Origin of the sequence: Noviherbaspirillum sedimenti, from assembly GCF_003590835.1 — a bacterium.
Lineage (GTDB): Bacteria > Pseudomonadota > Gammaproteobacteria > Burkholderiales > Burkholderiaceae_D > Paucimonas > Paucimonas sedimenti.
On the sequence record NZ_QYUQ01000002.1, the window covers coordinates 3791963 to 4022648 of the forward strand.

At 58.2% G+C, this 230686-nt stretch carries 201 protein-coding genes and 8 pseudogenes (2 of these 209 cut by a window edge); 132 read left to right on the forward strand and 77 right to left on the reverse strand.

Annotation, left to right across the window (positions count from 1 at the left end; all coding sequences use genetic code 11):
- The 7 genes from D3878_RS17615 to D3878_RS23880 all read right to left on the reverse strand — a co-directional run.
- On the reverse strand, positions 1–226 hold the start of the coding sequence (locus tag D3878_RS17615) for a MarR family winged helix-turn-helix transcriptional regulator (protein WP_119786680.1). The gene continues 323 nt to the left of window position 1, outside the view; 226 of the gene's 549 nt are visible here — the first part of the coding sequence; the start codon lies at positions 224–226; the stop codon falls past the left edge of the window.
- A gap of 270 nt (positions 227–496) precedes the next feature.
- Positions 497–2401, reverse strand: a complete 1905-nt coding sequence (locus D3878_RS17620; protein ID WP_233556376.1) for a putative bifunctional diguanylate cyclase/phosphodiesterase — start codon at positions 2399–2401, stop codon at positions 497–499.
- A gap of 87 nt (positions 2402–2488) precedes the next feature.
- Positions 2489–5440, reverse strand: coding sequence for a PAS domain S-box protein (locus D3878_RS17625; protein WP_119786682.1), 2952 nt, complete (start codon positions 5438–5440; stop codon positions 2489–2491).
- Positions 5441–5715: 275 nt separating this feature from the next.
- Positions 5716–6507, reverse strand: coding sequence for an enoyl-CoA hydratase/isomerase family protein (locus tag D3878_RS17630; protein ID WP_119786683.1), 792 nt, complete (start codon positions 6505–6507; stop codon positions 5716–5718).
- 78 nt (positions 6508–6585) lie between these two features.
- Positions 6586–7383, reverse strand: coding sequence for an enoyl-CoA hydratase/isomerase family protein (locus D3878_RS17635; protein WP_119786684.1), 798 nt, complete (start codon positions 7381–7383; stop codon positions 6586–6588).
- Between the two features lie 54 nt (positions 7384–7437).
- Positions 7438–8295: a MaoC/PaaZ C-terminal domain-containing protein gene (locus D3878_RS17640; protein ID WP_119786685.1), complete on the reverse strand. Its 858-nt coding sequence runs from the start codon at positions 8293–8295 to the stop codon at positions 7438–7440.
- Between the two features lie 339 nt (positions 8296–8634).
- Positions 8635–8802 (reverse strand): hypothetical protein, encoded by a 168-nt coding sequence (locus D3878_RS23880; protein WP_158592306.1) that lies wholly within the window; start codon positions 8800–8802, stop codon positions 8635–8637.
- Positions 8803–9172: 370 nt separating this feature from the next.
- Here D3878_RS23880 and D3878_RS17645 point away from each other — a divergent pair, with 370 nt between their 5' ends.
- The 5 genes from D3878_RS17645 to D3878_RS17665 all read left to right on the forward strand — a co-directional run bounded on the left by D3878_RS17645 (position 9173) and on the right by D3878_RS17665 (position 13746).
- Positions 9173–9631 (forward strand): MaoC family dehydratase, encoded by a 459-nt coding sequence (locus D3878_RS17645; RefSeq protein ID WP_119786686.1) that lies wholly within the window; start codon positions 9173–9175, stop codon positions 9629–9631.
- A gap of 57 nt (positions 9632–9688) precedes the next feature.
- Positions 9689–10804, forward strand: coding sequence for an acyl-CoA dehydrogenase family protein (locus D3878_RS17650; protein ID WP_119786687.1), 1116 nt, complete (start codon positions 9689–9691; stop codon positions 10802–10804).
- 13 nt (positions 10805–10817) lie between these two features.
- The gene (locus D3878_RS17655; RefSeq protein WP_233556377.1) at positions 10818–12047 is read left to right on the forward strand and encodes an acyl-CoA dehydrogenase family protein; all 1230 of its coding nucleotides are present in this window, start codon (positions 10818–10820) and stop codon (positions 12045–12047) included.
- Positions 12048–12074: 27 nt separating this feature from the next.
- On the forward strand, positions 12075–13004 hold the full coding sequence (locus D3878_RS17660; protein WP_233556378.1) for an HpcH/HpaI aldolase/citrate lyase family protein: 930 nt from the start codon (positions 12075–12077) through the stop codon (positions 13002–13004).
- A gap of 202 nt (positions 13005–13206) precedes the next feature.
- Positions 13207–13746: a MarR family winged helix-turn-helix transcriptional regulator gene (locus tag D3878_RS17665; protein ID WP_119786688.1), complete on the forward strand. Its 540-nt coding sequence runs from the start codon at positions 13207–13209 to the stop codon at positions 13744–13746.
- A 51-nt stretch (positions 13747–13797) separates the two neighbouring features.
- On the opposite strand, the gene D3878_RS17670 is transcribed toward D3878_RS17665, so the two are convergent.
- Together D3878_RS17670 and D3878_RS17675 are read right to left on the reverse strand one after the other, a co-directional pair.
- Positions 13798–14910 (reverse strand): Gfo/Idh/MocA family protein, encoded by a 1113-nt coding sequence (locus D3878_RS17670; protein ID WP_119786689.1) that lies wholly within the window; start codon positions 14908–14910, stop codon positions 13798–13800.
- 72 nt (positions 14911–14982) lie between these two features.
- Positions 14983–15486, reverse strand: a complete 504-nt coding sequence (locus tag D3878_RS17675; RefSeq protein WP_119786690.1) for a VOC family protein — start codon at positions 15484–15486, stop codon at positions 14983–14985.
- Between the two features lie 152 nt (positions 15487–15638).
- On the opposite strand from D3878_RS17675, the gene D3878_RS17680 reads away from it, so the two are divergent.
- From D3878_RS17680 to D3878_RS17695, 4 genes are all read left to right on the forward strand, one after another.
- Positions 15639–17267 carry a GMC family oxidoreductase gene (locus tag D3878_RS17680; protein WP_119786691.1) on the forward strand — a complete coding sequence of 543 codons (1629 nt, stop codon included), beginning with the start codon at positions 15639–15641 and terminating at the stop codon, positions 17265–17267.
- A 38-nt stretch (positions 17268–17305) separates the two neighbouring features.
- The gene (locus D3878_RS17685) at positions 17306–18463 is read left to right on the forward strand and encodes a phosphotransferase family protein (RefSeq protein WP_119786692.1); all 1158 of its coding nucleotides are present in this window, start codon (positions 17306–17308) and stop codon (positions 18461–18463) included.
- Positions 18464–18534: 71 nt separating this feature from the next.
- On the forward strand, positions 18535–19254 hold the full coding sequence (locus D3878_RS17690; protein WP_119786693.1) for an SDR family oxidoreductase: 720 nt from the start codon (positions 18535–18537) through the stop codon (positions 19252–19254).
- A gap of 15 nt (positions 19255–19269) precedes the next feature.
- A complete protein-coding gene (locus D3878_RS17695) occupies positions 19270–20100 on the forward strand; it encodes an oxidoreductase (RefSeq protein ID WP_119786694.1) in 831 nt (276 codons plus the stop codon).
- Between the two features lie 145 nt (positions 20101–20245).
- Here D3878_RS17695 and D3878_RS17700 read toward each other — a convergent pair whose 3' ends face one another.
- The 7 genes from D3878_RS17700 to D3878_RS17730 all read right to left on the reverse strand — a co-directional run bounded on the left by D3878_RS17700 (position 20246) and on the right by D3878_RS17730 (position 28626).
- Positions 20246–21097 carry a TetR family transcriptional regulator gene (locus D3878_RS17700; protein WP_119786695.1) on the reverse strand — a complete coding sequence of 284 codons (852 nt, stop codon included), beginning with the start codon at positions 21095–21097 and terminating at the stop codon, positions 20246–20248.
- 277 nt (positions 21098–21374) lie between these two features.
- Positions 21375–21776, reverse strand: coding sequence for an antibiotic biosynthesis monooxygenase family protein (locus D3878_RS17705; protein ID WP_119786696.1), 402 nt, complete (start codon positions 21774–21776; stop codon positions 21375–21377).
- A 171-nt stretch (positions 21777–21947) separates the two neighbouring features.
- A complete protein-coding gene (locus D3878_RS17710) occupies positions 21948–23408 on the reverse strand; it encodes a DUF1329 domain-containing protein (RefSeq protein WP_199688198.1) in 1461 nt (486 codons plus the stop codon).
- A 150-nt stretch (positions 23409–23558) separates the two neighbouring features.
- Positions 23559–24926, reverse strand: a complete 1368-nt coding sequence (locus D3878_RS17715) for an aromatic ring-hydroxylating oxygenase subunit alpha (protein ID WP_119786698.1) — start codon at positions 24924–24926, stop codon at positions 23559–23561.
- A gap of 230 nt (positions 24927–25156) precedes the next feature.
- Positions 25157–25570: a nuclear transport factor 2 family protein gene (locus tag D3878_RS17720; protein ID WP_119786699.1), complete on the reverse strand. Its 414-nt coding sequence runs from the start codon at positions 25568–25570 to the stop codon at positions 25157–25159.
- 147 nt (positions 25571–25717) lie between these two features.
- Positions 25718–26230, reverse strand: a complete 513-nt coding sequence (locus tag D3878_RS17725) for a VOC family protein (protein WP_158592307.1) — start codon at positions 26228–26230, stop codon at positions 25718–25720.
- Positions 26231–26874: 644 nt separating this feature from the next.
- Positions 26875–28626, reverse strand: coding sequence for an FAD-dependent oxidoreductase (locus D3878_RS17730; protein ID WP_338016814.1), 1752 nt, complete (start codon positions 28624–28626; stop codon positions 26875–26877).
- A gap of 96 nt (positions 28627–28722) precedes the next feature.
- Here D3878_RS17730 and D3878_RS17735 point away from each other — a divergent pair, with 96 nt between their 5' ends.
- From D3878_RS17735 to D3878_RS17785, 11 genes are all read left to right on the forward strand, one after another.
- Positions 28723–29796, forward strand: a complete 1074-nt coding sequence (locus tag D3878_RS17735; protein ID WP_158592308.1) for an AraC family transcriptional regulator — start codon at positions 28723–28725, stop codon at positions 29794–29796.
- Between the two features lie 479 nt (positions 29797–30275).
- The gene (locus D3878_RS17740; protein ID WP_199688200.1) at positions 30276–31682 is read left to right on the forward strand and encodes a DUF1329 domain-containing protein; all 1407 of its coding nucleotides are present in this window, start codon (positions 30276–30278) and stop codon (positions 31680–31682) included.
- Positions 31683–31879: 197 nt separating this feature from the next.
- Positions 31880–32392 carry a nuclear transport factor 2 family protein gene (locus tag D3878_RS17745; RefSeq protein WP_119786704.1) on the forward strand — a complete coding sequence of 171 codons (513 nt, stop codon included), beginning with the start codon at positions 31880–31882 and terminating at the stop codon, positions 32390–32392.
- A 111-nt stretch (positions 32393–32503) separates the two neighbouring features.
- Complete coding sequence (locus D3878_RS17750; protein ID WP_119786705.1) at positions 32504–32851, forward strand: hypothetical protein; 348 nt, start codon at positions 32504–32506, stop codon at positions 32849–32851.
- A gap of 349 nt (positions 32852–33200) precedes the next feature.
- Positions 33201–34367 (forward strand): acyl-CoA dehydrogenase family protein, encoded by a 1167-nt coding sequence (locus tag D3878_RS17755; RefSeq protein ID WP_119786706.1) that lies wholly within the window; start codon positions 33201–33203, stop codon positions 34365–34367.
- A 58-nt stretch (positions 34368–34425) separates the two neighbouring features.
- The gene (gene kce / locus D3878_RS17760) at positions 34426–35358 is read left to right on the forward strand and encodes a 3,5-dioxohexanoate:acetyl-CoA acetone transferase (RefSeq protein ID WP_119786707.1); all 933 of its coding nucleotides are present in this window, start codon (positions 34426–34428) and stop codon (positions 35356–35358) included.
- A 60-nt stretch (positions 35359–35418) separates the two neighbouring features.
- Positions 35419–36570 (forward strand): acyl-CoA dehydrogenase family protein, encoded by a 1152-nt coding sequence (locus D3878_RS17765; RefSeq protein WP_119787975.1) that lies wholly within the window; start codon positions 35419–35421, stop codon positions 36568–36570.
- Positions 36571–36919: 349 nt separating this feature from the next.
- Entirely contained in the window at positions 36920–37801 is an 882-nt protein-coding gene (locus tag D3878_RS17770; protein WP_119786708.1) for an SDR family oxidoreductase, read from the forward strand.
- Positions 37802–37848: 47 nt separating this feature from the next.
- Positions 37849–38427 (forward strand): VOC family protein, encoded by a 579-nt coding sequence (locus tag D3878_RS17775; protein WP_119786709.1) that lies wholly within the window; start codon positions 37849–37851, stop codon positions 38425–38427.
- The gene (locus tag D3878_RS17780; protein ID WP_119786710.1) at positions 38421–38954 is read left to right on the forward strand and encodes a VOC family protein; all 534 of its coding nucleotides are present in this window, start codon (positions 38421–38423) and stop codon (positions 38952–38954) included. Before D3878_RS17775 ends, D3878_RS17780 begins: the two co-directional genes overlap by 7 nt.
- A gap of 52 nt (positions 38955–39006) precedes the next feature.
- Positions 39007–39420 carry a nuclear transport factor 2 family protein gene (locus D3878_RS17785; RefSeq protein ID WP_119786711.1) on the forward strand — a complete coding sequence of 138 codons (414 nt, stop codon included), beginning with the start codon at positions 39007–39009 and terminating at the stop codon, positions 39418–39420.
- A gap of 113 nt (positions 39421–39533) precedes the next feature.
- Here the strand turns inward: D3878_RS17785 and D3878_RS17790 are convergent.
- A protein-coding gene (locus tag D3878_RS17790; protein ID WP_233556491.1) for an IS5 family transposase occupies positions 39534–40338 on the reverse strand; the annotation gives its coding sequence in 2 pieces (ribosomal slippage) (positions 39534–40073 and positions 40075–40338; 804 coding nt in all).
- Positions 40339–40591: 253 nt separating this feature from the next.
- On the reverse strand, positions 40592–40801 hold the full coding sequence (locus tag D3878_RS24830; protein WP_119786713.1) for a nuclear transport factor 2 family protein: 210 nt from the start codon (positions 40799–40801) through the stop codon (positions 40592–40594).
- 57 nt (positions 40802–40858) lie between these two features.
- Here D3878_RS24830 and D3878_RS24410 point away from each other — a divergent pair, with 57 nt between their 5' ends.
- On the forward strand, positions 40859–41791 hold the full coding sequence (locus tag D3878_RS24410; RefSeq protein WP_233556379.1) for a transposase: 933 nt from the start codon (positions 40859–40861) through the stop codon (positions 41789–41791).
- 42 nt (positions 41792–41833) lie between these two features.
- The gene (locus tag D3878_RS17805; RefSeq protein WP_119786714.1) at positions 41834–42529 is read left to right on the forward strand and encodes an NAD(P)-dependent alcohol dehydrogenase; all 696 of its coding nucleotides are present in this window, start codon (positions 41834–41836) and stop codon (positions 42527–42529) included.
- Between the two features lie 368 nt (positions 42530–42897).
- On the opposite strand, the gene D3878_RS17810 is transcribed toward D3878_RS17805, so the two are convergent.
- The 3 genes from D3878_RS17810 to D3878_RS24125 all read right to left on the reverse strand — a co-directional run bounded on the left by D3878_RS17810 (position 42898) and on the right by D3878_RS24125 (position 45310).
- A complete protein-coding gene (locus D3878_RS17810) occupies positions 42898–43905 on the reverse strand; it encodes an AraC family transcriptional regulator (protein ID WP_119786715.1) in 1008 nt (335 codons plus the stop codon).
- Between the two features lie 357 nt (positions 43906–44262).
- Positions 44263–45027 carry an SDR family oxidoreductase gene (locus D3878_RS17815; protein ID WP_119786716.1) on the reverse strand — a complete coding sequence of 255 codons (765 nt, stop codon included), beginning with the start codon at positions 45025–45027 and terminating at the stop codon, positions 44263–44265.
- Between the two features lie 67 nt (positions 45028–45094).
- Complete coding sequence (locus D3878_RS24125) at positions 45095–45310, reverse strand: hypothetical protein (RefSeq protein ID WP_199688313.1); 216 nt, start codon at positions 45308–45310, stop codon at positions 45095–45097.
- A gap of 793 nt (positions 45311–46103) precedes the next feature.
- Here D3878_RS24125 and D3878_RS17825 point away from each other — a divergent pair.
- From D3878_RS17825 to D3878_RS17835, 3 genes are all read left to right on the forward strand, one after another.
- Entirely contained in the window at positions 46104–47474 is a 1371-nt protein-coding gene (locus D3878_RS17825; protein ID WP_119786717.1) for a DUF1329 domain-containing protein, read from the forward strand.
- A gap of 209 nt (positions 47475–47683) precedes the next feature.
- Positions 47684–48196: a nuclear transport factor 2 family protein gene (locus D3878_RS17830; protein ID WP_119786704.1), complete on the forward strand. Its 513-nt coding sequence runs from the start codon at positions 47684–47686 to the stop codon at positions 48194–48196.
- 263 nt (positions 48197–48459) lie between these two features.
- Positions 48460–50385, forward strand: coding sequence for an outer membrane protein assembly factor BamB family protein (locus tag D3878_RS17835; RefSeq protein WP_199688201.1), 1926 nt, complete (start codon positions 48460–48462; stop codon positions 50383–50385).
- A gap of 238 nt (positions 50386–50623) precedes the next feature.
- Here the strand turns inward: D3878_RS17835 and pqqE are convergent, their stop codons facing one another.
- The 14 genes from pqqE to D3878_RS17905 form a co-directional block, all read right to left on the reverse strand.
- Complete coding sequence (gene pqqE, locus D3878_RS17840) at positions 50624–51793, reverse strand: pyrroloquinoline quinone biosynthesis protein PqqE (protein WP_119786719.1); 1170 nt, start codon at positions 51791–51793, stop codon at positions 50624–50626.
- A gap of 2 nt (positions 51794–51795) precedes the next feature.
- A complete protein-coding gene (gene pqqD, locus D3878_RS17845) occupies positions 51796–52059 on the reverse strand; it encodes a pyrroloquinoline quinone biosynthesis peptide chaperone PqqD (protein ID WP_119786720.1) in 264 nt (87 codons plus the stop codon).
- Positions 52056–52772 carry a pyrroloquinoline-quinone synthase PqqC gene (gene pqqC, locus D3878_RS17850; RefSeq protein WP_119786721.1) on the reverse strand — a complete coding sequence of 239 codons (717 nt, stop codon included), beginning with the start codon at positions 52770–52772 and terminating at the stop codon, positions 52056–52058. The genes pqqD and pqqC overlap by 4 nt, the downstream gene beginning before the upstream one ends.
- Entirely contained in the window at positions 52769–53683 is a 915-nt protein-coding gene (gene pqqB, locus D3878_RS17855) for a pyrroloquinoline quinone biosynthesis protein PqqB (RefSeq protein ID WP_119786722.1), read from the reverse strand. The genes pqqC and pqqB overlap by 4 nt, the downstream gene beginning before the upstream one ends.
- Positions 53684–53735: 52 nt before the next feature.
- On the reverse strand, positions 53736–53810 hold the full coding sequence (gene pqqA / locus D3878_RS24835) for a pyrroloquinoline quinone precursor peptide PqqA (protein ID WP_119787977.1): 75 nt from the start codon (positions 53808–53810) through the stop codon (positions 53736–53738).
- Between the two features lie 138 nt (positions 53811–53948).
- Entirely contained in the window at positions 53949–54878 is a 930-nt protein-coding gene (gene pip, locus D3878_RS17865; protein WP_119786723.1) for a prolyl aminopeptidase, read from the reverse strand.
- Positions 54879–54885: 7 nt separating this feature from the next.
- Positions 54886–55305 carry a hypothetical protein gene (locus D3878_RS17870; RefSeq protein ID WP_147384024.1) on the reverse strand — a complete coding sequence of 140 codons (420 nt, stop codon included), beginning with the start codon at positions 55303–55305 and terminating at the stop codon, positions 54886–54888.
- Between the two features lie 395 nt (positions 55306–55700).
- Entirely contained in the window at positions 55701–56123 is a 423-nt protein-coding gene (locus tag D3878_RS17875; RefSeq protein WP_119786725.1) for a nuclear transport factor 2 family protein, read from the reverse strand.
- Positions 56124–56151: 28 nt separating this feature from the next.
- On the reverse strand, positions 56152–57747 hold the full coding sequence (locus D3878_RS17880) for a GMC family oxidoreductase (RefSeq protein ID WP_119786726.1): 1596 nt from the start codon (positions 57745–57747) through the stop codon (positions 56152–56154).
- A 13-nt stretch (positions 57748–57760) separates the two neighbouring features.
- Positions 57761–59731, reverse strand: a complete 1971-nt coding sequence (locus tag D3878_RS17885; RefSeq protein ID WP_119786727.1) for an oxidoreductase — start codon at positions 59729–59731, stop codon at positions 57761–57763.
- A 387-nt stretch (positions 59732–60118) separates the two neighbouring features.
- Positions 60119–61018, reverse strand: a complete 900-nt coding sequence (locus tag D3878_RS17890) for an SDR family NAD(P)-dependent oxidoreductase (RefSeq protein WP_119786728.1) — start codon at positions 61016–61018, stop codon at positions 60119–60121.
- Between the two features lie 42 nt (positions 61019–61060).
- Entirely contained in the window at positions 61061–62083 is a 1023-nt protein-coding gene (locus tag D3878_RS17895; protein ID WP_119786729.1) for an NADP-dependent oxidoreductase, read from the reverse strand.
- Positions 62084–62085: 2 nt separating this feature from the next.
- Entirely contained in the window at positions 62086–63288 is a 1203-nt protein-coding gene (locus tag D3878_RS17900; RefSeq protein ID WP_119786730.1) for an acetyl-CoA acetyltransferase, read from the reverse strand.
- Positions 63289–63301: 13 nt separating this feature from the next.
- Positions 63302–64759, reverse strand: a complete 1458-nt coding sequence (locus D3878_RS17905) for a hydroxymethylglutaryl-CoA synthase family protein (RefSeq protein WP_233556380.1) — start codon at positions 64757–64759, stop codon at positions 63302–63304.
- 245 nt (positions 64760–65004) lie between these two features.
- Between D3878_RS17905 and D3878_RS23550 the strand changes: the two genes are divergently transcribed.
- Positions 65005–65235, forward strand: coding sequence for a hypothetical protein (locus tag D3878_RS23550; protein WP_147384026.1), 231 nt, complete (start codon positions 65005–65007; stop codon positions 65233–65235).
- Here D3878_RS23550 and D3878_RS17910 read toward each other — a convergent pair.
- Positions 65232–66833 (reverse strand): long-chain-fatty-acid--CoA ligase, encoded by a 1602-nt coding sequence (locus tag D3878_RS17910; protein ID WP_119786731.1) that lies wholly within the window; start codon positions 66831–66833, stop codon positions 65232–65234. The genes D3878_RS23550 and D3878_RS17910 overlap by 4 nt on opposite strands.
- A 295-nt stretch (positions 66834–67128) precedes the next feature.
- Between D3878_RS17910 and D3878_RS17915 the strand changes: the two genes are divergently transcribed.
- The 14 genes from D3878_RS17915 (at position 67129) to D3878_RS17975 (ending at position 82781) form a co-directional block, all read left to right on the forward strand.
- Entirely contained in the window at positions 67129–67878 is a 750-nt protein-coding gene (locus tag D3878_RS17915; RefSeq protein WP_119786732.1) for an electron transfer flavoprotein subunit beta/FixA family protein, read from the forward strand.
- 30 nt (positions 67879–67908) lie between these two features.
- Positions 67909–68070, forward strand: a complete 162-nt coding sequence (locus tag D3878_RS24130) for a hypothetical protein (RefSeq protein WP_199688202.1) — start codon at positions 67909–67911, stop codon at positions 68068–68070.
- Between the two features lie 47 nt (positions 68071–68117).
- Complete coding sequence (locus D3878_RS17920; RefSeq protein ID WP_119786733.1) at positions 68118–69047, forward strand: electron transfer flavoprotein subunit alpha/FixB family protein; 930 nt, start codon at positions 68118–68120, stop codon at positions 69045–69047.
- A gap of 97 nt (positions 69048–69144) precedes the next feature.
- Complete coding sequence (lipA, locus tag D3878_RS17925; protein WP_119786734.1) at positions 69145–70119, forward strand: lipoyl synthase; 975 nt, start codon at positions 69145–69147, stop codon at positions 70117–70119.
- Between the two features lie 57 nt (positions 70120–70176).
- Entirely contained in the window at positions 70177–71295 is a 1119-nt protein-coding gene (locus tag D3878_RS17930; RefSeq protein WP_119786735.1) for an NAD(P) transhydrogenase subunit alpha, read from the forward strand.
- 14 nt (positions 71296–71309) lie between these two features.
- A complete protein-coding gene (locus D3878_RS17935; protein ID WP_119786736.1) occupies positions 71310–71675 on the forward strand; it encodes an NAD(P) transhydrogenase subunit alpha part 2 in 366 nt (121 codons plus the stop codon).
- 2 nt (positions 71676–71677) lie between these two features.
- On the forward strand, positions 71678–73135 hold the full coding sequence (locus tag D3878_RS17940) for an NAD(P)(+) transhydrogenase (Re/Si-specific) subunit beta (RefSeq protein WP_119787979.1): 1458 nt from the start codon (positions 71678–71680) through the stop codon (positions 73133–73135).
- A 250-nt stretch (positions 73136–73385) separates the two neighbouring features.
- The gene (locus D3878_RS17945) at positions 73386–75014 is read left to right on the forward strand and encodes an electron transfer flavoprotein-ubiquinone oxidoreductase (protein WP_119787980.1); all 1629 of its coding nucleotides are present in this window, start codon (positions 73386–73388) and stop codon (positions 75012–75014) included.
- 84 nt (positions 75015–75098) lie between these two features.
- Complete coding sequence (locus tag D3878_RS17950) at positions 75099–76010, forward strand: acyl-CoA thioesterase (protein ID WP_119786737.1); 912 nt, start codon at positions 75099–75101, stop codon at positions 76008–76010.
- A 289-nt stretch (positions 76011–76299) separates the two neighbouring features.
- Positions 76300–79578 (forward strand): fused isobutyryl-CoA mutase/GTPase IcmF, encoded by a 3279-nt coding sequence (gene icmF, locus D3878_RS17955; RefSeq protein WP_119786738.1) that lies wholly within the window; start codon positions 76300–76302, stop codon positions 79576–79578.
- A 21-nt stretch (positions 79579–79599) separates the two neighbouring features.
- Positions 79600–81387 carry an acyl-CoA dehydrogenase gene (locus D3878_RS17960; RefSeq protein WP_119786739.1) on the forward strand — a complete coding sequence of 596 codons (1788 nt, stop codon included), beginning with the start codon at positions 79600–79602 and terminating at the stop codon, positions 81385–81387.
- A 9-nt stretch (positions 81388–81396) separates the two neighbouring features.
- Positions 81397–81657 carry a hypothetical protein gene (locus D3878_RS17965; RefSeq protein WP_119786740.1) on the forward strand — a complete coding sequence of 87 codons (261 nt, stop codon included), beginning with the start codon at positions 81397–81399 and terminating at the stop codon, positions 81655–81657.
- A gap of 136 nt (positions 81658–81793) precedes the next feature.
- Positions 81794–82366 carry a cob(I)yrinic acid a,c-diamide adenosyltransferase gene (locus D3878_RS17970; RefSeq protein ID WP_119786741.1) on the forward strand — a complete coding sequence of 191 codons (573 nt, stop codon included), beginning with the start codon at positions 81794–81796 and terminating at the stop codon, positions 82364–82366.
- A 46-nt stretch (positions 82367–82412) separates the two neighbouring features.
- Positions 82413–82781 carry a hypothetical protein gene (locus tag D3878_RS17975; protein WP_420799546.1) on the forward strand — a complete coding sequence of 123 codons (369 nt, stop codon included), beginning with the start codon at positions 82413–82415 and terminating at the stop codon, positions 82779–82781.
- Between the two features lie 50 nt (positions 82782–82831).
- Here D3878_RS17975 and D3878_RS17980 read toward each other — a convergent pair whose 3' ends face one another.
- Positions 82832–84421, reverse strand: a complete 1590-nt coding sequence (locus D3878_RS17980) for an MFS transporter (RefSeq protein WP_119787981.1) — start codon at positions 84419–84421, stop codon at positions 82832–82834.
- Between the two features lie 272 nt (positions 84422–84693).
- Here D3878_RS17980 and D3878_RS17985 point away from each other — a divergent pair, with 272 nt between their 5' ends.
- From D3878_RS17985 to D3878_RS18040, 13 genes and pseudogenes are all read left to right on the forward strand, one after another.
- On the forward strand, positions 84694–85179 hold the full coding sequence (locus D3878_RS17985; RefSeq protein WP_119786743.1) for a tripartite tricarboxylate transporter TctB family protein: 486 nt from the start codon (positions 84694–84696) through the stop codon (positions 85177–85179).
- 16 nt (positions 85180–85195) lie between these two features.
- Complete coding sequence (locus D3878_RS17990) at positions 85196–86707, forward strand: tripartite tricarboxylate transporter permease (protein WP_119787982.1); 1512 nt, start codon at positions 85196–85198, stop codon at positions 86705–86707.
- Between the two features lie 134 nt (positions 86708–86841).
- Positions 86842–87591 carry an electron transfer flavoprotein subunit beta/FixA family protein gene (locus tag D3878_RS17995; protein ID WP_119786744.1) on the forward strand — a complete coding sequence of 250 codons (750 nt, stop codon included), beginning with the start codon at positions 86842–86844 and terminating at the stop codon, positions 87589–87591.
- Between the two features lie 30 nt (positions 87592–87621).
- Complete coding sequence (locus D3878_RS24135) at positions 87622–87783, forward strand: hypothetical protein (RefSeq protein WP_199688203.1); 162 nt, start codon at positions 87622–87624, stop codon at positions 87781–87783.
- A 46-nt stretch (positions 87784–87829) separates the two neighbouring features.
- Positions 87830–88759 carry an electron transfer flavoprotein subunit alpha/FixB family protein gene (locus D3878_RS18000; protein WP_119786745.1) on the forward strand — a complete coding sequence of 310 codons (930 nt, stop codon included), beginning with the start codon at positions 87830–87832 and terminating at the stop codon, positions 88757–88759.
- 60 nt (positions 88760–88819) lie between these two features.
- Positions 88820–89071 carry a Clp protease/crotonase-like domain-containing protein gene (locus D3878_RS18005; RefSeq protein WP_119786746.1) on the forward strand — a complete coding sequence of 84 codons (252 nt, stop codon included), beginning with the start codon at positions 88820–88822 and terminating at the stop codon, positions 89069–89071.
- Positions 89072–89158: 87 nt separating this feature from the next.
- Positions 89159–89329 (forward strand): annotated as a pseudogene (locus tag D3878_RS18010) (4Fe-4S dicluster domain-containing protein); the annotation flags it as partial.
- 276 nt (positions 89330–89605) lie between these two features.
- Positions 89606–91042: an aldehyde dehydrogenase family protein gene (locus D3878_RS18015; protein ID WP_119787983.1), complete on the forward strand. Its 1437-nt coding sequence runs from the start codon at positions 89606–89608 to the stop codon at positions 91040–91042.
- 74 nt (positions 91043–91116) lie between these two features.
- Positions 91117–92241: a zinc-binding dehydrogenase gene (locus D3878_RS18020; RefSeq protein ID WP_233556381.1), complete on the forward strand. Its 1125-nt coding sequence runs from the start codon at positions 91117–91119 to the stop codon at positions 92239–92241.
- Positions 92242–92323: 82 nt separating this feature from the next.
- A complete protein-coding gene (locus D3878_RS18025; protein ID WP_119786748.1) occupies positions 92324–93139 on the forward strand; it encodes an SDR family NAD(P)-dependent oxidoreductase in 816 nt (271 codons plus the stop codon).
- A gap of 402 nt (positions 93140–93541) precedes the next feature.
- Positions 93542–94795 carry a site-specific integrase gene (locus D3878_RS18030; protein WP_119784976.1) on the forward strand — a complete coding sequence of 418 codons (1254 nt, stop codon included), beginning with the start codon at positions 93542–93544 and terminating at the stop codon, positions 94793–94795.
- On the forward strand, positions 94792–95769 hold the full coding sequence (locus D3878_RS18035; protein WP_119784975.1) for a tyrosine-type recombinase/integrase: 978 nt from the start codon (positions 94792–94794) through the stop codon (positions 95767–95769). Before D3878_RS18030 ends, D3878_RS18035 begins: the two co-directional genes overlap by 4 nt.
- Positions 95762–96790, forward strand: coding sequence for a tyrosine-type recombinase/integrase (locus D3878_RS18040; RefSeq protein ID WP_119784974.1), 1029 nt, complete (start codon positions 95762–95764; stop codon positions 96788–96790). The genes D3878_RS18035 and D3878_RS18040 overlap by 8 nt, the downstream gene beginning before the upstream one ends.
- A 648-nt stretch (positions 96791–97438) precedes the next feature.
- Here the strand turns inward: D3878_RS18040 and D3878_RS18045 are convergent.
- A complete protein-coding gene (locus D3878_RS18045; protein WP_119786749.1) occupies positions 97439–98542 on the reverse strand; it encodes a porin in 1104 nt (367 codons plus the stop codon).
- A 776-nt stretch (positions 98543–99318) separates the two neighbouring features.
- Here D3878_RS18045 and D3878_RS18050 point away from each other — a divergent pair.
- Both D3878_RS18050 and D3878_RS18055 read left to right on the forward strand, forming a co-directional pair.
- Complete coding sequence (locus D3878_RS18050) at positions 99319–100284, forward strand: Bug family tripartite tricarboxylate transporter substrate binding protein (RefSeq protein ID WP_158592310.1); 966 nt, start codon at positions 99319–99321, stop codon at positions 100282–100284.
- A 27-nt stretch (positions 100285–100311) separates the two neighbouring features.
- The gene (locus D3878_RS18055; RefSeq protein WP_119786751.1) at positions 100312–101367 is read left to right on the forward strand and encodes an amidohydrolase family protein; all 1056 of its coding nucleotides are present in this window, start codon (positions 100312–100314) and stop codon (positions 101365–101367) included.
- Positions 101368–101476: 109 nt separating this feature from the next.
- On the opposite strand, the gene D3878_RS18060 is transcribed toward D3878_RS18055, so the two are convergent.
- The 5 genes from D3878_RS18060 to D3878_RS18080 form a co-directional block, all read right to left on the reverse strand.
- A complete protein-coding gene (locus tag D3878_RS18060) occupies positions 101477–102940 on the reverse strand; it encodes an MmgE/PrpD family protein (protein ID WP_119786752.1) in 1464 nt (487 codons plus the stop codon).
- Between the two features lie 115 nt (positions 102941–103055).
- Positions 103056–104087 (reverse strand): tripartite tricarboxylate transporter substrate binding protein, encoded by a 1032-nt coding sequence (locus D3878_RS18065; protein ID WP_119786753.1) that lies wholly within the window; start codon positions 104085–104087, stop codon positions 103056–103058.
- 27 nt (positions 104088–104114) lie between these two features.
- Complete coding sequence (gene gpmA / locus D3878_RS18070; protein ID WP_119786754.1) at positions 104115–104825, reverse strand: 2,3-diphosphoglycerate-dependent phosphoglycerate mutase; 711 nt, start codon at positions 104823–104825, stop codon at positions 104115–104117.
- Between the two features lie 243 nt (positions 104826–105068).
- The gene (locus D3878_RS18075) at positions 105069–106046 is read right to left on the reverse strand and encodes an NAD(P)-dependent oxidoreductase (protein WP_338016815.1); all 978 of its coding nucleotides are present in this window, start codon (positions 106044–106046) and stop codon (positions 105069–105071) included.
- 100 nt (positions 106047–106146) lie between these two features.
- Entirely contained in the window at positions 106147–106524 is a 378-nt protein-coding gene (locus tag D3878_RS18080; protein ID WP_119786755.1) for a carboxymuconolactone decarboxylase family protein, read from the reverse strand.
- 470 nt (positions 106525–106994) lie between these two features.
- Between D3878_RS18080 and D3878_RS18085 the strand changes: the two genes are divergently transcribed.
- Positions 106995–107993, forward strand: coding sequence for a Bug family tripartite tricarboxylate transporter substrate binding protein (locus D3878_RS18085; RefSeq protein WP_158592311.1), 999 nt, complete (start codon positions 106995–106997; stop codon positions 107991–107993).
- 192 nt (positions 107994–108185) lie between these two features.
- Complete coding sequence (locus tag D3878_RS18090) at positions 108186–109058, forward strand: aldo/keto reductase (RefSeq protein ID WP_119786757.1); 873 nt, start codon at positions 108186–108188, stop codon at positions 109056–109058.
- A 264-nt stretch (positions 109059–109322) separates the two neighbouring features.
- On the opposite strand, the gene D3878_RS18095 is transcribed toward D3878_RS18090, so the two are convergent.
- The gene (locus tag D3878_RS18095) at positions 109323–110420 is read right to left on the reverse strand and encodes a Bug family tripartite tricarboxylate transporter substrate binding protein (RefSeq protein WP_233556382.1); all 1098 of its coding nucleotides are present in this window, start codon (positions 110418–110420) and stop codon (positions 109323–109325) included.
- Between the two features lie 115 nt (positions 110421–110535).
- Here D3878_RS18095 and D3878_RS24140 point away from each other — a divergent pair, with 115 nt between their 5' ends.
- The 8 genes and pseudogenes from D3878_RS24140 to D3878_RS18140 all read left to right on the forward strand — a co-directional run bounded on the left by D3878_RS24140 (position 110536) and on the right by D3878_RS18140 (position 117661).
- Positions 110536–110751, forward strand: coding sequence for a hypothetical protein (locus D3878_RS24140; RefSeq protein ID WP_199688204.1), 216 nt, complete (start codon positions 110536–110538; stop codon positions 110749–110751).
- Between the two features lie 419 nt (positions 110752–111170).
- Positions 111171–111308 (forward strand): annotated as a pseudogene (locus D3878_RS24840) (IS701 family transposase); the annotation flags it as partial.
- A 171-nt stretch (positions 111309–111479) separates the two neighbouring features.
- Positions 111480–112472 (forward strand): amidohydrolase family protein, encoded by a 993-nt coding sequence (locus tag D3878_RS18115; protein ID WP_119786760.1) that lies wholly within the window; start codon positions 111480–111482, stop codon positions 112470–112472.
- Between the two features lie 292 nt (positions 112473–112764).
- Entirely contained in the window at positions 112765–113271 is a 507-nt protein-coding gene (locus D3878_RS18120; RefSeq protein ID WP_119786761.1) for a MaoC family dehydratase, read from the forward strand.
- 154 nt (positions 113272–113425) lie between these two features.
- Positions 113426–114352 carry a 3,5-dioxohexanoate:acetyl-CoA acetone transferase gene (kce, locus tag D3878_RS18125; protein WP_119786762.1) on the forward strand — a complete coding sequence of 309 codons (927 nt, stop codon included), beginning with the start codon at positions 113426–113428 and terminating at the stop codon, positions 114350–114352.
- A 158-nt stretch (positions 114353–114510) separates the two neighbouring features.
- A pseudogene (locus D3878_RS18130) lies at positions 114511–115676 on the forward strand (acetyl-CoA acetyltransferase).
- An 8-nt stretch (positions 115677–115684) separates the two neighbouring features.
- On the forward strand, positions 115685–116827 hold the full coding sequence (locus tag D3878_RS18135; protein WP_119786763.1) for a Gfo/Idh/MocA family protein: 1143 nt from the start codon (positions 115685–115687) through the stop codon (positions 116825–116827).
- A gap of 93 nt (positions 116828–116920) precedes the next feature.
- Positions 116921–117661, forward strand: coding sequence for an SDR family NAD(P)-dependent oxidoreductase (locus D3878_RS18140; protein WP_119786764.1), 741 nt, complete (start codon positions 116921–116923; stop codon positions 117659–117661).
- Between the two features lie 243 nt (positions 117662–117904).
- Here D3878_RS18140 and D3878_RS24415 read toward each other — a convergent pair.
- The 3 genes and pseudogenes from D3878_RS24415 to dctP all read right to left on the reverse strand — a co-directional run.
- A pseudogene (locus D3878_RS24415) lies at positions 117905–118207 on the reverse strand (transposase); the annotation flags it as partial.
- Positions 118208–118212: 5 nt separating this feature from the next.
- On the reverse strand, positions 118213–119265 hold the full coding sequence (locus D3878_RS18150; protein WP_119786766.1) for an amidohydrolase family protein: 1053 nt from the start codon (positions 119263–119265) through the stop codon (positions 118213–118215).
- Between the two features lie 376 nt (positions 119266–119641).
- Entirely contained in the window at positions 119642–120508 is an 867-nt protein-coding gene (dctP, locus tag D3878_RS18155; protein ID WP_119786767.1) for a TRAP transporter substrate-binding protein DctP, read from the reverse strand.
- 563 nt (positions 120509–121071) lie between these two features.
- Between dctP and D3878_RS18160 the strand changes: the two genes are divergently transcribed.
- The 8 genes from D3878_RS18160 to D3878_RS18195 all read left to right on the forward strand — a co-directional run bounded on the left by D3878_RS18160 (position 121072) and on the right by D3878_RS18195 (position 129127).
- Entirely contained in the window at positions 121072–121398 is a 327-nt protein-coding gene (locus tag D3878_RS18160) for an NIPSNAP family protein (RefSeq protein ID WP_119786768.1), read from the forward strand.
- A gap of 114 nt (positions 121399–121512) precedes the next feature.
- Entirely contained in the window at positions 121513–122520 is a 1008-nt protein-coding gene (locus D3878_RS18165; RefSeq protein ID WP_233556383.1) for an aldo/keto reductase, read from the forward strand.
- Positions 122521–122737: 217 nt separating this feature from the next.
- Positions 122738–123934: a CaiB/BaiF CoA transferase family protein gene (locus D3878_RS18170; protein WP_119786769.1), complete on the forward strand. Its 1197-nt coding sequence runs from the start codon at positions 122738–122740 to the stop codon at positions 123932–123934.
- 85 nt (positions 123935–124019) lie between these two features.
- On the forward strand, positions 124020–125213 hold the full coding sequence (locus D3878_RS18175; RefSeq protein WP_119786770.1) for a serine hydrolase domain-containing protein: 1194 nt from the start codon (positions 124020–124022) through the stop codon (positions 125211–125213).
- A gap of 105 nt (positions 125214–125318) precedes the next feature.
- A complete protein-coding gene (locus D3878_RS18180; protein WP_119786771.1) occupies positions 125319–125780 on the forward strand; it encodes a MaoC family dehydratase N-terminal domain-containing protein in 462 nt (153 codons plus the stop codon).
- Complete coding sequence (locus tag D3878_RS18185; protein ID WP_119786772.1) at positions 125777–126217, forward strand: MaoC/PaaZ C-terminal domain-containing protein; 441 nt, start codon at positions 125777–125779, stop codon at positions 126215–126217. Before D3878_RS18180 ends, D3878_RS18185 begins: the two co-directional genes overlap by 4 nt.
- Before the next feature lie 51 nt (positions 126218–126268).
- Positions 126269–127401 (forward strand): IS3 family transposase gene (locus D3878_RS18190; RefSeq protein WP_119786773.1). Its coding sequence is split into 2 segments (ribosomal slippage): positions 126269–126536 and positions 126536–127401, totalling 1134 coding nucleotides; the frame shifts between segments, so codons are not numbered across the junction.
- A 49-nt stretch (positions 127402–127450) separates the two neighbouring features.
- A complete protein-coding gene (locus D3878_RS18195) occupies positions 127451–129127 on the forward strand; it encodes an electron transfer flavoprotein-ubiquinone oxidoreductase (protein WP_119786774.1) in 1677 nt (558 codons plus the stop codon).
- Between the two features lie 343 nt (positions 129128–129470).
- Here D3878_RS18195 and D3878_RS18200 read toward each other — a convergent pair whose 3' ends face one another.
- The 3 genes from D3878_RS18200 to D3878_RS23885 all read right to left on the reverse strand — a co-directional run bounded on the left by D3878_RS18200 (position 129471) and on the right by D3878_RS23885 (position 131583).
- A complete protein-coding gene (locus tag D3878_RS18200) occupies positions 129471–129941 on the reverse strand; it encodes an acyl-CoA thioesterase (RefSeq protein ID WP_119786775.1) in 471 nt (156 codons plus the stop codon).
- A 168-nt stretch (positions 129942–130109) separates the two neighbouring features.
- The gene (locus tag D3878_RS18205; protein ID WP_119786776.1) at positions 130110–131444 is read right to left on the reverse strand and encodes an MmgE/PrpD family protein; all 1335 of its coding nucleotides are present in this window, start codon (positions 131442–131444) and stop codon (positions 130110–130112) included.
- Between the two features lies 1 nt (position 131445).
- On the reverse strand, positions 131446–131583 hold the full coding sequence (locus D3878_RS23885; RefSeq protein WP_158592313.1) for a hypothetical protein: 138 nt from the start codon (positions 131581–131583) through the stop codon (positions 131446–131448).
- Positions 131584–132488: 905 nt separating this feature from the next.
- Between D3878_RS23885 and D3878_RS18210 the strand changes: the two genes are divergently transcribed.
- Positions 132489–133451 carry a Bug family tripartite tricarboxylate transporter substrate binding protein gene (locus D3878_RS18210; protein ID WP_119786777.1) on the forward strand — a complete coding sequence of 321 codons (963 nt, stop codon included), beginning with the start codon at positions 132489–132491 and terminating at the stop codon, positions 133449–133451.
- Positions 133452–133670: 219 nt separating this feature from the next.
- On the opposite strand, the pseudogene D3878_RS18215 reads toward D3878_RS18210, so the two are convergent.
- The 4 genes and pseudogenes from D3878_RS18215 to D3878_RS18230 form a co-directional block, all read right to left on the reverse strand.
- A pseudogene (locus D3878_RS18215) lies at positions 133671–135072 on the reverse strand (IS1380 family transposase).
- Positions 135073–135341: 269 nt separating this feature from the next.
- Positions 135342–135668: an NIPSNAP family protein gene (locus D3878_RS18220; protein ID WP_119786778.1), complete on the reverse strand. Its 327-nt coding sequence runs from the start codon at positions 135666–135668 to the stop codon at positions 135342–135344.
- Positions 135669–135697: 29 nt separating this feature from the next.
- Positions 135698–136438 carry an SDR family NAD(P)-dependent oxidoreductase gene (locus D3878_RS18225; RefSeq protein WP_158592314.1) on the reverse strand — a complete coding sequence of 247 codons (741 nt, stop codon included), beginning with the start codon at positions 136436–136438 and terminating at the stop codon, positions 135698–135700.
- A gap of 86 nt (positions 136439–136524) precedes the next feature.
- Positions 136525–137421 (reverse strand): HpcH/HpaI aldolase/citrate lyase family protein, encoded by an 897-nt coding sequence (locus D3878_RS18230; RefSeq protein ID WP_119786780.1) that lies wholly within the window; start codon positions 137419–137421, stop codon positions 136525–136527.
- An 811-nt stretch (positions 137422–138232) separates the two neighbouring features.
- Between D3878_RS18230 and D3878_RS18235 the strand changes: the two genes are divergently transcribed.
- The 3 genes and pseudogenes from D3878_RS18235 to D3878_RS24425 all read left to right on the forward strand — a co-directional run.
- Positions 138233–139384, forward strand: coding sequence for an ABC transporter substrate-binding protein (locus D3878_RS18235; protein WP_119786781.1), 1152 nt, complete (start codon positions 138233–138235; stop codon positions 139382–139384).
- A 67-nt stretch (positions 139385–139451) separates the two neighbouring features.
- The gene (locus tag D3878_RS24420; RefSeq protein ID WP_119786782.1) at positions 139452–140078 is read left to right on the forward strand and encodes a branched-chain amino acid ABC transporter permease; all 627 of its coding nucleotides are present in this window, start codon (positions 139452–139454) and stop codon (positions 140076–140078) included.
- Positions 140079–140096: 18 nt separating this feature from the next.
- A pseudogene (locus tag D3878_RS24425) lies at positions 140097–140198 on the forward strand (ABC transporter ATP-binding protein); the annotation flags it as partial.
- Between the two features lie 49 nt (positions 140199–140247).
- Here D3878_RS24425 and D3878_RS24430 read toward each other — a convergent pair.
- Positions 140248–141138 (reverse strand): annotated as a pseudogene (locus tag D3878_RS24430) (IS630 family transposase); the annotation flags it as partial.
- 316 nt (positions 141139–141454) lie between these two features.
- Here D3878_RS24430 and D3878_RS18250 point away from each other — a divergent pair.
- The 4 genes from D3878_RS18250 to D3878_RS18265 all read left to right on the forward strand — a co-directional run bounded on the left by D3878_RS18250 (position 141455) and on the right by D3878_RS18265 (position 146312).
- On the forward strand, positions 141455–142693 hold the full coding sequence (locus tag D3878_RS18250) for a CaiB/BaiF CoA transferase family protein (RefSeq protein ID WP_233556384.1): 1239 nt from the start codon (positions 141455–141457) through the stop codon (positions 142691–142693).
- Positions 142694–142770: 77 nt separating this feature from the next.
- A complete protein-coding gene (locus tag D3878_RS18255; protein ID WP_119786784.1) occupies positions 142771–143937 on the forward strand; it encodes an acyl-CoA dehydrogenase family protein in 1167 nt (388 codons plus the stop codon).
- A 23-nt stretch (positions 143938–143960) separates the two neighbouring features.
- Complete coding sequence (locus D3878_RS18260) at positions 143961–145265, forward strand: acetyl-CoA hydrolase/transferase family protein (RefSeq protein WP_119786785.1); 1305 nt, start codon at positions 143961–143963, stop codon at positions 145263–145265.
- A gap of 171 nt (positions 145266–145436) precedes the next feature.
- Positions 145437–146312, forward strand: coding sequence for an amidohydrolase family protein (locus D3878_RS18265; RefSeq protein WP_119786786.1), 876 nt, complete (start codon positions 145437–145439; stop codon positions 146310–146312).
- A 78-nt stretch (positions 146313–146390) separates the two neighbouring features.
- Here the strand turns inward: D3878_RS18265 and D3878_RS24670 are convergent.
- Positions 146391–146531 (reverse strand): annotated as a pseudogene (locus D3878_RS24670) (electron transfer flavoprotein subunit beta/FixA family protein); the annotation flags it as partial.
- 312 nt (positions 146532–146843) lie between these two features.
- Between D3878_RS24670 and D3878_RS18270 the strand changes: the two are divergent.
- On the forward strand, positions 146844–147578 hold the full coding sequence (locus D3878_RS18270; RefSeq protein WP_158592316.1) for a FadR/GntR family transcriptional regulator: 735 nt from the start codon (positions 146844–146846) through the stop codon (positions 147576–147578).
- Positions 147579–147644: 66 nt separating this feature from the next.
- Here D3878_RS18270 and D3878_RS18275 read toward each other — a convergent pair whose 3' ends face one another.
- The 5 genes from D3878_RS18275 to D3878_RS18295 form a co-directional block, all read right to left on the reverse strand.
- Positions 147645–148463: an alpha/beta fold hydrolase gene (locus tag D3878_RS18275; protein ID WP_158592317.1), complete on the reverse strand. Its 819-nt coding sequence runs from the start codon at positions 148461–148463 to the stop codon at positions 147645–147647.
- Between the two features lie 20 nt (positions 148464–148483).
- Positions 148484–149239, reverse strand: coding sequence for an SDR family NAD(P)-dependent oxidoreductase (locus D3878_RS18280; protein WP_119786789.1), 756 nt, complete (start codon positions 149237–149239; stop codon positions 148484–148486).
- 430 nt (positions 149240–149669) lie between these two features.
- On the reverse strand, positions 149670–149996 hold the full coding sequence (locus D3878_RS18285; protein WP_119786790.1) for an NIPSNAP family protein: 327 nt from the start codon (positions 149994–149996) through the stop codon (positions 149670–149672).
- A gap of 578 nt (positions 149997–150574) precedes the next feature.
- Positions 150575–151384 (reverse strand): transposase, encoded by an 810-nt coding sequence (locus tag D3878_RS18290; RefSeq protein ID WP_199688205.1) that lies wholly within the window; start codon positions 151382–151384, stop codon positions 150575–150577.
- On the reverse strand, positions 151356–151919 hold the full coding sequence (locus tag D3878_RS18295; protein ID WP_119786791.1) for a helix-turn-helix domain-containing protein: 564 nt from the start codon (positions 151917–151919) through the stop codon (positions 151356–151358). The genes D3878_RS18290 and D3878_RS18295 overlap by 29 nt, the downstream gene beginning before the upstream one ends.
- A 91-nt stretch (positions 151920–152010) precedes the next feature.
- On the opposite strand from D3878_RS18295, the gene D3878_RS23565 reads away from it, so the two are divergent.
- The 19 genes from D3878_RS23565 to D3878_RS18385 all read left to right on the forward strand — a co-directional run bounded on the left by D3878_RS23565 (position 152011) and on the right by D3878_RS18385 (position 171641).
- Positions 152011–152271: a hypothetical protein gene (locus D3878_RS23565; protein WP_147384034.1), complete on the forward strand. Its 261-nt coding sequence runs from the start codon at positions 152011–152013 to the stop codon at positions 152269–152271.
- Positions 152272–152553: 282 nt separating this feature from the next.
- The gene (locus D3878_RS18300; RefSeq protein WP_119786792.1) at positions 152554–153567 is read left to right on the forward strand and encodes a TRAP transporter substrate-binding protein; all 1014 of its coding nucleotides are present in this window, start codon (positions 152554–152556) and stop codon (positions 153565–153567) included.
- 3 nt (positions 153568–153570) lie between these two features.
- Positions 153571–154152, forward strand: a complete 582-nt coding sequence (locus tag D3878_RS18305) for a TRAP transporter small permease (protein ID WP_119786793.1) — start codon at positions 153571–153573, stop codon at positions 154150–154152.
- The gene (locus D3878_RS18310) at positions 154149–155423 is read left to right on the forward strand and encodes a TRAP transporter large permease (protein ID WP_119787988.1); all 1275 of its coding nucleotides are present in this window, start codon (positions 154149–154151) and stop codon (positions 155421–155423) included. Before D3878_RS18305 ends, D3878_RS18310 begins: the two co-directional genes overlap by 4 nt.
- Positions 155424–156451: 1028 nt before the next feature.
- The gene (locus D3878_RS18320; protein ID WP_119786794.1) at positions 156452–157612 is read left to right on the forward strand and encodes an ABC transporter substrate-binding protein; all 1161 of its coding nucleotides are present in this window, start codon (positions 156452–156454) and stop codon (positions 157610–157612) included.
- Between the two features lie 38 nt (positions 157613–157650).
- Positions 157651–158190 (forward strand): NAD(P)-dependent oxidoreductase, encoded by a 540-nt coding sequence (locus D3878_RS18325; protein WP_119786795.1) that lies wholly within the window; start codon positions 157651–157653, stop codon positions 158188–158190.
- Positions 158191–158340: 150 nt separating this feature from the next.
- Positions 158341–159501, forward strand: a complete 1161-nt coding sequence (locus tag D3878_RS18330) for an ABC transporter substrate-binding protein (protein WP_119786796.1) — start codon at positions 158341–158343, stop codon at positions 159499–159501.
- A 74-nt stretch (positions 159502–159575) separates the two neighbouring features.
- Positions 159576–160430, forward strand: coding sequence for a branched-chain amino acid ABC transporter permease (locus D3878_RS18335; protein WP_119786797.1), 855 nt, complete (start codon positions 159576–159578; stop codon positions 160428–160430).
- Positions 160427–161347, forward strand: coding sequence for a branched-chain amino acid ABC transporter permease (locus D3878_RS18340; protein ID WP_119786798.1), 921 nt, complete (start codon positions 160427–160429; stop codon positions 161345–161347). The genes D3878_RS18335 and D3878_RS18340 overlap by 4 nt, the downstream gene beginning before the upstream one ends.
- Positions 161347–162111: an ABC transporter ATP-binding protein gene (locus tag D3878_RS18345; protein ID WP_119786799.1), complete on the forward strand. Its 765-nt coding sequence runs from the start codon at positions 161347–161349 to the stop codon at positions 162109–162111. The genes D3878_RS18340 and D3878_RS18345 overlap by 1 nt, the downstream gene beginning before the upstream one ends.
- Entirely contained in the window at positions 162098–162883 is a 786-nt protein-coding gene (locus D3878_RS18350) for an ABC transporter ATP-binding protein (protein ID WP_119786800.1), read from the forward strand. The genes D3878_RS18345 and D3878_RS18350 overlap by 14 nt, the downstream gene beginning before the upstream one ends.
- Positions 162876–163745 carry an N-acyl homoserine lactonase family protein gene (locus D3878_RS18355; RefSeq protein ID WP_233556386.1) on the forward strand — a complete coding sequence of 290 codons (870 nt, stop codon included), beginning with the start codon at positions 162876–162878 and terminating at the stop codon, positions 163743–163745. Before D3878_RS18350 ends, D3878_RS18355 begins: the two co-directional genes overlap by 8 nt.
- A gap of 115 nt (positions 163746–163860) precedes the next feature.
- Entirely contained in the window at positions 163861–165021 is a 1161-nt protein-coding gene (locus D3878_RS18360; protein ID WP_158592318.1) for an ABC transporter substrate-binding protein, read from the forward strand.
- A gap of 103 nt (positions 165022–165124) precedes the next feature.
- A complete protein-coding gene (locus D3878_RS23890; RefSeq protein WP_158592319.1) occupies positions 165125–165268 on the forward strand; it encodes a hypothetical protein in 144 nt (47 codons plus the stop codon).
- Between the two features lie 106 nt (positions 165269–165374).
- Positions 165375–166454 (forward strand): alcohol dehydrogenase, encoded by a 1080-nt coding sequence (locus tag D3878_RS18365; RefSeq protein ID WP_119786803.1) that lies wholly within the window; start codon positions 165375–165377, stop codon positions 166452–166454.
- Positions 166455–166962: 508 nt separating this feature from the next.
- A complete protein-coding gene (locus D3878_RS18370; RefSeq protein ID WP_119786804.1) occupies positions 166963–167931 on the forward strand; it encodes a Bug family tripartite tricarboxylate transporter substrate binding protein in 969 nt (322 codons plus the stop codon).
- Positions 167932–167995: 64 nt separating this feature from the next.
- Positions 167996–168964, forward strand: a complete 969-nt coding sequence (locus D3878_RS18375) for a Bug family tripartite tricarboxylate transporter substrate binding protein (RefSeq protein WP_119786805.1) — start codon at positions 167996–167998, stop codon at positions 168962–168964.
- A 59-nt stretch (positions 168965–169023) separates the two neighbouring features.
- Complete coding sequence (locus D3878_RS18380) at positions 169024–170484, forward strand: aldehyde dehydrogenase family protein (protein ID WP_158592320.1); 1461 nt, start codon at positions 169024–169026, stop codon at positions 170482–170484.
- Between the two features lie 23 nt (positions 170485–170507).
- A complete protein-coding gene (locus D3878_RS18385; protein WP_119786807.1) occupies positions 170508–171641 on the forward strand; it encodes an alcohol dehydrogenase catalytic domain-containing protein in 1134 nt (377 codons plus the stop codon).
- 55 nt (positions 171642–171696) lie between these two features.
- On the opposite strand, the gene D3878_RS18390 is transcribed toward D3878_RS18385, so the two are convergent.
- Positions 171697–172548, reverse strand: a complete 852-nt coding sequence (locus D3878_RS18390; RefSeq protein ID WP_119786808.1) for an SDR family NAD(P)-dependent oxidoreductase — start codon at positions 172546–172548, stop codon at positions 171697–171699.
- Positions 172549–172611: 63 nt separating this feature from the next.
- A complete protein-coding gene (locus D3878_RS18395) occupies positions 172612–173586 on the reverse strand; it encodes an SMP-30/gluconolactonase/LRE family protein (protein WP_119786809.1) in 975 nt (324 codons plus the stop codon).
- Positions 173587–174105: 519 nt separating this feature from the next.
- Here D3878_RS18395 and D3878_RS18400 point away from each other — a divergent pair.
- Together D3878_RS18400 and D3878_RS18405 are read left to right on the forward strand one after the other, a co-directional pair.
- A complete protein-coding gene (locus tag D3878_RS18400) occupies positions 174106–175074 on the forward strand; it encodes a Bug family tripartite tricarboxylate transporter substrate binding protein (RefSeq protein ID WP_119786810.1) in 969 nt (322 codons plus the stop codon).
- A gap of 79 nt (positions 175075–175153) precedes the next feature.
- Entirely contained in the window at positions 175154–175954 is an 801-nt protein-coding gene (locus D3878_RS18405) for an enoyl-CoA hydratase/isomerase family protein (protein WP_119786811.1), read from the forward strand.
- A 294-nt stretch (positions 175955–176248) separates the two neighbouring features.
- Here D3878_RS18405 and D3878_RS18410 read toward each other — a convergent pair whose 3' ends face one another.
- The 8 genes from D3878_RS18410 to D3878_RS18445 form a co-directional block, all read right to left on the reverse strand.
- The gene (locus D3878_RS18410) at positions 176249–177232 is read right to left on the reverse strand and encodes a tripartite tricarboxylate transporter substrate binding protein (RefSeq protein ID WP_119786812.1); all 984 of its coding nucleotides are present in this window, start codon (positions 177230–177232) and stop codon (positions 176249–176251) included.
- 117 nt (positions 177233–177349) lie between these two features.
- Positions 177350–178765 (reverse strand): MmgE/PrpD family protein, encoded by a 1416-nt coding sequence (locus tag D3878_RS18415; protein ID WP_147384036.1) that lies wholly within the window; start codon positions 178763–178765, stop codon positions 177350–177352.
- A gap of 124 nt (positions 178766–178889) precedes the next feature.
- The gene (locus tag D3878_RS18420) at positions 178890–179447 is read right to left on the reverse strand and encodes a DUF2889 domain-containing protein (protein ID WP_119786814.1); all 558 of its coding nucleotides are present in this window, start codon (positions 179445–179447) and stop codon (positions 178890–178892) included.
- A gap of 14 nt (positions 179448–179461) precedes the next feature.
- Positions 179462–180670 (reverse strand): CaiB/BaiF CoA transferase family protein, encoded by a 1209-nt coding sequence (locus D3878_RS18425; protein ID WP_119787989.1) that lies wholly within the window; start codon positions 180668–180670, stop codon positions 179462–179464.
- A gap of 14 nt (positions 180671–180684) precedes the next feature.
- Positions 180685–181560, reverse strand: a complete 876-nt coding sequence (locus D3878_RS18430; RefSeq protein WP_119786815.1) for an HpcH/HpaI aldolase/citrate lyase family protein — start codon at positions 181558–181560, stop codon at positions 180685–180687.
- A 1-nt stretch (position 181561) separates the two neighbouring features.
- Positions 181562–182740, reverse strand: coding sequence for an acyl-CoA dehydrogenase family protein (locus D3878_RS18435; protein ID WP_119786816.1), 1179 nt, complete (start codon positions 182738–182740; stop codon positions 181562–181564).
- A gap of 116 nt (positions 182741–182856) precedes the next feature.
- On the reverse strand, positions 182857–183648 hold the full coding sequence (locus tag D3878_RS18440) for an enoyl-CoA hydratase/isomerase family protein (RefSeq protein WP_119786817.1): 792 nt from the start codon (positions 183646–183648) through the stop codon (positions 182857–182859).
- 22 nt (positions 183649–183670) lie between these two features.
- A complete protein-coding gene (locus D3878_RS18445; RefSeq protein WP_119786818.1) occupies positions 183671–184939 on the reverse strand; it encodes an acetyl-CoA hydrolase/transferase family protein in 1269 nt (422 codons plus the stop codon).
- Positions 184940–185386: 447 nt separating this feature from the next.
- On the opposite strand from D3878_RS18445, the gene D3878_RS18450 reads away from it, so the two are divergent.
- The 6 genes from D3878_RS18450 (at position 185387) to D3878_RS18475 (ending at position 194871) form a co-directional block, all read left to right on the forward strand.
- A complete protein-coding gene (locus tag D3878_RS18450; protein ID WP_119786819.1) occupies positions 185387–186304 on the forward strand; it encodes a LysR family transcriptional regulator in 918 nt (305 codons plus the stop codon).
- Between the two features lie 362 nt (positions 186305–186666).
- Entirely contained in the window at positions 186667–188640 is a 1974-nt protein-coding gene (locus D3878_RS18455; protein ID WP_119786820.1) for an acetoacetate--CoA ligase, read from the forward strand.
- A gap of 32 nt (positions 188641–188672) precedes the next feature.
- Positions 188673–189419, forward strand: coding sequence for a TerC family protein (locus D3878_RS18460; protein WP_119786821.1), 747 nt, complete (start codon positions 188673–188675; stop codon positions 189417–189419).
- 169 nt (positions 189420–189588) lie between these two features.
- On the forward strand, positions 189589–189927 hold the full coding sequence (locus D3878_RS18465) for a CzcE family metal-binding protein (protein ID WP_119786822.1): 339 nt from the start codon (positions 189589–189591) through the stop codon (positions 189925–189927).
- Positions 189928–190275: 348 nt separating this feature from the next.
- Complete coding sequence (locus D3878_RS18470; RefSeq protein ID WP_119786823.1) at positions 190276–192864, forward strand: PAS domain S-box protein; 2589 nt, start codon at positions 190276–190278, stop codon at positions 192862–192864.
- Positions 192865–192951: 87 nt separating this feature from the next.
- Entirely contained in the window at positions 192952–194871 is a 1920-nt protein-coding gene (locus D3878_RS18475) for a putative bifunctional diguanylate cyclase/phosphodiesterase (RefSeq protein ID WP_119786824.1), read from the forward strand.
- A gap of 6 nt (positions 194872–194877) precedes the next feature.
- Here D3878_RS18475 and D3878_RS24440 read toward each other — a convergent pair whose 3' ends face one another.
- Positions 194878–195012 (reverse strand): helix-turn-helix domain-containing protein, encoded by a 135-nt coding sequence (locus D3878_RS24440; RefSeq protein WP_233556388.1) that lies wholly within the window; start codon positions 195010–195012, stop codon positions 194878–194880.
- Between D3878_RS24440 and D3878_RS18485 the strand changes: the two genes are divergently transcribed.
- Positions 195002–195586 carry a cob(I)yrinic acid a,c-diamide adenosyltransferase gene (locus D3878_RS18485; RefSeq protein WP_199688315.1) on the forward strand — a complete coding sequence of 195 codons (585 nt, stop codon included), beginning with the start codon at positions 195002–195004 and terminating at the stop codon, positions 195584–195586. The two genes, D3878_RS24440 and D3878_RS18485, sit on opposite strands and share 11 nt — an antisense overlap.
- 143 nt (positions 195587–195729) lie before the next feature.
- Here D3878_RS18485 and D3878_RS18490 read toward each other — a convergent pair whose 3' ends face one another.
- Positions 195730–196914 carry an acetyl-CoA C-acyltransferase family protein gene (locus D3878_RS18490; protein ID WP_119786826.1) on the reverse strand — a complete coding sequence of 395 codons (1185 nt, stop codon included), beginning with the start codon at positions 196912–196914 and terminating at the stop codon, positions 195730–195732.
- A gap of 366 nt (positions 196915–197280) precedes the next feature.
- Here D3878_RS18490 and D3878_RS18500 point away from each other — a divergent pair, with 366 nt between their 5' ends.
- From D3878_RS18500 to D3878_RS18510, 3 genes are all read left to right on the forward strand, one after another.
- Positions 197281–197607: an SDR family oxidoreductase gene (locus D3878_RS18500; RefSeq protein WP_119786828.1), complete on the forward strand. Its 327-nt coding sequence runs from the start codon at positions 197281–197283 to the stop codon at positions 197605–197607.
- Positions 197608–197670: 63 nt separating this feature from the next.
- Positions 197671–198477, forward strand: a complete 807-nt coding sequence (locus tag D3878_RS18505) for a sugar phosphate isomerase/epimerase family protein (protein ID WP_158592321.1) — start codon at positions 197671–197673, stop codon at positions 198475–198477.
- 95 nt (positions 198478–198572) lie between these two features.
- The gene (locus D3878_RS18510; protein ID WP_119787991.1) at positions 198573–199001 is read left to right on the forward strand and encodes a universal stress protein; all 429 of its coding nucleotides are present in this window, start codon (positions 198573–198575) and stop codon (positions 198999–199001) included.
- A 15-nt stretch (positions 199002–199016) separates the two neighbouring features.
- Here D3878_RS18510 and D3878_RS18515 read toward each other — a convergent pair whose 3' ends face one another.
- From D3878_RS18515 to D3878_RS18530, 4 genes are read right to left on the reverse strand one after another with little or no spacing between them, the layout of a single operon-like run.
- Complete coding sequence (locus tag D3878_RS18515) at positions 199017–199979, reverse strand: aldo/keto reductase (RefSeq protein ID WP_119786830.1); 963 nt, start codon at positions 199977–199979, stop codon at positions 199017–199019.
- A gap of 19 nt (positions 199980–199998) precedes the next feature.
- The gene (locus D3878_RS18520; RefSeq protein ID WP_119786831.1) at positions 199999–201612 is read right to left on the reverse strand and encodes a GMC family oxidoreductase; all 1614 of its coding nucleotides are present in this window, start codon (positions 201610–201612) and stop codon (positions 199999–200001) included.
- Positions 201605–203356 (reverse strand): FAD-dependent oxidoreductase, encoded by a 1752-nt coding sequence (locus D3878_RS18525; RefSeq protein ID WP_119786832.1) that lies wholly within the window; start codon positions 203354–203356, stop codon positions 201605–201607. Before D3878_RS18525 ends, D3878_RS18520 begins: the two co-directional genes overlap by 8 nt.
- Positions 203357–203393: 37 nt before the next feature.
- Positions 203394–204761, reverse strand: a complete 1368-nt coding sequence (locus D3878_RS18530) for an MFS transporter (protein ID WP_119786833.1) — start codon at positions 204759–204761, stop codon at positions 203394–203396.
- Between the two features lie 680 nt (positions 204762–205441).
- Between D3878_RS18530 and D3878_RS18535 the strand changes: the two genes are divergently transcribed.
- From D3878_RS18535 to D3878_RS18625, 19 genes are all read left to right on the forward strand, one after another.
- Positions 205442–206821, forward strand: coding sequence for an aromatic ring-hydroxylating oxygenase subunit alpha (locus D3878_RS18535; RefSeq protein ID WP_119786834.1), 1380 nt, complete (start codon positions 205442–205444; stop codon positions 206819–206821).
- 20 nt (positions 206822–206841) lie between these two features.
- Positions 206842–207852, forward strand: coding sequence for an NAD(P)H-quinone oxidoreductase (locus D3878_RS18540; RefSeq protein WP_119786835.1), 1011 nt, complete (start codon positions 206842–206844; stop codon positions 207850–207852).
- 177 nt (positions 207853–208029) lie between these two features.
- Complete coding sequence (locus tag D3878_RS18545; protein WP_158592322.1) at positions 208030–209577, forward strand: DUF1302 domain-containing protein; 1548 nt, start codon at positions 208030–208032, stop codon at positions 209575–209577.
- A gap of 37 nt (positions 209578–209614) precedes the next feature.
- Complete coding sequence (locus tag D3878_RS18550; protein WP_119786837.1) at positions 209615–210982, forward strand: DUF1329 domain-containing protein; 1368 nt, start codon at positions 209615–209617, stop codon at positions 210980–210982.
- Between the two features lie 97 nt (positions 210983–211079).
- On the forward strand, positions 211080–212162 hold the full coding sequence (locus D3878_RS18555; protein WP_119786838.1) for a YCF48-related protein: 1083 nt from the start codon (positions 211080–211082) through the stop codon (positions 212160–212162).
- Position 212163: 1 nt separating this feature from the next.
- The gene (locus D3878_RS18560) at positions 212164–214668 is read left to right on the forward strand and encodes an efflux RND transporter permease subunit (protein ID WP_119786839.1); all 2505 of its coding nucleotides are present in this window, start codon (positions 212164–212166) and stop codon (positions 214666–214668) included.
- A gap of 316 nt (positions 214669–214984) precedes the next feature.
- Positions 214985–215323 (forward strand): hypothetical protein, encoded by a 339-nt coding sequence (locus D3878_RS18565; RefSeq protein ID WP_119786840.1) that lies wholly within the window; start codon positions 214985–214987, stop codon positions 215321–215323.
- 55 nt (positions 215324–215378) lie between these two features.
- Entirely contained in the window at positions 215379–217343 is a 1965-nt protein-coding gene (locus tag D3878_RS18570) for an oxidoreductase (RefSeq protein WP_119786841.1), read from the forward strand.
- A 97-nt stretch (positions 217344–217440) separates the two neighbouring features.
- Positions 217441–218019, forward strand: a complete 579-nt coding sequence (locus D3878_RS18575; protein ID WP_233556389.1) for a VOC family protein — start codon at positions 217441–217443, stop codon at positions 218017–218019.
- On the forward strand, positions 218019–218828 hold the full coding sequence (locus D3878_RS18580; protein WP_119786842.1) for a sugar phosphate isomerase/epimerase family protein: 810 nt from the start codon (positions 218019–218021) through the stop codon (positions 218826–218828). Before D3878_RS18575 ends, D3878_RS18580 begins: the two co-directional genes overlap by 1 nt.
- 36 nt (positions 218829–218864) lie before the next feature.
- Positions 218865–220838, forward strand: coding sequence for an oxidoreductase (locus D3878_RS18585; RefSeq protein ID WP_199688206.1), 1974 nt, complete (start codon positions 218865–218867; stop codon positions 220836–220838).
- Positions 220839–221066: 228 nt separating this feature from the next.
- Complete coding sequence (locus D3878_RS18590) at positions 221067–221846, forward strand: TetR/AcrR family transcriptional regulator (protein ID WP_119786844.1); 780 nt, start codon at positions 221067–221069, stop codon at positions 221844–221846.
- Positions 221847–222109: 263 nt separating this feature from the next.
- Positions 222110–224200: an acetate--CoA ligase family protein gene (locus D3878_RS18595; RefSeq protein WP_119786845.1), complete on the forward strand. Its 2091-nt coding sequence runs from the start codon at positions 222110–222112 to the stop codon at positions 224198–224200.
- Between the two features lie 48 nt (positions 224201–224248).
- A complete protein-coding gene (locus D3878_RS18600; RefSeq protein WP_119786846.1) occupies positions 224249–225430 on the forward strand; it encodes an acyl-CoA dehydrogenase family protein in 1182 nt (393 codons plus the stop codon).
- Positions 225420–226598 (forward strand): acyl-CoA dehydrogenase family protein, encoded by a 1179-nt coding sequence (locus D3878_RS18605; RefSeq protein ID WP_119786847.1) that lies wholly within the window; start codon positions 225420–225422, stop codon positions 226596–226598. Before D3878_RS18600 ends, D3878_RS18605 begins: the two co-directional genes overlap by 11 nt.
- Before the next feature lie 29 nt (positions 226599–226627).
- Positions 226628–227440, forward strand: a complete 813-nt coding sequence (locus D3878_RS18610; RefSeq protein ID WP_119786848.1) for an SDR family oxidoreductase — start codon at positions 226628–226630, stop codon at positions 227438–227440.
- 137 nt (positions 227441–227577) lie between these two features.
- Positions 227578–229323 (forward strand): FAD-dependent oxidoreductase, encoded by a 1746-nt coding sequence (locus D3878_RS18615; protein ID WP_119786849.1) that lies wholly within the window; start codon positions 227578–227580, stop codon positions 229321–229323.
- Between the two features lie 5 nt (positions 229324–229328).
- Positions 229329–229736 carry a c-type cytochrome gene (locus D3878_RS18620; RefSeq protein ID WP_147384037.1) on the forward strand — a complete coding sequence of 136 codons (408 nt, stop codon included), beginning with the start codon at positions 229329–229331 and terminating at the stop codon, positions 229734–229736.
- Between the two features lie 22 nt (positions 229737–229758).
- Positions 229759–230686, forward strand: the 5' portion of a protein-coding gene (locus D3878_RS18625; RefSeq protein ID WP_119786851.1) for a spinster family MFS transporter. 410 nt of this gene lie beyond the right edge of the window; only the first 928 of its 1338 coding nucleotides appear in the window; its start codon is at positions 229759–229761; its stop codon lies beyond the right edge, outside the window.

A 230686-nucleotide genomic window follows, 5' to 3' on the forward strand; every position in this document is an offset into this window, starting at 1 on the left:
GCCGTGACAGGTAAGCCAATACCCACCATTGGGAACGTGTGACACCCAAAGGCTTCATGAATTCATCAAAGACGGTGCGCCTGAGCCGTGATACGTCATGCATCAGAAACCCGAGCCGCACATCCTTGATCACCGCATCCAGCAGATTTTCCGTTGCTTCTTTTTTTCGGGACTCTGGTTTCGAATTGGCCAGGCTGTCCGTTTTTTTCCCTGACAATTTCTTCATGGTTTCTCGGTTTCTTTCTATCAACTCCGCGCTCAACATCGACCATGACGCGTAAATATATGTTAGTCAACCATTATTATTACATACAACCAATCGACGACGCGCTTATTGATCCGGCCATAGTTCATTGAACGCATGTTGCATAAAAACACGTGCCGATGCACGCAAACTTCCAGTAACAGAATGGATTGATCGAGCGCCACTTACGGCCGCATTACGCTGTGCGACCTGGACGCCCTGAAGCGCCTGTCGATGCCTGGCTAGAGCCAGTCAGGCCCAGCTGGTTTCCCAATTCCTGAATTGCTCTGCCGGCATCGGCTTGCTGATGTGATAGCCTTGCGCCACATCGCATCCGAGCGACGCCAAACTATCCCAGTGCGCCTGGCTCTCCACCCCTTCCGCCACGATTTTCATATCAAGATTGTGGCCCAGTTCGATGGTAGAGCGCACGATCACTGCCGAATCGTCGGATACCGTCATCGGCATGACGAATGCTTGGTCAATCTTGATGTAATCCACCGGCAGCTTCTGCAAATAGCTCAGGCTGGAGTAGCCCGTGCCAAAGTCGTCGATGTACAGCTGGGTGCCCAGCTGTTTTAAGTCGGTGAGCGTCTCCAGGGCGCTGGCCGGATCCTCCATTAATGCACTTTCGGTCAGTTCGAACTGCATCAGTTCCGGTCCGATGCCCCAGGTCGAGAATAAGCCCCGGATCCGCTCGACCAGATCGGGATCGCGCAGGTCATGCGCGGAAAAGTTAACCGCCAACGGCCGGTCCAGCCCGGCCTCATGCCAGGCGTAGCATTGGCTGAATGCGGATTCCAGCATCCAATCGGTGAGCGGCGTGATCAATCCCGCTTGCTCCGCGAGCGGGATGAATTCACTGGGCAAAATCATGCCGTGCACCGGGTGTTCCCAGCGCACCAATGCTTCTGCGCCGCATACGCGCCGCGAAGCGATGTCCACCTTGGGCTGGCAATACAGCAGCAATTGGTTGTGCTCGATGGCATGCCGCAAGTCCCCCATGAGCGCAAGCCGCCTGGTATGTTGTTCTTCCTGGCCGCCGGTGTACATGGCATAGCCGCCGCGCGCCGGCCTGGCTTCGTGCATCGCGGCATTCGCCCTGCGCAATAAAGCTTCCGGAGTGGTGGCGTGGCCAGGAAAGAGCGCGATACCGATGTTCACGCTGGCATCGACCATGAGGCCGGACACTTCCACCGGGTCATGCAGAATGCTGGCAAGCCGTTGCGCCATCTGGATCGCATGCTCGGCACTCGTCGCAGGCAACAGCAAGGCGAACTCCGCTTCCCCCACGTGCGCCAGCGTTTCATTTTCCTTGACAGCTAGCTCAAGGCGCCGGCCGAGTTCCTGCAGTAATTGATCCCCCGAACGGTAACCCAGGACTTTATTGATTTCGTGAAAGCGCCCAACGTTCAAGTGCAGCAATGCCAGCGCGCGGTGATGCTGTTTCGCCTCTTGCATTGATTCTTCCAGACGCTCCAGCAAGAACGTGCGATTAGGCAACCCGGTCAGCCCATCATAGTAAGCAAGGCGCGCGATGGTCGCTTCGGCCTCGCGATGTTTTTCGCGGATCCGCAGATTGGCAATGCCGTAGGCCAGATCATCGGCCAATTCACTGAGCAGATTGACTTCTTCTTCATCGAAGGCATCAGGCTCAGCCGCAGCCATGGCCAGGGCACCGAGCACTTCTCCTTCGACCCGCAGGGGGAACGCGGCGGCGGAAGAGCAACCCAGCTTGATTGAATCCTCGCGCCAAAAGGCATAGGCCGGATCGGTAAGAAGATTATCCCCCACGACGGGCTTACCGGTGCGGATCGCGGTGCCGGCCGCGGTACGGCCTGCTCCCTCATCCGCCCAGCTGAAATGATGCGCGTCGAGCAATTCCTTCTCAAAACCGACACTCTCCATCCAGCGGACAGTGTGGTTTTCATCGTGTTCCGCATATCCAATGCAAGCCATCCGGTAGCCGCCAGTTTCCACAATGACCCGGCACATATCCCGCAATAGTTGCTGTTCGTCCGACGCATGCAATAAAGTATGATTGCCGGCACTCAAGGTTCTGAGAGCACGATGAACGCGTGCCAGTTTCTGTGCCTGATCATCCACTGACGCAGGGCCGGCTTGGTCACCCATTGGCTCATCGGCAAGGTGTTTCATGGATCCCGCTCCAGCACACATAACGATTCATTATAGGCCGGCATGCGGGTTCATTCAGCGCGAAGCGCACCGCTCGTCACGATGCCATCAGCACGGCGCTTTGATCGGCACCGGGATCGGAATGGAAAAGCGCAGCGTCGTGCCTTTGCCGGGAGCGCTATCCATGGTGAACTTGCCGCCGAGTGCGTTGATCCGCTCCTTGATGCCCGCCAGACCGAATGCGCTTTTCTTGTTCAGGTGATCGGGGGCGATGCCGATGCCATTGTCAGCGATGGTCATGTCAAGCTGGTTGTGTTCCGTTCGGATTACAATTCTTGCTTGCCTTGCCTTGGCGTGCCGGGTGATATTGGTGAGGGATTCCTGCAGGACGCGGAACAATGCGGTGGAACTGCGTGCATCGAGGTGGCGCGAGAAATCCTCGCCGTCCACTTCCAGGTCGCATGCAATGCCGCTCCTGCTCTCGAATTCATGAATTTGCCACTCCACCGCCGCGACCAGCCCCAGATCAAGAACAAACGGCCGCAGGTCGTTGATGATCGCTTTCACGCTTGCCATCGCCGTATCGATGTGATCGAGCATGAGAAGTGCTGAACCATGCAAATCCGCATGCGTGGCGGCAGTTTTTTCGGTCAACGTGACGGCATCAAGCCGGATGGCCAGCATCGTCTGGCCTAGCTCGTCATGGATGTCGCGGGCAATCCGCTTGCGTTCTTGTTCCTTGATTTCTTCCTGATGGGCAGCAAGTTCGCGGATGCGCGCTTGCGACTGACGCAAGGCCGCTTCGGCCAGCTTGCGCTCGGTGATGTCTTTGCCCGTGCCGCGGTAGCCTTTGTAAGTGCCGTCTTCATCAAACATTGGTTCACCACTGATGCTGTACCATATGACGCTACCGTCCGGTTCAGTCCTTGCGTATTCAAAGTCCTTAAATGCGCAGCGGGCTTCCACCTTGGCGAGTTGTGCCTGCCGGGATGGATCATCACTCCCGGGCCTGCGTTCCCAGGCAATTTTCCCAACCTGGTATTTTTGGTCAGCACTGCTTTTTTTGCTCTTCCAACCTGCAATAGTGGTCATCACGCAGTTCTCGTCGTGCTCCCAGTACCATTCCGACGAGAGCGCGACCAGGCGACGGAAGCGTTCCTCGCTTTCCCGCAGCGCCTTTTCGGCCAGCTTGCGCTCGGTGATGTCTTTGCCCGTGCCGCGGTAGCCTTTGTATTCGCCATTTTCATCATGCACCGGCTCGCCGCTGACGTGGTGCCACGCGATGCTGCCGTCTGACAGTTGCCTCGTGTACTCAAAATCCGTAAATGGGAGGCGGGCTTCCACGCTGGTGCGATGCTTCTTCCAGGATGGTTCGTCACTCCCGAGCCCCAGTTCCCAGGAAGTTTTCCCGATGCTGTGCTCCGGGATTCTGCCGTTTTTGATTGCCTTCCAGCCTGCAACGGTGGTCACCACGAAGTTCTCGTCGTGCTCCCAGTACCATTCCGACGAGAGCGCGACCAGACGGCGAAAGCGCTCCTCGCTTTCCCGCAGCGCTTTTTCAGCATGTATGCGCTGGGTAATGTCCCGGGCAAAAACGAGTGCGGCAGGCTCATTCTCGTAGTGAAACGGAATGGCGGAAATCCGTGCATACACCACCGAGCCATCCATTCTCTGCAACTTCACTTCCATTAGCGCAACGGATTCCTTGGCCTCGATGACCGACTGGAGGCTGGTTTCGACAACCCCATGCAAATCAGGATGGACCCGGTCCAGGATGGGGTGGCCCAGCAACTGGTCCTGCGAATGGGCGCCAAACAGGTCCAGCGTGGCTGCGTTCGCATAGGCAAAGCAACCACGGTTGCACACGTAGATCGCATCCGGTGCCCTCTCGAAAAGCGTCCGGAAGCGCTGCTCGCTAGCGGCGAGCGCTGCCGCACTACGATGGTGATCCTCAACCAGGACATTGAAATGATTGATAATCCCCCCGACCTCGCCCTTGCCTTTCAGGGGCAATGGAGCAAACGGAACAGCGTCTTGTGTCATCCGCTGTATCGCTTGCCCGGCCTCGTCCAGCGGAATCAGCATGCGGCGCGTGATCCAGTGGGTGAGGAAAACCGCCAGCAGCGTCATGATGACGGCCATGGCAATCAGATAATTGCGCATGGCGGTCACCGGTTGGAACGCTACCTCGGCCGGGTAGGTGGCCGTCACGAGCCAGTTCGCCATGGGGATGGAACTGGCGGAAAAGAGCGTCGCTATGCCCTCGGTATTGCGCGCACTGGTGGAGCCCTCAAAGCCTGCTACGAAGCGGTCGTAGACTGCGTGTTGGCCTGGTGCTGGTGCCGCGGTCAGGACGCGAGCAGGATCGGTCGACGCGAGAACGAGATGGTTATGCGGCGAAGTGATATAAAACTGGCCCTTGCCTGCCATTTTGCGCTCGAAAACGCGGCTGAAAAAATTGGGCGCACTCAAGTCTGTCGCGCCGGCCAGGATCGCCCGCACCTTGCCGGCGTGGTCTCGCACCGGCACGGTGATCACCAGGGTCGGACGCTGCGACGATCTTGCCGTGACGAGCGTGGCGATGGCGGGCTTGCCGGTCTTCACGACGTTTTGGAAATAGTCGCGTTCGCCGACGTCCATGCCGCGGCGCCCCGGCATGGACGGGTAATCGGCCATCACCCTGCCATCCAGCCCGATGACAATGATGCCGCTGGTAAAGGCCTGGTGTAAGGTGACCAGTTGCGACAGATGGTCATCGAGGACGCGCGGCGAGAGCTTGTCGGGAATGCGTGCGGCAGAAACGGTGAGTATGCCGACGCGTCCCTGCAGTTCGCCAGCAATGTCGGCGGCAAGATGACGTACCGATGTGAACTGCTGGTCAAACAGCACTTCACTGAATTTCTGCTGCTGAAAGGAGGTCGAGAGAAATACCAGCGCCCACATCAGGGTCAGGGACAAGCCGAGCGATAAAGCGATGAGACGACCTTTGAGCGAATCCAGGTAGTACCACTTCAGTCGCGCAAGAAAGCTTGGAAGATGGTTTGGGGAGTTGCTAAGCATAGTTTGTTCGCTGCAACGCTCTGCGGCGGCACAGTGTTGGATGGGGCTGGAAATTAATTTGATATATTTTAGTATCCTGGGATACTAAAATAATTTCTGATTTCTATTTGATCGCGACGTTCAGTTGCATTGATTGATGCAATGCAATGTTCGGTAACATGCAAATCCAAATTATATAAGAATCTGCCGGCAGTCAAGTCTGCGGACTGCATCTTGACCAAAGAGGGGGGGCGGGCGGATACCTATTTGGCAAGCCGCCCTATCGAAATAGCTTGTTAGTCGAACTGCGCTGGCTTTTTCGCCATGGCAGCCGTAATGCCTTTACGGAAGTCATCCTGCGCAGTTGCGCGGGCGACCATTGTCGCCTCTTTTGCAATCAGTTCGACAAATGTCGGATAGGCCGCATCGTTCAGTAAAGATTTTGTTCCCGCAAGCGCAGTGGATGGACCATTGGCAAGCCGGCGACACAGCGTGGTGGCAGTCAGCGTTACTTCATGGTCAGGCACGATTCTGGTGACGATGCCGAGTTCCAGTGCTTCCTTTGCCTGGATGGATTCGCCGAGAAAAGCGAGCCGCTTGGCCGCCTTGATTCCCATCGCGCCGACCAGCAGACTGCTCAGGCCGCAATCGAGGGAAATCCCGATCAGGATGTGCGCTGCCAGAAAATAACTGCTTTGACCGCAGATGACAAAGTCGGCCGCAAGGCAAATGCCCATGCCCGCCCCCGCTACAGCGCCCTTCGCAGAAACGACGACCGGTTTTGAAGCTTCAAGAATAGCCTTCGGCAAGCGATTCCCAATCAAAAGCTTGCGTTCAAAAGTGTCAAATCGCTCATCGGCCGGCATGGCAAGGAATTCGCTGAACCCTTTGACGTCGCCTCCGGCGCAAAAGTGTTCACCTTCACCGTCAAGCAAGATGCATTTCACAGCAGGATCGGCATCGGCCTGGCGCACGAGCCGGACTATTTCCGCGATCATTTCAGGCGTGATCGCATTGCGCGCTTCCGGCCGATTGATCGCGATGGTGGCAATACGGTCTTCTACGGAATACTTCAGGTTTTCAGACATGATTTGGCTCCACAATACGGCAATTAACGATCACACAAGGCATTTCCGGCTTCCCGCAGCATTGCATGCGGGGCACGCTCAACCGCGCTTAAAGACCGGCGGCCGCTTTTCACGGAAGGCGACCAGTGCCTCACTGAGATCGGTATTTTGCAGAATGGTCAAACCCTCGTAAGCAAGGGAATTTTCCAGGACACTGCTGACCATCTGGCGCAACGGGACATTCACGGACATTTTTGTGTATTGGATTGCCGTAGGCGACGCTGAAATCAGCTTGCTGACCATCTGTTGCACAGTGGCATCCAATTCATCCGCGTTGACCGCGTAATTGATAAGTCCGATGCGTGCTGCTTCGGCTGCCTTGATACGGCTGCCGGTGAGAAGATATTCTTTCGCCTTGGCGTAGCCGACCAATTGCGGCCAAATCAACGCGCCGCCATCGCCGGCAACCAGACCGATCCGCACATGCGGGTCGGCAATGCTGGCTGTGTCAACTGCAATGGTGATATCGCAGAGCAGGGCAATGGTTGCGCCCAGACCAATGGCATCGCCATTGATTCGGCAAACGATTGGTTTCGGGCAATCAAGAATGCCCATGACAATCTTTCGGCCGACAATGATATTTTCAAGATAGGGACGCGGCGACGTTAACAGTTCCTGTACCCAGTCAAGATCGCCGCCAGCGCAGAATGCCCGTCCTTCGCCTGTCAGAACGATGACCGAAACCGCAGGATCTTCGGCGAGTGCGAAAAAAATGGTCGATAGTTCATGATGCAGCTGAGCATTAACCGCATTCAAGACCTCCGGTCTATTGAGCGACACAGTCGCAACATAATTGTCGATCCTTACTGCGAGGTGGGTGTAATGCTCGTAAGACATGCAATTTCTCCAGGACAGGCGATCAGCGAATAAATTAAAATTTTCTTTGTGGCGTCATGCCTGGCCAACGATGGCATGGCCATGGTTGAGCACGACGACATTGCGTTCTACTACGCGCGAGCGGAAGCTGACAATGTCTTTGTCTCGCCATACTTCGGTTGCAATGGTTTCGCCCGGGTAGACAGGGGCCGAATAGCGGACCTTCAATGAGCGCAGCAATTCCGGACGGCTATCGCAACAGGTATCGAGTACTGCGCGGGTTGCAACACCCAGCGTGCACAAGCCGTGCAAGATAGGCCGCTCGAATCCCGCTTTGCGTGCCAATTCCGGATCGGCATGGATCGGATTGTAGTCGCCGGACAGGCGATAAATCAGTGCGGCTTGCGGCAGCGTCGACAATACGCATTCGGTATCGGGGGCACGTTCAGGAATCGGGTGGGGCACTGGCGCCGTTGTCGTGGTGCCGCCGGAGCCGCCGTCGCCGCGCAATACATAGGTTGAGGTGACCGTAGAAACCAGTTCATTGGACTCCTTGTCGCGCAGCTGCTTCTCCATAAACAGCATGGCGCCTTTCCCCACCCCTTTATCGATCACATCGATGATGCGGAAAGTGCCGACGTAAGTCTTGTTGACCTGGAGCGGCGCATGAATCTCAAAGGACTGTTCGCCATGCAGGAGCTTGATCCAGTCGATTTCAACTGCGGGATCTTGTACCCAGCCGCCTGGATGGGAAATGACATTTGCCTGCGATGGAAAGACCTTCAAGCCGGATTCGTATGTGAACTGCAGTTGCTTCGGATCGCAGGGCGCATCGCCAATACCAATGCCCAACGCATAAAGCATGCTGTCACGCGGCGTAATATGGTGCTCGAGCGGTGGAAAATTTTTCTCAAGTAATTTTTTCAGGTTCATGATTTGGGCGGATCGCTATAAGAATCAATTAATCGAAGTATAGGCAAGCTTCACTCGACGCCCGAAAAGTGAGCGAGGATCATGACGCTGCAGTCAGCTATTCTGACGAATATTCAATATCGTAGCATATCATATGCTATGAATTATTGAATTTGGAGAATTATTGCTGGGGGAATTGATAAGACGCAAGGCGTTCCAGCGCCGAAAACGCTGATTGTCAAGCTCGTTGCGCCGCTGTCACCTGTCGACGATGTTATCCACTGGCGAGGAACCAGGAAGACGCCCGGTGTGGGCTATGCGCCAGAATGGTGCCCAATGCACCTGGCACCGCCATACTGATCAGCGCTGTGCAATTTGGGACATGGATTCCCAGCCCCCCCGGCCGCAAGCGCCAACCTGTACGCAGCTGATCCGCTGCACTTCGGCCGCGACCTGGTCGGGCGCCTCCATGCCAAAGAAACGCCAGGCCAAAAGTAATCCGACTGCAGCAAGCAAAGCAATTTTCATGATTGTCTCCGTCCATTTTTCAAGGGCGCAATCTTGGTGCGCCCCTTTTCCGCACTAGCTGCTCTTGGGTGGCAGTAATCAGTCCGTTTTTTTATTATAGACATAAATTATCTTTGCATACTTAAAATTTCGTACTTTCTTTGACATGAAATATAGTGCTGTGCAGCATTCGACGTTCCACGTTTTCATAGTGCAACGTATTGATTGAGCGCGAAATCCACGTAATAAATATTGCGCAGTGGTAGATCTAGATATATTATGGATGCATACTATTGCATCCATCGTTGTCGGGTGGATATTTCGTGCAGTCCTTGCTGATGGCGCGGCAGGGACGGTTGCTAATCGATGTAAAAAAACTGAGAGGTTTCGAATGGCAGGTTTGTACTTTGAACAATTTGAAGTTGGTCAGCTTTTTAAGCATGACACTCGGCGTACTGTGACGGAAACAGACAATGTGCTGTTTAGTGCGATGACGCACAATCCGGCTGCGATTCATCTTGACGTTGAGTATGCGAAAACCACGGAATTCAAGAAGCCGCTCATGAATAGCGCATTTACGCTCGGCTTAATGGTTGGCATATCTGTTGGTGATACAACCCTTGGCACCACGGTCGGCAATCTTGGCTGGGATGAGGTGCGGTTTCCCAAGCCCACTTTTGCAGGCGACACGATTCGTGTTGAATCGACCGTGCTTGAAAAACGCGAAAGCAAGTCGCGTCCGGATAATGGCATCGTCGTATTCAACCATACGGCCTATAACCAGCGCGAAGAAGTGGTTGCGACGTGCAAGCGCATAGCGCTGATGCAGCGTCGTCCGGCCGTCAAGTAGTCCTGACGATTTTTCGAGCAAGAGTACGTTGCCTGTAATTGATAAGGCTGGAGAGCCATGACCTACACACCGCTGGATTCCGAATCGAAAAGTATCATTGAATCCACTCTGCGCAGATTTGTCGCAGAATCCTATGATCTGGGATTGCGCCGCGCCCGGCTTTCACAAAGCCCGATCGACTATCTTTCATGCTGGCCGGTCCTGGCGGAGCTGGGAATTCTGGCGGCGCCTTTTCCGGAAGAATTGGGCGGGCTCGGCGGCTGCGGATCCGATGTTGCCGATATTGTGCAAACCCTCGCAAAAGGGATGCTGCTTGAGCCATTCATCGAGAGTGCCGTGATTGCCGGGAGCATTCTCGCCGACGGCACGAACGCGGTGATACGGCAGGAACTGATTGAAGAACTCATTGGGGGAAGCTGCATCAGCATCCTGCTGGGTGCTCGTGGGGGCTTGCCTGATGCTTTGCGTTGCGAGAGAACAGCTGCCGGATATGCGGTGTACGGGCGGCTTGCCGTAGTGCCTTTCGCCGCGCAGGCAGATGTCTGGCTCATCGCAGCAGTCGATGCGGAAAGCGGCAATCCGCTTATCCTGCGTGTGCCTCGCAAGCATGCCACGGCGGCGTGTCAACATTTTCAGCTGATAGATGGTCTTCCTGCTGGCGACATGCTGTTTGATGGTCAGGTAATGCCGGAATCCGCTGTCTGGCTGGAAGGGGATTCTGCGAAACGTGCGCTCGACATGGCGCGCACGCGCGCTGTCAGCGCCTATTGCAGCGATGCTGTCGGGGTGATGGCGAGCCTGGTCGAAATGACGGGAGAATACTTGCGTGCACGCGTTCAATTCGGCGTGAATATCGGGAGCTTCCAGGCGCTGCAGCATCGTTTCGCTGACATGCATATCGCGTATGTAGAAGCACGGGCGATTGCGCGCGCACTTGCGCGGAGCATTGATGACGGCACGGCAGGGGATCAAGCCTGGTTACGGTTCGCGGCAACCTCAGTCATTGAACGGGCGGCGGAAAAAATTGGACACGAGGCCATTCAAATGCACGGCGGGATGGGGCTGACGGAAGAATTCGGCGTTAGTCACTATAACGCCAGGCTGGTGGCGGTGACCAGAATGCTGCGCACCTGGGTGGGGCCTGAAATGGCGCCGCTTGACCGGGATCAGTGAGCGAATGGCGTAGTTGCAACAGATTGAAAATCAGGAGAGCGAATTGGTACCTCAATCACATAACGAATTTGATGAAATCGACTTTCGCAAAGAGGTCCGGCAATTCGTACGCGACAATCTTGCAAGTGAAACCAGGCACAAAGTAGAAAACGGCTTGTACCTGTCAAAGTCGGACTATGTCGCATGGCAGCAGGCCTTGCATCGGAAGGGATGGTTTGCAGGCGCCTGGCCGCAAGAATTCGGTGGTTCAGACTGGTCGGTTCGCCAGGAACATGCGTTTTTGCAGGAATGTGCCTTAAACGCGGCGCCCATTATTATTCCTTACGGCGTCAACATGGTGGGGCCCGTGCTGTATACGTTTGGTACCGAAGAGCAAAAGCGGGAATATCTGCCAGGTATTATTAGCAGCGACACATGGTGGTGCCAGGGATACTCTGAGCCGAACGCGGGTTCCGACCTCGCCGCATTGACGACTACTGCCGTGCGCGACGGCGACTTTTTCGTCGTGAATGGTACCAAGATGTGGACGACGGAAGCCCATTGGGCCGACATGATGCATTGTCTCGTGCGCACGGAAAAAACCGCGCGCAAGCAACAAGGCATCACCTTCCTGCTGATTGACATGAAGACGCCGGGCATCACGGTCGAGCCGATCGTTACCCTGGATGGCGTCCATCATACCAATCAAGTCTTTTTCGATAATGTGCGAGTGCCGGCAAAGAACGTTGTCGGCGCGGAAGGCGATGGCTGGAAGCTGGCGAAGTTTCTCTTGGCGCGCGAGCGTAGCTTTATCGCGGATACCGGCAGCAAGATGCGCATGATGCAGCAGATCAAGGTGACGCTGCGCCAGTATGCGCAAGCCTTGTCTCCCTATCAGCGAGCGCTGAAGGAAGCAGCTCTCGCCGAACTGGATGCATCGCTTACGGCGCTTGTTGCGCTCGAACGCGAGTATGTTGACGAGTGGATGGCGGGTCGGGACGATGGTATTGGCGCTTCTGTGTTGAAGGTTCGCGGCAGCGAGCTATTGCAACGCATGACAATTTTCTGGCGTGATGCGCTGGGGCCGCATGGGGCAGCATACCGCGCCGAGGATCGCGTCGGCGGCGAGGGTCTCAACGCCAAAGAGCCGTGGATACAGGCGGCTGCCGTCAATTATGGGTACCTCTATGCGCGCTGCTGGTCAGTGTTTGGAGGCTCAAACGAAATTCAGCGCAACATTATTTCGGCCACGCTGTTGCGCTGAAGTGGACAAAATTAAAAAGGAGGCAAGATGCCTGCATTAACAGCTGTGACAAACAACGATAGCGGTATCCATGGCGCGCCCTTGCGCTCGATGTTGTTCGTGCCAGGAGACAGCGAGCGAAAACTGGAAAAGGGGATTTCCACGCAAGCCGATGCGCTCATCCTCGATCTGGAAGACGCCGTTGCGCCTTCTCGTACGCATATCGCCCGGGAAATGGTGCTTGAGTACCTGCGCTCGCGGACCGACCGTAGTCGCCAGCAATTATGGGTGCGCATCAATCCGCTCAGTACGCCAGCGGCATTGCTGGATCTTGCCGTCGTGGCCGGAGCGCCAGACGGTATCATCCTGCCCAAAGTCGATTCCGCGCAAGAGATTGTTCAACTGTCTCACTATCTCGATGCGCTGGAAGTGCGGGAGGGCGTGCCGCAAGGATCAATTCGAATCATCCCCGTTGCGACGGAGACTCCAAAGTCCCTGTTTGCACTCGACAGTTACGTCGATTGCAGCGCGCGTTTGGCAGGCCTGACCTGGGGGGCGGAAGACATTGCCGCAGCGCTGGGCGCCAGTACCAACCGCCGTCTGGACGGCGAGTACGATACCGTTTATAAGTTGGCGCGTGCCCTTTGCCTGTCGGGGGCTGTCGCAGCCGGGGTGCAACCCATCGATACTATTTTTGGGAACTTCTCAGATCCTGCCGGACTCGATGCGGACGCGAAATCGGCGCGCCGCGCCGGCTTTACCGGAAAAATTGCGATCCACCCGAATCAGGTTGACATCATCAATCGGGCGTTTTCACCCAGCCAGGAAGAGATGGCCTGGTCCAGGCGCATTGTCGAGGCGTTTGACAGCAATCCAGGCTTGGGCACGATCGGCATCGAGGGAAAAATGATTGACATGCCGCATCTGAAACAGGCGCAGCGTGTGCTGCAGCTGGGAATGCGATTCGGCATTGCATAATTTCAATATTATATTGATAATATATTGGAATGTGTTTATTCGCTGCCTTATCGTATGATAGAATATGGTAGGAATATACGTATGCTGAAGCATCAAACCAATGAGATAGGATATACATTGCAAATGCATATCATGTTCATCGTCGGGTAGCCTCTTGGCATTAATGAATTATGTTTTAAATATTAAAGACTACTGGAAAGATATGGACTATATCGAAACCGACAAATCGTCAAGCCGGTCGGTAAAGCCGTCGGCTGGCACCCCAAAGCCGAAAACCAAGCGGGCACCGGATGAAATAAACTGGGATACGCGTCTTGGTTTTCTGATGCACGACGTCTCCAGGCTGCGGCGTACCGTTTTCGATGAATTCATGAAGCCTTTGGGCGTCACGCGATCCCAATGGTGGGTGCTTGCCTATCTTTCACGTCATGACGGCATGATCCAGAGCGATTTGGCTGACACGCTGGAGTTGGGCAAGGCGGCCCTCGGCGGATTGATCGATCGCCTCGAGATGTCGGACTTCCTTCAGCGCAAGGCTGATGCAACCGACAGGCGCGTTAAACGCATTTATCTGACGGAAAAAGGCGTTAAGATCATCAAGGAAATGCGCAATTCCAATCATGAAATGAGTGAGCGCATTCTGAATGGCCTGAGTCATCCGGAGCGGCAAAAGTTGTCTGAGATGCTGGCACTCATCAAGGTCAATCTGATTTCCATTAAAGACGAGCGGGGGATCGAGTAAAGGCGTAACGCCTTTTGCCGTTCCCCCTGTGCTATGGCGTTCGGCGCGATGCTATAGTTTTACCCGGTTGCCAAGATCGGCTGATCGTTCGATGGCTTCCAGTATGCGGTGACCCTGGACAGCGGAGTCGAAATCCGGGGTGAGATGTGTCCCATCACGCAAATCCGCAGCAAAGCGCGCATACAGTTGGCCCACATTGATGGCCGGTCCCTGCAGGTTGTCCGGCGCCCAGCGATGCTTGGGCGGGACCGTCAAGGGCTGCAGCGAAGTGTCGTCGCCACGGCCGCCATGCAGCGCCAGCGCACACATCTGAAGATGACCAAAGTCGCCGGTCAGGCGCAAATCCCCCTCCGTGCCGACGATCTCCAGCATCATGTTGGTGCCGCGTGACATGCCGCCACGATAGAGTATTTGAGTCGCAGCACCGTTTTGATGGAGCGCGTTGACCAGAATCTGATCTGCTGCCGTGAGGGGATGGACAATCTTGTCCGGCAGTGAAAGTATGCTGTTGCGGCGGTGCGCGAGGGTTGCGGATATTTCGCTGAAATCCCCCAGAATGTGGCGCAGCGCATCCAGTGCATGACCCAACGGAATACTCAGCAAGGTGGCGCCATTTTTCTGGTCAGCGGTGTAGGCATTGGCAGGGTCGGTGAAGGCGCCCCACTGGACCCCCGAACCAATCAGTGTGCTTGACAGCACCTCGCCGACATAACCATCGCGGATCAGTTCGGCGACGTAATCAACCGCAGGGGAAAATCGCGCCTGCGTGCCACAAATGGTTCGCACACCAAGGCGTCGCGCATGCTCGGCCATGGCAATCGCTTCTTGCAAACCATTTCCCAAAGGCCATTCGCAATACACCATCTTGCCTGCGTCGAGTGCTGCGCTTACCAGTTCCAGGTGATGCGGCACCTTGACGGTAACCACGACCAGGTCAACCTCCGGATTGGCAATCAGCGCGGCATGATGGCCATAAGCCTGCGGCACGCCCAGTGCCTTGGCGGCTGCTTGCGCAGTTTCGAGCCTGGTGGTGCTGAGCGCCACCAGCTTGTAATCGGAAAGGGACTGGAGTGCGGGGATGTGGGCAATGGCACTCCAGCTGCGGCCAGGAGCCGCGCCGATGATGCCAACGCCGATTGGGGAACCTGCTTGAAAATTTTTCATGGGCTTAGGTATTTTCTCTTATCAAAGTATTTCGACATTCATTATCAAGAAACAGCCGTGTGGAAACCTTGATCATGCCTGCTTTGGGCACACACCAGGCACTGGGCTGTCGGAATAGAGTTCCTGCAGTTCGATCACATTCCCGAATGGATCGCGCCCGTAGGTCGAGGACATGCCAGGCCCCTTTTGCGGTCCGGCATGAAAGCGCATTCCAGCTGCCAGCAATCGTTGATAGACGCTTTCGATGTCCGTTACATCGAGAGCCAGATGGGTATAGCCATAGGTGTTCACCGGCTTGTCAGGGGGTTGAGGCGTCTGCAAAGGGTAGGCGAACTCAAAGAATTCCAGGCATAAATTGCCTGCGCGCAACATAAGCTGTTTGGCGGAACTGCTCTTAATCCCCAGGATGTTATCGATAGCGCTAGCGGGTCCATCCTTGCCTACCGACATGCTCTGGTCCCAGCTCATCTCTCCCACTACCTCGAACCCAAGCAGATCAACGTAAAAATTGCGTGCCACGGCAAGGTCGGGCACCGACAGTGCAATGTGATGAATGCCATTCACTCCGGTCAGCATAGTTATTTCCCTTTAATGATGTGATTAATTGGACAGGACCTATGGAAGTTGGGCGACGTCATGGTGGCATCACCTTTTTCCTGGGGTTCATGATATTGTTATGCATAGGTATATTACACTAGCAAACAAAAAAATAATGGAGACGTGAAAGCATGGATGCAAAGTATGACTACATCATCATCGGCGCAGGCTCAGCCGGCTGCGTCCTGGCAAATCGGCTCTCGGTCGATCCAAAATGCCAAGTCCTGCTATTGGAAGCCGGCGGGGAAAATGACAATTTCATGGTCCAGATGCCGAAGGGGATCGGCAAGCTGGTAAGCGATCCCAGGCATAGCTGGCAGTATTCGGTGCAGCAAGAGCGCGAAAAAGGCGTCAACGTCAACGAGAAATGGGTACGGGGCCGCGGGCTGGGTGGGTCATCTGCCGTCAACGGCATGATTTATGTACGGGGCCAGCCGCAGGATTACGACATCTGGGAGCGGGAAGCCGGTTCGGAATGGGGCTGGCAGGCAATGAAGCAGGCATTCCGGGCGATCGAGGATCATGAACTGGGGGATGACGGACTGCGGGGCGCAGGCGGCGCGGTGCATATCAGCACCGGCAAGTTCCGCTACCCGCTGGCCGAAAAGATGATTGCAGCCGGCCAGCAAATGGGACTTGAGCGCAGGGAAGACCTCAATCGCGAGCAGCAGGAAGGCGTCGGTTACTACTGCCACAATATCAAGAATGGCAAGCGCCAGAGCGCGTCAGTCGCCTTTTTGCAGCCGGTGCGCAGCCGATCCAATCTGAAAATTCAGACCAACGTCCATGTGGATCGCATCGTGTTTGATGGCCGACGCGCAAGCGGCGTCGAGTGCCATCTCCATGGTCAGCGCATTACCTATGAAAGCGCCGGTGAAATCATCGTATCGGCCGGCGCAGTGAACTCTCCAAAGCTTTTACAGCTTTCGGGTATCGGGCCCGGACCGCTGCTGCAATCACTCGGCATCAAGGTGGTGCAGGATAGCCCCGACGTCGGTTCGCGCTTGCTGGAACATCTCGGCGTCTCACTGACTTATCGATTGAAGGGCGATCGTGGAATCAACCATCGTTTCTATGGGCTGGGGCTGGCTCGCAGCGCGATGGAATATCTGGTTCGCAAGACTGGCCCGCTCGCAACCGGTCCACTCGAGGTCGGCGCATTCTTGAAGACCAATCCGGCGGAGCCGCGGCCTAATGCGCAACTGTACATCGGCGGCATGACACTGGATGTTCCCAAAGACAGCAATAACCCGGCACCGATGCAATCGGTTGAGCATCTGGCAGGCATGACCTTATATGGGCAACTGATTCAACTCAGAAGCGAAGGCAAGGTGATGATCACGTCATCCCGGACAGAGGCGCCACTCGCCATCGCGCCGAATTGGCTTTCGGATGAAAAAGACCAGCGCTCTGCGGTAGAACTGGTGCGTTATATGCGGCGTTACACGGCACAGCCCGCACTGGCGCCATTTCTCGCAGAGGAAATGCAGCCTGGCTCCGACTATCAGACCGATGAGGAAATCCTGCAGGCAGTGCGTCGATTGGCAATGTGCGGCACGCATGCTGTGCGGAGTTGCCGGATGGGCCGGGACGAAAGTTCTGTTGTGGATGAACGGTTACGCGTTCGTGGTGTAGATGGATTGCGGGTGGTCGATTGCTCCATCATGCCGGGTCTAATCTCAGGAAATACCAACGGCCCAGCCATGGCAACTGGCTGGCGTGCGGCAGACTTGATCATCGCGGATGCGCGGTTGCGGTAGATAGAAAAAATTTAGTGAAATCATGGAAGGAACAGGCAATGGAAACGAATATGTCGGATCGCATCAAGGCGGCCTATGAAAAAGACATGCAGTCCGGTGACGTCGCGGTCCTGGAGTCGGATCTGCCTTTGTCGTATGAATCAATTACCGACGAATGGCTCACGAATGTATTGTGCAAGGCGCAGCCAGGCGCACGGGTTGTGGCCCATCGTTTGAGCCCGGTTGATAATGGATCGTCGAATCGCAGAAAGATCTATCTTGAGTACAACGCAGAAGGCAAGGCGGCGGGGCTGCCCGCCGCGGTGTTTTGCAAGGCGACACACGATCTGGCAAACCGGACCATGCTTGGCATGGGCGGGAGTATCCGCTGCGAGGTGCTGTTCTATCGCAACATCCGTCCGCACCTGAACATCGAAGCGCCACGCAGCTACTACGCCAACATGAATCATGAGTCATTCAACTCCATGATCATGCTGAACGATCTGACCGACGAAGTCACCGAGTTCTGTACCGACAAGACGCCCATGTCCAGAGCGCGTGCCGAAAGCCAGATGCGCCTGCTGGCCGAATATCATGGACGCGGTTACGCATCGCCTCAGTTGCAGGAATTGCTGCAGCAATATCTGAACTGGTCGGATTATTTCAAGAACACCCAAAGTTTTGGCATGAAAGAAGGCTCGAACGCGGGGTTTCTGGCGGCGGAATCGGTCATTCCATCACGGCTTTATCGGCGCTTTGATGAAATCTGGCCTGCAACGCTGGCATCCTTGGTCATACATGAACAGGGGCCGCACACGCTGGCGCATGGCGACGTTCACCTGAAGAACTGGTACGTCGCCGGCAACGGCGAAATGGGCCTGAGCGACTGGCAATGCTGTGGCCGAGGGCATTGGGGGCGCGACCTGGCCTATACCATTTCCACCGCACTGACGACGGAAGACCGGCGTGCCTGGGAGCGTGAACTGGTGCAGCTGTACCTGACGCAGTTGCACGCCGCGGGCGGGCCCGAAGTCGGCTTTGACGAGGGTTGGACGATCTACCGGCAACAGCTGATGACCGCGTTGACCTGGTGGACGGTCACGTTGACCCCGCCGCCGGGACTGCCGGACATGCAGCCGCGCGACACGACACTTGAGTTCATTCGCCGGATTGCCACGGCGATCGACGATCTCGAATCCCTGGATGCCTTCAAATGATGAATCATATGGCACCTGACAACAGCAGGAAGATGGCGCCAATAACCCAATAACCAGCAGAGGGAAATAAAATGAAACGAGTCGAGGGAAAGGTAGCCCTGATTACCGGCGCTGCGTCGGGCCTGGGCAAGGCGGAAGCCATTCTGCTTGCGCGCGAAGGGGCGAAAGTGATCGTTACCGACGTCAACGACGAAGCGGGGCGAAAGCTTGCGCAAGAAATTGATGGCGCATTCATCCATCATGACGTCCGCAGCGAGGACGACTGGCGCCGGGCGATTGCCTTCGCCGTCGAACGCTACGGCAAGCTCGATGTGCTGGTCAATAATGCGGGCATTGTTGTGATCGCGGATATTGAAACGACATCGCTTGAACAGTACCGTCTGATCCATGCCATTCACTCGGAAGGCACGTTCCTGGGATGCAAGCACGGCATTGAGGCGATGAAGAAGCAGGGCGGTTCCATCATCAATACCGCGTCTCTATCGGCTTTGCGCGCTTACCCGCCGGTCGTCGCCTATGCTTCGGCCAAGGGCGCGATCCGGTCGCTGAGCATGACCGTCGCTGCGCATTGTCAGGACAAGGGTTATCCGATTCGCAGCAATGTAATCTTTCCCGGCAATATAGACACACCGCTGCTGGAGGGGGCGATGGGGATGAAGCCGCCTCCTGGCACGGGCCAACCTGAAGATGTCGCCAATGCCGTTCTCTACCTGGCTTCGGATGAATCTCGATTTATTACTGGTGCGGAATTCGTCATTGATAACGGCGTCTCGATCAGGCCTGGCGCTTAACACGAGGAAAATAAAATGAGTAAAGTATGGCTGATTACCGGCGCATCGCGTGGCATCGGTGCCGAAATCGCCCGTGCGGCCCTGGCAGCCGGCGACAGGGTGGTGGCCACCGGCCGTAATCCCCAGAGCGTGGAAGAAGCGCTCGGTGCATCTGATCGATTGTTGGCTATCGGGCTCGACGTCACCATCGTCAGGCAAGCCGATGAAGCGGTCAAGGCAGCGATCGACAAGTTCGGCCGCATCGACGTGCTGGTGAATAATGCCGGCTACGCATTGCTTGGGGCGCTGGAGGAGTGCAGCGCGGAAGAAGTCGAGGCACAGTTCCGCACCAACGTGTTCGGGCTGCTGCATGTAACCCGCGCTGTATTGCCGATCCTGCGCGCGCAACGCAGCGGCCACATCTTCAATATCTCTTCCCTCGCGGGCTTTTACGGCGATCCCGGCGCATCGAGTTATTGCGGCACCAAGTTTGCCGTTGAGGGCTTGTCGGAGTCCCTGTCAAGGGAAGTCGCGCCGCTGGGCATTCACGTCACCATTGTCGAGCCTGGGTACTTTCGCACGGATTTCCTTTCCGGCGCGTCGGTCAATCACGCTGCCCGGGTGATCAGCGACTATGACGAGACCGCAGGAAAAGCCCGCCGCGCAACGGCTGAAGTCGATGGCAAGCAAGCGAACGACCCGAAGAAACTGGCGCAAGCCTTCGTGACACTCACCAATGCTGAAAAGCCGCCATTACGGTTTACTGCCGGTGCGGATGCCGTTGAACTGCTGGAGAAAAGTTTGAGCAGAAAAAAACTCCAGCTTGACCAGTGGCGTGAGTTGTCGATTTCATTTGCTCACGATTGAGAGCAACAGTCCGACGGATTGGTTTTGAGTGATCAAGTGCGAAGTCGGGCTGGTTCAGTATGCCGTATGTAATGTGCGGCTGTCATAGTGCCACTGTCACGGTGGTCAACGTGCACGACAGTTTGTTTAAAGCAGACTTCATGCATTATTTTTTATCAGCAAGTCTTGACAGCGCCTCCAACTGTTCTGCCGTGACTTTTAATAATTGGAGGTCAGAGCTGGTTGTCAATTGGGATACTGCAGTAGCAATGCGTGCGTTCAAATCCCCAATTTCTTTCGGGTCATTCAAATTCTGAAAACGTTTGTTGACCCCCGCCATGAAATCAAGTGCAACGTTTTTAGTCAGCTCGGCATACTCCTTCGTTATGATGCCGTGGCGTTGCATGCTGGTGGAAAAAAGCGCTTCCTGTAGAAGAACAAGAATACAAAATGGATCGTCTTCAGAGAGAGGCTGGATAGGCCAGTCGGCCAACCCGAAAGAGCGATACATCAGCGCCGAAACTTTATCGTAATCCTTGACTGCTTTCCGTGCATCAAACGGGACATGAGCAGCCAAATCCAATGGTTCACCGGAATGCGATTGGTTGAAGAATTCACATACCCCATCAATCGTAATGGTCAGTAGCTCAGAAAGCGTTCTGGGATTTCGATCACGTACATATTTCTCGAGAAAGAGGCCTGTTTTCTCCACAAAACGAATGGATATCTGCTCAAAAATTTCGGACATATTCTTGAAATGAGCATAAACCGATGTTCGTGTCATTCCAGCTCGGGCTGCAATCATAGCAATGCTGATGTCGTCCGGGTTTCGCTCGCCCATCAATTCGATCGTTGTCCCGATAATTTTTTCAACACGTGTCCGCCCAGGAGCCCGGGGTGGCATTTTTGCCTGGTCTGACAGCATTGCCGATTGTTTCGACTTGAAGGAGATTGCGTCCGACAGGGCAGGAGTTTGCTTGCGACTAACCGCTAAATCCTGATTATTCTCGTGTTTCATGCATTGGTTTTGCAAAAATTGAGGGAAAAAGTGCTCTGCTGAGTCTTAATGGAATTGTGCCTGATGTTAAACTATTTAATATCCCATTTATGGTGATAGGGTGTTTTGGGGTAATCGTTCACCCCGCAGAGAGGGCTGTTAAGCAATGTGGAAGACGGTGGCAGGCATATGTTCGGCATGTTAGGCGCCCGATATTAATATCGGGCGCCGACCGCATCAGCTATCGCGGCGTGATGCCCCTCGATTACTCATTAGTACCCGCATCGCAATCCCTGCCTTACGAAAAAACAGCGCCGAGTCCATTTTTGCCAATAGGGTGAACCTCGGAAGGGCCTCGCTTGTAAAAATCAAAACAACTACGGTCACTGTCCATTCCGCGTGCAAGCTCCATTTCCATTGGGGCATTACAGCAATCCATCAGCTGGGATACCTGAGTCTGAAAAACGCCCGACTTCCGGAGTTCCTTAAGCAGCTCTTCATCCTTATATGATTCGATCGCATAAAAAATATGCTCATCACGATCCCAGCCATAAAAAACGAAATTGCACTGTTCATTCATAAAATCCAGGTGGGGTTTCCATAGAGAGTCAAAGATTCTTACGAATTCATCCTTCCGCTTTGGATCCACGTGAAAGCGACTGATGAAGGCGCTACTTTTGGTTGTTACTACATTAGACATAAATAACTCCTTGGTTCGTTAGCGTGTGACTGTAATGGTAATCGTTCACCCCGAAGAGATGGCTGTTAAGCAATGTAGAAGACGGTGGCAGGGTGAACGAATTGCCGGTTTATAAAGAGCACTCTCGGCATTCCTCTAGCGCGAAATATCCGGGCGTCATGCCCGGACCGATCAGCGGACCCCGTCTCCCACCAATGCCTCAGGCGCCCAGGCGCGATCATCTTGTGGTGCAATGGGGAACAATCCGGCGCCGGGGTAAACACTGGAAACGACATAAACACCACTGTTCAAATTGTAGGCGCCATAGCCTTCACTGGATTGCGCAGGAACTTCATACATCGGCGTATGGATCGCCCACAATACCCGCTGCAGTTTGCCGCTTGCATCATAGTTATCCCCCAGGCCGGGACCGTAGGTATCTTCATCGAAATAGAACATGCGGCGAGGTGAGGTATGACGAATACCCGGCTTGACCGTTCCCTCCACCACCCAGACACGATGCAGCTCAAAGCGCAGGCAGTCCGGATTGTAGTGATCCTTCAGCAAGGCTTTTTCCGGCGAGCAGTTCTTCTCGTCCACCATAATCTTCGTATTGTTGTACGGGATATACATTTCCTTTTTCCCGATCAATTTGAAGTCGAAGCGATCCTGCGCGCCGAGGAAAATCGACCCATCGTCCATCGTTGCGGCGCCGCCTTGACCGGGCGTCGGCGTGTCATAGGCCAGGTTCGGGGAAAGCTTGACCCGGCGTTGACCTGGCAGGTATTGGTACGCCTTGCGCTTATTCGCAATCGGATCGATCGGGTCGACCAGCATCAATGCCTCGCCAGACATGCGCGCGGGCGCCATGGTCTTGTGCTTGTATCGCCAGTAGAAGTCGCCCTCAAGTTCGGTCCTCTTTGGATCATAGTAAAGATACTCATTCACGACTTTGTTTTCCGATGCGAGCGCGACCGAACCGTTTGAGTCCACCAGCCGGCTGGTTTGATGGACGGCGAAGCTGTGGCCGATGAACCGGAGAAGATGGTTCCACAAGACTTCGTTGCCGGTCTTCGGAATCGGGAATGGATAGCCGCCGTAGCAGGCGCGGTTGATCGACACGCCACCATTTTCCGTACTGCACCGGGTCGCATTCTTCGCCGTATTGTCCATCACATACTGCGGCCAGGCTGCGGTGCGATGCGACGGATAGACATCGATGCGAAACGTCGGATATTTCTGCATCAGCGCCTTCAAGCCGTCCGACAGCTTGTCGGCATGCTGGCTCATGTTCTTCGCATCGACGGAAAAGAGCGGCTTTTCATGTGCGAACGGATCGGGCCGAAGATGGGGTTTTTGGGGATCAAAGCCCGGTGGCAAAGTCTTCATACCGCCGGTCCAGGCTGGAATCGTGCCGTCCTTGTTGCCGGCCATTTCCGCCCCCATGGGCGTCAGGTTCTTGCCCAGTTGCCTGGTTTCTTCCGCAGTCACCGCGGCCTGCACCGACGCAACGGAACATGCTGTCAGACCTGCCGCAAGAATAATAGAACGACGAATCATGATGTCTTCTCCAGTTTTTTGAAATGGTGTATTGAAGGCCAACGATAGCGCGCCACATTCCTGGTATGACGCGCCACCACTGGCGATGCTCACTGCAATTTTTTTGTTGCGGAATGGAGGGCATTCACGCTCACTCCTTCCACATTTCTTAGAATGCTGTCTTGTACGTCTACGAAACCCAACCGAGATCCTTGTATAGCCAGCTTGCAGGCTGCAAGGGCGCAATTTCCTCGATTGTTTGACTCAGGCCTGCTCCAGATACGCGCGCAGCGTGTTATGAAAATGCCGGATACGGATTTCCTGATACTGCGACAGCGTGACCGGCGTATTGCCCGCCTTCAGGCCCTCTTGCAACAACTTGAGGTTTGCCACGTCCTGGTCATAAACGTCGCCGAGCCAGTCGCTCAACTCAGGAATATCGACATAGCGCATGTCCCCCATCTCCACCGGTTCGGCCGGTAACGGCCGCGGCGCGCCGGCCGGCACCGGCTTGAGAATGAACATATCGAAGATGCTGGTGTCCGGATCATGCTTGTTGGGGCGGAAGCGATAGACCACCGGGAAGCCGACACTGCGGAACAACACCATATTGGGAAACAAAGAGTACTGCATCGCATCGACCAGTTCCGCGTCCGACATGCCTGACACATCACGACCAGCCTCAGTGAGCTGCGTGCGCGTCGTATCGGCCATGAACTGGCGGGCCGTCATCCCGTCAGGCAACGGGGGGGCTTCCGTCTTTTCGCGCATGATCTCTGCGAACATGCTGTTGACGATCTGCTGCTCGCTCTGCGGATCTCCAAAACTGGCGCTGGCGACACCGAGCGCTTGTAGAAAACGGCTGGTGTGACGCCCCAATAGATCGTATTGCGTGTGCTGTTCGTCAGAAAAACTGGTTGTTTGCGGGTGTGTCTCGGCAGTGTGATAGGACTCAATAAATGCCTCGATCGAACCTTTCCAGTTTGACGGCAGGATCTTGCGATAGTACCCGGCGATATAGAGGTCCTTGAAATTGACAACGCCGAGTTGGCTTGGCAGGTTTTCCAGATACTCTTCCAGTGGCGGCGCCTTGGGATCGAGATTGATGAAAACAAATCCGCCCCAGGTGCCGACACGCACTTCCTGCAGGCTGTGGGTTTCTTCGCTGACATGCGGGAAATCCCAGCTGGAAGGAACCTTGTTGATACTGCCATTCAGATTCCAGGTAAATCCATGGTATGGGCAGCGGATTTTCTGCAGGTGCGTGTTGCTGGAGCAGAGCTTCGTGCCACGATGCGTACATGAATTGTAGTACGCCTTGATGCTGTTATCCTCGGCTCGCACGATCATAAACGACCAGTCGCCCAACTCGTAGACGGCGACGTCGCCCGGCGATTCGATTTCTTCCTCACGGCAGGCGAATTGCCAGACGCGCGACCATAGACGATCCAGTTCCAACTTGTGGAATGCCGGGCTGGTATACATTTCACGGCTGGAGTTCGACAATCCAAGATCGTCCGTGCCAGCCTCAAGAAGATCCGGCGGCGTCGGATGCCGGTCTCGGGCAATGATGTCTTGATAGACAGCCCAAGGCTCCGGCCTGACGTTTTTTTTGTTTAACGGCTTGTTCATGATTGCATGTCTCCTTTCAGTATGGCCCTGCACAGGCCACTTACATAAGCCCTGGCGCCAGCAAGGATCTCTTGTCCTTGCTGAAGCGCTGTCTACGGGCCTATGTCCATTTGAATTGCTAGTTCGACAGATGCGCGGTCACCTCGGCGAATGCTGCACCGAAATCGGCAAGCCTAGGATTGCCTGGTGTTCCACCTTGGCGAAACAGGTCGTTCAAGCATGTGCGAAAACTATGCGGCTAGCGATCCGAACGTCCTTTCCACCAGCAGGGAATCCATGTATTCCTTCATACCCACAATTTTTTTATCCTTGATAATAAACAGGAATAAATATTGGTTGTTATAGGACCGTCCATCGACGAAGGTAGATTTTCCCTCCGCCTCACAAGCCACGCGGTCCGCTTCGGCGGTGGTGCTGATGATGCGGAAATCCAGGCCGTTTTTCGTAGCATTGGCCAGCATCTTGACGGCATCGCAGACGGCCGCGTAATTCCGGCTGCCGGCCAGCACGCTAGTCCCGGTGCAAATGGCGTCAATGTCGTCGGCAATCACCTCCTGTACTCCGGCGACATCGCCGCGGCCAAACGCGGCAAGGAACTTCCTCGCCAGGGAGATGTTGACTTCCAATTCGGTTGCTTGTGTCATGTTTGCTCCATTTTGCAAGTTGATTAAAAATTCAAAACCTGTCCTGGCATACCTCAACCGGAGGCTTGCCAGTTCGTGTACATAAGCAGCTTATCCATCCGTCGCCCTGCCGGACTAGCAGGGCGCTCCGGTTAGGCTGATGGATATTTAGCCGATCAGGCGAATTGGGGCGGTTTTTCGATCCCACCGGTCATGCTCCGCTTTCCATGCCGCGAACAGTTCACGAATGATCGGGTTGTCCTCGTAGATTTCAATGAATCCGCCGACCTTGTCCCGCGCATCGACATAGGCGATCCGCCCCGAGCCATGTTTGCCTTCCTCGAAGATTTCCTCGACCACAGGGCAACCGTTTTTCACCATGCGGCTGCGGTCAAATTCAAACTCGTCCGTAAAGAACATCATGTGGTGAAAGCCCTGACCGCCATCGGGGTACACGTCCCGGTACATCGATGGGGCATCATTGTGCTGCTGGATGAGCTGGATGTTGATGTTTCCGCAGAAACCGAGCGCATGGCTGGAGTCTTCCCGCGAAGGCTCGCCGCGATAGAGCTGTTTCGCCACCTTCAGATGCGGCGCAAGGAAAAACGGCCCCGCTCCAAAGACGTTGATCCAGTGGTGACAGGCTTCTTCGATATCCCTGACGACATAGGCAACCTGCATGATCGGCTTATTAATTAACATAACTAAGATGTCCTCCCAATGTGTAAACCAGCGCTTTACGAGATAGGCAAGGCCGGTTGCTAGATTAAAAATAGGTGTTCATTTGCTTCGGCTACTACTTCGGCTACTTTAAACGACAAATGTCATTTAGTGAAGTTAATAATTTATTTTATATGACAAATGTCATATTTGGTCGAGTGCCGAATCAGGCTCCCCCTTGCCCCCTGATCATCCTATTGAGCGCCGAGGCCAGGCTTTGATATCGGCTGGCTAATAGGGCCCAATGGAAGCCATAGAAGCACGAATCATCAGATATTGAGCGAATTAACAATCGTCATTTATAAATATAAAAACGTGCAATTTAACTACTATTGTCATTTATTGTTGAGTGGGTTGCACCCTAATGGCCGGACGGCGCTCCGGGGATGCGGTAAGTCTCCTGGGGGGCGCTTCAACTAGAACGGTTTGGTGGCGTTGGCGCCGCATGGCCGTGGCGGGACGGTGATGACCATCGACCCCGAGGCCGAAGCGAAAAAATCTGATTGAGCGTGCCTATCGGCTGACTCGGGCGCTTGCACGCGTGTGCCGGCGCGGCATCGCCAATCCGCACTGCAAAAATCCCTATCCAGTTGCCAAGTGAGCCGCTAGTCTCGATACCCGGTAATATGCTTTGCAGCCTGATAGGCAAATACCATGGCAGGCCCCAAAGTAGCGCCTGGTCCAGGGTAGGTCGGCAAAATCGCCGACGTGCAGTTGCCGGAAGCATAGAGGCCTTCCAGCGGCTCGCCGTTTTCCCGCAGCACCTGGCCATGCATATTCGTCACGAGCCCGCCCATCGTGCCAATGTCACCCGGTTCAAGCCGGAAGGCATAAAAAGGCGCCTGAATGATCGGCGCAAGATTGGGATTGGGCTTGATTTCCGGGTCGCCATAGTGACGGTCGTAGCTGCTGTCGCCACGTCCGAAGTCAAGGCCTTTGCCGGTAACGGCATAGCGGTTGATCTGGGCGACAGTCTCTTCAAGATGATGCGGGTTGATTCCCGTTTTTTTCGCCAATTCGACAAGTGAATCGGCTTTGGTGATCATGCCCTCGCTGAACCAGCGCTTTGGCAGCATCCAGTCAGGACGGGTGCGTGCCGTGAGAAGCGGGCCGATAATATACTTGCGCCTGACCCGGGCATCAAAAATCAGGTACGCGGGTGCACATGGCGTCTCGTTGGTATGGGCCGCATACAGCTTGTCCTGCATGGTCACGTAATTCTCCGACTCATTCAGGAAGCGCTTGCCATTGCGGTTGACCAGGCAGGTCCCTGGGACTGATTTTTCCATAATCATCAGCCTTGGCATTGCTTCGCCCGGCACACTGCAGGTCATGCACCACCAGCCCTTTTGCATTTGTTCTGTTGCTGCCCCCAGCCTGGCGCCGGCAGTGATGGCATCGCCCGTGTTGGTTTTGACGCCTGCACTCCAACGCGCATTCGTAGGATGCGGCAAATATTGCTCGCGCATGGATTGATTGTGTTCAAATCCCCCCGCAGTGAGAATCACGCCCCGCCTTGCCTTGACCCTGCAGGCTTTGCCGTCGCGCTGAATGACGGCGCCGATGACGCGACCATTTTCTTCAATGAGTTCCTGCAAAGGCGCGCTGCGCCACATCGAGATGCCGCGCTCCTTGAGCGACAAATAAAGCCGCGCCACGTGCGATCCGCCAATTTTTCTTTTGCGGTCATATCTGGAGCGCAGACGCCAGGGCAGATCGAAAGCGTATTTGGCCAGTAATTTGGTCAACAGCAGCTTCCAGCCCTTCAGTTTTACCGAGATCGTATTGGCCTCGGTAAGCGTCAGGGGAATGATGCCGAAAAGGTACCAGATCGGATGGCTATGGCTGACAATATCATTGTCGGCGCCGAGCAGGGAAGAGTCGAACGGTTCGGATTCCAGCGCCCTGTTGCCTTCTTTGGAGCCTGCAATATGGGTGTGATAATCCGGATACATGGATAAGGACGTGTAACGGGCGTGAGACTTCTCGTAAAGAAAATCAATCATCTTGGGGCCGTGAGCAAGATACGTGCCCAGCATGTCATCACGACGAATCGCATCAGGAATCGTGTTGCGCAAGTAAGTGTGTGCTTCCTCCAGGGAGTCTTGTTGCCCCGCTTCACGTGCAAGCTTGTTGCATGGAATCCAGATGACCCCGCCTGACAGCGCGCTGGTGCCACCGAACTTGCCCGCCTTTTCGACAAGCAAGACATCCTTGCAACCCATCTCGTAGGCTGACAGCGCAGCAGTCATGCCTCCCAAGCCGCTTCCCACGACTAAAACATCGACACTGTGGTCCCACGCTGGACTTGGCATACATGCTCTCCTTTGTAGATGCATTATTGATTTATTTTGCATACAGCCCGAGGAATAAAGGTATCATTGCATATGATATCTAGCAATGCATATAAGGCAGGCATAGGTAGATACATAACAAATTGCAAGGAGACGCACATGCTGATAAGTGCAATCGCGATACGTGACTACGTTAATGTAATGGTGAAGAGAGGGTTCATGCAGGACGTTGTCCTCGCAGATTCCGATATTGATTTTTCCAAACTTGACGACCCGTATTACCTTGTCAATTCGTCTCAATATAGAACTGTCGCAACCAATATTATCAAGTTGACTGGCGATGGCGGTATCGGCTTTGATATGGCAAAACTCCATGATCTGCATGCATTTGGCGCTTTCGGTCATGCGGCTAGTACCAGCAAAACAGTACGTGATGTGCATAACCTATGGGTTCGCTATGGCGCGACACTTGTCGGCACGATGGGTAGACTGGAAGTGCGTAGCGAAAATTCGCATTACGTACTGCTCGCCATTGTCAGCCCAGACCCTCTGGATCCTCTTTTTCAATTTTGCAGTGAAGAGATTCTCGGCTTGGTATATCAATGGGGCGATCCTCTTGTGGGGGAGTCTGCGCCCGTATTGGAAATAACTTTATCGTATTCAGCTCCGGAGCATAAGCAACGGTATAGCGAAATGTTTAGTTGTCCTATCCGATTCGCTGCCGAGCAAACTACAGTCAAGGTTGCACGTGACTGGTTTGACAGCCGGGTGCCAACCCGCGATGTTGAGTTCAATGCTATCTGCTTGCAGTATTGTGAAAATATTCAAAATCGTATTGTGAATACAAAGCCGATAATATTCGAATTGCGAAGTATTTTTTCTCAGTACGACAAATATCCACTGCCTACTTTTGAGGAGGTGGCTCGCTTGCTCAATCTCACGCCAAGAACGCTGCGCCGTCGTTTGCATGATGAGCACACCAGCTACCGAGCCCAAGTTGACGAATATCGAGCAGAGCAGGCGAAAAAATACCTTTCTTACGGTTCGATTACGCCAAAGGAAATCGCGTTCTTGCTCGGGTTCAATGATCAAAGCGCTTTTCGTAACGCTTTCAAGGCATGGACTGGGCTGACTGTCCGAGAATTTTGTACAAAAAAGACATGTGAGCCCAGCCCTTGGCGGCCAACATTTGAAAAAATGGCTATGGCACCTGCAATGCTTGAATCGAACTAATTAGAACGCATTTAAATCGCGCGCTTGTTCTATGATTTTGCGCGGAAAAATTTATGAAGCCAGATCCAGCAATTCTCAATCGCCGCATGCACTAAAGACATACTCCTGCCGCACTGCCACCAGCTCTTGACGGAGCGAATCACTCAGAATAATTGCTGGAAACAGTAATTTTCTTCGTCCGATCGCGGCCGCCGCCCCTCTTCCTGTCGGACATAATTTTCTTTTCAGTGCTTGTTACTGGCCGTTGGCCGGTAAGCGCACATTTATGTCCGCATATTGGCTTATATTTTTTCGCCAGAAAAATATAATTATCGAACGATTACAAGATCAATGTCCGACGACATTTTAAGAAATGCGGAGGCTGAACACGTTTTTACACGCAGGGCTGACATGACTGCCAACTCGCATTTCGCAACAACGGCAGTGCAGTGAACATGGACAGCGGTGGGGCGCCATACCAGCACTGAAGCGCCCTATCGTTGGCCTTTATTACACCATTCAAAAAACTGGAGAAGACAATGATGTTTAGATGTTCTATGACGCTTGCGGCAGGTCTGGCCGTATGTTCCATCGCTTCGGTGCAGGCCGCGGTGACTGCGGAAGAAGCCAGGCAACTGGGCAAGAACCTGACGCCCATGGGAGCGGAAATGGCCGGCAACAAGGACGGCAAGATTCCGGCCTGGACTGGCGGGATGAAGACCCTGCCGCCGGGCTTCGATCCCAAAAAACCCCATCTTCGGCCCGATCCGTTCGCACATGAAAAGCCGCTCTTTTCCATTGATGCGAAGAACATGAGTCAGCATGCCGACAAGCTGTCGGATGGCATGAAGGCCATGATGCAGAAGTACCCGACGTTTCGCATCGACGTCTATCCCACGCACCGCACGGCAGCCTGGCCGCAATACGTGATGGACAATACACTCAAGAACGCCACCCGATGCAGCACGGAAAAGGACGGTGTGGCGATCAGTCGGGCATGCTATGGCGGCTACCCGTTTCCGATTCCGAAGACGGGAAACGAAGTCATGTGGAACAAGATACTGAGGTTCGCTGGCCACGTTTTTGAAAATACGTTCACCCATTGGGTGGTGGATGCAAGCGGGACGCCTGCGCTTTCGTCGACCAGTTTCACACAGCAAGAGTATGTCTATTACGATCCGAGCAAGACCGAACTCGATGGTGATTATTTCTGGAAGTACCGGCATAAGACGACCGCGCCGGCACGCATGTCCGGCGAAGCCCTGTTGATGAACGATCCAATCGATCCGACTGCCCTGAAGCGCAAGGCCTACCAGTATTTGCCTGGGCAGCGCCGGGTCAAGCTTTCGCCGAACCTGGCCTATGACACGCCGACACCGTCACAGGCTGGCGCCGCGACGATGGATGATGCGCAGCTTTTTCTGGGCGCGCAGGATCGCTTCGACTTCAAGCTGATCGGCAAAAAGGAGATGTATATTCCTTACAATAATACCCGGGTCATGGTAAATGAACAGAACTGTTCCCCGGAGAAGGCTCTGCTCAAGCATCATTACAATCCGGACTGCCTGCGCTTCGAGCTGCATCGTGTCTGGGTCGTTGAGGGGACAGTGAAACCTGGCGTGCGGCATACTTCACCGCGAAAGATGTTCTACTTTGATGAAGATACTTATGTAGGCCTCAGTGACGGTTACGACGCAGCAGGCAAGCTGCAACGGGTGCTTTGGCAAACCCATACGCCGATGTATGAAATTCCGAGTCAACATAGCGACGGTGCCGGATCATATAACCTGACCAGTGGTGTATATGTCGTGTCCGGACCCTATCCTGGAGGAGCAGCGTACCCTATCAAGCCGCTTGATGCACGCGCATGGGCGCCTGAAGCGCTCGTTGGCGACGGCGTGCGTTAAGCCGGTACCGGGCGTGCGGGGGGCAGCCTGAGATTCGAAAATCGCAACGGTACAAAAACGAGCCTGTGGGTTCCGCAACCGGGACAATTTCAAGATCGCCGTCTACTTCCATTGCGGCGGCCTTGATTTGTATCCGGCTTCAGTCACCCACAGGAAAGTCTGATGAATCATATTAATCATATTTAAAGGAAGCGACGATGACAACGAAACAGGATGAATTGAGCGTTTTGCAGTTATTGAACCGCTACGGTGTTGCAGTCGACAGCAAGCGGTGGGATGTCTTCGACCAAGTGTTTACGGAAGACGTGATTGCCGACTATGGCGCCCCGGTCGTGTTCGAGGGGCTCGCCGCCTTCAAGCGTGGGGCGGAAGCGGCATGGGGCCCGTTCGATGCATCACAGCATTCGATGTCGAATACAGTGTGGGAGCGTCGAGGAGATACTGGGCGATCACTTACTTACGGGAATTGGTTCATTATCCGAAGGGGCGTCGAAGGCGGCGATCTCTGGGAGGGCCGGGGCTGGTACTACGACGAATGGGTTCTGCGCGACGCTGGATGGCGGATCAAACGTCGGTGTTGCAGAACGATGTCGTGGTCAGGCAATCTGCTTGTGGTCGATCCAACGGCCAAAGCTGGGACAGCCTGCAGCAAGACCTATTCACTTGCGGACGCAGCGCGTGAGGGCTTGTTCAGCTTCTTCGATATCTAGCCAGGACACCGGGCGCGATCGTAGCCGTCTGTTCGGTCATCAAAAGTGGCCAGCTTAGCTTTAGCTGCGTATCTGTGTTCGGACATTGAAGCCTGGGTATTCCGGTCTATCGTGACCGATTTCCAGCCATTCCCGGAATGGGCGGTCACGATACCGATCGGAGTTGGCGGCAAGCCACGTTTTGTCCTCAATCACGTCACCCGCGCCGGCCAAAATGCGGCACCGGAGTGGCCCAACATCGGCACCGACGGCGGCTATCGTGTCGAAATCGATGCTTTTCCGCCTTTCTGTGGTGATTTCCCTATGGGAATTCCTGGCGGCACGGGTTCTAGCTTTCAGGATGCAATGGCCATGACCGCAGCACGTTGCGTGAACTCCATCAAGGCTGTGGTGACCGCCCCCGAGGGTTATCAGACCTTTCTGTCCTTGCCGCCATTGGGGGGTAAATTGGCGCAATAGCCCCATTTCGGGGCAACGAATCAAAATAATCATTCACGGGAGTGCTGCAATGACGGCATTGACAAAGTGTCAAAATATTGGGGCATTCGCGAAAATATTTTTCACACTGCAAGAACCACAATCGCCCATCAATGCATTTGTAATATCTCTTCTCTGAAAGCGGGATGCAGCCTGGCACCAGAAATTTGCAATTTTCAATAGATCCAATATAGTCTGCATGAATACAATATGCTATATTATTGAAACAGGCGAATCAAACATCGGGAACGATGCCCTTGGCTGGTTAACTCAATACCGTGCGGCCCCATACATGCCTGTGGCGTGCCGCCTTTCCTTTTAGGGAGAAGATATGAATTTTGCATTGACTGAAGAGCAGGTTGCCATTCGAGCCGCAGTGGAGGAAATCTGCGCAGGATTTGGCGATGACTACTGGTTGAAAAAGGACAAGGAAGGCGGTTTCCCGGAAGATTTTTACGCCGCGATGGCAAAGGCTGGCTGGCTGGGCATCGCCATGCCAACGGAGTACGGCGGCGCGGGTCTGGGAATCAGCGAGGCGGCGCTCATGATGGAGACCGTCTCGGGCTCGGGCGCCGGGCTGGCCGGCGCGTCCGCCATTCACATGAATGTATTTGGCTTGCATCCAGTCGTGGTGTACGGGACGCATGAGCAAAAGGCACGCTGGCTACCGCCTGTCATCAATGGTGAGACCAAGGCTTGTTTCGGCGTGACTGAACCAAATACCGGCTTGAATACGCTCAAGCTGAAGACGATGGCAGTCCGCAAGGGCGATCGCTACATTGTCAATGGACAAAAGATCTGGATTTCGACCGCCCAGGTGGCGCACAAGATCATGCTGCTTGCGCGTACCACACCGATTGACCAGGTGAAGTCGCCGACGCATGGCCTTAGCCTGTTTTACACGGACCTGGATCGCACGAAGATCGAAGTGCGTGAAATCGAAAAGCTCGGCCGCAAGGCAGTCGATTCCAACCAGCTGTTTATCGATGGGCTGGAAATTCCGGTTGAGGACATGATCGGTGAAGAAGGCCGCGGGTTTGAATACATCCTGCATGGCTTGAATCCGGAGCGCATATTGGTGGCGGCAGAGGCGGTAGGTTTGGGGCGCGTAGCCTTGCGCCGCGCCGCTCGATACGCCGGTGAACGCATTGTATTTGACCGCCCCATCGGAAAAAACCAGGGCATTCAACACCCGCTAGCAGAACGCTGGGTGGAGCTGGAGGCATCGACGCTGCTTTATCAGAAAGCGGCCTGGCTGTACGACCAGGGCAAGCCGTGCGGAGCAGAAGCCAATGCCGCTAAATTTTTCTGCGCAGAATCCGGTTTTCGCGCTTGCGAGACGGCGGTTCTGACCCACGGCGGAATGGGTTACGCAAAAGAGTATCACGTCGAACGCCATTTCCGAGAATCCATGTTGCCGCGGATTACGCCGATTACGCCGCAACTGATTCTCTCGTTTATTGCCGAGAAAGTGCTCGGGCTGCCGAAGTCGTATTAATCATATCGGATTGAAATAAAGCCTTCATTCATTACCTGTTTATGGAGCCAATAGACAAATGAGCAAATCACGTAAAGTCATTATCAGCTGTGCGGTTACCGGCTCGATTCATACCCCATCGATGTCGTCCTTCCTGCCGATTACCGGTAAGGAGGTCGAGGAAGCAGCGGTCGGCGCGATTGAAGCTGGCGCCGCGATCGTGCATTTGCATGCGCGCGACCCCTTGACCGGCCGGCCGACACAAAACCCGGACGCATTCAGGGAATTCGTCGGCAATATCAAGCAGCGTACGAATGGGGTGATCAACCTGACGACCGGTGGTTCTCCCATCATGTCTGTGGAAGAAAGAATGCAACCGGCATTGCAGCTCAAGCCGGAAGTGGCATCGCTGAACATGGGATCGATGAATTTCGGCCTGTTTCCCATGCTCGGCCGCTACAAGGAATTCAAGCATGACTGGGAAGCCCCTTATCTGGAAGGCACCCGCGACCTGGTATTCAAAAATACCTTCAAGGATATCGAGTACATCATCAAGTCCTGCGCCGATAACGGCACGCGCTTCGAGTTCGAGTGTTATGACACGGCGCACCTTTACAACCTTGCCCATTTCCTTGACCGGGGACTGGTGAAGGGGCCGTTATTCATCCAGACGGTTTTCGGCATTCTGGGCGGAATCGGCAGTCATGCCGATGATGTCGCCCACATGAAGCGCACTGCCGACCGCCTGTTTGGCAGCGAATACGTGTGGTCGATACTGGGCGCGGGACGTTCGCAAATGCCGTTGGCGGCAATGGCGGCGGCGCAAGGCGGCAATGTGCGCGTCGGCCTGGAAGACAATCTGTGGGACGGCCCAGGCCAGCTTTCATCGAGCAATGCGCAGCAGGTTACGCGCGTACGCCGTATCCTGGAAGGCATGTCGCTTTCGATTGCCACCCCGGATGAGGCGCGTGAAATGCTGGCTTTGAAAGGCGCTAACAACGTCGGCTTCTGATGATCCGATGCCCAATGGTCTGTGCCGTCGGATTTTTACAAGTCACTAACAGGACAAATGATGATACCAAGAACGATCTTTTCTTCTGACCATGAAATGTTCAGGGATTCAGTGCGGCGCTTTGTCGATACCGAACTGAAGCCATACCATGCCGACTGGGAAGAGCAGGGCATTGTCCCGCGCGAGATATGGAAAAAGGCTGGCGACGCCGGCATCTTGTGCTGCAATGTCCCGGAAGAATATGGCGGCGCCGGTTCGGATTTTTTGTTTAATGTGATTGTCATTGAAGAATTGGCCCGTGGCGGCATTACCGGGCCTGGTTTCAACGTCCATTCGGATATGGTGGCCACCTATATCGAACGATTCGGCTCCGAAGACCAGAAACAGCGCTTTCTGCCAAAGATGGTATCCGGTGAGCTCATCGGTGCGCTTGGCATCACCGAGCCGGGTGCAGGCAGCGATGTGCGCGGCATCCGGACCTCGATTCGTCGTGACGGTGACGAATATGTCATCAACGGACAGAAGACCTATATCTCCAACGGACAGCTGTGCGACTTCGTCATCGTCGTCTGTAAAAGCGATCCTGAAAAGCCGCGCGATGCCATCAGCCTGGCGATTGTCGAGACGAATCGTCCCGGATTTGTGCGCGGCCGCAACTTGAAGAAGCTCGGCATGCATGCGCAAGATACATCAGAGCTGTTTTTCGATGATGTGCGTGTGCCGCTATCCAACCTGATCGGTATCGAGCATGAAGGTTTCAAGTACCTGACACATAACTTGGCGCATGAACGTCTGGTGCAGGCGGTCCGCAGTGCGGTTGTGGCAGAAGTGACGATCGAGCAGACCGTCGACTACACCAAACAGCGTAAGGCGTTTGGAAAATCGATCGCCGATTTTCAAAATACCCAGTTCAAGCTGGCCGAGTTGAAGGCGGCGGTAATCGGCGCGAGGGTTTTCGTTGACCGCTGCATCGAGTTGCAGTGCACGCGCGAGCTGGATGCGGTGTCGGCCGCAGCAGCCAAACTGATGTTGTCCGACCTGCATTGCCGTGTCGTCGATGAATGTCTGCAATTGCATGGCGGCTGGGGCTACATGTGGGAATTCCCTGTTTGCCGCGCTTACGCCGATGCACGGGTCGTCAAGATCGCCGGCGGTGCAATGGAAATCATGAAACAGATCATCGCCCGCGATCTGTTTTCAGAAAAGCGTTAACAGTCGTTCTTGCCCGCGACGGCGTTCCAGGCGACTACCGCCGAAGAATGCCGTTGCTCTGGACCGCCATGTGAAAATCCTCCGGCGTCCATACCAACTCCCCCCAAAAATTGCCTCAATTGTGTATCACGACTGGCATGATCAAAGTCCTGTCTAAGTTGTGTTGACAGATACGGTATGCGTGTATACGATAAGTCTTCAATAAAAAAATGATAAGTGCTCCGCGGCCATGGCTTGCCAGCCAAGGCGAACGCGGGCAAAGAAGTTTTGAGGCAAAAGATCTTGGTAGCAGAATATGCGCGCCATGATGCGAACGCCAAAATGCAGATGAATCTATGGAGGAGATGCGATGAAAATTCTAGTGACGGCGGCGCATGGTAATCAGGGCCGTATGCTTTTACCTAAACTCCGTGCCGCTGGTTTTGATATCCGGGCAATACGGGCAACGCCAGGCAAGGATGAAGAACTGAAGTCGCTTGGCGCAAGCGAAGTCATGGTCGGCAATGCGGCCGACCGGGGGTTCCTTGCTGAAGCGGTGGCTGGGGTCGATACGATTTATCATGTCGGGCCAACAGCGCATCCGCTTGAACGTGACATGGGCTTTGCCATGGTCGATGCGGCAAGAAAAGCCGGCACCGGACATTTTATCTATAGCTCCGCGATGCATGCGATCGCCAGCAAGATGATTCAGCACAAGCTCAAGCGCGATGTGGAAGAGCATCTGCTGGAAGCCAATATTAATTTCACGGTGTTGCAACCGGCGGATTACATGTTTCCTCCCTTGGTCCAGTTGGCCTTCCAGTCGGGCAGATGGGAACAACTCTACGATCTCAATCGCGGGCAGGCGATGGTGGACATCGGTGACATCACTGATGTGGCCGTGAAGGTTGCATCCGAGCGCGAGGCGCATTTCGGCGCGACCTATCAGCTTTGTGCTCCAGGAAACCATTCTGGCCATGATATTGCAGGGGCAATCCAGCGTGTCACCGGCAAGGAACTGGAAGCGGTATGGATATCGCCGGATGACTATTTCGAGCGATTTTACGGCAAGGGGCAGGGAGAAGGTTTTCGCTACGAACTTGCACTCATCCGCGCTGTGGGGCTCTGGTATACGCAATATGTGTTTGCCGGTAATCCCAACGTGCTGACCTGGCTGCTGGGACGTTCACCTGTGACGCTGGATGAGTTCATCGCGCGTGAATGGAAAAAATTTCAGCGCGCACAGGCCTGACGGTTATGGTGGCATCGATATGCCTCATCTATTGAAATGGAGAAGTTATGAGCAGAATTTTTGGTGATGCTTTGCACGCTGCTTTCGTCGTTCCTGACATCGATCGGGAAATAGCGCGCGTGCTTGCACTGGGGATGGGGCCGGTTTTCGTGATGCGCAGGATCAGGGTTGCCGCACGCTATCGCGGCGAACGCCATGACCCGCTGATCACTGCGGCATTTGTCTATTCCGGGACAATGCAGCTTGAGTTCCTGCAGCAGCATGATGATACGCCATCGGCTTCGATCGAGTTTCTGGCGCGCAAGCCTGAAGGCGGTTTGCAACATTTCGCCTATTTCAGCGATGATTTCGATGCAAGCTTGCAGGCAGCATCCGCCAAGGGGCAAGATTTCGATGTAGTGCAAGAATATATTCATGAGGACGGCACGCCATATGAGATCTATATCGAGCCATCCAACGCGCCGGGATCATTGTTGATTCAGCTCGTCCAACATGGTCCGCTGGAAGCCATGTATAACCGGATGCAAGAGATTTGCGCGACCTGGGATGGCACCGATCCGGTCCGTAATGCAATCGACTTGTTGCCGAAGGATATGCAGCCCGCCTCGGAGGCTCTCTCATGCTAATCAATAAGCCGGTCAGGCAGTTCGCCTATGTCGTCAGGGATATTGAGGAAGCCTGTCACCACTGGATCAACGTCTTTGGAGCGGGGCCATTTTTCCATGTGCCGCATCTGAAGGTGGCGAAACAGCTCTATCGCGGCGAGCCTTCGCGGGAAGATTCCAGCCATGCGCTCGGTTTCTGCGGAAACATCAACATCCAGCTCATCCAGCAACACAATGATGCCCCGTCGATGTACCGGGACATGTACCCCGATGGCGGTCAGGGCTTTCACCACATGATGTTCTTTACGGACGAGTTTGAATTTGACCGCAGCCGCATGGTGGAAAACGGCTGTCCTGTGGTCGAGGAAATCTTTGAGCAAGGTAAACATGGCGGGGGACGGATCGCCTATGTCGATGCGCGGGACAAGGTTGGCGGATTCATTGAAATCTACGAGGACAACCCAGTCATTCGTGAACTGTTCGCGGCATGGAAAGCGGAGCATGACCGGTGGGATCGAAAAACCGACCCAATCCGCCTGATCGGCTAAGAATTCCAGGACAGGTTTTAAATTTTTAATCAACTTGCAAGATGGAGCAAACATGACGCAAGCAACCGAATTGGAAGCCAACAAATCCCTGGCGCAGAAATTTCTTGCCGCGTTAGGCCGCGGCGATGTCGCCGGCGTACAGGAAGTGATTGCCGAGGATATCGACGCCATTTGCACCGGGACTGGCGTGATGGCAGGCAGCCGGAATTACGCGGCCGTCTGCGATGCCGTCAAGATGCTGGCCAAGACTACGAAAAACGGCCTGGATTTCCGCATCATCAGTATCATCGCCGAAGCGGACCGCGTGGCTTGTGAAGTTGAGGGAAAGTCTACCCTCGTCGATGGACGGTCCTACAATAACCAATACTTCTTCCTGTTTACGATCAGAGATGAAAAAATCGTGGGTATGAAGGAGTATATGGATTCCCTGCTGGTGGAAAGGGCATTCGGATCGCTCGCCGCATAGTTTTCACATCTGCATGAACTGCCTGTTTCGCTAAGGTGTAGTAGTCGCGATCTGATCTGACAGTTTCCCGTTTTGACGGACGAGATTGTCAGAAGCTATTCAAAATCTTTTTATCAAGTTTCGGGATTTGTTCTCTTCATAAGCAAAACGAGGAAAGCCAAATTCACGAACTGGAGGCTGGTATTGAGCTGACGCTCGCAGTTTTTCCAAAGCCGTCGACATTTTTCAAGCCAGGCAAAAGAGCGTTCCACCGCCCACCGTTTGGGCATCACGGCAAAGGTGTGGAGCGCACTCCGCTTGGCTATTTCCACCGATGCGCCCACCGTGTCGCGCACGCCATCTGCAAATGGTTGTCCCGTGTAACCGCCATCGACCAAGACGTTGACGACGCGTGACAGCGACTTTCGATGCGAGCTGAACGCTTGCAAAGCCCCTTTTCTGTCCGTGACATCGGCCGTTGTCACGGCTATCGCATGAGGAAAACCTTGCGTATCGACGGCAATATGCCGCTTGATGCCTGATACTTTCTTGCCCGCATCATCGCCTTTATGCTTCGCCGTATCCGCGTTCTTGACGCTCTGCGCATCAACGATCACGAAAGTCATGTTCGCGCTCCGTTCACTGTTGACGCGGGCCCCGCCAACCGCATTTTTTTAAAGCCTGCTCCAGCAGGCTTAATTCATCTTCGCCCGGTTTGTCTTTCCAGAGCTGGAAATAGTAGTACACCGTGCTTTTCTTCGGAAAATCACTCGGCAGCATGTCCCACTGGCAGCTGCTTTTGAGCAGATACAGAATCGCACAAAATACCTCGTACAAATCCACTCGCCGTGGCTTCGTGGTCTTGCGCGCACTCATCAGTATCGGCTCTAGCTTCTCAAACGCCTCTCGGCTTATATCGCTTGCGTATCTTTTTCGTATCCCCGAAATTCATACAAATCTCAGGGAATTATCAAAAAGATTTTAAACGCGTTCTCAGGTCAATTTCAGTTGTTCAATGTGGTGATTTTATCGTGCCACGTCTTCTTCCCGTCAATCAAGGTTTGGTTTGGCCATGGCTAGGTCCCGCTGTGACTGCCGGGCTTCCCTGGCGGCGCCGCTAGTTGGCCGCAGATTTTTTTGATCGACTTGGCGTAATTGACGTAACAGCGGACGTCATGCGAAAGAGAGCCGATCAGCCGGCGTCGACGGTTTTCATAGTCTTCGGGACCAACAGATGTTTCTTGATCTTCCATTCCCCACCGACGCGAACGAAGTCGGTCTCATAGGTTGCCCATAACGTCAACGTACGGCCTTCCGGTTCCTTGAAACATTGCGTGGCTTGCACCTCGGTTTGAGCATGGGCAGTGTCGCCGTCGATGGCGATCCGGGACGATTCGATCAGGTGTTGCTAACTACTGGTTGCGGGTTTTCCCAAAGTCCTGAATTCGGCTGAAAGTGTTTGCCTGCCTACGTTTTCCGCCATTGGCGTGAAACACGCTACAATCCGGTCGCTTTGGCGGTCGAAATGGCGGAAAGCCAGCAGTGGCAACGGATTCCAACCCAATTGAGTATCGCGCAGTTCGAGCAATTTGTCTTGCCTCACCTGATCGTGGGGAGCCGGGGTCCGGCGCCGAAATTGGGCCTGCATGCGATCTTTAACTACATTTTGCGATTGCTGTATATGGGATGCCAGTGGAAAGAATTGCCGATTGAAAAAGGGCAAGACGGTCGTCCCGAAATTCACTACTCGCGCATTTACAGGATGTTTCGGTTCTGGCAAGCAGGTGGTTGTTTTGACGCTATCTTCACCGGTTCGGTGTCGGCGCTTCACGCAGCGAATCTGCTCGACACCGGCGTCATCCACGGCGATGGCACGACCACTGCGGCGAAGAAAGGCGGAGACAACCTCGGTTTCAGCGGACACAAAAAGGTGAAAGGCGACAAGGTCGTCGCCTTCTGCGAACGGCGCTGCAATGTGATCGCGCCATTCGTCACGGCCCCGGGCAATCAGAATGAATCGCCGCTTTTGCGGGAAGCCTTGCCACAGGTGATGCGTATCGCCCGTGAGGTCGGTTTCTCTTTACGCGGCGCCATCGTCAGTCTGGATGGCGCCTATGATTGCCGCCTCAACCGCAAAGCGATTTTCAATCGCGGCATGACCCCCAACATCAACGCCAACCCGCGCGGCCGAAAAAAATCAAAGCGCGGGCGCAAGCCGTTCTTTGATCCCGCCATTTTTGAAGAACGGTTCAACACCATCGAACGCGTGTTCGCCTGGGAAGATAAGTTTCGGCGCTTGCTGCATCGCTTCGAGCGCGTCAGTCAATTGCACTACGCCTTTAAAACCTTGGCCTATACGCTGATCAACTTGCGGCACTTCTGCAAGAATTAGTCAATCGTTGCCGCCTTTTCATGATCGGCACATCGCGCCGGGATGTCGCTCGTCCGCTCCACCGCAAAACCGACCGCATATCGCGACAACGTCATCGTATCAACGGTCGAAACGTCCCGCTCTCCCGCTTTCGCGTTCTCGCCCAACTCGTTCACGCCGCTTGAACTAAAAACTCGCAACCAGAAATCACCGCTGAAGCGCTGGAAGATCGGCAAGGGCAGCAAGGTTGGGGTAATCTGGCTAGGCGGCCTCGGCCACATGGCGGTTAAAATCGCGGCTGCGATGGGGGCGGAGGTCACCGTGCTGAGTACTTCGGACAACAAGAAGGCCGACGCTATCCGGCTCGGCGCCAAGGATTTCGCCGTCACCAAAAACGAAGAGACCTTCACCCGTCTGGCCGGTCACTTCGATCTCATCCTTAACACCGTTTCGGCCCGCGTCAATTACGACGCCTACGTCAGCCTGCTCAAACGCGACGGCACGTTGGTGTTGCTCGGCATCCCCGACGGACCGGTATCGGTGAATGCTTTCAGCCTTCTCATGAAGCGTAGAAGCGTCGCCGCTTCGCCGATCGGCGGCATCCGAGAAACCCAGGAGATGCTCGATTTCTGTGCCGAACACGGCATTGAATCGGATATCGAGACTATCCCGATCGACAAGGTGAACGTGGCCTACGAACGCATCCTCAAGAGCGATGTGCGCTATCGCTTCGTGATCGACATGGCATCACTGAAGTAAGCGGTCAAATACTTGGCATATGCAGAAAGCTCGAGCGGCGAAAATGATATGAAGAAGTTTTGCGAACTGATTCGCTCAGGAAAGTTGCCGCGCAATGCATAACGGCCGGCTTGACGACAAATTGATGGCCTCGACGATTGACTCATCATGACGTTGACGCTGAGTGAATATCTGTTCGGAAATAATTATCACTGACACTGAATATCACCCAAGGAAAATCACAGTGAATACAAAACCCAGAATCGTTATCTACGGAGTTGGTCAGTATGGCGGCCACGTGTCCGTGTGGTAGGCTGCGTTCGATGGTGAGCACCTCGTCGCCGGAAGAAATCGCTGCACCGCCGCGCAACAACATTTCTTTGTTCCTCCTACAACACTTGAGCACGATACTCACCGATCGTCTGCCCTGTCCTCATCTTGAATGCATGACGAAAAGAAGTCGGCTCCTTGAACCCAAGCCGAAACGCGACCTCTTTGGTAGAAAGATCGGAGCGTCTCAAATATTCTCTGGCCAGGTTCATGCGAAAAGTGTCAACTTGAATCGTATAGGTCGTTCCTTCGTCAAGCAAACGGCGCCGCAACGTGCGGGAACTCATATTGAGTTCTCTCGCCGCATCATCGAGTTTGGATATCGATCCATTTGATTTGAGGAAGATGCCGCGAAGACTGGAAACAATCGAGCGGCTGCTTTCAATCTGGTGTAAAAGCTCGTCACAATGATGCCGGCAAACCTTGTTGAGTTCTTCGTCATGGGATTGCCCGGGATTATCAAACCAGCTTCTGTCAAGTGTGATGCGTGTTTGTGATGCGCCAAAGCGAACGGGACAATTGAATAGCTGGTGATAACGCTCTTCGTGCGCTGGCGCGCGATAGGATAATTCGGCCTCCGTGAAGGGCGGTGGCTTGCCCACAAACTGATGACTGAACATCGGATAAAAGGCGAGAATCTCTTCAATGTAGAAATTGTAAAGCGGATCAAGCCGGTCAAGGCCATTGTCCTCAAAGGTGAACGTCATGCTGTCATCAGTTTCCTCACTGATATGAAACGAGCCCGTGATGCCAACCAAGGCGCTCCCGAATCGTCTCCATACCGGGTACGAATCGCGCAGCGACCTGGATGTCAGGGTGGTGTACCCGACAATGCCAAGTTCCGAAGGCAAGGTATTGAGCCAGACGTCTAACCCAGCGCCCTTGTCGCCGCTAAGTTGGAGCAAGTTATTGACCACGATGCGGGATTGCGCTTGCTCAACCAAGAACCCCGGCTTGCCAAGTTCCGCGCCATCAATACCCGAATCGGCAAGCAAGCGTTTCGCCGATATCCCATGCTTCTGTTGCATTAAGGCAATATAACGTTGTATCGCTACTGGACGTGCCATCGCAATGTTCTCCCCACGCTCTGTTCCAGTCGTCCTGATTTGCGACTGGTAAATAGAATACTATGCCACCAATTTATCGGTTCGGCCAAGACGATTTGTTACGACCGTCACTATTTTAGGAGTAAGAGGGGTGCTTTTTCCTCGATTTTCGAGCGATTTGAAATGGCGCTGTCGAATGGATGCCGCTCTTAACGACCGCATTCCATCCAAACGTAATTTCAAGTGGTGCATTGCGGTCCGGCATGTAGCATACTGTTGAGCACGGCAACGCCGAGGACCGTCTCCGTGCGTTGGTCAAACAGGCTGCGCGTGCAAACCCGGACCGATGATTGCCTTGTATCTGCCCATGTTGGCGGGTCAGTCGATCGGCGTCATCGTGGCCCCGTTGTCGATGACGAGTTCGGAGCCGGTCATGAAACGTGAAGCGGGCGAAGCGAGATATAGCACGAGGTGGGCCACGTCCTTGGGGGCGCCATATGCCCCCGCAGGAAGCGCATCCCAACTCTGTTCGCGTTGCGCCACCTGTTCGGGGCTCACATTTTCCTGGATCAGCCCAGTATTGATCTTGCCTGGATGAATTGAATTGCAGCGGATGCCATAGCCCTTCTGCTGGCAGTAAATCGCAATAGACTTGGTCATCGAACGTATCGCCCCCTTGGCAGCAGAATACGCGGTTATCGTGGGAAAGCCTTGATGCGAACCCATCGAGGATATGTTGATGATCGAACCACCGCCACTTTTTGCCATCAGCGGAATTGCATGTTTGCAACCTAAAAACACACCTTCTACCATCACCCGCTGTTGCAGTTGAAAATCCTGTAACGAGCAGTCTTCGACCGACCCGTAGCGGACCAGGCCGGCATTGTTAACCAAAACGTCCAGACGCCCAAACCGCTTTTCGATCTCGCCGATGATCCGCATCCACCCGGCTTCTTCGCCGACATCCTGGTGGAACGGGACGGCGCCGCGGCCAATCTGTTGTGCCGCTGCGCGTACGCGCTGTTCGTTAATGTCGGTCAGCACCACAGTGGCGCCTTCGTCTGCCAGCAGCATGGCGTCGGCCAATCCAAGCCCCGATGCCGCTCCTGTAATCAATACCACCTTCCCAGCTACACTGTTCATTGTTTATATCCCTATCATGAAAAGAAAAACCGTATGCAGCGATTGCAACAGCTGCGTCCACACCATCTCACCAGGGATCGAAGAAATTGAATAATCCTTCGGCTACGGCATCGTTAGATGGATAAAGAAGCGTACCAGTTGAAAATAGACCTAGGGAAAAAACAGAGAAATGAATCCGGCCAACAATGTGTTTCAGGAGGCCAAGGCTTCGCGCGGATTGTTGCTTTACGGCGCCAATCCTGTCGATCAGCAGCCTGTCTCTATCGCCAGATCCGAATGCCATGGTTGCTCGCCCGGAGTGAATCGGGGCGTCACCCGTAACGTCAGGCTACCTCGCCTTCGGAGTCCATCGTTATACGCGGCCCAGTTCGTCACCTTGGCCTGCCACAACACATAGTTGGCCGGATTCATTCCTTGTTCTCCTCTCGGTCTACTTTCAAAATGGTAGGCTCCTTTACCCAGCGTGAGCATCCGGCCCCGTCAATAAACTTGGTGGGGCGTTGTTGTTAGTGGTGCTGGCACGAGTAAAGCTGACATAAACCTAAACAACATTGGAAGACGGTGATGAAACCATATCTAGCTTTCCTCTTATGAACTTTGAACGGCAGTCCAAAAGTGCATAAATCTGGCGGAAAAAGGCACAAAAGGGAAGGGCGTGGCCATGCTTAATATGGTTTTTTGAGAGTAACAACAAGGAGGAGACGCATGAGCAACACGAAACGGCAACGTAAGAGGAGGGCTGCATCAAGACCGCATTAACGGTTTTAGTGGTTTCGGCTGCGGCTGCGGCATTGCTGCTGCCCGGCGCGGCGAGCGCATTCCAGATCTAGTGTCCTGAGTTGTTAATTCGTTGAGAAAATAAATATGTCGAAATCGCGCCGAGACAAGGAACAAAGCACAGCAAGGCTGGAGCCTTGCGCGCATTTGTGACGCCGTATCGGGGGTGATTCTCGGCATATTTATTCAACGAATTAGTAATTCAGGACACTAGATCAAGACTACCTTTTAAGTACGACATCGAAGGCGTATGACGATCCGTTACGTTTTTTATAAATATATTATCTTGGAGAAGCATCATGGTTAGCCGTATCAATATTATTGCAATAGGGGCCGCGCTTGCTTGTGGCATGGCAGGCTCGGCATATGCCGCGGTGACTGCGGAAGAAGCCAGGCAACTCGGCAAGACGCTTACACCGATGGGCGGGGAGATGGCCGGCAACAAGGACGGCAAGATTCCGGCCTGGACCGGCGGCATGAAGACCCTGCCGCCGGGCTTCGATCCCAAAAAACCCCATCTGCGGCCCGATCCGTTCGCAAGTGAAAAGCCGCTCTTTTCCATTGATGCGAAGAACATGAGCCAGCATGCCGACAAGCTGTCGGATGGCATGAAGGCCATGATGCAGAAGTACCCGACGTTTCGCATCGACGTCTATCCCACGCACCGCACGGCAGCCTGGCCGCAATACGTGATGGACAATACACTCAAAAACGCCACCCGATGCAGCACGGAAAAGGACGGTGTGGCGATCAGTCGGGCATGCTATGGCGGATATCCGTTTCCGATTCCGAAGACCGGCAACGAAGTCATGTGGAACAAGATACTGAGGTTCGCTGGCCACGTTTTTGAAAATACGTTCACCCATTGGGTGGTGGATGCAAGCGGGACGGCTGCGCTTTCGTCGAGCAGTTTCGCACGGCAAGAGTATGTCTATTACGATCCGAGCAAGACCGAACTCGATGGTGATTATTTCTGGAAGTACCGGGATAAGACGACCGCGCCGGCACGCATGTCTGGCGAGGCATTGATGCTGGTCGACCCGATCGATCCGATTGCGAATAAGCGCAAGGCCTACCAATACCTGCCAGGTCAACGCCGGGTCAAGCTTTCTCCGAACCTGAGCTATGACACGCCGACACCCGGTCAAGGCGGAGCCGCGACGATGGACGATGCGCAGCTTTTTCTGGGTGCGCAGGACCGCTTCGACTTCAAGCTGATCGGCAAAAAGGAAATGTATATTCCTTACAATAATACCCGGGTCATGGTAGATGAACAGAACTGTTCCCCGGAGAAGGCTCTGCTCAAGCATCATTACAATCCGGACTGCCTGCGTTTTGAATTGCACCGTGTCTGGGTGGTGGAGGCGACGGTCAAGCCAGGAGTGCGTCACACGTCGCCAAAGCGCGTGTTCTACTTTGATGAAGATACTTATGTAGGCCTCAGTGACGGTTACGATGCAGTAGGCAAGCTGCAAAAGGTGCTTTGGCAAACCCATACGCCGATGTATGAAATTCCGAGTCAACATAGCGACGCTTTCGGATCATATAACCTGACCAGTGGTGCATATGTCGTGTCCGGCCCCTATCCTGGAGGAGCAGCGTACCCTGTCAAGCCGCTTGATGCACGCGCATGGGCGCCTGAAGCGCTCGTTGGCGACGGCGTGCGTTAAGCCGGTACCGGGCGTGCGAGGGGGGCAGCCTGAGTCAGGAACTGCGTGGTCTTGGGCCGGATTGTTTTTACAGTCCAGCACCGCGGGCAACCGGGACAATTTCAAGATCGCCGTCTACTTCCATTGCGGCGGCCTTGATTTGTATCCGGCTTCAGTCACCCACAGGAAAGTCTGATGAATCATATTAATCATATTTAAAGGAAGCGACGATGACAACGAAACAGGATGAATTGAGCGTTTTGCAGTTATTGAACCGCTACGGTGTTGCAGTCGACAGCAAGCGGTGGGATGTCTTCGACCAAGTGTTTACGGAAGACGTGATTGCCGACTATGGCGCCCCGGTCGTGTTCGAGGGGCTCGCCGCCTTCAAGCGTGGGGCGGAAGCGGCATGGGGCCCGTTCGATGCATCACAGCATTCGATGTCGAATACAGTGTGGGAGCGTCGAGGAGATACTGGGCGATCACTTACTTACGGGAATTGGTTCATTATCCGAAGGGGCGTCGAAGGCGGCGATCTCTGGGAGGGCCGGGGCTGGTACTACGACGAATGGGTTCTGCGCGACGCTGGATGGCGGATCAAACGTCGGTGTTGCAGAACGATGTCGTGGTCAGGCAATCTGCTTGTGGTCGATCCAACGGCCAAAGCTGGGACAGCCTGCAGCAAGACCTATTCACTTGCGGACGCAGCGCGTGAGGGCTTGTTCAGCTTCTTCGATATCTAGCCAGGACACCGGGCGCGATCGTAGCCGTCTGTTCGGTCATCAAAAGTGGCCAGCTTAGCTTTAGCTGCGTATCTGTGTTCGGACATTGACGCCTGGGTATTCAGGCAGAAATGATGTTACGCATAGTGCAACCTAACGGGTACGCTTCCAGCTTTTTGTCTGGAGACAGCGTGCCCGTACCAAGGATCCCTATGCGTAAGGTGCCTACACCCCTGATGATCTGCACCCTAACGATTAAGATTCAAGAGAGGAGATTAAAGAAGATGAGCAGAAATTCATTACCGGCGTCGAAGACCGGGGCGTTCAGGCGCCTGGCGGCTCGGATGCTGTTGGCGCTGTTGGCGCCGTTGGCTGGCGTCGCGCTGGCAGCGCCCGAGGGTGCCACAAAACCCGCTGCCGCGCTGGACCCGGCGGTTCACAAGGGCAGCACCCTGTTTGCGCAAAACTGCGCGATCTGCCACCTCGGCGGGGTGCCGAAAGCTCCGCATCCCGACTTCTTCCGCATGTCGTCGCCCAAGTCCATCATCGAGGCCATGAACAACGGCGTCATGAAGGCGCAGGCAAGCCACCTGTCGGCCGATGAAAGGCGCCAGATCGCGGAATACCTCACCAACACTTCGCTGTCGGACTACAAGGAGCCGCCCGCTCCCATAATGTGCGAGGGGCGCGCCAGGGAATTTGACCTGCGCAAGCCGCCGCAGGCGGTGGGCTGGGGCTACGACACGCGCCGCTTCGTGCCTGCGCGTCTGGCCGGCCTGAAAACGGACCAGGTCAGGGACCTCAAGCTCAAGTGGTCGTTCGCCTTCCCGGAAGCCATCCGTGCGCGCTCGCAGCCGGTGGTGGCGATGGGCGCGGTTTTCGTCGGCAGCCAGGATGGCACCATCTACGCCTTCGACCTTGAAACCGGCTGTGCCCGCTGGACCAGCCGGGTCGCCAGCGAAGTGCGTACGGCCATCGTGGTGGAGCCCTGGAAAGCCGGCGCCAGGCCCGCGCGCAACCCCCGTCTCTACTTCGGCGACCTGATGGGGCGCGTCTATGCCATGGATGCACTGACCGGCAAGGTCCTGTGGCGCGAGCGCCCGGACGACCATCCGAATGCCACCATCACCGGCACGCCCGCGCTGCATGGCGATACCCTCTATGTGCCGGTGTCTTCGCTCGAGATGAGCGTGTCGCTCAATCAGGATTATCCCTGCTGCACATTCCGCGGCTCGCTGGTCGCACTCGACACCAGGACCGGCGCCCTGCGCTGGAAGCACTACACTATCCCGACCGCAGCGACCGAGCAAGGCAAGACCGGCGCCGGCACGCCGATCTTCGCGCCCTCCGGCGCGCCGGTCTGGGGCAGCCCGGCGGTAGATGTCAAACGCGGCCTGATCTACCACGGCAGCGGCGAAAACTATCAGTCGCCGGCCGACGGCAACAGCGATGCGCTGTTCGCGGTCGACATGAAAACCGGCAAGCGCCGCTGGCACTACCAGCTAACCGCCAGGGATGCCTGGAACACCGCCTGCATGAAACCCGGCCACCCCAGCTGTCCGGCTGAAAAGGGCCCCGACACCGACCTGTCCGCCTCGCCGCTCCTGATCGACATCGGCGGCGGCAAGCAGGTACTGGTGGTGGCGTCCAAATCCGGCACAGCCTGGGGCTTCGACCCCGACGCCCCAGGCAAGCCGCTGTGGCGTACGGAAGTGGGACGCGGCAGCCTGCAGGGCGGCGTGCACTTCGGCATGGCGGTCGAGGGCACACGGGTATTCGTGCCCATCTATGACTCCAAGGAGACCGCGCACGGCGGCACCTACAGCGATGCCGGATTCCCCGGCGTACACGCCCTGGATGCGCGCACCGGCAAGATCGTCTGGCGCGGCCCGGTCGACAACCGCTGCAACGGCCGCAAGGATTGCGAGCCGGGCGTATCGGCCGCAGCCACGGCCATGCCCGGCGTCATCTTCGCCGGCCACCTCGACGGCTGGCTGCGCGCCTACGACAGCGCAAGCGGCCAAGTAATCTGGCAGACCGACACGGCGCAAGCCTTCACGACCGCCAATGGCGCGGTGGCCACTGGCGGCTCGATGAGCGGCCCCGGCCCGGCAATCAGCGACGGCCACCTGATCGTGAACTCGGGCTACGGCTTCGCCTTCAAGATGCCAGGCAACGCCCTGCTCGTCTACAGCGTCGACGGCAGGTAAGGCCCGCCACCATCCCGTTCGCCGCAACGGCCAGCTCCGGGCAGCGGAGCTGGCCTGCTTCGGCAGCACATACACCTGTTCCTGCAACAGCCGCGCCGTTCGCCAGCCGGATGCCCTCGCAAATCCTGCCGGCGTGTCAGTCCGCGGCGTGTACCGATGTTGTATCGGAAAGAAGTGAAGTGCGAAAGGCGATCTTATTGCACCTGAAAATGCCGCGTGACGCCGGTCGGCGACACCGTCAGACTTCGCTCAGCTTGCGCGAATTGGCATCGGTGCGGAAGACGATAGGCCTTTCCTCCACTGCGGACTGTGCTGTGCCTGCCCGTTTGGCGGCATGCAAAATAATTTCATCGATCTTATGCCGCATTGGCGATTTGGAGCAGACCGGATCGGCCGCCGCCGGGTCGCCAGCCAACATGAAAGCTTGGCAGCGACATCCGCCGAAGTCATTGCTTTTTTCAGGGCAGCTGCGACAGGGTTCATTCATCCAGGCGTCGCCGCGGAACGCATTGAAGGCGCTGCTGCCGTACCAGATTTCCTTCAGGGACATGCCGCGCACATTGGGCAATATCAGGCCGGGCAGGTCGCGCGCGTTGTGGCAGGGCAGCGCCAAACCATCCGGCGCCACACCCAAGAAAACCGAGCCCCACCCATTCATGCAGGCCTTGGGACGGTCTTCATAGTAATCGGGCACCACAAACAGCAGCTTGCAGCGCTTGCCTATCTTGGCGCGATATTCTCCGACTACCCGCTCGGCTTCCAGCAATTGCTCATGGGTCGGCATCAGCTGGGCCTGATTCTTCATGGCCCAGCCGTAGTACTGTGTATTGGCCAGCTCCAGGTATTCGGCATCGAGCTCGAGTGCCATCTCGATGATCTTGTCCACATGCGGCAGGTTGTGCCGGTGCAGGACGCAGTTAATGACCATCGGATATTCATACTTCTTGATCAGCGCGGCCACCTTCCTTTTCAGGTCGAAAGTTCTTGTGCTGGACAGGAAATCGTTGAGTTCCCGGCTCGAGTCCTGGAAAGACAGCTGAATATGATCCAGTCCGGCTTGTTTCAGCGCCGCGATGCGGGTCTCGTTGATACCAATGCCGGACGTAATCAGGTTGGTATAGAAGCCGAGACGGTGGGCTTCCGCCACCAGCTCCTCGAGATCGTTGCGCGACAGCGGCTCGCCGCCGGAAAAACCGAGCTGCACCGCGCCCAGCGCACGGGCTTGGCGCATCACATCGATCCACTCGCCGGTGCTGAGCTCGTTCTTAACCGAGTCGTAATTGACCGGATTGTAGCAAAAGGCGCAATGTAGTGGACAGCGGTAAGTCAGTTCGGCCAGGAGCCAATGCGGCGGCGTCACTGGGGGAGCGACGGGCATGGCCGCAGATGTGGGGATGTGTGCGTCCATGGTCAGGCGATCCAGTTTTCCCGATGCGCGTGGTTCAGCATGGCTTCGATGTCCTCACGCAGGTCTGTGGTGTTGAACTTCGCCTCCAGCGTGCCGACGATGTCGTCAACGCTGGTTTTGCCATCGCAGCACTTCAATATTTCGGCGGCGCTGGTATTAAGCCTGATCATGCCTTCCGGGTACAGCAGAACATGGCATTTCTGCACTTCTTCCCATTGCATGCGGAAGCTCCGGTTCAGGACGGGTTTTTTTGGCAAGCTGTTCATTCAGGATAGGCCTTTTCAATCGCATCCAGCATGGTCCATAGGATGTCGAGCTTGAACTGCAGTATGTCGAGCGCACGGGCCTGCTGTTCGGAGGTCGTGAAATAGTCGAGCGTGACGTCCAGCCCGTGGTCGACGTCACGCTGCGCCAGCGGAATTCGACTGCGGAAATAATTCAGGCCTGCGGGCGCGATCCAGTTGTAATACTTGGGCCAAGTGGCCAGGCGGTCCTTATGAATTTGCGGCGCAAACATTTCGGTCAGCGAAGAACAGACTGCTTCCTGCCACGGTCTTCGGCGCGCGAAATCGACATAGGCATCGCAGGCGAAGCGTACGCCAGGCACCACATGGCTCATCGACAACAGCTCCTCGCGCGGAATGCCGACCGCTTCGCCCAGCTGGGTCCAAGCTTCCATGCCGCCGGCATGGTGACCTTGGTAATCATCATAGCCGTCATGGTCGAGGATGCGGGCGATCCACTTGCGGCGAGTCTCGCGATCATCGCAATTGGACAGGATCGCGGCATCCTTTTTCGGGATGATGGACTGGTAGTAGCAACGGTTGGCGACCCAGCCGCGAATCTGCGCTGGCGAGCACTGGCCGCTGTTCATGCGCAAATTGAAAGGATGGTGGATATGATAATTCTTGCCCTTGGCACGCAACTGTTCTTCGAACTCGGCGCGGGACCAGGGCGCCTGTGCATCCTTGCTGCTCATAGCTCTATTTCCATTCCGTCGGCCGCAACCTCGATGCCATGCTCGCGCAGGATGGCCCGCTCTCGCGAATCCTCGCGCAATATTGGGTTGCTATTGTTAATATGGATGAGAATCTTGCGCTGCGCCTGCATGCGGTCCAGCACTTCGATCATACCGCCGGGACCGGACTGCGACAGATGGCCCATGGCGGAGGCCGGTTTCTTCGACAAGCCTAATGCAATCATTTCTTCTTCGGTCCAGAAGGTGCCGTCGACCATCAGGATGTCCGCGTTCTGCATCGCCGCTTCCACCACCTCCGTCAGGTTGCCGAGGCCGGGCGCATAGAACAAGGTCCGGCCGCTTTTCTTGCTGGTGACCTGCAAGCCGATGTTGTCGCCGGGATGCGGATCATTGCGATGCGGTGAGTAGGGCGGTGCCTTGCTCGATAAAGTGATCGCGCTAAAGACGGTGCGCTCGAGCGGCGCGATGAAGAACGGCTTGCCGTCCGGTGTGATCGGGTTGGCACTGATACCGCAGTAATGCGACAGCACCCTGGTAATCGGCAAGCCCGTCGACAGGTCAGCTAACACTTGCTCAGTGGCGTATAGAGGCAAGGGCATCGAACGTTCGCGCAGCATTAGCAGGCCCGTCACATGGTCGATCTGGGCATCCATCAGCAGCACTGCCGCGATGCCGCTGTCGCGCACCGCGCGCGCCGGCTGCAGTGCAGGCGCGTCATTGATCTGCTTCAGTATGTCCGGCGAAGCGTTAATCAATACCCAGTCTTGACCGTTTTCGCTGAGTGCGATCGAGGATTGCGTGCGGGCTTGGGCACGGATGCTGCCGTCTCTCAATCCCTTGCAGTTGCCGCAGTTGCAGTTCCATTGCGGGAAACCGCCGCCGGCAGCCGAGCCTAGTATATGTATTTTCAAGCATGACTCCCGAGAGCGAGGCCCGCCGGCACCTCGCTCTCGCAAATGTATATCAGCGATTAGCGATATACATCGTGATTTCAAAACCAAAGCGGAAGTTAATGGCTTGCGGTTTTTCCCATGTCATGATGGTCTCCTATGCAATCTTGTTGATGAATGGTTGAGTTTTTATCCGGCCAAAAATTTCAACCGGATGAAGTTCATTGTTGCAGAAGTGTCTTTCCTTTGGCAAGCGAATACACCCATCGGCCAAATGATTTTCACATCACCGCAGATCCGCAATCGCCCGGCGCAATGCAGCGGCGATCAGTGGATCGCTGGCCGCATGCGTACCGCCCTCGACCCAACGTACATCAGCTCTCGGCAAAAACCGGGCAAGCCGTGTGACGTTCATAGGGGGGCAAATCCAATCGTGCGTCCCGTGCACAATGATGGTGGGTACGTCCTTCGCCCGCCGCGCTTGTCGAAACAGATAGCGCTCAGTGACAAAACAATTGTTTGACAAGTAATGCGCTTGCAGTCGGTATTTTTGTAGCCAACGTTCCGGCGCCGATCCCATTGGTGGCAACGGCCTTCCAGCCATCGCATGCATGATGGATTCCTCGTAATGTCCCCATCGCTTTGCCGCATCCCAGCAGTCTTTCAATGTTCGGCTTCGAAACATCGCTGTTAAGGTATGGAATACATCGCTGCGTTGTGATGCCGTCCAACCAAATGTCAATTGGTCCCAAGCTTGCGGCGCAAGCGCCTGCAACGTCTGGAAAAACCATTCGATCTCGCGTTCACTAGCAAGGAATACGCCGCGCAGGACTGCGCCGCTTACTACTTTCGGATGAGTACCCAGGTAGCAAAGCGCCAGCGTTGCTCCCCATGATCCACCAACCAGTCGCCACCGCGCAATCCCAAGATGTTGACGCAAGCGCTCGACGTCGCCAACGAGATCCGAAGTGCGATTGTTGCCCAGCTCTCCAAGAGGGGTGCTGTTCCCGGCCCCGCGCTGGTCAAACAGAATGACACGGTCGTATGCCAAGTCGAACCATGTGAGCATTGTCGGAGAGCAGCCGCTACCAGGACCACCGTGGAGGACGACTACGGGATTGCCTCGTGGCTGACCATATTCCGCATAGTAGACAGCATGGCCGTCGACGACGGGCAAGAAATTTTCATGAAAAGGTTTTGGGTGTTGAATAGGCATAACAGCGCTAGGGCGACGCAGGGATGGTCACGGCAGACTTCCAGCCTTCCGCTGTACGCACAACGCCGTCATAGTAGAGAGCGATAATCCTGAACTTCGATCCAAACACATGCAATGTGTGCCGAGCGCGAGCACGAACGCCGGTAATCCGATCGACGATGATGTTGTGCGCCATTTGATGTACAAACCCGCCCTGGTAAGCCCCCTTGATGGAGGATTGAACACAGACAAGGCTCTTGTAAGCAGCCCCATGATGCAACGCGATCTTCCCGGCTTCTTGGCCAGTCATATGGCACATTGCGCATTTTGCCTTCAGGACCGGAACGATCTTCTCCCGAAAACTCACGTCCCCTGAGGATGAAGCCGCATAAGCATGAGAAGAAAGCAATAAAGTTCCAATCATTAGCCATTGCGAGTTGGCAGTCATGTCAGCCCTCCGTGTAAAAACGTGTTCAGCCTCCGCATTTCTTAAAATATCGTCGGACATTGATCTTGTAATCGTTCGATAATTATATTTTTCTGGCGAAAAAATATAAGCCAATATGCGGCCATAAATATGCGCTTACTGGCCAACGGCCAGTAAAAAACACTGAAAAGAAAATTATGTCCGGCAAGAAGAGGGGGGCGATCGCGATCGGACGAAGAGAATTACTGTTTCCAGCAATTACTCTGAATGATTCGCTCCATATCGTTGGGCGCTTGCGCGACTCCTCGTCCGTCAGATTGATCTGGTCGTTGGCCCTCGACCCGGGCAAGAGGGCGCTATGGCGAGAGGCGTTGATCACGTCGCCATTATTCTCTCAGCATCGCGCCCCAGACCGATCAGCCGGCGTCGACGGTTTTCATGGTTTTCGGAATCAGCAGATGTTTCTTGATCTTCCATTCCCCGGCGACGCGAACGAAGTCGGTTTTATATGTTGCCCATAACGTCAACGTACGGCCTTCCGGTTCCTTGAAACATTGCGTGGCTTGCACCTCGGTGCGCGCATGGGCAGCATCGCCGTCGATGGCGATCAGGGACGGTCCGATCAGGTGCTGCGAAGCGCCAAATGGCGCCATGGCGGGTTTGACGAAGTCGATTACGGCAGCGGTGCCGCGGAGTACATCCGGCGTGAAGCCAATGATTTCGACGTCGCTGGTGAAGCAGCTCCGGTAACGATCGAAATCGCGGTCATCGATCGCCGATACGTATTTCAGCATCACGTCCTGGATTGCCGCACGGTCGGCCAAATTTTGCAGTGTCATATTTTCCTTTTTTAAAAAAGATTGAAGCTTAAATCTTGCCGGCTGCGTCGCGCAAAATCAGATCCGACGCTTTTTCACCGATCATAATTGCAGGCATGTTGGTATTGCCGCCGATGAGTGTGGGCATGATCGCGGCATCGGCGACCCGCAGCCCGGCGATGCCATGCACACGCAGCTGGTCGTCGACCACGGCCATGCCGTCTGTCCCCATCTTGCAGGTGCCGGCGGTGTGGTAGTCGGGATTGGCGGAAGCCCGGATGAAAGCCGCGATTTCCTCATCCTTCTGCACATCCTGGCCGGGGCGATATTCCTCGCCGCGGTAGGGGGTGAAGGCCGGCTGGCCGAACACCTGGCGGGAGATGCGAACGGCTTTGATCATGGTCGCCAGATCGTTGGCCGAATCAAGGTAATTCTGATCGACGATGGGCGGCGCAGCGGGATCCGCCGAGGCCAGCCGGATTTCGCCGCGGCTTTCGGGACGCAGGACACAGACATGCGCCGAAAAGCCGTGCTCCGGCATCAGCCCGGTGTGATCGTCCTTCATCAACGCGAGAATCATCGACAATTTGACATCGGGTTCCGGCAATTCAGCCTGGGAGCGGACATAGCCGATTGCCTCGATTCCCGTCGATGTCAATGGGCCGGTGCGCGACAGCAGGTAGCGGGCGACGGCGATGCTTGCCCGCACTGGATGGACGTGGGCGTACAGTGATACCGGCTGGATCGCACGGTATTTCATATAAAGCGAAAGATGGTCCTGCAGGTTGCGGCCGACGCCGGGCAGATGGGCGTTCACGAGAATGCCGAGATCCTGGAGCCGGTCCGCATCGCCAATGCCGGAGAGCATGAGGAGCTGGGGCGAGGCCACCGCGCCGGCAGCCAGGATGACTTCGCGTCGCGCCGTCGCAGTCTGCTTGCCGTTGCGTGCAAAAGCGACGCCGGCGGCGCGTTTCCCTTCGAAGACGATACGCGTTGCATGCGCATTTGTCAGCACCGTTAGATTGGGGCGCGAGCGGATCGGCCGCAGGTAGGCGGTCGCGCTGCTGGAGCGACGTCCGCGCCAGGACGTCATATCGATTGGACCGAAACCTTCGCGCAAGGCGCCGTTGGTGTCGTCATTGTAGGGATAGCCGGCTTGCTGGCCGGCTTTGACGAACGCCTTGGCGAGTGGATTGCAAACGCCCGGCCGGCCGACCTGGACCGGTCCGTCGCCGCCGTGCCATTCATTGGCGCCGTGCTTGAAGCTCTCCGCCCGTTTGAAGTAGGGCAGCACGTCGGCATAAGACCAGCCGCGATTGCCCATGTTCGCCCAGCCATCGTAATCGCTCGGCGCGCCGCGATCGTACATCATGCCGTTGATCGAACTGCCGCCACCCAGAACCTTGCCGCGCGGAAGAATCATCGAACGGCCATTCAACTTCGCCTGCGGCGCGCTGACATAGTTCCAGCTGTGCTTACCCGAAAGAAGCAGTGGCAACAGACCGCCCGGCACATGGATCATGGGGTCGCGGTCGGACCCGCCGGCTTCCAGCAGCAGCACGTGATTACGCGGGTCTGCCGAAAGGCGATTGGCCAGCACGCAACCCGCCGAGCCGGCGCCGACGATGATGTAATCGAATTCCATGCGCGGCTTTTTCTTAAGCGATCGAGCGGGCGGCAAGGTGGCCTTCGCGTATCGCCGTCTGGAGATAGCGTGGGCTGCGCACGTCGCCGACAGGGATGACCTGTCCGGAGAAGCCTTCGAGTTCGTCGAGGAGCTCACGGTTGGGCCGGTTATGCGACACGAACACGACCATGTCGGCGTCGACGTCGAAAGCCTTGCCCCCATGACGATGCGACAATTGCACTTTGCCCTTGTCGACAGCCTCCAGCTTTGTGGATGTCAACAGCCGGAAATCGCCTTTGGCGAGCCGCTCGAGCGCGGGGGCGGCAGTGTGATTCAATTCCATCCGCGGGGAAAAACTCGGATGGCCGGTCACGAAGGTAACGGCGACGCCGCTTTCAATCAGGAACTCCGCCGCGGCGATGCCCTCGTAGTGACCAGGATCGTCGAAAACGACGGCGTGGCGCCCCAGGTTGCGATGCCGGTCACCCAGCAGCAGATCATGGCTGGACAGGACCTTGGGACTTTCGATGCCGGCAACGACATGGCCGGGGGAAAACATTTGACGGCCGTCGTCCATCCGCGGGAGCGAGCCGGTCGCGACGATCACCACATCGGGCGCAATTGCCGCGACGTCCGCAGCCTGCACGTAGGTGCCCAGGCGTACATCCACTCCGAGCCGATAGACTTCACGCTCCAGCCAGTCCGTGATGTCGCCGATGCCAATTCTGCGCGGTGCGCGTTTGGCGATATTGATGCACCCACCCAAGGCATCCGAAGCTTCCGCCAGAATCACGGTATGCCCTTTCAATGCCGCTATGCGGGCAGCTTCGAGTCCGGCCGGGCCGCCGCCGATGATGAGGACCTTGCGAGGCTGCTCAACCGGCTTGATCAGATCTTCCGCCAGCGCGGACTCCGCACCAACGGCGACATTCACAGCGCAACCGAGCCTGCCCATGGTGACGACGCCGCCGATGCAGCCATGGTTGCAAGCGATACAAGGACGCACTTCATCCACGCGTCCGTCGATTGTTTTGCGGACGATATCCGGATCGGCGATATGGGCGCGTGTGAGGGCGACCAGGTCGGCATCGCCCTGGCGGATCACCTGATCCGCCTCTTCCAGCGTGCGGAAGCGTCCCGTCACCAGGACGGGGACCGTGATGCCTTGACGGATCGGCCTGTCATGGGGCAGCTCATAGCCTACCGGCTCATGCATTGGCGCGACAATCTTGTTCGGCGTGTAGTTATCGCCCATCGTCAGATTCAGAAAGTCGATCAGCTTCCTGTCCTCGAACAGTTGAGCAGCGTTGCGCACGTCTTCGCCGGTCAAGCCGCCCGGCATAAGGTCGGCGCTGAGCCGTACCCCAAGAACCATCGTGGCAGGCAGCACCTTTTTTACCGCGACGAGCAACTCCAGCGGCAGGCGCATCCGGTTTTCAAAGCTGCCGCCATACTCGTCCGTGCGCTGGTTATAGAGCGGCGACATGAACTGCTGGATCAGATAGCCGTGCGCCATGTGCACCTCAACGCCATCGAGACCACCCTTCACGCAGTCCTCTGCCGCGGCAACATAGGCGGCAATCAAACCCGCAATCTGCTGCCGGGACATCGGCTCGGCAGGAATCCCGATGGCGCCGATCGAGTCGGAGGCGGAGAGCGGGGGGGAGCCATCGGCCTGTGGAATCTCGTTGCCGAGATGACCGATCTGCTGGAATATCTTCATGCCATAAGGTGCGACTTCGGCCATCAGCGCTTGATAGCCTTCGACCATGCCGGGCGCGCCTGCCACGAGAAAAGGATAGGCAGATTGGTAGATGCCGAGCGCCTCCAGTATGGTGAGCCCGACCCCGCCTTTTGCACGGGCCACGTGATAGTCAATCAGGCTCCGGCTCATGGTGCCGCCGCCGAGACCGGTGGCGTGGCCGGTCCGGGTAACCCGATTTTTGACCGTTACCGGGCCGATCTCGAGCGGACTCAATACGTGCTTCAATGACATATTCATGGTGTCTCCTCCTAGTAAGTATCGCTGGCACTCGCGTCCAGTTTCGTCCGAGTCAGCCGCGGAGAAATTGTCGTTGTGTTTTATTCTATCTTGATGGTATACATACGTACTTTATATGTCAATACAAGTACCGGAGTGCTGCCGGCGTGTCAACAGCGATTTGAAAGTGCAGGTTTCAGCTGTGAAGCGACATCAGCGGAGGGAGGGTGGCCATCGATGCAGCCGTGCAGGGAAGCTTTGTAAAGCGGGGATGCAAAGAGCGCCTGATTGCAATCCGTTTGTGGGCGGCGACATTGCGCCAACGTTTCGCAAATGCAATCAGGGCTTTGCTTTCCAGTCCTTTCCATTAATTAAGCAATAACGAATGGACTGGAAAGCGGGGGCAACTTAAGGCTCGAGCCAGGTGTCGCGGTCAATCCCGGCATTCTTTCTCGAGAACTTGATGATATTGGCGATTTCCTTGTCCAGGGTCGACGGGTCCTTGGTCGCAGGAGTAATCGGCCCATGCTGCCAGCTTTCTGCGACGGAGTAGCCATAGCCCCATGCCTCGAACACGCGACCGCTGATGCCGCGCGATGCCGGGCTGGCCAACCAGGTTACAAATGCGGCGATCCACTCGGGGTCGCGCCGTTCCAGCTGCTCCGGCGTCCACTCTTTCAGGCCCTGCGTCATGCGGGTTTCAGCGCGCGGCGCAATCGCATTGACAGTGACGCCATAACGGCCCAGCTCGCGGGCGGCAACGATCGACAGGGTGGCAACGCCGGCCTTGGCGGCTGCATAGTTGGTCTGTCCGATATTGGCATACAGTGCCGAATGCGAAGTGGTATTAATCACGCGCGCATCGACCGGCTTGCCTGCCTTCGATTGCTCGCGCCAATAGTTTGCTGCATGGTGGATAGGGGCGAATGTGCCTTTCAGGTTCACGCGGACAACGGCGTCCCAGTCCTGTTCTGTCGTATTGATCAGCATGCCGTCACGCAGGATGCCGGCGTTGTTGATCAGAATATCCAGCTTGCCGAAAGTATCCACGGCATTCTTGATCAAGTTTTTGGCGCCATTCCAATCCGCGACGTCCGAATTGTCCACGATGGCTTCACCGCCCATTTCACGGATCAGGGCAACGACTTCTTGCGCGGGAGTCTGGTCAACACCCTCACCGCTTGCCGAGGTGCCGATATCGTTGACAACGACTTTTGCGCCATGGCGCGCGAGCATCAGCGCGTGCGCCCGACCCAAGCCGCGACCGGCGCCAGTAATAATTGCTACACGACCTTCACAGATTTTCATTTTGTGCTCTCCAAGTATTAATTAACTACGATAAATACTGACTTAACCATGCTGCAGACGGATCAGTCGTTTGCCGTTGTTTTCCCCTCGATAGAGGCCGGCGATAGCGTCCGGGGCCTGTTCAATGCCATTCAAAACATCCTCGCGATAGCGCAGTTGTCCGGTGCGGACCCAGGCTGCCAGGCGGGCCACAGCTTCCTCATAGCGATGCTCATAATCCCACACCAGAAAACCCTGCATGCGTGCAGCTTTATTGAGAAGATGGCGTTCCACGCGCGGTCCGAGGGGCCACGGCTCCCAGTTCGCTACGGACGCCGTGCCGCAAACGACAATGCGCGCCCCTTTATTGATCTGGCTTACTACGACATCTGAAATTCTTCCTGACGTATTGTCATGGTAGACATCCACGCCCTTCGGACAGGCCGCAATCAGATCTTTTTCAAAGTTTTCCGACTTGTAATCGACGGCGGCATCGAAGCCGAATTCGTCGATGCAAGCCCGGACTTTTTCCGGACCGCCAGTGATGCCCACCGTGCGGCAGCCGGCAATTCTGGCAATCTGACCGACGGCTGAACCGACGGCGCCAGCAGCCGTCGAGACGACGACGGTATCGCCGGGGCGTGGCTGCGCCGCCTCTGTCAACGCAAAGTAGGCGGTGATGCCATTGATTCCCAAGATCCCCAGCGACAAGGAAATCGGCAAGTCCGATTCCTTTATCTTGCGTCGTATGGTGCGGCCGTCGGTTACGGCGTATTCCTGCCAGCCAAGCATGCCCATCACCTGGTCGCCTTCAGCGAAGCCGGGGTGCCGGGATGCGATGACTTCGCCGGCGCTAAAAGACCGCATGACGTCACCGATTGCCACCGGATCGGAATAATTGGCTGCAGCGTTGACCCAGCCCCGCATGGCAGGCTCGACAGAAAGAAACGCATTGCGCACCAAAAATTCTCCCTGTCGAAGATCAGGAAGGGCGGTGCTGACAAGCTCAAAATGTTCTGCCTGCGGGATTCCTACGGGACGCGATTTGAGTACAACCTGTCGATTATTTGTAGGTAACATAGTCATATCTAGCTATGCAGCCCCAGGATCGAGATTGCAGCAATGCCCAGATAGGGGACGCCACCCAGGTTATGCGTCAGGCCCAGGCTTGGATCTTTCAATTGGCGCTCACCGGCGCGTCCCAGCAATTGATTGTAGACTTCATACGCCATGCGCAACCCGGTTGCGCCAATCGGATGGCCGAAACACTTGAGGCCGCCATCGACCTGGCATGGAACGCCACCACCGGTGCGATCGTAGAATCCATCCAGCACGTCATGAGTGGCACGACCTTCTTTCGAAACAAACAGGTCTTCCATCGTGACCAGTTCGGTAATGGAAAAACAGTCGTGCACTTCCATCAGGCTGAGCTGCTTGCGCGGATCGGTGATACCGGCTTCCTCGTAAGCCTTCTTCGCAGCATTGCGCGTCGTGCGCACGTGGCTGCCATCCCACTGGTTGGTGGACGACTCAACGCCAGAACCGATCGATAACTGGATCGCCTTGATGGTGACCATATCCTTGCGGCCAAGCGCGCGGGCGATTTCCGGTGTGGTGACGATCGCGGCAGCTGCGCCATCGCTCACGCCGCAGCAATCGAACAGGCCGAGCGGTTCGGCAATCATCGGCGCGTTCAAAATCTGCTCCATCGAGACTTTTTTCCGGAGGTGCGCCTTCGGGCTCAGCACGCCGTTCTCGTGGCTTTTCCATGAAACGTGTGCGATCGCGCGTTTCAAATCTTCTTTCGACACGCCATGCTTGGCGCGGTATCCGGCGGCCAGTTGGGCAAATCCTGCTGGCGCCGAACCGAGCGGCATCCACAGGTCATTGAATGTGCCCTTGAAGCCTGGTGGCAAACCGCCATAGCCGGTATCCTTCAGCTTTTCAGCGCCTACAGCCAGGGCGATATCGACTGCCCCGGAAGCGACAGCGTAGACTGCGCCGCGCAAGGCTTCCGTGCCTGTTGCACACATGTTCTCGACGCGGCTGAACGGAATGCTGTCGAGACGCAAAGCCACGGATGCCGGAATGGCGGAGTTCCCGACGTTGACTGCATCCATGCAGGAGCCATACCACGCCGCCTCGATTTCCTTGCGTTCAATTCCCGCATCCTTCAGCGCTTCATCGAAAGCCTCTGCCAGCAGTTCCGATGTGCCTTTATCCCAGCGCTCGCCGAACTGGGAGCAGCCCATGCCAAGAATCGCGACTTTGTCTTTAATGCCTTTTGCCATGAAAATCCCCTTGTTATGCTTCGATCGGCGTTGTTTTCCAGAAATATCGCGGATAGCCGCGCGTCGTGTCGATGTCCTTGATGCGAAAAACAACTTTCAGCGGTGTGCCGACGTCCAGACCTGCCGCACCCACCTCAACGGTTTCCATCAGCAGCCGGGCGCCATTTTCAAATTGGACAAATCCAACATACAAAGGCGGCGCAGGATGATAGGAAAGCCAGTCCGCCGTATAGGTCAGCACACTGTTCGGTACATCGACCAGCGATACCTGGTCAAAATTCTCGCTCGATGCGTTGCACTCCGGATTGACGCAATACGGCATCTGCGGGAACTGGAGCGTTTGGCAGCAGCGGCACTTGCCTGCCATGAAGCTTGCCAGTTGATTGCTCGAACGGTACTGCTCGGTAAGGGCCGTCTTGACAGTCTTTTCTGCCCGCATTCCCCACTCCAGATCAATGTTGCCTTCATATGAGAGCATGCGCAGGTAGGCATCGTGTACCTGTGCATCAGCAAGCGCACCGCTTACGCCGCGGCGTGGTTTGAATTTGCTGATGGCTTCTGTGACCTGGAATACCAATGCATCACATCCCTGGCCGAATCCCACCACGAGAATGATTTGCCCGGGGGTGGCTTGTTCAAGCACCTTGGCCAGCATCAGCAGGCCATGGGCACTGCCGGTATTGCCGCAGTTTTCTTCCAGATTGTCGGATACCGACTCGGCGGCCACGCCCAGTTTCTTGGCAACTGCATCGGCCAGGCCCTTCATCGGCGACGGCATGATGAAATGGCTGATGTCGGCCGCACTGACTTTTGCATCTTTCAAAGCAGCCTTGACTGCGTCCGGCACCAGCTTCATGTAGCCTTCATCGCGGATCCATCGCTCTTCCCAGACATAGTTGTAGTCTGAATCGCTGGCGCGGAAGTGATCCACAAAGAACGAGGTCCGGCTGGCGGCGCCCAGCAAGGAGGCGATGACGTTCTGGCTTCCCAATGTGAAGGCGGCGGCGCCTGCGCCATAACCGATCTCCTGAATGCTGCCCGGCTTGCCTTTCGGCTGCTCACTTGCGATGAGCAGGGCATCGCTACCGCCATTCTGGAGCGCTGCCATCAGTGCCGAGGTGCCGGCGCGCTGCGTCGAACCCAGGTCAAGCGTCTGGCAGGCGGAAGACAGGTTTAATGCACCGGCCACAATGGCACTATGTTGCAGGTCGGCGAAGGGCATCGTCGTGGATGACAGGTATAGCTTGCCGATGCCCGCTCGGTCACGATTGTCGAGCGCATCGCGCGACGCTTCGACTGCCATGGTGACGCTGTCTTCGTCCCAGCTGCAGAACGCCCTGTGCCCTTTGGCGAGGGATTTGAGAGAGGGGGCCATCCACTTGTGCGCAGCTGCAATCGCTGCTCTTTGCATGCGCAGACGTGGAATATAGCCGCCGTATCCGGTAATACCGTACACCGATGTGTTCGCCACTTTAGTGCCTTTCAAGTTGAATGATTAGTTCGTATGCATGGATACAATACACTAACATTAATGCGCGGGTCAACATCAAAAATGCGGATTTCTGATCAGTCCCGGAAATGCGCTGAAAACAAGGGCTCCGGGCGCAGCTGCGCTGGCCGGGATGGGGCTGGGATAGGTGAATTTCGCCAAAGGACTGATGGCGATGTGGTTCGTGATTTAATGCGCTGAGGAGATTTTTGAGGCAGGCAGCCCGCATGAAAATGCGACTCTGCAGGGTGTCCAATTCGAATGCAATTCGGCAATTCAGCCTGAGACAGCCTAAAAATCGGGCCCGAGAAAGTGCAGGAAAACGGCAGGAAAGCGGCAGGAAAAACCATGGGTTTTCCGACGCTGCCATGGCCAAATTCAGGGTCATGGCAGCGATCAGTCACGACAAGGTCGCTGACAATTTGCGGTATCGGAAAAGCGTGATCATCGCCTATTAAGTGGGCGTCCCTGCCAGCGGAATATCGCCACTTTTTATGCGGCGACGCACCTCGGCGCGCTGAAGCTTTCCGGTCGCGGTGCGAGGCAGGGCAGTCACGGCTTGCAATAATTTAGGCAACTTATACCCAGCAATATGCTTTCTGGCAAAAGTCCTCAATTCCTCGACCGTCGCTGCACATCCTTCGTTCCACTCGATAATGGCTGCAACAGATTCACCCCAAGGTTTGTCTGGAATGCCGACGATCACGAGGTCCCTGATTGCGGGGTGAAGCCGCAATACCTGTTCGACTTCAGCGGGGTAAATGTTTTCTCCGCCCGACACGATCATATCCTTGATTCTATCTGTCAAATACAAGTATCCTTCCGCATCCAGATAACCGCCATCGCCGGTCTTGTACCATCCGTCAACCAGGACTTCGGCGGTTGCTTCTGCGTGTTTCCAGTAGCCGATCATGATGCATGGCGACTTGACCCAGATTTCGCCGGGAGTATTCGCGGGCAACGGTACGCAATTGTCGTCGCGAATCTCGATGCTCATGCCAGGCAATGCCTTGCCGACAGAACGCAGCAATTCGGGACGGGCAATGTCATGCGACACGGGCGGCAGGAAAGTGACCGAACCACAGTTCTCGGTCATCCCGAAGTATTGGCCAAATCCGCATCCGAAGGTTTCAATGCATTCCTTCAGTAAGTGAACGTCCATGGTGGACGCGCCATAAAAAATGCTTTTCAGCTGGGGAGCGGGCAGGTGGCTCTTCTTGATCAAGTCCAGAAGCGAACTAATTGCCGTTGGAACCATGAAGGTGCGGGTGACATGCTGCTGCTGGCTGAGTCTTAAAAGGTTTGCCGGGCTTGGGTCGGCGGTCAGGATGCATGTCAGCGAGCGCAGCAGTCCGATCAGCATCCACGTGAGTCCGCCAACATGAAAATTCGGCATCGCTGACAAGATGATGTCGTCAGACGTCCAGTCGTCCCAGGCGGGGGTGTCGAGTTCAATATGGCGTGCAATCGACAGTGCCCGCTGCGACAGCATCACGCCTTTGGGTTGGCCGGTGGTGCCGCTCGTGTACATTTGCAAGGCACATTCGTCCAAATATAATTCATTGGATTTCCGGGCCGGGATGGACGCGTCGTTGAGAATGCGGTCTAGTGTCCGAGCAGCGTCACCGGATGTTGGCAGCGTTGCGATGCTTGTCCCGGCTTTTTCCGTGGCTTCCCTGGTGGCCTCCGAAAATTCCTGATCATGAATCAGCAGCGCGCTAGTGGAGTTCTGCAGAATGTAGCCGATTTCCGTGCCGGTGCAGCGCCAGTTGATTGGCACCAGGACCACGCCGCTGCGAAGGCAGCCGAATAAAACCGGGAAGAAGAGATGACTGTTTTTTCCGAGATAAGCAATTCTGGTTCCCGGGGTGAATCCCTGTTGCTTCAAGAAAGCGGCAAAGCGGTCGCACGCTTCATCAAGTTCCCGGTATGTGTACGATCCATTGTCAGAAATGATCGCTGCCTTGTCTGAAAAACGCTGCGCTCCGATAGCGGGATAATCCGCAAGCCAGGACATTTGTTCGATATTGTGAATCTGTTTTTCGCTGCTGCTCATATCGTTCGTCTCCGAATAAAATTTTCACGCATGTTCAAAGCTGGGCGCAATGTTGTTTCCATGCGTACAAGCGTACCAAAAAATATCATATCCATGCATCTTAATTTTCCACAAAATTGCATTGGCGCAAAGAAATTTTCGCTGGCCGTTCGCTCAGTATAGCCAGATAAATACAATGCAATTCCCAAAAATATTTGTTCAGAAAAATAAATAAAACATGCATAGAGTATGTTAGCATACTATCTCATGGCGCTGCCTCATGGTGGTCCAACTTAATTTTTTGATGGAGTGATTGATGAAAATTCTGGTGCCAGTCAAGCGCGTGGTCGACTACAACGTCAAGGTGCGCGTCAAGTCCGATGGTTCGGGCGTCGAGCTCGCCAACGTCAAGATGAGCATGAATCCCTTCGATGAAATCGCCGTCGAGGAAGCCATGCGCCTGAAAGAAGCCGGCAAGGCTACCGAAGTCGTCGCCGTGTCCTGCGGCGTGACGCAATGCCAGGAAACATTGAGAACCGCCATGGCCATCGGCGCCGACCGCGCGCTCCTGGTGGAAACCGATGCCGAACTGCAGCCGCTGGCGGTGGCCAAGCTCTTGAAAGCGCTGGCCGACCGCGAGCAGCCGCAACTGATCATCCTCGGCAAGCAAGCCATCGATGACGACAATAACCAGACTGGCCAGATGCTGGCCGCCCTGCTGGGCTGGGGGCAGGCCACCTTCGCTTCGAAGGTCGTCATCGAAGGCGACCGCGCCGTGGTGACCCGTGAAGTCGATGGCGGCCTGGAAACCGTCTCGCTGGCGCTGCCGGCCATCGTCACCACCGACCTGCGCCTGAACGAGCCGCGCTACGTGACCCTGCCCAACATCATGAAAGCCAAGAAAAAGCCGCTGGAGGTGGTCAAGCCGGCCGATCTCAACGTCGATGTGGCGCCAAGGTTGAAGACCCTGAAAGTGGTCGAGCCAGCCAAGCGTAGCGCCGGCATCATCGTGCCGGACGTGGCAACGCTCGTGGCCAAGCTGAAGAACGAAGCCAAGGTCATTTAGCCCTCTCCGAACCGCACAGGAACCATTGTCATGGAAAACATTCACCAGCCCACCAAAGAGCAAATCAGGGAATGGCTTGCCAACCGGCGGAAAAGCCCGGCCCCGCTGCCCGATGCCAAGCAGATCCGACGCCAGCTGGACTGGAAACAGGTCGACCATGCCGGTGACTACCCCATTCAACAAGCAGCCTGAGCGATCACGCCATCTCCGTTCAAGTTAATCATTTTGTCAGGAAAATCATGACTGCACTCGTCATTGCCGAACACGACAACGCTACCCTCAAGGGCAGCACCGCCCATACCGTCACCGCTGCCGCCGCCTGTGGCGGCGACGTCCACGTCCTCATCGTCGGCCACCACTGCGGCGCTGCCGCCGAAGCCGCAGCCCAACTGGCTGGCGTGGCCAAGGTAATGGTCGCCGATGCCGCGCATTTTGCCGATGGCCTGGCCGAGAATATCGCGGCCCAGGTGCTGGCGCTGGCCAAAGACTATTCGCACATCCTCGCCCCGGCCACCGCCTATGGCAAGAACATCGCCCCGCGCGTGGCGGCCAAACTGGATGTGGGCCAGATATCCGAAATCACCAGGGTCGATGCCCCCGACACCTTCGAGCGGCCGATCTATGCCGGCAATGCGATTGCCACCGTGCAGTCGATCGATCCGATCAAGGTGATCACCGTGCGCACCACCGGCTTTGACTCCGCAGCCAGCGGCGGCAATGCCGCCGTCGAGACCATTCCTGCCGTGGCCGATTTCGGCAAGTCGGCGTTCGTCTCGCGCGAAGTGGCCAAGTCCGACCGGCCTGAACTGACCGCCGCCAAGGTGATCGTCTCGGGTGGGCGTGGCATGGGCTCGGGCGAGAGCTTCAAGATTCTCGAACCCCTGGCCGACAAGCTCAATGCGGCCATGGGCGCTTCGCGCGCCGCGGTGGATGCGGGTTACGTGCCGAATGACTGGCAAGTGGGTCAGACTGGCAAGATCGTCGCGCCGCAGCTGTACATTGCGGTGGGCATTTCCGGCGCGATCCAGCACCTGGCCGGCATGAAGGATTCGAAGACGATTGTTGCTATCAACAAGGATGCCGAAGCGCCGATCTTCAGTGTGGCCGATTACGGCATCGTCGGCGACCTGTTCGAGATCGTGCCGCAGCTGGTCAAGGAACTCGGCTAAATCTCAAGCGCTCGGCATGGTGAATGACATATTTCATCGTGCGCCAGGCCGAGCTTTCGCATGAGTCGTGTTGATCCACTATTGATGGAGGTGCGAGATGGCCCTGGAGAAAAGCGCGTCCCTGCCGAGCGGATATAACCCGAACGACAAGCAAAAAGGCGCCGGCAAGACTTCGCGTATTCCGATCAAGATCGTGCCGGCAGAACGCCTGCCCAAGCCGGACTGGATCCGGGTCAAGGGCGGCTCGCCCACCACCCGTTTCTATGAAATCAAGGATATCCTGCGCGCCAACAAGCTGGTGACCGTGTGCGAGGAAGCTTCCTGCCCGAACATCGGCGAATGCTTCGGCAAGGGCACCGCTACCTTCATGATCATGGGCGACAAGTGCACCCGCCGTTGCCCGTTCTGCGACGTCGGCCACGGCCGCCCGGATCCGCTCGACGTCAACGAACCGGAAAACCTCGCCAAGACCATCGCCGCCCTCAAACTCAACTACGTGGTGATCACCTCGGTGGATCGCGACGACCTGCGCGATGGTGGCGCCGGTCACTTCGCCGACTGCATCCGCCGGGTGCGCGAACTGTCGCCGAACACCCGCATCGAAATCCTCACGCCGGATTTCCGCGGCCGCATGGACCGCGCCCTGGAAATCCTCAAGGCGGCGCCGCCGGATGTCATGAACCACAACCTGGAAACCGTGCCGCGCCTGTACAAGGAAGCGCGCCCAGGCTCGGATTACGAATACTCGCTGAACCTCTTGAAACGCTTCAAGGCACTGCATCCGGAAACGCCGACCAAGTCCGGCATCATGGTGGGCCTGGGCGAGACCGACGAGGAAATCCTGCAGGTCATGCGCGACCTGCGCGCGCACGATGTGGACATGCTGACCATTGGCCAGTACCTGATGCCTTCGGGCGATCACTTGCCGGTGCGCCGCTACGTGCACCCGGATACCTTCAAGATGTTCGAGGAAGAAGCCTACAAGATGGGCTTCGTGCATGCGGCCGTGGGGGCGATGGTGCGCAGTTCATACCATGCCGACCAGCAGGCGCATGGCGCAGGAGTCGTTTGATCTGCATTTTTCGCCAGCTAAATTTCAAAAAGCGAATTTTTTGATAAAGGAAGACATATGAACATTGGCATACCCGCCGAGACGCGGCCGGGGGAAACCCGGGTTGCGGCGACGCCCGAGACCGTCAAGAAGCTGGCGGCCAAACACCAGGTCATCGTGCAGGCCGGCGCAGGTCTCGCGGCCAGCATCCCCGATGACGCCTATGTGGCTGCAGGCGCCATTATTGGCACGGCAGCCGATGCCTTTGGCGCCGCCATGGTGCTCAAGGTGCGCGCCCCTTCGGCCGATGAGCGCGCGCAGATCCGGCCCGGCACGGTCGTCATCGGCATGCTCAACCCCTTCGACGCCGACAACACCGCCGCCATGGCCGCGGCTGGCCTGACCGCCTTCGCCCTGGAAGCCGCGCCCCGCATCACCCGCGCCCAGTCGCTCGATGTGCTGTCTTCCCAGGCCAATATCGCCGGCTACAAGGCCGTCATGCTGGCTGCCAACACCTACCAGCGCTTCATGCCGATGCTGATGACCGCCGCCGGCACCGTCAAGGCGGCGCGCGTGCTGATCATGGGCGTGGGCGTGGCCGGCCTGCAAGCGATTGCCACCGCCAAGCGCCTGGGGGCGGTGATCGAAGCTTCCGACGTGCGCCCGCCCGTCAAGGAACAGGTCGAGTCGCTCGGCGCCAGGTTCATCGATGTGCCTTACCTCACCGAGGAAGAGCGCGAAATCGCCAAGGGCGTGGGCGGCTATGCCCGGCCCATGCCCCCCGCCTGGCTGGCGCGCCAGGCCGAGCTGGTGCATGCGCGCGCAGCCCAGGCCGACATCATCATCACCACGGCGCTCATTCCCGGCCGCCGCGCACCCATCCTGATCAGCGAAGACACGGTGAAAGCCATGAAGCCGGGGTCGGTCATCGTCGACATGGCCGTCGAGCAGGGCGGCAATTGCCCGCTGTCCGAACTGGGCAAGACGGTGACCAGGCATGGCGTGCACATCATTGGCGAGCCCAACCTGGCTTGCCTGGTGGCGGCCGATGCCTCGGCGCTGTATGCCCGCAATGTGCTGGATTTCCTGAAACTGATCATCGACCCGGAAGGGCTGCTGGCCATTCCCCAGGACGATGAAATCATTGCCGCTACGCTCCTGTGCAGCGGCGGTCAATCCTTACGCAAGGCAGCCTGAACGGAGAGTCCATCATGGAAGTCAGTCACACCCTCATCAACCTCATCATCTTCGTGCTGGCCATCTACGTCGGCTACCACGTGGTCTGGACCGTCACGCCGGCGCTGCATACGCCGCTCATGGCCGTCACCAATGCCATTTCCGCCATCATCATCGTCGGCGCCATGCTGGCGGCGGGTCTGACCGAAGGCCTGGTCGGCCAGGCCATGGGGACGGTGGCCGTGGCCCTGGCGGCCGTCAATGTCTTCGGCGGTTTCCTGGTGACCCAGCGCATGCTGGAAATGTTCCGCAAGAAAGAACCCAGGGCGGCCGCCAAAGCGGCTGGTGCGGCGGACCCGGCCGGCGCCCCTGCGCTGGCCAAGGAAGGGAGCCCAGCATGAACATGGCCTTTGTCAGCATGAACCTGGTGACGCTGTTCTATCTCGTCGCGTCGGTGTGTTTCATCCAGGCCTTGAAAGGCTTGTCGCATCCCGCTTCGGCGCGGCGCGGCAATGCCTTCGGCATGAGCGGCATGGCGATCGCCACCCTGACCACGCTGGCCCTGATCGTCAAGCTGCAGGGCGAAGCCAGCAACGGCAGCCTGGGCTTCGGCCTGGTGCTGGCCGGTGTGATCGTCGGCGGCGGCATTGGCGCGACCCTGGCCAAACGGGTCGAGATGACCAAGATGCCGGAACTCGTCGCCGCCATGCATTCGCTCATTGGTCTTGCCGCAGTGTGCATTGCTGTTGCCGTGGTGGCCGAGCCGTGGGTATTCAACATCACCACGCGCGATGCGCCCATTCCCTTCGGTAACCGCCTGGAACTGTTCATCGGCACCTTCGTCGGCGCGGTGACTTTCTCGGGGTCGGTGATTGCCTTCGGCAAGCTGTCGGGGAAATACAAGTTCCGCCTGTTCCAGGGCGCGCCGGTCAGCTTCAAGGGCCAGCACATCCTCAACCTGGTGCTGGCGCTGGCGATGGTGATCCTGGGCCTGGCGTTCTGCTTCGCCCCGGGCCTGGAGCCGGCCTGGACGCCGTTCCTGATCATGGCGGCGATTGCCTTCGTGCTGGGCGTCTTGATCATCATCCCCATCGGCGGCGCCGACATGCCGGTGGTGGTGTCGATGTTGAACAGCTATTCGGGCTGGGCGGCGGCGGGCATCGGCTTTTCGCTCAACAACGCCATGCTGATCATTGCCGGCTCGCTGGTGGGGTCGAGCGGTGCGATCCTGTCGTACATCATGTGCAAGGCGATGAACCGCTCGTTCTTCAATGTGATCCTGGGCGGCTTTGGCGGCGATGCGGCGGCCGCCAGCACGGGTGGCGCGCAGCAGCAGCGCCCGGTCAAATCCGGCTCGGCCGACGATGCGGCTTTCCTGATGGGCAATGCGGAAACCGTCATCATCGTTCCCGGCTACGGCCTGGCGGTGGCGCGGGCCCAGCATGCCCTGAAGGAATTGACCGAGAAGTTGAGCCACAAGGGCGTGACCGTCAAGTATGCGATCCACCCGGTGGCCGGGCGCATGCCGGGGCACATGAATGTGCTGCTGGCCGAAGCCGAAGTGCCGTACGACCAGGTCTTCGAGATGGAAGACATCAACAGCGAATTCAGCCAGGCCGACGTGGTGCTGGTGCTGGGCGCCAACGACGTGGTCAACCCGGCGGCGAAAGACCCGAAGTCGCCGATTGCCGGCATGCCGATCCTGGAAGCGTTCAAGGCCAAGACGGTGATTGTCAACAAGCGCTCGATGGCGGCGGGCTATGCCGGTCTGGACAATGAACTGTTTTACATGGACAAGACCATGATGGTGTTTGGCGATGCCAAGAAAGTCATCGAAGACATGGTCAAGGCCGTCGAGTAGTCCGGAACCAATGGTGAGGTAGGAAACAGATGTCTCTCATCCCTTCTCCTCGGGATGCTTTGCGGACCACCACAAAGTGGTCCGCCTTTTTATTCGCAGTCTTCTCAGGCGTGAGGCATTTTGCTGGCGACAAGATGTCGATGAACGCTTGAGATGCATGTACTTGCATTGAGCAGGACGCTCGGAAAACATGACCTGATAAGAATTGATCGCTATGAATCTTACAAAGCAATACGGCCCGCGCGAAGCAATGGAATACGACGTGGTCATCGTCGGCGGGGGACCTGCCGGCCTGTCTGCGGCCATCAAACTCAAACAGCTGGCGGCAGAAAAGGGCAATGACATCGCCGTCTGCGTCCTCGAAAAAGGCGGCGAGCTGGGCGCCCACATCCTGTCGGGGGCGATCATGGATCCGCGCGCGCTCACCGAGTTGCTGCCGGACTGGAAAGCGCTGGGCGCGCCGCTGCATACCGAAGTCACGGAAGACCGCATCCTCTTCCTGACCGAGACCAAGGCTTACCGGACGCCCGGCTTCATGGTGCCGGCCTGCTTTGAAAACCACGGCAACTATGTCGTTTCGCTGGGCAACGTCGTGCGCTGGCTGGGCCAGCAGGCAGAAAGCCTGGGCGTGGAAATCTTCCCTGGCTTTCCTGCCGCCGAGCTCCTCTACAACGATGATGGTTCCGTCAAGGGTGTGGCGACAGGCAACATGGGCGTGGACCGCGAAGGCAATCCCACCGAGGCCTTCCAGCTGGGCATGGAATTGCATGCCAAGTACACGCTGTTTGCCGAAGGCGCGCGCGGGCATCTGGGCAAGCAGCTCATGTCGCGCTATGACCTGAACCAGGGCAAGGATCCGCAGTCCTACAGCATCGGCATCAAGGAACTGTGGGAAATCGACCCGGCCAAGCACAAGCCGGGGCTGGTGATCCACAGCACCGGCTGGCCGCTCAAGAACGATACCTATGGCGGGTCGTTTCTGTACCATCTGGAAAACAACCAGGTCGTGGTCGGCTACGTCATTGGCCTGTCGTACGCGAACCCCTACCTGTCGCCGTACGAGGAATTCCAGCGCTACAAGACCCACCCGGCAATCCGCACCTTCTTCGAAGGCGGCAAGCGCCTGTCCTACGGCGCCCGGGCGATTACTGCAGGCGGCCTGCAGTCGCTGCCGAAACTCGTCTTCCCGGGCGGCGCCCTGATCGGCTGCGACGCCGGCTTCCTCAACATGAGCCGCATCAAGGGCAGCCACGCCGCCATCAAGACCGGCATGCTGGCCGCCGAAGCCGCCTTTGCCGCGCTGGGCGAGCAGCGCCAGCATGACGAACTAAGCGCCTACCCGGTGGCGTTCGAGCGTTCGTGGCTGCATGAAGAATTGCATGTGGCGCGCAACGTCAAGCCCTGGCTGTCCAAGGGCCTGGTCCTGGGTTCCATCATGACCGGCATCGACCAGATGGTTTTCCGCGGCAAGGCGCCGTGGACCCTGCGCCGCGACTACGCCGACCACGAATGCCTGAAACCCGCAGCCGCTTGCCAGCCGATCGCCTATCCCAGGCCGGACGGCAAGCTGACCTTCGACCGCCTGTCGTCGGTGTTCATTTCCAACACCAACCATGCGGAAGAGCAGCCGGTCCACCTGACGCTCAGGAACGATGCGGTGCCGGTCGGCGTGAATCTGTCCACCTATGCGGGGCCGGAGCAGCGCTACTGCCCCGCCGGGGTGTATGAATTCGTCAAGACCGATGCCGGCGAAGACCGCTTGCAGATCAATGCGCAGAACTGCGTGCACTGCAAGACCTGCGATATCAAGGACCCGACCCAGAATATCGTCTGGGTCACGCCCGAAGGCGGCGGCGGGCCGAATTATCCCAACATGTAGAGCACGGATTCCTTCCTGTTTTTGGTTCTTGTAGTTAGTCCAGTATGGGAATTCGTCAAATCGATGCATTAAAAGAGGGATGTCATGCAATTGAACGAAGCTGGCCAGGAAATACTGCAATGGGACGGGATCAATGTCACCGCCTTGCTTGCTATCGAGCGCGACCCGCAGGCGGACGGACAGGTGTTGTTCCGCAGTCACTGCAATGAGGGTAACCGTAACGGCCGCGTTTTCGGCGGCCAGTTGCTGGGCCAGGCTCTGCGGGCCGCACAGGCTACTGTAGCAGCGGACCGGTCGCCAACGCTCCTGCAGGTGCTGTTCGCGCAAGGAGCGCTGGCAGATGCGCCGATCGAGTACCAAGTGAGGACACTACAGGAGGGCAAGCGCTTTTCCAGTCGACAGGTTGAGGCGCGCCAGGGCGAGCGCATGCTGATCAGTGCACACGTGACGTTCCAGTTGCCAGTGGACGGTCCGGAACACTCGCTTGCGTCGCACCGGCCAGTGCCGCCGCCGGAGCAATTAAAACCCATGTCTGCATTGACTGGCATGCCGGATCTGGCCGGCGGGGACTGGGGGTGGCTCCAGAAACCTTGTCTGGAAATACGGCTGGTCGATCCCGAGCGTCATCTGGCAGTGTGCAACACAACGCCTCATGCATCCTACTGGGTGAAGCTGCGCGAGCCGCTCGGTGATGATCCTGCCGTACATGCAGCTGCACTGGCCTATCTGAGCGATTACTGGACCAATACCGCGGCGATGACGCATCATGTTCCTTTAAAGGATGTCATTGAAACGATGTATGTGGCCAGCCTGAATCATTCTCTGTGGCTGCATCGCGCCTGCCGCGTCGACGACTGGCTGCTGTTTTCCACCGAAAGTTCCAGCGCGCAGAACGAACGCGCACTGACCAATGCGCGCATCTATGACCGCAAAGGTGTGCTGGTCGCATCGACCTCGCAGGAGTGCCTGTTTGCGGCGCGTTCCCCGAAAGCTTGAGGTCACGCGACAACTACGTTGACAAACACCGAGCGATGACTCAGCGATGACGGCGTCCTGCGCGGGAGAAATCATGTCGTTTGTATAACAAAAACTCTGCCAATATTCCTGCATTTCCCGGCGTCAAGCCCTATGACAAATCCTTGCAGCAAATTTGACGCTTTTGAGCATGGATTGCAGATAGCCGGGTTTCTATACTCTGTACATAACTATGTCTGTAAACAGCGAGCGTCGTTTAAATGGCGATAACGATGATCTCTGATTTTGAATTTTCACGAAGGAATATTCCATGACCGACCTTTCCGTAGCCAAGAAGCTCAACGAATACAAGCCCGCCAACAAGGTGCGTTTCGTTACCGCGGCTTCACTGTTTGACGGACACGACGCGTCGATCAACATCATGCGCCGCATCCTGATGGCCAATGGCGTGGAAGTAATCCATCTCGCCCACAACCGTTCGGTCGACGAGATCGTCAACACTGCCTTGCAGGAAGATGTCCAGGGGATTGCGATTTCCAGCTACCAGGGCGGCCATGTCGAGTACTTCAAATACATGATCGACTTGCTCAAGGAGCGGGGCGGCGCTCATATCAAGGTGTTCGGCGGTGGTGGTGGCGTGATCGTGCCGGAAGAAATCGCCGACCTGCATGCCTACGGCGTGGCGCGCATTTTCAGTCCGGAAGATGGTCAGCGCATGGGCTTGGTCGGCATGATCCTGGCGATGATCCAGGCTTGCGACGTCGACCTGTCGCCGTTTGCGCCAACCACGCTCGAAGCTTTGACGGGGGGCGAGATCGCGTCCCGGCATCGCCCGCTGGCACAACTGATCACCGCCCTGGAAAACGACCGGGTTTCCGCCGGACTCAGAACCAGCGTGCATCAAGCCGCCGAGTCGCTGCATATCCCTGTGCTGGGCATCACCGGCACCGGCGGCGCCGGCAAATCGTCGCTGACCGATGAATTGATCCGCCGCATCCGCCTCGATCAGGGCGACGCGCTCAATATCGCAATCATTTCCATTGATCCCTCGCGTCGCAAATCCGGTGGCGCCTTGCTGGGCGACCGTATCCGCATGAATGCGATCGATCCGTGGCGCAACGGCGTCAAGGTCTTCATGCGTTCGCTGGCCACGCGTGAGGCCGGCTCCGAAATTTCCCAGGCACTGCCGGATGTCATTGCCGCCTGCAAGGTGGCGGGTTTTGACCTGGTGATCGTCGAAACCTCCGGCATCGGCCAGGGTGACGCGGCGATCGTGCAGCACGTCGACGCCAGCATGTATGTGATGACGCCGGAATTCGGCGCCGCTTCGCAGCTGGAAAAGATCGACATGCTCGACTTTGCCGATTTCATTGCCATCAACAAGTTCGACCGCAAGGGTTCGCAAGATGCCCTGCGCGACGTCGCCAAGCAATATCAGCGCAATCGCGAATTGTGGAGCAAGTCGCCGGAAGAAATGCCCGTATACGGCACCCAGGCATCGCGGTTCAATGACGATGGCGTGACCTCGCTGTACCAGGGTTTGCTGCCGAAACTGGCCGAACTGGGCTTGAAAGTGCAAGCTGGAAAACTGGCGCCAGCCGGCGTGCGTTTTTCGTCTGGCAAGAATGCCATCGTGCCGCCGGCGCGCAGCCGCTACCTGGCGGAAATCGCGGATACCGTGCGCGGCTATCACAAGTTCACCGCCAAGAATGTGAAGCTGGCACGGGAACGGCAGCAGTTGCAGGAATCGAAAAGAATGCTGGCCGCTGCCGGCAAGATCGTCGATATCGACGATCTGATCACCGAGCGCGATCACAAGCTCGATGCCGGCGCCAAAAATTTGCTCGCCAGCTGGCCCGAGCTGCAGGCCGCTTATGCAGGCGACGAATTCGTGGTCAAGATCCGCGACAAGGAAATCCGCTCGCAGCTGACCATCAGCAGCCTGTCCGGCACCAAGATCCGCAAGGTGGCGCTGCCACGCTATGAAGACCATGGCGAAATCCTGCGCTGGTTGATGCTGGACAATGTCCCGGGCTCCTTTCCTTATACGGCCGGCGTATTCCCGTTCAAGCGCGAAGGCGAAGACCCGACCCGCATGTTCGCCGGCGAGGGCGATGCATTCCGTACCAATCGCCGCTTCAAGCTGGTGTCCGAGGGCATGGATGCCAAGCGTCTGTCGACCGCATTCGACTCCGTCACGCTGTACGGCGCCGATCCGGCGCTGCGTCCGGACATCTATGGCAAGATCGGCAATTCCGGCGTGTCGATCGCCACGCTCGACGACATGAAGGTGCTGTACGACGGCTTCGACCTGTGCCAGCCGACCACCTCGGTGTCGATGACGATCAACGGCCCGGCGCCGACCATCCTGGCGATGTTCATGAACACCGCCATCGACCAGCAAATCGACAAGTTCCGCAGCGATAACAAGCGTGAACCGAACGCCGAGGAAGTCGCCAAGATCCGTGCATGGGTATTGCAGAACGTGCGCGGCACCGTGCAAGCCGACATCCTGAAGGAAGACCAGGGGCAGAATACCTGCATCTTCTCGACCGAATTCTCGCTGAAGGTGATGGGCGATATCCAGGAATTTTTCGTGCAAAACCAGGTGCGCAATTTTTACTCGGTATCCATCTCCGGCTATCACATCGCCGAAGCCGGCGCCAACCCGATTTCGCAGCTGGCCTTCACGTTGTCGAACGGCTTTACGTTTGTTGAAGCCTATCTGGCGCGCGGCATGCACATCGACGATTTTGCACCGAATCTGTCGTTCTTCTTCTCCAATGGCATGGACCCGGAATACACGGTCATGGGCCGGGTCGCACGCCGGATCTGGGCTGTGGCGATGCGCGAAAAATACGGCGCCAACGAGCGCGCGCAGAAACTGAAATATCACATCCAGACCTCCGGCCGCTCGCTGCATGCGCAGGAAATCGACTTCAACGATATCCGCACCACGCTGCAAGCCCTGATCGCGATTTACGATAACTGCAATTCGCTGCATACCAATGCCTACGACGAGGCGATTACCACCCCGACCGATGAATCGGTGCGTCGCGCGCTGGCGATCCAGTTGATCATCAATCGCGAATGGGGCCTGGCAAAGAATGAAAATCCGAACCAGGGCAGCTTCATCATCGAGGAACTGACCGATCTGGTGGAAGAAGCGGTCTTGCAGGAATTCGAGCGCATCGCCGAGCGTGGCGGTGTATTGGGTGCGATGGAAACCGGTTATCAGCGCGGCCGGATCCAGGAAGAGTCCATGCTGTACGAGCACAAGAAGCATGATGGCACCCTGCCGATCATCGGGGTGAATACTTTCCGCAATCCGAAGGGGCAGGAAGCGCAGCAAACGCTGGAGCTGGCCCGTTCCACTGACGAAGAGAAGCAATCGCAACTGACTCGCCTGGCAGATTTCCATACTCGTAACGCGGCACAGGCGCAGGCCATGCTTGCGGATCTGCAGCAGGCTGTGATCAACGATGAAAACGTCTTCGCAAAATTGATGGATGCGGTGCGCGTCTGTTCGCTGGGACAGATTACCGATGCACTGTTTGCGGTGGGTGGCCAGTACCGCCGCAGCATGTAATTTTCTTGATACGGAATCAATATGAGTCAATACCAAGCACCCTTGAAGGATATCAGTTTCCTGTTGAAGCACGTTTTCAACTTCGAGCAGCATGCACAGCGTTGCGGGCTCGAGCTGGATGGCGACACTGCGCTTGCCATCGCCGCAGAGGCTGGAAAGTTTGCCAAGGAAAAAATCGACCCGATCAACCGCAAGGGCGATACCCAGGGCGCCCGCTGGAATGACAGCAAGGTGGTGACTGCCGACGGCTTCAAGGATGTCTATCAAGCATTTTGCGACGGCGGCTGGAGCGCCTTGCGCTTTCCCGAGCAATACGACGGCCAGGGATTGTGCTCGGTGGTATCCACAGTCGTCGATGAAATGTGGCATGCGGCCAGCTTTAGCTTCGCCCTGTGCCCGATGCTCACCAACGGCGCCGTCGAAGCCTTGCTGACGGCCGGCAGCGATGCGCTGAAACAGACCTATCTGAAAAAAATGGTCAGCGGCGAATGGACTGGCACCATGAACCTGACCGAGCCCGGCGCAGGGTCGGACCTGGCGGCGGTGCAGACCAAGGCGGTGCCGCATGCCGACGGCAGCTATCGCATCAGCGGCCAGAAGATTTTCATCACCTACGGCGAACACGATTTCACCGACAACATCATCCATCTGGTGCTGGCGCGTACGCCGGATGCGCCGAAGGGCGTCAAGGGGATTTCGCTGTTCGTGGTGCCGAAATTCCTCGTCAATGCCGACGGCACCCCTGGCGCGCGCAATGATGTGCGTTGCGCATCGATCGAACACAAGCTGGGCATTCACGGCAGCCCGACTGCGGTCATGCTGTTCGGCGAGCAGGATGGCGCCATCGGTTACCTGGTCGGCGAAGAAAACCGCGGTCTGGAATATATGTTCATCATGATGAACGAGGCCCGCTTCGCCGTCGGCCTGCAGGGCCTGTCGATCTCGGACCGCGCCTATCAGCATGCGCTCGCGTTTGCGCAGGAACGGGTGCAGGGCAGGGCGGTCGGCGAAGACGGCAGCCAGGGCAAGACCATCATCCGTCATCCCGATGTGCGCCGCATGCTGTTGTCGATGAAATCCCGGATCGATGCCATGCGCGCGCTGGCGATCTATGTATCCACCCAAAAGGATCTGGCGCATAGTTCTTCTGTTCCGGAGCTTGCAAAAAACGCTGCCCAGGCGCGCGTCGAATTGCTGATCCCGGTGATCAAGGGCTGGTTCACCGAAACAGCGCAACGCATCACCTACGATGCGGTGCAAGTGTTTGGCGGCATGGGCTTTGTCGAAGAAACCGGTGCAGCCCAGTACTATCGCGACGCCCGCATCATTACCATTTATGAGGGTACGACAGCCATCCAGGCCAACGATATCGTTGGCCGCAAGACCCTGCGCGATGAAGGCACTGCCGCACTGTCGCTGATCGATGAGATCGCCCTGACTGTCGCCAGTCTGAAGAAGTCGGGAAATACGGCCGATGACGTTGTTGCCAACCGCCTGGAGCAAGCCTGTGCTGCGTTGCGCGAATCGATTTCATGGATTCTGGCGAATGGCAAGGCGAATCCGCGCTCGGTGTATGCGGGCTCGGTACTGTATCTGGAGCTGTGGGGCGTGGTCTGCGGTGGCTGGATGCATGCGCTGCGGCTGCTCGCTGCGCATGAAGCCGGCGTGGCGCCGGACGATCTGGCGGAAAAGCGCGCATCGGCGCAATTTTATGCAGAGCATGTACTTACCGGCGCTGGGGTGCTCGCTTCCACCATTTTGCATGGCGGCGACAGCGCACTCAATTTCCCGGATACGCACTGGTTGTAAGGGCGAGCGATGGCACGTCTGCACATACGCCAGTTAAAGCGCGAAGCGTATTCGCGCAATGATTCCGATGCCATGCTGGCGCTGTTGAACCGCTCGGTTCGCTTCGGTCACAAGCGTCTTGCGCTCATGCGTTGCATTCAGGCAGAACAGATGGGCCTGGCCGTGTTGCCCGATATTCTGTCTTATTGCCGCGAAATTGCCGACCAGATGCCGGGCGAGGTCCTCGCGAAGCTGATTCATCAGGCTGGCACGCAGCGCGCGCAAAAATAGCGCACGCTGAACTGTTTCTCCGCCACTCGTTGCGCGGGACGCCATGTCCCTTCAAAGCAGCAGAGCGGCTTTCTCCTGGATGGAATCAATTGTTTCCATCCAGGTTTTTTTTTGAAAAATCTGACCAGGAAAAATCATGGGAAATCGACTGACTAAAATCTATACAAAAACCGGCGATGACGGCACCACCGGACTGGGCGACGGTTCGCGTACCGAGAAGGATAGCCTGCGCGTCGCCGCCATGGGCGAGGTCGATCATTTGAATGCATTCGTCGGATCGATCCTTTGCCAGCCGGATGTGCCGGATCATATCCGCACACACCTGGCAGACGTTCAGCATGAGCTGTTCGATCTTGGCGCGGAACTGTGCATTCCCGGCAGCACGCGCATTTCGGAGGAGCATGTCGTGCGCCTGGAGAACCAGCTGGATGCCATCAACGAACATCTCGGCCGCCTCCAGGACTTTATCCTGCCCGGCGGGACTGTCGCAGCAGCGCAGGCGCACCTCGCGCGTACTGCCTGCCGCAACGCCGAGCGCGCCGTGCTTGCACTTTCCCGGCAGGATGCGTCCATCAATGCGCCGCTGCGTCGTTACCTGAACCGGCTCTCCGACTTTCTGTTCGTCGTTGCGCGCGAACTCAATCGCAGCGCCGGCACCTCCGACGTGCTCTGGATTCAGCGGAAAGCGCAAACGTCCGCCAAAGCCTAGGAAAGAAAAAATCCTGGATCCGCCGCGGAGGCCGATCCAGGATCCGGTGAATCAAGGCGTGGCGCCATTCGAGTTGACCGATGAGTTGTACCTGTTTGAAGTATTTGAAGAGTCGGTCATTCCCTTATTCCGGAGCGACTTCACCTTCACTGCAGAACATTTCTTTTCTGCCAAGCAGGCCTTGGCGGGAAATCTGAATGCCAATGCAGGCTGGCAGCATGCGCCAGGAAGCAATCTGGTCGGCTGGGTAAAACGTTACCGCAACAGTCCGATCGTGTATCTGCAATTCGGCGATGGCCCGGTTACTTACCGCAATCCCTCGTTTCGTAAAATTCTGCAGAATGCAATTTGCTGGGCATGCTCGCCCGAAGTGCTGCGCTGGGCGCGTGAATCGGGCGAGACGGGTAAAGCCTAAGCCTGTCATGAGCCTGCTGTGATTTCCCTAACGCCCGATTGCAAATGGCATCAGCGTCGCGGTGCAGCGCCAAATCCACGGATTGTTTCACCGATATACCGCCTCGTCCGCGGCGGTTCCTCGCCAATATGGAAGGCCAGGCGGCGATTGCGCAGTTCAAGATCGGCGGCGGTGAAGTGTTCCAGGCGGCGCTGGTGCTCGATCCAGTTTTCGTCAAGGAAGTATTCAATATAGCGTCCCGCCTGAGAAATATCGCGGAACAGTCCCCACGACAGGGCACCCTGGCGCAGCCGTGCAAGGCGGGTCTCATGCATCACGGCGTTGAAGGTTCGGGCATTCTCGGGGGCGATCAGGTATTCGATGGCGACCATCACGGGGCCCTCGTTGGGCTCGATATCGATCACCGGGGGCGGGGCGGCGCCGGTCGGTGCGGCCGGGGTGAGATCTTCGTCGACAATCCCCCCCGCACCCTGGCGTTTCGTGAGCAGCAGCATCATTGGGCCCAGCACCGCTGCGGCGATGATGCTCGTCGGTACCGAACTCAGGTGCGCGACGTAGCCCCACAGGGCTGCCCCGGCGGCGCCGCCACCCATCAGGGCCATCTGGTAGATCGACATGCCGCGTGCGCGCACCCAATCCGGTAGCGCCAACTGGGCAGACACGGTCATGGAGTTTGCCGTGCCGATCCACGCCATGCCGGCCACCGCCATCGCCGGCACCGCAAACCATAGATTCGGTGACAGCACCGTCGCGACGGCGGCTACCGCGTGCACGCAGGTGCCCCAGTACACCATGGTGTCGCGCTCGATGTGGCGTCGCAGGCGGGTAAGATTGAGTGCCATGATTAACGCGCCGGTGCCCATCGCCGCGAGCAGTAGCGTGAAGGCGCCTGGACCGCCGTCTTCCATCCGGCGCGCAATCAGCGGCAGGAGCGCCGTCAGTGAAGTTGCCTGTAAAAAGAACAGGAAAGTCCGTACCAGTACGGTGCGCATGCGCGGCGACTGTTTGACGTGCTGAAGCCCTACGCGCATCGCGGCGAAGAAGCGTTCGCCGGGCAGTGCACTGATCTTCGGCTCCGAGCGCCAGCGCAGGATCAGCACGAAGGCAATCACCGACAGCGCGGCGTTGAGCAGGAAGACATAGGCGCTGCCGGCACCGGCGAGCAGGGCGCCGGCGATGACCGGTCCGATGACGCGGGACATGTTCGCCGCAATGCCATTGAGCGCCAGTGCCGCGGGCAGGTCGTGGCGAGGCACCAGTTCGGGGACAATTGCGGCGAACACCGGCCAGCGCATCGCCATGGTGATGCCGTTGGCAAAGGTGAGCACGAGCAGCAGCGGCGCCGTCAGCGCGTCGGCGAAGGCAAGCGCGGCAAGCAGGATGGCGACGAGACCGGCCCACACCTGCGTCAGCGCGAAATAGCGGCGCCGGTCGACGATGTCCGCCAGCGCACCGCTCGGCAGGCCCAGCAGGAAGACCGGAAGGGTCGAGGCTGCTTGCACCATGGCAACCATGAAAGCATTTTCGGTAAGCGAGGTCATCAGCCACGCAGAGGCGACCTCGTTCATCCACATCGTCATGTTGGCGGCGAGCCATGCCAGCCACAGCATGCGGAAGACAGGCTGGCGCAGCGGGGCCATGGCTGACAGGGCTGCACTCGAATCGTTCGGCAAGCGGATATTCTCCTTCGGCGGGATCGGTTCAGTTCGCAGTGTCAAAAATGTTTACAAGCACAACTTGACGCTCACACCTGCGGCATTGTTATGGGTCAAGTATAACGGCAACTCCGCCGGTAGATGAGGCTTGACACTCTTTTGTTTTGCGAAATACCGGCTTGGTAAAATAAAGAACATCGTTTGCTGCCGAGGTATTACGATCCGTTCAGAGCTTAAATATAAACTGAGGAGACAAAGTGTTAATCAGTAATCAAAAAGACTTTTTCGCCGGACTGATGTTCACCGTGGTCGGCGGCGCGTTCGCGCTGGGTGCGCGAGAATACTCAATAGGCACTTCCGCAAGCATGGGCCCTGGCTACTTCCCGCTGATGCTGGGCATCCTGCTGGCGGCTCTGGGCATAGCGTTGGCGCTGCAGTCGTTCGGCGAGCCGGACGAGGATGAAAAGGTTGGCGCCATCGCCTGGCAGCCTCTGTTCTTCATCACCATTGCCAATCTTGCATTCGGCATCCTGCTCGGCGGCCTGCCCTTGATCGGGCTGCCGTCCATGGGCCTGGTATTGGCCATCATCGCGCTGGTGCTGCTCGCTTCGCTCGCGGGCGAGGAGTTCAAGCTGCGCGAGGCACTCGTACTCGCAGGCGTGCTGGCATTGGGCAGCTGGCTGGTGTTTATCAAATTAATCAATCTGCCGATCCAGCTGTGGCCGGCCTTCTTCACCGCTTGAAAGGACGCGCACCATGATGGATCTGATCAACAATCTCGCGCTGGGCCTGGGCGTCGCCTTCACTGCCCAGAACCTGCTGTATGCTTTCGTCGGCTGCCTGCTTGGCACCGTTATCGGCGTGCTGCCGGGCCTGGGTCCGCTGGCCACCATCGCCATGCTGCTGCCGGTGACCTACTCGCTGCCACCGCTGGCTGCGCTCATCATGTTGGCGGGCATCTATTACGGTGCGCAGTACGGCGGTTCGACCACTGCCATCCTGGTCAACCTTCCTGGCGAGTCTTCCTCGGTGGTGACGGCGCTTGACGGCTATCAGATGGCGCGCAAGGGGCGAGCGGGTCCGGCACTGGCGGCCGCCGGCATCGGCAGCTTCATTGCCGGCACTGTCGGTACACTGGTGTTGGCAGCTTTTGCCGTGCCGCTGACTGCAGTTGCCTTCAAGTTCGGACCTGCCGAGTACTTCTCGCTCATGGTGCTGGGCTTGATCGGTGCGGTGGTGCTGTCTTCGGGATCGCTGCTCAAGGCAATTGCCATGATCGTCCTCGGCCTGCTCATCGGCACTATCGGCACCGATGTCAACTCGGGCATGGAGCGCTACAGCTTTGGCCTTCCCGATCTCTCGGACGGCATAGGCTTCCTGGTTATCGCGATGGGCATCTTCGGCTTCGGCGACATTATCAAGAATCTGTCGGACAAGGGGACAAAGCGCGAGCTCTTCACCAAGAAGGTCGAAAACCTGATGCCTACACGCAAAGACTTCAAGCTCATGCTGCCTGCGGTGCTGCGGGGCACGACGCTGGGATCGATGCTGGGCATTCTACCCGGAGGGGGCGCGCTGCTGTCGGCATTTGCCGCCTACTCGGTCGAGAAGAAGATCCGCCTGCAGCCTGGCGAGGTGCCCCTGGGTCAAGGGAATATCCGCGGGGTGGCAGGTCCCGAGTCGGCCAACAATGCCGGCGCGCAGACTTCCTTCATCCCGATGCTGACGCTTGGTATTCCGGCCAACGCAGTGATGGCGCTGATGGTGGGCGCGATGACCATTCACAATATTCAGCCTGGACCCCAGGTCATGACGAGCAATCCGGAGCTGTTCTGGGGCCTGATTGCTTCCATGTGGATTGGCAACTTGATGCTGGTGGTCTTGAACCTGCCGCTCGTCGGCATCTGGATCAAGCTGCTGACGGTGCCGTACCGCTGGCTGTTCCCGGCAATCGTGATGTTCTGCGCGATCGGCGTCTACTCGACCAACAACAACACCTTCGACATTTGGATGCTGGGCTTATTCGGGATCATCGGCTACGGCTTCGTCAAGCTCGGCTGCGAACCGGCGCCGCTGCTGCTCGGCCTGATTCTGGGACCGATGATGGAAGAGAACCTGCGCCGCGCTTTGCTGCTGTCGCGTGGCGAATGGAGCGTGATCATCACGCGGCCGTTGTCGGCGGTTCTGCTGGCTGCTGCACTTGTCATGCTGGTAGTGGTGCTTTTGCCTTCGGTTAAGAGGAAGCGTGAAGAAGCGTTCGTGGAAGATTGAATTGAAAAGTGCATGGCCAAGGCCATGGAGTAGTGCTGAATATGTAGTTTGAACCGGGTCTCACATCCCTTCTCCTTTGGGGTGCTTTAGCGGGCCGCCTCGGTGGTCCGCCTTTTTATTCGCAGGAGTGTCACATGAAAATTCTGGTACCAGTCAAGCGCGTGGTGGATTACAACGTCAAGGTGCGCGTCAAGTCCGATGGTTCGGGCGTCGAACTCGCCAACGTCAAGATGTCGATGAACCCTTTCGATGAAATCGCCGTCGAGGAAGCCATGCGCCTGAAAGAAGCCGGCAAGGCGACCGAAGTCATCGCCGTGTCCTGTGGCGTGACGCAGTGTCAGGAAACCTTGCGCACCGCCATGGCCATCGGCGCCGACCGCGCCATTCTGGTGGAAACCGATGCCGAATTGCAGCCGCTGGCGGTGGCGAAACTCCTGAAAGCCCTGGCCGACAAGGAACAGCCGCAACTGATCATCCTCGGCAAGCAAGCCATCGATGACGACAATAACCAGACTGGCCAGATGCTGGCAGCCCTGCTGGGCTGGGGGCAAGCCACCTTTGCTTCCAAGGTCGTGATCGAAGGCGACAAGGCACTGGTGACCCGCGAAGTCGATGGCGGCCTGGAAACCGTCTCCCTGGCGCTGCCGGCCATCGTCACCACCGACCTGCGCCTGAACGAGCCGCGCTACGTGACCCTGCCCAACATCATGAAGGCCAAGAAAAAGCCGCTCGATATCGTCAAGCCGGCCGATCTCAACGTCGATGTGGCGCCGCGCTTGAAGACCCTGAAAGTGGTCGAGCCGGCCAAGCGCTCGGCCGGCATCCTCGTGCCGGATGTGGCGACCCTCGTGGCCAAGCTGAAGAACGAAGCCAAAGTCATTTAGCCCTCTCCGAACTGCACAGGAACCATTGTCATGGAAAACATTCACCAGCCCACCAAAGAGCAAATCAGGGAGTGGCTTGCCAACCGGAGGAAAAGCCCGGCCCCGCTTCCCGATGCCAAACAGATTCGGCGCCAGCTGGGCTGGGAACAAAATGACCATGCATGCCAGCAACCCATTCAACAAGCAGCCTGAGCCGCCGCACCATCGCTGCCCAGACCGATCACTTCATCAGGAAATCATGACTGCACTCGTCATTGCCGAACACGACAACGCTACCCTCAAGGGCAGCACTGCCCATACCGTCACCGCTGCCGCCGCCTGCGGCGGTGACGTCCATGTCCTCATTGCCGGCCACAACTGCGGCGCGGCTGCCGCCGCTGCCGCCCAGCTGGCGGGTGTCGGTAAAGTTCTGGTGGCCGATGCCGCGCATTTTGCCGATGGCCTCGCCGAGAATGTCGCGGCCCAGGCGTTGGCGCTGGCCAAGGACTACTCGCACATCCTCGCCCCGGCCACCGCCTATGGCAAGAACATCGCCCCGCGCGTGGCCGCCAGACTGGATGTGGGCCAGATCTCCGAAATCACCAGGGTCGATGCGCCCGATACCTTCGAGCGCCCGATCTACGCCGGCAATGCGATTGCCACCGTGCAATCCATTGATCCGATCAAGGTGATCACCGTGCGCACCACCGGCTTCGATGCCGCTGGCGCCGGCGGTAGTGCCGCCGTTGAAGCCCTGCCTGTCGTTGCGGACTCCGGCAAATCGGCGTTCGTGTCGCGTGAAGTGGCAAAATCGGACCGCCCCGAACTGACTGCCGCCAAGGTGATCGTCTCGGGCGGCCGTGGCATGGGTTCGGGCGAGAATTTCAAGATCCTCGAACCCCTGGCCGACAAGCTCAATGCGGCCATGGGGGCCTCGCGCGCGGCGGTGGATGCGGGTTACGTGCCGAATGACTGGCAAGTGGGCCAGACCGGCAAGATCGTCGCGCCCCAGTTGTACATCGCGGTGGGTATTTCCGGCGCCATCCAGCATCTGGCCGGCATGAAGGATTCGAAGGTGATCGTGGCGATCAACAAGGATGCGGAAGCGCCGATCTTTGCGGTGGCCGATTACGGCATCGTTGGCGACCTGTTCGAAATCGTGCCTGAACTGGCTTCTCAGTTGAGCTGAGAAGTTAAACAAGAGGATTCTCGTGCTTTTATATATTGGTGGACATGCAAGGTTGGATCGATGAAAACCCAGGTCAGCATTGGCAAGAATGGACTTGTTGCACTGATTCAGATAAGTAATCTACCGGTTAACACTTCGGTTTCGGTAGTCAAGAAATGGATAGTTAGCCAAGCACAGGGGGTCAGTCTTGACCCTAACATCCAGATCGTTGTTATAGCTTATGCCGGCCGTACATTCATGACCGGAGGAGCAATCAAAGAATCCGATCTTGATAATTTGTTCGAGGCTATGCCGGAACTCTCCAGCAATTGAAGATCCGATTTGCACCGGGCATTTTTTAAAGAGCATGTGATGCAACGTGAAACCATGGAATTCGACATCGTCGTGGTCGGCGGCGGTCCGGCGGGCGTGTACGAGGTTGTCCGCGACGAATCAGGGCAAGCCCCGCGCCTGCAGATCAACGCGTAGAACTGCATTCACTGCAAGACCTGCGACATCAAGGATCCGCCGCAGAACATCGACTGGGTTGTGCCGCAGGGCTGCGAAGGGCCGATCTACCAGGGAATGTGAGCATGGCCAAGCTGCGGCGCCTGCCAGGCTCCACGCCAGGCAGGCGTCCGGTTGCGTGCGCACGCCCATCCGTTTCCACGGCATGGCTTCCTGGTCATGTCTGAAAAGCATCTTCGGAAAACAAGGACGCCGGCTCCTGAAAACAGGCATGGACGTTCTGCGAAGATACTTCATACACTGAATAAAAATTCAACTTACGGGCCTCAGGCCCGTTCCCATTCTGGAGGCGACATCATGAAGACGAGCAGTTTGAAAAGCGCAGTGACGGCCGTGCCCATGGCTCAGAAGGCTACTACCCAGGCGGAATCGATTCGCATGCAGATCGGCGGCAGCTGGCGCGACGGCGAGAGTCTGCAGGAAGTCCGCGACCCTTATCGTGGTAACGTTGTCGCCTATGCGCCGGTGTCGAGCAGCCAGGACTGCAACGACGCGCTGGACGCCGCGCAGAAAGCCAAGAAGGTCATGGCAGCCATGCCGGGTTACGAACGGGCTGCACTCCTGAATCGTGCGGCCGATGGCGTGAGCGCGCGTGCTGAGGAGATTGCCCGCGCCATGACACTGGAAACCGGCAAGGCGCTGCGTGACTCGCTGGCCGAAGCCCAGCGTTCGGCCGAAACGCTGCGCCTCTACGCCCAGGAAGCCGTTCGCATTCAGGGCGAGCATGTCCCGATGGATGCGAGCGCCATCAGCGCCGGCAAGATCGGGATGGTCATGCGCTTTCCGGTCGGCGTCGTCGCCGGCATCACCCCGTTCAATGGCCCGGTCAATCTGGCAGTCCACAAGCTGGGTCCGGCGATTGCCGCCGGCAACAGCGTCATCCTGAAGCCTTCACCCAAGGCCCCGCTTGCCTTCCACAAGTTCATCGAAGCGGTGATGGAAGCCGGCGTCCCCCCCGGCGCGGTCAACACGCTCTACGGCGAGGCGGTCGCACCGCAGCTTGTCAGCGATGCGCGCGTCGACTTCGTCAGCTTTACCGGCTCGGTTCCTGTGGGTAAGATCATTCGCAACTCGGTTGGCATGAAGCGCGTCGCTCTTGAGTTGGGTGGAGTGGGGCCGACGTTCGTTCATCATGATGCCGATTTTGCCACCGCCGCCAAGGCATGCGCGCGCAATGCCGTGGCGCTCGCCGGCCAGAGCTGCGTTTCCGTCCAAAATGTCTACGTGCACAAGCAGGTGTTCGACACCTTTGTCGATGCGGTTTGCCGCGAGATGGATCTGATCCGCTTCGGCGACCCCATGGATATGGCAACCGATGTTGGCACGCTGATCGATGAGCAGGCCGCGATACGTGTTGAGGGCATGATCAAGCGGGCTGTCGATGCGGGTGCGAAGGTGCTTCGTGGCGGCAAGCGCAACGGCGCTCATCTCGATGCGACGATCCTCACCAACGTCAAGGCTGACATGGAGGTGGTATGCAACGAGATCTTCGGTCCCGTCATGACGATTCAGCCCTACGAGGAGATCGAGCCGATCTTCCATGCGATCAGCGAAAGCCCCTATGGCCTGCAGTGCGGCATCTTCACCAATTCGCTCGATCTGGCACTGCATGCGATCAAAAACATACGCACCGGCGGCGTGATCGTCAACGGCACGTCGCGCTGGCGTTCCGATCAGATGCCGTATGGCGGGGTCAAGGACAGCGGCATGGGCCGTGAAGGTGCGAAATATTCAACCCTCGACATGACCGAGGAACGCTTCTTCGTCCTGAATTGAATCTCTGGCGCCAAGAGATGGCCCAAGATCAGCTTTGATATTAATGAATTTTTAAGAGGAAATATACAATGCGAATGACCGCAGCCGTCATGTATGAGCAGGGCCTGCCGGCGCCCTATGTCGAAAGTCAGCCTTTCAGGATCGAAGAAGTAGAACTCGACGGGCCGGGGGAGGGCGAAGTTCTGGTGGAAGTGCGTGCGGCCGGGCTGTGCCATTCGGATCTGTCGCAAGTGGCGGGGCAGAGAAAGCGCAAGCTTCCGGTGGTCGGGGGGCACGAGGGCGCCGGGATCGTGCGCGAGGTCGGTCGCGGTGTAACGCGGCTGAAGCCGGGCGACCACGTGGTGATGACGGCGGTTTCAGGCTGCGGTCATTGCCATCCCTGCGTCGAAAGCAGGCCGGTGCTTTGTGACACCTTCACTGCGGCGCGCTCGCAAGGACTGCTGTCCAACGGGCTGCGCAAGCTGAGCCGCAAAGGCAATCCGATCCATCACTACAGCGGCATCTCGTCCTTTGCCCAGTATGCGGTGACGGTTCCCGGCACACTGATCAAGATGGATCCTTCGATTCCCCTGGACGTTGCCGCGATGTTTGGCTGCGCGGTGGTGACGGGGGCAGGCAGCGTGTTCAATGCCGCAAAGGTTCGCCCCGGGCAGAATGTTGCCGTGTTCGGGCTGGGAGGCGTCGGACTCAATTCGGTGATGGCGGCGCGGATCTCGGGCGCCGCGGAAATCATCGGTATCGACATCAACGAAAGCAAGTTTGAGCTGGCGAGGGAGCTGGGTTGCACGCGTACGATTTCGGCGCTTGATCCGAACCTGGTGGAAATCGTCAAGGATCTGACAAAAGGCGGGGTTGACTTTTCCTTTGAAATTTCCGGCAGCAAGGCTGCCATGACGTCTGCGAACGCGATTACCCGCAAGGGCGGAGAAGTTGTTTGCGTTGGCCTCGGCGCGACTGGCGACCTTTATCAATATGCTCATGCGGCCCTTGTTGCAGAGGAGAAGGTGTTCCGTGGCACCTTCATGGGCAGCTGCGTGCCAGAACGTGACTTGCCCCGTTACCTGAAATATTTCCAGGAAGGGAAGATGCCGGTGGATCGTCTCAAGAGCGGCACCATGGGCTTTGATCAGTTGAATCACAACCTCGATCAGCTCGATCGTGGCGAAGTGGTGCGTCAGATTCTGCTGCCGCACGGTTGAGTACGGCGTTTTATCCGGCATTCAAGGCCGACATGGGTCGGCCTGACCAATCTAGAAAAAACGGAAACAAGGAGAAGCAATAATGCGTGATGATTCCAATTTGGCGGGGCGCGTGGCGGTCGTTACCGGCGGCGGCAGCGGCATTGGGCGCGCCATAGCCTTCGCTTTCGCCGAGGCTGGCAGTCGTGTCGTTGTTATTGATCGCAACGCCGAAGGCTGTGAAGCGACAGTTGCAGAAGTCCAGCGGCGTGGCGCCCAGGCTCTGGCAGTCACCTGTGACATATCCGACCCCGATAGCGTGCAAAAGGCAGCCCAGGCCAGCGAGGCGAACTTCGGCCCCTGCGATATCCTCGTTAACAATGCCGGGATTGTCGTTCCGGCTACCCTTGCAAACATTACGCTGGACGAATGGAACCGCGCTTTTTCGGTGAATCTCACCGGCGCACTATTGTGTTCCCAGGCCTTCGGTGCGCAAATGCGCAAGCGTCAACGCGGGGCAATAGTGCACATCTCGTCAATCACTGCAGATCATCCCATGCCATGGGGAGGTTGCTACAGCATAACCAAGGCTGGTGTTTGCATGTTGTCACGCCTGCTGGCCGTCGAATGGGCGCCCGATGGAATCCGGAGTAATGTTGTGAAGCCCGGAACGATCCGCACCGAATTGACCGAATCTTTTTACCAGGAACCTGGTCTTGAGAAGCGGCGCAGCGAGCTCATTCCGGCCGGTCGTATTGGCCGGCCGGAAGACATCGCGCAGGCCGCGCTGTTCCTGGCGAGCGACCGCGCGTCCTACATCACCGGTCAGGAGATTATGGTGGACGGCGGCTTCGAGCGCATGCTCATGAGCCTGGTGCCGCGCGGGGAGTTCAAGACCCAGCCTGGGACAGGTTCGTAAGAAAACGCTTCCCTCCGGCGCATTTTGGCATTCAACTTACTGAATGCCAAAATGCGCCGGAGGGAAGCTGGTTTGCTCAATTACCTCACCATATGTCCAGTCAACCCATCTCCACGACAGCAACAGTCGCAGTTTTTGGTTTTCTCAGGTTTCCTCCGGAACGACTGGCAGAAATCCTTCCGCATCTGCGTACCCTGGTCGAGACTACAAACCGAACTGACGGTTGCATTGCCTATGAGGCGGCTGTCGACCCCTATGCGCAGATCGCAACTATGCGCAGGTCGTCCTGGTAGAACTTTGCCGATTCAATCGTGGCGTGGCATTTGGCGAGGTCGATCAGCGTAGATCTGGACATAGTTTCCGGATCAGAGTGCAGTGGTGGCTCCACTTCAGGAGACCACCATGGGAAACACCCGATCATCTCGATTCACCCGTACCGACTGGCTCGCGACGGGACCTCTCGCGCCTCACGTTGACGCGTTTAAGCAGTACCTGACTGACTGCGGCTACGCTGCGACCACGTTTGCCAACTGCGTGCGCAGCGTTGCCCACTTTGCTCAATGGGTTCACGGTCGCCGTCTGCGCGTCCAACGCATCGACGAGACAGTCGTCGCCGAGTTTCTTGACGATCATCTTCCGCGATGCCACTGTACCGGCCCAGTTCACTGCGACCGACGCAATCTGAGCGCCGCGCTGGGCCATCTTCTGGTTGTTTTGCGCGCTCAGGGTGTGGTTGCTCCGCCAATGATGAGGACGACACCGGTGGATGAGGAACTGCTCTGCTACGAGGAGTACATGGACCATGTGCGCGGCCTGGCGCCCAAGACCCGCGACATCGCCTTGCGTATCGTGGGGCGGCTGCTGGCCTCTCGCTTTGGCGACGGCGCCATCGACATTGCAGCGATCAAGCCCGACCATGTTCGCCGCTTCTTCGCGCAACAAGCCAAGCTCTACCGCAAGCCGGCAAACGCCGGCACGGTGATCTCGGCACTGCGCGGGTACTTCCGCTATCGCGCATCGCTTGGCGACGCGGTGCACGGGTTGATCGGCGCGGTGTCCTACCCTGCCAACTGGCAGTTGGCATCGCTTCCCAAGACCCTCACTGCCGAGGAAGTCGAGCAGTTGGTCGGCTCGCTTGGCAGACCGGGCCGCTCCATGAGGCGCGCCGACGCCATCGTGCGCTGCGCCATGGATCTCGGGCTTCGAAGTGGTGAGATCGCCCGTATCAGCCTCGATGACATCGACTGGCGCGCCGGCACGATCACACTACGTCACACCAAGGGTCGTCGCGAAGATGTGCTGCCACTGCCGGCGACCACCGGCGAGGCGATCGCGGCTTACCTGAAACACGAACGCCCCAAGACGCGCAATCGTGCCGTCTTCGTGCGCCATGTGGCACCGCGCGATCAGCCCATCGGCCCCGACCTCGTGCGCAAGACGATCCGCCAGGCCTTCGCGCGCACCGGGCTGCCCTACACGCGCTCGCATTTGCTGCGCCACACGATGGCCAACCGGCTGCTGGCAGGCGGCTCTTCCCTCAAAGAGGTGGCCGACGTATTGCGCCACCGATCGCTGAACACCACGCTAATCTACGCCAAGCTCGATAGCCGCAAGCTTGTCGATGTGGCGCTGCCGTGGCCGGGGAGCGCAGCATGAGCGCGACCACATCCCTGCAAGCGCGCGTCGAGCGCTATCTGGCCGAGCGTCGCCGCTTGGGCTTCTCCGTGCGCACCCCGGGCTATGCCTTGCGCAGCTTCGCGCGCCATATCCAGGACGCCGGTCACTGCGGGCCACTGACCGTGGAAGTCATGGCCGACTGGGCGCGGTGCGACAGCCACGGCAGCAGTGACCCGCGCACCTGGGCGCGCCGGCTGAAGAACCTACGTTCGTTCACGCGCTGGCTGCAGCAGTTCGAGCCGCGAACCGAGGTCCCAGACGACGCGATCTTCGGCCGCCTGCCCGAGCGGCAGGCACCGCACATCTATAACGAGCATGAGATCATCGATCTGCTGGCCGCCGCGCGACGGCTCGGGCCGACGCCAGGGCTGCGCGGTGTCATCTTTGAAACGCTGTTCGGTCTGATCGCCTGCACTGGGCTGCGGATCTCCGAGGCGCTGTCGCTGCACAACGAAGACGTCGATCTCCAGCGCGAGATGCTCTCCATTCATCAGACCAAGTTCGGCAAGTCGCGCCAGGTGCCCATGCACCCAAGCACCGTGGAAGCGCTGCGGCGCTATCGCTGCATGCGCGACCTGGCCGGTGAGTCCGCGCAGGGCGATGCACCATTCTTCATAGGCACGCGAGGTCGGAGGCGGGGACTGCCACTGGGCGACCGCCAGGTGCATCGCGTATTCGCCGAACTTCGCCAGCAGTTGGGCTGGCGCAACCGTGGGACTCACCACGCCCCGCGCATCCACGATCTGCGGCACACATTCGTAGTGCGCCGCATTGTGCTGTGGCAGGCGCAGGGGGTAGACATCGATCAGGCGATGTTGTCGCTATCGACTTACGTCGGACATGCGATGGTGACCAATACCTATTGGTACCTCTCAGCGGTGCCGGAGTTAATGGCATTGGCTGCCGGACGCTTTGAGTCATTCATGCCTCGGTCGGAGGTTTCAGATGCGTAAATCCACCGCATTCAAGGCCATTGCACCGAAGCCGCCGTCGTTCCCCTCCCTGGTCCAGCAGTTCTTCACCGAGTATCTGGTCGCGCAGCGCGCGGTCAGTCCGCGCACGGTAGCCTGCTACCGAGATGCATTGATGCTGTTCCTGGACTTCGCCAGTCACAAGCTGGGCAAGGCGCCGACGGCCATGAAATTGGACGACATTCAACCCGATCTGATCATGGCGTTCTTGGACCATTTGGAGCACGAGCGACACAACGCGATTCGCAGTCGCAATCTGAGGCTCACCGCATTACGCGCGTTCCTGAAGTTCGCCGGCCGGCGCGACGTGGACTCACTACACGTTGTCGAGCGAACACTGGCCGTCCCGATGAAGCGCTTCGAGCGGCCAATGCTGGGCTTTCTCACGCGTGAGGAAATGATTGCGGTGCTAGGGCAACCCGGGTCGAGTTGGTCTTCGCAGCGTGACCATCTGCTGTTGGCCATGCTCTACAACACCGGCGCGCGGGTTTCGGAGATCATCGGCGTGCGTGTCATCGACGTTGTGCTTGAAGGCGCCGCCTGCGTCCATCTACAGGGCAAAGGGCGCAAGCAGCGATCAGTGCCCCTGTGGAAGACTACACTCCTTGAGATCCGGGCTTGGCTACGTCTTAATCCGACGTTGCGTGGCGAGGCAGCATTGCTGCCCAACCGAGACGGGCGTGCGATGTCAAGATCCAACGTCGCGCAGCGTCTGGACCTTGCCGTCGCCCGCGCGTCAACTCAAGAGCCCAGCATCCTCAAGAAGCGGGTCTCGCCGCACACGCTGCGACACACCACGGCGATGCATCTGCTGCAGTCCGGCGTGCCGTTCAATGTGATCGCACTGTGGCTCGGGCACGAGAGTGCAACTACGACCCACCGCTACGTCGAGGCCGATCTCTCCATGAAGGAAAAAGCGCTCGCCCGGCTGGCGCCGCCCGATACCAGCATGCGTCGGTTCCGGGCGCCGGACTCGCTCATGCGATTCTTGCAGACGCTGTAACTATGCGTAGAAAGCTCCGGACCCCAACGCCCACCGCAACAGGGGCCGGCGCCATCATTCGCATGTCACCTGCGCATAGTTGCGATCTGCGCATAGGGGTCGCTATGTAAACCTCTACATAGCGACCCGTTTGATCCAGGCGTTATCCGCTTCTCGGAGTTATGGCCCGATCAGGGAACATTCTCTCAACATATGCTTGCGCCACATGTTGCGCCTTGGCGCGCTGCGGTACAACGCTGTGGCGTCCTTGAGCGAAAATTTGATGTCTTTGACGTCACGCACTGCCGGGTGGCTTGATCCTTGCCATTCGGTTTGATCCTGATTGTTGTATCGGTCCGCTCCAGCGGATGCCAGGCCGGATGGGGTAAAACCGACTGAGCCGACAGGCGCTGGCCAGGTTGATTTGTGCGAACGGCAATGGCGTCAGTTGATGCCACTCGTGCCAATCAATCATGCGTATGCGGAGTACAGGCGTGCTTGCTTTGAAAACAGCGGCGCGAACACTACGCTTCAGGTTGCGAGCCTGGAGGCATGGCCGGCATGATGAGCCTCTCGTGGAAGAGTGCTCATCAAATGAGCTCACCTTTAGGGATCGCATTCCTGCCGCGTAGCGTTCTTCATGGTAAACGGATTTGGATAAAGTCGAATTTAGAAAAAGAGGTTAACGCCGAATTGGATTAGCCTTTTTTCCCGGATATATTCCTTCAGATCGCCAGTCGCGACAGAAATGCTTGAATAAAAACTCAAGTCCTTATCCACATCATAATTGGCACTCAACGCCACTTTACCCAAAGTCAGTTTATTGCCCGCATTGGCATATTTTGTATGAACGTAGTTGACAGCGGTAGTCAGCGCGCCCCCCATGGGTACAGCGACACCGGCTGTATAAGCATCAATTTTATTCACTACAAACGTGGTCGGACCGGCAACCCGAAGATTCGAGAATGCACCTACATTACCCGGGCTCGTAGTCAAGTCCCTTGCCCGTTGCAGACCGCCGGTGATCTTGAAATCTGAAAAATTATAGGCTGCTGCCAGAGAGGTGACCTTGTTCGTGGCATCGCGGGTCACGCGATCCTTGTTCCATTCGTGGGCAATGGATGCTCTCAGGGGGCCCTCGACATAATTGAGACGAACGCCCTGGTACTGGTCATTGACACGTTCTCCGGGCGCTCCAAGGAGGACAAAATTGAATCCGCCAAACTTTGGCGAAAGGTACTGCACGAGGTTGTCCAAACGACCCGGGTTGACCCATTGCGGCAAGGTGCCGGCTGCAGTAGTGACCGAAGAACCCGGATCGCCCGCCATGCCGGGGAGGGGCTGTGCAAGGCTTTTCAACTCATTGGATGGATTGTATTGACGGCCTGCCCGGATCTCGCCAAATTGCGCCGATGCCAGCGACAGATAGACCTGCCGGCCAAAAAGCCTGCCGCCTTGCAAAGAGCTGCCTGTATCTACGGCGTAGCCGGCTTCCATAAGGCCTGTTGCCTTCAGGCCCCCACGAAGTTCCTTGGTTAACTTGAAGCCGAGCCGCGATCCATAGTTGCCGTTGACAGTGCCATCAGTGAGACTCCAGGATGAACCGCCTCCGATAACGTCGCCGGGCTTGTAATTGCTCATATTGAGGTTGAGTGCGCCGTATATTTGCAAGTTGGCACCTGCAGGCATTTGCACATTGGTTTGCGCATGTGCGGAGCCGGCCAGAGTAAAGCCCAGGCAAGCAATGGCGGCACATTTTTCTTTGTAATTCATACTATATCTCCTCCGTTAAAGTGAAACAAAAAATGAAAAGGCAGATGCCGATTCGGAACTAATGTTTGGCATTTCTTATTCTTCAACTCTTAACTGCCCCTGTTTTGCACAGCACGCCAATCTGGTTTTTCGGAACTTTGCATACATCGCTTTTCCGGTCATGAGTGGCTTGCCGTGACGTTGTTCACCTTGCATTGGCGCTGCTGCGTCTGGCGTGCAGCGTCTTTTATCTTTGCTTTTTTTGATTTGCAACTTTCATCTAGCCCATGTGATATGTCTATTTGCTTTTTCAGGAGTCGGCGTCTTTGTTTTCGGAACGCGGCTTGTTGACAAGGGTTTTGGCGCTGGTGGAGTTGTTCGATCAGACGTAGCCATGATGTGGACATCCCCTCAATGTCGATCATGGAGGTACAGATAGCCGCGGCAGCAGCCACGTCGTGGAACCGTCTGCGGAAAACAAGAATGCGACCTGTCGAAAATAGGCATGGACGTCTTGCAGATGTGCTTTCTACACTTAATAAAAAATTAATTCACGGGCATCAGGCCCAGACACAAGCAGGAGACAGCGTGAACACGAGGAAAGCAGCGGCATGGACCGCGAAGGTGTGAAATATTCAACTCTCGGCAGGACCGAGGAACGAATCTTTGTCCTGAGCTGAATGGGCAAGTCAAACACAACACAATAACGAGTATTTATCACTGGGAGACAATGAATGGCCATTTTGAACATACTCCGCCGCAGGTTCACTAAAGTCGCACCTAAGGCATCCGCTTGCTTGACCCTGATCGCCGCCGCAGCCACATTGGGCTCGGCATGCATAAGCACCAGCGCAAACGCGCAGGAGGCCTGGCCTGCCCGGCCGATCCGCCTGATCGCACCGTTTGCCGCTGGTGCAGACGATGCCAAGGCGCGTGCGCTGGCCGCCAAACTCAGCGCGCGGCTCGGCCAACCCGTGATCGTCGAGAACAAGGGCGGTGCTGGCGGGGCTATCGCCACCGATGCTGTAGCCAAGGCTTCGCCGGATGGGTATACGCTCCTGTTTGCAGGCACGGGTTACACGACTAACCCAGCCTCTGGCGTCAAGCTGCCGTACGATCCGCTAAAGGATCTGCAGCCAATAGGACAGATCGGTGCTGCGCCCCTGATTTACGTCGGGCCGAGCGACTCGAAAATCAAGACAATACGCGACCTGATCGATCTGGCGCGCGCCGAGCCCGGCAAGGTCAATTTCGGCTCGAGCGGCGTGGGCAGCATGAGCCACCTGGGCATCGAGTTACTGGCTGCCAAGGCGAACGTAAAGCTCCAGCACATTCCTTACAAGGGCGTGACCCCGGCGCTGGTCGACATGGCTGGTGGCGGCTCCCTGCAACTGGTGCTGACCACAGTGGCTTCTTCCATGCCGCTCATTAAGGCTGGCAAGCTGCGCCCCCTTGCTGTGACTGGCCCGGAGCGATCAGCGCTTCTCGACGGCGTGCCTGCTGCCGCAGAGGCTGGCCTGCCGGGGTTCCAGATCGACTATTGGTGGGGGCTGATGGGGCCGGCGGGAATGCCCCCGGCTGTGGTCAAGCGACTGAATGAAGAACTGAACTGGGCCCTTGCGCAGCCCGACATCCGCGAGTTGCTGGCCCGTGAAGCCGGCGTGCCAAAGCCCGGTACTCCGGAAAGCCTGGGGAAGCTGATCTCGCTCGACCTCGAGCGCTGGACGCGGTTGATCAAGGATGCGAACATCAAGGTGCAGTAAATTGCAGGCGATATGGAGAGAAAAATCATGAGTAAGGTACCCCCCTACGGCAAGGTCAAGGAAGGTCGAGAAGAAGAAATTCTGGATCCTGAAATCGCCATCCTGGACTCGCATCATCACTTGTTCGATCGCCCGCATCTCCGCTACATGCAGGAAGATTACCAGGACGACGTGAATGCCGGACATAAGATCATTGGTACCGTGTACATCGAAACGCAGGCCTTTGCGCGGGTTGATGGTCCCGAGGAGCTGCGTCCGGTTGGTGAAGTGGAATTTGCCAACGGTCTGGCAAACAAGATGACGAGTGGTGTTTATGGTCCTTGCCGGGTGGCTGCCGCCATCGTCGGGTATGCTGACATGACCACCGGTGACCGGGTCGCGGCAACGCTTGATGCATCCATCGCTGCCGCTCCGCAGCGCTTCCGCGGCATTCGGCAGATCGCAATTGCCCATCCCGACGAAAATGCGCTGCGTTTTCTTACGCATCGTCCACCGCCGGATTTGCTCAAGAGTCCTGCCTTTCGTGCGGCCTATCGGCATCTCGCACCGCGCGGCCTCTCGTTCGATGCCACAGTGCTGCACCACCAATTGCCGGAACTGGCGCAACTTGCGGACGATTTCCCGGACACGCTTATCGTGCTGAACCATGCCGGCCTGGCGATGGCGATGGATAGCGGCCCTCAGGCTCGGGAGGAGGGCTTCCAGTTATGGCGCAGGAACATGAAAGAGCTTGCCCGCCGTCCGAACGTGGTGTGCAAGGTTGGCGGATTCGGTACGAGCTATTGGGGATTCGGATTCAATGAGCGGACCGATCCCATCGGTTTCCGTGAGCTTTCCGCAGCTTGGAGGCCCTACGTCGAGACGGCGATCGAGGCGTTCGGCGCCAACCGCTGCATGATGGAGAGTAACTATCCCAACGATGGACGCTCATGCGGCTTCGTTCCGCTTTGGAACGCCATGAAATACATCGTCCAGAGCTACTCCGCGGAAGAAAAAACTGCTCTATTCCGTGGCACGGCAGAAAAGTTCTACCGGGTCGATTTAAGTCTTGCTGAAACAGTCCACGAGAAGACGCGAGCGTAGAGCCCGTTCGCACGGATTTCGGGAAGAGTCCGTCATTCAGCAGGAGAATGACGGACATGAAGGCTATTGCCCCTCTCTATGGCCCGGATCGATTCTTGATCAACGTATTTCAATTCACGGGTACTTGTACGGTCGAGTCCCGGGTAATAGCAGCGGTAGTGCCGACCATTCTCATCATCGTACCCACATTGGCGATGCTCTCAAGATTCATCACAGAGTGGATTATTCCCTCAATGTTTTCAGGTGAAATCACACCATTGGCATTGGATCGAAACTTTTGGATGATTTCGTCGGTGGTCATCATACTGCCCGGTTCCGGCGACGGACTTCCCTTCGGATAGCGGCTCTCGGCCACGAAGGTCTTGCCACGCGCCCGCAATTCGATCCTGCCGGGGCGACTGGCTCCGTTGTTGGTAAGTAACTGGACGTAATCAGGGTGGACCTCCGTGGTTATTTTGGCCATCAGATCTCTCACCGTACGACTAAACACGAGTTCGGGATCCTGCCAGGCCTTTCCTGGTGGAATTCGGTGCGCAGCAACTGCGAGTCCATGTGACATACTGAACTGTGCATCGATTACATGTTCTATTTCGCGAAGCAGCCAAGCGGGTTCTTCGGCGATACCTTCCACCCAAGCCTTGATGCTGTCGATTTCGTTCGGCTGAATGTCATTGTCTTCCACGATTTGTATCAGGCAATCAAACAGAGCGTGCATCAGACGGCAATGCGGGTACGGCTTGTAGCTCTGTTCTGCAGGGAATAGCCATTCATTGCCGAGTCCCTTGGTAATGCGTTCTGGTTCCCAGCGGTTCGTCCCTATAAAACGGGGAAAGCCGAACTCTCGGTCGTCTAGAATTTGGACATCGCCACGGTGACCGAGCTCGGCCATATATGCTGCGGTAAGTGCTGATTGGGCAAGTGCGCCAGCCAAAAGGTACTTGATCGTGGTGCTCGGCGCGTGTCGACCCCACGCACGGTGCGAGTTAACCGGGGCAATACTGCCTGCGATACCAAGCGCATGACCACGTACTTCAATCGGCAAATCCTTAAGCATCACGATTGCCGCGGTCGCCCCAAAAATGGTGCTGCTATAGCCGAATACTTTCGGCGTCGCTGTTTTTCCGTCTTTCACATCGCGTACATAGTCCATAGCTTTACCGAAACGAAAGGACATTTCGTGGGATACAGCAATCGCAGATATCAGTTCTCTGCCCGAAGCACCTACGGCTTCCGCCACTGCGAGTGCACCCGGCAGTACGTAGGGAGTTACATGCCCTGGCGGGAGGATCGCGTCCATGTCGAGAGAGTTGATGAGCTCGCCGTTCGCGAATGCGGCACCAAGCACTGAAACACGGTCGCCAGTGCCGATAATAGTCGCCATGCAGTTGGCAGATCCCGAGATCCGTCCGTACTCGATACCAGCGCGACCCTTGGGCGTGTCGAGCGCTGCGAGCGCGCAGCCGATGGAATCCAACAAGATACGCTTACATTCGTTCACCACAGATTTGGGTAACCGGTCGTATGTAGATTGGGTGGTGAAGTCGGCCAAATGCTTAACAATAGTAGACGGCATGGATAACACTCCTTTTTGGTTTGCGCTCAAGTTGGCATGGAAGTGAAAGCGGTTGCCGCCACCTCTTGCCGATACAACGCCTATGCAACAGGGAAGTCTGACGACTCTGACCTACTTATTCGGACGCGATATTCGCTTGTTTGATCAACTGCTGCCAAGCCCCAACCTCAGAATTGATCAAATTACCGAAGTCTTCTGGTGAGCTCGTTCGAGGGGCCGTGCCGTCACGCGCAAGCAACTCGATAGCATCGGCGGACCCAAGCACAGTGTTTAGCTCCGTATTGAGCCGCTTCAGCACCTGTGCTGGCAATCCAGCCGGGCCAGTCAATCCGTACCATGCATAAAACTGAAACCCCGGAACTCCAGCCTCCGACACCGTTGGCACTTGCGGTGCAAGCGGCGACCGTTGCGCACTTGTAATGGCTAGCGCCCGAATACGTCCTGAACGTAAATGTGGCAGAGCAGTTGGAAGGGAGACCAATGACATCTGTAAATTTCCGCCTAGCAGATCGGCAAATGCAGGTGCGATGCCTGAATACGGAACGTGCGTAAGTTTGATCTTGGTTGCCGACGCGATTAGTTCAACTCCGAGATGGTTCAGAGAACCAATGCCGCCTGAGCCATAGTTGATGCTTTGCGGCTTTGCCTGAGCAAGATCGATCAATTCACGCAGGTTGGCAGCCTTAAGCTCATTCGAAATGACAACCATGAACGGCGCCCCCCCTATTTGCCCGATAGGCTGTAGATCCTTTACTGGATCGTATGGAGGCTTCTTATTGCTAAAGCTGATTAAAGGGGCGGTGACCAAGGTGGTACCCGCCAATAACAAGGTATAGCCATCAGGGCGCTGGCGGGCTACGTACGATGTAGCAAGGATTCCGTTCGCACCAGGTTTATTTTCGACAATAACCGGTTGGCCAAGCCTTTCGGTAAGCTTGTTTGCGACGAATCGCGCTATGACATCGGTACTGCCACCGGCAGCGTATGGAACAACAATTTTGATGGGCCTGTCAGGCCACGTAACCTGGGCGCGCAAAGGCCCTGGCAATAGGGCCGCCGCTGCAATAACTATGCTACTAGCGAGCACTTCTCTTCGAGTTAATAGATTTTGGAACGGCATCTTGTCTCCTTTATCGTGAAATTTCATTGAGTTCTTTACCGCTCACTTTGTCGGTTATGTTTCTTGCTCTGTGGCGAAATCCAGCACGTAACGGCGCAGAACGCGCAATTCTTCATCCAGCTCATGCACGATCGGAATGCCGTTGGGAATATCGAGGCCCGCTATTGATTGGTCCGATATGTCGCCAAGACACTTAATCAATGCGCGGATGCTGTTTCCATGCGCATTGATTATCACGCGCTTACCGGAGCGGATTGCGGGTGCGATCGATTCGTGCCATAACGGCAAAACCCGATTAACCGTATCTTTCAAGCACTCGGTTAAAGGAATCTGAGACTGGTCGAGGGCCGCATAGCGCGGGTCATCATAGAAAGTGCGGGCATCTGCCCGATCTAAAGGCGGTGGCGGAATATCAAACGAGCGATGCCATACCCGCGCCTGTTCGGCACCATAGCGCTCCGCAGTGTCCGCTTTATTCAAACTGGTCAGTGCACCGTAATGCCGCTCGTTCAACCGCCAGTGCGGAGCGATTGGCACCCACATCAAATCCATCGCTTCGAAGATCAACCACTGGGACCGGATCGCCCGTTTCAATACTGAGGTAAAGGCGAGATCGAAGTCGAAGCCGGCCTTTTTCAATGCTTCTCCCGCGACACGAGCCTGCGCCATACCCTTTTTCGTGAGATCGATATCGACCCATCCGGTAAAGCGATTTTCCTGATTCCATGTCGATTCGCCGTGGCGGATCAATACCAGCGTATGCATTTTTTCTCCAGAGAAGATCCAAGCAGCGATGAGTAAAGATTACGGCGCAATAACGCCTCGCGCACAGAAGGGTAATCACTTGTTCAAAATGTCGCCTCTTGAACAGCACATTAAGCATTTGGCAATGGCGGTCAAATCGTCAGATTCTGACTGAAGGCATTATTTGCACCAATGCCCACGTTACTACGTTGTCTTATTGCCCGTCATTCAACTGGAGAATGACGGACATGAAGGCCAGCAGCTTCAGGCACGCGCCAGCGTCTTCTTTACGTCTTCTGCCGAACACTGGATCGTCACCCCGGCGCGCTCGTTCTGCAGCTGCATCGGCGAGCGTGAATCGCGGCTGCCCCAGTCGCGCGCGAGTGCTTCAGTAAAGTCTTCGTTGGTAACTTGCGCATACTTCATTGGCACGCCGAGCTCCTTTCCCAGATCCAGGCTGAGCATGAGATCCTTGTGCGCCAGGCGCAGGGCAAAATTGGGCGGATCGTATTTGTTCTGAAGGTACTGGTCGCCGATGCGATCGAAGGTGCGTGCGCGGCCGATTGCGCCCTGGCGGACCGCATGCCAGAGCTCGAGCGGTTCGACGCCGGCCTTGACGCCCAGGCTGATGACCTCAGCGATTACCATGCGAATGGTGAGGCTGGCGCAGTTATGCACGATCTTCGCAACGCCGCCGGCGCCAACCGGCCCCACGTAAATCACCTGGTCCCCGATGGCGTCGAGGAGCTTCTTCTGCGCATCGAATGTGTTGCGGTCACCGCCGACGTAAATCGCCAGCTTGCCCGAGTTTGCGCCGGCCGGGCCGCCGCTGACGGGGGCGTCGAGCAGCGCAATGCCTTTTTCCGCGCATTGCTCATGAACGCTGCGCACGACGGTAGGGGAATTGGTCGTCAGGTCGAACCACACGCTGCCCGGTTTCATCGATTCCAGCAGTCCGCCTTTGCCCAAGCCCACCTCTTGCATTTCCTTCGGGCCGGGAACCGATGTAAAGACCACGTCGGCCACGCTTCCGAGCTCGCCAATAGAGGCCGCCCATGTCGCGCCGGCCGCGAGCAGTGGCTGCGCGCTCTCCTTGCGGACGTCATAAACGACGAGATCGTAACCCGCCTTGCGCAGGTTGAGGGCCATTCCCAAACCCATGGTGCCAAGACCAATGAAGCCTACTTTCATGCCTGTCTCCTTCTGTTGATAATTAACGTTCATGATGCTTTCATTTCCCATTCATTTGCACGGCATGGCAGCACTGAGCTGTGCAAAATGCAGGGAATGCTGTTGCGTTGAAGATGTCGGGGCGAGCCTGCAAAGGCATCGCCCCGGCAGTTCAGTCGATGAGCTTGCGTCCTTGCAGCACTTCCTCGGCAACCCGAAATGCATCAGTTGCCGCCGGCAGGCCGCAATACACGGCTGTATGCAAGAGAATTTCGCGTAGTTCTTCGACCGTGCAGCCGTTATTGAGCGCGCCCTCCAGGTGGTTGCGCATTTGGTTGGGGCGGTTGAGCGCCGTCAGCATGACGATGTTGAGGATGCTGCGCAGCTTGCGATCGATGCCCTTGCGTGCCCACACTTTTCCGAAGCACACCTCTTCGGAATACTCGTGAATCACCGAGTTGAAAGAATTGCGCTTCTTTTCCTTACTCTGCACGTAATCGGCACCCATAAGCTCGCTCATGATTTGCCGCCCGATCTCTTTGGTACTCATTGCTGTCTCCTTTTTAAGATTCGTAAAGTTCAACTAGGGTTTGCTGCTGGTATTCGTTGATTAACCACTAAGGTATGGGCAGCCCAGTCGAGATGTCCATGTCGTTTTTCAGGAGCTCGTTTCTTCATTTCCGGAACCCGAATTATCGCGCCGCCACGTGAAGATCTGTATTTGAAAAACACGTACGCGGACTCTTGAAAAACGACATGGACATTTGGTGCAGGTGCTTTCTACACTTAACAAAAAATTAATTCTTGGGCCTCAGGTCCGGACACAAGCAGGAGACAGCGTGAACACGAATAATCTGGATTGCACAGTGGCGGCCCTGCCTGTTGCTCCGAAGGCCAATCTGCAAGCGGCATCGATATGCATGCGAAGTTGCGGAATCTGGCGACAAGGAGAAGCTGTTCGCATCCAGAGCGAGCCTGCATCCGATGGATTCAACAAACGTTCAACCAAGGAGACAACGCATGACCACCTTTAATATCACCCGCCGCATGCTCATGGGCGCAAATGCCTTGCTTGTCGCCGCCGCGGCAGCCTTGCTTCCTGCTGGCGCGAGCGCTCAGGCGACCTGGCCTGGCCGTCCCATCAAGCTGATCGACGCCTTCCCGCCGGGAGGCAGCAGCGACGTGATCGCGCGTGCGATCAGCAACAAGCTGTCCGCCCGGCTTGGCCAGCCGGTCGTTGTCGAAAACAAGAGTGGCGCGGGCGGGGCGCTGGGCACCGATGCGGTCGCCAAGGCAACCCCCGATGGCTACACCCTGCTTGTGGTGACGACGGCGATGGCAACCAACGCATCGACCGGCAAGAAGCTTCCATTCAATTTTGCAAAGGACCTGGTGCCGATCGGCCAGATTGCGACTTCGCCCCTGGTGATCGTGGTGCCTGCGCAATCCCAGGCAAAGACGCTGCGAGAACTGGTTGATCTGGCGCGCGCCAAGCCCAATGGCATCAGCTACGGCTCCAGCGGCGTGGGCTCCATGAGCCACATCGGCATGGAGATGCTGGCTATGGAAACGAAGGCGCAACTTCTGCATGTGCCCTATAAGGGTATTCCCCTGGCGTACCCTGACCTCGTGTCCGGACGACTGCAGGCGATGCTGGGCTCTGTCGTCACGCTATCGCCACTGCTGGAGAGTGGCAAGCTACGCCTCCTGGCAGTCGCCGGTCCGCAGCGGATGACGTCCGCGCCGAACCTTCCCACCACAGCCGAAGCCGGCTTCCCCGGGTTCCAGATCGAATTCTGGTGGGGCCTGATGGGTCCGGCAGGCATGCCGCCCGAGGTGGTCAGGCGGATTAACGAAGAGCTCAACACGATCCTTGCTGAACCTGACATGCGCGAGATGCTGACGCGTCTGGCCGCGATTCCAAAATCCGGCACGCCCGATGACTTCGGTCGGCTGATTTCGTTAGAGCTGTCACGCTGGAGCAAGCTGATCAAGGAGGCCAACATCAAAGTCGAGTGAGTTGCACTTCATTGCGCTGTAATCGCTCATTGCATGGTGAGGGCCATTACGCCGGAGGAACGATTCGCATGCAGATTGGCGGCTACTGGCGCGACGCAGTGGCTCGCCAGGAGTCAGTGCATATCGAAGGATCCCTGTGCCAAAAGGGTGTTGTTATCAAGGAGGATTGACTAACTATGGAGAATACGAATCATGCAAAAACGAAAACTCGGACGAACTGGCCTTGAAGTCTCGCCAATCGCGATTGGCGGCGCTGCATTTGCCTATGTGCACCGCACGCAGGGCTGGGATCCGATGACGGATGACGGCCGAAAAGTGGTCCATGCAACGCTCAATGCCGCCCTGGACCGTGGCATCAACTACATCGATACCTCACCGGTTTATGGCAACGGCTACAGCGAGACGCTTATCGGCGAGGTGATGAAAACGCGCCGCAAGGATTGTGTGCTGGCCAGCAAGGTCTGGTACGAACTGGACCATAAGGGCGTCATCGACAGCGTCCACGAAAGTCTGAAGCGGTTTCAGACCGATCACATCGATATCATGCAGATACATGGCCGGATGTACACGGCAGCGGAGGTGGAGCACATCCTCAAGGGTGGTCCGCTCGATGCCCTGCTCGAACTGCGTGAGGCGGGCAAGATCGGCCACATCGGCATCACGGCCGAAGAGCCCTGGACGGTGATCCCGTTCCTGGCCCACGAGGCCATCGAGGTTTACCAGGTGGCCTACAACTTCATCTACCAGGGGGCGGCCCGGCATTTCCTGATCGAAGCGGCCAAGGTGAATGCAGGTGTGGTGTCGATGCGCACGATGACCTCTGGCATTCTCCAGCGAGAGGCGAGCCACCTTGCGCCGGAATGGCAGGCCGCGCGCGACCTGTATGAAGTCTCCCTGAAGTTTGTCCATGCGGATTCCCGCGTGCACTCCGGCATCGTCGGCATGCGCTGGCCTGAAGAGGTGGAGCAGAACGTGCGGTTGTTGGAGGGATGGCAGCCGCCGGTCGACTTCGCCACGATGCCACGATTGACTATCGAAGTCTACAAGACGGACGACGCAATGTAGCGAGAGCACAGACGCTCCCACCCGAGCGTGGAGTGGGGGCGATACTGGCGACGCAAGACAATTCGCGAGAGTACAACGCCACGCCTTCCTCCTGATTTGAATATTTTGACCGCAGAAGTGCGCGGTCTAACCAGGCCAGCCCTGCCTTTCGAAACGGCACGGCGCTTCGACCATGCCGTCAGTGGCCACGGTGGCCTTCCTGAGAGCCAGCGGGTCAAGGACGGACGGGCCGCGCCTGCCGCGCGGCGCGTCCGCAAGCCCAGTTCACTCCATTTTAATGTTGCGTTCCTTCGCGATGCGGCCCCAGCGCGCGCTGTCGTTGGCCACCATCGCAGCGAAATCAGCCGGTGAGCCGCGCCCCGCCTCGATCCCCATGGCCTGGAAGCGAACGACCATGTTCGGCGATTGCAGCATCTTGTTAACTTTTTCGTTGATGCGCTGGGTGAGCTCGGGGGGCATCCCGCGCGGCCCGTACAGGCCGAACCAGGACTGCACCGAGAACCCCGGCACGCCCGATTCGGCGATCGTCGGGATGTCCGGGGCGATCGCCGATCGGTGCGCTCCGCTGACCGCCAGCGCGCCCGCCATACCTGACTTCACTTTCGGCAGGGCTGACGGGATGGCCTCCAACGCCATGTGCACGGCACCGCTCATGAGATCTTGGAGCGCTGCTCCCGTTCCCTTGTAGGGAACGTGGGTGAAGGATACGCCGGTCTGGGCCGCTAAGAGTTCGAAGCTCAAGTGGCCAAACGAGCCGACGCCGCTGCTGACGTAATTGAGATACCCAGGCTTCTCGCGCGCCAGCGCGAGCAGTTCCTTTACATTCTTGACGGGAAGCGTCGGCGACACGACCAGCAAATTATTGGCCTCCGTCAAGAATGCGATTGGTGTGAAGTCCTTGACAGCGTTGTACGGAAGCTTGGTCGACACGTGCGGTGCGATCGCGTGCGTGCTGGTAGTGGCGATGAGAAGTGTGTAGCCGTCCGCCGGGGCACGGGCGACCTCGTTCGAGCCTATCGCGCCGACTGCGCCCGACTTGTTATCGATTACGAACGGCTGGCCCGTCGTCTCCGACAAGGCCTGCCCGACCATCCGCGCAAGGAGGTCGGTCGCACTGCCGGCGGCGATGGGCACAACGATGCGCACGGGTTTGCTCGGCCAGTCCTGGGCTTGCGCAAGTCCGGACGCGGTCAAGGCGAGCACGGGCAGCCATCGGATGGCTACGGGCACGCGTTGACCGAAAAGTCGCTTATCGCGTGGCGCCGCGTACCGCTTTTCACGAGACAGCGACCGGTGCTGCAGCTGAGGCCGCATGGCAAGCGCTTCGCCCATTTTGCAAAGAACGAGAGATACGACATTCATGGTTGATCCACGAGGCGTTGTTTTTAAGAAGTTCACATTGTCTCCTGACGAAAAAGATATTTGAATTATTAGAGGAATATGTTGCGCTTGACAGAGTCGAGGCTGCGTCATCGATATGATACTGGTCGCCCATGCGATCGAAGGTGCGTGCGCGGCCGATTGCGCCCTGCCGGACCGCATGCCAAAGCTCAAGCGGTTCGACACCCGCCTTGACGCCCAGGCTGAAGACCTCAGCGATCACCATGATGATGCTTTCATTTCCCATTTCACCGAGTTGAAAGAATTCACCGAGTTGAAAGAATTGCGCTTCTTTTCCTTACTCTGCACGTAATCGGCGCCCATTAGCTCGCTCATGATTTGCCGCCCGATCTCTTTAGTACTCATCTCTGTCTCCTTTTTAAGATTCGTAAAGTTCAACTAGGGTTTGCTGCTGGTATGCGTTAATTAACCAAACTAATAGATATCAAGCTCTTAGCCACCATGGGGCAATGGAACCCGTTGTTCAGGGGCAGTTCACGTTTTGGCATACCGATGACGTAGAGCTCGGATTCAAGCAGCTTCAGCGGTGCCGAGGACTTAATCATCTATCATGTTGCTTGCCTTATTGATAAGGTATAGGCAGCCCAGTCGAAATGTCCATGTCGTTTTACGGGAGCCCGTGTCTTCATTTCCGGAACCAGACTTATCGCTGGTTTGTTGAATCCGGCGGCATCAGAGATGTATGCGGAGGGCGGCAAGAGGAATGCCGCTATGACTGCCCGTCGTCCTTGCCCGCCGGCATTGGGGCCGCTCGAAGACTACGCCGCGCACGTCGATGCCATGTTTCACTCGCTGGCCCAGCGCTCTGCTCTTCGCACCTACCTGGCCGATTTTCCGGCGCTGCGCGAATGCGCCAATGTCATAAATTGCGAGATCGTGTTGTCCGCATCTGTTGATCGTGCTTCCGTCCGGACGCAATTACGATATATAATTTAAAAATGGACGGACCATATATCGGAGGGGCAGCGTCCGACAACGCTGTCGCGCGGTCCGCATCGTCAGGAAAAGGAGGAGAAATTGATGTCTAAAAGTACTGCCGCGCCCATGCGCGAAAACATCGTCATGCCGGATCTGCCAATCGTGGATGCGCATATTCACCTGTGGGACAGGATCGGATTCGACTACTTCGCCCCGGAATTCCTGGTCGATGTTGCGGACGGCCATAATGTCACGGCCAGCATCTACGTCGAATGCAACATGCGTTATTCCGACGACCCGCGGCCCGACTTTCAGCCGATCGGTGAGACGGAGTTTGTGCTGGAGCAGGCAAAGCTGGCCGAAGGCTCAGGTCACGACCTCGCCTGTGGCATTTTAGGGGCCGTGAACCTGCCGCTTGGCGCGGATGTGGAGCCGATCATTGATGCCCAGATCGCGGCCGGCCAAGGACGGTTCCGCGGTGTGCGCTTTCGTGTGGCCTTCGATACCGACCCGGTGGCGGGCTACAACGAAATTGGCTATCCGTCCGGAAGTGTTCTCGACAATCCCGCATTTCTTGATGCGGCACGATGTCTGGCTCGCAAGGGGCTCGTACTTGACCTATGGGCGTTCCATACGCAGCTGGACGACGTGCTGCGGTTCGCTGAAAAGGTTCCCGAGCTGACGATCGTACTCGATCACGTCGGTGGCCCCCTGGGCGTCGGACGTTATGCGTCGATGCGCAAGGAAGTTTTCGGGCACTGGTCTCGAGGAATCGGGTCCTTGGCTACAGCGCCGAACGTGAATGTGAAGCTCAGCGGGCTCGGGATTTCCAGGTTGGGGTTCAATTTCGCAGGGGGCGGTCAAGCGCAATCGTCCGACGAGCTCGTCGCTGCGTGGAAGCCGTATGTACGCACCTGCGTCGAGGCATTTGGGCCCGAGCGTAGCATCTTCGGAAGCAACTTCCCGGTGGACCGTGCGGCGGCGTCGTATCGGACATTGCTCAACGGCTTCAAGAAGATGCTGGCCGATATCGGTGACGTGGAATTGCGGGCAGTATTTGCCGAAAACGCACGGCGGGTCTACCGTCTCCCTTAACTCGGAGCAGGCTCAGCTTGGAGAAGTGACGAAAGCATCGGGCTGCCCAGTCAGGTCGTCTTTGCCGGAGATCGCCGACACGTTGGGTAATCGCCGGCGATTCTGCGCTCGCATACGCAATGCACGCTGCTCCGATGATACGCATATTCATCGTGCCAGCAGAGTCAAAACTAAGACACTATTTTTGGTCGGACCTTTATTGCGCCCCCGGACTTTTTTGTGTAATATCTGCTCACGGGAGAAGAATACAGTGCGTTCACAACGGTACCCGATTCATATTAAGGAGTGATACATGGCTGGGCTTTACTACGACGAGTTTAAGTTTGGGCAGATTTTTCAGCACAGTGTGCGCCGCACCATCACTGAAGCGGATAACGTCTGGTTCTCGACGACTACCTGCAATCCGGCGGCGATTCACATTGACGAAGATTACTGTCGCAACCATACCGAATTCGGCCAGCGAATCGTCAACAGTGCCTTTACGCTCGGACTGATGGTGGGGCTGAGCGTGGGTGATACCACTTTGGGAACGACTGTCGGCAATCTCGGCTTTGAAGAGTGTCGTTTCCCCCGGCCCGTCTTCCATGGTGACACGATTCGGTCCGAGACCGAGGTGATTGATAAGCGGGAAAGCAAGTCTCGGCCGAACCAGGGTATTGTGACCTTCATGCATCGCGCGTTCAATCAAAAAGGCGAACTGGTCGCCCAGTGCAAGCGTCCGGCTCTGATGATGCGAAAGCCTGAGGCGAGTGGCTCAGGCGGCCCCGGCAGCGTTTTGTCGGCTTGCCTACCGATCTGATCGGTAGGCACAGCGGGTGGCGACACTGTTCGCCTCATTAAATGGTCGGACCATATAATTGGCGAATTGAGGCTGCGCGTAATGACAGCTTCAGCTCACCGGCGGTTGCGGCTTCAGATGGTCAATGATCTACCAAGCACGAAGGAGATGTTCCATGGCTCGAAAAGTTATTATCACATGCGCCGTTACCGGTGCAATCCATACACCGACGATGTCGCCGCACCTGCCGATCACGCCGGAGGAGATCGCAGATGCTGCGGTCGGCGCGGCGGAAGCCGGAGCGGCTATCGTTCACCTGCATGCCCGTAACCCGTTAACCGGCCAGCCGGACCAGACACCCGAAGCTTTTGAGGGCTTCCTTCCTCTCATCAAGCAGCGTAGTAACGTGGTCATCAACCTGACCAGCGGTGGTTCGCCTTGGCTGCCGGTTGAAGACCGTGTTCGCCCCGCGGCGAAGTTCAAGCCAGAGGTCGCGTCGATGAACCTCGGCACGATGAACCTCGGCCTCTATCCGATGCTCGACCGCTACAAGAAATGGAAGTTCGACTGGGAGCCGGAGGCGCTCGAAAACTCACGCAAGCTGTTCTTTAAGAACACCTTTGCTGATATTGAGTATGCACTGACCACGCTGGGTGAATGCGGCACACGCTTCGAGTTCGAGTGCTACGATACCGCGCATTTGTACACGCTGAGGCATTTCCTCGACCGCAGTTTGGTCAAGCCACCACTGTTCATTCAGACCGTATTCGGTTTGCTGGGCGGCATCGGGGCCCATCCCGACGACGTTTATCATATGAAGCGCACGGCCGATCGTTTGTTCGGGTCGGACTATACATGGTCGGTTCTAGGCGCCGGGAAAAACCAGATGACTGTGGCAGCGATCGCTGCGGCGATGGGTGGCAATGTGCGTGTCGGTCTTGAGGACTCGCTGTGGGCGGGGCCGGGCAAACTCGCCGCGACGAACGCCGAACAAGTCCGCATCGTGCGCAAGATCATCGAGGGGCTGGGGCTTGAAGTCGCGACCCCGGACGAAGCGCGCGAGATTCTGGCGCTCAAGGGCGGGGACAAGGTCGACTTTTGATGCCCTCCGCCGGCAGCGGCTGAGTGGTAGCGGGAATTACCTTGACGTGTTCCCGCTCCTGCGCCGGCGGCTGCCGCAACATCTCCGGCGGACAACCGGATTTGAAAGGATAGAACGATGAGCGTCAGCATTACAACCGAACTTGAAAGGATAAAACGATGAGCGTCAGCATTGTCGGATGGGCACACACGCCGTTCGGGAAGCATGATACCGAAACTGTCGAGAGCCTGATCGTGCGTGTCGTACGCGAAGCACTTGAACACGCGGGCCTCTCCGCGAAAGAGGTGGACGAGGTGTATCTGGGTCATTTCAACGCGGGCTTTTCGCGGCAGAACTTTACCGCGTCGCTGGTCTTCCAAGCCGATGATGGTTTCCGCTTCAAGCCGGCGACACGGGTCGAGAACGCTTGTGCGACGGGCTCGGCCGCTGTCCACCAAGGCATCAAGTCGATCGAGTCGGGGCGCGCCCGTACAGTGCTCGTGGTTGGCGTGGAGCAGATGAGCACGACGCCCGCCGAAGAGATCGGCCTGAACCTGTTGAAGGCCTCGTATCTCCCCGAGGACGGTGATACACCAATGGGTTTTGCCGGCGTATTCGGAAAGATCGCGGATCGCTATTTTCAGCGGCACGGCGATCAGTCCGATGCGCTCGCCATGATCGCCGCAAAGAACCATCGCAACGGCGTCGGCAATCCCTATGCGCAAATGCGCAAGGATCTCGGCTACGAGTTCTGCCGTACTGAAAGCCCGAAAAATCCGTTAGTTGCGGGGCCGTTGAAACGGACCGACTGCTCTCTGGTATCCGACGGCGCAGCGGCGATCATTCTGATGGAATCCGACGCCGCGAAAGACATGCCACGCGCCGTCGCGTTTCGCGCAGCTGCGCACGTGCAGGATTTTCTGCCAATGTCGAAGCGCGATATCGTCCGCTTCGACGGTTGTTCGGAGGCTTGGCGACAGGCTCTCTCCACTGCAGGTTTGCAGCTCGACGATCTTTCTTTCGTTGAGACCCACGATTGCTTCACGGTCGCCGAACTGATCGAATATGAGGCCATGGGGCTGACACCCGCTGGAAAAGGGGCAATCGCGATCAAGGAAGGCTGGACGCAGCCGGATGGCCGCCTTCCTGTTAACCCCTCGGGGGGCTGAAGGCCAAAGGTCATCCGATCGGAGCGACCGGCGTCTCGATGCATGTGTTGACCGCCATGCAGCTTTGTGGCGAGGCCGGGCAGATCCAGGTGAGGGACGCGGTCCTTGGCGGCATTTTCAACATGGGCGGCGCCGCGGTCGCAAATTACGTCAGTATTCTCGAACGACATAAGTAGGAATCCACATGACAAAGAAAATCCGCATTGGCATTGTCGGGCTTCAGCCCGAACTTAGTTGGGCCGCACGCGCGCATTTACCGGCGCTGCAGTCACTGTCGGATATTTACGAAATCGTCGGTGTTGCGAATACGAGCCAAGCGAGCGCTAATGCCGCCGCGCGGGCCTGCGGCATTCCGATTGCATTCGAAAATATCGCGGCGATGGCCGCGTCCCCCGATATTGATGTGATAGCGGTTACGGTCCGAGTGCCATTCCATCTGGAACTGGTGCGCGCCGCCGTCACCGGGGGCAAACATATCTATTGCGAATGGCCAATCGGAAACGGCCTCACGGAAGCCGTGGAAATGGCGGACATGGTCCGCAAGGCCGGAGTGCTGGGTGTTTCCGGAACACAGGCCCGCGTAGCGTCTGAAGTTCTCTATCTGCGCCAACTCATTGCCGATGGCTATGTCGGCAAGGTGCTTTCCTCGACGATCACTGCGTGGGGCCGAAGCTGGGGCGCCGAGCATGATGATGTGCAGAGCCGTGGTTATCTGCTCGAACGCAAGAATGGCGCGAACATGCTGACTATTCCGATGGGGCACACGCTGGCAGCCGTTCGCGAAGTGTTGGGAGATTTTTCCGAGATCGCCACGATCGTCGACAACCGCCGGGGAGTCATTCGCGTGCCCGAAACCGGCGAGATGGTGCCCTTCGACGCGCCGGATCAGGTCGTTGTCTGTGGACGGATCGGCGACGGTGCGCCGATTTCGATGCACTATCGGGGTGGCATGCCGCGCGGCAAGGTCGGACTCGTGTGGGAAATCAACGGAACCGAAGGCGATCTGCGCGTAACCGGCCTACACGGCGGTTCGCAGCAGGTGAAGCTGTCACTGGAAGGCGGCCGCGGGGATGACCGGACAGCGATGGAGCCGATCACGCTGCCCGAAAGCTATACCACCGGCAATTGGCCGGACAACGTGAACCCTGGCAACGTCGCCCGGCTTTACGCGCGGATGGCGCACGACCTGCGCAACGGCACCCGGACGGCCCCGACCTTCGATGATGGGGTGGAGTTACACCGCGTGATCGACGCAATCGAGAGAGCTTCGGAAACCGGGAAATGGGTCCGCGTGAATGCACCCAATCGCCCGCTGCCGACGCCGTAGAGTTACAGCGAGCAATGTTTCAAGTGGTGGCGCCTTGCGGGGAGGCTGCTGCAATCTTCGTGCACTGCGCGACCCAATAATTAGGGAGAGGCCATGTTTGATTTCTCGGGCAAGACGGCGTTGATAACTGGCGCGGCCAGCGGTATTGGCAAGGCGACAGCGGAATATTTCTTTGGTTGTGGCGCGAATGTGGTTCTCGCCGATATCAACGAGGGCGCGGCACGCGTCGTCGCAGAAGCGCTCGATCCGTCCGGTGAGCGCGTCTCCGCGTTCAGATACGACGCGGGCGCTTCGGTCAGCGCTGCGGAGGTAGTTGCCCATGCGGTCGAACGGCACAGCGGGATTGATCACCTCGTTTCCTGTGCCGGTATTTATGATCAGCAGATCACGGCGGAGATGACCGACGAAGCTTGGCGGCGCACCATCGCCATCAACCTCGACGGAGTATTTTTCCTGGTGCGCAGCGCGATCCCGGTGTTGCGGGACAACGGGGCGATCGTGACGCTGGCCTCAGTGGCGGCGCATGTTGGCGGGACGGGAGGTCATGCTCATTATGGGGCGTCGAAGGGGGGCGTGCTCGCCCTCACGCGAGGTCTTGCGAAAGACCTCGCGCCACGCATCAGGGTGAACTGCGTCTCGCCCGGTCTGATTGAAACCCCAATGACGGGTGGGTTGATCGGCCGAATGGGCGAAGACATCCTTAAGCAGATCCTCTTGCGGCGCTACGGCAAACCGTCCGAGATTGCCAGCGTGATCGCTTTTCTCTGCAGCGACGCCGCGAGCTTCGTGACCGGAGAAACGATTATCGTATCGGGCGGCGCTTATATGGGCTAAGTTCTCGGGCAGCGTTGTAGCCAAATGAGATGGGGAACCGCTTCGACGATCCCCTGCGCCACCCGATTTCGTCGCTTTCCTCGTGGCAGGCCTGCCAGCGGAGTGATTCACGGGTAGTCGCCGTCGCGATCTGCGAATGCTTCTCCTGACCATGCGGTAGATGCTCAGGATTAATGCAGTGGCGAGCGTTGGACATACCCACCTGCTGGCGAAGCTGGTCGAATGCCTGAACCGAACCGGGTGGATCGAACGCTTGTGCCCGCACCGCACCACCAGCGACTGGAGCTTCGACTTGAAAACGGAATGGGTGTGGCCGGCGGCATGGGCGAACTTGCACACCAGACGCCGCACACAGGTATTGCCTTTACACACCCGGCCGGATTTGCGTGTGCGGGCCGATTCCTTTTTGCCAGGGCGGACGCTCCACTAGGGCGCCAGGCGGTCGACACCGCCGAAAGCCGCCGTGCCAGCGCCGATTTCCACAAGCAGCGTGGCCGCGCCGCACAAATGGCCCCCGGGCACGGTTTGCAGTAACGTCAACGCATTGGACGTTATATGCGATAGATACGTCGCGCATTATCTGAAAATACGGCTCTCTGATCTCTGTCAGAGAGATCAGAGAGCATCTTTTTGTATGCATTTAATAGTATGGGATAAGACCCAACTACTTTGTCTACCGGGTAGTTGCTTCCGAAGATGCAGCGCTCAGGGCCGAACGTTTCCACACATATCTTCACATAGCGAGATGAGGCTGCAACGATATCATCGGACGTCGCATTTCGTCCATCGACCCCGAGCCCGAATCCCAATCGTGTTACGCCCACCCCACTGAGTTTGATATGCACGTTGGGATGTTCGGCGATCGCTCGAAGTCCAGCTGACCATTCCTTGAACACCTCATCCCGCATGCTGGCGTAGCGCCCCACACCGAGAGGCCCGCCCAAGTGATTCAAAACGATGTTGAGTTCAGGGCAGTGGGCTGCCCCCCGACATAGATCACGCAATTGCGTATGGAATCCCCAGGTCTCGAGAATCAGTCCGAGATCTTGCAGCCATTGCGTTCCCTCCAGAAAGGCTGCCTGTGTAACAATGTTCTCTGATGGGAAGCCGGCGCGTTTTCCGTAACCTGCAACCGGATCGGAATCCCAGGCTATCCGCGCGCGGATGCCTCGGAATCGCTCTTTTCCAGCCTGCAAGTGCGATTCAAGTATCGGCCTCACCGCTTCTCCAAGCAGCAGATTAGCGCTTCCAACAATGCCGGATGCGAAATCGTGGGTCGCACCGCGCGCCAACTTTAGCTGCCGCATAACGTATTCGGTTTCCCCAACCGGGCGATAGTGGGCATTAGCGTTGTCAGAGTAACCCATGTCGCATTCGACATAGATGCTCGCCTCAACCTTGTGGCCCGCGCTCACGTCGCGAAGATATTCAGGCGCAAAATAGTCAAAGCCTGTCATGTTCCAAACATGGAAATGTGCATCGACTACCGGCAGATCCGGTCGAACTATCTGTTCGGCTTCGACCGCCACGGAATCGGCAGAAGTCGTCGTGTGAAATTTCAAGGTCTTTTCCCCCGGTGAATTCGCTTCCATATCGAAATCCATTTGTCTTGCAAAATAACGGTGACTGGATTTGCCGAGCGTACGATAAATTTCTGATAACCCAATCGTCCATTTACCTGTCCTATCGGCAGGTATATTGTCGGAGGATTGGCATCCGCACGAAACGCGACTTTGCAGGGCTGAAAGCGCGACGATCGGGTTGTCAGATATTTATCGTACGCGCAGTCGCTCAGCCCCGGCGAACCGTTCGGAACGGCGAGATGCTCTGCACGTCTTACCTAGCAACGGCCTAAATATTCCTCATAAGCCTTCCGTGCAGGCAGGCCGCGTGCGGCGAGCTTGGAGACATACTCCGCTCTAGCAGCCTTCAATCGCTCCGCGATTTCGCCACGAGCGTTATCGGAGAAATTGAACATAGTTAGCCGGCCGCTACCAGTTCCACCTTCAGTTCCTCCGCCCACTTGTCGGCCCACTGGGCAAGCTCAGCCTCAATTTTCAATCCACAATCTGACATGGTTTTCTGATTTTCAGGCGAAAGCCCGTCCCAGATGCCGCGATCAATTACCCAAACACCGGCCGCTCCGCCGAAGCTGCCATTGGCGTTTATAGCCTTGGACACCTCTTGAAAATGGTACGGCTTTACGGCTGCAAGCGACTGCATCGCCCCGTCGACCGTTCCATTTTGCAGGCCCATATAGGCGTCAACAGTGGACATCTCTACCGGAATGGCTCCTAGTGCTTTCGTAGTGACTAGAATAGACTCGCCACCTGCGCTTATTTTCTTGCCCTTTATTTTTTCAAGCTGATCCATTGGGCCGGACCTGGAAACTAATTGGTATGCCGGAAACATATTTATCAGAAGAGGTACCACCCTATTTGCAGCGTATTCTTTCGCAAGCGGCCCGCCGCTGCGCAAGACCTTTCTGTATGCATTCGTCATTTGAACCACGGTGTCTCCCATGTCTGGCAACGTCGGAATCCCGTTGAGCGGCAGTTTGGCGCTCTCAGTGACAATGACGATATACGATATCTGAGCCAGCTTATTATTTACCGCGCTGAGCGACTGATTGAATTTCGCGAGCTGACCGGAAGGGTAGTAAGTGAAATCGATTTGATTCTTCGTTGCTTGCTTTACGCATGCCATGAAAGGCTCTGCCCCATGAGTTGATCCCCAGTGTTTAGGTTGAAGAGCCGTGGATACTGTGAATGTCTCAGCCCAAGTCACTGCCGGGCACAGAATTGCTGCAATCGCGAGAAGGTTTTTCGGCAGAATTTTACAGATCATGTCTTTTCGTCTCCTTGGTTGTTGCCCCTGCAACGGTGCTGCTTGGTTGCGTCGGTAGCCGCACCCTGGGCCGCAGCGAATAAGCACGTCCGACTCGTGCGGTCAAAAGATTTGGCGATTGCATTATGGTTTTGTACGGCTCGCGTTGTAAATAGGTCAGACCATAACGAATGTTGAGGGTAATTGTGCCGCGGTCGATACATCTCGTCTGCCGATCGCCCCGGAAACATAGCCTTTCTTTTTCGCCGAACCGGAGTAGCGCCGCAGCTCGGGCTCCCTGGCAGAGACGAAGGCCTCTTGCTTTCTATTCAGACTCAGAGGTCATCGGAACGGGAGCACGACAATTGGATGCATCGATCGTTCATTGATCTTTCAGAGATTCTTATTTTTTTGGCCACGTAGCCACGAGATATTCCTCGCCGGTCCGAAAGTTTAGTTGACTTCACTTCATTCAACAGATATTATTTGGTCGGACCTTAAAAAATTTTGTGCCGCATGATCTTTTATTTGGGGTGTTTTCCAGCGGGAGCGTGCGGCGATTTTCAGTATTGGGAGGAGGAAGAATGATCTTGGAAATGTGTGTTTATCGCTGCGCAGCCGGGCGGCTGCCGGTGCTACTCAAACGCTTTGAGACTGCGACGTTGCCGCTGTTCGAGAAGCATGGATTCAAGTCGCACGGTTTTTTCACGACCGTGATTGGGGCGTCGCATCAGGAGTTGACGTACATGCTTCGGTGGGAATCGCTCGCCGAAAGGGAAGGCTGCTGGAGAACCTTCCACGCGGACCCCGAATGGATCGCGGCGCGTACGGCGAGCGAAGAGGACGGGTTCATTGTGGTGAACGCATCCAACCAGATTCTGCAGCCGACAGCCTTTTCGCCGTTGCGGTGACTGCCTTGGGGATTGCCGGAACGGCCGTCCAGATGCCACATGCAGCACAGACTTGAACGCTGCTTTTCGGGATGGGTCAGTCGGCCGCCTCGCCACTAACTGAGAGAGTTGCAAATGAAGATGACACATAAGCGGAAACTTGGCCAGGGCGGCCTCGAGGTGTCGGCTTTCGGGCTCGGCTGCATGGGGATGAGCTTCGCTTACGGTCCGCCCGCCGACAGAGCCGAAATGATCGGGCTGCTCCGCAAGGCAGTAGAGCGAGGTGTGAGCTTCTTCGACACGGCCGAGGTCTATGGCCCCTACGCAAATGAGGAGCTGCTCGGTGAAGCGCTCGAGCCCTTTCGCGGCGAAGTCGTCATCGCCACCAAATTCGGTTTCAAGCTCAAGGCCGATGCTTCGCCCGGTTGGGACGGGCTCGACAGCCGCCCCGAACAGATCAGGAAGGTAGCGGACGCGTGCTTGAAGCGTCTGCGGGTCGACGCAATCGATCTGTTCTACCAGCATCGCACCGATCCCGACGTTCCGATCGAAGACGTTGCCGGCACGGTGAAGGATCTGATCGCTGAAGGCAAGGTAAAGCACTTCGGACTGTCCGAGGCGGGCGTGGATACGATCCGGCGCGCGCACGCGGTGCAGCCCGTGGCCGCATTGCAAAGCGAGTATTCGCTCTGGTGGCGCGAGCCAGAAAGCGAAATCCTGCCACTGCTCGAAGAGCTCGGCATCGGTTTTGTGCCCTATAGCCCCCTTGGCAAAGGTTTTCTCACCGGAACGATCGACGCGAACACTCAGTTCGATAGCACAGATGGCCGAAGCACGAAGCCGCGCTTTCAGCCTGAGGCCATCAAGGCGAACCAGGCACTCGTTGCCCTCATCCAGGGCGCAGCCGTTCGGACAGGCGCGACAGCGGCCCAGGTCGCGCTCGCATGGCTGCTCGCGCAGAAGCCATGGATCGTGCCGATCCCAGGCACACGGAAGCTGAGCCGGCTGGAGGAAAATCTCGGCGCCGCGGAAGTGGCTCTATCGGATGAGGAGCTTAGCAGCCTGTCGGAAGCTGCGGAGAAGATCGATATTCTCGGCGGCCGCTATTCCGAGGATATGCGCCAGCACCTCGAACGCAACTGAACAGAATTTTCAATGGACCGCCCATCTATCTTGGGAAACCGCGGACACGCAGTCGCGTCGCTCGCGTAAGTGGTGAAAGAGGAGAAACAGCAATGCTGCCATCAAAATTAGGCACCGTAATAGGCCCGAGCGAGGGCACTGAAGGCGCCTCGACTGCCAAGAGCGGACCAGCGGTTCCGCTGCGTATGACATTCGGCTTGTCCAGGGGGAGTAAGTAATGCAAAAGAAGGGAGGCCCTCTCTCGGGCATCAGAATCCTCGACGCGGCATCTCTGCTCGCCGCGCCGACCGCGGCAACGCTTCTGTCGGAATATGGCGCCGAGGTGATCAAGGTGGAACAGCCCGGCACGGGCGATACGATGCGTCGATATCCGCCGTTTCAAGATGACGTTTCGCTGCTGTGGAAGGTGATTAGCCGCAACAAGCGCAGCATTGCGCTCGATCTGCGAAAGGAATCGGGTCGCGAGGTCCTGCGAGAACTCGCTAGCAAATGCGACGTGGTCACGTTGAACTATCGGCCCGAGACGCTAGCCAAGTGGGGCCTCGACTTCGACGATCTGGTCAAATGCAAGAAGGACATCGTTGTCCTGCACGTGACCGCGTATGGACGGACTGGTCCCTACGCCAATCGCCCGGGCTTTGCCCGCGTGGCCGAAGCCTTTTCGGGGCTCACCTACCGGACCGGGTTCTCCGATCGCGAGCCCGTGCAGTCAGGTTATCCGATGCTGGGCGACGGTGTTGCCGGGCTTTACGGCGCGTTCTCGATTCTGCTCGCCCTGCGCGAGCGGGATCGCACGGGTGAAGCTCAGCTGATCGATCTCGGCCTCTACGAGCCGCTTCTTCGCCTGATGGAAGACCAGATCGCGGCATACGGCGCAAGCGGCACGATTACGGAGCGGATCGGCAATGCGAACCCGCTCATTGCCCCGAACGGAATGTTCCCGACGAGGGATGGCCGCTACGTCGCGATTCCGGCTTCGACTGAACCGCTCTGGCGGCGGCTGGTGGCCCTGATCGGGGACGAGTCGCTCTATGCGTATGACAGCAACGTCCTCCGCATCGCCAACCGGACCCTGATCGAGGGCAAGGTTGAGGAATGGACGAAACAGCACGATCTGTTGGAACTCGTCGACATCTGCGCGGAGGCCGGCATTGCCTGCGGTCCTGTCTATTCGGCTGGGGAAATCGCGCGAGATCCCCACATCGCCGCCCGCGGCTCGGTGATCTCGGTTGATGATGCCGAAGTTGGCGGGCCGGTAAAGATGGCATCGCCGGCGGGGCGGTACTCTGGATTCGAAGCCGAGGTCAACCACCTGGGCCCGAAGCTCGGCGAGCATACGCAAGAGATCTTGTCTGATCTGCTCGGCTACTCGCAGGAGATGATCGACGCGCTGCGTCGCGACGGAGTGCTCTGACGTCGACGAGATCCTATTCGATTCGCGCCGCGCGGACTCCCATCCTGTGCGGCATGACAAAACCAACTTCAAGGAAAGAAATTAAATGGCTGGCATCAAAGGATTGTGCAACCCGCGTTTCCAACGAGTTCAGGAAATGCTTTCCGAGTATATCGATGCTGGTAAGGAGGTGGGAGCCAGCCTGTACCTTAATATCGATGGCGAAGACGTAATCGACATGTGGGGCGGTTGGCGCGAGCGCGAGCGCGAAACCGCCTGGACTGAACATACCATCGTCAACGTCTTCTCGGGTTCCAAGAACGTGACCAGCGTTGCACTTCTCATGCTGGTCGACCGGGGCCAGCTTGACCTTGAGGCTCCGGTCGCGAAGTACTGGCCTGAGTTTGCGCAAAACGGTAAGGAAAACGTTCTTGTCCGCCATCTGATGAGCCACACGGCCGGCCTTCCCGCCTGGGAGCCCCCATTCTCGTTCGACGATGCGGTAGACGCCGAACGCTCAACTGCAAGACTCGCCGCGCAGGCCCCGTGGTGGAAGCCAGGTACGCGCGGCTCATACCATGCCAGCACCTTCGGCCATCTGAATGCTGAACTGGTGAGGCGCGTGTCGGGCCGTTCGCTGCGCGAATTTATCGCCTCAGAAATCGCAGAGCCCATGGACGCGGATTTCTATCTGGGCGTGTCGGACAAGGACTTCGACAAAGTCGCGACGATCTATCCGGCGGACGAACCGCCGCCCACAGCCGCTGCTCCTGCCGCCAGCGCCGCGCCGTCGGAGCCCACCGAAGAGGAAATCATCTCGAAGCGCACGCGCCTGGGTTCCTTCTCTGGCACGCTGGGTGACCCATTGACCGTGTTCAACTCGCCTGAATGGCGCCGCACAGATTTCGCAGGCAGCAGCGGCCATGCGAACGCCCGCGGTCTGGGACGAATCATGACCGCGCTGAGCAACGATGGAGTCTCGCATGGGGTCAAGCTGCTTTCGCCCGCGACGATCGACCTGATTTTCCGCGAACAGGCGAGCGGGATTGACGCGTACTACATGAAGCCGATCCGCTGGGGCATTGGCTACGCGCTGGCACCACTGGAGACGAAGGATAAGGGGCCTTTGCCTTTCATCCTGCCCAGCAAGCGGACCTGCTACTGGTATGGGACCGGCGGCGCGATGGCGATTGCCGAAGTCGAGCGGCGCATAACGATTGGCTATGTGATGAACCAATGCCAAGCGGGTCGGAATTCGCTGAACGGGGCGTATTACAAGGCAATCTACGATTGCCTTTGAGGGTGACAACCGCGTCTGGCGTGGTGGCACCCCGGCAGGTGTCGCCCTGACCGGGAAGCGTCCGCCACGGCCGGACGAAACGTCAAAAGAAGAGGAGTTAATCGGATGTACATCAATCGTGAACAGGCCCTGGAGCTAAAGCTGGCTCCGATCAACGTCGAGGTAGAGCGAGGGCGACTGCGACTTTTCGCCAAAGCGAACGGCGAAACCAATCCGGTCTATAGCGATGTCGAGGCTGCGCGGGCCGCTGGCTATCCCGACCTGCCAGTTCCGCCCAGCTTTCTGGGTAACGCCGTCGAACTGGATATCCCGGATCCGCTGAGCTGGATGTCCGCCATCGGCATCGACACGTCGAGTACGCTTCATGGCGAACAGTCAATGGTCTATCACGCCATGGCCTTCGCTGGTGACAACCTGACACTGCACCGCAGGATCGTCGACGTCTACACGAAAAAAGGAGGCGCACTCGAATTCGCAGTGAAGAAGACCGACATCATGCGCGGCGACACACTTGTCGCCGAAAGCTACTGTTCAATAGCTGTTCTGCATCCGGAGGCAAACAAATGATCCTTGAGAATGTGACCGTAGGAACCGAACTTCCACCCCTCCAGTTAGAACCAATTTCGCGGAGAACGCTGGCTCTCTTCGCCGGCGGGTCCGGCGACCATCAACCGGTTCATATCGACATTGATGTTGCAAAGGCGAGAGGGCGGGGCGACGTGATCGCTCACGGCATGCTGTCTATGGCTTATCTCGGCAGGCTTCTGACGAACTGGATTCCGCAAGAGCGTATCCGGTCCTTCAAAGCGCGCTTTGCAGCTGTGGCGCCGGTTTATGGAGAACCGCGCTGCACTGGCCGCGTCGTCGCAGTCGAGAACGGGCTGGCCACGCTGGATCTTACCGTGGCTCTGGCCGATGGGACGGTGACGGTCCGGGGCGAGGCAATCGTCGACATAACCCCGGGCACGGAAAAATCATGTGGATCACCGAACGCGGCTCGGTGAAGTTGACCCGGTTTCGTGGACAGATCGTCCCTTGAGTTTTAGGGGTCCATTATGTCTAAATCCAGATCGCCGTACCCGGCGGAACTCCGCAAACAGCTTGTCGAGTTGGTTCATGCAGGCAGGACACCGACAGAGCTGTCTCGCGAATTCAAAGTCACGGCCCAGAGCATCGCCAACTGGGTGGGGCAAGCGGCCATCGATGCCGGCAAGCCTCTGCCTGGCAAGGACGGCCTCGCCTCGACCGAGCGCGAAGAATTGGCTCGGCTGCGCAGGCAGCTCAAGCAGCTTCAGGCCGAGAGAGATATCTTGGTAAAGGCTACGGCCTGGTTCGCGGCTCGCAGCGATGCGACATCCCCGAGGTCTTCGCACTCGTGATGGCGAACCAGGCCGTACTACCTGTCAGAACTATGTGCCGTGTACTGGGCATCTCGGCCAGCGGTTACTACGCATGGCGTGATCGAAGGCCGTCTGCGCGTGCAGTAGCCAATGCAGTGGTGACCGAGCGCATCCGACAGATCCATGCGGATTCCGATTTGGCCTACGGCATGCCACGCGTGCGAGGTAAGCTAATGGACCAAGGCATGGTGATCAGTCGCCAGCGCGTAGCGGTCTTGATGAGGAAGGCTGGCATCCGAGGTATAAGCCGTCGGCGAGGCATGCCGGTCCCCATCGGGCATGAGGAATGCCATCGCGCCGCGCAAGATCATCTGGTGGCTGACGCGCCGAATCAGCTGTGGGTAGCCGACATGAAATATATACCCACGCGGGTCGGCTTCATCTACCTTGCCGTGGTCATTGATGCCTTCAGTGGTCGGGTAGTCGGCTGGGCCATTGGCGAGCACGTGGCCTCTGACCTGGTGCTGTCGGCTTTGAACGTGGCTCAGGAGCAGAGTCGCGCGACAGGCGGCATCCATCACGGCGACCAAGGCAGCCAGTACGCGAGCGTGGCACTCGGTAACCGCTGCAGAAGCATGGGGGTTCGTCCATCCGTGGGCACGGTCGACGGTTCCAGCGACAAGGCCATGACCATGACTGAGAGCTTCTTTGCCAGACTGGAGCGCGACTTGCTTGATTGGCGGATGTTCAAGACCAAAATCGATGCCAGCTTGGCAATCTCCACCTGGATCGAGAGTTGGTACAACCCGCGACACAGTGGTCTTCAAGAGACTCTGACGGTAGCTTGAGAATAAGCCAATAACCATTCACGGAACTGCGCCAATTTACTCATATTCTATGCAGACCCAGAACCAAAACACGGTAGAACAGTACGGTCCGCGTGAAGCGATGGAATACGATGTGGTGGTGGTCGGCGGAGGACCTGCCGGCCTGTCGGCGGCCATCCGCCTCAAACAGCTTGCTGCGGAAAAAGGCAATGAGGTCTCGGTCTGCGTGCTGGAAAAAGGCGGCGAACTCGGCGCCCATATCCTCTCCGGCGCCATCATGGACCCCATTGCCATGGCCGAACTCTTCCCCGACTGGAAAGAGCGCGGCGCGCCCCTGAACATCCCGGTCAGCGAAGACCGCTTCCTCTTCCTCACCGAAAAGAAAGCCCTCAAGACCCCCAACTGGCTCTTGCCCGGATGCTTCCAGAACCATGGCAATTACGTCATTTCCCTGGGCAATGTGGTGCGCTGGCTGGGCCAGCAAGCGAAAAACCTGGGCGTGGAAATCTTTCCCGGCTTCCCGGCCGCGGAAATCCTGTATCACGAGGATGGCGCGGTCAAGGGTGTGGCCACCGGTAACATGGGCGTGGACCGGAATGGCAATCCCACCGGAGCCTTCCAGCTGGGCATGGAATTGCATGCGAAATACACGCTGTTTGCCGAAGGATCCCGCGGCCATCTGGGCAAGCAGCTGATGGCGAAGTTCGATTTGAATGCCGGACGCGATCCGCAAACCTATGGCATTGGCATCAAGGAATTGTGGGAAATCGATCCCAAGATGCACCAGCCCGGCCTGGTGATTCATACCGCTGGCTGGCCGCTGGACAATGCCACCTATGGCGGTTCCTTCCTCTATCACCTGGAAGACAACCAGGTGGCAGTGGGCTATGTGGTGGGCTTGGCGTATGCCAACCCCTACCTATCGCCGTACGAGGAATTCCAGCGCTACAAAACCCATCCAGCCATCCGCCCCTTCTTTGAAGGCGGCAAGCGCTTGTCCTATGGCGCGCGCGCCATCACCGCCGGCGGCCTGCAATCCCTGCCGAAACTGGTGTTCCCGGGCGGCGCCCTGATCGGCTGCGATGCCGGGTTCCTCAATGCCTCGCGCATCAAGGGCAGCCATGCCGCCATGAAGAGCGGCATGCTGGCCGCCGAAGCGGCCTTTGAGGCGCTACGGAGTCAAAAGCAGCATACCGAGTTAACGGCCTACTCGAGAGCATTCGAAATGTCGTGGCTGTATCAGGAGCTATACAAGGCCCGCAATTTCAAGCCCTGGATGAGCAAGGGCTTGTATTTGGGCGCGCTGATGGTGGGCATAGACCAGACCCTCTTCCGCGGCAAGGCGCAGTGGACGCTGCATCATAGGCATGCGGACCATGAAACGCTGAATCCGGCGTCCGAATGCCACCCGATTGAGTATCCCAAACCAGATGGCAAGCTGACGTTTGACTGCCTCTCATCCGTGTTCATTTCCAATACCAATCATGCGGAAGACCAGCCGGTACATCTGACGCTGAAAGACCCGTCGGTGCCTCTCAACCTCAACTTGATGAAATACGCGGGACCGGAGTCGCGATTCTGTCCAGCCGGGGTGTATGAATTCGTCAAGAGCGATATCGGTGAAGCACGATTGCAGATCAATGCGCAAAACTGCCAGCATTGCAAGACGTGCGACATCAAGGATCCGACGCAGAATATTGTGTGGGTGACACCGGAAGGCGGCGGGCCGAATTACCCGAATATGTAGTAGACAAATGCGAAACTTCTTAAACGCTACACAGAATCTGGTCTGGTTTTTGGAAGAAAGAATTCATCAGACAGGTCGAGAATAAGCGATTTGTCTCAAGCTTGCTGCGTTCGGGTCTCAGATGGTCACTACCTATTGCCCAAGCAATACTAAAGCGTCATCAACACTTTCTCGGTCAATGGCCAGAAAGGTGCCTTTGACCAAACCAACGAAAGAATGACAGCCGTATATCCACGCAATGAGAGATTCAAATTGTAGGTGCGGCGAGCGGGTCGCACCAAACACTTCGGGAGCATTTTCCCCCAAACGAAACTACCACCAGCGGTATGAACTACCGGATCGCCTATCGCCGGGCAGCTTCGGCCGGCGGCCGCTGGTCGGCGACGGCCGTAGCCGCCATGCGCTGGACGAAGGACTCGGGCATGGGGGCCGTCTTGCGCAAGCCGTGATCGAAACAGAGCATCCCAGACTTGCCGCGGGCCACCTCGCGGCCGCTCGCCTTGTCGCACATGCGATAGACCAAGTCGAAGCCCTTGCGGTGGAAATGCATCGGCGTCATCTCCACGACCATCACCTCACCGTAAAAGGCCTCGGATTTGTATTGCACGGCGGCGTCGGCGACGATCATAATAAGGCCGATTGCGTCCAGTTCCTGGGAGCCTTGAGTCTTGAAGTAACGAACCCGAGCCTCGGATACGAGGCTCAGCAGGAGGGCGTTGTCCAAGTGCCCGCCCGAGTTTATATGGTGGAAGTACAACGGAATCTCGGTCGCAAAGGCGAAATGCTCCGGAAGTTCAATCTGGATTCTGGTCATGGCAATCTGATGGCGGCGGATATGCGCCACATCCTGTTGGAAAGTGGAAAAAGAGAGGAACCAGGTCGGCCTTGTTGCGCTTGACGGCCACGCGCGCCGGGGTTGCGCTGCGCGGTTCGGTAAACCCGCAGTCCGGCTTTCCGCAACGGTGCTGAATCTAACACGCGCCTACCACGAGCGAGACAATAAATCTGAAATGTCTGCCATCTCATGAATCTCGCGGAGAGACCCAAGCAACTGTTCCGCCGCGTGGACGCCTACTATGCTGGATGCAAGTCTGACGAATTTGGCTTCCACCTCGGCTGTCGAGGGCAGGTTGCCTGGCGCCCCGGGCGCTACATCGCAGGTCACAACATACTCTGAACCGTCCCGGTAGGTGGCAAGGCAGCGGCACTGCTGATCCTGTAGGCCTTCTACCCTTTCGATTTCGACACGGCTGGCGATCCGCGCAACCCCTTGCTCGATCGTAATATCCTCGGGCAGAGGCTCGAAGGCAAGCGTCGGGTCTGAAAGAACACGGGCGGCGATGAACTGGAGCGAAACCTGCGCATCAAACACGCTCGTGGGTTGAGGCTTGTTGCCAAGCATTGCTGCTGTCGAGGACACCTGCAGCACCAGCCGGTCAAGATCGCCAGAGGCTTTCTGGCGCGCATGCAGATCTAGGCAGCACTTGATAACGGCATGCGCGATGAAGCCGAAAGGATAGGGTTTGCAGGCGGTGGCCTCGCAGATGTAATGGTTCCCGAGTCCGTCAAGTGCGGCCGTCAGATCGGGCTGCGGTGCCATCTGCCGCACAAGGCCGTTCGCGCCCGTCAGCGACGCTGGCAAGCAGGTAAACCCCACTTCCGCCAGACGTGCGGCGACATAACCGGATTCCGCCGCCACCGCCGGCACCCAATAGGCCGACATCGCACCATGCGTGCCTCGCGTCCCCGACGCACGAGCGGCAGCCAGGCCAAAAGCCGTCTCCATTCGCGCTGCGTCAAAGCCCAGCAGACGACCCACTGCTGCCGCGGCACCTATACCGCCAGCTATACCGGTGGGATACCATCCACGCGCCGATCCAGTCCTTGCCCCCAACATCGCAAGGGAAACCCGGCACTCCACCTCCATCCCGACGCGCAAAGCGTGCAGGGCATCGGCACCGGATACGGGCCGACAACGCGAAAGCCCCAAAATGGCGGCTGCGACGGGCCCCGTGGGATGAAGTGTCGTTTCGAAATGGATATCGTCATAGGCTAGGCACGCCGAACTCAGGCAGTCTATGAGTACGCTTGCGGATGCGCCAAGCCCCTCGCGACGGCCGATCGGCGGCAGCAGCTTTCCTGGCGCATCCGCCAGATGGAAGGCCATCGCGCGCTCCACCGTCTGGCTGCGCGAGCCGGCTAGTGCACATCCGAACCAGTTAAGAAAGGCACTACTGTAGAACCCGGGAAGGGGTGTTGCCTCAACATCGGTTGCAAAAGCGGCCAACGCCTGACCGAATCGTTCCAACTGTGCCATCTCAGATATCCTTATTGCTCGTCTTCAGCGCAACGATAGGTGCGATAGTTCGAGTTTGCGCCGATACCCGCGCCTGCCCGGTGATGAGCGCAACCGTCCCTTCAATGTTCATTTGCTTGCCTTCATGTCCGTTGTTCATCCCCTAATCGGCGGCCATTCCCTTAGAATCGCCACCACGGCCCCTACAAGCGCACTCTCGCATTTCGTCGGGTCCGGCCAGAGCCGCCATGAATTGCATCTTTCAATATTACGATCTACGTCTCGGCCATTTAAAGGTCTTACCATTTTCTCACATTTGCGCCCAGATCGCAAGGGGCTTGCCCAGCGCCGGAGCATCAAACGGTATCAGGCAGAGCGCCAATTGGGTTTGCAGGCGACGGCCTTGCATTTCGTGAGCGGACTGATTCTGCGCGATTGTTCAGCACGGGATCGGTCCAAGGAAGGGCCGCGTAGCAAGGATGGGTTCTGTGCGGGGCTGCGCTTCCGGCAGCGGCTGCAGGTGCGGCACTTCTTACTTCAGTTGCTCTGCTGAATCCCAGTCGTCCATGCAGCCGCACATTGGCGACTTTGTCTAGGCAGCGCCTGACTTCGGTGTTGGAGTTGACCGCATCAAGCCTGATCCGGGCCTTCGCCAGCCAGCTGGTGAGCGGCACGCAGAACGTGGATTTGCTTTACAGATGGAAGTTCTATAGGATATCATCTGCTCAGTTAATGGTATGACCAAATATTGCGGCGTCGCCTGATGGCTGCTCCAATCGAAGATTTGCACGAGGTAATTCACGACCTACACTTACTTCGTGCGATTGATGGATAGGCCACCGAGATCTTGGCAAAACGCCTTTGCCGAAATTCTCCCAACAGGTACAGCGATACAGAGCCGAGTTCGATCGCGCTAAGCCGCCGGCTTGGGCAACTAATGACATGGCTTTTGGGGAATGGCTTGGCTTGTCACAGAATGAAATTGCAAAGCCAAAAAGTGGGGATGTTATTTGATTGTCGCTAGTCGAGATGCCGACTTCTTAACCAAGACCTTCGGAGATAAACGTGAATAAACTATTTAAAGCAGTCTGCTTTGGCCTCTTGTACATGGCAGTTGTTACAACGGCAAATGCCCAGGAACCGTTTCCAAGCAAACCGATAACAATCGTCGTGCCATTTGGTCCGGGAAGTGGATCTGATGTTGTTGCCCGCCTCCTCGGAAAAAGACTTGGTGACGTATTCGGGCGACCTGTCATTATTGAAAACAAACCAGGAGCGAACGGGACGATTGCTGCAGAATATGTGGCCCGAGCCAAACCAGATGGGTACACCCTTCTTATTGGCACTAACTCGACCCACGGCGCGAATCCTGGCCTCATTAAGGATATGCACTACGATCCTGTCAAAGATTTTGCACCGGTAAACCGTCTGGTGATTTATACAAGTCTCGTGGTCGTCAATCAGAACGCACCGTTCCGAACGATGGAAGATCTGATCGAGTATGGCAAAAACAAGGAACTTACCCTTGCAACCGGCAACGCCAGTGGGATTGTGCAAGGCGAGACGCTGGCACGGCAAGTTGGATGGAAATTATTGCGGGTTCCATTCAAGAGCAATCCACCGGCCTTGACGGAAGTGATAACAGGACGTATTGACTTCATGTTTTCCGATGTGGCATCGGCCTCGGCGCTAATCAAAGCGGGCAAGCTACGCCCATTGGCTGTTACCTCGAAGACAAGAAGTGCCTTGATGCCAAATTTGCCGACTGTTGCTGAGTTGGGTGTGGTCGACTATGACCTCTCGGGGTGGATCGCATTGTTTGCCCCGACGGGCACGCCACCAGCCGTCGTGGAGAAGTTGAACGCTGAAGCTACTCGCTTTTTAGAATTGCCAGACACGCGCTCGCGCTTCTTGGAATTGGGCGGGGAGCTAAGACCAATGACGGTGCCAGACTTTACCAAGTGGGTTAAACAGGAAGTCGCAAGATGGACTCGCCTTGTTAAAGAAGCGGGAATTCAACCTGAATGAGCATTGCAATTTCTTGTTAAAAGGAACGAGAAGTCCTTGACCTCTCAAGCAGATCATAGTCTGTCTGCCAGAAATGGATGCAATGCAGTGCCGAAATTGCCGAGCATCAGAAAGGCAGTCGAAGTCTGTCCTCCCCATTCGATTGGCGGGCGGTGATCGGCTTATGCAGTGATTGGGAAGGATGGGTGGTCTGTTCACGGCCGACCGGACGTGTCCTGCTCAAGGTGCGTGCAGCATGTTCGCCGGCCTGGGCACGAACAGACGCTCCGTCACCGTCTGCAGCAATTGCCTGACGGGGCAGGACGTTGGCAAATGCAAGATCACGCGATCCTTGAACTGTCTGACCTGCACCGCAATCTTGAATAATTTCGCAATCACCGTGGTCGGCTGCGCGTTCGCCAGCGCCGTATGCCGCAGCGCCTGAGACCGCAACTGCTGATGCAAGACGTAGGCAGCGGCGTGTTCCAGCAGGCGCATGAAATTGGCCAGGAAAGTCGTGCACGAAGTACGGTCCGAGGCCAGGTCGGATTTCAGGTGCTTGATCCAGTTCTCCGCCTGCCCCCGTGCACAGTACAATTCTTCATAGGCCCGTGCGAGCGCGGGCGCATCCAGCGACGTCACCACAAAGCGTGGATTCTCGCCCAACGCCATGACTTCGGCCTTCTGCACCACGCGCCATGGCTTGCTCCAGGAACCGGCGGCATAAGCAAATTCTGCATACACCCGCACCGCATCGGGTACCACGTCGTGCGTTTGCACCTCCGCCCACAATCCACACGCGCGCTGCATGGCCGGTTCCGCCAGTCGGTTGATCACCGCGTTGCCGGCCAGGCTGAAGATGAAATCGGTCTGCGGCATGGCATCGATCATGGCCATCAATGCCGGCGTGCTGAAGTGACCATCGCCGCGCACCAGGATCCGGGTATCCGGGAAGTGCGCGCGGATGCGCATCAACACCCGCTGGAGAATCATGGCATTCTCCAGCGGGTGTTGGCCGCTTGCCGGGACGCAGCACCGCGGCCACCAGGGCGCCGGACAAGCCTTCGAAGATCATCAGCGGCAAGTAGCACGTGCTTTGGTAATGGTGGTTGTAAAAAGCCAGCGGCTGTTGACCGTAGGCGGCATCTTCCGAGTGATCGATGTCGAGCACCAGCGCCTCGGGCGGGGTGGCGTAGCCGGCGATGAATTGATCGACCAGCGCTTCGTTGAGGCGATAAATATTCTTGCTGCCCACGGCGTGTTCGAAGCGGGAGATGGTCGAGCCGGAAGCGAGCGCACCTTCGGTTTCATCGGTATCGAATGGCTTGCGCCCTACGCCCAGTCGAAACACCGGATCATGCCGCAAGGTATTGCTGTCGTTGCCGTCTTCGTAGCCGGAGGCGATTTGATAGGTACGTTGCTTGAGGAGGTCGTGCAGCGTGTGGGTGATGTAGCCGGGATGACGCGTGTCTTCGAGGACGCTGCACAGGCGTTCGGTCAGGCCGATCTGGCGGTCAACACCCTTGAGCAGCAGCGGGCCCAAGTCCGAGGATAAGCCGCCGCCGTGAAAATCGGCGCGGATGGTACAGCTGGGAATGGGTGCAAATCGGAGTTGTTCTGGCGTAGAATTCATGTCGGGCAAAGTCCTGTGGATCTTGACGAATGCGTTTCTTGATAACTCTCATTCTATCAATCACTTACGGCGATCTTTGCCATTTTTATGCAAAATTCAGGCTAGTTCATCAAGTATTGTGGGGCGGCCACGGCGATGATGGCGCGCGCTCATGCACCTCTGGCGCGCCGTAGTCAAAGATGCCGAATCGATCGTGGCTCGTCTCGAAAAAGCGCTTCCACGCCGATGCTGCAACCAAGGTATCCGAGTTGTTGCAGCATCGCCGAGCTCTACGGGCGCTATTTCAACGGTGAGAACGCGGTCGGGATCATGATTTCGTTCGACATCATGTCCACCAGCATGCCGTCGCTCTCGCTTGCAATCCTCGCCTCGTGCCATTCCGGATCGTTACGAAAGGCGGTCCATGCGGCCATCCGCTGATCGAGACTATCCCATTTCAGCATATACATCAGCTCCGGTCGCGAAGGCCCGAATTCGGTGACGAAGAACCCGACGGGCCTGAAGCCGTGTTTCTCGAACAAACGCAGGGTCGCGGTTTCGAAACGCTTGAGCAGAGCCGGAAGTCGCCCTGGTAGGCAGTGGTATGTGCAGCGCTCAATATACATTTATTTCTCCTTGAATTGGCCGAACTGCCTCAGATACACAAATAGCCGCCATCCACCGGCAGTGTCGCCCCGCTGATATAGCTTGCGGCATCCGAGGCAAGAAATGCGATCGCCTCGGCGATTTCATCGGGTTGCCCAAGGCGGCGCATCGGACAGTGGATGTCCATTAGGCCCTGCATATTGCCCAAGTTCCCCTGCAGCATTGGGGTTTCGATGTATCCGGGCGCAATGCAGTTCACGCGGATTCCGAAAGGTGCGAGTTCGCGGCACAGCTGACGCGTCAAGGCCAGAACTCCGCCCTTCGAAGCCGCATAACCGACCTCGGCTAATCCACTTCTCAGGCCGACCACCGAAGAGATGTTGACGATGGCGCCATTCTCGGCGACCTTGAGTTGGTCCACCCAGGCGGCAATAACGTTGTAGCTGCCGGTTAGGTTGATGCCGATATTCCGGTCCCAGCCGGCGCCCGAGTTTTCGTCGCCGATCTGCGACTTGCCGGCGACGCCCGCGCAGTTGACCACAACCGATACCGATCCGTATGCCGCGCGCAAGTGCAAAGCACGCCGGACGCAGTCAGCACGATCCGTCACGTCCAGCTCCATCCCGAAAACGTCACAGCCTGCGGCGGTGAGCTCTGAAACTGTGTTGTCCAGCAGCTCGCGGTTGCGGTCAGCCACCACCACGCGGTTGCCGCGTTTGGCTAACAATTTGACAGTGGCGAGGCCGATTCCGCTCGCACCACCTGTCACCAAGGCAATTTTATTTGTCATGCTTTCTTTCTCCTTATTACCGACTATCATTGATGGGTGTCCCGACGCAGCCATGGGGGATTGTGGCGCGCGTTTCCAATGTGCGCTCAGGCCGCTCCCCCGAAAGCTGCGTGAAGGGCGAGAACCTTTCTGGCCTGGTTGAGGTGCGGAATGTCCAGCATCTGGCCGTCAAGGCCGACCGTCCCGGAATCACCTGCGGCATCAAAAGCCGCGATCACACGCCGGGCATGCTCGACGTCGGCCGGACTCGGCATGAACGCCTCGTTGATCACGTCGACTTGCGAGGGGTGGATAGCGAACCGGCCGGTAAAGCCTTCGCGAAGCGCCTCGATGCAGCTTGCGCGCAGGCCTTCAGAATTTCGGAAATCCGCATACAGCGTTTCGATGCACTGGACGCCGCACGCCTTGGCTGCGAGCAGGCACTGGCTGCGGACCATCCGGTAGGTGAAGGCCCAATCGCCATCGGGCCCCTTGTTGGTGGCCGCGCCGATGGCACTGCTCAGATCTTCGGCGCCCCAGGTCAGCCCCCAAAGGCGCGGTAGCGTCGCCTTATGATAATCGCCGAGCGCAAACGGCGCGGCCGCGGTTTCGGTCGAAACCGCAAGAATGCCAATCTCATCATTGGTCAGCCCCGTCTTCGCTGCGATTGCCGAGATGTAGTTGGACGCGGTCTCGACATCGCGCGGCCCCGTGGTTTTTGGCAGCAGGATGCCCGCGAGTGTGGGCGCCACGACGGCGCAGAGATCGTCGAGCGCATATTCCATCGTCAGTGGGTTAATCCGAACCCATAGCTCTCCGCGGTACTCTGCCGGCGGCGACGCAAGCAGTTCGGCCATCGCCTCGCGCGCAATCTTCTTGCGAGCCGGCATAACCGAATCCTCGAGGTCAAGGACTAGGGCATCAGCCGAGGACTGCATGGCTTTGCCTATCTTCTTTTCACTATCGGCTGGCACGAAAAGGAACGAACGGATGGGCGTCTTCATTGTGCCCCCCGCTGGTTCATGCAGGAGTTCGCGTCCGACGGCGCGAGAATCGCCGCGATAGAAAGCGGCACAGTGCCGCTCGTCGCAGCGTGAGGGGTTCGGTCGACTACGCTATTCAATGTGGACCCTCCTTTGGGCATCTTATCCTCCATTAGTCGTCATTGCCGGCGGAAACCGGCATTTGTGGGCTTCGCTAGAAGCAACCATACACGTGCGCGAGAAAAAAAGCAATAAAAGGTCGGACCTTATTTTTCGTAATGACTTTGACTATGTCAAAATCCATTCAATTCAACGGGGCGTAGCGGCCGAGAAGGTTGCTCGCCTAACGCACAGTGGGGAGCATTTATGCCGAATGAATTTTCTGGAGACACCACGGCTGTGGCCGGCGCACCAATGCAACGCCCCCTCGATGGGGTGACTGTCATCGATCTGGGGCAGATTTACAACGGCCCCTACGCCACGTTCCTTGTGGCGATGGTCGGTGCTCCATCACCGCCGATCAGAGCGAGGTCCTCAGTGCCCTGCGCATGAAAAAACCGCTCGCACCCCAGCAGCTGACGCTGTTGTAGCGAAGCGTTTCAACAGCGCTCTCAATAAAATCAGATAGTTGCGCGATTAACTGTCGAACTCCGGCGGTCCCGTTGATAAGCAAGATGATTTTCCACTTGACCCTATTCATTAATTGGTATTACCATTTAATTTGGATGCTTAAAGACATCCGGGTCGTGCGGGCAGTCACAACCGCGCGTCGATCCGGAGGAGGGCGTCGGATGCATTACAACTCGCAGCAGACCATAAAAAGGAGGGGCAAATGAAGTTGATTATCAAGATGACGGCTACGCTAATTGCTGGCGGCTTGCTTGCGACAGCATCAGCTGCGGAGACTGTTTCTATCGGCGTCATCGGCATGATGACCGGGCCGGGGGCAGCTTGGGGGGTTGCCGGGTCGGCGGGGGTCAGGTATGCGGCCGACGAGGTAAATGCCAATGGCGGTCTCGACATTAATGGGACCAAGTACCGGATTGATGTGAAGGTCTATGACGACCAGTACAAGGCTTCGGAGGCCATTTCAGCCTATAACCGCCTCGTGCATGATGAGGGTGTCAAGTATCTCATGACAATGAGTTCGGCATCGACGATGGCGTTGAAGGAAAAGATCGAGAGTGATGATGTCCTCCTTCTGACCTCGGCTTATTCCAGTAAGATCATCGATCCCAAGACCAAGCACATTGTTCGCCTTTATAGTACGCCACGCGACTACGTCCCTCCTATTGTTTCCTGGATGAGAAAACATATCGGTGGAAAGAAGGTTACGCTTCTCTACCCTAACGACGAGACCGGTTGGGACTTTGTAGAATTCACGGCAAAGGCGTTCAACGACGCTGGCTACAATATTTCTGCGCGCGAACTTTATGAACGATCGCAGAAGGACTTTCTGCCGATCCTGACGAGGATTATCGCCACGAAGCCCGACATCATCGACCTCGGGCCCACTTCCCCTGCAACGGCGGGCCTGATCACCCGGCAGCTTCGGGGACTGGGCTTCTCAGGGCAGATCTCAGCCTTAGGAGGATCGGGTCCCAAGGAAATCGTCGCAGCTGCCGGGGCGAAAGCCGCCGAGGGCGTAATCAACATGCTCTATGCCGATCCGAATAATAAGGAATTCAAGAGGCTAAAGGAGGTCTTCGTCAAACAATACGGCCAGGAACCCAACGAGCTGATCGTGCCGTATTACGATGCGACGAAGGTGCTGCTGAAGGCGATCAAACTCTCCGGCGTCCCCAAGAATCCGCAAACGGTTCGGGCTGCTCTAAAAAACGCGTTGCCGATGCAGTCGCTGCAGGGCGAAACGATGACCTTCGGCGGAATGAATACGATTGGCGTGGACGCGCAGATCATGTCGGTTAACTATATCGGCACGATTCGCAGCGGTGAGCCGTTCGTAATCAGCCCGGTAAAATAAAACGAGACGGGAGCTGGTCGCGTGCAGCAACGCGGCCAGCGTTACTGTAAAAACGAGGGAGACAATTGTGCCCGTCCTTGAGCAGATTTTCGTCAACGGATTATTAAGCGCGCTCGTCTACATGCTGATGGCGCTCGGGTTTACGCTCGTCTTTGGCATGATGCGTATCGTGAATTTTGCACACGGTGAGTTCTACATGGTGGGCGCGTTCGCGGTGCTCGTGTTCTACGGATTCTTGGGGCTGCCCTATGCGGTCGCGATCGCTGCCGCGGTGGTGGTTGCCATTGTCCTTGGCTACCTGCTCGAGAGGTTCGTGTTGCGCTCGGTCGCGAGCGACGAGATGAGCAGCATGATTACGACACTTGGCATTGCAATCACTCTTCAGTCGCTGGTGTTGATCCTATTCGGTCCTTCGGAGCAGGCCGTCAACCGTCCAATTTCCGGCACGCTTTCGCTTGATAATGCCATTGTGTCGCTGGATCATTTGGCAGTGGGCATTGCAGCTCTTGTTGTGCTGACCCTGTTTTGCGTTCTCATGAAAAAGACCAAATGGGGCCTCGCCATGCGTGCGGTCGCGCAGGATCGGGAAACCGCGAGCCTAATGGGCATCCCCACGTCGGCCGTTCAGAGCATGGGCTTCGTCTGTGCCACGATCCTCGCCGCACTGGCGGGCGGGTTGATGGCGCCGATATAGCTCGAATTCGCGATGCGGCTGGAGTTTGTCTACAATTTGTTTCCGCGTTTGAAGGATAGGTCTCACCAGTTGGCGTCCAGCCTGTCAGGCGGTGAACAACAGATGGCGGCAATAATTCGTCCGGATTCAATTCCGGACTGTACGACGGCAGATAAAACACTTCGATCCTGTCGCGATGCGCCTCCAGCCAGGCGGCCACAGACGGCGCATGATGCACCCGCAAATTGTCCAGGATCAGGAACACCTTGCGCTCCGCATCCCCGGCCAGGCGTTTCAGGAATTCGATCAGCAGCGCCGCATTGATCGCCTTCTCCAGCAGTATCCAACGCACCACGCCGCGATTGGTCACCGCCGAGATCACGCCCACCTTTTCGCGCCGGTGGCGTGGCTTCACCACCGGCGTTTCGTCTTGCGGGGCATAACTGCGGCCACGCACATCGTCGTTGCGCAAGCCCGTTTCGTCACCCCAGTAAATCTCGCCGTCTTCGGCTGCCGCGCGCCGCACGATGGCCGGGTAGTCTTCGTTGAGCCACCGTTGTACCGCCGCCGGGTTCTGCTCGTACGACTTGTTGAGCGGCTTTTGCGGCGAAAATCCCCAATGTTTCAGGTAGCTGCCCACCGTGCGTACCGCCAGCCTGACCTCGCATTCGCGCGCAATCAGGGCACTTGCCGCCGGCCTGCTCCACAGCGCCCATGGCAATCCCAGTTCGTCCGGCGTGTGCTCGTGGATCAACCTCTGGATCGCCTTTTGCTGTTGCGCATTGAGCAAGCAGCCTTGACCCTGGTTCGGTCCACGATGTTCTTGCACCGCGACCGCTTCCCAGCCGCCTGCGCGATACGCTTTCATGGCGCCAATGACGGTATTTTTATTCAATTCGCACAAGCTGCTCACCTCGTCGAGCGTCATGCCGGAAAGGCGCAACACGACGGCGCGCCGTCGCCGTTCGTTGAGCACCGCCACCGGCAGCAAGCGGCTATCACTGCGTTCCATGGCACAATCCTCCGTATCCAACGCCAATTGCATTGGACGTCGGTACGCCATGTGAAATTCCAGCGCCATAGCCTCTACCTTGCAACGATGCAGCAAGGAAATTCAACATCAATAACCCCAAGACGGATCAATAACTAAGTTCGATGCGAATCATCGCAGCACGGTCCGCAGCCATGCGGCACAGGTATCGGCGGCCGACAGCGGTCCGCTGATCGTGGCGTCCGCACAATTCGATCCGGATGTCCGCTGCGGAAGTGCGTAAAAAAACAAAAAATGGTCCGACCTTATATTGCGCAATGACTCGGGCTGTGTCAGAATCAAACCCATTCAACGGAGCGTAGCGGCCGAGAAGGTTGCTCGCCTAACGCACAGTGAGGAGCATGTTATGCCGAATGAATTTGCTGGAGATGCCGCGGCTGTGGCCGAGGGCCTAATGAAACGCCCGCTCGATGGGGTGACTGTCATCGATCTGGGGCAGATTTACAACGGCCCCTACGCCACGTTCCTTATGGCGATGGCCGGTGCGCGCGTAATCAAGATAGAGCCGCTTGGCGGTGAGAAGATGCGTCGGCGCGGTGCTGTAGGTGGCGCAATGCTGCCCTTCGCCATGCTGAACTCGAATAAGGAATTCGTCACGCTGAACCTCAAGGCGAAAGAGGGCGTCGACCTTCTGAAGAAGATGGTCGAGAAGGCTGACATTCTCCTCGAGAACTTCGCGCCGGGGACGACGGACCGGCTCGGGGTTGGCTATAAGGAACTGTCGGCCATCAATCCGAAACTGATCTATGCGTCAGGTACGGGCTATGGCTCCTACGGCCCGAACAGAGACATGCTTGCAATGGACCTGACAATCCAGGCGATGTCGGGTGTGATGGCGTCGACAGGTTTCCCCGACCTGCCGCCGGTCAAGGCAGGCCCGGCGCTGTGCGACTTCTTCGGCGGGATCCATCTGTATGGCGCGGTGATGACCGCACTGTTCGGCCGGGAGCGGACAGGGCGGGGCTCTCAGGTCGAGGTGTCGATGCTCGAGTCGGTCTACCCGTCGCTCAGTTCGACGCTCGGCCTCTACTATGGCTCGAAGGGGCAGAATCCGCCGCGGACCGGAAACCGTCACGGTGGCATGGCCGAGGCGCCGTACAACGTCTACACCTGCCGCGATGGCTGGGTGGCGCTGCTCTGCGTCAGCGAAAAGCATTGGGAATCCCTGCTCGAGACGATGGGCCGGATGGATATGCTGAATGATCCGAAATTCGTCGATCTGCAGGCACGTGTTGACAACATCAACGAGCTTGACAGCATTATCAACGGTTGGACGTCTCAGTTCACCAAGGACGACCTCGTACGGCTTCTCACCGCAAAGCGCATCCCGTGTGCTCCGGTGCGCGAAATCGACGAGGTCGTTAACGATCCGCACATGCACGCCCGTGGCACTCTGCAGCGAATCGACCATCCCGAATTGGGCAATGTCGTTCTTCCGACAGGACCGATGATTTTCCCCGGCACGGAACAAACAACCCTGACGCCCAGCAAAATGCCGGGGGATGACAATGAGCTGGTTTATTCCGCGTGGCTTGGCGTAAGCCCCGAGGAACTGGGCACCCTGAAGGACATGGGCGTCGTCTGAGCGCAACTGCGCTGGATAAGCGCGCCCAAAACCAGATTTTGGCTTCGGCCGATACGACTTCGTGGAGATGAAAACAGATGAATTTCGAATTTACCGACGAACAACAAGCAATCCGAGATGCGGTGGCAGATGTCGCCAAGCGGTTCGACGACCATTATTGGTCCGAGAAGGAAGACAAGGAAGAGTTTCCTTTTGAGTTTCACCGCGCCATGGCTGAGGCGGGCTGGCTTGGCATCACGATGCCCGAGCAATATGGCGGGGCCGGCCTTGGCGTGACCGAGGCTGCCATCATGATGAACGAGGTCGCCAAGCACGGCGGTGGCTCGGGCGCGGTCTCGACCATCCACATCAACCTCTTCGGCCCCCATCCAATCGTCGTGTTCGGCACTGACGAGCAGAAGGCCGAATGGATTCCCCGCCTCGTCAGCGGCGAGGATCAGGTCTGCTTCGGGGTGACGGAGCCGGATGCCGGACTAGATACCACGCGGATAAAAACGTTCGCGCGCAAGGTGGATGGCGGCTACATCATCAATGGCCGAAAGCTCTGGACCTCGACGGCACAGGTTGCTAGCAAGATACTGGTCCTCGCGCGCACGACGCCGATCGAGCAATGTAAGAAGCCTACCGACGGCATGACAATCTTCTACACCGATCTAGACCGCTCGAAGATCGAAGTGAAGCGCATTCGGAAGATGGGTCGCGCGGCTGTGGATTCGAACGCGACGTTTATCGACGACTATTTCGTTCCCGATGGGCACCGGATCGGTGAGGAAGGGAAAGGTTTTTCGTATCTTCTGCACAGTCTTAACCCGGAACGTATTATCGTTGCCGCCGAAGCAATCGGCATCGGTCAGGACGCATTGCAGCGCGCTGCCCGCTACGCGCAGGAGCGGGTGGTCTTCGGTCGCCAGATCGGGCAGAACCAGGGTATTCAGCACCCGTTGGCTGAGAACTGGATTGAGCTAGAAGCGGCGCTGAACATGGCAATGAAGGCAGCGTGGCTCTACGATGCCGACAAACCGTGCGGCGCCGAGGCGAATGCCGCGAAGTTCATCGGCGCGCGCGCTGCGTACAAGGCTTGCGAAACCGCGGTGCTGACACATGGCGGTTTGGGCTATTCGCGTGAGTACCAGGTTGAGCGGCTTCTGCGCGAGGTCTTGGTGTACCGCATCGCGCCAGTGTCCGAGCAGCTCATTCTGTCGTTCATCGCCGAGAAGGTGTTGGGCCAAAAGAAGAGCTATTGATTTCGGGTCGGAGAGCACGCGAAATGAAAGACTTAACTGGCAATGGGCTCGTCGACGCGATCGGGCCGGCTCGGGAAATTTATGTCTCGGGCTGTTCCGCCGAAATCGTCGGCCTTCCCGAACTGTTGGGGAATTCTCTTCCCGGTGCGACGGTGACGGGCATCCTCAGCCCTTTGTTGAACACGCGGTCCTATGCATCGCCCGTTTCCGGGCGGAGGTGCAGGACCTTCTTCCTCAACAAGGAGATCAAGCAGCACTTGTCAGCTGGGCTCGTGGATCTCTGCCCGTGGACGTATTCGCAGATTTCGAACTGGCTCCGGAATACGATCAACTTCGACGCCGCGGTCGTCATGGTCTCGCCCCCGGACGACCAGGGGCGGGTTAGCCTAGGTGTGCAGTGCGACTTCCTGCCGTTGTTCCGAGGAAGGGTGAAGCGGCTGATCGGTGTGGTGAATCCGAAGATGCCATATACTTTTGGAGATACGACGATCCCGCTCGATGCGTTCAGCGCAGTATTCGGGCTGGAACACGATCTCTTGTCCCCGCCGGCTCCGAAGGCGGCCGAGGCCAACCCAAGCATCGAAACCATCGGGCGCGCTATCGCAGACCTGATCCCCGACGGCGCGACGATCCAGCTCGGAATCGGCAAGATTCCGCAGGCGGTCTCGCGGAGGTTGACCGAACACAGGAACATCGGGGTCATTTCTGGTCTCGTGGACGATGACATTCTCTACATGGAGGATCAGGGTGTATTGGATCGGTCGAAACCCATTGTAACGGGCGTCGCAATCGGCTCCTCCGAACTCTATGCGCAAGTGCACAAGAACCCTCGCTTCAGCTTCCAGCCCTGCAGCAGAACGCACAAATTGGAGGCATTGATCGGCGTTGATCGTTTCTATTCGGTCAATGCGACTCTACAAATTGATCTATTCGGGCAGATCAACTCGGAAATGATTGACGGGCGGTTCATCTCGGTCCCTGGTGGCTTCCCGGATTTCCTGCGTGGCGCATCGATGAACCCGACGGGCCGGGCGATTGTGGCGTTGCAGGCGAGTGCAGGAAAATCGACATCGCCAGGCATCGTCTTCAGCCTATCCACTCCGGCCTCGGTCACAGCGACGAAAACCGAGGTGGATCTCATCGTGACAGAATTCGGAGTTGCCCAACTCAAGAATCTCAGCATGGATCAGCGCGCTGAGGCGCTCATCGCGATTGCCGCACCCGAGGATCGGGATGCGCTTCAGGCGGAATGGAGCGCGTTTCGAGGCGGCGCCTTCGGACCGTCGTCGCGTCGGCCTGCTCAGGCGAGTGAGGGGAGGCGTGGGTAACTGGCGGAACCCGCCATCGGACTTAGTGGCCCCTTGTGCGGATCGATGGCTTGAGTCTGCACTGATATCGCTCCGACTGGTAGGGAATCAAGAACCAGGCATTTATGCGCGGGATCCATCACAACGGTTCTGCCCGCAACGTTTGCACTCCAAATCCAAGGTTTTAACGTCATGCTGAAACTCGATGCACAGGTTCACGTCTGGTATTCCGACCGGCCAAGCCGGCCCTGGGACCCTGCTTACAGGCAGACCAACCGGGACAGATCGTCGTTCCTGCAACATGCCGGGCAGACCAATACCCCTGAAATGGTTCTGGCCGAGATGGCAGAGGCGGCAGTGGACGGAGTACTGCTGACCACGCTCGGTGTATATGGTGTAAATAACGAACTGGAGCTCGCGGCGGCCGAGCGCGATCCTGAGCGGTTCCAAGTGATCGGCGTTGTTGATCATACCGATCTCGCACTCGCGGACCAACTGGCGGCGGCAACAAAGCGCGGTCTGCTGGGCATCCGGGTTCCGCAAATGCGCGACCCCGATCGCATCGCTCGCGGCGAATTCGATGACGTATTGAAGGTGTGCAGCGATCTTCGCCTCGTCGTCATGCTCCCGGCCGTGAATAAGCAGGTGTTCAATCTCATCAAGCGGACTCCGGGCGTATTCTTTTACATGAATCATCTCGGTGTGGGACTGGCGCCGCCGATCGTTGGTTTCCGTCATGAAGCTCCTTTCGAGAATCTGCCCGCTATTTTGGAGCTTGCCGAGCTGAAAAATGTAGGTGTCAAGCTCACAGGCCTACCCGCGCTTTCCGTCGAGGCCTATCCGTTCCGCGATATCTGGCCACCGATTCTTCAGGTCGTCGCGGCCTTTGGCGTCGACCGGCTGTCTTGGGGTGGCGACTATACTCGCACCGCCGGGCTACACAGCTATTGGGAGGGCGCCAATTACCTTGCCGAGGTCCAAGGGCTGAGCGAAGAGCAGCTCGCTTGGCTTTATGCGGAAACCTTGATACAACGATGCGGCTGGAAGCGCTCTGCCGCGTTCGTTTGAGCGCCCCAGTCAATGGCGATCGCGATCGCCGCAGCTCAACGCCACCACTTCAGCGGCGACGCCCGCTTCCTTCAGTCACACCGCCTCTCGCAGTGCGATGTCGTCCAACTCGTTCATCGACATCGTTACTTTCGCAAGATCGACACCTGAATCGTCCGCCTTTGCGTAAGTGTTCATGTTGTAATCGATCACGCGCTTGACAGTCATCGAGACCTTCACGGATTTACTCCCTCGTGTAGTAAAATGTGCATACTCGCATTAATGGCCATGCCATTAATGGAATGGTGAGCGCAAGGCAACGACAATGGTGTCAGGACTGAGGATCCGCAACGGTGGAGTATGTTGCGGTTAAGCCAAAAATGTTATGTTCATTTGTTTTGCAATTCCGCGCATATGCGGTGCCAGCCAATCGAAATCACGATAGGTTTCTCGCACTGGCAATTGCGCCACGCTTAGGAGTACTGACTGGTTTGATCGGACAATTTCATAAAGACAATGACGAATAAAGCTCGCACGAAGAGTAGGAAATTGATGGCTGTCGCCTCTGGCAGTGATTCGGGGCTGCGTTCGAGTGCGCTGGCGGAAATCCTGCAAGAGGAGATCATTCAGGGCTGGTTGAGCGTGGGGGAATCCCTGCCGAGCGAACGGGATCTGATGGTCCAGTATAGCGTCAGCCGTGCCACCGTGCGGGAGGCGCTGCGCATTCTTGGGGCAAAGGGGTTGACCGAGGTCCGGCGCGGGCGTCTGGGCGGTTCCTATGTGCTCGCGCCAAGCACTAAGACCATCAGCAATTCAGTTGATCTTTTCATTCAAGGTCACGACGTCCGATTCGTCGACCTTGTAGCGGTGCGCTCGGCAATTGAACCTGTGGCGGCCGCCCAGGCTGCGCGGTTCCGAACGGAAGAAGATTTGGCACAACTCAACGAGATGCTGGCTGAGGCCGACAAAGTGATCGATGACATCGAGAAGTTTTCCGAATGGAACTTGCACTGGCATCTAGGGATCGTGCGGGCCAGCCAGAACCCGCTATTCCTGTCGTTCATGACCTCGATCTCTTCGGCGCTTTATTCGGCCACGGAACGCGAGGAATTCAATCTAGAGACCCGTAAGACCGTGGCGCAGGCGCACCGGAAAATCACCAAAGCGATCGAAGCGGGCGATGCCGACGCTGCCCGTCGCCGCATGATGCGCCACGTCACCTCCTATGCACAGGAACTGGATCTGTCGACGGACGTAACGGCGCGAGCCTTGGGAGAAGCTGAATAGGCCCGGCGCAACATCGCCGCCGGGCAACACTGCTGAAAATTGCTCCTCAGTGTGCGGGGTTCGTCGTCAGGCTTTTTCAGTCATGCGCGATGCAAACGTTGCGATGGTTTCAGCCGTTACGTCGGGGGCGTCGTGCATGACGAAATGTCCGGCATTGGGAACCACAACGGCATCGAAGTCGGGTACGATGCTCCGCATCGTTTCGATTAGCGACGTCGTCTCTCCGGGCGGAAGTAGTTGCCACCGGAAATGCGAGTCGAACGTAGTGGCCTGAATAACAAGCGCCGGCACGGATAGTGCCTCGATGGTTCGCCGGGCATATATCGAGTCCCAATTGACGGAATCGAGGAACAGTGCGCGAGCAAAGTCCAGATCCCGATCCAGTGCACGACGGGTCAGGCGGTCAAGTTCCGCAGGCGGGGAATCTGCATCGAACATGCGGGCAAAAAGACCTCGCAGGAACGCCTCCATGCCGACCGAAACCGCCGCATTGGCGTTGTCCAGCATCGTCTGCCGGTCGCTGACATAAAGACTGCCGTCCACCAGGATCATGCCGACGACACCGTCGGGCGACTGTCGATGCGCCTCGCGGATCACCTTCGTTCCAAGGCTGTGCCCAATGACAATCACCTTGTCAGATCCGGAACGCGCCTTGGCCTCGTTCACAGCAGCCCCGGCGGCGGCCATGGTTGCCGCCGTGCTTGCCGAGCGGCCATGCCCCGGCAGATCAACCGTGATGCAGCGAAACCGGTCGGACAGCCGCTCGACGAGGCCCGACCAGTCGGTGCTGTCGCAGCAAAATCCGTGGACGAAGAGCAGCGCAGGCTCTCCTTCGCCGATGGTTTCGACATGGATCTGATTCCCGATTAATTCGTTTCGGCGCACCTGTTTGTTCTCCGTCCTTGTCAGGAAATTGTTAGACCGCTATCCACGACCAAGACCTGACCGGTGATCTTCTTTGCCTCATCCGAGGCGAGGAACTGGACCGCATACGCGATTTCTCTGGGTTCGATAGTACCCAGCAGGCTTCGGTTCGAGGTCCGCATCGCGCCCGCGTTGGCCTGAGCGAGCCGCTTTTTTACGCGTTCGGTGGTTGTCACTCCGGGGGCGATCGCATTTACCCGGATGCCGTGGGGCGCATATTCGACGGCCAAGGAGCGGGTCAGAGCGATGATGCCGCCCTTGGCGGTCGTGTACGCATCGCGTCCCGGCGAGCCCTGCAGCGCTAGCACGGAGGTGGCGTTGATGACCGCGCCGCCGCCCGCTTCCATCATGTGCGGCAATGCGTAGCGGCAACCGGCCCAAACACCGAACAAGTCCACCCGCATCTTGTTCCAGAACTCGTCGAAGGACGTCTCGGTCAACCGACCATCCGCAAGGGTCGACCCGCCCGCGTTATTGTAGAGAACATCAATCTTGCCATAGGTCCCAACCGTCGTATCCACCGCGTTTTTCACGCTATCCGAATCCGATACGTCGGTTGTGACAAAGACGCAATCGAATCCACGCGCGATGAGTTCCGCCGCAGCCGCTTCGCCGGTCTGCGTATCCCGCTCGGCGATCACCACCTTGGCACCCTGTTCGCAAAACAGCTCCGCACAGGCTCTGCCGATACCAGCGCCTGCTCCTGTGATGAGCGCAACCTTCCCTTTAAGTCTCATTTGCTTGCCTTCATTTCCGTTGCTAATTCCGTAATCGACGGTCCTTCCTTTAGAGCCGCCACCATGACCCTACCAGCGCTATTGTCGCGTTTCGTCGGGGGCCGTGCAGAGAATATTTGAACTTGGGCGCATTCCATGCCTTGGTCATTTTAATGGTCTTACCATAATTCCACATTTCCATCCAAGTCGCAAGAGGCTTGCCCGTCGCCGGAACATCAAATCGGTGTCACGCTGAAGAGGTGTGCGCGCACTTCGATTTGCAGGCGATGGTCTTGCGTTTCCGGGCCTACGCCGTAGTGACGCCGATCGCCGCATTGTCCATGACGCATCCCACCTGCGAGGGCGAGCGACCGGGAATATGCTGCCCAATCGTCGAAAAGTGAAAGGAAACCCTCGCAGAGATCCGACTATTGGGAAGCGTGTCGCGCCGTCACCGCAGAGGCGAAAAGGCAGTGGGTTGCAGAATCTCGTTGGATGCGTTCGCCACAATAAACCCGTCTTCTTCGCTCGCCGTACGCGCCGCGATCCATTCAGGGTCCGCGTGGAAGGTTCTCCAGCAGCCTTCCCTTTCGGCGAGCGATTCCCACCGAAGCATGTACGTCAACTCCTGATGCGACGCCCCAATCACGGTCGTGAAAAAACCGTGCGGCTTGAATCCATGCTTCTCGAACAGCGGCAGCGTCGCAGTCTCAAAGCGTTTCAGCAGCACCGGCAAGCGCCCGGCTGCGCAGCGATAAACACACATTTCCAAGATCATTCTTCTTCCTCCCAATACTGAAAATCGCCGCACGCTCCGAGGGATCTCGCTCCCGCCGGAAAAAGCCAAACCCCGGGAAAGTGACCATATGGTGCAGCAAATTTAAGGTCAGACCAAATAGTATCTCTCGAACGAAATGAAGTCAACCAGACTTGTGGACCGGCGGGCGGTGCCTCGTGGCCGTGCGGCTACATAAGGAATCTCGGAAAGGTCAGTCAACGATCGATGTTTCCACTTGTCGTAATTCCGTTGGCGTGCGCTGCGGCGCCGCAGCCAGCAGGACGACACGGCATGGGCGAAGGTCACGCCCTTGGCCAAGACCTAGATTTCCCGGAGCGTGTCCTTCTTCCTTGGCCGGTAGTGCGCTTTACTGCCAATCACCCAAGGCAAGAGCCCGGTGGGTGTCCAGTAATGGGCATTCCTACCGCGACATCTGCTCGATCGCGCGCACTGGAACTGCAATGCCGTACGCGACGACCTGGTCGATTACGTTGCGCAAGAACTGGGCGATGCCGTTGCTGTAGTGGCGCACGCTGTCGGCTGGCGACGGTGCCGAGGGCCGGGTCTAAATGATTGGCCTAGTGGGTCGCTTGGCAACGAAATCGATATAAATATTTTTGCAAAGTAGTGGATCGGCATCGTATTGATAGACGCATACATGCGCCCGATCCTCCCAATGCATGCTGCCGTTGCCGATGGCGAACCCGCCTGGCATAACGTTTGCCACCCCAATGGAAAGGCGTTGGCGCCTGATTCCATCCTGTGACCGTCGCTTCCAGCGCCCCAATGATTTGCTCAGGGGTTTGCGGGTACTGTCCTGCCAGAGCGCGACGAACAATAATGCGTTGAATCGACTCCGCCATATTCAGCCATGAACCACTCAGCGGTGTATAGAGAGGCATCACGCCGTGCGAGAACAGCCATAGCACCAAAGACGGCGTCAAATGACCTTGCAAGTTATCCCATACCAGTAACAGACGAAGCGTCGGCAGCTTTGCCGGCAGCGTGATCCGTGCCTGTAATCCCTGCTGCCATGATTCCCACATCGCATGGTTGGCCCTGGTCACCGGCGCAGGCGGCGCTAATTGACTAAGAATGGCAGTCAATTCCTGCTGCAACCATGGGTGCAGCACCGCATTCGGTGCCCGGAAGACGCCCCTGGCGCGTAACTCGCCACTGCCCGGACAGAATAAAGTCAGCAACTTGGCAGTGCCATTGCGCACATACTCATGCGGCTGCTGTTTTGGCTGTCCCTGTTGGGCCCAGCTCTGCCCCGGATAGGGACGAGTCGGATAAGGTCCTGCCTCATCCTGGGTCCATACCGCCAACCCCAGACGAGACCCTTCCCGATAAGCCCGTTCAATCAGATTTTTTTTTAGCTTCGGCATCGGGATCAGTGACGATAACGGTGCCGCTGCGGCGCCGGCGTACGGCTTTCCCCGTGTCACACCAGCTGCGCGCTGCCAGCCAGCGAAAGCCGGCCGCGTGCAATACCTGACCAATCGTATAAGTGCTGACCTTGGGGAGCCCATCAGGGGCACGGCGCAAGGCGCGACGCAATGTCATTAAAGACCAGGTCGCCGTCCCATCTCGTTGCGGATCCGGCGTGCGCCTGGCTTCTGCCAGAATGCGCTCACGGGCCGAGGCGTCGTAAGTCGGCTTGGGTCCGCCACTGCCATGCGGCGCCAACGCTGCCAACCCCTTCTGGTTGAAGCGCGCCACCAAGTGGCTGACGGCCTCGCCTGAGCGGCGCCCGGCTGCGGCCGCAGCTTGCTCATAGGTCTGGTCCGATGCAACTGCGAGCAGTTCTCTGGCCCACGTCACGACATCGTTGCGCTCACTACGCGAATGGACCAACTGTTCCAGCACCTGCTGCTCCTGTTCTGTCATCGTGCGCAGCGGATTCTTTTGGATTCGACTCATGATCGCCTCCTGCAGCTCTCTGCCGGTTTGACCATCTGATCCCGATTTCGTTGCCAAGCGACCCACTAGGATTGCCTTGCCGCCGTGGCAAATGCCGGGACCGCGTTGGCTGCGGTTACGCCGGAGCCTGTCCGACGGCAAGCTTGTGTATTACGTCTGTTACGCTCCGCGCAGGACGCCGCTGGAAACATTGGTGCGAGTGGCCGGCATGCGCTGGACGATCGAGGAATGCTTCGAGGCGGGCGAAGTCGAGTTGGATCATTATGACTTGCGCAGTTGGCATGGCTGGTACCAGCCATGCTCTTCAGTGCCTGTCAGGCGAGCGGCGTTCTCGGCCGCTACGCCCCGTTGAATGGGATGGATTCCGACACAGCGCAAAGTCATTGCGCAATATAAGGGCTGGTCTTTTATTGCATTTTTCTGATCTTTTGCGAAAAATGGTCCTACCATTGCTTGACAAGTCTCTTTCTTTAATCGATTATCTCTGCCACTGCTTGGCAAGAAAAAAGCCACACATTACATCGCACCCCTTTGGGAGCCACTCCGGCAAGGATGGCGCAAATCGGCAAGGGAATGCGTGCAGAGGCGACAGTTCGGGAAGGCCAATTCGAAACACTTTGAGGAGTATTAAAAAATGAGAAAACTTGGTTTTGCAAAATGCATGGCGACGGCTGCGTTCGCTTTGCTGGGCAGCGCTGTTCAGGCCGAGCCCCTGATCGTTACGACGAACTTGACGCCTGGTCACTGGGCATCGACGCAGGGCGCTGAGCCCTGGATGAAGTGCGTGAAGGAGACGACGAAGGGGGGGGTTGACTTCAAGTATTTTCCAAGCGGCCAGCTCGCGAATTTTTTCCAATCCCTTAACGCGGTGAACAAGGGCCTTGCGCAGATATCCTACATCGTGGTGCCCGCGCAGTCCGACAAATTGCCGCTGGCCGGTATCACCTTGTTGCCGGGGCTTGGTAGCAACGTTGTCCACCTTACCGCGGCTACCCGCGCTGTTCTGGATGGTAACGGTCCCATCGCACGGGAGTATGCGCAGAACCGCATTGTTCCTCTGATGATCAACATCTTCCCGCCCTACCAGATGATGTCGCGGAAGGAGCCGTTCGATACACTTCAGTCGCTTCAGGGGCGGCGCATCAGTACCGGCGGCGGTACCCTGATGGTTACGCTGGCGTCGACCGGCGCGACGGCCGTCGAATCGGCTGCCGCGGACGTCTATATGGGACTCCAGCAAGGCACTGTTGATGGCACAATGTTGTCAATGGCCAGCGTCAAACCATATAACCTGCAGGAAGTCATCAAGTCCACTAGCGGGAACGGCAACTTCGGCGTTGCGAATGGTATTTGGTCGATCGACAGCGGCGTCTGGGCTAAGCTGCCGAATGACCACAAGGCTGCACTTCGCGAATGCGGTCTGAAGGTCGAAAAAGAGCTTGCCAAGTGGATTGACAATTCGATGGATCAAGTGAAGAAGGAGCTTAAAGCGGGCGGCGTCAAGGTATACGATTATTCGGACACGGAAATCGCCAAGATCGAAAAGAAGCTCGAGGTCGCGCGCGAAAGCTACGTGAACCGTCTGGTAAAGCGTGGTCTGCCGGCCAAGGAAGCCTACGAAGAGTACTTGGCCGCTCTCAGAAAGTAATCTATGACCACACAGATAACTGCAACTGCACACACAACTGCGGAGGCTCGTGGAACGTTCCTTGGAGCACTCCACTTTCTAGAGGACGCGGCCGCGGTCATTGGCGGTTTGATGCTGGTGGCCGCGATGCTCCTGACTTCCGCCGACGCAACCCTTCGATACTTTTTCAATGCCCCGCTGACCTTCAACAGCTATCTCACCGAGAACTATCTAGTAGTTGGCATGATAACAATGTCACTGGCGTATGGCTTTAGGACGGGGGGCTACATCAGGATCGTGTTCCTCGCGACCTATCTGCCGGTCCGAGGGGCGCACCTGCTGTTCCGCGCAGGCCTTGTGGTTAGCGCGGCATACATCGCCGCGCTGGCCTGGTTCGCTGGTCAGCATTTTTGGGCTGCATTTCTGCACGATGAGGTAACGATGGGCGTGATCGACTGGCCGGTTTCCTGGTCGTGGGTCTGGATTCCGATCGGCCTCGGCCTGCTCGCGATTCGGATGCTGGTGATGTCCTTCGACGAGCCAGAGAAACTTCACTATGCAGAGTGGCCACCTACCGATAGCCGTGCATGGGAGGGCGAAGCATGAATATCTTGTTAGGTTTAGTCGTTCTGCTGGTCTTGATGGCCCTTGCGCTGCCGATGGGAGCTGCCCTTGGGCTCGCGGGAGTGATAACTCTCGCCAATACGGTCCCGGCCAGTTCGATCGTGGCGATCATGACCGAGGTCGTCCACTCCAATGTGGCGAGTTCGCTGATGCTTGCCATCCCCATGTTTGTGCTGATGTCGGAGTTCCTTGCCTGCGGCGGCGTCGCAGAAGACCTCCTCCTGTCGTGCAACCGCATGCTGCATCGCGTACGCGGAGGTATGGCGATGGCGTGTATTCTTGCAGGCGCCGTTCATGCGGCGGCGACGGGCAGTAGCACAGCTTCGGCGGCCAGTCTCGCCAAGGCCTCGTTCCCTGCGATGATGAAGGCAGGTTATTCGCCGTCCTTTGCCGTGGGGACCATTTCGGCGGCGGGCACGCTCGCGATCATGATCCCGCCATCCGTGGCATTCCTTCTGTTCGGCCTCGTGACCGAGACGTCAGTCGGGAAGTTGTTCCTCGGTGGCATTATCCCGGGCATCCTGACTGCCTTGGCGTACATGGTAACAATCACGCTCACGCTGCGACTCAAGCCGCAACTTGGTCCGACCCGAACGGAGGAGTTTGGCAAGAAATCCGACAAAGGCGGCCAGCTTCTGCCGATGATGATGCTTATCGTTCTGGTTCTTGGCGGTCTCTACTCGGGTCTTGCCACGCCGACCGAAATTTCAGCAATCGGTGCGCTTGGTGCGCTGGCGATTTCGCTTTGGTCGCGGCGGATGACTAAGCACGGGTTCAATGATGCCGTCGGCACTACGCTTCGCATCACGGGCATGATCGTCTTGATTATAATCGGGGCGCATCTGTTCGGTTACTACATCTCGTTTTCGCAAGTCACGCAGACCATGCTGGGGTGGGTTAGCAACAGCGGCTTGTCGCCGACCTCGGTGATGCTCTTGATTGTGTTCACCTATCTGGTGATGGGCATGTTTATGGATCAGGCTGCGATCATTATCCTTACTGCCCCGATTACCACCTCGCTGATGGTAGGCTTGGGATACGATCCTGTCTGGTGGGGGATCATCATCATCAAGACCGCTGAAATTGGCATGATACACCCGCCGCTGGGCATGGTCACGTTCGTGACTGCAAGGGCAACGAAGGTCGACCTGAAGTCGAGTTTCCTTGGTGTCATTCCATTTCTGATCGCCGAAATGTTCACTTTGGGCCTGCTTATCGCGTTCCCTCAGCTGACGCTTTATTTGGGTGGGTAACGGCACGGCAAGAGCGTTGGGAGTGCGGGAATAGGTCTCAAAGGTACTGCGCTGACTGTCACGTTAGTAAATAGTTAGCACAGTACCACAGCTGTTTGAGGCCGGTGTCCTGCCATGCTGGGAGTAGTCAATCTCTTCGACTTGTCCAAGGATTGCCGGGATAGCAGGTTTGCCGCGCTCAATGGCCTGAATCTGGCTTTTCTCTTCCACACATATTAGCAATGCCTTGTCGGGTGGATTCGGACAAAGGCCCACAAATTCTCGCATCTTCTCGGCAAAGAGCGGATCGGTCGAGAGCTTGAATGACTTGCTGCGATGGGGCAAAAAAACGCACGAGTCAGTTGGAAGATTCCGTAAAAAGGGAATTCCAATTAGCACGATTCAAGATGTCTTCCTGCCGCTGCGACCTCCAAGTGGCTGGTTTGCAGGCTCGCCCTCGAGCGAGCCTGCTTTTTTTATGTGCGCCCAGCATGGGCTCACTCCTGCAGGTGCAAGTCCCGCCGTGAGCTGACCACAGCGAGCGAAGTGAAGCGCAACTGCATGAGGGCAACCGAGTGTGGGAAGGAAGCGTGGAGCATAAATCATGAGCCGAGGTACACGAACCGCATAGAAGGCGCTGCCGGTCAGGGCGAGCGGGCATGAAACCGCGAAACTCTTGTGGTCAAGGGTCAGGCGGCGTAAATACGGCGGAGTGGGGAGATAACGCATGCATGCGCCGGATTCGGCCGCATGCGGCGATTCAATTTGCGAAGCCGGCGTGCGGCCGGACGATTGCTTCCAGCATATTCCTTGCGGTAAACTGCCAACCCAATTCTCACCTCATATCGGAGCTTATCTGGCTCTGCTTTCTCCGGCGTGCTGCATGGAAGTGCAGATGACCGCCGCAACGCTCACGTCAAAGCACAGTGTTCGAAAAACGAGCACGCGGACTCTTGAAAATAGGCATGGACGTCCTGGGGAAGCGATTCCTACACTGAATAAAAATTCAACCCACGGGCCTCAGGCCCGGATACAAACAGGAGACATGCATGAACTTGAAAACGTTTGCAAAGCGCTTTACTGTCGGCCTCGGACTCTCTGCGGGCTTGTTGGCTGGAGCAAGCGCTGAAACGCTGAAGATCGGCGTCATTGCGTCACTCACTGGGCCAGGCGCGCCGTGGGGTCTGGCGACTCAGTATGGCCCCAAGATTCTTGCTGCGGAGGTCAATGCCAAAGGCGGGCTCGATGTCGGCGGCAAGAAGTATCAAGTCGAAGTCATCGCCTACGACGATCAGTACAAGGCGGCCGACGCCGTGGCGGCGTATAACCGTCTTGTGAGGCAAGACGGCGTCAAGTACGTGATCCTCATGAGTTCAGCTTCGACCATGGCGCTGAAGCAGAGCTTCGAGGATGACAAGGTTCTTGCGCTTACCGCTGCTGCGACGTCCAAGGCGATCGATGCGAACACCAAATACATGTTTCGCATAATTACTCCCCCGGCCGATTACGTGCCTCCCCTCATTTCCTGGTTGAAGAACAACGTCAAGGGCAATCGTGTTGTCATTCTTAATCCGAACGACGAAACCGGCTGGGACCAGGCCCAGCTTAGCAACAGGTTTTTCAAGCAGAATAACTATGAGGTGCTTGGCAATGATATGTATGAGCGCACGCAGAAGGATTTTCAGCCGATCTTTACCAAGATTTTTGCCATGAAACCGGAGGTGATCGATCTGGGAGGCACGCCGCCGGCAACGGCGGGCCTCATGCTCCGCCAGGCGCGTGAGCTGGGGTATAAGGGCCTCTTCATGAAAACTGGCGGCGCCGGTCCGAAGGACATCGTCGCAGGCGCTGGCAAGGAAGCGGCTGAAGGCATGGTCAGCGTCCTTTATGCTGACCCGAGCAACGAAGGCTACAAGCGACTCGCCGCGGAATACAAGAAGGCCATTGGCCAGGAGCCGAATGAAATTATCGTGATTTTCTACGATGCTATCAGTGTATTGCTCCAGGCTATTCAAAAGGCGGGCGATGCGCGTGACACGACCAAGGTTGCGGCTGCCTTTGCCCAGGCTCTGCCCATGAAGTCAATACAGGGCGATACGCTCACGCTCGGCGGCAAGGCGACGATAGGTGGCGATCAGCAGATCATGTCGGTCACGTACATTGGCGCCATCAAAAATGGCCAAGCTGTTGTCGTCGGAAAAACCAAATAATAGGAGATTGTCGGCACCGATTCGTTTTACCGAACCGCATGGCAGGTCTATCGCCTGCCAGCGGCCTGTTAAGCAACCAAGAGCTTGGTTCAGTCCGACGTCCTGGCCGGCTCCAGAAGGAGCTTACAATCATGAATATCGGATATATCGGCCTCGGCAATATGGGTGGAGCGCTTGCCAGGCGGCTTCAGCTTCGGCACCCGCTGGTGGTGCACGACCAAAACGAGGCCGCCGTGCAACGCATGGTAGAGCGGGGCGCAAGCCCGGGAGGCAGTTTGGGCGACCTTGCCGCGCGCTGCGACATCATCTTTCTCTACTTGCCAACCTCTGATCACGTGCGCGCTGTCATTTTTGGCGCAAACGGGCTCGCCGGCGCGGCCAAGCCGGGCACGCTGATCGTCGACCAGACCACCGGAGATCCTGCCGCTACCCGCGCCATGGCGGCCGAGTTGGCGGCGTGCGGCCGGGCAATTGCTTGCAGCATATTTCTTGCGGTCAACTGCCAACCCAATTCTCACCTCATATCGGAGCTTATCTGGCTCTGCTTTCTCCGGCGTGCTGCATGGAAGTGCAGATGACCGCCGCAACGCTCACGTCAAAGCCCAGTGTTCGAAAAACGAGCACGCGGACTCTTGAAAATAGGCATGGACGTCCTGCGGCAGCGATTCCTACACTGAATAAAAATTCAACCCACGGGCTTCAGGCCCGGATACAAACAGGAGACATATATGAACTTGAAAACATTTGTAAAGCGCTTTACTGTCGGCCTCGGACTCTCTGCGGCCTTGCTGGCTGGAGCAAGCGCTGAAACGCTGAAGATCGGCGTCATCGCTTCACTCACTGGCCCTGGCGCGCCGTGGGGTCTGGCGACTCAGTATGGCGCCAAGATTCTTGCCTCGGAGGTCAACGCCAAAGGCGGGCTAGATGTCGGCGGCAAGAAGTATCAAGTCGAAGTCATCGCCTACGACGATCAGTACAAGGCGGCCGACGCCGTGGCGGCGTACAACCGCCTGGTGAGGCAAGACGGCGTCAAGTACGTGATCCTCATGAGTTCACCTTCGACCTTGGCACTGAAGCAAAGTATCGAGGATGACAAGGTTGTCGCTTTCACCTCGGCCATCACGCCCAAGGCGATCGATGCGAACACCAAATACATGTTCCGCCTGTACAGCACCCCGATCGATTATGTCCCTTCCTTCGTGACCTGGTTGAAAAACAACGTCAAGGGAAAGCGTGTTGTCATTCTTAATCCGAATGACGAGACAGGCTGGGACCTGACCCAGCTCAGTGAAACGCTGTACAAGGAAAATGGTTTCACGGTAGCGGGCACAGACCTGTACGAGCGTACCCAGAAGGATTTCCAGCCGCTGATTACCAAGGTTCTTTCTATGAAACCGGACCTGATTGAACTCAGCGCGGCCTCGCCTCCGACGGCGGGTCTCATCGTCCGCCAGGCGCGCGAGATGGGTTACAAGGGCGTGTTTGCCAAGAACTCAGGCCCGAGCCCGAATGAGATTGTCGCCGCGTCCGGAAAAGAGGCAGCTGAAGGCATGATTAACCTGCTCTATGTCGATCCGACAAATAGCGGATTCAAGCGCCTCGCTGCTGACTACAAAAAGTTCGTTGGCCAGGAGCCGCACGAGCAGGTCGTGACTTATTACGATGCCGCCAATGTTCTACTTCGCGCCATTCAGATTGCCGGCGACGTGAAGGACACGAGCAAGGTGGCGGCGTCCTTTGCCAAGGCCCTGCCGATGAAGTCGGTACTAGGCGAGGACCTGACCCTCAGCGGCAAAAAAAATGGCGATCTGAATCAGCAGATCCTCACCGTCGATTACGTCGGCGTCATTAAAAATGGCCGACCTGTCGTAGTCGGGAAAGTCAAGTAACCACAAATCCCAATAATCTCCGCCGGGCGGCGCCCAAGCACTGCCCGGCACTGGAATCGAGGCTTGCATCCACTATGATTGAGCAAATCTTTGTCAACGGTCTTCTGGCCAGCCTGATCTATGTGATCATGGCGCTAGGCTTTACGCTGATCTTTGGCATCATGCGTATCGTTAATTTCGCCCATGGCGAGTTTTACATGATGGGGGCAGTCGTCGTGCTGTTCCTCTTCGGGAACCTCGGCTGGCCTTTCTTCATCGCCGCAGCCGCAGGCGGCATCATTACCGCCGCGCTTGGCGTCATCCTTGAGCGCGTCCTGTTCCGGCCGCTGGTCGGCGACGAACTGTCCGGCATGATCATGTCGCTCGCCGTAGGGATCATCCTGCAGTCGCTCGTGCTGATCTCCTTCGGGCCGGCCGAACAGTCGATGGCGCGGCCTTTCTCGGGAACCTGGAGTTTCTTTAGCGCTGTCGTGCCCTGGGACCGGACCGTCGTCGCGCTTTGTGCCGTCGTCATTCTCGCGGTTTTCTATCTGTTCCTGAAATACTCGCGCACCGGACTTGCCATGCAGGCCGTCGCGCAAGACCCGCAAACTTCCAGCCTCATGGGCATCGAGTCCGGCGCGATCTACCTCGCTGCCTTCGGCATTGCCTGTCTTCTTGCCGGACTTGCCGGCGGGCTGATGGCGCCGGTCTACACGGTTGGCCCCTACATGGGGGAACTGCCGATGCTCAAGGCGTTCGTGGTGGTGATCCTCGGCGGGCTCGGGAGTATCCCCGGCGCGGTCATGGGTGGCCTGCTGATCGGTCTGAGCGAGTCCGTTCTCACCACTTTTCTGGGTTCCACCGCGGCACTGATTGCTTCCTTCGTGATCGTGCTGCTTGTCGTCATCACTCGTCCGACTGGTCTGATGGGAAGGAGCGCACGATGAAACCTGTTCACATCTACCTTGTGATCGCCGTACTGGCGCTGCTGCCGTGGACGCTGGATAGCCAGTACGTCTTCCATATTGCCACGATGATCGCCATCATGATCCCGATGGCGCTGGGCATGAACCTGATGCTGAAGATCGGCCAGCTATCGATGGCGCAACCGGCCTTCATGGGTATCGGGGCCTATGGCAGCGCGCTCCTGGCGATCCGCCTTGGCCTGCCGCCAATGCTGGCCCTGTGTTTGAGCGGCATCCTGGCTGCAGTCATCGCCACTATCGTCGGGCCGGTCTTCCTGCGCATCAAGGGCGTCTACTTTGTGCTGCTGACCTATGCTTTCGGGCAGATCATCAACCTGGTGTTCCAGGAATGGACCTCGCTCTTTGGCGGCAATAACGGGCTCTACGGCATTCCGAAGTTTTCGATCTTCGACCTGCGTCTGACGGCAGTCCAGCATTACTACATCTTCGGACTGGTCTTCGCGGCCATCGCCTATGCCGCCATGCGCGCCATTGAACGCTCCGACATCGGTGCGATCTATCAGTCGCTCAACGAGAACGAGATGCTCAGCCGCTCCATCGGTTCCAATGCGCTCGCCTGGCGCATCGCCGCCTTCACCATCAGCGCCTTCACCGCCGGCATCAGCGGCGGGATCTACGCCTTCTATATCGGCTTCCTGTCGCCGGATGCCTTCGGCTTCCGCCTGTCGGTCGATCTGATTGTGATCAATGCGATCGGCGGTGCGCATTCGGTGCTTGGCCCGCTGCTTGGCGCCATCCTCGTCGTGCCGCTGCCAGAGGTGCTGCGCGATGCGCGTCAATATCAACTGCTGATCTATGGCCTGTGCCTGATGGTCTTCCTCATCTTTATCAGGAAAGGCCTTGTGTCCCTGATCCAACGTCAAAGAAAGAGCGCCTGATGGAACGCATACTCGAGGTTCAAGGATTGACCCGCCGCTTCGGCGGCTTGACGGCCGTCTCCAATGTTTCCTTCGCCGTAGAAAAGGGCGAGATCTTCGGCATCATCGGGCCGAACGGCGCCGGCAAGACGACGCTCTTCAACGTGATCGCAGGTCATTTTCAGCCCAGCGCCGGAACGGTGAGTTTTCTCCGTCATGACATTTCCGGCCATTCCAGTGACGAGATCGCGCGGCGCGGTATCGCCCGCACCTTTCAGTCCGTCCATGTCTTTGGCGAGCATACGGTCGCCGAGAACCTGCGCCGGGCTGGCGTGATCCGCCATTGCCACCATCCCTTCGCCTATTTCTCGCCTCAGGCCAGAACGCGAGAGGGCAAGGCAGACCTGAATGAGGTGGCGCGGTTTATCGGACTTGCCGATTATCTCGACAGCCCTGCCGGCAGCCTTGCCTACGGCTTGCAAAAGATTCTGGGCATCGGCATGGCCATGATGGTCTCGCCGCAGCTGCTTCTCATGGATGAGCCTGCGGCAGGTCTCAATCCTTCGGAGAAGAGGGCGGCAGGCATGCTCATTCGCAGGCTGCGCGACGAGCTGGGCATCACCATCCTGATCGTGGAGCACGACATGCCCCTCGTCATGGGCATTTGCGATCGCATCCTGGTCATCAACCGGGGTCAGCAGATTGCACTCGGCTCGCCGGACGAAGTGAAGGCGGATGACTCCGTCATTGAAGCCTACCTTGGAGAAGATTATGAGTTTGCTTGAAGTCACCCACCTCTCCGTTGACTATGGCGGAGTACATGCATTGCGCGACGTATCGGTCAAGGTTCCGGACAAGAGCGTCGTTTCCATCATCGGCGCCAATGGCGCCGGCAAGTCCACGTTGCTCAAGACAATTGTCGGCCTCACCCGGCAGAGCAGCGGAACGGTGCAGCTGGATGGGCAGGACATCTCGCGCTTGAAGCCGCACGAGCGGCTCGACCGCGGTATCGTGCTGTGTCCGGAGGGGCGGCGGCTCTTTCCGGATCTCACGGTCAACGAAAACATCCGGATCGGCGCGTACCGCATGCGCGACAGCAAGAAGTTTCGCCAGCGCCTCGAATTCTTGCACGACATATTTCCGCGTGTCGCGGAGCGCGGCAATCAGATTGCTTCCAGTCTTTCCGGCGGCGAACAGCAGATGGTGGCGATTGCCCGTGCGCTCATCAGCCAGCCGCGCATTCTGATGCTCGATGAGCCGACGCTGGGCCTGGCGCCAAAGCTGATTCTGGAAGTCGCCAAGTTGGTGCAGACGATTAATCGCGAGGGGATCACGGTTGTCATGGTGGAGCAGAATGCCAAGCTGGCGCTGAAGATCTCGGATTATGCGTTCGTGCTGGAAACCGGCTCGGTCACGCTCGAGGGGCGCAGCGCCGACCTTCTGCTGAGCGACAAAGTGCAGAATGCCTATCTCGGAGGGGAAGCTGAACACAAGCCCGCCTCCGATCGGCAGGGCAGCAAGCTGCAAGACGCTTATGTCGAGGGTGCAAATGCCTGATTCTTCGCGCTTGCCAAAAATGGAAACGTCCGAGGACGGCATCTATCAAGTCTATTCGCTGTGCTATGCCCGGGCGCGGTCGCGCCACGTTCACGAAAACTTCATGATCCGCGACATGCATGATGGGCCGATGCCGATGGATTTCAATCTCTGGATCCTGCGCAATGCCCATCGTACCGTTCTCGTCGATACGGGTTTCAGCCAGCGTGCTGCCAACGAGCGCCGCCCGCTCGATTTCGATCCGATCGAGGCGCTTGCCCGCCTCGATATCGATCCGGATGCGATCGAGGATGTCATCATCTCCCACTTGCATTTCGACCATGCCGGCAATATCGACCGTTTTGCCAAGGCACGCTTTCATGTGCAGGATGCCGAGGTCGCTTATGCGACCGGTCGTTGCATGTGCGACCGGACAATGCGCCTGGGCTTCGATGTGGAAGATGTCGTAACACTGGTGAGGCATACCTATGCCGAGCGCGTGTGCTTTCATGACGGGGATGCCACTCCCTTGCCCGGGATCAGTCTTCACGTCTTGCCGGGGCATACCGCCGGCATACAGGCAGTCAGAGTGATGACGCCGCGCGGACCGGTCGTGCTTGCCTCCGATGTGAGCCACTTCTATGCGAATTTCCTGCGGCGTGGGCCTTTCGCGGCGACACTCGATGCCACGGAGACGCTGCGCTCCTATGAAAAATTGAAGGAGATTGCCGGCGCCGTCGAACGCATCATTCCCGGTCACGATCCGAAGGTGCGGATGCTTTATCCGAGCTATACCTTCAACGGCATCGAACTCACCGCGTTGCACGAGGAGCCCAAGCAGCATGACATCAATACGCTTGCTCGCCTCGAGAGTTTTGCATAGGTGGCACGAAATTTCTGCGCCACCTCGTCGTCGACCACGGTACTGAACCCGGATCAAACAGTTAAAAATGATCCAAATTTCAACTTTATCAAAAAATATTTTCAAGGAGACCATCATGAAACTTCAGAAATCTGCAAAAACCTTCGTTGTCGGACTCGGGCTCTCTGTGGGCTTGCTGGCTGGAGCGAGCGCTGAAACACTGAAGATCGGCGTTATCGCCGCGCTTACCGGCGGCGCCGCACCCTGGGGAATGGCGGCGGCGGAGGGGGCGAAAATTGCCGCTGCCGCGGCCAATGCCAAAGGCGGGCTCGATGTGGGCGGCAAGAAGTATCAAGTCGAAGTCGTCGCCTACGATGATCAGTACAAGGCTGCGGACGCCGTGGCGGCGTACAACCGCCTGGTGAGGCAAGACGGCGCCAAGTACGTCATCATCATGTCTTCCGCCGGCGCTCTGGCGCTAAAGCAGAACATCGAGGATGACAAGATCATCGGGCTTACGTCTTCCTATTCGGCCAAGGCCATCGACGCCAACAGCAGATACATGTTCCGCCTGTTTAGCGTGTCATCCGACTACCTTCCTGCCATGATTGGCTGGATGAAAGCCAACTACAAGGAACGCCGGGTCTTCATGCTCAATCCGAACGATGAAACGGGCTGGGACCAGACCCAGGTCAGCGGAAGGCTATTTAAACAAAATGGATATGAGGTCATCGGCCAGGACCTATATGAGCGCACCGTGAAGGATTTTCAGCCGATCTTCACCAAAATCATCGCCATGAAACCGGAGATGATCGACCTGGGAGGTACCCCGCCGGCAACAGCGGGTCTCATGATGCGCCAGGCGCGCGAGATGGGGTATAAGGGCCTCTTCATGAAAACTGGCGGCGCCGGTCCGAGGGACATCGTCGCGGGTGCTGGCAAGGAAGCGGCCGAAGGGATGGTCAGCGTCCTTTATGCTGATCCGAACAACGAGGGTTACAAGCGTCTTGCCGCGGAATACAAGAAGTCTCTTGGCCAGGAGCCGAATGAAATTATTGTAGCCTTCTACGATGCTACCAACGTCCTGCTCCAGGCCATTCAAAAGGCGGGCGATGCCCGCGACACGACCAAGGTTGCGGCTGCCTTTGCCAAGGCGCTGCCCATGAAATCCGCGCAAGGCGACTTGCTGGCGCTTGGCGGCAATACAAGTGCTGGTGCCGGCCAGCAGATCATAAGCACGAATTACATCGGCGTCATTAAAAATGGCCAGCCTGTTGTAGTTGGTAAAGCCAAGTAATCGCAAATAAGCTCCGCCGGGCCGTCGCTCAAGGGCTGGCCCGCATCATTTCGGCCCGGTCGCTAACCTGATTCTCGACATTTCCAAGGACGGGATCGACATCTTGGTCATTGAGCAGAATGCCGAAATCGCCCTCGAAATCGCGGACCGTGCTTACATCCTGGAAGGCGGAACCGTGGTCGCTGAGGACGATGCCAAGACACTCGCGCAAAGCGAGGAGATCCAGAGGGCGTATCTGGGAACCTGAGGTCGGGCCGCTTCACGTGCGAAGGGAACAACAGGGATTTGTCCGGGACCAGGCCTGAAGGCCAGGCGCCGGATCGAGCTAAAAACACTACCAAGGAGATAGTCGTATGAAAATGTGGGCCGTGGTTGGCAGCGGGCAGCCGTTGCAGTATTTCGAAATGGAAAATCCGGAGCCTAATGGAGCGGAAGTCCTGGTGGCAGTCACCCACTGCGGGGTCTGCCACTCCGACCTCCATTTCTGGAGGGGTGAATACGACATGGGGCACGGCAAGCTCATGCGGCTCGTCGATCGCGGCGTGACATTACCCCGTGCGCCTGGCCACGAGGTGGTCGGGCAGGTCGTTGCGGTCGGCCCCGACGCCACGGGCGTCAAGGTAGGTGATCGGCGCATCGTCTACCCCTGGATTGGTTGCGGAAAATGCGCAATGTGCCTTGCCGGCGAGGACAACATGTGTTCCAGCCAGGCCAGCATCGGCGTCGTGCGCCACGGTGGTTTCAGCTCGCACGTTCTCGTTCCCCACTCGCGTTACCTAGTGGACCCCGGCGACCTAGACCCTGCGCTCGCATCGACGTTCGCCTGCTCGGGAATCACCGTGCTTTCGGCCATCAGAAAACTCGGGACCATGGACCCTGACAGCCCGGTGCTGCTTGTGGGGGCAGGAGGCGTTGGCCATGCAGCCATCACCATGCTTCACGCCCTCGGCCATCGCAATATCATCGTGGTCGACGTCGATGAGGCGAAACGCCAGTCGGCGCTTGCTGCAGGGGCGACCGCCGTTGTCGACGGGATGGCCGAAGACGTTACAGCCGAGATTTTCAAGGCAGCAGGAGGCCCCGTTCCGTTTGCGATCGACTTTGTCAATTATTCCAAGACTGCAAAAAGCGCCTTCGAGAGCCTCGCCAAGGGAGGCAAGCTGGTGCTGGTCGGTGTCGGAGGTGGTGAACTCGAGCTGTCGCTAGCTGGCATGGTCTTCACTGCGCGCAGCGTGATGGCTGCCCAGACCGGCACGTTACAAGACCTGAAGGATGTCGTGGCCCTGGCACAGTCCGGCAAGCTAAAACCGATACCCATCGAGCACCTGAAGAGCGATGATGGTAACGAGGCCTTGCTGCGGCTAAAGGCCGGCAAAGTCACCGGTCGGTTGGTTATCGAACGCGACGTCGTGGTCTCTCGGACGACTTCCTAAAGATAGCGGGGATGGCAGCCGGGCGCACACGCGCCCGGCTGCAAACAGACCCGGACCAACTCCTGTTTGGCCTGCTTGTCGTAGCGCCGCCGGTCCGTCGCTCAAGCGCTGGCCCGCATCATTTCGACCCGGTCGAAGCGCTGACGCGCCTCGACCGTTTTCAATTGGCGGCAGCGGTTCCCCTCCCATGTCGATGCACCGAGTTTGGAAAACAGGAACGCGGATTCTTGAAAATGGGCATGGACGTCCTGCAGAGGCATTGCCTACACTTATTGAAAATTCAAATCACGGGACTCTCGCCCGGACACAAACAGGAGACATCATGTACACGAGCAGCTTGGGTTGCACAGTGACGGCCATGCCCGTTACTCTGACAGCCTGCAGGAAGGCTAATATGCTCGTTTATTCCCGCTCCTTATTGCGGTTGCAATGCAGTCAATACGACGTTTTGTTAGAACAATTGCTTTAAACAATCACTATCAAATTCCTAAGCAAAAAGAAGGTCATCATGCCAATCAATCGAAGAAACTTCATTCTTGTCACTTCCGTGTTGTTGTGTATTGGGGGTGGAGTTCAGGCACAGGAAGCGTTTCCTGCCAAACCCATCAAGATCATCGCGCCGTTCGCTCCCGGCAGTTCGGACGTGATTGCCCGCCGTCTCGGTGAACATGCCGGCAAGACGCTGGGCCAGCCCATCGTGGTGGAAAACCGCCCGGGAAGGCAGGGGACAGTAGCATCCCGCGCGGTCGCCAAGGCGAAAAATGATGGTTACACGCTCTTGTTGGGAACAAACTCGACGCACGCAGCCAGTGTGCACATGTTCAAGGAACTGGGATACGATCCGGTCAAGGACTTCACGCCCATCATCCGCTTCTCCATCAATCCTTTGGTGCTGGTGGTGAATGCGGAAATGCCGGTACGGACGCTAAAGGAGTTCATCAAATATGCCAAGGAGCGCCCCGGCAAGCTGAGCTATGGCATGGGAAATTCGGGCAGCCTGGTAGCAGCGCAGATGCTCAAGACACAGGCCGGCATCGATGCCGTGGGCGTCAACTACCCCGGGAACGCCCAGGCGGTAAGCGACTTCGTGGGCGGACGGCTGGATTTCATGGTGACCGATCCGTTGATCGTGAAACCTTTCGTCCAGACTGGCAAGCTGCGCATCCTGGGGCTGACGTCAAAGCAGAGGTTGGCTACGCTTCCGGATGTCGTTCCCATGGCGGAACAGGGGTTGCCGAATTACGAGTACGTGTCATGGGTCGGCCTGTTCGGTCCTGCGGGAATGCCTCCTGATGTCACCCGGCGCCTTCACGATGCGTTTGCCAAGGCATTGGCCGAGCCCGATACAGAGAAATTTCTCGCCGGTATGGGGATGATTACGGCCGGCGCCAGCCCTGCCGAATTCGGCGCCTATGTCCAGGACCAGATCAAGGTCTGGGGACGCCTGACCAAGGATGCGGGCCTGCTGCCTCAGTAAGCCTCCGCGCCCTCCAGACACCGCCCGACGGACGACATGCATATATAACAACAGGAGATAAACCATGAATATCAAACGCAGAAGCCTGCTACTGGCAGCGCTGGCCATGCTGCCACTCACAGGAGCCCTGGCGCAGGCGGATTTCCCCAGCCGTCCGATCAGGCTGGTGATTTCCTTCCCGCCGGGGAGCACCTCGGACTTGCTCGCCCGTCATCTCGGGGAGCATGTCAGCAAGACTCTCGGCCAGCCTGTAGTAGTCGAGTCCAAGCCTGGCGCCCAAGGCGTGATTGCAGCTCGTGCGGTCGTCAATTCTCCCAAGGATGGTTACACGCTGTTTCTGGGCACGAATTCATCGCACGCGGCATATGTTCATTTGATCAAGCAGCCAAAATACGACCCGATCAAGGATTTCACGCCGATCTCGCAGTTCACCGTCAATCCATTGTTGCTGGTTGTGAATGCGCAACTGCCTGTCCATTCGGCGCAGGAATTCGTTAAATATGCCAAGGAGCGCCCCGGCAAGTTGAGCTTCGGTACTGGCAACACGGGTGGTTTGGTTGCCGCGCAATTGCTCAAGGCGCAGGCCGGCATCGATGCGGTGGGGGTCAGCTACCCAGGCACCGCACAAGCGACCACCGACCTCGTCGCGGGCCGGTTGGACTTCATGATGATTGATCCCCTGGTCATCCGATCATTCGTTGAGGTTGGCAAAGTGCGTGTGCTTGGGCTGACATCGACACAAAGGCTGCCCTCCATGCCTGAAGTCACTCCCCTGGCGGAAGCCGGTCTGCCGGGCTACAGCTACGCATCCTGGAGCGGTCTCTTTGGTCCTGCCGGGATGCCGCCGGAGGTTACCCGGCGACTGAGCCAGGCATTCACCAAAGCCGTGACGGATCCCGCTACCGAGAAATACTTCGCGGACTTGGGCTTTATCGCCACCAGTTCCAAGCCCGAGGCTTTCCATGCCTTCGTGCAAGACCAGATCACGGTGTGGGGCCGCCTGACCAAGGAAGCAGGCTTGGTTGCCCAGTAAATCGACCTGCCGGATCACTAATTGGAATTTCCAAGTTAAACATGATAAGGAATGCAAACATGCCTAAAGACAACGCCAATTTAAAACAAAGTTCCGTACACACGGGTTTGTTCATCAATAACCAGGACCGTGCCGGTGAGGGCGATGTCATTCGGGTTATCAGTCCGGTCACCGAAGAACTGGTTGCAGAATTTCGTGGTGCTTCCGTGGAACAGGTCGACGAGGCCGTATCCAGCGCGAAGGCTGCTTTCGAGAGCGGCGTCTGGAAGGATCCGGCGTTCCGCAAGACTGTTCTGCTCAAGTTTGCGGATCTGATCGAAGAGAACCGCGACAAGCTGATGGAAGCGCTGATTTCCGAGATCGGCTCGCCTGTCAACCTGAAGGCGAACCATACCGATACGCCAGCTGCATTCGTGCGCTGGTTCGCGGAGACCGCTACCCGGGATCGTACCCGCCACCTGGGATTCAACAACACCAATACCGCTGTCAGCATGGTCGCTTACCGCCCCATTGGCGTGGTGGCCGCCATCTCGGCATTCAATTACCCGCTGCTGATCGGCGTGACCAAGATCGGGGCGGCCCTGGCAGCGGGCTGCACGACGGTGCTGCTATCGTCGCCTCTGGCGCCTCTGGCGATACTCCTGCTGGGCGATCTCGTTCGCCGTGCCGGAATCCCGCCTGGGGTGGTCAATATCATCGCCGGTGGCGTCGAGGTCGGCCGCGCGCTGACGGAGCATCCGGGTGTCAACAAAGTCAGCTTCACAGGCTCCGTCAATGTGGGGCGGCAGGTCATGCAGCAGGCAGCGGCCGGCCTGCGCAGCGTGGTGCTCGAACTCGGCGGCAAGTCGGCAGCGATCATGCTGCCTGGAGTGGATTACAACAAATACGCCTTCTGGCTGCATGCGCGCTATGCGCGCAATGCCGGGCAGGGCTGCGGCTCGCCGACACGCATCCTGGTCGAGGAATCCCGCTACGAGGAATTCTGCGAGGCCAGCCGCAAGGCCTATGAGCAGATCAAGGTTGGCGATCCGCGCGATCCTGCGACGATTGTCGGGCCGGTGGTTACCTCTGCGAACCGGGACCGCATCGAAGCCAGTGTAGCCCAGGCAGTCGAAGAGGGCGCAACCATCATCGCGGGCGGCGGTCGTCCGAACATCGACAAGGGCTGGTTCCTGAATCCGGTGCTTGTCGGCGGGCTGGACAACCAGGCCAAGCTTGCCCGCGAAGAGATTTTCGGACCTGTTTCAGTGGTGCTGACTTATCGTACAGTCGAAGAGGCGATCCAGATCGCCAATGATTCGGATCTGGGTCTGAAAGCCTATTTGTTCGGTCCGAAGGACCAGTGCCTGAAACTCGTGCCTGAGCTGCGGGTCGGCACGGTGCAGATCAACGGCGGCAGCCCGCTGCGGCCGGATGCTCCGATGATCGGTTACAAGCACAGTGGCGTTGGCGCCGAATGGGGCGAGGATGGCCTGAGGGAGTTCATGCTGCCCCAGCACATCGACTGCTCGTTGAGCTGATATTTTTTGAGGAGTAAGTCAAGATGCGAATGATTGCAGCTGTCATGTACGAGCAGGGCTTGCCGGCGCCCTTTGCCGAAAGTAAGCCGTTCAGGATCGAGGAGGTGGAGCTCGATGGGCCCGGCGAGGGTGAAGTCCTGGTCGAGGTCAGAGGTGCGGGCCTGTGCCACTCCGACTTGTCCGTGATCGAGGGAATGAGAAAGCGTCCTCTTCCAGTCGTTGGTGGGCACGAGGGCGCCGGCATCGTGCAGGAGGTCGGGCGCGGCGTCACCGGCTTCAAGCCCGGGGATCATGTGACACTGGCTGCCGTGGCCGGTTGCGGCCAGTGCCGGTTTTGCCTGGTCGGCCGGCCCGGGCTTTGCCAGGCCGTGAGCGGCGCAAAGGCAGAAGGCTTGCTCGGCAACGGCGCGCGGAGGCTTCGACTGGCCAACGGTGGCCGGCTCAATCACTACAGCGGCATCTCGGTTTTCGCCCAGTATGCTGTGGTGACGCCCCAGTCGCTGATCAAGATCGACCACTCTGTTCCTCTGGACGTCGCTGCGCTCTTCGGTTGCGCGGTCGTGACGGGTGCCGGCGCGGTGTTCAATAGCGCCAAGGTCAAGCCGGGTGCCTCGGTGGCGATTTTCGGACTTGGTGGCGTCGGCCTCACCGCGGTGATGGCGGCCCGCGAGGCGGGTGCTGCCCGGATCATCGGCCTGGATGTACTGCCTGGCAAGTTCGACCTGGCGCGTGCGGTTGGTGCCACCGATTGCTTTGATGTGCGCGATCCGGAGACTATCCAGAAAGTACTCGATCTGACCAACGGCGGTGTTGACCATGCCTTCGAGATCTCGGGTAATCTCGGCGCGCTTGAGATGGCACAGAAGATCACGGTGCGGGGCGGCGAAGTGGTCGGCGTAGGCGTGGGCAAGTCAACTTCCACGTTCACGATTCCGCACCTGCCGTGGGTCTGCGAAGAACGCGTGCTGCGCGGCTCATATATGGGCGGCGGGGTGCCACAGAACGACGTTCCCGTGTACGTGGATATGTACCTGCGTGGGCGGCTCCCCGTCGACAGGCTGCGCAGCGAACATATCGGCTTTGATCGCCTGAACGAAGGATTCGATCTGCTCCATGGCGGCGGGGTCGTGCGGCAGATACTACTGCCACACGGTTGAAGAGTCGCTCGGTGAACTCAGCAGCCGGGCGCGTGTGCGTCCGGCTGCCATCCCCTTATGATGGCTGCATGGGCCTTGACGGCTTCGGGACGAGGGTCATCAGGGTCTGGCTCAGAGCGCCGTCGACGAGGATGTCCTGACCATTTACGTAGCCGGCCCGATCGCTTGCCAGGAATGCGATGACATTGGCCAAGTCCACCGAATCGGCCACGCGACCTGCCGGGACCATCCGCCTGCGCCCCTCGCTGACCTCGGGATCGACATAGGCTGACTCTGTAGCGGACGTTCGTACCAGGCCAGGAGACACGGAGTTGCAACGAACGCGGTGCTCCGCCAGTTCCAGGGCGAGCATGCGCGTCAGCATCAATAATCCGGCCTTGCCAACGCTGTAGGCGCCACCTTGAGGCAGCGGCGTGTGGCCGCAGATGGACGCGACGTTGACGATGCTGCCACCCCGGCCTGCGTCGATCATCTGCCTGCCGAACGTACGCGTGCAGATCAGAGCACCCTTCACGTTGACCGCTTGCATCCGGTCCCATTGATCCAGGTCAGCATCCATCAACGGTCCGGCATAGCCCACCAAGGCTGCGTTATTCACCAGAACCTGGCATGGGCCAAACTCCTGCAGAACCCGCTCAGCGGCAGCGGCAATCTGATCTGTACGCGAAACGTCCGCCGCAAGGCTGATTGCACGTCCTCCGGCACGCTTGATCTCGTCGGCCACCCTGGCCGCAGCGTCCCCGTCACGGTCCAGAACCGCTACGGATGCGCCGTTTGCCGCCAGCTCGCGTGCGGTTCCCTCCCCAATCCCTCTGCCCCCTCCGGTGACGACGCAAACACGACCCGCAAGGTCTAGCCACGCGGGCGTTTCAGCGCGCGTCGATTCAGTCAAGCGAACATCTTCCATCTCAAATCTCCTTCTCAAACTTGTACGGCAGCCGTAACTGACTCACGGAAAGTCATCGTTCGCTCATCGGTGGGAGAGCAGGGTGACACCTTGAGTCAGTCCCCGAGCGCGGAAAATCATTGATCCGCGTCCTCCCAACTCATCCCTGGCGACGATGACAATGTCCCGCGAGCCCGGCACGAATGCCAGGCTAGTGCTCTTCAGAAAGTGATTCTCCTCGCGGCCGGGCAACAAAATCTGACCGATTGGTATGCCGTACGGGCTAAATACGAGGATGCGCCCCTGATGGAACATCGCCACGTAAACGTTGCCGTCAGCGTCGGTGCGCATTGAGTCTGGCGCACGGCCCACGAAATGGTAGGGTATCGTCGTACCGAATCGCGCGACAGTAGCTTCATCTTCCAGGTCAACGCGGTGCAGACGCGAAGCACAAAACTCTGTGGCCCACAGTACCTTGCCATCCGAACTGAGCGCTACTCCATTTGCCGCAGACATGTTCGGCAACACAGGGGTAATGGTCTTGAAATCTGGCGAAACATGAAAGACCCCGCCCGCCGGGTTGGTCGACGTGCCTTTGAAGTCGGTGAAGTAGAACCCGCCCTTGCTGTCGAAGACGAGGTCGTCCGGGACGTAGCCGGCACTCGCCGGCAATATGGTCTGCGGATTGCCCCCGTCGGAGTCCAGTGCAATGACACTGCCGGCCCGAGAATCGCCGATGCCGGCCACGAAGATGCGGCCATCCTTGTGAATGGCGATGCCTGCCGGATGCAGCGCGCTGTCCGTGTAGAGTGTAGTGAGCGTGTGGTCCGGAGACAGGCGAAGGATCCTTCCGCAGTAGACATCAACAAACAGAAGATTGCCTTGCCGGTCATATGCCGGACCTTCAAGGGCTACCAAACCATCCGATACCTTGAAGTAGGGTTCTGCCGTCACCGTAGGAAGGTCCCGTTCGGATGCGGGAATCGGGGTAAGCCCGCGCGTTGCGTTGGTATAAAAAAGCGCACTTTCAGCGCTCGTTCCCAAAGGACTTATATCCATATTTTGTCTCATCTAGTCGGTCAGTCTTGAATCAGTAATGCCAGGTAAAGGCATCATTTCGCTTGGTTATACAGATATCTTATCGTGATAGGAATCGACTTCCCCAATCCGGTCTAGAATGGGCTGCCTACGCCCGCATGCGCTTACCTCGGGACGAAGCAAGCACCAGGAAGGCCGGCGAAAGGGCGCAGTAGCCTGTCTTGCAACCACTTTCTGGCTTAATGTTGGAAGCGCTTATGCGATATGTCTATTGTCTTTTTCGGGAATCCGCTTTCGCGTTTTCCGAAATCCGCCATATCGAATAGCCATGTTCGGAAAATAAGCAGGCCGTGTGCCGAAAAATGCAATGGACTTTGTGCAGGCATGCTTCCTAGACTGAGACCCGCCAAATGAATCTGGCGCATCGCTGACGCAGTCTTGACGAATAACGCCAAATCACGTCCGGAGCCCGTGGCCTTCTCAGGCGGCGAATTGCCAAGATCATAAGCCGAATAGGCTAACTACATTCATGGAGACAATATGCAAAAATTCTTTCAGTGTCTGCTTGTCGCAGTCTTTCTCGTGACAGCAAAGCTCGGTATCGCAAAAAGCGAACCCTTTCCGACCAAGCCGATACAAGTCATCATCGCCAGCACGCCGGGCTCGGCCTCCGACGTGATCACCCGATTCCTCGGCAAGGAAGTCTCGAAGCAACTGGGCCAGCCCATCGTTGTCGTGAGCAAGCCAAGTGCATCTGGCACCATCGCCGCCGACTATTCGCGCCGGGCGCCTGCGGATGGCCACACGCTGTTCTTCGGTAGCAATACTTCGATGGCAGCGAATGTCCATCTCGTGAAAAACCTGTCGTATGACCCTCTGCGCGACTTTGAGCCGATCGCGCAGGTTTCCATCAATCCGCTGGTCCTGGTCGTCCGTTCCGATCTGCCGATCAAGTCGGTTGCCGAACTGGTCGCCTACGCGAAGGCACGGCCAGGTCAGATGAACTATGGGGTCGGCAACTCCGGCGCCCTGGTTTCTTCGAAGCTGCTGCAATCGATCACCGGCATCAGCGCGCAGGAAATTACGTTCAAAGGGGCTTCGCAGGCGATGCTGGAGCTTGTCGCCGGTCGCCTGGACTTCATGATCACCGACCCGCTGGTGGTTGATCCCTTCATCCGCCAGGGCGCGGTCCGGCCGCTGGCTGTCACGTCGTCAGTCCGGCTTCCCTCGATGAGCGAGGTGCCGACGATGGTCGAAGCTGGCGTTCCGGGTTATGACTATGCATCCTGGCTTGGCTACTATGCGCCCCGTGGCACACCCAAAGAGGTGGTCGAGAAACTCAACGCCGCATTCGTGAAGGCAGTCCAGAGCGATGAGGGGAAGGAGTTTTTCAACCGGATGGGGATGATCGCCAGGAGTTCGACTCCTCAAGCCCTGACGGAATTCAATAAAGGCCAGATTGCCTCGTGGGAGCGCTGGGTCAAGGTGTCCGGCCTGCAACCGCAATGATCAGCTGACTGCAAGGCCTGGATCGAACGCCGCGGCAATGCAATTGCCGCAATCTACACAATCAGGAGAGATTTAATTAATGGCTAATACCGTATTGCTCGATGTCGCAAACCGCGTCGCGACGCTCACACTGAACCGTCCCGCGCAGCTCAACGCGTTGTCGACCGAGATGATGGAAGATATGCTCGTCGCCGTGCGCAAGCTGCGCGATTTGAACGATGTCGATGTGGTAGTGATCACCGGTGCAGGGGAGCATTTCATGGCTGGCGGCGACCTGAAGGACTTTGCAACGCAATTCCATCTGGGACCAGAGGAACGCAGGGAGGCCTTCGGCGCGGTGATCAAGAAGTACATCAATCCATCAGTCGAGATACTGCAATCGATGCCACAGCCGGTGATCGCGAAGGTACGCGGCGCCTGTGCCGGATTCGGATTATCGCTGGCGCTGGGATGCGATCTTGCGCTGTGCTCGGACAACGCAAAGTTCACGACGGCCTACTCGGCGATCGGCCTGCCTGCGGACGGTGGCATGTCGCGCTTCCTGCCGCGTGTCGTCGGCAGCCGCAAGGCAATGGAGCTGCTTTTGCTAGGCGAGCGATTCGACGCCGCCGAAGCGCTTCGCCTGGGCATCGTCAATCGTGTCGTCGCGGCTGCGGAGCTGGATGCCGAAACGGCGGCGCTTGTCACACGCCTCCAGAACGGACCTCGGCATGTGTATGGAGAAATCAAGCGCCTGCTCGCCAGTTCGTTCGACGACAAGTTCGAGCTGCAACTGCAGAACGAGGCGGAAGCCTTCGCGCGCTGCAGCGCGACCGGTGATTTCGTCGAAGGCATCAGCGCGTTCCTCGAGAAGCGCAAGCCGGGCTTTCGCGGCGCCTAATTAACGCTAAGCCAGATCCCTCGCGGCTGACGCGCGTTAGCCGCGGGTCGCGGTAACACTCGTTACTTGAGCTAGTCCGGAGCCGCTCCGAGCAGCAACTTGCACTTCAACCGGCGTTCGACAATATCGTTTGCGGGTTCGGTATGAATCGAGGCCGGATGGGGCGTAGGCTTTTGGGCAGGCACTAAAAGCTGAATCAATGGCTTGCCCGGCATTTTCCGGTTATTACTCCACCTGAAAAATACCGGGCAAGCGGATGAATGCGCGGGTTGTGCAATGGACCGGCAAGGAGAATCACATGGCCTGGATATTGTTATCCTTGATCAGCTTAGTCCAGCGCACGAGTTCCGACTGGACCAGGCTGCCCAGGGCCGCTGGCGTGCCCGGCCGCGGCGTCGCCGCTTCGCGCGCAAGCACGTCCTTCACGTCGCTCATCGCCAGCACGGCGTTCAGCTCCGCGTTGAGACGCTTGACCACGTCCGCCGGCAGGCGCGCCGGACCGAACAGGCCAAACCAGGCTTCCAGCTGGAACCCCGGCAACCCGGCTTCGGCCACCGTCGGGAGCTCGGGCGCGAGCGGCGAGCGCTGCGCGCTGGTCACGGCCAGGCCGCGCATCTTCCCCGAGTGGATATGCTGGGTTGCCGCTGCCAGGCTGGGCAGCAGCATCTGCAGGTTGCCGCCCATCAGGTCGGTAAAGGCCAGCGAAATGCCCTTGTACGGCGCATGTATGAGTTTCACTTTCGCTTCCGCAGCCAGCAGCTCGGTTCCCATGTGATTGATGCCGCCGACTCCCGCCGTGCCATAGCTGATGCTGCCGGGTTTGGCGCGGGCCAGATCGATGAACTCGCGCAGCGTGGTCACCTTCAGGTCATTGGACACGACGACGGCAAACGGGGTCGTCGCGATCATGCCGATCGGCGCCAGGTCCTTCACCGGGTCATACGGCAGCTTCTTGCCGGCTGCCGCATTGGTGGTGATGGACGTGGAGGCGAACAGCAGGGTATAGCCATCGGGCTGCGCCTTGGTCACGTAATCCGTGCCGATCGTGCCGCCCGAACCGCCCTTGTTTTCGACGACGACGGGTTGGCCCAGCCGGGCGCTGAGCTTGTTGGCCAGCACGCGCGCCATGTTGTCGTTGCTGCCGCCGGGGGCAAAGGGCACGACGATCTTGATCGGGCGGGCGGGCCAGGCTGCCTGGGCACTGGCCTGCAGGGGCAGCAGGAGGCCGGCGGCAGCCAGCAGCAGCGCGCGGCGGATGGGGGATGGCAATGATTTCATGGTGTCTCCTTTCGGCGGGGCAAAGCGGCACTGGCCGCCGCCCGCGTTGGGTTGTAATGATCCGGAATGATAGGCTTGCCGGGCGCGTCTGGCCAGTGAGCCGGCGCGCTCCACATGCTACGCTGCAGGTTGCAGAGCCTGCGCGAGCCTGCGCACGTCGTCGAGCGACTCAAGCCCGTCCACCAGATCGCGTAGCAGCTGGTGCGTGTCCTGGCGCAACGGCAGCGCCGCGGTGCGCACGCAATCCTTTGCCTTGGCGTCGAAGTCTGCGGTCGACATGGGACGGCTCGGATGTCCAAGCGGGATGTCGACGCGCAAGCTGTGCGTGGTGCCGTTCTCCAGTTCCACTTGCATGGCTGCCGGCGAGATATTGCGGCCCCACTCGCGTTCGATATCGCTGTCCACGTATGTCTCCACCTTCTGCGCCAGGTCCAGGAGATCCTGGCGGCGCAGCGAGGGATCGGTGAAATGTTCCAGCTTGACGCAACCATCTATGAAGGCTGCCGCCACGTTGTAGGGAATGCTGAATTGCGCGTTGACGATGGTTTTCGGCGCCTTGCGGACTTCCACTGGCGTGCACACCGCTTCGTATGCCTGTCGGGTGACGCCGACCCTTACGCGTCGAATCCGGCTTGCGGGGATGTCGTTCGAGGCCCGCAACGCCAGCACAGCGTCGATGACAGTGTGGTTGAAGCGGCAGCAAGGGTAGGGCTTGTAGCTCAGCTGTACGAACTCGAAATGCTCGCCCAGCCGGTCGCGCAGCACATCGCGATCGCAGCGGTCGCGCAGGTATACCCGCAGGAAACCGTCGACCCCATCGAATGTCGACTGGGCGCCCCGCACATTGCGCTGAGCGAGCTGGACCGACATGAGCGCCGCCTTTGCGGCAAATCCCGGCTGCATGCGTTTCGTGAGCGCACTGTCGCGCGTGACCTGATGATTGCCGGCGACCTGCGAATAGGCGATGCCCAGGGCGTTCACCATCTGCGTCTCATCCAGCCCGAGCACTCGCCCTGCCGCGATGGTGGCGGCAAAGTAGCCGAACAGGGAGGTGTACATGTAACCGCTTTCGACGATGCCGATCTGGGTTGCGATGCCCAGGCGGCTGATCGTCTCCAGGCCGGCGGCAACGCCGGCAATGAAATCCGCACCGCTTGCCCCACCACGCAGTTCGGCGGCGGCCAGCGCTGCAGGCACGACAGACACGCCCGCATGCAACGTGGCTGCGTCATGGGTGTCATCGTAGTCGCGTGCATGCGCCATCGTGCCATTGACCCACGCCGCATGGTGGGCCGGAACCTTGTCGCCGAAGACCAGGATGGATGCCTGCGGCGCGCCACCCCATTCAGCTGCCAGCTCGCGCGCTTCCGCTACCGCGGGCGCGCTGGAACCGGCAGCCGCGCATGCCAGCGTGTCGAAGACATTCGCCTTGGCGGCGGCAATTACCGGATCGGCCATCCGGTCCAGCGAAAGATTGCATGCGAAGCGGGCGAGAATTGTTGCGAAGTCTTCGCCGGGAGTTTGAGCTGTCAATTTTGTCTCCAGTTATTCAGGGATTTCTGTCGATACTGCACCAGCAATGCGCTGGATTCGTCTATGTGAATTGCAGTTTGGGTAACGGGCGTGCGCAAGATCCTTGGCGTGGCTGCATGCATGGTCAATTTCCATCGATACCCATGTAGTAAGCCGGCCAACGCTCGCGCACAAGCTCACGATCGCTTGCATAGGCAAAGCAGCTGTCGATCTTGCGCGGCTTTCCTGAAGGATCCACCGCATCAGGTTGGGAATTTCTTACCGTCCAAAGCGTCTGAAAGGCAACTGTGGCAAGGGGCTTGAGCAACTCGGTGAGATGCGTGCAACCCTTGTGCCCCGCAAGTCGCTCGTTGATGGCCTTTGACCACCCAGCGCCGATGCACAAACCTTTCAGGCATTGCAAAGTGCTTGTCGCTTCCCGGCAGATGCCGTGCGGCGAAGCGTCCGTGGAAGCCATGGCATCCCTGACGTTGAGATCTTCGTCGACGACAAGACGAACAGACATGTCGTGAATCGATTTGCCGGGTGAAACGACACGCCCGGCTCCCACGGTTATTTCTTCCGTCTTCGTGTCTACCAGCCGCGCTTCCACGTCGTACAATCCATCCACGCGTCGAAAGCCGCGCAACTGAATGTGGCGAAAGTGGAGTTCCTCGCGCGGCACGGAAACTGGCAGTGGCATGTGATGTTCCTCCCTTACGAGATGACGCCTTCTGCCTTGAGCGCCTTCAGCTCGTCGTTCGAACAGCCGAGCCACTCGCCGAACACGGCTTCGTTGGCGGACCCCAGCGGCAGGCTGGGTTCGATCTCCCGGCGTTGCGTTCCCTCGAAGACCAGCGGCGAATGAGGCAGAACCACGCGTCCGAGATCTGGATGGTTGACCCATTGCAGGCTGCCGCGCGCATGCATGTTCTCGTCATGCATCACTTCCGACAGGTTGCGCACCGGCGCGCAAGGCACCTTCTCAGCGAGCATGCGCTGCGCCACGTCATTCCTGCCGAGAGTCAGTGTCCAGCCTTCGATGAGCTCGTCCACTGCGGCGAAATTTTCGACGCGCGAAGAGCGCGTCAGGAAGCGTGGATCTTCCTTGAGGTCGGACCGGCCCATCACATCAAGGATGGAACGGAAATGATGGTCGCCGGGTGCGTTAAGCACCACGTATCCGTCCTTGGTCCGATAGACGTTGTAAGGCGAGATGCCGAGGCCGCCGTGACGGTTGCCGGTACGCGCAGGCGCTGCGTCGCCGCGCGCATGCAGCATGCCGAGGTTGGACGCCAGCGAAGCATAGGTGGCATCCTGCATGGAGACTTCCACGACGCGGCCCTTGTCGGTATGCTCGCGCTCGTAAAGGGCTGTCATGATGGCGGCATAGAGATGAATGCCGGCCATGAAATCGCAGAGGGCCGCGCCCGACTTGACCGGCGGCTGCTCCGGGAATCCGGTGGAATCGATGACGCCGCACATCGCCTGCATGACCAGGTCCATGGCCGGGTAGTCGCGATAAGGACCGTCCTTGCCGTAACCCGAGCTCGAGCCATAGACCAGGCGCGGATTGATCTTGTGCAGCTCCGCAGCCCCAATGCCGAGTCGATTCATGACGCCGGGCGCGAAGTTCTCGACAAGGATGTCGGCGCGCTTCACCATTTTCTTGAACAGCTCGCGGCCCTTTTCCGATTTGAGGTTCAGGGTGACCGGCTTCTTGTTCGAATTGAGCATCGCGAACGGCAGCGCGGCGCCGCCCATGTCGCCACGGCTACGCAAATGCTCGCCCTGGAACGGTTCGACCTTGATCACGGTGGCGCCGGCCATGGCCATCAGAAAAGTGGCGTAGGGACCGTTGTAGACGTGCGAAAGGTCGATGACAGTAATGCCGGAAAGCGGGTAATGATTCTTTTCTGTGGACATTTTATCTCCCATATTTATGAATGAACAGGAATGTTCGCTCTTGCAAGTACACGCTGTGCGGCGCGGTAGTGCGGACGGTCGAGCATTTTTCCTTCGATGGCGATGGCGCCCCGGCCAGGAGCCTCGTCGAAAGCCGCGATGACTTGTTTCGCCCATGCCACGTCTTCAGCCGATGGGGTGAACGCCTCATTGATCGGTCCTACCTGGGCCGGATGAATCGCCGCCTTCGCGGAAAATCCGTCACGCAGTGCTTCGGCGGCCTCGGCCTTCAGGCCTTCGGCGTCGCGGAAGTTGGTGTAGACAGCATCGACGGCGAGCACCTGCGCCGCGCTCGCGCCAAACAGGGTCAGCGAGCGCGCGAGTTCGTACGGCGCGGTATAGCGGCCTTGCGCCCCGCGGTTCGCTACCGTCCCGACGTCTGCCGCAAGATCCTCGCCGCCCCACATCATTCCGCAAAGCCTCGATCCCGCTGCGGTTGAGTAGCTGCCCATGTCGAACAGTGCGGCGGCGCTTTCAGTCACGATTGGCAGGATACGCAGTGAACCTGCGGCAACGCCATCGCGCGCCTCGAGCGCCGAAACATAGGCATCCACGAGCGCGACATCACGGCCGCTCATGCATTTCGGCAGCATGATCCCGCAGGGCTGCGCGCGCACCACTGCTGCCAGGTCGTCCAGCAGCAGGCCCGTCGAGAGCGCATTCACACGCACGAAGAGCGGAAGGCGCTCGCGGTGCTCCTTGACGAACTCGGCGCACATGCCGCGCGCTCGTGCCTTGTCCGCCTCGGGAACTGCATCTTCCATGTCGATGATCAGCGCGTCCGCGCCGCTATCTAGCCCCTTCGCGAGCTTGCGCTCGTCATGGGCCGGTATGAAGAGCAGCGAGCGCATCTCAGAACGTCCCCATCGAGTGGAAACCTTCCACGGGGTCGAAATCCTTTACCAGCTTCTTGCCGACCAGGTCCTTGAGTGCTTCCACCGCGCCACCACCCAGCGTGCCGTAGCGCACCCCGCGGTAGATGCGCGAGATCGGGTAGTCATCGGTGAAGCCATAGCCACCATGCACCTGCAGCGCCTCGCTGCTGACGCGAATCGCCATCTCGTTGACGTACATCTTGGCTACGGCAGCTTGCTGCGGATTGGGGAAGGGGTCGGCCGACAGCGCCGCCTGGTACAGCAGGGCGCGGCCTGCTTCGATGTCGCGGTACATTTCCGCCAGCTTCCACTGGATGCCCTGGAAGTCGGCGATGGGGTTGCCGCGGATTGTGCGTTGGCGCACGTAGTTAATGGCCTCTTCAAAAGCGGCCTCGGCCATCCCTAAGGAGACGCTGGGGTTCAGGCAGCGCTGGGTGTTGAACGCGGAAAGCAGCTTCTTGAATGCGCCCTCGCGCAGAATCACGTTTTCCAGCGGTACTTCGACGTTGTTGAACTGGATCTCGCCAAGGAATTCGCCACCCATGGTGTGGTAGCGGGCTGTCACTTCGAAGCCCGGAGTGTTGCGGTTCACCAGCACGCAGCCAATACCGTCACGACCAGGCGCGCCATTGATGCGGGTGAATACCACGAACCATTCCGCATCGTCTACCTTACTAATCAAGGTCTTGACACCATTGACTACAGCACAGTTTTCTTTGATGACAGTGTTGGTCTTGTAGTTCGGCACGTCGGTGCCAGCGTGCGGCTCGGTCATGCCAATGGCCAAGTTCACCTCGCCCGTGCACACCTTGGGCAATATCTCTCGCTTCAGGCTTTCAGGGGCGTATTTGCTGATGACGCGAGTCTGAGTTCCCACCGAACTCATCACACCCATCGCAGTGGTGTAGCAATGTTTGGCGATCTCTTCGATCACCAGTACCGTGTCAAACAACGGCAAACTGGAGCCGCCATACTCTTCTGGCACCGACATGCCCAGCACGCCGATCTTGGCTAGTTCGCGCAGGTTTTCCGCTGGAAAGGTACCGTCTAGGAACTTGATTGAATTGGTGCGCCAATTCTTGTCTCGTGCAAGATTCTGAACGGTTCCGATCAGGGCACGCTGCTCTTCAGTGAGTTGCAGTCTTTGATTGCTCATGTTGTCTTCCTTTGTTGTGATAATTACGCCCTCTGGGCGGTTGTTGGTAACTCAGATCCAGCGGGCCTTAAGTGCTGATTCTTTACGCTGATTCGGATGCGGATAAAGTTGGGAATTCACTCCACGACGCCCGTAAACTTCGGCGGGCGCCGTTCTTCAAATGCGGCGAGTCCTTCCGCATAGTCGCTGGACCCGAGAATGGCCGGCAGCTCAGCGCGCTCCATGCGCAGGCCATCGGCAAGCGGCATCTCGATGCCTTGGTAAACCAGGCGCTTGATGGCCGCCATGGCCGGTGCCGAGCGGCTGGCCAGCAGCTTGGCGAAAGCATGTGCGCGCGCGTCCAGTTCTTCGGGCGCGACCACCTCGTTCACGAGTCCGATTTTTTCGGCATATTCGCTGGTGACAGGTTCGCCACTGAGCATCATCTGCAGCGCCCGGCTGCGCCCGACGACGCGCGGCAGGCGCTGCGAACCGCCGGCGCCGGGGAATGCGCCGACGCGACTTTCCGTCAGGCCCAGGCTGATACCGGCCGCGGCGATCCGCAAATCGCAGGCGAGCGCCATTTCAAGCCCGCCGCCCATCGCAAGGCCGTTCAGCACGGCGACGGTGACGAACTTGGCGCCGGCGATCGCGTTGATGGCATCGTTGATGCCTGCGTTGTGCGCCATTTTTTCGTCGAGGTTCATCTCCTTGCGCTCTTTCAGGTCGGCGCCTGCGCAAAAGGCGCGGCCGCTGCCGCGCAGCAGCAGCATGCGTGCCCGTTTCGCAGTTGCATCGGCTACGGCCTGCTGCAACGCAGCGACAGTGGCAACGCCCAGTGCATTCATGCGTTCGGGGCGGTTCAGCCGGATTTCAAATACGTTGTCACCCAGCGATTCGAGAAATACGTCTTTGTTGAATGAAGTCATTGGTAACTCGCAATATTCAGGTTCAGGAAAGAGCGCTGCGGGATTCGTGCAAGGCACGAGACAGCGACTCGCGATGGGCCGGATGGGCGATTTCAATCAAGCGGCGGGCACGCTCCTGCAATGGGCACCCGCGCAGATGCGCTGCTCCATACTCCGTGATGATGACGTCGACCTCGCTGCGCGCCGTCGTCACCGGCCGGGTTCCAAGCGAAGCGACGATCCGCGAGTGCTTGCCATCTGGCGTCGCCGACGGAAAGGCAATGATCGAACGGCCGCCTGGCGAGGCCACGCCTGCACGGACAAAGTCCACTTGGCCGCCGACGGCGCCGAGATAGCGCCCCCCGGCCACTTCCGCATTGACCTGCCCTGACAGGTCGATTTCGATGGCCGAATTGATCGTATGGAATTGCGAGATCCGGGACGTCACTGCAAGGTTGTGCGTGTACTCCACGCTGCGCATATCGATCAGTCCGGTGCGCGCCGCGAAGTCGCGCAGGCGTTGCGTTCCGAACAAGCCGCCAGTCACAGTTCGCCCTGCATCGAGCCCCTTGTGCGCATTGGTGACCACGCCTCGTTCTATCAGGCTGATGAGTACGTCGGATACGACGCCGCTATGCACGCCGAGCTCCTGGTGGCCGGAGAGCGCCTGAGCTACTGCCACAGGGAGCGTGCCAACGCCGAGTTGCACCGTCGCGCGATCGGGGATGAGCGCCGCGACCTGCCGCGCGACCTCGTGCTCCACCCACGAAGGTTCCGGATCCGGCATATCGATGATGCGGACATCGCTCTCCACCAGGACATCGATGTCCGTGCTCCGCACGCAGGCATCGCCCGCGGTGGCAGGTAGCGCCGGATTAACAAGCGCAATGACGACGCGCGCCTGTTGTATCAGCGCCTGCGTAAAATCGGCGATGACACCGAGAGTGAAAATCCCGTCGGACAAAGGCTTGACCTGGATAAGTGCAACGTCGACATGCAGGTGACCTTCGCGCAGCAGGGCAGGGATCGCACTGACATGGGAGGGAACGATGTCAGCCAAGGCGGTTACGCGGCGGCTCGTTCCCGCGCCGTTCAGCGCGCGAAACCTGAAGTGCTCAGCCAGTTCGGGACGCAGCGTGTCGGATTGGGTCAGGCCGAATAACAAAGCCGGAGCGTTCATCTCCGCGCGCTGCGCCACCAGCGCTTCCGTCAGTGCGAGCGGCTCGCCCGGACCTTGCGGCCAGCCGATGACGTCATGCGGACGCACGAATTCGGCAAGGCGTAGTTGGGATAGTGGGATTGTCTTATGCATGGGCTTGCTCACTTGGCAAGAATGCTGTCGTTGTTGCCCTCAGGGGCGAACGGCACTATGAAATTGACCGGCTTGCAGGACCACATCGCTTGCTCGCTGATATACAATGTCGGCAGTGCGACAGCGCCAGCGGGGAGCACAGCTCTGCGAGGAAGAGTTTTTGAGCAATTCACAGCGTCTCCTGGCGAAATGTTGCTTTGAATAATTAAAGGTACGTGTTGCGCTCGGCAGAGCCGAGGCTGTGGCAGCGAGATGTTCGATCCGACTGCCTACCTGTGCAGTCTATGAGGCAGGTCGATGTCGGGTCCATGGGGATTTTCGAGACCCGACATGCTTGTTTTCCGAACGATCCAATCCGTTCGAGCAGAAACGCCAAAATAAGCCCATATGAGGCCAGGCCAGCGAGTACAACAGACGGTATCGAATCCATAGAGCCAGGAGACCACCGTGCAAATTGACCTCGTCCAGCTACGTACTTTCGTTGCAGTCGCGGAGGAACAGCATCTCACCCGAGCCGCCGAGCGGCTTTATATCAGCCTGTCCGCCGCCAGTGCACATGTGCGCGCAGTCGAGGAACGTCTGGACACGAAGCTCTTTTTGCGTACGAACCGCAGCCTCGAACTCACGCGTGCCGGCCAGCTTCTGCTTGCCAAAGCCAAAGTCCTGCTCAATGAAGCTGCGCTCTTCACTTCGTTTGCGCGGGAGGTCCATGGCAAGATGGAAGGGCACCTTGCCATCGGTTCAAGCAGCGATCCGACTTCCAGCCGGATCGGAGCGGTGGTCCGCGCGCTGCGCGACAAGCACCCGCTGGTCAGTGTGGACTTGCGGGCACGGCCATCTTCCGGCACGCGCCAGGGGCTGAAAACCGGCGAACTTGACGTCGGCATGATCCTGGGTCACCCCGTTGACGCCGGCTTCACCTACTATGAGCTCACCAATGTGGTGTTCAGGGTTGCAGGCCCTGCTGCCTGGAAAGAGCAGATCGAAAGCGCGACCTGGTCGGAGCTGGCAAAGTTGCCCTGGCTCACTCCTGCCGATTACAACATGGCGTATTCGGTGATGCTGCGCCAGCTCTTCGATGAGCGCGGCCTGGAGCTCAATATCGTCGGGCGCTTCGACAATGCGGCCCTCGGGCGTTCGATGCTGGAAGCCGGTGTAGGGGTGATGCTGATGCGGGAAGAGCATGTCTGCAAAGGAATCGAACAGGGAATTTTGGCCGTCTCTCCCATTGCTCGCGTAAATTTCCCGGTCTTGATGGCCCACGCTGCAGGTCGCGGCAACGACCCGCTGATCCGCGCATTCGTCGACGCTGCGGCCGACGTGTGGCCCGGCCTGAGTGCAATTCCATCGCTCGCGGAGATTTAACGCCAACTGGCCGGCACATCAGCGGCCAGGCCGAGCCTTGAGCCGGCTCCCCTCCCGAGTCCCTGAATGCCAGGCGCCATGTCGCCTGGCTGACTCCTGCACGCATATGTGGCGCCGATCCCGCGATCGTTCGCAATTCAAGCACACCGCTTCCCGAAAAAAGCCATAGACCGGTCAAGGGCCTGTTTCCTAAACTGCGCCTGTACACAGTCGAATCAACATATCGCTGGCGTGCAGCCTCAACGGATCATGATCAGTAGCTGGAGACAGCGTTGAGGGCCCATGCCTGTTTTCTGAATGAATGCAACAGGTAGCGCGCGTCGCTGGTGCCGCTGCCATCACAAATTTATAAGAAGGCGAGAATGTTCTTGAAAGATGCTCCTGCCTGGACCCCGTCTGCCCCGCAGGCTGCGCAGTCCAACATGAATGCGTTTCGCAAAGCGGCCGAGCGGCGTTGGCGAGTCGCGTTGCCCGACTACGATGCGCTGCACGCCTGGTCGGTCAATGAGCCGGAAAAATTCTGGGCCAGCGTATGGGACGATGCCGGGATCATCGGCACCATGGGCGAAAGGATCTTGATCGAGAAGTATCGGATGCCTGGCGCCCGATGGTTTCCCGGGGCTCAGCTGAATTTTGCGGAAAATCTCCTGCGCCGTGCCGACGATTCCGATGCACTGGTGTTCTGGGGCGAGGATCGGGTGAAGGCCAGGCTTTCCCGTGCCGAGTTGCGCGCCACGGTAGCAAGGTTTGCCGCAGGACTCAGAAGGCGCGGTGTCGTGAAAGGCGACCGCATCGCCGCGTACATGCCGAACATGCCGCAAACAGTCGTCGCGATGCTTGCGGCCACCAGCATCGGCGCGGTATTCACGTCCGTATCCCCGGATTTCGGCGTGCAGAGCGTGCTTGATCGATTCGGGCAGACCGAACCAAAATTTCTCATAGCCTGCGACGGGTATTTTTACGGCGGCAAGCGTGTCGATTGCCTCGGCAAGGTCGCCGCTGTTGCTGATGCCCTGTCGTCGATCGAACATGTCGTGATCGTGCCGTATGCTGGCGAGTCGCCTTCGCTCGGGACGGTTCGGGGCGCGCAGTGGTTCGACGATTTCATCGCGGAGTCCGCCGCGGAAGTCGACCTCGCGTTCGAGGCGCTGCCCTTCGATCATCCGCTCTACATCATGTATTCGTCGGGCACCACTGGCGTGCCGAAGTGCATCGTGCACGGAGCAGGGGGCGCATTGCTCCAGCAGCTCAAGGAGCATCGCCTGCATTGCGACGTGCGGCCGGGCGATCGCGTGTTCTACTTCACGACTTGCGGATGGATGATGTGGAACTGGCTGGTTTCCGGCTTGGCCGCCGGAGCGACACTGTTGCTGTATGACGGATCGCCATTTGCCGCAGACAACCGGATTCTTTTCGACTATGCCGATGCCGAGGGAATGACGCATTTCGGCACGTCGCCGAAGTTCCTTGATACGGCAGCGAAGCTGGGCCTCAAACCGCGCGAGACGCATGGGCTGGAGGCGCTGCGGGTTGTCCTGAGCACTGGGAGTCCGCTGGTGCCGGAAGGATTCGATTACGTGTATCGGGATATCAAGCGCGACGTGCAATTGTCATCCATCTCGGGTGGCACCGACATCATTTCATGCTTCGCGTTGGGCGCCCCGATCCTGCCCGTTTGGCACGGCGAACTGCAGTGCCGGGGCCTCGGGATGGCGGTTGACGTCTGGAATGATGACGGCAAACCTGTGCGAGGAAAAAAGGGTGAACTGGTGTGCACCAGGCCGTTCCCTTCGATGCCGCTGGGCTTCTGGGACGATCGCGACGGCAGCAAGTACCGTGCGGCCTACTTCGAGCGCTTCCGGAATGCATGGAGCCAGGGCGATTTCTGCGAAATCACGGAGCACGGCGGGCTGATCATCCATGGACGTTCCGACGCGACCTTGAATCCCGGGGGAGTGCGCATCGGCACGGCAGAGATCTACCGTCAGGTCGAAAAGCTGTCCGAAATTCAGGAGGCGGTAGTGATCGGCCAGGATTGGCCGCCGGCGGCACCCAAGGATGTGCGTGTGGTGCTGTTCGTCAAGCTGCGGGAAGGAAAAGTGCTTGACGACAGCCTGATCGCGAAGATCCGCAAGACGATCCGCGAGAACACGACGCCACGCCATGTCCCGGCCCGTGTGTTGTCAGTGGAGGATATCCCGCGGACTCGCACCGGCAAAATCGTGGAGCTGGCGGTGCGCAACGCCGTGCATGGCCGTGCGGTCAAGAATATCGAGGCGCTTGCCAATCCCGAGTCGTTGGCGTTCTTTTGTTGTCGCCCCGAGCTGCGGACTTGATGAATTTTTTATAGTGTTTGATGGAGTAATCGATGCCAGAGTTTATGTTGCAGTCCACTTTCTGGGTTTCAGTGTTGCAGATCATTGCAATCGATATCCTGTTGGGCGGGGACAATGCCGTAGTGATCGCCCTGGCATGCCGAAAGCTGCCTGTTCATCAGCGCAACAAGGGTATCGCGTGGGGTGTCTTCGGCGCCATCGGCTTGCGTGTGGTGCTGATCTTCTTTGCGCTGCAATTGCTGGCGTTGCCGTTCCTGAAAGTGGTCGGCGCCATCCTCCTGGTGTGGATCGGCATCAAACTGCTTCAGCACGAAGAGGATGATGGTCATGCCAATGTCCATGGCAGCACGTCGCTGGTGGGCGCCATCAAAACGATTGTCGTGGCCGATGCGGTCATGAGCGTGGACAACGTCATTGCGGTGGCAGGCGCAGCCAAGGGCGATCTCAATCTGGTGATCTTTGGCATTGTCATCAGCATTCCGATCATCGTCTGGGGCAGCAAGCTCGTGCTGCGCCTGATGGATCGCTTCCCGGCGGTCATCACGCTTGGCGCAGGTTTGTTGGGATGGATCGCAGGGGATATGATCGTGTCGGACGTGGTGCTCAAGCCTTACCTGGCCGGCATGCCATCCTGGCTTCATTACCTGAGCGCTGCGTTGGGCGCACTGCTTGTAATCGTGGCTGGCAGCTGGCTTGCAGGTCGAAAAAAGGAGGAAACATCGACGCTGGTCGACCTGACGGAAGTGGCGGTGGCCGGCAAGACTCCGAAGGGCAAGTGAGTTGCGCCACCTCGCCTGGCGAGAAGCGGATGATCCTGAAGCAGGCCTTAAACCGAGGCGGGTAAGCAAGCAATCGCGAGGCGAACACTGCGAAGCGAGAACTTCGCCTTGCAATGCTTGTCTTCTACGTGGGAAGATTGTCATTCAATCACCACTAGAGGGCCTTGCCATGAAAAAAACCAAAATTTGCGCTACTGCACTTGGGCTTGCCGTATTGACTTCGGCGATGACTGTGCAAGCTGGAACCCGGCGTCTTGACCTGCTCGGGGAGCGCGCACCCGAGGCAGCGGCGCAACGCACCGTCGTTATTACGCCGGCTACCCGGCACGTAAGGGTAGAGGGTGGAGAAATTGTGAAATTTGTTGTTGGCGACCGGGCATTCACATGGCAGTTCAATGGCCCTCCAACGACGGAAGTAGTCAAGTTGAATCGCATTGTTCCGCCAGGCGTGCTGGATCAAAAGGTGACGGCCTACGTCGATCCTGACCCGCGGTACCTGCCTAACTGAAGACCGCGGGACATTCTGCGCGCCGTACTTGCTGCCTATGGCGGGAACGGCGTCGAGCAGCAGTTATATCATCCGGTGCCGGTTGGCTCCGGGGGGCGGTTTTCTGCGAGTGACGCAATCATCCTGTGATGCGCCATGCGAGAAGTGTATTCACTTCTGCCGGCAACCCTTTCTAGGGGATGCCGTTTGCACACAATGTGGATTTTTTTATTGTAATTAACTTAAACCCGTAGGGGATTGCAGAAAAAGAAACATATTTGCACGATATTTGCTTGGCAAAGTCGCAATCTCCGTTAAATCAATTTTCCAACCAGTCCACTGAAATGCTGCCGCAACGAGCAGCGAATAATGCATATTGTGTCTAATGTTTCCTTGAAGAAATCCTTAAGCCTGCTCGCACGACTGAAGTGGGATTATCTGAGTACCCTTAAGGGCCGTCTACTTGTCTTGACGCTCGGCTTGTCCCTTACCCTTCTTTGGGGGCTGGTGTTCTTTACAACTGCTGTCCAGCAGCAGAAATTCAGTGAAGTGCTGTTTGACCAGCAGTTCGCTACGGCACGCCGTCTTGCAGCCGATCTGGATGACAAACTGGAGGCGCGCATCAGCCTGCTCACCGCTACTGCCAGAGGCATCCCTGATCATGTCGCGCCGCCAATCATTGAGGCGCATCTGGCGCACGCCACTGCCCTGCATCGTATCCTTCCTGATGGCGTCGCCTTGATTGGCATGGATGGCAGGGTCATTGCCGATTATCCGGTCGTGACGTGGCCTCCGGGTCGTTACGTGGGAAATCGCGATTATTTCAAAACGGTGGTGGAAACAGGCCAACCGTACATCAGCAAGCCGCGAATCAGCAGGATATTGCAACGCCCGGTACTGGTGTTCTCCGTGCCTGTCCTTGACCGTGCCGGCAAGATACGTGCCGTGTTAGCGGGCATCACCGATCTCACCGCCCCCAATTTTCTGGGTGCCTATTTTGACAAGGAAATCGAGAGTAAACAGCAATTTCACATCGTTTCGCCGCACGACAATCTCATCCTGGCGGCCACGGACTCTTCACGCATCATGACTCCTCCGCCGGCGCACGGCGTCAACCCCTTGTATGACCGTTTTGTGGACGGCTTCAAGGGCTCGGGCATCGTCAAGTCTTCCAGCGGCAGCATGGTGCTGTCTTCCGCCAGCTACGTGCCCAGGACAAATTGGCTGGCGATCGCATCTATGCCGGCCGACGTTGCTTTCAAACCGGTGACCATCATGCGCCATTACCTGATCGGCATGGCCGCCATCATGACCCTGGCAGCAGCGTGGCTCGCCCGCTGGATCACGCGCCGCATGCTGGTTCCCCTCAATGAAGCAGGAAAAGCGATGCAGCGCATGACGCAAGGCGACGCCCCGCTTGTGCCGTTGCCCGTGAACGGCAAAGACGAAGTCGGCGGCATCATCAACAATTTCAATACCCTGGTCGAAGACCGCCATCGCAACGAAGCCGCGCTGGCTCGTAGCGAGCAGCGTTTCCGCGCGCTTTTCGAGAATGCACCGGATGCGATTTACGTGTGCAACCGTGGTTGCTTTGCCTATGCGAACGCAGCCACGTTGGACCTGTTTGGCGCCCATTCGCAGGATCAGTTGCTGGGCCACCCCATTCTTGGCCGGGTCCATCCTGATTTGCATGGGGTTGCCGAAACCAGCCTTCAGTCGGTTATCGAGGCCAAGGAATCCGTTGCGCTAATGGAAGTGAAGTTGCAGAGAATGGATGGCTCGGTGGTGTATGCACGTATTTCCGCCATTCCGTTTCACTACGAGAATGAGCCTGCCGCACTCGTTTTTGCCCGGGACATTACCCAGCGCATACATGCTGAAAAAGCGCTGCGGGAAAGCGAAGAACGCTTTCGGCGCCTGGTCGCGCTCTCGTCGGAATGGTACTGGGAGCATGACAAGGACCTCGTGGTGACCACCGTTGCAGGCTGGAAGGCAATCAAAGGCGGCAAGATCCCGGAATACTTCATTGGACAGAATCCCTGGGAAATGAGACGCCTCGGAAGTGACGCGGCATCCTGGAAGAAGCATCGCACCAGCGTGGAAGCCCGCCTCCCATTTACGGATTTTGAGTACACGAGGCAACTGTCCGACGGCAGCATCGTGTGGTACGGTATTAGCGGCGAGCCCATGTTCGATGAAGACGGTACTTATAAAGGCTACCGCGGCACGGGAAAAGACATCACCGAGCGCAAGCTGGCCGAAGAAGCGCTGCGCCAGTCGCGCGCCCGCATCCGCGAGCTGGCTGCACACCAGGAAACCATCAAGGAACAAGAGCGCAAACGGATTGCCCGCGATTTGCATGATGAACTGGGGCAGACGCTGCTGGCCATCAAGCTTGATGCGGCAACTTTTGTCGAACGCACTGCCGTTGCACAGCCCGCCTTGCACTCTACGGCACGTCTCATGCTCAATCACATCGATCTGGCCATGAAAAGTGTGAAGGCAGTGATCAATGACTTGCGGCCTTTCGTGCTGGACCTGGGGCTAGTGGCCGCCATGGAGTGGCAAGTGAATGAATTCCAGCGCCGAAGCGGCATTGAATGCGTTCTGGACGTGGACGACGAGGATGTCGATTGCCAGCTGGACGAAGTCCGTTCGACGGCACTGTTTCGCGTCCTGCAAGAATCATTGACCAACATTGTGCGGCACGCCAAGGCAAGCCATGTGCATATCACGATATGCGCAGAAGCCGGCCAGCTGGTCATGACGATTGCCGATGACGGCATTGGCATCGCCCTGAACCAGCGCCGCAAAAAACGGACCTTTGGACTGGTTGGCATCGAGGAGCGCATCAAGGCGATCGGCGGCACGTTTGCCGTGGACAGCGCTCCCGGCAAAGGCGCAACGCTCACCTTTGCCATTCCGCTCCCGGTGTCGACCGAGGAGGCAACGTGCTGATGGCATCCTGACGAGCGGCGCGCATTGCCCTGAATGAACCCGCATGCCGGCCTATAATGAATTGTTATACGTGCTGGAGCGGACTCCATGAATCACTTTGCCGATGAGTCAACATATGAACAGGTCGGCCCTCCGTTAGAGACCGATCAGGCTCGGAAATTGGCGCGCATTCATCGTGCCTTCAGAACTTTGAGTGCCGGCAATCATACTTTATTGCATGCTTCAGACGAGCAGGCATTGCTGCAGGACATGTGCAGGGTCATTGTGGAAAGTGGCGGATATCAACGCGCTGTCGTTGGTTATGCAGAATACGATCAAGAAAAGACGATCCGCTGGGTGGGCGCCGTCGGTACGGACATGACGTTTCTCGAGACCCTGCATTTTACCTGGTCGGAGACGGAATCTGGCCGCACCGTGACTGGTACGGCAATCCGCACTGGCGAACCCTGTGTGGGACAACATATCCTTACCGACCCAGCCTATGCCGGCCCAGCCTATGACCGTGTGCGCGAGGATGCAATCAAGACAGGCTTCGCTGCAGTCACCGCTTTCCCCCTGCGCATCGATGGCAAGGTGATTGGCGCCTTGGGTATGGCTGCGGCTGAGCCCGATGCCTTCGATGAGGAAGAAGTCCAGTTGCTCAGCGAGTTGGCCGATGATCTGGCTTACGGCATTGCCAACCTGCGGATCCGCGAAAAACATCGCGAGGCCGAAGCGACCATCGCGCGCCTTGCTTACTATGATGCGCTGACTGGGCTGCCGAATCGCACGTTCCTGCTGGAGCGCCTGGAAGAAGCAATGCAAGAGGCGAAACAGCATCACCGTGCGCTGGCATTGCTGCACTTCTACGTTGGGCGCTTTCATGAAATCAACAAAGTCCTGGGCTATCGCTCGGGGGATCAATTGCTGCAGGAGCTCGGCCGGCGCCTTGAGCTGGCTGTCAAGGAAAATGAAACGCTGGCGCACGTAGGGGAGGCAGAGTTCGCCTTGCTGTTGCCTGCGGCGAGTGCCGAGCATGCGATCCAGATGGCGCAACGGCTTGCCAGCATTCTGCATGACCCGGTGGAAGTGTCCGGTCTGATGGTGGATGCCAGCGTGAACATCGGTATCGCACTTTTTCCTGGCCATGCCACAACTCCGGAAGCATTATTGCGCAGGGCGAATGCCGCGATGCACGATGCCAGGCCGGCGCGCGGCGGCTATGCCATGTACACCGGCGGCCAGGAAGAACAACATACCAGGCGGCTTGCGCTCATGGGGGACTTGCGGCATGCCATCGAGCACAACCAATTGCTCCTGTATTGCCAGCCCAAGGTGGATATCGCTTCGCGGCGCGTGTGCGGCGCGGAAGCATTGGTGCGTTGGGAACATCCAGTGCATGGCATGATTTTGCCCAGTGAATTCATCCCGCTCGCGGAACAAGCCGGCTTGATCACGCCGCTCACCGACTGGGTGCTGGAATCCGCATTCAGTCAAAGCTACGCCTGGCATGAGGCCGGGCTGGACTGGCCGCTGGCGGTTAATCTTTCTGCGCACGATCTGCGCGATCCCGATCTGGTCGAGCGGATCCGGGGTTTGTTTTCTACCTGGGGCATCCGGCCGGAACTGATGCAGTTCGAGCTGACCGAAAGCGCTTTAATGGAGGACCCGGCCAGCGCCCTGGAGACGCTCACCGAGTTGAAGCAGCTGGGCACGCGGTTGTACATCGACGACTTTGGCACGGGCTACTCCAGCCTGAGCTATTTGCAGAAATTGCCGGTGGATTACATCAAGATTGACCAAGCATTCGTCATGCCAATGACAGTATCCAATGATTCGGCAGTGATCGTACATTCCACCATCGAACTGGGCCACAATCTGGACATGAAAATCGTGGCGGAAGGGGTGGAGAGCCAGGCGCACTGGGATGGTTTGGCGGCGCTTGGATGCGATGTGGCACAAGGCTATCATATCAGCAAGCCGATGCCGGCAGAGCAATTCAGGAGTTGGGAAGCCAGCTGGGCCTGACTGGCTCTAGCCAGGCATCGACAGCCGCTTCAGGGCGTCCAGGTTGCACAGCGAAATGCTGCCGTAGTGACGCTCGATCAATCCATTCCGTTCCCAATCCCTGAGCACCTTGTTGATGCTTTGCCGGCTTGTGCCAAGCATCTGGCTGAGGTTTTCCTGCGACACGCCGAGCGTGTGGCGCGATGACGGCACCACCGGACTGGGCGACGGTTCGCGTACCGAGAAGGATAGCCTGCGCGTCGCCGCCATGGGCGAGGTCGATCATTTGAATGCATTCGTCGGATCGATCCTTTGCCATGCGGAGGTGCCGGCGCACATTCGGCCCCTTCTTGAGGACGTTCAGCATGAACTGTTCGATCTTGGCGCCGAACTGTGCATTCCCGGCAGCACACGCATTTCGGAGGAGCATGTCGTGCGCCTGGAGAACCAGCTGGATGCCATCAACGAACATCTCGGCCGCCTCCAGGACTTTATCCTGCCCGGGGGCACTGTCGCTGCAGCGCAGGCACACCTTGCACGCACGGCATGCCGTAACGCCGAGCGCGCCTTGCTTGCACTTTCCCGGCAGGATGCGACGGTCAACGCGCCCCTGCGTCGTTATCTGAACCGGCTCTCCGACTTTCTGTTCGTCGTTGCGCGCGAACTCAATCGCAGCGCCGGCACCTCCGACGTGCTCTGGATTCAGCGGAAAGCCCAGACGTCCGGCAACGCGTAGAAATGTGCTGCTGGCGCCAGACTGCGCCAGATGAAAAAAATCCTGGAGTCGCCGTATGGGCAGGTCCAGGATTTTTCGTATCAAGGCGTGGCGCCTGAGTACGCTTTCAAGCGCTGACCGAAATGATCAGCGTTGGCTGTGGTTCAAATGCGTTCAAAGATGGCGGCAATGCCCTGGCCGCCGCCGATGCACATCGTGACCAATGCATAGCGTCCGCCGGTGCGATGCAGTTCATACACGGCCTTGGTGACGATCAGGGCGCCGGTGGCGCCGACCGGGTGGCCCAGCGAAATGCCCGAGCCGTTGGGATTGACCTTGGCCGGATCGAAGTCCAAAGTCTGTGACACTGCGCAGGCTTGTGCGGCGAACGCTTCATTCGCTTCGATGACATCGAGGTCCTGGATGCGCAGGCCGGTCTTTTTCAACACCAGCTGCGTTGCCGGGATTGGTCCGATACCCATGTAGAGCGGTTCCACGCCAGCATGGGCGTAGCCTACCAGGCGCGCCAGCGGCCTGAGCCCCAGCGCCGCTGCGCGGCCGGCTTCGGCCAGCACGACGGCGGCGCCGCCGTCATTGAGGCCGGACGCATTGCCGGCGGTAACCGTTCCGTCTTTCTTGAATACCGGCTTCATCTTCGCCAGCTGTTCCGCCGTGACGTCGCCGCGCACGTGCTCGTCGGTGTCGAACAGCACGGTACCCTTGCGCGTTTCGATGGCGACTGCCGCGATCTGTTCCTTGAAGTAACCGGCAGCGACGGCTTTCGCGGCGCGGCGCTGGCTTTCCAGTGCCAGCTCATCCTGCATCTGGCGGCTGATGTTGTAGCGTTCCGCGACATTTTCAGCAGTCACGCCCATGTGGATTTTTTGCCAGGGGTCGTGCAGGATGCCGGACATGTAGTCCACCACTGCCGTGTCGCCCATGCGTGCGCCCCAGCGGGCGGCAGGCAGCAGGAAAGCGCCGCGGCTCATCGATTCGGCGCCACCGCCGATGGCGATGTCGGTATCGCCCAGCATGATCGCTTGCGCCGCCGAGACGATCGCCTGCAAGCCAGAGCCGCACAGCCGGTTGACATTGAATGCCGGCGTTTCCTGCGGAATGCCTGCATCCATCGCCGCCACCCGGCTCAGGTACGCGTCGCGCGGTTCAGTTGGAACCACGTTACCCATCACCACATGCCCCACCGCATCCGCTGGCACGCCCGAACGTTCCAGCGCCGCTTTCACCGCTGTTGTCGCCAGCGTCGACAGCGGTACGTCTTTATACGCACCGCCAAAGGAGCCGATAGCGGTTCTTGCCGCACCTACGACCAGGACTTCACGTGGATTCATTTTGTTCGCCTTTTGTTGAATGTTGCATAAACAAGCTTGAGTTTTACGACGCCAATGCTTCAAATTAAGATGGGTGAGATTGCGCACAGTCTGAGTATAGAAAATCGCGACTGCAGGCACCATGACATATCCGGCCAAGATAAATGGATCAATTTGCCACCTCGTCATGCCTTACCTGGCTTGATGAATTTATTCGGCATCCAGGCCGCCGCTGCATTGACTTTAGCGGCATACACTTCCGCGTCCCAGAATCGTGACATGCCGATAAATTGGCAGGGACAACAGTTCTATTGTAATATCAAAAAGATGCAGGATGAACTGTTTTGAAATTGATGAATCTCCCGGCAATTGACACAGGAATTACATATGACAGGACGTTTGCAAGGCAAGGTGGCGATCGTGACAGGTGGTGCTTCCGGTATCGGCGCAGCCTGCTGCCGGCGCTTTTCGGAGGAAGGTGCCCAGGTGGTGTTGACGGAAATCCAGGAGAATCTGGGGCAACGGGTCGCCGCCGAGGTCGGCGGCTGGTTTGTGCGTCAGGATGTGACCCAGGAGATGACCAATTGCGTCGTGTTCCTGGCCAGCGATGAGTCCAGATTTGTGACGGGCAGCGAACTGCTCGCCGATGGTGGTTGGCTGGCCGAGGGAGGCATCCGAAACCTGCCAAAGACCGGTGGCGGACAGGCTGCATAGCCTGTTGATGAGATTGAAAGGCAGGCTATGTCACGTTCTCTGGCATTGCATCAAACAACAGTGATGCAATGTTCTCCCCTGGAGTTGGTTGCGATTGCTGCGGAGGTCCGTTGCGACGGCGTCTGCGTGTTCGTTCAGGTGCCGGCTAAGCCTGGCGCTGGCCGTCCCGCCTTCCCCGTGGTGACGCAAGCCATGCTGCCCGCCATGCGGGCTCGCTTGCGCGACACGGGCATCAAGGTCACGAACCTGGAGTATTTCCCCTTGACGCCGGACGTTGCGCTGCAAGAGTACAGGGCGGCGCTGGAACTGGGTGCCGCACTGGGTGCGCAACGCGCCGTCACGCATCTGCACGATACCGACGGACGGCGTGGCATCGACAGCCTGGCGCGTTTTGCTGATCTGGCGGCAGAATATGGGCTGGCGGTGGGGCTGGAATTCGTCGGTCTTTCAGCCGGCTGCCCCAGCCTCGCCAGAGCCCTGCAACTGGTTAGATACGTGGGGCGCGACAACCTGGCTGTGGGCGTCGACCCGCTGCACCTGCAGCGCACCGGCGGTGCGCCAGTCGACCTGGCCGGCGTGGATCCGCGACTGTTAAGCTATGCACAATTGTGCGATGGCCCGGTCTTGGCCGATCCCGGCCAGGCCCTGGAGACGGCGCGCTATGTGGCCGAGGTCTTCGATCGGCTGTCGCCGGGCGAGGGTGTGTTTCCGTTGCGGGAGCTGGTGCAAGTCTTGCCGCCAGACTTGCCATTCGATGTTGAAGTGCCTGCCCTGCGTTTGAGCGAGTCGGGTATCTCGCCCGTCGAACATGCGCGACGCGCTGTCATGGGCGCGCGACAGGTGCTGGCAACTGCAGGATTGGGAATCTGAACGCAGCGGCGCTGCTACGGACATTTAAGGTGGGTGGCTTCATCTCCGGCGGCCCCGAAGCCGGAGTTTTCAACATAAACCAAACGGAGATCAAGATGCAAAAAGTACTGCTTCCATTCGATGGCTCGGAGTCCGCCAGGCGGGCGCTTCAATACCTGGTGACGGCCGCACGGTCCTACCCTGGACTTGAAGTGCATGTGCTGAACGTACAACCCACCATCATTTTGCACGTTGACTATTTGTCCATGGACATGCTTAAAAAACTCGATGATGGCGCCCTGCGGCATGGCGCTGAAATCAACGCGGAGGCAATCAAGACATTGACCGCAGCCAACGTCCGCTGCTTCGCGCATGAGACCATCGGCGAGGTAATCGGCGAGGTGGGCAAGGCCGTGAAAGACTTGGAGTGCGATACTGTGGTCATGGGCACGCGGGGAATGAGCAATCTCTCCAACCTCATGCTTGGCTCGGTCGCGTCCCGCGTCGTGCATGAGGTCCTGGTTCCGGTTCTGCTCGTTAAGTAAGCCCGCCGAGCATGGCTAGCGCCGCGCCGGCGCGCTGGCCGTGTCCAGCAGCACGAGCTGCTCTGCGCTCAACTGCAATCGCATCGCGCGCATCAGTTCGTCGATCTGGGCTGGCGTGGTGGCGCTGGCGATCGGCGCGGTGATTCCGGGCTGCGCCATCAACCAGGCCAGCGCGACCTGTGCCTGACTCGCGCCTGTCTGCGTAGTCACGGTATCGAGTGCTGCCAGCACACCGAGCCCGAAGGGATTGATGTATTTTGCGACCTCTGCACCACGCTGTCGCTCGGACAGGTCTTTCTCGCTGCGGTGCTTGCCAGTCAGGAAGCCGCTTGCCAGCGCATAAAACGGCACAACGCCGATGTTGTTTTCGATGCAAACCTGTTGCAGCGGACCTTCGAACGTATCGCGCGACAACAGGTTGTAGCGCGGCTGCAGCACTTCGTAATGGGCCAGGCCCATGGCACGGCTGATGCTGCGCGCCTCGAGCAGCCGCTCGGCACTGTAATGCGAGGCGCCCACAGCGCGTACCTTGCCGGCCCGGACCAGATCATCGAACGCTTGCAGCGTTTCATCGAGCGCTACCTCCACATCGTCCAGGTGGGCGAAATAGAGATCGACGTAGTCGGTACGCAATCGCTGCAGCGAAGCATCGATCGCCTTGAATATGCTACGACGCGACAAGCCGGCCACATCGCCTGTGCCGCGTCCGACCTTGGTGGCGATCAGGATTTTGTCGCGGCAGCCACGGCTCGCCTGCCATTCGCCGATCATGTTTTCGGACTCGCCACCGACCAGCCCGGGTATCCAGTTGCTGTACATGTCGGCGGTGTCGATCAGCTTTCCGCCGCCTGCCACGAAGGCGTCGAGGACGGCGAAGCTGCTGTCGCGGTCGGCGGTCCAGCCGAACACGTTACCACCAAGCATAAGCGGTGTAGTCGAAAGCCCGGTGCGCCCAAGCGGGCGTTCTGCGATGTTCATATCTGTCTGTCTCCCACTATTAACGGATCAGGGATGCTGCGTGCCAGGCCAGCGCCATTGCCGGCGCATTGGTGTTGCCAGAAATCAGGCCCGGCATGACCGAGCAGTCCACCACGCGCACGCCAGTGACTCCACGTACCCGCAATTGCGGATCGCAGACATCCTCCTCGCTGCCGCCCATGCGGCAGACGCCGACAGCATGGATGCCGCAACGCGACAGCCGGCGGAACACATCCAGGATTTGTTCGTCGCTGTCGATGGTCGCGCCAGGAAATTTTTCATGCTTGAGATGTTTTGCGATCGCCGGTTGCACCATCAATTTGCGGACATAGCGTACTGCGGCAATCGCTGATGCTTCGTCGGCGGCAGTGGACAGCCAGTTGGGCGCAATGGCCAGCGCGGCGCGGGGATCCCGGCCAGTGATCGCGATGCTGCCCTGGCTTTCGAGATTCAGGAGCTGCGAGTAAACGGTGAAGCCGGGCTCCCGCTCGACCGAGCCCTGCTGGACCGGCGAGTTGGGATCGCTGTTGGGCTTGGCCTGAAAGGTGAACGCGCTGCCGAACAGCTGCATGTCCGGGCGTTCCACCTCTGCACGGCTGCGCACGAACGCCCCGACCTCGTAGGGGCCGGTCGCCAGCGGCCCGGTGCGGGTGAGCGCGTAACGCAAGGCATTCCTGGCGACGCCAAGGCCATAAAATTCACGGTTGTTGCCAGCGATGCCTTGCAGACGGTATTGCATGGAAAAACCGAGGTGCTCGAGCAGATGGTTGCCGACACCCTGGCGGTCGGCCACAACGGGAATGCCGAGGGAGGACAGCAGGGCGCCTGGCCCGACGCCGGAGCGCTGCAGAATGGCCGGCGAAGCCATGACGCCAGCCGACAGGATCACCTCGCCTTTGACGATAAAGGAATGGGCGTCTCCATCGATGCGCGTCTCCACCGATACCGCGCGATTCTCCTTGAAACCGATGCGATCGACCAGCACGCCGGTTTTCACCATCAGGTTGGGGCGCTTGCGCGCAGGCTTCAGAAAGGCCACGGCAGCGCTCTGCCGGCGTCCCTTCAAGATGTTGTGCGCGTAGTAGCCGATGCCTTCCTGGGCGCCGTTCAGGTCCTCCTTGCGCTCCAGTCCGATGCCTTGACCGGCCGTGATCATCGCCTCGGCCAGCGGATAGCGATAGGTTCCGGTGCTGATATGCACCGGCCCGCCGACGCCGCGCCCTTCGCCGGCGCCAAGTTCATGGTCCTCGATTGCCTGAAACGCTGCAGTCATTTCCTTGCGGCCCCAGCCGGTGCAGCCCTTGTGCTCCCATGCGTCATAGTCCTCCAGCTGACCGCGGATCCAGATCATGCCGTTAATCGATGAGGAGCCGCCGATCCCTTTGCCGCGCAACCACGACTCGGTTGACGGCAGGTCAGGTTTGCGGCGCTGGGCGACGGGGTAAAACCAGGCATGCCTGGGATCGGACGCAAGCTTGCCGATACCCTTGGGCATGTGAATCAGCGGGCTGGTGTCAGGCCCGCCAGCTTCCAGCAGCAGTACGCGCTTGTTCGGATTCGCCGACAATCTTTCTGCCATCACGCAGCCCGACGAGCCTGCACCGACGATGATGTAGTCCCATTGCTCAGCCATGGCTGCCTTTTTTCATTGATTGGACGGGTTGTGCCGTGGTTTCGGCTGCGGCCAGATGCTTGCCTGCAATGTAGCCCAGTGTCATGCCGGGGCCGAGCGTACCGCCAGCGCCTGCGTAACCACCCGATACGAAGCTGAGCGCATCGTTGCCGGCGGCGTAAAGGCCGGGAATCGGCGCGCCATCCTGCGCCACCACACGCGCATTGCCATCGGTGCGGATGCCGGCGAAATTGCCGATATCGCCCGGCACAAGCTTGAGGGCGTAGAAGGGGCCAACGTCGAGCGGAGCAATGTTCGGGTTCGGCTTATGATCGGGGTCGCCCTGCGAGTGGTCATAGATGTTGCCGCCGCGGCCGAATTCCGGGTCGACGCCTTTGTGGGCATGTTCATTGAAGCGCGCGACCGTCCGCTCGAACTGGGCCGCATCGATGCCGGCCTGTTGCGCGAGATCCGATAGCGTTTCGCCGCGCAGGATGTAGCCGGAGCGCACATGCTGGCCGTTTGGCACTGGCGCAGGCTTGACGAAGCCGAGGCCGTAGCGCCTGATGGCGCGGTGATCGCAGATCAGGTAGCAGAATGTTTGGGGTAGATGCTCGCAGGCCTTGACCATCGCCGGCACGAAGTCATGGTAGGGCGCGGCTTCGTCGAAGAAGCGTTTTCCCTCGCTGGTGACGGCGATGAAACCAGGCTTCTGGCGGTCGACGATGTGCGGCCACAAGCTCTTGGGACCCTGGTAGTACGGGATGACCGAGATCGGCATCCATGCGGACGGTTGCTGCACAGCGGTGTCAACCCAGCCGCCCGCGGACTCCGCCAGCCGGGCGCCGTCGCCGGTGTTGCTGGGGTTGGCAAGGCTGCGATGCTCGCGCCCGGCTGCCTTGTGCGGATATACCTTGGCAGTGCGCGCCGCGTCATGCGGAAAGCCGCCGCTGGCCAGCACCACGCCCTTGCGCGCCATGACCCGTACGCGGCCCTGCTGCGTCTGGACCTCGGCGCCTTCAACCCTGCCATCGACAAAGACCAGTTCCTTGGCGGGTGCGTTCAGCCAGAGCTCGATGCCGCAGTCGAATGCCGAGCGGGACAGGCGTGCGATGAGCGCGCGGCCGCGCGTCACCGGATCGGGCTTGCCATAGCGGAGCACGTCCCTGAATACGCCGCCGAATTTGCGGAGCACGAAAGCGAGGCCCTTGAGCGAACGGCCGGCGCTCATGAGCTGTTTCATCTCCACGTTGGAGCCGACCGCCAAGCCCATGAAATTGGTTTGCGTCAGCCCCTGGCGCAGCAACTTTCGGTACTTGCCGAGCCGCCAGGCTTCGTAATCCTTGGTGCCGATCGAGCGAACCGTGGCATGGCCTGGATAGGAAGGATGGTAGTCGGGATAGGAAAACGGATAGCATTCGAGCTCGGTCTCGCGTTCCAGGAAGTCGATCATTTCGGGCCCGTTGGCCAGAAAGGCGTCGACCCGCTCGGCATCGAAATACTCGCCGGCTTCCTGCGCGATGTAGGTGCGGGCCTGCTTCAGCGAATCCGGTCCGAGCGAGGCGGAATGCCGGTTACCCGGGATCCACATGACGCCGCCCGAAAAGCAGCTGGTGCCGCCGTACACTGCATCCTTTTCGACCATCAGCACTTCGAGTCCCTGCTTGCGAGCGGTGATCGCGGCCGTAAATGCGGCGGCGCCACTGCCGACAACCAGAACATCGACTTGCTTGATGGCGGTCGTTCCTGCAGTAGTTGAATTCATTCTGTCTCCTGTAAGTGCGTAGTCTTGGAATTTGAGGTCAGGACGTCAGCTTTGGCTGGAATTCGGCATGCGTGGCCGGATTGAAATCCGGGTCGTCATGATCGAACGGACTGATGGCATGACGGCGCGGCCACAGCAAGGTGGCAGCCACGATGGACATCAGCACGAACAATGCTGGGTAAAACGCCGGGTAGTCCAGTGAAAAGCGCGCCAGATAAGTCAGGACGATCAGCGCGGTGCCGCCGAAGATGGCGATCGGAATGTTGTAACAAGTCGCCAGTCCTGTATAGCGGATTTGTGCGGGGAATGCCCTGGCAAGAAAGGTCAGCGACAAGCCCATCGAGGCGCCGGCGCTCAATCCAAGGAAAATGGCCGGCAGCCACAGTCCGTCCACTGTATCCTGGCTGAACATCCAGAACATGCAGATGACCGTGCACAACTGCATCAGCAGGTAGCCATTGCGCAGGTTAAAGACACGCCATGACACCAGCATGCCGCCGAGGATATTCCCCATTCCCGAAAAGGTCAGCATGAGGGTCAGGATGGTCGAGACTTCCGCCATGGGAAGCTTCTTCATGGTGACGAAGTAGGTGATCGGAAATTGCTGTGTTGCCGCTGCCACGATGGTGGTGCAGGCAGCCAGGAACATGGCGCCGATCAGGTTGAACCGGTGCTTCGACATCATTTCCGCAAAGGGGGGGCGCTCCGACAGCATCATTTTTGCCTTCATGGCTTCGAAGACCGACGTTTCATGGGTGAATCGGCGCAGGTAAACCGACAGCACGCCAAAGATGCCGCCCATGATAAAGGGGATGCGCCAGCCATAGTTCATCATGGCTTCCGCACCCAGCATATGGGTAAGCCCGCTGACGACTGCTGAGCCCGCAAGTGAGCCAGTGCTCGTTGCAGCGGCCATGATGCCGAGAGCAAAGGCAACTTTGCGGCCGCTGACCTGCTCGGACACGAAACTGATCGCGCCAGGCAACTCACCGCCGAGCGAAATGCCCTGTGCCAGGCGACACAGCAGCAGCAGGATCGGCGCCCAGATGCCGATGACCGCATAGCCAGGCAAGATGCCGATGACCAGCGTGGGGCCGGCCATCAAGGCGAGCGTCAGCGTGAAGATGCGCTTGCGGCCAACCCGGTCGCCGATCTGGGCCATGATGATGCCGCCGACGGGGCGGATCAGGAAGCCGGCGGCAAAGATGCCGAAAGTCTGGATCAGGCGCAGCCATTCCGGCATGTCGGGCGAGGAAAAGTGCCGGCTGATCTGCGGGGCCAGAAAAACAAAGATGATAAATTCGAAATACTCGAGCATGCTGCCGAGCGAAGCGACGCCCAATGCCTTGAATTGTTCGCGGCGATTGGCGGGAGGCAGTTTATCTGCCGTGGATTTCTGCTGCATGTCTCACTCCTGTAGGCGTGTTTTTTTGTATGGTTTTATGAAGGTCTGCGTCGCCGGCGACGGGTCTTGTCCAGTGTCCTTGGCTGGGGGAGAGGTTCATGATGGCGCTCTGTTCCAGTCGGCGAAGGTGGTACACGGGATGGTACTGCTCATTTGGCGCTGGCGCGTCCAATGCCCTTGCTGGCAGCTGCCAGGATCGCTCTCTTTTCTGTCTATTGAAGATTCACAATCAGACTCCATTCGTAGCAAAAATTTTGGTTTAACCATTTAAGTCTACGCCGAAAGTCCAAAGTGGTCCATCAATAAAAGCAGGCTGGCTGGCTTGTTAAATTTAAGGTCTGGAAACGGTATGTGACGATGCAGGCGGCATGCCAGCCTGGTCGGATTGGTGTGCGCTGGCACGCCCCGGTACTGCGTGCTTCTTCATGGAGGGCGCAGAGAGGCAAACGCTTATATACCCTCCCAATTTACGTCAGTGTTGTTGCGACCAGGCATCAGTATTTGCCGATCTCCTGAAGGCTCCATATGAGGGGAAACACCAGCTTGTCGCTTCCGTCCAAAATTTAGTAAAAAACAGGACAAATTGCTTGTTATTTGCAAATGTGCGGTGTAAAGTTTGGTGTAGGGCGTAAACAAATAAGCGCCAGGCAGCTGCAACAGGCTGGCAACAGGAGACAAGATTGGCTGGAAATTACAAAGATATCAATGAGGAATCTTCGGTGCGCTGCCCTGGCGTATCCTGGGACGAACTGGCTGCCGCGGATAGTCGCGCTGTGCCGGATTACCTCAAAACGGATACCTATCAAAGCTTGGGTTCCGCGCCGCTGTCGACCGATCGTTACACCAGCCCGGAATTCTTCCGGCGCGAGATGGACAAGATGTGGCCGCATGTCTGGCAATTTGCCGCACGCGACGAGGAGCTGCGCAATCCCGGCGATGTGGTGGTCTATGAAAATGCCGGGCGCTCCTACCTGGTGACGCGCCAGCCGGACGGTTCGGTCAAGGCCTTTCATAACGTCTGCCTGCATCGCGGCCGCAAGCTGCGCACCGCCAATGGCCGGGTCGGGGAATTCAAATGTTCCTACCATGCGTGGACCTGGAACACGGACGGCAGCCTGAAGAACATTCCCAGCCGCTGGGATTTCAAGCACCTCGATGAGCAGCCGCTGGGCTTGCCCGAGGCGGAAGTGGGGCGCTGGGGCGGCTTCATTTTCATCCGGGAAGAGCCGGGCGGCCCTTCCCTGGAAGAGTTCCTCGGGCCGCTGCCGGCGCATTTTGAGCGCTGGAAGCCCGAGCAGCGCGTGACCACGGCGTGGGCTGCCAAGGTGGTGCCGGCCAACTGGAAGGCCTGCGCCGAGGCGTTCATGGAAGCCTTCCATGTGATCGCAACGCACCCGCAGATCCTGCCTTTCACCGGCGACGCCAACAGCAAGTACAACCTGTACAACGACAATGTCAACCTGGCGATCACGCCCTTCGGCGTGACCTCGCCGCATCTGGCCGGCGATGGTCTTGCGCAGCAGGCCATCATGGATGCCTACCTGCGATACAACGGCCGGGTGGTGCCGAAAGACAGCACCATCGATGTGCCGGACGGCTTCACCGCGCGGCGTGCCATGGGCGACTTCAACCGCAAGCGCTTTGCGGAAATGGCGGGAGTCGATCTCGATCATGCCAGCGATGCCGAGGTCCAGGATGCCTTGACCTACAACGTCTTCCCCAACTTTTCACCCTGGGGCGGTTTTTCGCCTGCCGTGATATACCGCTGGCGGCCCTGGGGTGATCAGGACCATACCCTGATGGAAGTGCGCATCCTGACCCCGGTCCCGGAAGGTCAGTCGTTGCCGCCGTCGGCGCCCATGCAAATGCTCGCATCGGATCAGAACTGGGCAGAAGCATTGGGGGTATTGGGCAGCATCGTCGATCAGGATATGGGCAACCTGCCGCATGTGCAGGCCGGCATGAAAGCGTCAAAGACAAAGCAGTTGCAACTTGCAAATTATCAGGAAGTGCGCATCCGCCATTTCCATCAAACCCTCGACAAGTATTTGGCCGATTGACGTTGGCAAGAAAGATCTGAATGAAAGCTATTGCAATTACCGCCTTTGGCGCCCCTGAAGTCTTGCAACTGGTAGACCGGCCTCAGCCGGTTCCGCAAGCGGGTGAAGTCCTGATCAAGGTGGCCGCGTCCGGTGTCAATCGCCCGGATGTGTCGCAGCGCGAGGGCAATTATCCGCCGCCGCCGGGCATCTCCGACTTGCCTGGTCTGGAAATCGCCGGCGAGATCGTTGGTGGCGATCTATCGCATCCCGACAATATCTGGGGATTGAAGTCCGGTAGTGCTGTTTGCGCGCTGGTGGCTGGTGGTGGCTACGCCGAGTATTGCGTTGCTCCGATCGCCCAGTGTCTGCCGGTGCCGGCGGGCCTGTCGATGGTCGCAGCCGCCGCCCTGCCGGAAACCTACTTTACCGTCTGGACCAATGTATTCGATCGCGCCCGTCTGGGACATGCCGAAGATGGCCGTCTGGAGTCCTTGCTGGTGCATGGGGGGGGCAGCGGCATTGGCGTTACCGCCATCCAGATCGCCCATGCACTGGGACACCGGGTGTTTGCTACCGCGGGTAGTGAAGAGAAGTGCCGTGCCACCGAGCGTCTCGGGGCAGCGCGCGGCATTAACTACAAGTCCGAAGATTTCGTGGCGGTGGTCAAGGAGTTGACCGAGGGGCGCGGGGTGGATGTGGTGCTGGATATGGTCGCCGGCGACTACATTCCTCGGGATATCGATTGCCTGGCGGTGGATGGACGTTTGGCGCTGGTGGCTGTATTGGGTGGCACAGACACTCGGGTGGATCTGCTCAAAGTGCTGATGAAGCGCCTGACCATCAGCGGTTCAACCTTGCGCGCGCGCTCGATCGCGTTCAAGCAGGCCATTGCGCGCAAGCTTGTCGAGCGGGTCTGGCCACTCCTGGAGACGGGCCGGATCAAGCCGGAAATCTACGCCACCTTTGCCCCTGCGGCCGCGCCCGAGGCGCATCGGCTAATGGAGAGTAATCAGCATATTGGCAAGATCGTCATTGATTGGGAAAAATAACTTTAGCAGCAGGCAGCATAAGCAGCGAGTAGTAGCGGGGGAGTAGCGGTGCAGCCGTAACATTCGCCCGAGTAAGTGTCGGACCACCAGGTGTACAAACGCAGGGTTGCCCGGATTTTAATCACAATTGAGATAAATTAATTCAAGATGAGCCAATTCGACAGGAGACAAAAAGTGATGAACAACGGCAAGAGGCGGCGCCTCGCTTTGAAACTGGCGGTGTCTGGGCTTGCGCTGTATGGCGCTGCGGGCGCCACTCTGGCAGTAGATATTGACACCGGCAACCCCGATGTGTCGATGCAATGGGGTAACACTCTTCGCTACAATCTCGGCTTCCGTGCCGAGTCGCGCAATGCGGGCTGGGAAACCAGTGGCATCGCAAGCACACAGGCCAAATACGACAAGGGCGACGTGGTGATCAACCGCGGTGACTGGCTGAGCGAACTCGACTTCAGCTACAAGGGACAGTTTGGCTTCCGTCTTGCAACGGCTGCGTGGTACAACGCCGAATTCGACAAGCAGGTAACCCTGGCACCGGGACAGGTGGCGAGCAACTACAACGGCAACGTGTTTTCCAACCACACCAAGCGCTTCCACGGCGGGCCGTCGGCCGAAATTCTCGATGCCTATGTCTTCGCCAACTTCGATGTCGCCGGCATGCCCGCCAACGTCAAGGTGGGCCGCCAGACCAATCTGTGGGGCGAAGCAACCGTCCTGAGTGCGCACAGTATTTCGAACCAGCAGCAACCGGTGGATGGCCTCAAGGCGGTATCTTCCCCAGGGATCGACGCCAAGGAAGTTCAGCTGCCGATCGGGCAGATCCATGGCACGATCCAGGTCAACGACAAGTTGTCGCTGGCGGCGATGTACCAGTATGAATGGCTGCCAACCCGCATTGCCGAGAGTGGCACTTTCCTTTCCGGCTCCGACTCCCTGTTGCGAGGTCCGGATCGCGGCTTTGGAGGTCGCACCAATCTCCGGCTCGCCAAGCCTAAGGATGACAACGACTGGGGCGTCAGCGCCCGCTACAATTCCGAGTGGGTGGGCGGCGTGGTGGGTGTCTACTTCCGTGAATACACTGAAAAGGGACCGACGATCAGCTTGGCGCCGACGAACTATCGTGCGATTTTCCCCGAAAGCACCAAGCTGTACGGCTTGAGTGTCGGCAAGTTGATTGGTGGTTTGAGTACGGCTGCGGAGCTCTCCTACCGCAAGGATGCTGCCCTCAAGAGCACGATTCTTGACGGATCGGCAGTTGGTGCTCGTGGTAACACCTGGCACGCGCTGGCCAACGTTGCCAAGCAATGGGGGCAAAGCGCCTATTGGAGTCAGATCAACCTCTCCGGTGAGCTGGCATACAGCCATCTGGACAAGGTTACCTCTGGCGCTGCGTACTTCAGGCCATGTGCAGCGGGCGCCGATGTCAAGCGGACCGGCTGTTCCAGCAAGAATAACTGGGAAGCGACCGTCCGCCTGAGCCCGACCTGGACTGCGGTTGTCCCGGGTTGGGATCTGGGCGCAACGACGTCGCTCACTTATGGCCTGGATGGCAACGGTTCAACCACAGGCAGCGCCAGCGAGAACGCCGGCAGCTGGACCGTGGGTGCTACTGCCACCTATAACAATCAGCACGATTTCAGTATTGCGTACAACGACGCCATGTCGCCTGTCGGCCCGCAGCCTGATCGTGGTTGGCTGTCCATGACCTATAAATATCAGTTCTAATAACGACAACCGTTTAATCCGTTTCTAGGAGACTTTCATGAAATCAATGAAAAAATACGCGCCGATAGCGATGCTGCTCGGTGCAGCAAGCCTAGCGCAAGCCCAGCAAGGCGATGTGAAACAGCTTGGCACCACCTTGACACCTTGGGGCGCTATCGTCGCAGGTAATGCTGACGGCACGATTCCCGCCTACACTGGCGGCCTGACCACGCCACCGGCCAACTACGACAAAAGCAATCCAGGCTGGCGTCCGGACCCGTTCCCAGGCGACAAGCCGCTGTTCAAGATCGATGCCAGCAACATGGAGAAGTACAAGGACAAGCTGACCCCGGGCACGATCGAAATGCTGAAGAAGTACCCGACTTTCAACGTCGAAGTCTTCCAGAGCCGCCGTTCCGTTGCTTATCCCAAGAACGTGCAGGAAAATTCGATCAAGAATGCCACGCGCTGCAAGGTCATCAATGACGGCCTGGGGCTGGACACTTCCACCGGTTGCGGCTTCGGCATCGCTTTCCCGATCCCGAAGAACGGCACCGAAGCCATGTGGAGCCTCGCCACAAAGTACCGCGGCCAGGCTTTCGTCCAGAAGAACATGCAGGGCTCGTTCGTCAAGCCTTCCGGCGAAATCGTGAGGACATACGAAGCAATGGGTTATCGTGGCTGGGATTTTTATGATCCGAGCAAGCCGAACCCGGACCGTTATTATTCGTACAGCTACGAATACGCCGCGCCGACCCGCCTGGCGAACAACGCAGCCATCGTCTTTGACGAAATCAAGACCGGCGAGCGCACTGCCTATAATTACAGCCCGGCGACCCGCCGCGTCCGTCTTTCCCCGGACAACTCGGGCGACACCCCGGTTTCCCAGATGGGCGGCGCCATGACCTTCGACGAAGACGGCATGTTCGCCGGCAAGCTGGATCGCTTCGACTGGCAGCTGGTGGGCAAGAAGGAAATGTACATCCCGTACAATAACTATCGCTTCCAGTATCCCGATGCGAATGGCGAGTGCGCAGGTGCGAAGCGTACCGTTGCTTACCATCTGAACCCGAAATGCGTGCGCTGGGAACTGCATCGCGTCTGGCATATCAAGGCGACTTTGAAAGAGGGCAAGCGCCATATCTTCAAGCAGCGTGACCTGTATCTCGATGAAGATAGCTGGGGCGAAGGTGTTGGCGACAATTACGATCACAACGGCAAGATCTTCCACGTCGTGTATCAGATCGGTGCGCCGATGTATGATGCGCCGGCTCCCTCTGCGACCGACAACGTCATCTTTGATCTGGTGTCGGGCGTGTATGGCTACTCCGGTGCGCAAAGCGGTAACTACCTGACTGACATCTGGCCGCGCTCGAAGTACGCTCCTGACTTGATCGTCAACAAGAAAATCGACTTCAAAAAATAATTAAACGTGGGTCGATAGCGGTGTAACCAGGCAAGGCGCATTGCGCGCTTGCCTGGCCTTGCTTATAGCCGATCAGGCTCGGTGATGCGGATAAAATATGTTGAAACGTAATTTTGGAATTGCATGCCTCTTGGCAGTGATGGCGTCGGGCGGCGCAGTGGCCGCTGACTACAAGGGCCCGCTGGAAGTGCCGGCGAAGGTCAATACGCAATTTGCCCAGGCCAACCGCCTGACTGCGGTTGCCAAAGCCGGGAATGCCCTGGTCGCGGCGGGCCCGCGCGGGCACATCCTGGTCTCTGAAAATGGCGGCCAGAGCTGGAGTCAGGTGCCGGTGCCTGTGTCGTCCGACTTGGTGGCAATACGCTTCCTGAACGCCACGCATGGCTGGGCAGTCGGCCATGATGGCATCGTGCTGCACAGTGCCGATGCCGGCAAAACCTGGATCAAGCAATTCGATGGCAAGCAGGCGGCGGCCGTGGCTGATGCGCATTTCAAGCGCGCCATGGCGGCCGGCGACGAGCAAGCCAAAGCTTTCGAGAGCTTTGTGACGCGCTTTGTCGAGGAAGGCGCCGACAAGCCCTTCCTGGATGTGCTGTTCCTGAACGAAAAAGAAGGCTTTGTCATTGGCGCCTTCAACACCGCCTTCCGCACGCGCGATGGCGGAAAAACCTGGGAGCCGCTGTTCTGGCGTGTTGAAAATCCCAATTCTTACCATTTGTACGCGCTGGCGACCCATGCCGGCGAACTGTATGCCGCCGGCGAGCGCGGCCTGCTGCTGCGCTGGAACCGCGAACAGGAGCGCTTCGTCGCCCTGGCTTCACCCTACCAGGGCAGCTTTTTCGGCTTGCTCGATACCGGCAAGGAGCTGATCGCTTATGGCTTGCGCGGCAATGTCTATGCCACCAGCGATGGCGCCGCAACCTGGCGCAAGATCGAAACGCCGGCAGCCGATTCGGCCGTGGGCGCCACCAACCTGGCGGATGGCCGCTATGCACTGGTGACTGTCGGTGGCAGGATCCTGCTCAACAAGAAGGATGGCAGCGGCTTTGATCTGCTCCCGGCCCGCAGTCCCATGCCGTACGCCTCAGTCGCGGCAGCCGGCGGCCAGGCCGTCGTCGCCGTCGGCGCGCGCGGCATCCGGGTCGAAACTATCAATGGCCAGACGGTCCAGGAGAAATAAGATGGCGGTATCTAGCAAACCGGCAGGCGCAATGCCGACAATCCGCGATGTAAATGAATTTGACAAGCGCAGTGGTAACTTGCTGGAGCGGCTGGTGTTCAACCATCGTTTCCTGTTCCTGGCCGTCTGCGCCTTGTTGACGCTGTTCTTCGGCTACAAGGCGATGAGCCTGACGGTCAATGCAAGTTTCGACAAGATGATTCCGCAGAGCCATGCGTATATCAAAAACTATGTCGCCAACCGCGACAAGCTGGGTGGCTTGGGTAATGTCGTGCGGGTGGTGGTGGAAGCCAAGAACGGCGATATTTTCCAGCCCGAGTTCCTCGAAACGGTCAAGAAAGTCAATGATGACCTGTTCCTGACGCCGGGGGTGGACCGGGCCTGGATGAAATCGATCTGGATGTCCGGGGTGCGCTGGGTGGTGGCGACCGAGGAAGGATTCCGTGGCGGCGCGGTGATGCCGGACGACTATAACGGTTCGCCCGTCAGCATGGCCAAATTGCGCACCAATATCGATACCGCGCGCCTGGTGGGCAGCCTGGTCAGCAAGGATTACAAGTCGGTCATGATTGTGGTGCCTTTGCTGGAAAAGGATCCGTCGACCGGACAGGCGATGGATTACGGCGCCTTCTCGCGCGGGCTGGAAAAGAACATCCGCGACAAGCACGGCGTGGCTGGCAAGGTGGAGATCCATATCGTCGGCTTTGCCAAGATGATTGGTGACCTGATTGACGGCATGATGCAGGTGCTGGCGTATTTCGGTTTTGCGGCGGTGGTTGCCGCTGGCATCATCTACGCCTACACGCGTTGCCAGCGCAGCACGGCGCTGGTGCTGGTCTGTTCATTCGTCGCAGTCATCTGGTTGCTGGGCTCGCTGCAGTTGCTCGGCTTTTACCTTGATCCGTACTCGGTGCTGGTGCCGTTCCTGGTGTTTGCGATCGGCGTGAGCCATGCCGCGCAGAAGATGAACGGCATCATGCAAGACGTCGGCCGCGGCACGCATAAATATGTGGCGGCGCGCTACACCTTCCGCCGGCTGTTCCTGGCCGGTTTTACCGCGCTGCTGGCCGATGCGGTAGGTTTCGCCGTGCTGATGGTGATCGACATCCCGGTGATCAAGGACCTGGCGCTGGCAGCCAGCATCGGCGTGGCCATGCTGATCGTGACCAACCTGCTGCTGCTGCCGGTGATGCTGTCCTTCAGCGGCGTCAGCGCAAAAGCCGCACAACGCAGCCTCGTCAAGGAGGCTGTGGAAGGCAGCGCTGGGCCGGGCGGCATGATCGGCTTCCTTGAGCGCTTCACGACCCGGCGCTGGGCCTGGGGCGCCGTGCTGGCGTCGGCAATCTTGCTGGTGGGTGGCTTCTATGTCAGCCTGGGCTTGAAAATCGGTGACCTTGATGCGGGGGCGCCCGAGTTGCGCGCCGACTCGCGCTACAACAAGGACGTTGGCTACATCAACGGCCACTACGGCTTGTCCAGCGACCAGTTCGTGGTCATCGCCAAGGTGCCCGAGGGGATGTGCTCGGACATGGTCGCGATGAAGAAGATGGAAAACCTGTCCTGGAAGCTGCGCGGCGTGCCGGGGGTGCAGACCGTGACGTCGCTGTCCGAGTCGGCCGCCTATTTCATCGCCGGCATGCAGGAAGACAATCCGAAATGGATGTCGGTGCCAAGCAGCCCGGCCATGACCGAGGCGGCGGCACAGCTGATCATCACGAATATCCCGGAAGCGGTCGACACCGGCTGCTCGACGATCCCGGTATCGGCTTATCTTGCCGATCATAAGGCTGAAACGCTCAAGGGCCTGGTCGCTGCGGTGGAAGAGTTTGCCCGGGAAAACGACAGCAAGGACATCAAGTTCCTGCTTGCGGCAGGTCCGGCGGGCATCGAGGCAGTCACCAATATCGTGGTGCATGAGGCTAACCGGCTGATGCTGCTGTACGTGTACGCTGCCGTGATCGTGCTGTGCTTCGTCACTTTCCGCAGCTGGCGCGCGGTGCTGGTGGCGGTCATTCCGCTGGTAGTGACCTCGGTGCTGTGCGAGGCGCTGATGGCGGTGCTGGGCATCGGCGTGAAGGTCGCGACCCTGCCCGTGATCGCCCTCGGGGTCGGCATCGGCGTGGACTATGCCCTGTACCTGCTGTCGGTGCAGTTGCAGAACCAGCGCTCCGGCATGCCGCTTCGGCAAGCGTACCGGCAGGCCATGCAGTTCACCGGCAAGGTGGTCGCGCTGATCGGCGTGACGTTGGCGGCAGGCGTAATCACCTGGGCCTGGTCGCCCATCAAGTTCCAGGCTGACATGGGTATTTTACTGACCTTCATGTTCGTATGGAACATGGTCGGTGCCTTGATCATGATTCCTGCGCTCTCGTATTTCCTGTTGCGCTCCAAGGAAGAAAAGTTGGCGGAAAACGCGTCGGTCCACAAGGCGTCGATCGCCGAAAGCGCTGCGAGTCCCCTGCGAACAGTCGCTGCGCGTGTTGAGGAGTACCAGCCAGCCAAGTGAATCGTGAAGCCTCTTTTCATCCATAAAATAAATAATTCAGGAGACAAGTATGGAGCGAAATTATGATGTGATCGTGTTCGGCCGTCTTGCCGGGCAGGTCACCGCCAGGGAAGCTCAGTCTTGTGCTTCCCTGAGTGCCTAGCCATCTCGCTAAAACTGTGCGCGCATGTTCAAGTGCGGCAACAGGAGACGGACGCGATCCCCCGCGTCCGCCCCAGTTTTTTGACTTCATCTGGGATCGCTGAATGCCATCATGCGCTCCCGGAGATTTTTCCTGTTTATTTCCAGACTATTCCAACCAGATAAGGAGATGCGCATGTCGATTTTCATGAAAGCCACGATCACGGTGAACGCTTACAAATGCAACGAATTTGTCGAGGTCCTGTTGTCGGACCTGGTTCCACTGCTGGAAGAACAGGGCTGGAAGCTGCACGGCTGCTTCGTCGAGCGCTTCGGTTCCGTCAAGCCGGCGGTTGTCATTGACATCTGGGAAATGGAAGACATGGCCCACGTCGAGCGGGTAATGAAGGGCGACGCCTACCGCAATGATCCGCGTTACCTGCGTGCGTTGCCCGTCGTCGGTGCGGCCGTGATTGAGGAGAGCCTTACCTTCATGGAAAAACGTGGCGGCAGCCTGGTCTGCGTCTACGACTGATCAAAACATGGTGTGGCTGGACTAAGCATGGAAACAAAAATACGGAGACATCTTTATGACCCAAGCAAGCCCGCAGCTGACAAACCTGTTTAGTCCTTTCAATGTCGGCAAGATGCAACTGCGCAATCGCATCATGCTGCCGCCGCATGGCCGCGTTACCGGCAATCCCTTCGGTACCGAAGAGGAAGCCGAGCGGTTCTTCGCTTACTGGCGTGTGCGTCTGCAAGATGGGGCTGCCTGGATCGATGGCTTGAACTGTTTTCTCGACAATACCGTCATGATTCCCGGGTTTGAGCCGCAGGGATTGGGTGCAACCATCGGCGGGTATTTCCGCCTGCCGCATTTTCGCGAACGCGCGGGCCGCTACGCCGCGCTGTGTCACGAGCATGGCGCAGTGGCCACAGCACAGATCATCATGCAGGGGGGCATGCCGCACAGCCCTTCCGGCCGGCTGGCCAACTACACCACCAATCTGGTGCCCCATATCCTGGACAAGGATGAAATCCAGTGGCTGGTCAATGAGTATGCATTCTCCGCAGTGGAAATCCAGGCGGCCGGCCTGGACGGGGTTGAGCTGCATGCCAACCACGAAGACTTGCTGCAGCTGTTCCTGTCGCCGGCGACCAATGACCGCACGGACGGCTACGGCGGCGACCTGGATGGCCGCCTGCGCTTCCTGCTGGAAGTGATTGCCGCGATCAGGCTGAAAACGGGGCCGGATTTCTGCGTCGGCATTCGCTTGAACATGGAAGAGGTGTTTGCCGGCGGCTACGATGCGGACGAGGGCATCGAGATCGCCCGGCGGCTTGAGGCCACGGGCCAGGTCGACTATCTCCATTGCGTCATGGGCGACAACTGGGGCGCGCCGAGTTATGTGCAGCCGCACATTTATGCGGCAGGGCAGTGGGCCGAGACGGCCGGACGCTTCAAGCAGGCGCTGCGGCTGCCGGTCGTCTATACGGGCCGGGTCAGCAGTGCGCAAGTTGCTGAGGACATCATCGCGAAAGGCTACGCTGATGTGGTGGGCATGGCGCGCGCCATGTTCGCGGACGGCAACCTGATTTCCAAGGCGCGCGCAGGCAAGTTTGAAGAGATTCGTCCTTGTATCGGCACCAACGACTGCCTGCACCGCATTCTGGTGGAGGGCCTCAAGTTCGGCTGTTCGGTCAACCCGCGCACCGGCTACGAGCACGAAGCGCCACTCGTTCAGGTGAAAACCGGCAAAAAAGTGCTGGTGGTGGGCGCCGGACCGGCTGGCCTGGAAGCAGCCGCACTGCTCGCTGAAAAGGGACATCGCGTGACGCTGTGGGAGCGCAACAGCGAGTTGGGCGGCCAGATGCAGGCTGCCTCCCGTGTCAAGGAAAATCGCGCGTACACCGATTTCATCGCCTTCCAGCAGCGCCGCCTGGAAACGCTGGGCGTCGAGGTCTGCCTCAATCGTACCGCCACCGAGGAAGCCATCCTCGCCGCACAGGCTGACGTGGTGGTGCTGGCGACGGGGGCGCAGGCGCGCCGGCCGGTGATTGATGGCATAGCGCTGCCCTTTGTGCTGGAAGGGCGTGAGGTGATGCTGGGCAAGCAGATTGCCGGCGAACGGGTCGTGCTGGTGGCGATGGAAGACCACATGCAGCCGCTGACGATTGCGAGTTTTTTGGCCGATCAAGGCAAGCGCGTCCGCATGGTTTACCAGACGCCGGCGATTGCGCCGCTGGTGGGCAAGTACTCGCTCGGTGCATCGATGGCCAAACTCTCCAGCGCGGGTGTCGAGGTGCGGGTGATGGAGCGCGTCGAGCGAATCGAGAGCGGGCGCATCCTGACGCGCAACATTTATTCTGGCGTCGAGCAAGAGTTACACGACTTTGACTCGGTGGTACTGGCTTGCGGTGGTGTGGCTGACGACAGTCTCTACCGTTCGCTAAAGCATCGCTTGCCCGAGGTCCATGTCCTGGGCGATGCCTACGCGCCGCGCCGGATTTCATTTGCCACGCGACAAGCTTACAACCTGGTGAAAGAAATTTGACCCGACACCGGCACTGACCGGAATGGCCTCGGCTGTGTAATGTTATTTTTATCGTTCGTCCTGTCCTGCTTGCGAGCGGACCAACTCAAGGAGATTAATGATGGTGACTTTTAATCCGCTTTCTGAAGTGGGCGCAATCAAACACAAGCTTGCTTCGCTGGGTGAAGTATTCCAGATTGCTTTCGTACCTGCCGATTTCGATGCAGCCTTGCGCTTCTGGACCGAGACCATCGGGGCAGGTCCTTTTTTTCTGATGGAGCACATCCAGGCCGAAGACTGCAAATACAAGGGTAAGCCGACATCATTCGACTTCAGCGCAGCCATCGGCTATTGGGGCGATTTGCAGATCGAGCTGATCCAGCAACACGATTCCGTGCCGTCGATTTATACCAGCTGGCTGGAACAGGGGCTGCAAGGTCTGCATCATGTGTGCGTCGCCGTGAAAGACATGGCCGAGACGCGCCGGGTGTGCGCCGAATCCGGTGCTACAGTCATGCAGGAGGCCAAATTCCGTGGCGGCGCCGCCGAAGTGATTTATGTCGATACCCATGGCGGCCCCGGCACGATGGTCGAATTCTGGAAGCCTGATGAATCCGGCCCCAAGTTTTTTGCCAGCGTCCGTGACGCTGCGCGCGGCTGGGACGGTAGTCGGCCGCTACGTCGGCCCGGCGAGTAATGGACAGGCGGCCCGTTCTGTCGCTGGCGTCCGGCGTGCTGCCTGAGGCCACGCCGCTACAAACCGTTCAGGCCGCCACCGCTTCCGGTTTCGATGCAGTGGGACTGTGGATCGATACCACGACCTGGACGCCGCAGACCACCCGCGAAGTGCGGCAGGCGACGCGTGACAGCGGCTTGCCGGTGCTGGATGCCGAGGTGTTCTGGTTGCGGCCAGGGCCGGGCAACCCCGGCCACCTGCAAGCCATCGATATTGCCGCGGAAATTGGGGCGGCCAATGTCCTGGTGGTCAGTTCGGATCCGGATGTGGCGGCGACAGTGGAAAAGTTTATCACGCTTTGCGAGCATGCCCGTGCGATGCCCTTGCGCGTGGCGCTGGAGTTCGGCGCATTCACTGATGTCCCCACGCTTGCGGCCGCAGTTGCCATCCTCAGACAGGCGGCACAACCCAACCAGGCGCTGCTGGTGGATGCCTTGCACCTGCAGCGCTCCGGCGGGCGCCCGGCCGACCTCCGTCATTTGCCGGCAGACTGGTTCAGCTATGCCCAGCTGTGCGATGCCCCTTTGTCGGGGCCGAGTGCCAGTGACCGTGTGGCGATCCGCGATGAGGCCGTCGACCGCCGGCTATGTCCTGGCGAAGGCGCGTTGCCGCTGGCGGAATTGCTGCAGGCGCTGCCTGCGCAGTTGCCCTTGAGTGTGGAAGTACGTTCCCGACGGTTGCGCGACGACTACCCCGATTTTGTTGCGCGCGCGCGCGAAGTTGAGCGTCTGACACGGCAGTGGCTCAGCAGCCGGATGTCGCTGGCATAGCGCGGCCGTAATGCTGGCGTAATTGAGGAAATTCTTGTGGCCTTGACTCATGTATTGCAGCCGATCACTATCGGCGGCGTGACGATTCCTAACCGGGTGGTGCGCTCGGCGCATGGCACCCGTTTTGGTGGCGGCCTGATGAGCGACGACCTGATCGCCTATCATGCCTTGCGTGCCTGCGGCGGTGTCGGCCTGTCGATCCTCGAAATCATGGCGGTGCATCCCAGCAGCCCGAGTGGGCTGAATGGCTTCGACCCGCACATTGGCGAAGGCTACCAGCGTCTGCTGGAAGAGGTGCGGCCGCATGGCATGCGCCTGTTCCAGCAGATATGGCACGGCGGCCACCAAACCATGCCGCAGGATGGCACGCCACCCTGGTCGGCCTCAGACATCCCGGGCCCCCGCCTGGGCGTGGTGCCGACGCCGATGAGCCAGACCATGATCGACGAGATCGTCGCATCCTACGCCCGCACCGCGCGCATGTGCCAGGACATGGGCCTGGATGGAGTCGAGATTCACGCCGCCCACGGCTACCTGATCCATCAGTTCCTGTCGCCGGCAACCAATATCCGTGAGGATGGCTATGGCGGCGATTTCGATCACCGCGTGCGCTTCCTGCTTGAGGTGATGACGGCGGTGCGTGATGCCGTGCGCCGCGACAATTTCGCGGTCGGCGTGCGCCTGGCGCCGGACATGAGCGCCGGCGGCTGGAATGAAGTGGATGTGCTGCGCGCCGCGCAGCTGCTCGAGGCGCGCGGGCTGGTTGATTTCGTCAATGTATCGCAGGGCAGTTACCATGCCTTCGACAAGATGATCGGTGGCATGCACGAACCCAGCGGTTACGAGTTGCCGCTGAGTCGCAGCGTCACGCGCGCGCTCTCGGTGCCGCGCATCGTCGTCGGCCGCATCCGGACGCTGGAGGAAGCGGACCAGATCATCCGTGATGGCGATGCCGACCTGGTGGCAATGACCCGTGCCACTATTGCCGACCCTATGCTGGTTCGCAAGACCGTGGAGGGCAAGGTCGACCAGGTACGTCCCTGCATTGGCTGCAACCAGGGCTGTGTCGGCAACCTCCTTACTGTCGGCCGCATGGGGTGCGTGGTGAACCCGGCAGTCGGTCATGAGCGGCGCTTCGGCGAGCATCTGCTGCAGCCTGCCGCTGCAGCGCGACACGTCGTGGTGATCGGCGGCGGTCCAGCGGGCATGGAAGCGGCGCGTGTCGCCGCCTTGCGGGGCCACCGTGTCACCCTGTGCGAGGCGCAACCGCAACTTGGCGGCGCCCTGCAACTGGCGGCGCGCGGGCCAAGCCGGCATGGGCTGCTGGATCTCACCGTCTGGCTGGAACAGGAAATTTACCGTCTCGGCGTGACGGTTCAATTAAGTACTTACGCTGACGCCGCCGATGTGCTGGCCATGCGTCCCGATGCCGTGATCGTTGCCACCGGCTCCATGCCCCGCATGGACGGCGTGCAAATGTCTCATCCGGGCGCGCCTGCACAGGGCATGGATCTGCCGCATGTGAGATCGAGCTGGGATGTGTTCAGTGATCCGAAAGTCGTGGCAACGGCCAGGACGGCCGTGGTTGTCGATGACCTCGGCCACTATGAGGCAATTGCCGTAGCCGAATATCTGGTCACGCACGGTATCAAGGTGCACTACGTGTCGCGCCATGTGGCGTTCGCACCGTTGGCTGAGCCCGCGCTGATGACGGAACCCGCCTTGCGACGCCTTGGCCAGAAAAACTTCCAGCTGCACCTGCGCAACCGCGTCACGCGGGTGACGGCTACCTCGGTGAGCATCAGTCCTACCTGGCTGCCGGACAGCGCTGTGAACGTCGATTTGCCGGCGGATCTGGTGGTCTTTGTATCTGCCAACTGGTGTGTGCGCGATCTCTATGATGCGCTGCACGGACGATTGCCATTGGTCGAGTTGGCCGGCGATGCGAAGTCGCCGCGCCAGTTGCAGCAGGCCATGCTGGAGGGGCACCGGGCGGGTGCTGCCGTATAGCCATGGCTTGATTTCTGCAGTTGCAAATCAAGCAGGATTGCCTGATCTTGTATGTGAAAGGGATTCACAACTAAAACATCAAGTTCAGCGATGCTTTGATGGCATGCGTGTCACAATCGCCCTTGCAGACTGATTGTTAGTGCACTTGTCGATAGGAAAATTGATAATATGCTGATTTTCCGGGAAGATTCCGGTTTTCCGCCAATCGGACCTTGAGGGCATTTGCAAATGAGTAATGAACTGTCGACCGCCATTCAGGAACTTGCCCCCGATGGTTTGTCGCCGCGTCCGGGCAGCCCGCAAGAGCAGAAAAGCTCGAAAACCCGCGAAACCATCCTGGAGGCTGCGCTCGACTGCCTGGCCGAGCATGGCTATGCCAATACCACCCATAACCTGGTCTGTCAGCAGGCCAAGGTTTCGCGCGGCGCCTTGCTGCATCACTATCCCACCAGCCAGGATCTGATGGTCGCGGTCATCGATTATGCCTTCTACAAGCATATGACCACCTTCAGCCAGATGGTTGGCTCGCTTAGCGATGAGAGCCGCCGCAACCGCAACACGGCCATTGCCATTGATTGGCAGCAGTGCCAGAGCCGCGAGATGCAGGTGTATCTCGAAATGAAGGTCGCGGCGCGGACCAACAGCGAACTGCGCGCCATTTTTCTGCCCCGCGCGCGGCATCACGATCTGGTCTGGAAGGAGGAGCTGCTCAAGGTCTTCCCCGAGTGGCGCGACAACATGCCCAAGCTGGACCTGACCCGCCGCCTCACCCGGGCCATCCTTGAAGGCTTGAGCATGAGTCGTGAACTTTCGCGGGACAGCGAAGCCGAATGGGCCCTGATAACCTTCACCGCAGAGATGGTGCTCAAGATCCGCCAGGGCGAACTGGACTTTCCTCCGCCTGAACGCGTCGAAGCGTTCAAGCAAGCAGTCTCGGCCAACGTCAAGAGGCCGCGCAGCACCGCCAGCAAGCCTGCCCGGCGTCCGCACAAGAACGCAGGCGACTGAAGCATCTGCCGGTAATTCCGCGCCCCTCGAAATATTGAATGAATGTAATTTATTGGCCCAGTTCGCTGGGTCAAGTTGTCCTGTTCCCGGCTTCCGCGTACTTTATTGATGCTGCGTGCACTTTGTGCTGCCTCAAATTCGGCCGACCAAACCTTCCCTGAAATGAGATTGTGCGGGCTTCCTATTTCCTGCATAATATAAACAAACAAGGTGAACGGTTTTTAATTTATGCGCCACCCATTTCATATAGAGAAGGTTCCGTTATGTCCCATCGCTTGTCCCCGCTTTTGCAGCCGCGCTCGATTGCCATGATTGGCGCAAGCAACAATCCGGCACGCATCGGCGGCATGCCCCTCGACTTGCTCAAGCAATTTGGCTTCGAAGGGCAGGTCTATCCGATCAATCCGAAGTATGAAGAAGTGTTCGGCTATCGCTGTTACGCCGATATCGAATCCCTGCCGGAGGCGCCGGACCTGGTGGTCCTGGCCATCGGCGCCGCCGACGTCACCAGCATGCTGCGGCGCTGTCACGCGCGCGGCGTCAAGGCGGCCATCGTTTATGCGGCCGGTTTTGCTGAAATGGGCGGCGAAGGGGTCGCCTTGCAGGACGAGCTGGAACGCTTTGCCGAAGAGAGCGGCATGGTGGTGGCGGGGCCCAACTGCATGGGCTTTGCCAACCTCAATTCGAAAGCCTTCACCGCATTTGCCACGGTATTCAAGAACGTGCCGCCGCAAACCGGCATCGGCCGCGCCAGCCTGGTGACGCAAAGCGGCAATGTCTGCTCGACGGTGTTTGCGTTGATGCGCCAGTTGGGCATCGAGATCAGCCACTTTATCAATACCGGCAACGAGGCTTGCGTCGAATTTTCCGAGTACCTGGAGTTCCTGGCGCAAGACGAGCAGACCGATTGCGTGATCGGTTATGTCGAGCAGCTGCGCAATGGCCCGCGTTTCATCGAGTCCGCGCTGGCATTTGCAGAGGCCTGCAAGCCGCTGATCCTGTACAAGGCGGGCCAGACCGAGAAGGGCTCCGAGGCGGTGCGCTCGCACACCTCTGCACTGGCGGGCAACATGGCGCTGTATGAAGCAGCATTCCGTCAGTTGAACGTCATCCAGGCCCAGGACTTTACGCAGATGGCCGATATCGCACTGCTCTCCGGCTTCCGTCAGCGCACCGGCGGCAAGCGCATGGCGATCGTGACCTTGTCGGGCGCGCTCGGCGCGATCCTGGCCGACAAGTTCATCGGCGCCGGGCTGGATGTGCCCACCTTGCCGACTGATGTGCAGCAGGCGCTGCGCGATGGCATTCCCGATTACGGCATGGTCTCCAACCCGATCGACGTGACCGGCAATATCGTCAACAACCCGGATTTCGTGCGTTCGGTCTTTAGCGTGCTGGCCAAGACCGACGCCATCGATACCGTCGTCATCTATGCCAACGGTTCGCTGCTCGACCGCATGGCCGAGCCGCTGATGGAAATCTGCGCGGCGTACCCGCGCCTGTTCGTTGCCATCGACACCGGCAAGGCCAAGTGCCGCGAGCAATTGGTCGCTGCCGGCATCCCGGTGTTCACCGACATCGGACGTGCCGCCGCGGCGCTGGCGCCATACTGCCACTGGCTCGACGGTCGCGCTGGCGTGGCGTACTGGGCGCAATTGCGCCGTCAGTCGCAGGGTGCGCATGTCGAGCGCACGATTGCCGGTCTTGACGAGTACCAGACCAAGTGCCTGCTGGCTGAATTCGGCGTGCCGCCTGTGGCGGAAACGCCGGCCGCCGATGCCGACGCGGCCGTGGAAGCTGCCGGCCGCATTGGTTATCCGGTGGTGCTCAAAGTGCTCAGCGCCGATATCGCCCACAAGACCGAGGCTGGTGGTGTGCGCCTGAGCCTGCAGAATGAAGCCCAGGTTCGCACGGCTTTCCACGAGATTATCGAGTCGGCGCGCAAGTATGACCCGCAAGCCCGTATCCAGGGTGTGCTGGTGCAGGCCATGTCGAAAGGCATCGCCGAACTGATTGCCGGCGTGACCCATGATCCGGTATTCGGCGGTGCGCTCACGGTCGGCCTCGGCGGCGTGCTGACCGAGCTTTACCGTGACGTCAGCCATCGCATCCTGCCGGTCGATGAAGTCATGGTCGGCGAAATGCTGCGCAGCCTGAAGGCTTATCCTCTGCTCGATGGCTTCCGTGGCCGCGCGAAAGCGGACGTTGATGCGGCCGGCAAGGCGGTGGCGGCACTTTCCCGCGCGTCTTTGGCATTGGGCGAAAATGCTCAGGAAATTGAGATCAATCCCCTGCAGGTCAAGGAAGCTGGCGCCGGTGCCGTGGCCATCGACGCGCTGCTGCTGACCCGCTGAAACACACGGACACGCGGGACTTTCCCGCCTTTATTTCTGGAGTTGACTGTGCTGCTGTCACTAACTGAATTGCAGGAAATGATCGAGTCAAGCGTGCTCGAATTCCTCACCCACGAGTATGACTTCCTCAAACGCGCCAACAGCCTGCATGCGCCGCATGCCATCGCGCAGCCGATCTGGCAGGGGTTTGCGGACATGGGCTGGCTGGGCTTGCCGCTGTCGGAGGCCGATGGCGGCATCGATGGTCATGCCATGGAGTCCGGCCTGTTGATGCGGGCGTTTGGCCGCCACCTGGTGGTCGAGCCGTATCTGAGCAGCGTCCTGCTCGGCACGCGCTTGCTGGCTGAATTCGGCAGCGCCAAACAGCGCGAATCCTGGCTGCCATCCCTGCTCGATGGCACGCGTCGCCTGGTGCTGGCGCACGAGGAATTCGGCAATAGCGACCCGTGGGCGCCGCGGGCGACGCGCGCGCGCGAAGAGGCGGGCGGTTTTATCCTCAACGGCAAGAAATCGCTGGTCGCCGGCGCGCCGGGGGCGAGCGCGGTGCTGCTGTCGGCGCAGCTGGACGGCGGCGCACATGCGTTGTTCGTCTTGCCGCTCGATACACCGGGCCTGAGCGTCACCGAACGCCGCACCCTCGACAGCGGCCGTGCGGCCGATCTGACACTCGAGGGCGTTCAGGTGGCGGCTGCCGCCAAGCTCGGCGACGCGGGAGATGTCACGCCCGTGCTGGAAAGGATTCTTGCCGAAGCCATTGTCAACCTGTGCTGGGAAGCCAGCGGCGCCATGCAGGCGGCGCTCGAGCAGACCGCTGCTTACACCAAGGAGCGCATGCAGTTCGGCCAGTCGATCAGCAAGTTCCAGGTAGTGCAGCACCGCCTGGCGGAAATGGCCGTGGGCTGCGAAGAGGCGCTTTCGGCCTGCCAACTGGCGGCATTGCGCATCGACAGCGATCCGGCCTCGGCACGGGCGATGGCGGCCATGGCCAAGTCCAAGGTCGGGCGCGGCGCGCTTCTGGTGGCCAAGGAAGCCGTGCAGCTGCATGGTGCCATGGGTGTCTCGGAAGAACTGGCGATTGCCAGCTATTTCCGCAAACTGCAGGGTTTCTCCCAGCAGTTTGGCGGCGCCGCCTGGTTCGCCGAGCGCTATGGCGAGCACATGCTTGACAGTAATGAGTACCGTGCCAGCCGCACCTTGCTCACGCAGAAAGGAATCCAACATGCATCTTGAATTAAGCCCGGCAGAGCAGGCCTTCCGCGACGAAGTGCGGGCCTTTCTGCGCGATAACCTGACGGCGGAACTCCAGCGCGGGCAGCGATATACCACCGGCGTGTATCCCGAGCCGGAAGTTTCCGGTCCATGGCAACAGGCGCTGCAGCGCAAGGGATGGCTGGTGCCGATGTGGCCGAAAGAGTGGGGCGGCACCGGCTGGAACGCGGTGGAACGCTTCATTTTCGAATCCGAGTGTTCGCTCGCCGGCGCGCCGCTGGTGCATCCGATGGGCGTGCGCCTGGTGGGGCCGGTGATTTTGCGCTTCGGCACCGAAGAGCAGAAACGCCATTACCTGCCACGCATTCTTAACAGCGAAGATTACTGGTGCCAGGGCTTTTCCGAGCCGGGCGCCGGCTCCGATCTGGCCTCGCTCAAGATGATGGCGGTGCCTGATGGCGACGACTACATACTCAACGGTTCGAAAATCTGGACCACTCACGCCCATCATTCCAACATGATGTTCGCGCTGGTGCGTACCAGTACCGAGGGCAAGCGGCAGGAAGGCATCAGCTTTGTGCTGATCGACATGAAGACCCCGGGCATCGAGGTCCACAAGATTGACACGATCGGCGGCGATTACGACGTCAACCAGGTGTTCTTTACCGATGTGCGGGTGCCGCAGGCGAACCGCGTCGGCGCCGAGAATGCTGGCTGGGATTGCGCCAAGTATCTGCTGGAGTTCGAACGCGGCGGCGGCATTTTCAGCGGCCGTCTGCGCTCGCAGTTGAAGCGTGTCGGCGACGCCATCGAGCAATTGAAGGCGAGTAGCGTCAATGTGCGCGCGGATGCGCGCCTGGTCGCCCGTTTCGGCGAAGTGTGCGCCGATCTTGACGTCTTCGAAATGCTGGAACTGCGCATCATGGGCGCTTTGCAGCCGGGCCAGAATCCTGGCGCGATCTCGTCGATTCTCAAGCTGCGCGCCAGCCGCATGAAGCAGGCCGTCGCCGAACTGGGCGTGGAAGTGCTGGGCACCGAAGCCTTGCATTGGAGTAACGGCGCAGACGATGGCGACAGTCTGCTGCCTCTGCTGGTGCCGGACTATCTCAATAGCCGCGCATTCACGATTTTCGGCGGCGCATCCGAAGTGCAGCTAACCATCATCGCCAAGTCTGTGGTCGGCGTTTGATTTTTCAAAATTACATAAGGAGACAAGGAATGGGTAAGTTGACTGGAAAGCGGGCGCTTGTGCTGGGCGCTGCCGCAAAAGATAACATGTCGCAGAGTATCGCCCGGCGTTTTGCCGCCGAGGGCGCGCAAGTCATGGTGGCCGGCCGCAAAATGGACGAGCTGGAGCGCTTCGCTGCCGAGATCGGCGGTCATGCATGCTATTGTGACATCACCAAACGCGAAGATAACCAGGCGCTCGCGCAGGCGGCGGTCGAGAAGCTGGGCGGCATCGATATCGCGGTCAACGGCACCGGCTGGGGATTGCTCAAGCCTTTCGAGCTGACCACCGAGGAAGAGCTGCGGCACATGACCGACCTGCAGTTCGTCGGCCCGTTTTTCTTTTTCCAGGCAGTTGTTCCGAAGATGTCGCAGGGCGGCTCGCTGATCCAGATCTCGTCGGCGACAGCCACCATCATGCTGGAAAATCATGCTGCCTACATGGGCACCAAGGCAGGCTTTGACCACGTGATCCGCTGCCTGGCCAACGAATACGGCGCGCAGGGAGTGCGCGCCAACTCGATTTCCCCTGGCCTGACCGAGTCGCCGATGACTGCCGGCGCCAAGGCCATTCCGGGTATCTTCGAAACCTATCAAAGCCGCTATCCGCTCGGGCGTATCGGCACCCAGGACGATATTGCGGCGGCAGCCGTCTGGCTGGCCAGCGATGAATGCTTCATGTCTGGCCAGAACCTGCAAATCAATGGCGGACTGACCCTGCGTGGCAATCCGACTGGCGCCGAGCTCGATGCCGCGGCAATCAAGGCCACCGGCAAGCCGCGCCCGCGCCCCTGGGAGAAGTAAGGCGCCCAGCCGATGGCAATCGCCGGATTTCTATTGTAGTATGCGATATTAAATGCAGGTTAGCCGGTTTTTAAATATCAAAGGCAAGCCCGTCCGGTAGCGGGCCGTCTTGTGCCAAGAACGATTGGAGACAAAAAATGAACGATAAAGTCGATCTGAAGCGTCGCGGTCTGCTCAATAGCGGTATCGCGGGGGTCGCGGCCCTTGGTGTCATGGGCGTGAGCTCGGCCGCAGAGAAATCCGGAGCCCCGGCAATCCGCTGGGACTTGCAGACCGATATCATCTGTGTCGGCAGCGGCGCGGCGGCTTGTTCGGCGGCAGTGAATTCAGTCGATCTGGGCAACAAAGTGATCCTGCTGGAAAAGGCGCCCATCTTTGGCGGCACGACCCGCCGCTCGGGCGGTGTGGCATGGATCCCCAACAACTTCAGCCTGAAAGCACAGGGGATTGACGACGCCGAGGCCGATTGCCTGCGCTACATGGCGCGCTATTCCTATTCCGACCGCTATCGCAGCGACAGCCCTACGCTGGGACTGGAACAATTCGAGTTCGATCTGTTGCAGGCCTATTACCGCAATGGCGGGCCGGCTGTTGCGCGCCTGAACGAAATTGGCGCGGCGAACCTGATTCGCTTCGAACTGCCAGGCGGCGTTGGCCCTTCGCCGGATTATGCGGCCACGCTTCCCGAGAACAAGGTGCCGAAGGGGCGCGCCGTCTGGCCGGATCCGAAAGTCACCGGCGGGCGCGGCTCTTCGCTGGTCGATAATATGATTGCATGGCTGGAAAAGCGCGGCGTCAAGGTGCTGACTGAACATCAGGTCGTCAAGCTGGTGCAGCAGGATGGCCGTGTGGTCGGCGTCGAAGCCAAAACCGGCAACAAGACACTGCGCATTCGCGCACGCAAGGGCGTCATCTTCGGCTCGGGCGGTTTTGTCCACAATCCGGAACTGACGCATCGTCATACTGAGCCTGTGTACGGTTCCTGCGCTGCCGCCGGTGCTACCGGCGACTTGATCGGCATGGCCACTGCCGTCGGCGCGCGCATGGGCAATCTCGGCACCGCATGGCGCACCCAGGTGTTGCTGGAAGAAGCCCTCCAGAATCCTGTCGTCGGCGCCGCGATCAACATCCCGCCAGGCGATGCCATGATCCTGGTGAACAAGCACGGTCGCCGCGTCGTCAACGAAAAGCGCAATTACAACGACCGCACGCGTGTGCATTTTGTCTGGGATCCGACCAAGGACGAATATCCCAATCAATTCCTGTTCATGCTGTTCGATCAGCGCGGCATCGATGTGTACGGCGGCAGCTATCCGTTCCCGCGGGATGTGCGCGAGTCGCCCTATCTCATTAGCGGCGCAAGCTTCGCCGAGCTGGCTGCGAATATTCAGGCACGCCTGGAAAAACTGCGCGGCAAGATCGGCGATGTCCGCCTGGCCGGCGACTTCACGCGGCAGATCGACGAAACGGTGCAACGCTTCAGCCGCGATGCCGCGCAAGGCCGCGACGAAGAATTCCATCGCGGCCGGGATGCCGCAGAAACCGACTGGCTGGCCTATTTCTCGCGGCCGCGGGCAGGGCAGGAAGCCCAGGTGCAGGGCATGCTCAATCGCACCTTGTATCCATTCGCCAAGCAGGGGCCATACTATGCCATGATCCTTGCTCCCGGTGCGCTCGATACCAACGGCGGCCCGCAGATCAATGCCAGGGCGCAGATTCTGGGCGGCGATGGCCAGCCGATCCCGGGGCTGTTTGGCGCCGGCAACTGTATCGCCAGCCCGACGCGCGCCGCCTATTTCGGCGCCGGCGGCACTATCGGACCGGCCCTGACCTTCGGCTATATCGCTGCCCATACGGCCAATGGCGCCAAGCTGACCCGTTGAAGACCATGAAGGAGTTACACGCCATGCGCATGTCCAGGATCTGCTCGGCACTGCTGCTGAGCCTGTTCGCCAGCAGCTGCCTGGCCCAGGCCGTCAGTTTCAAGAAAAACGTGCTGCCGGTGTTCCAGCGCAATTGCCTCGCCTGCCATGTGACCGGGGAGGAGCAGGGCGGCCTCGGCCTGATGCCGAAGCTGGCATACAAGAGCCTGGTCGGCAAGCCCTCGCTGCAGAGCGGTCTGCCGCGGGTGGCGCCGCGTGAGCCCGAGCGCAGCTACCTGTTGCACAAGCTGCGTGGCACGCATCTGGATCAGGGCGGCTCTGGCGCGCGCATGCCGCTGGGCCTGCAGCCATTGGGCGATGAAGAGATGGCGCAGATCGTTGCCTGGATCGCCGCCGGCGCGCCAAACAACTAAGTACCGAAACAAGGTGGTTTGAATGAATGATATGAATGTCCGGGGAATGATCCCGACCATCAGCAGGATCAGGCAAGACGGCGCCTATGCCTGGTATGTCGTGTACCTGCTTACCTTTGCCTACACAGTCGCATTCATCGACCGCCAGGTGCTCAACCTGCTGGTTGATCCGATCAAGCGCGACATGCTGCTGACCGATGTGCAGATCAGCCTGCTGCAGGGATTTTCCTTCATGGCAGCCTATGTGATTTTCGGCCCGCTTTTCGGACGCTGGGTCGATACCGGCAACCGCCGCAACGTGCTGGTGCTGGGCGTGACGCTGTGGAGCTGTTTCACTGTGCTCTGCGGCCTGTCGCAGGAATACTGGCACCTGTTTCTGGCGCGCGCCGGCGTCGGCGCGGCTGAAGCATGCCTGGCGCCTGCCGGATTTTCGCTCATCGCCGACTATTTCAGCCGCAAGCGCCTGCCGCGAGCAATGAGCATCTTCATGCTCGGGCCATCGCTCGGCGCCGGTCTTGCGCTGATCGCCGGCGGCCTGGTGATCAGCTCGGCGAAATCGCTGGGCGAGATGTTTCCGCTGCTGGCCTCCCTGAAGACCTGGCAGCTGACCTTCGTGATGGTAGGCTTGCCAGGACTGCTGCTGGCGGCGATCTTGCTGACCGTGCGCGAGCCGGAGCGCAGCTCGATGAAGAGCGCGTCCACGAGCGACGAGCATTTCACCCTGCAAGAAACCCTGGCATTTTTCTGGAAGAACCGGGCCTTCTACCTGGGCTATTTCGTCGGCCTGTCGTTGCTGGCGATCGTGGTGTATGGCTTGCCCACCTGGATGCCTGCCTACCTGATGCGTCATTTCGGCGCCGATCCGGCCTCCGTCGGATTGCGCTATGGCGCGCAGGTGCTGATCATCGGCGCCATCGGCATCTATTCCGGCCCCTGGTTCGAGCGCTGGC

Coding starts and splice junctions, on each gene's coding strand:
- D3878_RS17620 (WP_233556376.1), bottom strand. CDS start 2,401: ATGAAACACCTTGCCGATGAGCCAATGGGTGACCAAGCCGGCCCTGCG.
- D3878_RS17625 (WP_119786682.1), bottom strand. CDS start 5,440: ATGCTTAGCAACTCCCCAAACCATCTTCCAAGCTTTCTTGCGCGACTG.
- D3878_RS17630 (WP_119786683.1), bottom strand. CDS start 6,507: ATGTCTGAAAACCTGAAGTATTCCGTAGAAGACCGTATTGCCACCATC.
- D3878_RS17635 (WP_119786684.1), bottom strand. CDS start 7,383: ATGTCTTACGAGCATTACACCCACCTCGCAGTAAGGATCGACAATTAT.
- D3878_RS17640 (WP_119786685.1), bottom strand. CDS start 8,295: ATGAACCTGAAAAAATTACTTGAGAAAAATTTTCCACCGCTCGAGCAC.
- D3878_RS23880 (WP_158592306.1), bottom strand. CDS start 8,802: ATGAAAATTGCTTTGCTTGCTGCAGTCGGATTACTTTTGGCCTGGCGT.
- D3878_RS17645 (WP_119786686.1), top strand. CDS start 9,173: ATGGCAGGTTTGTACTTTGAACAATTTGAAGTTGGTCAGCTTTTTAAG.
- D3878_RS17650 (WP_119786687.1), top strand. CDS start 9,689: ATGACCTACACACCGCTGGATTCCGAATCGAAAAGTATCATTGAATCC.
- D3878_RS17660 (WP_233556378.1), top strand. CDS start 12,075: ATGCCTGCATTAACAGCTGTGACAAACAACGATAGCGGTATCCATGGC.
- D3878_RS17665 (WP_119786688.1), top strand. CDS start 13,207: ATGGACTATATCGAAACCGACAAATCGTCAAGCCGGTCGGTAAAGCCG.
- D3878_RS17670 (WP_119786689.1), bottom strand. CDS start 14,910: ATGAAAAATTTTCAAGCAGGTTCCCCAATCGGCGTTGGCATCATCGGC.
- D3878_RS17675 (WP_119786690.1), bottom strand. CDS start 15,486: ATGCTGACCGGAGTGAATGGCATTCATCACATTGCACTGTCGGTGCCC.
- D3878_RS17680 (WP_119786691.1), top strand. CDS start 15,639: ATGGATGCAAAGTATGACTACATCATCATCGGCGCAGGCTCAGCCGGC.
- D3878_RS17685 (WP_119786692.1), top strand. CDS start 17,306: ATGGAAACGAATATGTCGGATCGCATCAAGGCGGCCTATGAAAAAGAC.
- D3878_RS17690 (WP_119786693.1), top strand. CDS start 18,535: ATGAAACGAGTCGAGGGAAAGGTAGCCCTGATTACCGGCGCTGCGTCG.
- D3878_RS17695 (WP_119786694.1), top strand. CDS start 19,270: ATGAGTAAAGTATGGCTGATTACCGGCGCATCGCGTGGCATCGGTGCC.
- D3878_RS17700 (WP_119786695.1), bottom strand. CDS start 21,097: ATGAAACACGAGAATAATCAGGATTTAGCGGTTAGTCGCAAGCAAACT.
- D3878_RS17705 (WP_119786696.1), bottom strand. CDS start 21,776: ATGTCTAATGTAGTAACAACCAAAAGTAGCGCCTTCATCAGTCGCTTT.
- D3878_RS17715 (WP_119786698.1), bottom strand. CDS start 24,926: ATGAACAAGCCGTTAAACAAAAAAAACGTCAGGCCGGAGCCTTGGGCT.
- D3878_RS17720 (WP_119786699.1), bottom strand. CDS start 25,570: ATGACACAAGCAACCGAATTGGAAGTCAACATCTCCCTGGCGAGGAAG.
- D3878_RS17725 (WP_158592307.1), bottom strand. CDS start 26,230: ATGCAGGTTGCCTATGTCGTCAGGGATATCGAAGAAGCCTGTCACCAC.
- D3878_RS17730 (WP_338016814.1), bottom strand. CDS start 28,626: ATGCAAAATAAATCAATAATGCATCTACAAAGGAGAGCATGTATGCCA.
- D3878_RS17735 (WP_158592308.1), top strand. CDS start 28,723: ATGCTGATAAGTGCAATCGCGATACGTGACTACGTTAATGTAATGGTG.
- D3878_RS17745 (WP_119786704.1), top strand. CDS start 31,880: ATGACAACGAAACAGGATGAATTGAGCGTTTTGCAGTTATTGAACCGC.
- D3878_RS17755 (WP_119786706.1), top strand. CDS start 33,201: ATGAATTTTGCATTGACTGAAGAGCAGGTTGCCATTCGAGCCGCAGTG.
- kce (WP_119786707.1), top strand. CDS start 34,426: ATGAGCAAATCACGTAAAGTCATTATCAGCTGTGCGGTTACCGGCTCG.
- D3878_RS17765 (WP_119787975.1), top strand. CDS start 35,419: ATGATACCAAGAACGATCTTTTCTTCTGACCATGAAATGTTCAGGGAT.
- D3878_RS17770 (WP_119786708.1), top strand. CDS start 36,920: ATGAAAATTCTAGTGACGGCGGCGCATGGTAATCAGGGCCGTATGCTT.
- D3878_RS17775 (WP_119786709.1), top strand. CDS start 37,849: ATGAGCAGAATTTTTGGTGATGCTTTGCACGCTGCTTTCGTCGTTCCT.
- D3878_RS17780 (WP_119786710.1), top strand. CDS start 38,421: ATGCTAATCAATAAGCCGGTCAGGCAGTTCGCCTATGTCGTCAGGGAT.
- D3878_RS17785 (WP_119786711.1), top strand. CDS start 39,007: ATGACGCAAGCAACCGAATTGGAAGCCAACAAATCCCTGGCGCAGAAA.
- D3878_RS17805 (WP_119786714.1), top strand. CDS start 41,834: ATGTCGCTCGTCCGCTCCACCGCAAAACCGACCGCATATCGCGACAAC.
- D3878_RS17810 (WP_119786715.1), bottom strand. CDS start 43,905: ATGGCACGTCCAGTAGCGATACAACGTTATATTGCCTTAATGCAACAG.
- D3878_RS17815 (WP_119786716.1), bottom strand. CDS start 45,027: ATGAACAGTGTAGCTGGGAAGGTGGTATTGATTACAGGAGCGGCATCG.
- D3878_RS24125 (WP_199688313.1), bottom strand. CDS start 45,310: ATGGCATTCGGATCTGGCGATAGAGACAGGCTGCTGATCGACAGGATT.
- D3878_RS17825 (WP_119786717.1), top strand. CDS start 46,104: ATGGTTAGCCGTATCAATATTATTGCAATAGGGGCCGCGCTTGCTTGT.
- D3878_RS17830 (WP_119786704.1), top strand. CDS start 47,684: ATGACAACGAAACAGGATGAATTGAGCGTTTTGCAGTTATTGAACCGC.
- D3878_RS17835 (WP_199688201.1), top strand. CDS start 48,460: ATGAGCAGAAATTCATTACCGGCGTCGAAGACCGGGGCGTTCAGGCGC.
- pqqE (WP_119786719.1), bottom strand. CDS start 51,793: ATGGACGCACACATCCCCACATCTGCGGCCATGCCCGTCGCTCCCCCA.
- pqqD (WP_119786720.1), bottom strand. CDS start 52,059: ATGAACAGCTTGCCAAAAAAACCCGTCCTGAACCGGAGCTTCCGCATG.
- pqqC (WP_119786721.1), bottom strand. CDS start 52,772: ATGAGCAGCAAGGATGCACAGGCGCCCTGGTCCCGCGCCGAGTTCGAA.
- pip (WP_119786723.1), bottom strand. CDS start 54,878: ATGCCTATTCAACACCCAAAACCTTTTCATGAAAATTTCTTGCCCGTC.
- D3878_RS17870 (WP_147384024.1), bottom strand. CDS start 55,305: ATGACTGCCAACTCGCAATGGCTAATGATTGGAACTTTATTGCTTTCT.
- D3878_RS17875 (WP_119786725.1), bottom strand. CDS start 56,123: ATGACACTGCAAAATTTGGCCGACCGTGCGGCAATCCAGGACGTGATG.
- D3878_RS17880 (WP_119786726.1), bottom strand. CDS start 57,747: ATGGAATTCGATTACATCATCGTCGGCGCCGGCTCGGCGGGTTGCGTG.
- D3878_RS17885 (WP_119786727.1), bottom strand. CDS start 59,731: ATGAATATGTCATTGAAGCACGTATTGAGTCCGCTCGAGATCGGCCCG.
- D3878_RS17890 (WP_119786728.1), bottom strand. CDS start 61,018: ATGAAAATCTGTGAAGGTCGTGTAGCAATTATTACTGGCGCCGGTCGC.
- D3878_RS17895 (WP_119786729.1), bottom strand. CDS start 62,083: ATGACTATGTTACCTACAAATAATCGACAGGTTGTACTCAAATCGCGT.
- D3878_RS17900 (WP_119786730.1), bottom strand. CDS start 63,288: ATGGCAAAAGGCATTAAAGACAAAGTCGCGATTCTTGGCATGGGCTGC.
- D3878_RS23550 (WP_147384026.1), top strand. CDS start 65,005: ATGAAAATGCGACTCTGCAGGGTGTCCAATTCGAATGCAATTCGGCAA.
- D3878_RS17910 (WP_119786731.1), bottom strand. CDS start 66,833: ATGAGCAGCAGCGAAAAACAGATTCACAATATCGAACAAATGTCCTGG.
- D3878_RS17915 (WP_119786732.1), top strand. CDS start 67,129: ATGAAAATTCTGGTGCCAGTCAAGCGCGTGGTCGACTACAACGTCAAG.
- D3878_RS24130 (WP_199688202.1), top strand. CDS start 67,909: ATGGAAAACATTCACCAGCCCACCAAAGAGCAAATCAGGGAATGGCTT.
- D3878_RS17920 (WP_119786733.1), top strand. CDS start 68,118: ATGACTGCACTCGTCATTGCCGAACACGACAACGCTACCCTCAAGGGC.
- lipA (WP_119786734.1), top strand. CDS start 69,145: ATGGCCCTGGAGAAAAGCGCGTCCCTGCCGAGCGGATATAACCCGAAC.
- D3878_RS17930 (WP_119786735.1), top strand. CDS start 70,177: ATGAACATTGGCATACCCGCCGAGACGCGGCCGGGGGAAACCCGGGTT.
- D3878_RS17935 (WP_119786736.1), top strand. CDS start 71,310: ATGGAAGTCAGTCACACCCTCATCAACCTCATCATCTTCGTGCTGGCC.
- D3878_RS17940 (WP_119787979.1), top strand. CDS start 71,678: ATGGCCTTTGTCAGCATGAACCTGGTGACGCTGTTCTATCTCGTCGCG.
- D3878_RS17945 (WP_119787980.1), top strand. CDS start 73,386: ATGGAATACGACGTGGTCATCGTCGGCGGGGGACCTGCCGGCCTGTCT.
- D3878_RS17950 (WP_119786737.1), top strand. CDS start 75,099: ATGCAATTGAACGAAGCTGGCCAGGAAATACTGCAATGGGACGGGATC.
- icmF (WP_119786738.1), top strand. CDS start 76,300: ATGACCGACCTTTCCGTAGCCAAGAAGCTCAACGAATACAAGCCCGCC.
- D3878_RS17960 (WP_119786739.1), top strand. CDS start 79,600: ATGAGTCAATACCAAGCACCCTTGAAGGATATCAGTTTCCTGTTGAAG.
- D3878_RS17965 (WP_119786740.1), top strand. CDS start 81,397: ATGGCACGTCTGCACATACGCCAGTTAAAGCGCGAAGCGTATTCGCGC.
- D3878_RS17970 (WP_119786741.1), top strand. CDS start 81,794: ATGGGAAATCGACTGACTAAAATCTATACAAAAACCGGCGATGACGGC.
- D3878_RS17980 (WP_119787981.1), bottom strand. CDS start 84,421: ATGGCCCCGCTGCGCCAGCCTGTCTTCCGCATGCTGTGGCTGGCATGG.
- D3878_RS17990 (WP_119787982.1), top strand. CDS start 85,196: ATGGATCTGATCAACAATCTCGCGCTGGGCCTGGGCGTCGCCTTCACT.
- D3878_RS17995 (WP_119786744.1), top strand. CDS start 86,842: ATGAAAATTCTGGTACCAGTCAAGCGCGTGGTGGATTACAACGTCAAG.
- D3878_RS24135 (WP_199688203.1), top strand. CDS start 87,622: ATGGAAAACATTCACCAGCCCACCAAAGAGCAAATCAGGGAGTGGCTT.
- D3878_RS18000 (WP_119786745.1), top strand. CDS start 87,830: ATGACTGCACTCGTCATTGCCGAACACGACAACGCTACCCTCAAGGGC.
- D3878_RS18005 (WP_119786746.1), top strand. CDS start 88,820: ATGAAAACCCAGGTCAGCATTGGCAAGAATGGACTTGTTGCACTGATT.
- D3878_RS18015 (WP_119787983.1), top strand. CDS start 89,606: ATGGCTCAGAAGGCTACTACCCAGGCGGAATCGATTCGCATGCAGATC.
- D3878_RS18020 (WP_233556381.1), top strand. CDS start 91,117: ATGACCGCAGCCGTCATGTATGAGCAGGGCCTGCCGGCGCCCTATGTC.
- D3878_RS18025 (WP_119786748.1), top strand. CDS start 92,324: ATGCGTGATGATTCCAATTTGGCGGGGCGCGTGGCGGTCGTTACCGGC.
- D3878_RS18030 (WP_119784976.1), top strand. CDS start 93,542: ATGGGAAACACCCGATCATCTCGATTCACCCGTACCGACTGGCTCGCG.
- D3878_RS18035 (WP_119784975.1), top strand. CDS start 94,792: ATGAGCGCGACCACATCCCTGCAAGCGCGCGTCGAGCGCTATCTGGCC.
- D3878_RS18040 (WP_119784974.1), top strand. CDS start 95,762: ATGCGTAAATCCACCGCATTCAAGGCCATTGCACCGAAGCCGCCGTCG.
- D3878_RS18045 (WP_119786749.1), bottom strand. CDS start 98,542: ATGAATTACAAAGAAAAATGTGCCGCCATTGCTTGCCTGGGCTTTACT.
- D3878_RS18055 (WP_119786751.1), top strand. CDS start 100,312: ATGAGTAAGGTACCCCCCTACGGCAAGGTCAAGGAAGGTCGAGAAGAA.
- D3878_RS18060 (WP_119786752.1), bottom strand. CDS start 102,940: ATGCCGTCTACTATTGTTAAGCATTTGGCCGACTTCACCACCCAATCT.
- D3878_RS18065 (WP_119786753.1), bottom strand. CDS start 104,087: ATGAAATTTCACGATAAAGGAGACAAGATGCCGTTCCAAAATCTATTA.
- gpmA (WP_119786754.1), bottom strand. CDS start 104,825: ATGCATACGCTGGTATTGATCCGCCACGGCGAATCGACATGGAATCAG.
- D3878_RS18075 (WP_338016815.1), bottom strand. CDS start 106,046: ATGGGAAATGAAAGCATCATGAACGTTAATTATCAACAGAAGGAGACA.
- D3878_RS18080 (WP_119786755.1), bottom strand. CDS start 106,524: ATGAGTACCAAAGAGATCGGGCGGCAAATCATGAGCGAGCTTATGGGT.
- D3878_RS18085 (WP_158592311.1), top strand. CDS start 106,995: ATGACCACCTTTAATATCACCCGCCGCATGCTCATGGGCGCAAATGCC.
- D3878_RS18090 (WP_119786757.1), top strand. CDS start 108,186: ATGCAAAAACGAAAACTCGGACGAACTGGCCTTGAAGTCTCGCCAATC.
- D3878_RS18095 (WP_233556382.1), bottom strand. CDS start 110,420: ATGAATGTCGTATCTCTCGTTCTTTGCAAAATGGGCGAAGCGCTTGCC.
- D3878_RS24140 (WP_199688204.1), top strand. CDS start 110,536: ATGATACTGGTCGCCCATGCGATCGAAGGTGCGTGCGCGGCCGATTGC.
- D3878_RS18115 (WP_119786760.1), top strand. CDS start 111,480: ATGTCTAAAAGTACTGCCGCGCCCATGCGCGAAAACATCGTCATGCCG.
- D3878_RS18120 (WP_119786761.1), top strand. CDS start 112,765: ATGGCTGGGCTTTACTACGACGAGTTTAAGTTTGGGCAGATTTTTCAG.
- kce (WP_119786762.1), top strand. CDS start 113,426: ATGGCTCGAAAAGTTATTATCACATGCGCCGTTACCGGTGCAATCCAT.
- D3878_RS18135 (WP_119786763.1), top strand. CDS start 115,685: ATGACAAAGAAAATCCGCATTGGCATTGTCGGGCTTCAGCCCGAACTT.
- D3878_RS18140 (WP_119786764.1), top strand. CDS start 116,921: ATGTTTGATTTCTCGGGCAAGACGGCGTTGATAACTGGCGCGGCCAGC.
- D3878_RS18150 (WP_119786766.1), bottom strand. CDS start 119,265: ATGGATTTCGATATGGAAGCGAATTCACCGGGGGAAAAGACCTTGAAA.
- dctP (WP_119786767.1), bottom strand. CDS start 120,508: ATGATCTGTAAAATTCTGCCGAAAAACCTTCTCGCGATTGCAGCAATT.
- D3878_RS18160 (WP_119786768.1), top strand. CDS start 121,072: ATGATCTTGGAAATGTGTGTTTATCGCTGCGCAGCCGGGCGGCTGCCG.
- D3878_RS18165 (WP_233556383.1), top strand. CDS start 121,513: ATGAAGATGACACATAAGCGGAAACTTGGCCAGGGCGGCCTCGAGGTG.
- D3878_RS18170 (WP_119786769.1), top strand. CDS start 122,738: ATGCAAAAGAAGGGAGGCCCTCTCTCGGGCATCAGAATCCTCGACGCG.
- D3878_RS18175 (WP_119786770.1), top strand. CDS start 124,020: ATGGCTGGCATCAAAGGATTGTGCAACCCGCGTTTCCAACGAGTTCAG.
- D3878_RS18180 (WP_119786771.1), top strand. CDS start 125,319: ATGTACATCAATCGTGAACAGGCCCTGGAGCTAAAGCTGGCTCCGATC.
- D3878_RS18185 (WP_119786772.1), top strand. CDS start 125,777: ATGATCCTTGAGAATGTGACCGTAGGAACCGAACTTCCACCCCTCCAG.
- D3878_RS18195 (WP_119786774.1), top strand. CDS start 127,451: ATGCAGACCCAGAACCAAAACACGGTAGAACAGTACGGTCCGCGTGAA.
- D3878_RS18200 (WP_119786775.1), bottom strand. CDS start 129,941: ATGACCAGAATCCAGATTGAACTTCCGGAGCATTTCGCCTTTGCGACC.
- D3878_RS18205 (WP_119786776.1), bottom strand. CDS start 131,444: ATGGCACAGTTGGAACGATTCGGTCAGGCGTTGGCCGCTTTTGCAACC.
- D3878_RS23885 (WP_158592313.1), bottom strand. CDS start 131,583: ATGAACAACGGACATGAAGGCAAGCAAATGAACATTGAAGGGACGGTT.
- D3878_RS18220 (WP_119786778.1), bottom strand. CDS start 135,668: ATGTATATTGAGCGCTGCACATACCACTGCCTACCAGGGCGACTTCCG.
- D3878_RS18225 (WP_158592314.1), bottom strand. CDS start 136,438: ATGACAAATAAAATTGCCTTGGTGACAGGTGGTGCGAGCGGAATCGGC.
- D3878_RS18230 (WP_119786780.1), bottom strand. CDS start 137,421: ATGAAGACGCCCATCCGTTCGTTCCTTTTCGTGCCAGCCGATAGTGAA.
- D3878_RS18235 (WP_119786781.1), top strand. CDS start 138,233: ATGAAGTTGATTATCAAGATGACGGCTACGCTAATTGCTGGCGGCTTG.
- D3878_RS18250 (WP_233556384.1), top strand. CDS start 141,455: ATGCCGAATGAATTTGCTGGAGATGCCGCGGCTGTGGCCGAGGGCCTA.
- D3878_RS18255 (WP_119786784.1), top strand. CDS start 142,771: ATGAATTTCGAATTTACCGACGAACAACAAGCAATCCGAGATGCGGTG.
- D3878_RS18260 (WP_119786785.1), top strand. CDS start 143,961: ATGAAAGACTTAACTGGCAATGGGCTCGTCGACGCGATCGGGCCGGCT.
- D3878_RS18265 (WP_119786786.1), top strand. CDS start 145,437: ATGCTGAAACTCGATGCACAGGTTCACGTCTGGTATTCCGACCGGCCA.
- D3878_RS18270 (WP_158592316.1), top strand. CDS start 146,844: ATGGCTGTCGCCTCTGGCAGTGATTCGGGGCTGCGTTCGAGTGCGCTG.
- D3878_RS18280 (WP_119786789.1), bottom strand. CDS start 149,239: ATGAGACTTAAAGGGAAGGTTGCGCTCATCACAGGAGCAGGCGCTGGT.
- D3878_RS18285 (WP_119786790.1), bottom strand. CDS start 149,996: ATGATCTTGGAAATGTGTGTTTATCGCTGCGCAGCCGGGCGCTTGCCG.
- D3878_RS18290 (WP_199688205.1), bottom strand. CDS start 151,384: ATGCCGAAGCTAAAAAAAAATCTGATTGAACGGGCTTATCGGGAAGGG.
- D3878_RS18295 (WP_119786791.1), bottom strand. CDS start 151,919: ATGAGTCGAATCCAAAAGAATCCGCTGCGCACGATGACAGAACAGGAG.
- D3878_RS23565 (WP_147384034.1), top strand. CDS start 152,011: ATGCCGGGACCGCGTTGGCTGCGGTTACGCCGGAGCCTGTCCGACGGC.
- D3878_RS18300 (WP_119786792.1), top strand. CDS start 152,554: ATGAGAAAACTTGGTTTTGCAAAATGCATGGCGACGGCTGCGTTCGCT.
- D3878_RS18305 (WP_119786793.1), top strand. CDS start 153,571: ATGACCACACAGATAACTGCAACTGCACACACAACTGCGGAGGCTCGT.
- D3878_RS18310 (WP_119787988.1), top strand. CDS start 154,149: ATGAATATCTTGTTAGGTTTAGTCGTTCTGCTGGTCTTGATGGCCCTT.
- D3878_RS18320 (WP_119786794.1), top strand. CDS start 156,452: ATGAACTTGAAAACGTTTGCAAAGCGCTTTACTGTCGGCCTCGGACTC.
- D3878_RS18325 (WP_119786795.1), top strand. CDS start 157,651: ATGGCAGGTCTATCGCCTGCCAGCGGCCTGTTAAGCAACCAAGAGCTT.
- D3878_RS18330 (WP_119786796.1), top strand. CDS start 158,341: ATGAACTTGAAAACATTTGTAAAGCGCTTTACTGTCGGCCTCGGACTC.
- D3878_RS18335 (WP_119786797.1), top strand. CDS start 159,576: ATGATTGAGCAAATCTTTGTCAACGGTCTTCTGGCCAGCCTGATCTAT.
- D3878_RS18340 (WP_119786798.1), top strand. CDS start 160,427: ATGAAACCTGTTCACATCTACCTTGTGATCGCCGTACTGGCGCTGCTG.
- D3878_RS18345 (WP_119786799.1), top strand. CDS start 161,347: ATGGAACGCATACTCGAGGTTCAAGGATTGACCCGCCGCTTCGGCGGC.
- D3878_RS18350 (WP_119786800.1), top strand. CDS start 162,098: ATGAGTTTGCTTGAAGTCACCCACCTCTCCGTTGACTATGGCGGAGTA.
- D3878_RS18355 (WP_233556386.1), top strand. CDS start 162,876: ATGCCTGATTCTTCGCGCTTGCCAAAAATGGAAACGTCCGAGGACGGC.
- D3878_RS18360 (WP_158592318.1), top strand. CDS start 163,861: ATGAAACTTCAGAAATCTGCAAAAACCTTCGTTGTCGGACTCGGGCTC.
- D3878_RS18365 (WP_119786803.1), top strand. CDS start 165,375: ATGAAAATGTGGGCCGTGGTTGGCAGCGGGCAGCCGTTGCAGTATTTC.
- D3878_RS18370 (WP_119786804.1), top strand. CDS start 166,963: ATGCCAATCAATCGAAGAAACTTCATTCTTGTCACTTCCGTGTTGTTG.
- D3878_RS18375 (WP_119786805.1), top strand. CDS start 167,996: ATGAATATCAAACGCAGAAGCCTGCTACTGGCAGCGCTGGCCATGCTG.
- D3878_RS18380 (WP_158592320.1), top strand. CDS start 169,024: ATGCCTAAAGACAACGCCAATTTAAAACAAAGTTCCGTACACACGGGT.
- D3878_RS18385 (WP_119786807.1), top strand. CDS start 170,508: ATGCGAATGATTGCAGCTGTCATGTACGAGCAGGGCTTGCCGGCGCCC.
- D3878_RS18390 (WP_119786808.1), bottom strand. CDS start 172,548: ATGGAAGATGTTCGCTTGACTGAATCGACGCGCGCTGAAACGCCCGCG.
- D3878_RS18395 (WP_119786809.1), bottom strand. CDS start 173,586: ATGGATATAAGTCCTTTGGGAACGAGCGCTGAAAGTGCGCTTTTTTAT.
- D3878_RS18400 (WP_119786810.1), top strand. CDS start 174,106: ATGCAAAAATTCTTTCAGTGTCTGCTTGTCGCAGTCTTTCTCGTGACA.
- D3878_RS18405 (WP_119786811.1), top strand. CDS start 175,154: ATGGCTAATACCGTATTGCTCGATGTCGCAAACCGCGTCGCGACGCTC.
- D3878_RS18410 (WP_119786812.1), bottom strand. CDS start 177,232: ATGAAATCATTGCCATCCCCCATCCGCCGCGCGCTGCTGCTGGCTGCC.
- D3878_RS18420 (WP_119786814.1), bottom strand. CDS start 179,447: ATGCCACTGCCAGTTTCCGTGCCGCGCGAGGAACTCCACTTTCGCCAC.
- D3878_RS18425 (WP_119787989.1), bottom strand. CDS start 180,670: ATGTCCACAGAAAAGAATCATTACCCGCTTTCCGGCATTACTGTCATC.
- D3878_RS18430 (WP_119786815.1), bottom strand. CDS start 181,560: ATGCGCTCGCTGCTCTTCATACCGGCCCATGACGAGCGCAAGCTCGCG.
- D3878_RS18435 (WP_119786816.1), bottom strand. CDS start 182,740: ATGAGCAATCAAAGACTGCAACTCACTGAAGAGCAGCGTGCCCTGATC.
- D3878_RS18440 (WP_119786817.1), bottom strand. CDS start 183,648: ATGACTTCATTCAACAAAGACGTATTTCTCGAATCGCTGGGTGACAAC.
- D3878_RS18445 (WP_119786818.1), bottom strand. CDS start 184,939: ATGCATAAGACAATCCCACTATCCCAACTACGCCTTGCCGAATTCGTG.
- D3878_RS18455 (WP_119786820.1), top strand. CDS start 186,667: ATGTTCTTGAAAGATGCTCCTGCCTGGACCCCGTCTGCCCCGCAGGCT.
- D3878_RS18460 (WP_119786821.1), top strand. CDS start 188,673: ATGCCAGAGTTTATGTTGCAGTCCACTTTCTGGGTTTCAGTGTTGCAG.
- D3878_RS18465 (WP_119786822.1), top strand. CDS start 189,589: ATGAAAAAAACCAAAATTTGCGCTACTGCACTTGGGCTTGCCGTATTG.
- D3878_RS18470 (WP_119786823.1), top strand. CDS start 190,276: ATGCATATTGTGTCTAATGTTTCCTTGAAGAAATCCTTAAGCCTGCTC.
- D3878_RS18475 (WP_119786824.1), top strand. CDS start 192,952: ATGAATCACTTTGCCGATGAGTCAACATATGAACAGGTCGGCCCTCCG.
- D3878_RS24440 (WP_233556388.1), bottom strand. CDS start 195,012: ATGCTTGGCACAAGCCGGCAAAGCATCAACAAGGTGCTCAGGGATTGG.
- D3878_RS18490 (WP_119786826.1), bottom strand. CDS start 196,914: ATGAATCCACGTGAAGTCCTGGTCGTAGGTGCGGCAAGAACCGCTATC.
- D3878_RS18500 (WP_119786828.1), top strand. CDS start 197,281: ATGACAGGACGTTTGCAAGGCAAGGTGGCGATCGTGACAGGTGGTGCT.
- D3878_RS18505 (WP_158592321.1), top strand. CDS start 197,671: ATGCAATGTTCTCCCCTGGAGTTGGTTGCGATTGCTGCGGAGGTCCGT.
- D3878_RS18510 (WP_119787991.1), top strand. CDS start 198,573: ATGCAAAAAGTACTGCTTCCATTCGATGGCTCGGAGTCCGCCAGGCGG.
- D3878_RS18515 (WP_119786830.1), bottom strand. CDS start 199,979: ATGAACATCGCAGAACGCCCGCTTGGGCGCACCGGGCTTTCGACTACA.
- D3878_RS18520 (WP_119786831.1), bottom strand. CDS start 201,612: ATGGCTGAGCAATGGGACTACATCATCGTCGGTGCAGGCTCGTCGGGC.
- D3878_RS18525 (WP_119786832.1), bottom strand. CDS start 203,356: ATGAATTCAACTACTGCAGGAACGACCGCCATCAAGCAAGTCGATGTT.
- D3878_RS18530 (WP_119786833.1), bottom strand. CDS start 204,761: ATGCAGCAGAAATCCACGGCAGATAAACTGCCTCCCGCCAATCGCCGC.
- D3878_RS18540 (WP_119786835.1), top strand. CDS start 206,842: ATGAAAGCTATTGCAATTACCGCCTTTGGCGCCCCTGAAGTCTTGCAA.
- D3878_RS18545 (WP_158592322.1), top strand. CDS start 208,030: ATGAACAACGGCAAGAGGCGGCGCCTCGCTTTGAAACTGGCGGTGTCT.
- D3878_RS18550 (WP_119786837.1), top strand. CDS start 209,615: ATGAAATCAATGAAAAAATACGCGCCGATAGCGATGCTGCTCGGTGCA.
- D3878_RS18555 (WP_119786838.1), top strand. CDS start 211,080: ATGTTGAAACGTAATTTTGGAATTGCATGCCTCTTGGCAGTGATGGCG.
- D3878_RS18560 (WP_119786839.1), top strand. CDS start 212,164: ATGGCGGTATCTAGCAAACCGGCAGGCGCAATGCCGACAATCCGCGAT.
- D3878_RS18565 (WP_119786840.1), top strand. CDS start 214,985: ATGTCGATTTTCATGAAAGCCACGATCACGGTGAACGCTTACAAATGC.
- D3878_RS18570 (WP_119786841.1), top strand. CDS start 215,379: ATGACCCAAGCAAGCCCGCAGCTGACAAACCTGTTTAGTCCTTTCAAT.
- D3878_RS18575 (WP_233556389.1), top strand. CDS start 217,441: ATGATGGTGACTTTTAATCCGCTTTCTGAAGTGGGCGCAATCAAACAC.
- D3878_RS18580 (WP_119786842.1), top strand. CDS start 218,019: ATGGACAGGCGGCCCGTTCTGTCGCTGGCGTCCGGCGTGCTGCCTGAG.
- D3878_RS18590 (WP_119786844.1), top strand. CDS start 221,067: ATGAGTAATGAACTGTCGACCGCCATTCAGGAACTTGCCCCCGATGGT.
- D3878_RS18595 (WP_119786845.1), top strand. CDS start 222,110: ATGTCCCATCGCTTGTCCCCGCTTTTGCAGCCGCGCTCGATTGCCATG.
- D3878_RS18605 (WP_119786847.1), top strand. CDS start 225,420: ATGCATCTTGAATTAAGCCCGGCAGAGCAGGCCTTCCGCGACGAAGTG.
- D3878_RS18610 (WP_119786848.1), top strand. CDS start 226,628: ATGGGTAAGTTGACTGGAAAGCGGGCGCTTGTGCTGGGCGCTGCCGCA.
- D3878_RS18615 (WP_119786849.1), top strand. CDS start 227,578: ATGAACGATAAAGTCGATCTGAAGCGTCGCGGTCTGCTCAATAGCGGT.
- D3878_RS18620 (WP_147384037.1), top strand. CDS start 229,329: ATGAAGGAGTTACACGCCATGCGCATGTCCAGGATCTGCTCGGCACTG.